Source organism: Streptomyces sp. NPDC048197 (assembly GCF_043202395.1).
Taxonomy (GTDB): Bacteria; Actinomycetota; Actinomycetes; order Streptomycetales; family Streptomycetaceae; genus Streptomyces; species Streptomyces siderophoricus.
In genome coordinates, this window is the sequence record NZ_JBIDAJ010000004.1 from 57,672 (window position 1) to 281,487 (window position 223,816).

Consider the following 223,816-nt stretch of genomic DNA (forward strand, 5'->3'; position numbering starts at 1 on the left):
GCGACCAGGGCCACCACCTCGCGGCGACGTCCGGTCAAAGAGCCCCGGGAGCGCGCTGAACTCTCCGCAGGCAAGACGTGTCTCGCCTCCCTCGGGGGTCCTCCTAGTGGTGTCGCGACAGCACTGCTTGGCCCATGACGATGCCCCCGGTTCCACTTCGGAACCGGGGGCATCGCTCGGCACATCGGTGACCGGATCCAACCCTGAGCGCAGAGGGATCGTCCCCCTCCGCTGCCCTGTCCGAACGTCCAGGCAGGGCAGCGTCGAGGGCGGTCAGCCGATGGGGTTGACGAAGGTGGCCGGGTGGGTGGCGCCGGTCTGGTCGACGAGCGGGCCCCACGGCCACTTCAGGGTCAGCGAGGTGGTCTCGTTCGGCGGGGTGACGACCGCGGAGGCGGGCGTCCAGGGGTGCTCCTCGTTCTTGCCGGCCATGCCGAGGTTGATCGTGAAGTCGGTGCTGTCTCCGGGCTTGAGGGTGATCGAGCCGTGCTTGGCCGAAGAACGGGCCAACGACCAAATCTGGCCACCGCTCCGGGACTTGAGGTCCACGCCCGCGAAGCCACCGATCACGCAGGTGCGACTGCCCTTGTTGGTCAGCACGATGCTGGTGGTCGTCGCGCCGCCCGCGTTCGGGTCCGGGGTCGCGTCCTCGCCCGTCGCGAAGACCGCCTTGAGGCCGGAGGTGTGGCAGCGCTGAACGCCCGAGCCCGCCGCACCGCCGCCGCCGGAGGCGTGCGCATTGCCTGACTGCTTGCCCGCCGCGGCACCCGCCTTGCCGTCGACCTTGGCGCCAGGGCCCGCCTGGGCTTCGGAACCCTGCGCTCCGGCGGAGGAGCCCGCGCCGCTGGACTCGGCGGCGGCCATGCCCGAGTCCGAGCGGCTCGCGGCCTTCGCGCCGTCGGCGTCCGAGCCGGAGCAGGCGGTCAGGGTGAGGCCGGCGGCCGCGGTCAGGGCCGCGGCGGCAATGCGCAGGGTGCGGCGGCGAGCGGTGCGGACAGTGGTGGTGGAGCTCATTTCGGGTCCCCCGGGCAGTCGGTGTCGTTGTTTCCTCGGTACGTCACCCACTCTGATCGGGGCCACTATCGCCAGGCTGCCGCTCCGCTAACGCCCGGCTAACACGGGCGTGAGGAGTGGGATGGCATTCACCGAGGGAAAGCTGATGCATATGAGACCTGCCATCAAAGGAACGCTGTCGCGCCTCGTTCCCACCTCCGAGGGCGACTTGGACCTGCTGGCGGGTTGGTTCGCCGATCCCGACTTCGTGGAGCACTGGGGCCGGGTTCCGGTATCGCGTGAGGAAGTGGCCGCCAAGTATGTGGGGCGCCGCCGGCCGCAGGTCGAGTCGTTCCTGGTGCTCGCCCAGGAAGTGCCCGTGGGCTATGCGCAGTACTGGTGCGCGGGCGCTGTGGAAGGCGGTCTCGACATGGTGCTGGTCTCCTGGGCGCGGGGCCGCGGTTGGGGACCGGATGCGGCTCATGCCCTCGTGAGCCACGTGTGCGGAACCCTCAGGTGGGAGCGGGTGACCGTCGATCCCGCCGCGACGAACGTCCGGGCTGTGCGCGCTTGGGAAAAGGCGGGCTTCCGCCGCGTGTCCAGTGACGGGGAGAGCCTTCTGCTGGAGTACCGCCCCACGGGCGATGCGGACTTCCCCGTCCCACCGCAAGCCCTTGGGTGACGGCGGAACAACCCGACACCAGAGGCCCTCATCTCAACGGGCGGCAAACCTGGGTCCCGGCGCCATCGATCCGCAATCGGATCCCCGATGCCTCGGCGTAGGCGTACACGTCCACCAGGGTCCGGAGTCGCACACCGGGGTGGTCGGGGTCTGCGAAGCCCGATCAGTGGCTCGTCCGGTGCGAACGTAGCCGGCCAGGCACCGGCCCGAGCATCAGGGCCTCAGCAGTCCGCCCACCCACCAGTCGTGCGGCTTGCCATCGTTGGCAATGCCGCGATTGCGCAGTGTCCCTTCGACGGTGAAGCCGAGTCTCTCGGCGACGGCACGTGAGCCGGTGTTCCCGGCCATGGCCCACCACTCGATGCGGTGGACGTCGAGGGTGGCCCAGCCCCAGTCGCACAGGGCCCGAGCGGCCTCCACCGAGTACCCGCGTCCGCGCTGTTCCTTGACCGCCCAGTAACCGAGCTCCCAGACACCGCGGCTGACGAGGGTCAGGCAGTACGAGCCGACCAGGGCGCCGGTGTCCTTGCGGAACGCGCCGAGGGTGTAGTCCCTGTCCTCGGCCCACTGAGCGGGCAGCTTCTCGCCCACAAGCTTCTCCGCGTCCGCACGCCGGAACGGCACCGGCACCGGGGTATAGAACTGGATGTCCTCGTCCTGGCAAGCTTCATACACCGCATCCACGTCGGCAGGTGTGAAGGCCCGCAGCACCAGACGGTCGGTCTCAAGAGTCACTGGATCCATCGCGGCAGTATGACCACCATCAGCAAGCGGCAACCAGCGAATATGCCGACCTGGCACTGCCCGTCACCACACCCCGGGCTGGTCAAGGGTCGTCGCAACACCCCAGATCAGCTGCCCCCGAGACGGAGCTACACCCACCGTCCATCGCGGACCGAGCCGTCAGTACGCCGCGAGCCGCTCCACCAGCCCGATCCCCCGCGCCAGCAACTCCCGCTCCTCCCCCGTCAATTCCGCCTCGATCGCCCGCGCGAGCCAATCCGCCCTGCGCCCCCGCTCCTCCTCCAGCAGTGCCTGCCCCGCAGGCGAGAGCTCGACCAGGCTCTTGCGGCCGTCGGTCGGATGCGCCCGGCGTGTGATCAGTCCCTGCTCCATGAGCAGTCCCACGGCTCGGGCCATGGACTGCGGGCGTACCCGCTGATCGGCCGCCAGTTCGCTGGTCGTCATCGCGCCGCTGCGGTCCAGCGCACCGAGCACGGCCACCTGACCGTGCGGCATCTGGTCCTCGAGCTTCACGCGCCGGGTGAGCTTTCCCATCGCGGTGCGCAGTTCGGCCGCGACGGCGGCGGATTCCGGAATGGGCATACCGAATTTTAACGCAGCACTGCTGCACAGCCGTACTGCGCAGCAGGCCTGAACAGCAGAACTGCACAGCCAAACTAAACAGCACAACTGCACAGCACTGCTGTAGAGTCTTCTGCGCCGGGTCCAGCGCCACCGTCGCCGCAGCCGAACCCGGCACGCATGCGACAACGGGAAGGACTCCCATGACCGCCATCACCTCCGTCACCGGCCGCCGCGTCCTCGACAGCAGGGGCAACCCCACCGTCGAAGTGGACGTGGAACTGGCGGACGGATCCCTCGGCCGGGCCGCAGTACCCTCCGGCGCTTCGACCGGCGCCCGCGAGGCCGTCGAACTCCGCGACGGCGACCCGGCCCGCTGGCACGGCAAGGGCGTCGACCAAGCGGTACGCCACGTCAACACGGAGCTCGCAGCCGCCGTCACCGGTCGCGAGGCCGAGGACCAGGCCGGCCTCGACGCCGTCCTCGTCGCCACGGACGGCACCCCCGCCAAGTCCAGGCTCGGCGCCAACGCGATCCTCGGGGTCTCGCTGGCCACCGCCAAGGCCGCGGCCGCGGCCCACCGCCTGCCGCTCTACCGCTACCTCGGCGGCTCCGACGCCCGGCTGCTGCCCGTACCGATGATGAACATCGTCAACGGGGGTGCGCACGCCGACAATCCCCTGGACTTCCAGGAGTTCATGATCGCCCCGATCGGCGCGGAGACCTTCGCCGAGGCCGTGCGGATGGGATCAGAGATCTTCCACACCCTGCGCCGGGACCTCCTCGCCGCCGGGCACTCCACGGGCGTGGGCGACGAGGGCGGCTTCGCACCCGCCCTGCGCACCGCCGAAGAGGCCCTCGACTTCGTGGTGACCGCGGTCGAGCGCACGGGTTACCGGCCGGGCACGGACATCGGCCTGGTGATGGACCCGGCGTCGTCCGAGTTCTTCCGCGAAGGCGTCTACGACTACACCGGCGAAGGAGTACGGCGCACCCCCGCCGAACACGCCGACTACCTGGTCAAGTTGATCGACGCCTACCCCATCGTGTCGATCGAGGACCCGATGGCCGAGGACGACCTGACGGGGTGGCGGGACCTGACCGCACGGGTCGGTGCGCGCTGCCAGCTCACCGGTGACGACGTGTTCTGCACGAACGAGACCCTTCTGCGCGAGGGCATCGACTCCGGCGTCGCCAACTCGGTCCTGGTGAAGGTCAATCAGATCGGCACCCTGACGGAGTCCCTGGCCACCGTCAACGCCGCCCACCGGGCGGGCTACACCGTCGTCATGTCGCACCGCTCGGGAGAGACGGAGGACACGACGATCGCGGACCTGGCGGTGGCCACGGGCTGCGGCCAGATCAAGACCGGCTCACTGTCCCGCTCCGACCGCACCGCCAAGTACAACCAACTCATCCGCATCGAGGAGCAGTTGGGCGGCAGCGCCCAGTACGCAGGCGCGGAAGCCTTGCGCCGCTAGCTCCTGCCCCATTGGTCAACGCCGCGCCCAGGTGAGGATGGGGGGGCGAGGCATACCGCGCTGTTCCGCCGGCGGTGAACACCGGCCCGGCCGGGCTCGACGATCATTACAGTCCGTCTCATGACGACGATTACCACGCGCACGGTCGAGTACCCGGCCGACGGCTTGACGATGATCGGGCACCTCGCTCTCCCGGCGGGCACCGACCGGCGGCCCGCGGTCCTGGTCGGGCCCGAGGGGCCGGGCCTGAATGACGTCCAGCGCCGTCGGGCCGACGCCCTGGCCGAGCTGGGCTACGTGGCGCTGGCCTTCGACATCAACGGCGGGCGCTGGTTCTCCGACCCGGAGGAGATGCTGGCGCACACGACCCCGCTGCTCGCCGACCCCGACCGGATGCGGGGCATCGGACACGCGGCGCTCGACGTGTTGCGCGCCGAACCGCGGACCGACCCCGACCGGATCGCCGCCATCGGCTACGGCACCGGGGGCGCAATCGCGCTGGAACTCGGGCGCGACGGCGTCGACCTGCACGCGATCGCGACAGTCAACGCACTCCTCACGGGCCGACCGGGCGAGGCGGCGCGCATTCGCTGCCCGGTGTGGGCCGGAGTCGGCTCGGAAGACCCGATCATGCCGCCCGCGCAACGGGACGCGTTCACCGCCGAGATGCAGGCCGCGGGCGTTGACTGGCGCCTCGTGGTCTACGGCGGAGCCCTGCACGCCTTCCACCACCCGCCGGTCGACCACACCGTGCGCCCCGGCGTCGGCTACCACCCGCAGCACGCGCAGCGAGCCTGGCGCGACGTCGTCGACCTGCTTGCCGAGTGCTTGCCCGTAAGCCCGTAAGCCCTTAACGGAGTGATCCGGTCGGCAACGACGATGCCGGGCCGGCCGCCGGCTGACCAGTGTTTACCGGTCACTACGGCAGGTGTCTGGCGGAACCCGTCCCACCCACCTCTACCCGCCCCAACGCCCTTGCAAAGTCCTATGGTTGGCTGATGCGCGCACCCCATATTCAACGCCCAATTGACCAACCAACTGACCGCCCCATCGACCGCCCGGCCGATCTCGACGTGGTACGTGAGTCCTATGACCGCGTGGCCGACAACTACGCCCACATGGTGGTGTCGACTGGAGTCGGCGACATCCGTCGCCATCCATGGCTCAAGGCATCGATCGATGCCTTCGCTGACACCGTGAGCGATCTCGGGCCTGTCCTCGACGTCGGCTGCGGCCCCGGCACGGTGACCGCCTACCTTGCCGAGCGCGGACTCGACGTGTCCGGGGTTGATCTCTCTCCCCGCATGATCGAGAACGCGCGCCGTCTGCATCCGCAGTGCCGCTTCAGCGTCGCCTCTGCCACCGACCTCGACCTGGGTGAAGCGTCCCTTGGCGGCGTGCTCGGGTGGTGGTCGCTCTTCAACCTCCCCCGTGACGTCCTTCCTCAGGTTCTCGGCATGTTCGCGCGGGCGTTGAAGCCAGGCGGACACTTCATCACCGCAACACACGTCGGCGACGAGGACTTGGTGCGCACCGAGGCCTACGGAGGGGTACCCGTTCGTTGGACGACACACAAATGGCGGCCGGAACAACTCGTGGACCTGATCGAGCAGGCGGGACTGCGTCCGGTCGCCGAACTTCGGCTCCCTGCGGATGAGCACACCGGGCCTGGTGTGGTCGTCATGGCCAAGCAGCCCGACTGAGGTTCAGGCGCCGGAAGCGGAACGGTTGGTCGCGTACCGGGCAAGGCTCCTCCGGACGACCGGGCCGGGGCGGGGGCCGGTGTCGGGGCCGGTGTCGGTGTCGGGTCCGGGGCCGGGTCCGGGGCGGGTGTCGGTTGGTTGTCGGCGGATCTCGGCGGATGTCGGCGATGGCCGGCGGTGGTCGGTGGTCTGTCGGTGATGTGTCGTTGGCTGCCGGGACATTGGAGCTGGTTGGCGCCGGGCAGCAACGGCGCCGGCCACCGGCATCGCATCGTCCCGACTCTCTGGAACGACGCTCCGGCATGACCTGCCGGGTGTCCGCCCAGCGGTCCACGGTCAGCAAGGAAGCCCCATGACCACTGACATCACCATCATCGGCGCCGGGCTCGGCGGCCTCACGCTCGCCCGCGTCCTGCACGTCCACGGAATACCGGCCACGGTCTACGAGGCGGAGCCCTCGCCAACTGCGCGTTCGCAGGGCGGGATGCTCGACATCCACGACTACAACGGCCAACTGGCCCTCGAAGCAGCCCACTTGATGGACGAGTTCCGCGGCCTCATCCTGGAGGGCCGCCAGGCAATGCGGGTCCTCGACCCGGACGGGACCGTCCTGTTCGACAAAGCCGACGACGGCACGGGTGGACGCCCCGAGGTGCAGCGCGGCGAACTGCGACAGATCCTGCTCGACTCGCTCCCGGCCGGCAGCGTCCGGTGGGGCCACAAGGTCAGCGGCACCCGCAGCCTCGGCGAAGGTCGCCACGAGGTGAGGTTCGCCGACGGCAGCACCGTCGTCACCGGCCTGCTGATCGGCGCGGACGGCGCATGGTCACGGGTCCGGCCACTGCTCTCCACCGCCACACCCGAGTACACCGGCAAGTCGGTCGTCGAGACCTACCTGTTCAACGCCGAGACCCGGCACCCAGCCTGCGCAAAAGCGGTCGGCGGCGGCTCGATGATCGTGCCCACGCCGGGCAGGGAAATCTTCGCTCACCGGGAGAAGGACGACACTCTGCACGTCTACGTGGGACTCACCGAGCCGCAGGACTGGTTCGCCGCCATCGATTTCACCGATGCCGCCGTGGCCACCGCGCGGATCGCGCAGGAGTTCAACGGCTGGGCGCCGGAGCTCACCGCCCTGATCACCGACGCCGACATCGCGCCGGTCCTGCGCCCCCTCTACGCTCTGCCGACCGGGCACCGGTGGGGCCGGGTGCCGGGAGTGACCCTGCTCGGCGACGCCGCCCACCTCTCGGCCCCGAACGGCGAAGGCGCCAACCTGGCCATGCTCGACGGCGCCGAACTCGGCAAAGCCATCGTCGCGCACCCCGACGACATCGAGACCGCGCTCGCCGAATACGAGCAGGCCATGTTCCCCCGCAGCGCCGAGGCCGCCACCTTTGAAGGCGTCGAGGCCCACGGGCCCGACGCCGACAACAGCACGGCCCACTCAGCCCGTACCACCCACACCGTCCACGACCTGATCGCCGCGTTCACCCGGCACGAGCAGTCCCACTAGGGCATTCGCCCAGGCCCGCGAGAGTCGAGTCGGGCGTCTTGCTGTGAGATTCGGGCGTGCCGAAGAGCGATGACTATGAGAGAACCAGTACTCGACTGACCGTCTGGGGCTGCCTTGCCGGGTTGGCCGTGGTCTTGGCCATTCCGGTGTTCGTACTGCTGACCGTCCTCTTCTTTGGGATGCCAACCCCGTAGGTCTGTCGATTGCCGACGTAGTACGGAGCAGGGCCAGGCCTGGGAGCCGTCGAGGCCCGCGCAGCGGGGGCAGCCGCAGCCAGGTGTGACACTTTCGACCGGCGCGCCGCAGTGGGTGGTGCCGATGGTTATCGGCCGCGCGGTGCCTTGGCGGTTGCGGTCCCCCCTCCGCCCCCGCTTCAAGTTGCCGCGCGTGGCACGGGTAGTCCCGGGCTGGCTGCCCGCGCCATGGGTGCGCCGATGGTGAAGTGGCGGTCCGCGGACATCGATGTGAAATAGCGGTGAAGGGAGTTTCGGAATCGCCCAATGGGAAATGCGCGGACCGTGACTTACCCCAATGACGGTATACCGCAAAATCACCCATACGACTCCAGGCCAAACCCTCCGCACTCCCGTGGATCAAACTCGCTGGATGGCGGCGATACGGCTCCGCTGCCGATTTCCGGGGCGCCCGCCCCGCACCCCAACAATTCACCCTCACCGTACGACCCCGCCCCGGCTGCGCCGTACGCCCCCGCCCCCGCTGCCCCATACCACTCCGTTCCGAACACAGCATCCAACACCAGGAGGAGTTGGCAAGGAAACCGGCGGGGTGTCGGAGCGGATCGACTCGCCTTGATCATTCACAGTCTCGCGGATGTCGCCGCGGGATTTCTCGGGCTGTGGATCCTGCTGTATCTGCTTGACGCGAATCAGGCGAATGTCTTCGTCGGATTCGTGCACGGTGTGGCCGACTGGCTCGCCGGCTGGTCGCAGGACATCTTCGTCATGGAGACGGAAGGGCTGCGTGTCTTCTTCAACTACGCCCTTCCCTCGCTGATTTACCTCGCGGTCGGCCATGGCGCAGCCGCCTGGCTGCGACGCCTCTGACCGTACTTGCGCCGAGCTCAGGGGCCGCGGACGACCGTGCCCCCTGAGCGTCGAGGCGCTGCCCCGCCAGGCCGGCGCCCCCTCTCCCTCCACGTGTCCCCACGGGGTGAATTTCCCGGAAATCGCGATACGTTTTCCGGCTGCCAAGCAATGCCGCATACTCGTTCTGTAGTTGCGCAGTGAACGTATTGAGCGGGCCCAGTGATGCACTGAGCCGAGGAGCGGCGGCACCGGGTGCGACTTGCCCGAATTCTCGTAATCGGCCATGACTGCCTGTTCGGTCACTCCCTTGTGTATTTGGCAGGACATTGCAGCCGGTCCCCTCGGTCGCTGTGCATCAGGTCGGAAACAGTCTTCCCTGAGTCGCTTCCTGAGTTGTGTTCGAAGCAACGGGCGAATGCACACTGCTGAGCATGCATCAGAGGCCCCCTGGCAGGTATGCCGACTTCCAAGAACCATATGAGCCCGCACATGCGGCACGCCCCCCGAATTCCGCCCCTTTCATACCCACCCAGCGGCCCGCGGTACCGCCCCGTTCCGAAGACCGCGGCCCGTATGACTTCGAGCCGGCCCCACGTCGACGCGGCAAGGGCAAGCGGATTCTGATATCCGTCCTCGTCATCCTGCTCATGGTGGCGGCCGGCACGTATTTCTGGGCGGACTCCAAGCTGCGCAAGGAGGTCGATCTCAGCAAGGTCATCGACCGACCGGCCGCGGGCGAGGGCACCAACTACCTGATCGTCGGCTCGGACAGCCGCAAGGGCATGTCGGCGGCCCGGCGCAAGAGCCTGCACACCGGTGGCAGCGCGGAGGCGGGCCAGCGGACCGACTCGATGATGATCCTGCACGTCGGTTCCAACGGCCCGACGCTGATCTCCCTGCCGCGTGACTCGAACGTCACGATCCCGGAGTTCCGCGGTTCCGAGTCCGGCCGGATCAGGCCCGCGATGGGCGCGAACAAGCTCAATGCCTCCTACGCCTTCGACGGCCCGCAACTGCTGGTCCGCACGGTCGAGTACAACACCGGGCTGCACATCGACCACTACGCCGAGATCGGCTTCACCGGTTTCGCCGACATCGTCGACGCCATGGGCGGCGTCGAGATGGACCTCGACAAGGGCTTCACGGACAAGTGGTCCGGCGCCGACTTCAAGGCCGGCAAGCAGACCCTCAACGGCACCCAGGCGCTCGCATACGTCCGTACCAGGCATGCCTTCGCCGGCAGCGATCTGGACCGCACCAAGAACCAGCAGAAGTTCCTCTCCTCGCTCGCGAGCCAGGTGGCCACGCCCGGTACCCTCCTCGACCCGTTCACGCTCTACCCGGTCATGAGCGCGGGCCTGGACACCCTCGTCGTCGACAAGGACATGAACCCCTACCTGCTCGCCAAGATGTTCTTCGCCATGAAGGACGTCAACAGCGGCGAGGGCAAGTCCCTGAACATGCCGGTCTCCGGCAGCGTCGGCGGCAACCTCCAGTGGGACAGGCCGAAGGTCAAGCAGCTCGTGGACGAGCTGACGAACGACGCCCCGGTCACCGTCACCAGCGACCGCTGACCGACACCGATCCGGCCGCGAGCGGTCCGTGCGAGGTATTCGTACGGACCGCTCTTCGTCCGGACCGTTCTTCGTGCGGACTGCTCCTCGGGCGTCGGAGCACCGGGGTTCGGAGTGCGCGGTCGGAGTGGCCGAGCGGAATGGGGAGGAGGTCGGACGCGGGCGGGCCGCCGGGGGGAGGGCAGCGCCGCCCGCGCCATAGGGGCGGATCCGCTGGCACGGGGGGAACCGTCGGATCCGCGTACGCCGATGACCAATCGGCTACTCCTTCTGCGTCACCGGTTGATCAGTTGTCACACCCGCACCGCAGGCAGGGCTGAAAGGACGCATATGGCCGCGTATATCGGACGTATGGCCAGGTCGGGTAACGCGGGAGCATCCTGTGGCGCAGAACTGCATACGGGCGCGTGATCGCGCGCGTATGTGATCACGGCCAGGGTGACTCCTGTGGGGGGTGGCCACCCTGGCCGTGATCGCGCTGGTGGAAGATCCGACGCCGGGCCGATCCACCAGCGCTGCGGAGCGATCCGGGTCCTCCGTCCCTTTTCACAGCGGCATGCACCCGGCCTGGTCTGCTTGATGCTCGACGCCGCCACGCCCAGGCACTCCCCGCCGCGCGAGAGAGACTGGGCATTCACCCATTCACCCATTCACCCGTTCACCCATTCCCCCGTCCCTCCGTTCACCCCGGTGGTTCCGCGAGGGCCTTGATGGCCGGGCGGAGCAAGGCGGCGATCTGATCGGCAGTGGCCCCACGAAGAGGGGCCAGGCTGAGAAGTTGATGGCCGATGGTGACGCCCAGCAAGGTGGTGACGACCAGAGCGGCCCGTAGCTCTGGGTCCTCGGCTGCGGGCATCGCAGCGCCGATGCCGTTGATCTGCCGGCCGAGGGCCGAGCGGACGTGCTCGGCTGCAGCCGGGTCGGTGAGCATGGACCGCATCATTGCCAACGTGCCCTCGGGGAGCCCGCCGAGCTTGAGGCCGAGCGTGGCCAGCAGTTGATCGACGAGCGCGTCGGCATCAGGGCTCGTCGGCGGCGCGGGGAGCGCCTGCACGGCTTCCGTGAACAGCTCGCGCTTTGAGCCGAAGTACCGCATGACCAGAGCCGGGTCGACGCTCGCCGCGGCCGCCACAGCGCGAATGGTGGTGCGGTCGAATCCCTTCTCGGCGAACAACTCCCTTGCGCTGTCGAGGATGCGCGCCTCGGTTGCCTGGCGACGCTCGGCGCGGGAGTGGTGGGGAGTGGTCACCCCATTCACTCTACAGCCGTTGACCGAACTTCCGATCGCCCCCTACGGTGAGTGGGTCAACAGCTGTTGAACGAATGGAGTGACCCTGTGTCGGACCTGGAGACATCCGCCGTGCGCACCCCTCGCGAGGTGCTGGCCTGCTATTACCAGGCCATCCTCGACAAGTCCGCAGACGATCTCGCCGATCTCTATGCCGTGGACGCCGTGCATGAGTTCCCGTTCACCTCGCCCGGCTTTCCGCCGCGCTACGAGGGGCGCGAGGCCGTGCGTGCGGGATACCGGGCGGCCTGGGACGCCAGCCCCGCCCAGGTGGAGGAGATCAGGAAGACGGCGGTCTACGAGACCGCCGACCCGGAAGTGGTCATCGCCGAGCATGTCGTCGTGGGAACACTGCCGACCGGACACGCCGCCTTCACCGTCCCCGGCCTCCTGATACTCCACGTCCACCGCGGACTGATCACGCGGGTACGGGACTACATGGACGGTTGGGGGGTCGCCAGCGCCAGAGGATGAACGCCGGGCACCGGCGCGGGGCATGCGCCGCCACTTGGGACCGGGAGGTGGGTCGGGATCGTGGTGACAGGGGTGCGCGTGCGACCGGAAGACGGTGAGGTTACGGTGAGGTCCTCGTCGGACAGCCGCTGTACGGAAGACTGGCGGTTGTTGAAGTTCCGCACCGCCAAGGCGGCCTGACGGACGAGAAGCCCCGTACGGCTCACTCGCCGGTGTGGCTGCCGCGTGGGCGGCGGTGGGTGGTAAGCACGATGACTGGGCCCGTCGCCAGGAGAACGGCAAGGACCGCGTAGCCGTGGGCGAGGGTGGTCAAGGTGGCGGCGCCGGCGACGAGCAAGGGGCCGCCCGCATCGCCGAGTTCGCGCCCGAGTTCGGCGGCGCCCATGGTCTGGCCGAGCCGCGCCTGAGGGGTGGAGGCTGCCAGGGCGGCGAAGCCGAGCGGTGTGATCGGCCCCGTGCCGATACCGATCAATACGGCGGCGAGCAGGACACCGGTCAGTCCTGGCAGCACGGCGCAGGCCACACCGGCGGCCGTGGTCAGCAGGCCGACGCCGATGCCGGCGGGCGCGGTGAGGAGCCCGGCGTCCAGGGCTCGCCCGGCGCGTGGCTGGACGATCGCGGCGCAGGCGGCGAGGACCGAGACGGCGGCCCCGGTCGCCACCGTGCCCAGCCCCGCCGCCCGTCCGGAGACCGGCAGGAAGCCCACGCCGACCGACAGCGCGGCGCTCGCACCGGCGAGAGCTGCGGTGGGGCGCCAGAAGGCCGGTTCGGCCAGCCGCCGGGCCACATCCACCACCGTCTGCCGGGCCCGCGGCAACGGTCGTACGTACGGCACGGCGAGCGCACACCAGACCGCGACAGCCGCGCCGAACACTGCGAGCACGGCGAAGAGCAGGCGCAGCCCGCCGACCCACATCAGGACGCCGCCGAGCAGCGGGCCCAAGGTGTAGCCGATGCTCTTGTAAAAGCCGTAGCTGCCGAACGCCCGACCGTGCCTGGCCGCCGGATTCAGGCGGGCGACCAGCGCGGCGGCCGAAGGCGAGAAGGCGGAGGCGGCCGCGCCCTGGCCGAGGCGGGCTGCCCACAGCCAGCCCGGGCTGTCCGCGAGCACGTACAGGGCCGACGCCGCGGCGAAGGCGGTCAGTCCCCCGACCAGCACCGGGCGGGCGCCGATCCGGTCCGCCAGGGTGCCGAACAGCGGCTTGAGCAGTACCTCCGCCCCGTCGTAGAGGGCCAGGAGTCCGCCAAGGACCATGACCGAGGTCACCGCGTCCGGCGAGAGACCGCCGAGGTTGGCTGCGATGCCGTGGGCACCGAACGCGGTGGTGAATCCGGCAGCGTACAGCGGCCACATCTGCCGCCGCGGTGCGGACTCTGTGATCGGCGCCGTCACCGGTCCTCCTCCGGGGCCTCAGGAATGCCGGTCAGCGGACCCTGCCTTCGCTGCCCACACTATGGATGCTCGTCCGAACCGTGGCACATACCGACCGACCTCTACCGGCCCCGGGGCGGGCGCGCCCTGGGAGTTTCTTGTGAGCGGTGCACCGGGATGGTGGTTCGCGAGGCGGATCCCACCGCTCAGGCACCGTCCGGCGGGTGATCGCACCGGAGCGCATGTGGCCACGGTGTGAAGCTTCCGCTGCCGTGTTCCACCCACAGCCGTCTGCCGTGGGCGATCACTCCGCGTGGCCGTAGCCCGGTCAGGCTCGCGGTCGTGTACGCGGCGCTCAGACTGCCCAGGTCGTGGACGGTGCCGATCCTGAACAGGGACTGGGTCTCGGCGATGGCCTCGTGGTCACCTGCCCGGATGACCACGCGCAGATCGGGCGCGACCGCCCGGGCGGCGACGGCGACCGCGATATTGTCCAGGTCGTCGGAGGCGACGGCGGCCATGGCCTGAGCGGTGTGGAGGCTGAGCTTGCGCAGCACGAACCTGTCGGTGGCCTCGGCGATGACGACGGGAACGCCAAGGGCCTTGGCCAGCCGGAGGTTGGGGGCCGCCGGGTCGCGTTCGACCGCGATCACACCGATGCCGAGGTCCTGCAGCCGGGTGCACAGCCGCAGCCCCACCTGCCCGAGCCCGACGACCACCACGTGGCCCGCACGGGGAAGCGCCCGCGGGCCCACCATGCCGATCGAGCGGGGACCCAGGAGGCGGTCGACCATGCCGGCGGTGAAGACCGCCGTGAAGACGATGGTGATGAGCATCGCGAGTGCGGCGAACAGCAGGTAGGCGCTCGACCCGTGCGCGGACGCGGGGCCGACGGCGGAGACGGTGCGTACTGCCTCGAAAAAGGCTTCCACCGGTGGACGGTGGTTGAGGGTCACGGCCCAGCTCCAGTCCGCGAGCAGCACGGCGAGAAGTCCGGTGAGACCGGTCAGCATGATGCGGGAGCTGCCGTCGTGGGGCCGTAGCTGCCCTCTGAGCTTCCCCAGCCAGGCCCGGTACCTCAGGGAACGCGGTGGCCGGTACGTCTCGAGGCGCACGCCGTCGCTTTCCCAACGGGCGCCGATGTGGCCCGAGGGCGTGCGGTTGAGGGCCAGTAGGTCGGGTTGGAGGCAGGCGGCCAGCAGGGCCGGCGCGGCGACCTCGGCCGGCGAGGTGACCTGGCAGTTCGGAACCACGCGCACGAGTTGCTCGGCGACCGTCCGGTCGAAGACGGTCACCACCAGCAGGACGCCTGGGCAGATGTGCTCGACCGCGAGCGCATAACGCAGGGACTCGACGTCGTCATCGAACAGGATCGCGACCCCCGCGACCTCGATTCCCGTCGTCTCCTGGTCCAGCGCCCGGCGCAGATCCTCGTCCGTGGGCTGTGCCAGATGGCGCACCGTATGCCCGGCCGACTGCAGGAAGCCGCAGACCCTGCGCGCCTCATCGCTGCCGATCACGACGAAGTGCCGGGGCTGTGACCGGTCTTGGGGTCGTGGACGTCGTGCGGAATGCGGCAATGTGTCCGGCTCCTCGGTGCAGACGCCGTCGAGAGCTTGCTCAGAGAGCGAAGGCACAGTCATCGGATCGATAGGGGTCGCAGTCGAGGCAGCGGGGAGCCTGGCAGCCTTGGCAGCTGGTGAGCAACTGGCCGCAGTGGCACCGGAGTTGACTCGGATCGGCGGACCGGCCGCGCACGGCCGGTCCGGAGTGGATGATGCCGGTGGGCGGCGGGCCGGGCTGCCTACCGTCAGCGTTCACGGGTCTACTCCCCTCGGATGGTGGCGCGGCACGCCTGGCCGGGGTCCCGGCCAGGTATGCCGGGGGCCACCCGGCGCTGAATCTCGCGTATGCCGAAGGTAGGAGCGGCGCGTCCTGCGCACCATGGACAGACGCCACGCTCTCAGCGCCTGTGATTCAGACACGTGCTCAAACGCCTCGCCGCCCCGGCCTGCGGCCCGAGGCCGCGGCCGCTGTACGCCGTCCGCCGTCTTGACCGGCCGCCACCCGGGATCCTTTTCCCACTACGCGTCTGCGGCGATCTGCATCCAGCCGTGCTCCTCGCCGAACACGGCACCGCTGGCCTCGTCCAGGGCGCGGAAGCCGTCAGTCATCGCAGCGCAGCCAACCGCTCATCGACCGGCTCGCTCAGAAGGCCCTTCGGTATGGATTTCAGCCTCGCCATGGCGTCGACCATGACAGGACCCACTGACAAGCGACCGCGGCCCCGGACAGGTGCCCAGCACCAGCACGAGCACCGGCACACGGTCCACCGTCCACGGTCAACAGTTGGGACAACCGCCCTCCTGGCATGCCGTCAGCATTGCCTTCGACGGTAACCATTGCAACGCAACATTGCATTCACTCTCAGCGTCATTGCATCAATTTTCCGGGCTTTACCTGCGCGGATGCCTTGTCACCGATTGACGAGATTTTGAACGCAACGTAGCTTTCGAAATGCGTCAAACACGTCATATCGCGAGCCGAGGAACGGTCATGAGTGAATCCGTCCACACCATCACGACGCAGCCGACGGCACGTCAGCCGGGCTGCCCCTTCGACCCGCCGGCAGAGCTGCTCGACGCCCGTCGGCACGGCCCCATCAGCCGCTACACCCATCTCGGCGGAAAGCCCGGCTGGCTGATCACCGGCTACGACCTGGTCAGGTCGGTCCTGGCGGACTCGCGATTCAGCTCGCGCAAGGAGCTGTTGAACGTGGGCGACTTCGAGGTTCCACCGGCACCGCCCGGCGAGTTCCTGCTCATGGACGAGCCGCAGCACGGGCGCTATCGGAAGCCGCTGGTGGGCAAGTTCACCGTACGGCGGATGCGACTGCTCACCGAGCGCATCGAGCAGATCACCGCCGAATGCCTGGACGCCATGGAGAAGGCCGGGCCGCCGGCAGACCTCGTGACCTCGTTCGCCAAGCCCATCCCCACCATCGTGATCTGCGAGCTGCTGGGCGTGCCGTACGAGGACCGGGGCTCCTTCCAGGAGCAGATCGACACGTTCATGGGCGGGGAGACGAGCGATGAGGAGTTGATTGCGGCCTACACCGCGACCCAGGAGTACCTCGCGGAGCTGGTGGTCGCCAAGCGCGCGAACCCCACCGACGATGTGCTCAGTGAACTCACCGACAGCGATCTCACCGATGAGGAGCTGAAGGGAATCAGCCTGATCCTGCTGGCGGCCGGGTTCGACACCACCGCGAACATGCTGTCCCTGGGCACCTTCGCGCTGCTGCAGAACCCGGCCCAACTGGCCGCGCTGCGCGCCGATCCCGCGCTCACCGACGGGGCTGTGGAGGAGCTGCTGCGGTATCTGAGCGTCGCCAAGAGTTTCCTGAGGACGGCGCTGGTGGACGTCGAGTTGGGCGGCCAGACCATCAAGGCCGGCACGACGGTCGTCCTGTCGTACCACACCGCCAACCGCGACCCCGAGCGCTTCGCCGATCCCCATGTGCTCGACCTCCAACGGCCGTACGACGGGCACCTGGCCTTCAGTCACGGCATCCACCAGTGCCTGGGTCAGCAGTTGGCCCGCATCGAGATGCGGGTCGCGTTCCGCGCGCTGGTCGACCGCTTCCCCACGCTGCGCCTGGCCGTACCGGCTAAAGAGGTTCTCCTGCGTCCGGAGACCGCGGACATCTACGGGGTCAAGAGCCTGCCGGTCACCTGGGACCGGGTGGAGTCATGAGGACGCCGCGCCTGCGCGTCGACCGTGAGCGCTGCATCAGCGCCGGGATGTGCGCACTGACCGCCCCCGAGGTCTTCGACCAGGACCCCGATGACGGCCGCGTGCTCCTGCTGCACGCCGAGCCGCCCACCGCCCATCGCGAGGCCGCACAGATGGCCGCCGGTCTCTGCCCTTCCGGGGCGATCACCCGCTACGAGCCGGAGGCCAACGGCTCCTAGCGCCGCGACGACCGGGTAGGGGAGGACGACCGCGGAGGAGCGGACGACCGCGGAGGAGAGCCGGCCCGGCGTCCCGTGGGGCGGGACGCCGGACCGGGTGATCGTGCCTCTTGTCAGCTCAAGCTGTCAGCTCGTGCTGTCAGCTCGTGTGGACCTTCAGCGCCGTCCGGACGGCAGACTCAAGCGCCCCTTCGATCCAGGCGGGCTTGATGGAGGTGTGGTCCCCCCCGAAATGCAGCGGCCCCTCGGAGGTGGGGACATCAGGGAACAGCTCTGCGTGCTGGCCGGGGAAGAGCACGGAGGCCTCACCATAGGCGTAGTGGTCGCGCATCCATGACTGGGTCTTGCACTTGTTGGTGAAGAAGACCTCGCACCGGCGGCCGAAGACGGCCTGCACGCCGGCGAGCGCGCGCAGATACCGCTCGTCGTCGGCGAAGGCGTCCCACTTGAGGGCGTCGTCGGACCAGCTGTAGGAGGCGAGCATGATGCCTCCGTCGCTGCCTTCCATGGGGTGCGCATGCTCGAAGTACATGAAGCGGTTGGCGTTGTCGCTCACGTTGCCGCCGCCACGGATGTGCGTGGCCCCCGGCTCGCTGTTCGAGACGGGCCGGAAGACCGCGAAGCACTTCTTGAGTTCGTCGGGAATCGTCACCCCCAGGCCCTTCACGGACTTGTGCGCACCGAGGTACCCGCCGTGGTTGACCGTGCCTGCCTGGTACTTGTCGTAGAGGTTGTCCTCGATGGAGTTCAGCGCCGCTTTCCACTGCGCCTCGGTGAACTCCCACCAGCGTTGCGAGAACTCCAGCAGCACCTTGGTCGCGGCGTCGTAGTGCAGTTCCGTGATGGCCCGGCGCTTGCCGTAGGTGAGCGGAGGCTCGAAGGTCACATGGCGCAGTCCGGAGAAGGGAACGGTGATGATGGCCTCATCACCCTCGAAGACCTCCGTGACACCGCCCTTGCCGGTCTGGCAGGCCTCGGAAACGGTGTGCACCCTGACTTTGCCGGCGTGGCGCTCGATGCGTACGGCGCGCCTGTCGAGGTTCACCTTCCCCTTGACCGGCTTGTACAACGCGTCGGCGAGCAGCGCGGTGCCGCCCTTGATCTCCCAGAACTTGGTCTTGGGGTCGATCAGCGCGCTGGACAGAAAGCTGTGCGTGAAGGAGAGGTGCAGCCGTGAGGTCAGGTTCTGGATGGTACCGATGAGGTCGATGGTCCTGGTGTCGAGCTTGGCGACTTCGGTGAGGTACCGGTACATCGACCAATGGCCGTACTTCTTGAGGACCTTGGCCCACCCGTTGACGAGGGCGGTTCCTTCCTTGCCCCGGATGAGCTGGTGTGCGGGTTCGAGGGCCTGCGCGAGGATGGCGGAAGCGGTCTTCGTGCGGTTGGGGCCCGTGACACCGAAGGTGGCGTTGATCTTTTCAGGGTTCTTCTCGTAGTCGGCCCGGCGCATATGGACGCCATTGACATGGATCCAGGCGCGGTTGGCCTGCTTCGTCGGGTCGTCGACATCCACATCCACCAGGTAGAACTCCTGGAGCGTGAGGCCGAACTTCTTGATCAGTGCCATCAGGAGGGGATGACTGCCGGGCAGTCGCATGGCACCGGCTTCGGCGTACTGCTTGGGGTCGGCGAAGGGCTGCTCTCCGTGTTCGTGGCCGCCCTTGCGGAACGTCTTGATGCGGCCTCCGACGCGGTTGCCGTTGGCCTCGATCACCACGACGTCGTGGCCTGCCCGATGGAGCAGGTTGGCGGCGAGCAGCCCGGCCGGGCCGGCTCCGACGACCAGGACCCGCTTCGTCGCCTTCGCTCGGCTGGTGGGGAGGCCGTTTTCGATGGCCTTCAGATAGGTCGGCACGAGGGACTTGTCATGCTCGTCGTAGACGGCGATGGCGCGGGCGACGGTGGTGAACGCCTTGGGATCGACGCCGGGCGGCACTGCGGCCGGCGCCGTCGCGGGTGCGGTGGCGGGGCTCAGCGCGGTCGCGGGCGCGATGGCGGCGGCGGTGAGTCCGGCGGCGAGCGCCGAGGCCCCGGTTGCCGTGACCACGGCGCGCCGTGAGGGCTGCGCCTCGCTCGATGCCTTGGTGTCGTCCGTACCCGGAGTCACGCGCGGAGTGCTCATGTCGTGTGAATTCATGGCTCATCACACTTGGCATACGAACGCCGTAGAGCCAGCGTCTTCACACGGACGGGAACGGTAAACCACTCTCGCGGCTACATGACGTGGACCGTCAACGACCCTACGAGAGGCGGTCGTTCGGCCCGCGGTCCTTGGCGGCCGGGCTGCCAGCGCCCTGCGGAACCGCGTTCACCGGCCACTCGGTCCGCTCAAGCATCTCCCTGGACACGAGCATGGAGATGCATGTCGTGCCAGCCGTCCAGTTGCAGATGCGCGCCGCGCCGAGTGCCCTCCAAGGCGAAGCCGGACTTGGCGGCGACCCGGCAGGAGGCTCCGTTGGCGACCGAGTGGGCGAGTTCAAGGCGGTGGAAGCCGGCCTCGTCCAGCGCCCAGCCGGCCAACGCGGCCAGGGATCGCGGGGCGACACCGGTACCACGGGCGTGGGGCAGGACCCAGTACGCACACTCGGCCAGGCCGTGGAGGAGGTCCATCCAACGCAGAGACATCCGGCCGGCGACCTCGCCGTCGGCCCGGGTAATGATCCATTGGACGGCCTGCTCCTGCTCCCAGGACCGGTGCGAGGCTGCGACCCAGTCCTGGGCTTCCTGCAGCGACGTCACATGGTGCGTGTGCCAGCGCCGGATCGACGGGTCCTGGAAAGCACGTTGCAGGACAGGAGCGTCGTCCGCCTCCCAGGGGCGCAACAGCAACTCACCGTCATCCGACGGGATCGAGGGCTGAGCGGAAGCGGAGAGGGCCCCGGCCGGGATGGCGGGTGTAATGGCAAAGCTCATGAGCGGCATGATGTCTCACGACCCGGCTGCTGTCTCTTGCAGCTTCTCCACGACTGTGTCCTCCGGCCCCACCGGCCGTCCGTCCGCCGCCCGGATCTGCAGACGGCGCAACGGGCGGCTGGTCCGGCGGTCCAGCAGTCGGGAGTGGTCCTCGCCGGGGGTGAAGCACTGGTCCTCGCCCCACTGGCGCAGGGCGACGATCACCGGGAACAAGGCGCGGCCCTTGTCCGTGAGGAGGTACTCGCGGTGGGACCCGCCGTCCGGCGCGGGCGCGCCGCGCAGCACCCCGGCCGTCTCCAGCGCCCGCAGCCGCGCCGCCAGGATGTTCTTGGCGATGCCGAGGCTGCGTTGGAACTCGCCGAACCGGCGGCTGCCGTCGAAGGCGTCCCGCACGATCAGCAGCGACCACCAGTCACCAATGGCGTTCACCGACCGGGCGACGGGACAGGGGTCGGCGTCGAAACGGGTGCGGGCGACCATCCGTGGCTCCTCTCCTCCAGCTCCCCGGACCCTTCCAGGGGTGGTTGCAACATGCTACCTCGGATGGCTACTGTCACGTCGGTAGCAAGATGAAACCAAGTCGAGCGGAAGGTGTGTCGTATGGCGATCCAGTGCTCCGGTGCGGTCGGCGAGTGCAGCGGAACCGGCGGCCACGAGGCCCACCCCACGGCGTCGGCGCCGGACCCCTCACCGCCCGCCCGGCTCGCGCCCCTGCTCGCCCTCGCCTGCGGCAGCTCCGTCGCCACCGTCTACTTCGCGCAGCCCCTGCTGGTGACCCTCGGAGAACGGTTCGCGCTCGGCCCAGGGCTGCTCGGTGCGATCGTCACCGTGACTCAACTCGGCTATGCGGCGGGCCTGTTGACACTCGTACCGCTCGGCGACCTGCTCGACCATCGGCGACTGGTCACCGGTCAGCTCGGGCTGCTGGCACTCGCACTGCTGGCCGCCGGGCTGGCACCGGGCGTGGCGGCGCTGCTCGGCGCCCTCGCCGGGGTCGGGCTGCTCGCCGTCGTCGCCCAGACGATGGTCGCGGCGGCTGCCGCCCTGACCCCACCCGCCCGGCGCGGCCGCGCCGTCGGAACGGTCACCGGCGGCATCGTCACCGGAATCCTGCTGGCCCGCGCCGCCGCCGGTGTCCTCGCCGACCTCGCCGGCTGGCGGGCGGTCTACCTGGTGTCCGCGGGCGCCACCGCCGTACTCGCCTTGCTGCTGCGCCATGTTCTGCCCTCGGGCTCGCCGTCCACCGGGGCGCGCGAGGGGTCGTACGGACGACTGGTGGCGTCGACCGTCACTCTGTTCGTCCGCCATCCGCTGCTGCGGATCCGGGGCGCGCTCGCCCTGCTCGTGTTCGCGGCCTTCAGCACGCTGTGGAGCGGCGTGGCGCAGCCCCTGAGCGCTCCGCCGTGGTCGCTGTCGCACACCGCGATCGGCGCGTTCGGACTCGCCGGGGCGGCCGGGGCCGTCGCCGCGGGAGTGGCCGGGCGCTGGAACGACCGCGGGCTCGCCCAGCGCACGACCGGCATCGGCCTCGCCCTGCTGGCGCTTTCCTGGCTCCCGATCGCCCTGACCCGGCAATCACTGTGGGCGCTGGCAATCGGCGCCGTCCTGCTGGACTTCGCCGTGCAGGCGGTCCACGTCACCAACCAGACCCTGATCCACGCCGTCCGGCCCGACGCGGGCAGCAGGATCATCGGCGGCTACATGGTCTTCTACTCGGCGGGCAGCAGCCTCGGCGCCCTCGGCTCTTCCCTTGCCTACGCGACCGCAGGCTGGCCGGCCGTGACAGCCCTCGGCACGTCATTCAGCCTCGCCGCCCTGCTCCTATGGGCAACGACCCGCCGTATGAGCCTGGCCTCAGTCTGATGGTTCGTTGCGGAGAATCCATCTGCTCAACAGGTGGGTCCGGGGGGGCGGCGCGGTGACCGGGCCGTGGACGCGGAGCGGTTCAGGCCACCCGGGTTCGCCCGCCCCTCACCGGTCAGACACGGCGGCTCCGCGGTGAAGAGCAGGGAGTCAGCAGGCAGGCAGAGGCTGACCAACAGCTCACCGTCGACGAACAAACACAAGCCCTCCCGCCGTCATCGTCTACAGTGCAGTAGACCGTCTACTTGTCTGTAGTCGGCCCGACGGCGCTGTCGTCCGGCCGTGCCCGCCACCTGCATCGGCCGGGACGACCACGTCCGGGCCACTGCCGGACGGGTCACCGCAGTACAGGAGGCGCCGCCCACGGCCACACCGCTGCGTACCGACCGCACGCCACCTACCGGACTGCCGGCCTACCGGTCTCCGGAACCGTTGCTCAGGAGTTGGGGCGGATGCGGTACCCCGGCCCCAGCTCCCGAGCTTGTTGTGAGGTGATCATCTGTGCGTCCCACCGTTCTGATCGTCGAGGACGACCACGCGCTGCGGGATGTGCTGGTACGCGGTCTGCGTGACGAGGACTTCGGCACGCTGGCCGCTCAGGACGGCGCGACCGCTCTCCGGCTGACCGGCGACAGCGTGGACGCGGTGGTGCTGGACGTCAGACTGCCGGACGCGGACGGGCGGGACGTCTGCCAGGCGATGCGGGCGCAGGGGTTCGCCAGCCCGGTCGTCTTCCTGACCGCGCACCATCGGCTCCATGACCGCCTCAGCGGGTTCTCCGCCGGGGGCGACGACTACCTCGCCAAGCCTTTCCATCTCGCCGAGCTGACCGCCAGGTTGCGCGCCGCCCTCAAACGATCCGGGCCGGCCCGGCCTACGGCCGCTGGGGACCTGGTCCTGGATCCGGTGCACCACAGCCTGTGTGCAGCTGGCGTCGACGTGGCGTTGACGCCCACTGAATTCCGGCTGCTTGCCGCCTTGATGGCGGGCCTGGGAGCAGTGGTGGGCAGACGGGAGCTCGTCCGGGCCGGCTGGCCGGAAGGCGCGCAGGTCAGCGACAACACCCTGGACCAGTATCTGAGCCGGTTGCGCCGCAAGCTCCGGGAGGCGGGCAGCAGCCTGGCGATCAGCACCATGCGGGGAATCGGGCACCGGCTCTCATGACCACGGCCACCGCCCCACGTCTCATTTCCGCGTTGGCCGGCCGTTGCCGCCCCCGTACGCTGCGGGGCCGGCTGTCCCTCGTGGCGCTGACCACCGCCACGCTGGTGATGGTGGTCCTCACCGTCGTGTTCAACGCGATCGTCCGCCACCATCTCCAGCAACAGGCGGACGACGAACTGCGCACTCGGGCAAGTGCGGTGGCCGCGACCGTCGACACCCGCCACCAGCCGGTACGCGTCCTGGAGACACCGCACGACGCCGCCTTGGACACCAATGTCTGGATCTACGCGGGCAGCCGGCTGCTGGAGCACCCCGCCTCGGCCGCGGCCGACGGCACGATCACTCGGGCCGCCGCTCATCTCGCCGAGCACGGCGACAAGCGCTGCGACGAGGTGACGGCCGGAGACCGCATACGTTTGTGTGCCGAGCCCGTTGGCGGGGTCCGGCCGGGTGCCAGGCCCACCGCCGTCGCCACCGCCGCCGTCGTCACCGTCGTCACCGCCATAAACCTCGCTCCCTACCGTGCTTCGGCCGACACCCTGCTCATCGCCTCCCTCGAATTGGACGTCACCGTCCTGGCCTGCACCTACGTCCTGACCCGGCTGGCGGTGGGACGCGCCCTGCGCCCGGTCAGGACCATGACGGAGCAGGCCACACGGTGGAGCGTGGTTGCCTCCCAAGAGCGCTTCGGCACCGGGGACCGCCCCGCCGAGCTCTCCCGGCTCGGGGCCTCACTGGACGAACTGCTCGACCGGATCCGTGCCGTGTTGCGCCACGAACAGCAACTCACCCGGGAGCTCTCCCACGAGCTGCGCAATCCCCTGGCGCGGATCACCGCCGAACTCGACTGGTGGCAAGCCCGGCCCCGCTCCACCGACGAGACCCGCGCCACCCACACCTCCATCGCCGAGGCCGCCGCCTCCATGCGCACCATCTGCGAGACCGTCCTGGACGACGCCCGGGCCGGCGCGCACACCGTTCCCGGCACGACGGACGTCATGGCCGTACTGCGCCGCTTCACCGATCAGCACAGGCACAGTCCCCGCGAGAAGGCGAAGATCTCACTTGCCGAGACGACGGTGACGGGGGCCAAGGTGTCCGAGATGACGGTTGCCGAGACAACGGGCACCGAAATCATGGGTGCCGACATCACGCTTGACGGCCCGAACACCGTGACGGCCGGAGTGCCCGCCGCACTGCTGGAGCGCATCGTGGCCCCGCTCATCGACAACGCCTTGCGCTACGCCCGCTCGCGGGTCGCCCTTCAGGTGGCGCCTGGGCCCGACGGCATCCACGTGGCCGTCGTAGACGACGGTCCCGGTGTCCCGGCCACCTTCACCGCGCAGCTCTTCCAACCGGGCCGACGCGCCGAACCGGCGGACGGCCACACCGGAGCGGGTCTGGGCCTACCGCTCGCACGACGCCTGGCCCGCTCCGCCGGCGGTGAAGTGACCCACGACGCCGGCCACACCGCAGGCGCGCGCTTCGTGGTCCACCTGCCCGCCGGATGACGCGGCCCGTCCGCATGTCAATCAGGGTGTCATCTTCAGGAAACGTCCATGAGGGTGCGGTCCTCAGAATCGGTGGTCCGGCGCTCCTGTACGTGTGCGTAGCCCATCAGGCCGAGCAGTACCGCGAGAAGGACCGCCGACGAGCCCGCCGTACCGAGGTCCAACCCGCCCTTGGCGAGCGGCTTGGTGAGGAAGTCACCCACGGTGGCCCCGAGGGGCCGGGTGAGGACGAAGGCGATCCAGAACAGCACCACGTTCGGAACGGCCGGTACCCGCATGAGGGCGACCAGTACGGCGAGCACAGCGGTGACGAGCAAGGCACCGCCCGCGTACCCGAGTCCCGAGCTGTCGGAGAGGAAGTCCCCCATCGAGGTGCCCAGCGTGTTGGACACCAGGATCGCCGCCCAGAAGAGGGCCTCCGCGCGGAACGAGACGATGTCGCGGATGGCGAACGTCAGACCGGTGGACTTCCAGATGACGAAGATGGCGATCAGCAGCGAGATCAGAATGGCTGCGCCGGTGGGGTACCCCAGCCCCAGGCCCTGCGGTCCCCGGCCGAGCGACTTCGCACCGTCGGTGAGGAACTTGGCGCTGGCGTCACGGTTCATGAAGTCGGACATGGTGGTGCCCGCCATGCTCGTGGACAGGATGACCGTCCAGTAGCAGAAGGGGTTGTAGCGCCGGGACCGGAGCTGCACGACCAGCGTGACCACGAAGATCAGGACCAGTGCGATGGTGGTGAGGAAGTAGCCGAGCTTGAGGGTCTGGGCGAAGAGGTCACCGGCTGTTTCGCCGAGGGTGGTCGCGGCGATTTTCATGACCCAGAAGGCCAGTGTGACCTCCGGGAGCTTCCGCATCACGTACCTGTCGGTACCGGCGACGTCCAGATCGGTCAGGACTTCGGGCTCAGGCAAGGTGGATCCTCCTGGGTGGCGTCTGCGCCGCCGCACGTCGTGCCGCGGGGCCCTGCGCATGGCGCTGTCGGTGGCCCAGCAGCGCGACCGTGTGCGCGCGTTGGCGGGAAGTGTCAGATACGAGCCACCGCGCACAGCGATGACGTCGTACGCCGCCAACCCTTCCAGCCACCGCCTGAACGCATCCTGAACAGCACCGACCGCGCCCTACGAAGCAGCCCGCACGGCCAAGCCAACAGTGCCTCCTCCTTCAGACGGCTGTCGGGTCTCCTTCCAGGCAGAGCCCCTGTCTGCCACGAGGCGTACGCCCACCCAGCGACTCTGCCCTTGGGCAGGCCCCTGATGCACTACTTGAGAGCGACGGATCCAGGCCACCCCGCGACCACGTGGAAACGAGTCGAGTCGAGTCGAGCACCCTTCCGCCTGCCACCCGGACACATTTCGGCGCAAGAGGGACCGCAAGAGGCAAGGAAGTTGGCACCATGAACGCGGCACAGGCAGCAGGTCCGTCCTCCGTACCGCCGCCGCACATGCCGCCTCCCGAGCGCCCCGGAGCCGGGCCCACCCCGACGGGGCGGCCGAGCCTAGCCGCGCAGATCGTTCTCGTCGTGGCCCTGGCGATGTCCTTCCTCTACTCACCCCTGATGACGTCCCTGTTCGGAGGCACGGTGGGCAAGCTCACCTGCGGTTTGCGCGTCGTACGGCTCACCGACGGGCGCCGGCTCTCCTACGGGCCGGCCCTGGGGCGGCACTTGGCGCACTCCGTCATGGGGATGGTGCCGGTGCTCGGTCACATCGATGCGCTGTTCTGCCTCTGGGACCGGCCGTTCCGGCAGTGTCTGCACGACAAGACCGTGGGCAGCGTGGTCATCCGCAGCCGGATGCGCCCGCCCCAGGCGCCCCGTCCCTGATTCCCCTCTTCCTCTGGTCGTTCCCGGTTTTGCGTTGCCGGCACGGTACTTACCCGTTGACAGATCGTACGCCAATGCAGATCGTAAGCACATGCGTATGACGTTCTTGAGATCGTCCTGGGTCTCCGGGCGGGACCACGGCCAGGGCGACCCCGTCCTCATCAGCGTGACCGACTTCCGGCTCGACCACGTCAGGGATCTGCCGCGCGTTTACCGCGCGGCCAGGCAGCTCGCTGTGGGCTGGCCGACATTGGAGGGGGCGCATGGGATGTGGCTGTGGGCGCGCCCTGTCGCCCGCCGTTGCGGTGCCGTGGCGGTTTGGCGGGACGAAGCTGCCCTGCACCGTTTCATCGCCTGGCCGCCCCATGTCGACATCATGCGCGCGTACCGAGGAAGGGGCAGTCTGACCTCGACCACCTGGACTTCGGACACCTTCGACCCTACGGAGACCTGGGACCGCGCCCGGAAGGATCTGCTCGTCAGGCATCGTGATGCCTGACACAGCAAGCGGTCAGGGGCATCCGGGCGGTCATCCCACCGCCAGCCGCTGCGACCCGGGCGCCGCCAGGCGCACACACCTCGGCAACGGTGTGGGAAGGTTGGGCTGCGGCCGCGGCCAGGCTCAGGGAACCGTACCTCCGGCCGCTCCTCCCGGTGGGCGTTCGCATGGCCGAACTGCCGCCCCTGGGGGCCGTGATCCGCAACAGCCACCGTGTCGTGGACAACCGTGCGGCGCTGTCCGGGCTCTCACTGGGCGGCATTGTTCGATCGTCACGGAGGAGCAATGAACGCAGCGAGAACACGCCGCGGTGTCCTGGTGGGTGCGGTGTTGGCCGGGATGGGGCTGGTGATGGCGGCGGTCCCGACGGCCGGCGCGGTGGTGGGAGGAGACCGGGCCGACATCAAGAAGTACCCCTGGGCAGTCGCCCTGACGTCGGCGGAAGACGTGAAGAACCCGGAATGCGCCGGCACGCTCGTCGCACCCCGCAAGGTGCTCACCGCGTCCCACTGCGTGAACCCGGCCACCGTCGATCAGATCCGGGTGGTCGGCGGACGGGAAGACCTTCGGAACACCCGCAAGGGCACGGTCCGCAAGGTAGTGAAGGCGTGGATCCATCCCAAGGCCGTCACCGACGGGAGCGGCGCCAAGTACGCGCACGACATCGCCGTCCTCACGCTCAACGCCCCCATGCCCTACCCGACACTGCCGCTGGCCACCCCGGCGCAGCAGCAGCTGTACGAGGAGGGCACGCCCACCAGGGTCCTGGGATGGGGTTCCACGACGGGCCGCGATGACGACAAGCGCGTGCCACCGCTGCAGACCGCGCTGCTCCCCAACCGGGGCGACGAGGGGTGCGTCACCGCGTACGGCAGCCGCCGCTACGACAAGCGCTACACGATGTGCCTGGGCTATCCGGCCGGCGGGGTCAATGCCTGTTACGGGGACAGCGGTGGGCCGGTGGTCGTGAAGGGCCGGCTGGTCGGGGTCATCAGCGGAGGCGGCAGCTGCACCGACCGCCTCTACCCGGGCGTCGCCAACAAGACCGCCTCCTACTACCCGCTCCTCCAGGACCAGATAGCCGGATAGCCGGATGGCAAAGGGAATGACGATGACACGACGACAACACACGGCAGTACGCCTGCCCGTCCTGGCCGGTCTCCTGGCGCTCGTCGGCGTCGGCCTCGTCGTGCTGCCGGCCGCCACCGCCCACGCCATCATCGGCGGGCAGAAGTCGAGCACGGAACAGGCGCCATGGGCCGTCTCGATCAACCTGTGGCGGCAGACCGACAGCTATCCCCGCTCAGGCCAATTCTGCGGTGGCACCCTGGTCACCCCCACCAAGGTCGTCACCGCAGCCCACTGCGTGGTCGACGAAGAGCCCACCGATGTGGGGGTGGTCGCGGGCCGCACCGACCTGCGCCGCCATGACGGCACCCTGCGCAAGGTGCGGAAGGCCTGGATCCACCCGCGGTTCGGCCGGCACCTGGAGAACGACGTCGCGGTCCTCACACTCGACAAGCCCATGCCGGGGAAGTACACGCCGCTGCCGATCGCCACCACCACCGACACCGGTCCGTACCGTCCTGGCACCCGCGCACGGGTCTACGGCTGGGGCCTGCTGGACAACGAGGACCGCGCGGCGAACGTCCTGCGCTCGGCGAAGCTGCGCGTCCTCCCCGACCGGACATGCCAGCGGCTCAACCCCGGGGACTTCGACCCCACGATGCACACCTGCGCCAACGACACCGTCACCGGCGCCCACCATGCGGAAGGCGACAGCGGCGGCCCACTCGTCGCCGACGGCAAACTGATCGGCATCGTCAGCTGGCTGGCCCACAGCAGCGACTCCACCCCCACCCCCGGCGTCTACACCCGCGTAGCGGCCTTCTCCCACGAGATCGCCGCCCAACTCCGCCGGTAGCTGCCTCGCGGTCCTGAGGCAAAAGCCAAAGCCGAAGCCGTCAGCCGACGCCTACGCCCGCGCCGACGCCGAGCCGGTCTTCAGCGCTCTCGGCGTCGGCTGACGGTCGGGCTGCCAGTGGCCCGGTTTCAGCGGCCTCGACCCGCAGCAACGCCTCGACCAACCGCCGCGCCCGTTCCTCCGGCCCCAGCTGTGCGGCCGCGGAGACCGGCCGCTCCACCTCGGCCATCCGCCACCGTCGCCTGCTCGACGAAAAGCGCCAGCAATAGGTCCTCTTGGCTGGCGAAATTCGAGTAGAAGGCCCCGCGGGTGTAGCCGGTTGCGGTGCAACTCCAGTCGACATCATCGACTGCTGGCTGACGCCGTCACCGCAGCCCATCACAGCGTCGCGGTCTTCCCCTCACCGGACGCGCTGCCTGCGAGCCACTGGTCCCATCCCAGGTTGAAGTCGGCGTAGCCGTTGTCGGCCGGGGCCTTGGCGCGGGGCGAGCCGGTGATGGTGACCGGGTCACCCTGCTTGACCTGGCCGTAGAACCACTTGGCGTCCGACATGGAGAGGTGGACGCAGCCGTGCGAGCCGCGGGCGCTGCCGCTGCCCGGATTGGGGTCGCCGGTCGAGTAGTGCACATAGGTGCCGGACTGGGTGAGATGGATGTCCCAGGGCAGCGTCAGGTCGTAGTAGTTGGGGCTGCCCTTGTCGCAGCTGATGCCGACGCTGCAGGAGGTCATGTGGACCTTCTCCTGCTTGTCGATCACGGCCATGGTGCCGTTCCACGTCGGATACTGGGCGCTGCCCGCGTTGATCGACAGGGTGCGCACCGGCTTGCCGTTCCGGGTGACCTTCATGGTGTGGCCGGTCACCGAGACGTCCGCGCGCACGTCGTCGCCGATCGTGAAGGTGTGCGTGTAGTTGCGCACGCCGTAGCGTCCGTTGCCGTTGCTGACGCCGTTCATGTCAGCGTCGATCTTCACCTTCGTGCCGGAGGGCCAGTACGTCTTCGGTCGCCAGTCGGCGCGCTTGTCGCCGAACCAGTGCCAGGCACCGGCCACCGGCTGCGAAGCACTCACCTTCATGTGCTTCTCCACCGTGGCCCGTGCCTTTGCCGACACCGGGTTCGTGAAGACCACCGAGATCGGCATGGCCACGCCGACCTTGGTTCCCGTCTGGGGGGTGATCGTGTCCAGCAGCATCGGCGGGCCCGCGGGCTTCTTCGGCGACGGGGAGGCGCTCGCACTCGGCTTGCCCGGCGCCTTTGCGTCGTCCCCACTCGCCTTGTCACTACCGCCCCCGCCACAGGCACTCGCGCCCACCAGCATCGCCCCCGTGACGAGTGCGATCCCTATGCCGCCCTTGCGCCGCCCCACGACCTGCCCCACTCTCTCGCTCTTCGGCCCTGACGGGCCCGACTCCTTGTCAGACGGCGAGGGTACGGGCTGCAGTTGCGTACTTCACGTAAAATATGTTCCAAAACTCGGTGCGCCTCGCGGATCGGGGAGGGTGGGGGCGCGGCTTGGTCGCTCCTTTCCTTCGGGGTGCGTCAGGGTGCAAGGGGTTGGTCCGCACCGCTGTGGGCCGGCGGTCGGTGGGGTCCGGCGGGTCGGTGGGGTCCGGCGGGTCGGTGGGGTCCGGGCGGTGACCAGAGCGACAGCGGGTCCGGAAGCCCTGCTGGGCGGGCGGTCTGCCCGTTGATGCGGGTGCTGGTTGAGCCGAAGAGGCTCCGGGGACCCCGTCCCGTCGTTCAGCCGACGCTCTGGAAAGCGGCGTTCAGGACGGCCATGACGTAGGGGCGTTCGGAGGCGGTGCCGGTCGGGTTGAGGGAGTAGGCCACGCGGCGCTGAAGGTCGCGAGTGGTGAAGACGCCATTGGTCCACCCCGGCAGGGAGCCGGTTTTGCCCCACACGGTGACGCCGTTGTCGAGTGTGACCCGCATCAGGCCGCCGGCGCTGAAGCAACTCGTCTTGTTGATGCAGTTGGTGTTGGTCGGTGCACTGTCCACCCGGGGCACGGTGAACACCAGCTTCTGCTGGGCGGGCGGGAGCAGACGGCCCCGAAACAGAGCGGTGATGAACCGGTCCAGATCAGCGGCCGTGGAGACCATGCCACCCTCGGCCCACGCCCAGGGGCTCTGCTCGGTCACCTCGTCCGTACCGACGTATACGCGCGCGTGCGGTGCCGGGATGGACATGTCGCCCGACGAAGGGAGGCTGGTGTGGCGCAGTCCTAGTGGCTGGAGGATGCGGCGGGTGAGCTCCTCGGTGAAGGTTCGGCCGGTCACCTTCTCGACCAGGAGGCCGAGGACGAAGGTGTTGACGCCGTTGTACTGCTGGACCCTGCCGGGTGTGGGCCGATGCCCCGGCTTGACGGATTTGGCGGATTTGGCGGCTGCGAAGGCATGGCGCACCACGTCCTGCGGCGACACACTCCTGCGCCACCAACCGGGGCCGTCGGCAGGCCCGGGTATGCCGGCCGGGGCCGGTAGGCCGCTGGTGTGGTCCAGCAATTCATGCACGGTGACGGTGCCGTATGCGGGCGGGATGAGGTGGGGGAGATAGCGCCGGACGGGCATGTCAAGGCCGATCCGGCGCTCGGCGACCAGTTGGAGCACGACGGTGCTGGTGAAGGTCTTCGTCACACTGCCGATACGGAAGTGAGCATCGCGGGGAACCGCCCCCGCGGTTCCGGTCCACGGCATCGTTCGCCCCTCCCCCACCACTCTGACCAGAGCACCGGCGACAACGGGATCGGGCAGACGGGTCAGCAGACCTCGCATCGGCGCAGGATCGAACGAGGCGGCGACGGCCGTCTCCTGCCGTGGAACCGCTTCGACGGCCATCACGGCGGGAGCGCATGCACCTGCGGTGATCGCGGCGAGGGCGAAGCCGGCCACGGCAAAGCGGCGGACGACGGAAGGGCGGAGGTGCATCGGGCTGCTCCCAAGGGCGGTGGCCGCTTGGCCATGAATCACTGAGACACCATCAACTCTCGGCGATATGGCCTCACATGCCATCCGGGATCAACCCTGAGCAGTCCCTGAGCTGCCCCTGATACCTCTCTGAGACATCTCCGAGAGCCCCTGGGATCCGGCAGAGCAGAACCTGCAGGAAGATGGCCAGGGAGCTGGCCGAGCGTCCGGCACCACCTGCTCATCGCGCCGACCACGGATCACCGACCACGGATCACCGACCACGGACCACGGACCACGGACCGCGCCAACTACAGCTCGTCAATGCGCAGGTAGTCCAGCGCGCGACGAGTCAGCTGGACGAGGTCCTCCGGTTCGTCCTGCCGGGCCCAGTACTCCAGCGCGACGTTGATCGCGTCCAGGAGAACAGTGGCCATCAGCCGTACCTCCAGACTGTCCGGCGACGCTCCCGTGCGGGCCGCGAGCACCGCCAACAGCTGGTCCTGCATGTCCCGCCCGGCGGCCAGCCACCGCATGCGGATCGCCGGCACGCTGCCCATGACGCGGATCAGCCGGCGGGCGCGCTCCATGTCCGCGAGCTGCTGGACCGAGGCCGGCGCACCGAAAGCCGCCTGCACCGCACTGGTCAGCGGCTCGTCGGCCGGCAGGGTGGCCAGCGTTTCGACAAGCCGGCCGACGCTGGAGGTCAAGAGGGGCGTGAGCGCATCCTCCTTCGCCACGCAGTAGCGATAGAAGGTGCGCAGCGAGATGCCGGCAGCTGAGGCGATGTCCTCGACCGTGGTCGCGTCGTAACCCTGCTCGGAAAACAGCACGGCGGCGGCCTCCGCGATCTCCTGCCGGGTCTCCTGCCGCCGCCGTTCCGTCAGCGACGGTCTGCCTCGCGCTCCTGTCATCCGCCTCTCCTCACCTTCGATCCGGTCCCCATGTCTGCGACCCCTCATGTTGGCATAGACAAGCCAGTTGGCACGTCATGCCAAAAAAGAGGTACGCTGACTCCGCCGCCTGAACAAATCCCTCAATGACCGCACAGAAGTCGGCAGTTGAGGGCCGAACGGGGCGGTTCGCGTCTGTCGCTGCCACGAGGACAGTGAGCGCGGTCACCGCTGCTCACCGCTACTCACCGCTGCTCGCCACTGGCGACGTGGTCGAGCGCCCGGAGAGTCGGACGACTGCACGCTGCCGAATCCGCAACACCTCAACGCGACACGTCACCCACGTCACCCACCTCACCCACATCACCCACGCCAGTCAGGCGTCATCCAGGCGCCACCCAGCGTCATCCACCTCATCGCTACCCGCCACCCGCGTCACCCCAAGTGGGCCGCCGAAGCATGTTGAAACGGAGCCGACCATGTCCCCTACCTCCTGCGACTCGGAGCGCACCTACCTCATCACCGGGGCCGCTTCCGGCATAGGTAAGGCCACCGCCGCCCACCTCCGCCAGCAAGGCCACACCGTGATCGGCGCCGACCTTCAGGCCACCGACATCAGCGCGGACCTCGCCACACCTGAAGGCCGTAGGGAACTCGTCGACCGGGCCCACGAGTTGACCGGTGGACGCCTCGACGCCGTCATCGCCTGTGCCGGCCTCGCTCACTTCACCACAGACACCATCCGGGTCAACTACTTCGGCGTGGTCGCCACCCTCGACGGGCTCCGCCCGCTCCTCGCCGCTGGAACCGACCCGCGCGCCGTCCTGATTTCCTCCGTCGCGTCGGTCCACCCGCATGACCCGGCCATCGTCGATGCCGCCCTCTCCGGCGACGAGGAGAAGACCGTGGCCGCTTCCCAGGCAGCCATCGACCGTGGGGAGGGGTATGCGATCTACGGATCGTCCAAGGCAGCCATCGCACGCTGGCTCCGCCGCACGGCCGTCACCGATGACTGGGCGGCCGCCGGCATCCCGCTCAACGCCGTCGCCCCAGGCACCATCCTCACCCCGATGACCGCGGGTATGCTCGCCGACGCCGAGATACGCAAAGCCGTTGACGCGACCGTCCCGATGCCGTTGCACGGCCACGCCCGCCCCGAACAGGTCGCACCGCTGCTTGCCTGGCTGACCTCCCCGGAGAACTCGCACGTCACCGGCCAGGTCATCTTCCTCGACGGGGGCGCCGACGCCACCCTGCGCGGCGACAGCACCTGGTGACCTGCAGCCCAGGACCCACCGCAAGCCCACTGCTGGCCCACCACTCCAGGCAACAAACCACAGATCACAAACCGCAAATCACAGATCGCAGATCACGGATCACGGATCACGGATCACGGATCACAGACAGCAAACCGAGGTGCCCCGCATGTCCAAGCCACCGGTACCCCACATGTCCCGCACGCACAGCCTCATCCGCACCACCGTGCTTCCCATGGACCCCGACTCGGTCTGGCACACCATCGGCCGTTTCGCCGGGCTCGCCGACTGGCACCCGACGGTCCCGCCCTCAGTCATGGAGGAGGGGGACGACCCGGAAACGCCGGGTGCGGTGCGGGCGTTCGTGCTCGACGGGGTCGTGGTCGCCCGCGAACGCTTGCTCGCCAGGGACGACAGTGCGCGTGCGTACCGCTACACGGTTTTCGACACGCCCCTTCCGATCACCGACTACGTGGCGACACTGACCGTCGTCGCCCATGACGAGGGTGCGGAGGTGCGCTGGTCAGCGATCTACAAGGGTGCGGAAGAAACCGTTCCCGAGGTCGAGCGGCTCTTCGGCGACGTGGTGTACGCCACCGGCCTGGCAGCCTTGCGCGCGCGTTTCACCACCCCGACCGAGGCCGCATGATCGGAGCCTTCGACCGACATCCGCGACCGCACGGCCAGCGGCCGGGGCGGTCGCGGTCGTCAGCCGGCTCTGTCGCTGATCCCGTCTGCTTGCAGGACCAGACAGCTCCATCGGACGTTTTCACGACCATGAAGATCGAGCCGCTCGTTGCAGTGAAGCCTGCGCAGCCCGTGCGCACGGCCCAACTCGGCTGTCTCAGCAGCAGACACGTTGAACATATGGCGGCCCGCGGGCACCGGGCCGTGACGCAGATTGACGAAGAATCTGCCGCCAGGAACAAGCAACCCGGCGATCCTGGCCATCGCATGTCGGCGCTCCTCGGGATCCAGATGCATCCACACCGCGGTGGCGAAGATCGCCTCGAACTCGCCCGGGTGACGGCTCAGCGTCAGGTCCGGTAGAGCGTCATCGACCCAAGCTATGTCGCTGTCCGCATGCAGCCGCCGTGCGTGTTCCCGTAGCTCTGTGGTCGGCTCGACAGCCACGACGCTGTGTCCACGAGCAGCCAACGCGGCGGCATCGCGCCCCGTCCCGGCACCCACCTCCAGGATCCGGCCCGGCTCGGCCGGAACGAATTGCAGTACGTCGCGGTGGACTTCCTCGAAGGTGACTTCCTCGTACTGAACAGCCAGCACCTCCGCCGCCTCCGCATATCCAGCGGTCCCCCGTGGCGAGCCGCGACCGCTCACGGCGCGAGTCAGGTGATCAGTCATGATCGAAGAGTACTGTCAGGCATGACCGACGGGTACTGGCTGCCCGTGCCTCAACCCCGGCCTGCGCACCGGGGCTGAAGCACGGGTGCGGAACATGTGAAGGGTCGGCCCCAACGCGACCTGCAACGCGTCCCGTTCAGCCAGGATCAGCCGCTGACGCTGGCCGTGCCCGTCTCCAGGTGGCCGGTGAACCGGCGCGACCAGGCCGTGTCGGAATTGACGGTCACCGTGAAGTCGTACCAGCCGTTCTGGTACGCGACGGCGTTGAAGTAGTCCTCCCTCGAAGCGCCGGCGGCGACGTTGTAGGTCCAGGGGCCGTCGCCTCGGTAGCGGTTGGAGGTGATCGTGAACGTGACGGAGGACGAGCCCGTGTTGGTCATCTTGAAGTAGAGGGCGAGCTTCCCCGTACCGGGTTCCACGGCGTAACGGGTTCTGACCTCGGCGGACTTGCCGGCCTTGGTCGCGTCGCCCTGGAAGCGGCGCAGGAAGCGGTTGGGGCCGACCATCGTCAGGTCGTACTTGCCGCCGCCGTAGCCCAAGCCGATGTTGAAGTAGTCGGACGCCGTGCCACCGGCATCGACGGTGTACTGCCAGGGGGTGGTGTCGCGGTAGGCGTTGGGATGGATCGAGAAGTGGGCCGCCCGTGCGGCCGGGCCGCCCTGGTTGGTCATCGTGCACCACGCGAGGATCTTTGCGGACGGGCCGAACTCCAAGCGGTCCAGGTACCCGTTGGGCTGGTACGGGAGCGCGCGGGCCGGTCTCGTGCCGGGCTCCTGGGCGGGCAGGGCGTTGTTCGTCGGCGCCGGATTGGGGAGCGGAGCGCAGGTACTGATGCCGATGACGCTGGTCGCGGGGAGCGAGACGGGGCCGTAGACCGGCTTGGCGAAGTTGAAGGCACCGGTCAGGTCACCGCTCACCTTGCGTCGCCACGCGCTGATGTTGGGGCAGTTGGCGGGTTTGCCCAGCGCCGTCGTCCAGGTCTCCAGGAACCGGATCACCGAGGTGTGCTCGAAGACCTCCGAGGAGACCCAACCGCCGCGTGTCCAGGGTGAGATGACGATCATGGGGACGCGGAAGCCGAAGCCGTACGGGAGCCCGTTGAGGTACTCGCCGTCGGTTCCGCCGGGCGGTATCGGTGGCGGTACGTGGTCGAAGTAGCCGTCGTTCTCGTCGTAGTTGAGGAACAGCACGGTGGAGTTGAAGACGTCGGCGTCTGCCGCGAGGGCTTGGTAGACGAGGTTGACGAAGTGGGCGCCGTCGCCGGGTGGGGCATAGGGGTGTTCGGAGAAGCCTTGGTTGGGGACGATCCAGGAGACCTGCGGGAGGGTACCGGCGAGTACGTCGGCCTTGAGGGCGGCGGCGATGTCGTCGGGGGTCGAACCGGTCACCTTCGGCACCGAGGACATACCGCGGTCGTACAGCGGGTCGCCGGGCTTGGCGTTGGCGAAGTTCGTGAAGTAGGCACAGCCGTTGTCCCCGTAGTTGTCGGCAGCGTTCTGGTAGACCTTCCAGGTCACCCCGGCGGCCTGCAGCGCCTCGGCGTAGGTCTGCCAGGTCAGGCCCGACTCGTCACCGCCGTCGTGGCTGGACGAGTCCACCTTCCCGCTCCACAGGTAGGTGCGGTTGGGGCCGGTCGCGCTGAGTGTGGAGCAGAAGTAGGCGTCGCAGATGGTGTAGTTGTCGGCGAGCGCGTAGTGGAAGGGGATGTCGGAGCGATCCAGGTAGCCGAGCGAGCGGACGTTGCCCACGCCCCAGACCCAGTTGTCGAGGCGGCCCTTGTTCCACGCGGAGTGCTGCGAGGACCAGGAGTGGGGCAGGTCGCCGTTGCACTGGGCGAGGGTCTCGCTGTCCTTGCCACCCGCCGGCGGGGTGGAGCTGAGCTTCCACGGGTATTGCCGACCCAGGCCGTTCGGCTGCTCGAAGACCGAGTGGCCACCGCTCAGGGTGATCCCGCTGCTGTCGTCGAAGCCGCGGACGCCCTTCAGACGCCCGAAGTAGTGATCGAAGCTGCGGTTCTCCTGCATGAGGATCACCACGTGCTCCACGTCCTTGATCGTGCCGGTCGCCGCGCGCTGGACCGCGTCTGCCGTGCGCGTGCCGGCGCCCAGCGTCACGCCCGCGGCCACGGAAGCGCCCAGTCCCACGAAGCCTCTTCGGCTGATCGGTGTCATTCGCTCCGCCCTCGTCTCAGGAGTACCTCTGTGACACGTCGCGCGACAGGGTGCCTGTAGTCGCCGTCGCGGTCCATACCCAGTGGCAAGCCCGAGGTAAAGAGGAGTTGTCATCTGCCCGCCGGGGTGGTCCGCCGCCCGGGCCACCGCGCCGGCCGGCCGGCTCGTCCCACGGCTCATCCGCACGCAACGAAGGCCGGCGGGGCTCGCCGTCGGGTGCTGCCCCGATCCAGGTGTGCGCCCGCCGGCGAACGCCGGCTTCCCAGTACAGTCTCTGCGGGCCTAGCGGATCCGGGGGGCGGCATGGGTAGCTATGGGTAGCTCAATCAGCGAGTTCGCGGTCGCAGTTCTGGGGATCGGCGGCACGCTCGCGTCAGCACTGCTCACCCAGCGCAGCGCTGACCGGGCCAGGGCACGTGATCTGGAGCATGCCAAGCGGCTCCAGGACGAGGAACGCGAGTACGCCGCCCGACAGGCTCAGCTCGAGGCACGGCGCACCTGCTACGCCGCCCTCAACGCCGGAACCCGCGACTACATCACCGTGACGACGAACTTCCTCCACGCCCTGCAAGCGGGTGAGGTGACCGAGGAATTACGGTCGGATCTGGACCAGGCCCGCCGGGACCACCGTGCGCGCCACGCCGAAGCCCAAATGGTGCTGCCTGACGAGGTGTTGGCGGCGGCCAGTACGGTGAACCGCGGCTTGGGCGATCTCTACGGCTTACTGAAACGGCTCGACAGAGGCGTCGCCGAAGAGGGAGAGAGCGTGGCAGCCGCCCGAGAGGACACGAGAAGGCTTTGGGACGCCTTGTGGAGGATGCGGCACGTCATGCGTATCGACCTTGGGATCACCACACCTGTGGAGGAGGGCCGGAGCAGCGACGAGTAGACGAGTAGAGGCGAATGACGTAGCAGCACCATTCGCCGTGTCGCGATGACCGGCAGGGCCGCAACCTCCGGCCCAACCCGCCAGAGCCCCCCTGTAAGGTCCACTCGTGCAGACTTCCGCATCACTGCTCAACCGGCTCAAGGCCGACCCCGAAGCCGCGCAACTGGCCGATTTCCCCTTCGAATTCGACACCCTCGTCGCGGCCTTCGGCCCTCTCACCCACGTGGAACCGGTGCGACTGGCCTCCGGCGCGCCGTTGGACCCGATCGCCAAGGACCACAGCGGCGGCACGTACTTCCTCTGTGGTGAAGGCGACGACGAGGACCGCCCGGTACTCTTCGCCGACTCCGAAGGCTCCGCCGGGCTGATCGGAACCAACCTCCGGGACGCACTGCTCCTACTGATCGGCCTGCCGTGCGCCGATGAAGCCCTGTACTGGGAACGGGAGGGCCGCATCATGGACGAACCGGCCCTCCGAGCTCTCCGCGACGAGGACGACGCCGAATACATCGAGGCAACTGAACTGGAAGACGTGCCAGGCATGCGCGCCGAACTTCTCGACCGTTTGGGCCTGGCCCCGCTTGCTCCTCTCACCGAGCTGCTGGAACGCGCCCGCGCTGCCGCCGCTCTCAACCCCGAGTACGTACTCATCAACGAGCACGGCAACGCCTACCGCCAGGACTGACGGCACACTCCGGCTCAGACCGTGTCCCGTGAGGTGAGCTTTTCGACGTGAAACCCAACTGATGCCGGTGCATGGAAAGATCGTCGCCATGTCGAACTCCGCATCATTCACTTCATCGTTTACCTATGCGCACGTGGGCGAAATCCTTCACGAAATCGGCATGGTGTCCGAGGAACGGTGGCGCCATGGCCTCGAAGAAGCAGCAGACTGGGCACACAAGGAAGTGCGTCAATACGACGCGGCCATGGCACTCGTACACTTCGGGGTCGCGGTCTCGGTGCACGCCGAAGGCATCGGCTCCATATACGAAGATTACGAGGCTCTTATGGAAGAAGCCTCCGCGGTCGCGGGCCATTCGGTCACGATCTCCAACGTCCGGCTCATCGAGGGCGAAGAGGAGTTGCAGGACGGCCGGTTCGATACGTTGGAGTTCGAACGGGACGGACAAGTCATCTCCATCGAAGCCGAGCACTTCAAGGAGTACTACTACGACCACGAGGCCGCCTGCAACGCCATCGCCTACACCGCCCGCGACGACGACACCCGCCAATGGCACACCGTCGACTTCGACCGCGACAAATACCGCGTCCACGAGACCATCGTGGTGCTCGCCACAGCTGAACAGAGGCAAGCACTCACCGACCGTCTGGGTTTCCGGTTCTGACATCGGGGCGTGGCGGCCGGCCAGGGCGTATGGCCACCTCCAGGCGTGCTCAATGCAAAAGGGAGCCCCGTCAACCGACGGGGCTCCCGAAGCGTCAGCTCATCAGGAGGAGCCGGGTCTGCGGTACCAGCTTGCGGTTCACGCTGGTGCTCTGCACGAAGATCGTGAAGTCGTCGTTGTGGTCCGGCTTGACGCGAACTTCCACGTCCGGCAGGCCGAGCAGCGCTCGAGCCTCCGGCCCCGTGTACACCCGGTCCGTCTTCTTCTCCAGCACCGCGATCTGCTTCTTCGCCTGGATCTTCTCCGACTTACTCAGCTGGTAGAACGCACAACCGGTACGGTAAGTGTGGCCGCTTTCGACGACCCACTCCCGGATCGCCGCTTCGCGCGCCACCGGAATCAGCTGGTATTCGGACGGATCCACCGGGGTGAGGCCGGCTGCCTCGATGGTGTCCTTGTTGACGGCCTCCGCGCCCATGGAGAACACCGCCCGCGATCCCCGGATGCCCTGGCTGCGGCCCACCATGAACTTTTCGGTTGCCTGCTGGATGACCTGCCCGGCCTCTTCCAGCCCCTGTGTGCTCGTGGCATCCCAGATGGCTATGTTGTCCTTCGGGAAACCGCACTGCGTGGCCTCGCGCTTGCCCATCTGGTCCGGCACAAGGACGGCTAGCGTCCAGTTGTCCTCCTGCGTCTCGATCATCTTGGCCACGGCGCGAATCAATTCACGCGGATCCCTGGCCGGGGCATCTCCACAGTAATGACTTGCGTTCTCCTGCCCGTCAGTCAGCACGAACGTCAGGAAGCTGTGGTCGCCGTACAGTTGAGCTGTCTGCGCGAGCTCCCGCTGCGACTTCAGCGTGGCCGCCAGCAGAGCCGTCATGCCGCCGACCCGGTACAGCTGCTTCAGGGACGGCATCCGCAGCACGTCCTTGTCGTAGATCACGCACTCCACCGTGTCGGCGAAGACGTACACCGTGACGCGGGTTTCCTGGTCCAGTTCCTGCGAACGGCGGGCCAGATAAGCGATTTGCTGGTCGGCGACGTCGACGACCTTGCGGCTCAGGTGTGACATCGACGAACTGGCATCCAGCACAAGCGCAACGTGATTGATGTAGTTCTGGTTTCCGGACATAGCCGCTCCCCCTTGTTCCGACTCGATGCATCGATCGTCTCACCCACCACTGACAATCGATCTTGGAGACGAGTCGGAGGCATCGGACGGAGGGGTGCGGGTGCGCCGACCAGCGACCGCGACGCAGCCACCGGGAGCCGGACCAGGAGATCGCCGCTGGCCAGGGTTTCGTTCGTCCCGCGCTATGCCCGGGGCGCCCCACTCTGACCAACGGCCTCACCCAGGTACGTGCGGATCAGTTCCCGGCAGCCTTCTCCGGCCGCAGTTCACTCGGGCGTACGATCACGAACCCCTCACCGTCCAGGCGCAGTTGGACCGCCTCGCCGGATCCGCCGCGGAGCATCGACCCCATGCTCTGGGAGCGGTGCAGCGAGGTCTGCAGGGCACTGCTCCAGCCGACCACCGCATCGGTGTCGACGAAGACCGGGGCCTGCGGGGAGACGGGTATGACGATGGGGTTGCCCTCGCACATCACGCCGAGCTTGCCCTGGCCGGTGAAGACGGAGTTGAAGATGCCGCCGCCGGCCATACCAGCGCCCTTGACCACCTTGATCTCATAGGAGAGGGACGGGTCGAAGCACAGCACATTGCGGCCGTTGATCGTGATGCTGTCGCCGGGCGCCAGGTCCAGGATGAAGCAGTTGGCCGCCTCGTGCGCGAACCACACCTCGCCCTTGCCCCGTACGGTCATCAGCGCCAGTCCCTCGCCGGTCACGGCGCGCTTGAGGAAATTGCCGACCCCCTGGCCCTGCTTCTCGAAGTGCAGGTCACCGCGGAAGGCAATCATCGCGCCCTGCCGCGCGTAGCACTCGCCGTTCACCGCGTACTTGATCGACTTCGCGTTCTGCTGTGTCATGCCCGGCGCGGTGGCCGGCTGTGCCATGTACTCGGCGGCGAAGAGCTCACTGTTCATGACCCGGATGCTAGGCCACCACCTCCGGCGTGCCGTCGTCCCCAGGTCCGAGACACCCTCGTCCGCAGGAGGGATTTCGGACCCGCTCGGCCGGGCCGTACCGGGCCCACGACGGGCTGGCACACCGGCCTCGACCAGCAGCCTGCGTCAGCCCCAGCGATCGAACGAGGCAAGCACAGCCATGATCCCGTCTTCCCAGGTCGGGAAGGCGGCTCGGATCTGGGAGAGCGATACGGCTGCGCTGCGATCACGGCCGTCCATCACGTAGACCGCGTGATTCGCCCCCGTCGCGGTGGACACGTGTCCCACCCTGGTGAAACCGCAGTCTCCGGGGTCCGGGTCCGTGCATACGAAGACAAAAACATCCCGATGGGAGGGCTCCGGGTCCGGTGAGACGAGGAACAGCCCCCTCCGTGCCACCTCGCCCCTTACACGACGGTCGATCCTCGACACATTCACTGCCGGCATCGCAAGCACCACCATGCTCCTGGGACCACCCCCATGGCGGCCGACCACATTCTGGGCGACGGGTGGGTCGGGTGCAATGTCATGGCCTAAGTACCGGAGCTAGAACGTGAGTTGGAACACCGCCACCCGGCGCGCAACATACCAACAACGGCAGCCCGGGACACCCACGTCATCCGCCGGTCAGCCACCCATCAGCCAGGTAGGAACGCGCCAAGCCAATGGCGTTCTCGCGCACGATGGTTCAGGCTACGAGGAGGCGGAGGCCGAGTTCTGCCGCGTCGAGGGCGACGAGGTCGCGGTTGCGCTCGGCCCACCGGCCTGCGGAGAGATCGTCGCGGAGGCTGTTCACCGCCCGCTGCTCGGCCTCCGGTCCGACTCTGGTCCACACCGATACCGCGCGGCGCACATGGTCGTCCAGGTACGCCTCGGGTCGGCGCCAGTAGGCCTCGAAGAAGCCGTCAGCGCAGTCCCATGGGATGAGGACCGGCTCCGCGCGGCCGCCGATCGCGCGGGTCAGATCGGCCAGTGAAGGCCAACCGGTGAGGAGGTCAGCGAATTCAGGCAGGTAGTCGCGGGTGAGCCAGAACCGCTCCCGCCAGCCGGTGGCACTGGCGTCGTACGTGAACACCACCACGCGGCGGGCCACGCGCCGCATCTCCCGCAGCCCGGCGACCGGGTCCGGCCAGTGATGAACGGTGCTGACCGCCATCGCGGCGTCGAAGGACTGGTCCTCGAACGGCAGGCTCTCCGCACTGGCGGCCACGCACCGCGCCGCGCCCGCGGGACGCTGTGCCCGCATGACCGCCGATGGTTCCACCGCCGTGACGTCGCGGTCGGGCGGCTCGTAGGAACCGGTGCCGGCCCCGACGTTCAGCACCGTCCGCGCCTCCCCGAGCGCCTCCCAGATCCTCGCGGCGATCCGCGGCTCGGTGCGCCGCGTCGCTGGGTAAGCAGATCCGATCGCTTCGTACAACTGCGCCCCGAACACGCCCAGTTGCTCCTCCGGTGTCGTCCTGATCCCCATGGCCCGTGCCTCCAGTTCCCTGTCTATGGCCGTCACCATGGCAGCGGCGCGGTCGCGCTGTTCCAGCAGCAGGCCGCGCAGCCGGTGCAGGTGCGCGACCGCGTCGGTGGTGGGGTCGTCAACCAGGTCCGCGATCTCGCGCAAGCCGAAGCCCAGCCGCCGGTAGGCGAGCACCTCCCGCAGTCGCTCCACGTCCCCCGCCGAGTAGGCCCGGTATCCGGTCGCAGTCCGCGCGGACGGCTGCACGAGGCCGATGCCGTCATAGTGATGCAGGGTGCGGACGCTCACGCCGGCCAGCTTGGCCACATGCCCCACGGTCAGGTGCTCTTCCACGCCACAGACAATGAGGCATGACGCCACGTGAGGGTCAAGCGCTTCGCTTCTTGTATCGCCGACATCATCGGCCGAACTTCGGCGGCGCGGCCCCAGGGTTCCCTTCCGAGGCGTTTACGCAGGTCAGCCGGCAGGCACGATAGGGTGCCCGGGCTGTGTCCGCCCTCGATCGAGGAGCATTGGTGTTCGACCTCATCGTCATCATCCGCGTGCCCAAGGCCGAAGAGATAGCCCACGTGGCGGACGCGCTGGCCCGTATGCGTCCGCTGTGCCTGGCCGAAGACGGCTGCGTCAGCTGGGAGGCGTACCAATCGGACGAGGATGCCGCGCGGTTCGTCCTGGTCGAGCGCTGGGCGAGTCGGGACCACTGGGACACCCACGACTCCGGCGCAGCTATCCAGGACATCTACGTTCCCGAGATCATGCCGCGCATCGAACGTGAGGTGCACCCGAGCACGCCCGTTACGTCGGTATGAGACCTGCCGCGACCGCCTGCCTCCGGCACCACCAACGGCACCGGCCAAACCCGCAACACCGAGGCTGACTTCTGCGTCGGCAAGCTCTGCACCGACCTCGAGCCACCCTGGTCGCTTGGGATCCAGAGGCACGGGACATCAAGACCGCCCAGCCCAGTGCTACCAAGCCAGCCTGTCTGTGCGGCCGATCAGGAGGGCGCGCCGCCCAGGACCTCCACCTTGCCGGTGTCGAGTGAGTAGTAGGCGCCGACCACGGCCAGGGTGCCCTTTTTCACGAGCGGGGCCAGGTCCTGGTTGGAGCGTAGATCGGCTGCGGTCAGCTTGACCTGTGCGCGAGCCATGGTCTCGACCGGGTCGGCGCCGCCTTCCCGGCCGGCCTGCTCGTACGCCGGTTGCAGAGACCTGACGATCGCCTGCAGGTTGCCGGGGAGCGGTTTGCCGTTTCGAAGCGACTTGTACGCCGCTTCGATGGCGCCGCAGCGCTGATGCCCCAGGACCATGACGAGCGGGGTGCCACTCGTCATGGGCCCGTACTCGACAGAGCCCGTGACCACCGGGTCGACCGCCTCTCCGCCCGTGCGCATCACGTAGAGGTCACCCAGGCCGGTGTCGAAGAGGAGTTCCGGCGGTACTCGGGAGTCGATGCACGAGAGGATCGACCCGAAAGGCTCCTGCGCCTGGGCCACGAGCTGACGCCGGTTCGGGTCCCGGTCGGGGTGGTGAAGGTCTCCGCTCACCCAGCGTCTGTTGCCTGCCATCAGCCGCGCGAATGCCGCGGCGGGGGTGGTCGGCCGTGCTTGGGGCGATGCGGTGGCCGTCTGGACGGCCCGCGCTTCGGGCGAAGCGTGGGTCGTCGAGGCGGTCCTCGTAGAAGAGCACCCTGTGAGCGCGGCCGCGGCGCCCGCCATTCCCATGCCAAGCAACGCCCTACGATCCGGATGTCCGGCTCTGCCCATCGCTCGTTCCTCTCGATGCCGCGCAAACACACCCTTGCGTCTGGACCGGGCCCATTGTTCGACGTGGGCGGGTGCCCCAGCAGCAGGCGCAAGCAAGCGTCGGATACGTTGCCACCAACGGCCCACACCACTGGCTCGGACCACTCACACCGCCAGGTCGGAGCGCCGGATCGGATCGCCGTCGAACCGCACCCGATACCGGTCGCTGCCCGCCTGGCCCTCTCCCTTCATTCCCGATGGTTCAGCTGAGGCTGCGGCGAAACGGATCGGGTCACGGTGGCCTGTCCGCGGCGGGTGGTCGCGGTGAGGGCGACGGCCAGGACGAGTCCGGCCAGGGTGAGCAGGGCGCCGCCGAGCGCCAGCCCAGTGTGGTACCGAAATACGTGCCGAGGAGGACGCCGGCGATGTTGGCCAGCGCGAGGCCGAGGAACATCATCGACACTGCCTTGGCGGTGCGGCCGGCCGGGACCATGCCCGCGGCGACGACGGCGCCCACGCCGAAGAATGCCCCGTGCGGGAGTCCGGCCACGACGCCGAGCGCGAGCAGCCTCGTGAGCTCGGCAACCGCCGCTGGCGGCGGTCTACGGGGCAGGGACGCCTACGTTGGTAACGATCGCGGGCGCGGAGATCGCGCGCATTAACACCGTGGGAAGCCCCTCGGCATCGGCGGCCGCATCCGCGCACGCATCCGCATCCGCAGTTTCCGCATCCGAGTACGCATCGGCATCTGCATTGCGCTCAAGGGGGCAGAGACCAGCCATCGAGGGGAAGGCGCCCGTCGCCTCATGAGACGCGCCGTTACGCGCCGTCCCCTGGCTGTCCGGCGACCGCAGACTCTGCCCCGCGAGGAACGAGATATCTGCAACTACCTGGCCTTTCTCTCGCTCGTGGCACCCCTGCCTCGCCATAAACGACGGTCCCACCACACCACGAAGCGGACGGCGCTCAGGGCCAGTTGCGCAGATGGTTTTCAGTCATGCATGATCACGGCCTATCGGGGGGCCTGGCGCGTGGCCTGGGGAGCTTGTCTCCTGCCGCGCGCCTGTTTTGCGTGCCCCGGTCGCACACTCAATGACTCCCAGGGGGGACCGTGCTCGCTCACGACAACACGACCGGACCAGACAGACCCAGCGCACCGGAGACGCAAGCGGCTCAGGCGGCGCAAACGGCGCAAGCCGCTGAACGCCCGGGGCCACCCGCTCGGTCCCAAGGCGCTGCCATCGGTGGCTGGGTGCTCACCATCGCGCTCAACGTGGCCGCCCCGATCATCACGTACAACGCCTTGCGGGATCAGGGCTGGAGCGAGTTCGCGGCGCTGCTGGCAGGCGGTGCCTGGCCGGTTCTCGACAGCGCCGTCCACCTCGTGTGGCGACGCCGTCTCGACGAATTCGCCATAGTGACCCTGGTGTTCTTGGTGATCACCGCAGTGGTGTCGCTCATCGGCTCCCACTCGACCCAGGCACTGCTGGTCAAGGACTCCGCCATCAGCGGGTTGTTCGGGCTGCTGTGTCTGGCGACGCTGGTGGCGCCGCGCCCCCTGATGTTCTACTTCGGCCGTAAGTTCGCCACCGACGGCACCGCAGCGAGCACCGCCTGGTGGAACGGCATGTGGCAGTACGAAGGATTCCGCACCACCACGCGGACGATGACGACGGTCTGGGGCGTGGCCTACTGCCTGGAGGCAGCCGTCCGGATCGCGCTGGCCTACGTCCTGAGCACCGACACCGTGGTGGTCCTGAGCCCGATTCTCATGTACGGCGTGCTCGGCGCCCTCATTCTGTGGACGACGATGTACGGCAAGCGGTCCCGACGCCGGGGTGAGGAACGCGCCGCTGCGGCGACTGCCTGACGAGCTCGTGCACCTCGCCTGCACCAACGCCAACGCCAACGCGTATGCATACGCCTACGCGAACGCCTCCTGACCTCCGCCGAGATACGGCGGTCCCGCATTCCCCGTACGTTCTGCGGGACCGCCATATCAAGAGAGTTCAGGGAGGATCTCGCCCGCGACGCGGTGGCCGGATTCAGCGGCTCCGTCCATGTAGCCCGCCCACTTCGTGGCGGTCTCGGTGCCCGCCCAGTGCAGCGGGCCGACCGGCTTGCGCAGGGCCGGACCGAAGCGGGTGAGGGTGCCGGGCACGGCAAACGCCCCGTAGCATCCGCGGCTGTACTCCTCTTCCGCCCAGTCGCGTTCCAGGTAGGCGACGGGATTGCGGGCCCGAGGGCCGAAATAGCCGACGAGGTCCTTGAGCACCTGAGCGCGCCGCTCGTCGAAGTCCATACGTGCGCCGGTATCGGCATGCCGGCCTTCGAGGAAGCCGACGAGCACGCCGGGAGAGCCGTCGAACGGCGTGTTGTCGAACACCGTACCCAGTGCCCGATCGGTGCTGTTCGCCTGGCCGCTCAGGCCCGCACGGCGCCAGAACGGCTCGTCGTAGGCGACGTTGACCTTGATGACCCTGCCCATCGGCATCCGTTGGACGAGCTGGTCGCGGTCGCCCGGAAGGCCCGGGGTGAATCGGATCCGCGCGGCGAGCGGGGGCGGCACCGCGATCACGGCCCGGCGGGCGTGCACGGTCCGGCCGCTGCGCGTGACGACGCGGACGCCCGAGCTCTGCCAGTCGATGTCGGTCACCGGCACGTCGAGGACGACCCGGTCACCGAGTTCCTCCGCCAGCCTCAGCGCGATGCGCTGCGTTCCGCCGACCACTCGGTCCTGCTGCGCCCCGCCAACGGTGTTGATCAGCGCATCGAGGCCGCCGGCACCGCCGACGTAGAAGGCGGCCCACAGTGCGGACATGTCCTCGGGTTCTGCGGAGAACACCCCCTCGGTGACCAGCCGGAAGAAAGCGCGGCCGCCTGCGGTGTGCGCGGTTTTGCGCAGCCAGGTGCCGAAGGTCTGGGTGTCCAGTTCCTCGGCGCGGGGTGCCTGCCACGGATCGGTCGCGGCGACGTGGCGCGCGAGCCGGTCCAGGCGGTATTGGACTTGTCCGATGTCGGCCAGCACCAGCGGGTTCAGCCGGGGTATTCGGCCCGTGTACCGGGAGCGGTAGGAGCCCATCTCGGCGATGTGCTCGCCGTCGGCGTAGGTGGGGTAGGTGCGCAGGCCCAGTTCCTTGATCAGGGCCAGCACTTGGTCCTGCCCGGGGCCGACCCACTGCCCGCCCACCTCGATGGGGGCGCCGCCGGGTAACTCATCGTTCAGAAGCCGGCCACCGACGCGGTCACGCGCCTCCAGCACCAGCACCTCCGCCCCGCCCCGAACCAGGTCGCGAGCGGCCACCAGGCCCGCCACTCCAGCCCCGACGACCACGACATCCACCACATCCACGAGGTCCATCGATTTATCCATCGCCACCTCACACCCAGAACTCACATACAGAGTGAATCTGACATGCAAAGCGTATGTGATATCCATGCCGGGTGGAAACACTGCGAGAGAAGTACGCGGAGAACACCCGCCGCACCCTGCTCGACACCGCCCTGCGCCTCTTCAGCGAGCGTGAATACGCGAGCGTGTCGGCGGAAGAGCTGGTGCGCACCGCCGGCCTCACCCGCGGCGCGCTCTACCACCACTTCAACGGCAAGCTGGGGCTCTTCGAGGCTGTCTTCGAAGACCTGGAGCGGCAGGCAACGCAGCGCATCACGGCGGCGATCGACCCCGTCTCGGACCCGCGCGAGCGAGCCGACCACGCCGTCGACGAGTTCCTCGACATCTGCATGGAACCCACCTACCGCCACATCGTGCTCCAGCAAGGCCCGATCGCCCTCGGCTGGCAGCAATGGCGCGAACTGGACCAGCGCCATCTCGGCGGCCTGGTCCTCGACATCGTGCAGACCGCGCTCGACGCCGGCCGCATCCGGCCCCACCCGGCCGAACTGATCGCCCGAGCGTTCTACGGCGCCCTCACCGAACTGTCCCTCGCGATCGCCGAAACCGACAACCCTGACCAGGCCCGAACTCAGGCGGCAGGTCTCGTACGCGACCTCGTGGACGGTCTGGCGATCGACGCACACTCCTCGTCGGCCTGACTGGCTGCGGTCGCGCTCGGCCCAGGCAGGCAGCCCGCATCGGTCGTCAGACAGCGAAAATGGGTGAGGCGTTCAAACCTTCGCGGTGATGAACTGGCCGGCGCCGCGTAGGAGGGTGCGCAGTTTGCGTTGGGTTGCGCGGCTGTCGAGGCGGACGTCGAGGGCGCCGCGAAGTGTGCTGTCGGCCCGCAGACCCGTGGGCAAGCGGGAGGGGTCGAGGCCGTCCCGCCTGGCGATGAGGACGCCGAGTTCGTGGCGGCTCAACGCGTCGGCGCCTGCGAGATGGTGGATGCCGCTGGTGTCGTGCGAGGCGAGCTCCAGGAGCGCCGCGGCGAGATCGGCGACGTGTACCGGGCAGCGGATGTCATCGGTGAACAGGGCGCCGTCGCGGGTACCGGCCGCGAGGTCGTGGACGGCACGTTCGTGAAGGGACTGGCCGCGACCGATGATCAACGAGGTACGGGCGACCACGGCCTGCGGATGTACGAGGAGGACCCCGGTTTCCGCCGCGGCCTTCGCCGCCCCGTACGGGGTGATGGGGTCAGGCAGGCAGGACTCGTCGTAGTGGACGCGAGCGCCGGAGAACACCGCGTCGCTGGAAACATGGACCAAGCGACTGCCGTACTTCGCCGAGGCCATCGCCAGCCGGACCGGGCCCTCGGCCGTGACCGCCCAATCGGCTCCGCCGCTCGATGCGTTGACGACAAGATCCGGCCCGACCTCGGCCATGACCGCGTCGATGCGCCCAGGGTCCCGCAGGTCGAGGGCGTACCAGCCGACCTCGCGAGTGTGGCCAGGCTTGGTCGCACAGGTCGCGGCCGTCAGATGCCCTGCTGCTACCGCCTGCCGGACCAGCTCAGAGCCCAAGAAGCCGCTACCGCCGAGGATCAGAATTCTCACGATGCGTACGGTAAACGGGTCCAGCGTCCCGGGCACCCATGTGCCACACCATCCCGCCAGAGTATGGCGGGACATGGCCTGGTCTCCTCGACGGCTCCGGTGGCCCTCTGCCCCTGAGACCGAGAGTCGGGCAAACTCAGACGGTGGTCTATGGCGACGGGTCCGTGCTGCCAAAGGTCCGGAATCAGCAGAGCGTCTGGTCCCAGGCCGCCAATCGCACGCAGCCGGGGGTCTTCCGCGCGCGTACGGTGCTGGGTCTCGGAGCAGCAGGCACGTCCCGCACCCGAGGTGCCCGATGAGAGCAGGGGTGTTCGTCGCCGTCGGGTCGATCGTCACGCTGTTGTCGTTGCTGGGCATCGTTTACGGATTCGATGGCCATGCCTGGTTGACGTATCCCTGCGCGGCACTTGTGGGTGTGGGATTCCGGGTGCGTCAACGGGGACGGCAACTGGCCAGTGCCTGGAATGTGACGGAACTGGCCGCCTCCACTGACCTGGTTGTCCCGCAGGAGCCGTTCATCCTCTACTTGCGCGGGTTCGACGTGGACCCTCGCACCCGCGACTTGCTGCCGCACGGTCCGTTGACCCTTCTGGGGATGCCGAAGCTGGGTGAGGAAGAACTGCTGGTGAGGGCGCTGTCCGAAGTCGCACCCGTCATCGCCATCGGCGACCCCACGGACCGGTTTCCCCAGCTCGGTGCGCAGCGCATCTACTACCGCCGGCGCGACAGCGGGTGGAAGAGGATCGCCGGTGAACTCATCCACACGGCATCGCTCGTGGTCATCACCACCGGCGACTCGGACGGGTTGGACTGGGAGTACGCACACGTACTGGCGGACCTGCCGCTGCAGCGGCTGCTGATCGTCGTCTGCGGGGACGGTCACCACTACGAGAGATTCCGGCTCCGGGCGCGGCTGCGTGGTCACTTCCCCCACAGCGAGCTGCCGGAATGGCCCACGATGCTGTCGCTGTACGACAGGAGGACCATCCGGGCGGCGGTCCGCTTCGATACGGACGGAACACCGACCCTCGAACCCCTAGTCTTCCAGACGGTCTGGTCACACAGGTCCGCTCTGGAGACGTCCCTGCGCAGGCGGGTCATCGACCGTTGGCACGCAGAACTGGCCGACGGTCCGACTCGGCCGTCCGGCAGCCTCTGGCCGTGTCATTTCAAGGATTCCGAGAATGCTGCCGGTGGCTCCCCGGCGCCCCTCTCGGTCAACGTGCCGGACCCGTGTACCGGTGCCGTCACCGGGGTGCCCGCCGTGGTCCGTGGATTCGACGGGAAGGTCGCGGCCTACGAGGACCGCGTGGAGTTCGCGTATGGCGGTAAGGAGGTGGGGCGTCTGAGGGCGGCGCTGGGGAGCCGCAGCTACCCGTATTCGACCCTGACGGGGGTCGAGTTGGACCTCGCCTCGCCCATTGGACAACAGTCACTGCGCCTCGTGGTGCGTGAGGAGGCTGACCTCCTCAAGCCTTCGGTGGATCCCGCTACCGATTGGGAGGGCCTGAACACCCTGCTCATCAAGCCGGGCGACCAGAAACAGGCTGAGGCTGTCGCCGAGCAGATCAGCGGACGCATCGAGGCGGCGGGCAAGACGTCGAGCATCCGCGTCCACTCGCAGAACCAGGCACAGACCCACGAACCGACCCACGCACGGACCTGTGCATGTGCCCCTGCGTTGGTTCGCTCCGGCACGCCACCGTACGTCGCCGAAGGCACCCATGGTTGGGCGTACTTCGACGGGGAGAAGGTGCGGCTCTCCTTCGGTGACACCGCTCCTCGGGCAAAGCGAGGTAGGACGAACACGATTCCCCTCGCCGATATCGCCGAGGTCCAGTACCAGTACGGCTTGGTCAAGAGCACCTTCAGGGTCGTCCGCCGCACCCCTCCCCGCGACCGTCCAAGCGAACGTTCCCGCGATCCTTCCCATGCTGCGCCGCCCGTTCTCAAGGAAGACCTCGACGGGATGGCCTGTCTTCCTGTTCGCGAGCAGTGGCTCATGCTGGTGGCAGCGATCAGAACCGCCCTCGCCGAGGCGCATTGCCAGTAGCAAGGGCACTTGGATGCGCTTGCCTGCGCACGATCACCCGAAAGGTGCCACGATGAGCCAGTACTTCGATCTGGGCGAGGAAACCCTGTGGAACCCCTCCAACGGAGCCTCCCGTATGTTTCAACGTCAAGTAGAGGCGTTTGAGGCAGAGCTGGGACTGTCGTCGGGTATTGGGCCGATGGAGAACGACGCGTGCGAGATCGACCCGGCAACCTTCGAGACCTTCGTCAATGCGCTCCTGAGACAGCACCGAAGGGCGAGCCATGCCATCGTGCTCGCGCTCTGTGAAGGCTTCACCGCCACCGTGCTGGTCCTTGCAGAACGTGCCGGGATAGGGGTGGACTGGGCGCAGCTGGGATCCGGCCCGGAAGGCGCACGGGAAGATGTGCAGGCTTCCGCCGTTACGGGAATGTCCTTGCCGGCCGAGGGGCGAGCCTGGGGGGCGGGGCTGCGCGAGAAGGCACGGGAGCTCGGGCAACACATGCCTCGCTGACTCCTGACTCCTGACTCCTGACTCTTGACTGCAACGGCGGCCGCCCCACTCCCCCACCTCAGACCGCGCTCAGCCCACCGTCCACCACCAAGCTCTGCCCCGTGATGTAGGAGGCCCGGTCGGAGAGCAGGAAGGTGACGGCCTCGGCCACTTCCCAGGCGGTGCCCTGGCGGCCGAGCGGGATCCGTTCGAACGAGGTGGTCCTTGAGGGCCGTCGCGCGGAGGCGCCCCGGCCCATCGGAGTGTCGATCAGACCGGGGACGACGAGATTGGCGCGGATGACGCGTGGTGCGCCTTCTTTGGCGATATGCCGGACGAGGCCGAACAGCGCCGCCTTGGAACTGTCGTACGCAGGGGAGCCGGTGGCCGCACGCAGTCCGGCGACCGAGCCGATCAGGACGATCGCGCCGCCGTCGGCGAGTTCGGGCAGGCCGTACTTGGCGGCCAGGAAGGGAGCATCCAGGTTGAGCGACATCACGCGTTCCCACTCCTGGGGCGAGGTGTTCGCCAGCCCGGAGCCCAGGCCGATGCCGACGTTGACCACCATGGCGTCCAGTCCGCCGAGGCGGCGGCGGGCCTCGGCGATCATCGTGGCGGCCTGGGTCGGGTCCGTGGCGTCTCCCACGAGGGCGAGGGAGTCGGCGCCCTCCGCGCAGGCGAGTCCGGCGGTGGCCGCGGCGGTGTCGGCGGAGATGTCGGCGCAGGCGACGGCCGCGCCCTCGCGTGCGGCGAGGACCGCTATGGCCCGGCCGTTGCCCACGGGAGCTTCCGGGTCGTCGCTGGGCCGGGTGCCCGCGCCGATGACCAGCACCTTGCGGCCGGTCAGGCGGCGAGCGGCAGTGGTGTGTGGCTGCTGCACGTCGCTCATGTCCTCATGCCCCTTCGGCGGAGCGTGTCGGGGTCGAGGTCAAGGTCGAGGTCGAGGTCGCCGTGGTGTCCTCTGCGGATGCCGGGAAGCCTGCCTGGTCGAAACCCGGATCGAGTTCGGTGCCGGCCGAGTTCAACAAGAACGCCACCATGTGGTACTGACCTACGAGCATGGTGATTTCGACCAGGTCGGCATCGTCATAGTGGGCGGAGAGGGCCGCCCAGGTGGTGTCGGAGAGCCGGGCTTCGCGGTGGAGTTCATCGGCGGCGCGCAACAGGTGGCTTTCGAGGTCCGCCCATCCGTCGGCGTCCGGCCCTTGGGGAATGCGCTCGATCTCCTCCTCGGTGACGCCGGCCGCCTTCGCCAGCGGGACGTGCCGCCCCCATTCGTACGAGGCCCGGGTGAGACACGCGGTACGCAGGATCAGCAGTTCACGCATCCGGCCCGGCAGCCGGCCGCTGCGCAGCAGATAGCCGCCGAAGGGCATGAACCGCTCGTAGAGATCGGGGTGGCGGACGAGGGTGGTGAAGACGTTGGGGACCCGGCCTCCGGCATCCCGTGCGATCAGGGAGAGCAGTTGGCGGGTCCGGGAGTCCCAGTCGTCCTCGGCCAGGGGGGCGAGGCGGGGTCCGGGCCCGACGGCATCACCGCGCGACGAGTCGTCATTCGTGGTCATCGCAACCTCCATACTGTTGGTTTCAGGAAAGTGACCGTTCCCGGCGGGTCTTGCGTACCTCTTCCGTCATCTGCTGGGTGGCGACCACAGCATCTCCCTTGCCTGCGGCACCACGTTCCGCCCGCCGACGCGCTGTCCCGCTGGTCCCGTCACTGTGCGCGTCCCGCGGGTGCCCTGTCGATGGCTCTTCGGCAAAGGTGGACGGGAGGCATATTGTTCGCCGCTACAACGCCCGCGCGAGGTCAGAGGTGAGGTCCATGGCTGGAGAGCAGGCCGCCGAAGAGGCCCTGGAGGCGGTGATCGACGCCATGCGGGCCCAGGCGGACGAGGTCGGCGATCGGTTGCACACGAGCCTGACCGACCGCATTCCGTCCTACCGCGCCGTACCTCGCGAACTGCTCAAGGAGGTGTGGGCACGGCACTTCAGGCGGGCGCTCGCAGTGCTGCGCGACGGCCGGGTGCCCGCGGCCGAGAAGCTCGACGAGGCGGAGGTGGCCCGGGACCGGGCGGCCCGCGGGGTGCCGCTCGACGACGGACTGCGCGCCTTCAGAGGGGCACTGGGAGCCTTACGCGATCTGTTCCTCTCGGAAGCGGCCCGTCACGGACTCGACCCCCTCCTGATTGTGGAGCGCACCAAGGCCCTGTGGGAGCTCGCCGACACCGAAAGCCTGCAGATCGCCTCGGTGCATCGCCAGGCAGAAGTCACCGCGGCCCTGTTCGACGCCCGTCGCCGCGCGGACTTCCTGCGCGGCCTGCTGTACGGGACGCTCAGCACGGTGGAGATCCGCAGCGGTGCCGCGATCTACGGGCTGGACCCGTCGCAGCGCTACCGGGCCGTCCGAGCCTTGCCGAGCGGCCGTCTTGGCCTTGACCGGCTGGAGCAGGCATTGGGGACGCTGTGCCGTCCGCACGGCCGCACCGCGATGCTCGCCGTGCTGGACGGGACGATCGCGGGAGTCGTGGAGGGCAGACCCGTCATCGGCGAACTGGAGGTGACCGCGGGGCTCGGCCCGCCGACGGAACTGGGTGAGGTCCACCGGTCGTTCCGCACCGCCGGCCGCTTGCTGGATGCGGCCGGTGCCTACGGCCTGAGCGGCGTCTACGACCTGGGCGATCTGTCCTGGCGAGCAGCGGTCGTCGCCGAGCCGGAACTCTCCAGAATGCTCCTCGCCCGCTATCTGCAACCACTTGAGGCGGAAGGGGAGTTCGGCACGCTCATCGAGGAGTCGGTGCGCCTGTACCTGGAGACGGGGCGGCGTTTCGGTGAGGTCGCGCAGATCTTGCACGTCCATGCCAACACAGTCCGCTACCGTCTCCGACGCTTCGAGGAACTGACCGGCGTCCACCTCGACTCACCTGACACGACCGTTGAGCTCAGCTGGGCGCTGGCGGCACGCGAGCTGCGGTCAGGGGCTGTGGCACCGCACCCGTCGTGGGACTGACCTCCTGCCGCCCGCTCGCGCGGATCGCCGCGGGCGGCGCCGTCAGAGGTCAGGCGGGTCAGGCGTGAGCCGGCCGGCTCACCGCTTACAGATGTAGTAGCCGCTGTGCCAGACCTTCACCCAGTGGCCGGGCTTCCAGTACTTGCTCCAGTGCCCGTTGTGCCACCGGTACTCCCAGTGTCCCTTCTGCCAGTGCTTGATCCAGTAGCCCTTGTGCCAGACGCACTTGGCGTGCTGGCTCGCCGCGGTCGTCGGGGCTGCGGTCGGTGCGGCCGTCGCGGTGCCGGCCGTTCCGATGGCTGCGCCGCCGGCCAGCAGGGCGCCGGCGGCAGCGGCCGCCAGTGAGCGCTTGATGTGTTGTGTGCGCATGGTGCGCACCTCCTTGCGCGCCTCCCCGCCCGCTGACGAGCGGGGCAGGCGGGATAAAGGCGATTTAACAAAAAACTACCTCAGAAGGCGCTCGCTCGCCGGTCGGCACAAAGGTGCTGGTCAGCGGCACTGCGCCGGCTCAGACAGCGTCCGTACTGGGCCGTATGGGTCCGTACAGGTCTGTTCCTCGTGTCGGCGGCGGTGTCATTTCGCGGCGCGGCCCGCAGGAAGCGTTCAGTTGGCTGGTCGGGCGCAGTCGTAGAGGGTGAAGCTGCCGTCCGAGGTGCGGCCGTAGGTGCGGGGGCGGAGGGGGGTGCAGTTTTTCTTCACCCAGGCCGAGGCCGGGGTGGGCGGGCGGCGTGTGGTCAGCAGGGCGTAGCGCAGTTGGTGGGTGGAGACCAGGGCGCTGAGCTGTCGTGCGGCCGGGTAGGGGGTCAGGCCGGTGAAGCCGCCCATCACGAGGATGGGTTGGGAGGTGGCGCGCAGCAGGGGCTCGGCACCGTAGGCGGCCTGGGTGGCGAGCAGGTACTTCTCCCCGGCGCGGTGCGCGGAGAGGTAGTTCAGCAGCGCGGCGTCCCGCGCGGACGGCGTACTCAAGGGGTAGCGCCGGAACGTGGCCCGATGGGGGTGGGGCCCGGCGCGGTAGTCGGGTCCCACCGGTCCGGCCAGCGGCGACAGCGGTGAGCCGGCATAGCGCGGGTCCAGGCTGGAGGTGGCCCAGACCGCCGGGGCGAGCAGTACGGCCGCCAGGGAGGCGGCCAGGGCACCGTGCACCGCCCGTCGCGGAGTGCGTGGTCCACGGGTGCACAGGCCGACGGTCCCGCACAGACCGAGCATCAGCACCATCGGCAGCAGCCAGGGGGCGAAATCGCTGTGCGGGCCTTCCAAGGCCACGGCCCACAGCGCCGTGAGCCCGAGGGCGAGGGGCAGCGCCGCCCGACGTCGGCCACCGGCGCGGTACTCGGCCCAGAAGAGGGCGACTCCGCCACCGGTCAGCGCGGCGAGCGCCGGGGCCACTACGGCGGTGTAGTAGCCGTGATTGCCGTTGGAATTGCTGAAGACCACGACGTGTACCACCAGCCAGCCTCCCCAGAGGAGGAAGCCTGTCCGCGGCCCGTCGGTGCGCGGCTGTCCGTGGCGCCACCACACTCCGAGCGCCAAGGCCAGTACGGCGAGCGGCAGGAGCCAGGCGATCTGCGGGCCCACGCTCTGGTTGACCAGCATGGTCCAACCGGTGTTGTCGGTGGTGCGGCTGGCCGCGGTGCCGGCGACGGCGCCCAGTGCGTTCGGGTCGTGGCCGAAGCGGCTCAGCCCGTTGTAGCCGAAGACCAGGGTGAAGGGGTTGTTGTTGGTGGTCCCGTCGATGTAGGGACGGTTCGGTGCGGGGGTCGCCCACACCAGCAGCAGCCAGGCACAGGAGACCAGGAGTGCGGTGGCCCCGGCGAGCAGCAGCCGCCGGGCCCGGTTCCACCGTGAGCCGGGCGCTGCCATCTGGTACACCGCGGCGAAGACCGGCAGGACGAGCCAGGCCTGGAGCATCTTGGCCTGGAAGGCCAGTCCCACCCATGTCCCGCAGGCGATCAGCGGCAGCAGCTTTCCGCTGGTGACGGCCTTCTGCAGCGATCCCGCGGCGAGGAGCAGCAGCAGGACGAGCAGGGTGTCGGGGATGGTGTGCCGGTCGAGTACGACGGTGACCGGGGTGAGGGTGAGTACCAGGGCGGCGAGCAGCCCTGCCCATGGGCCGGCCCAGGCACGGACGATCCTGTGCAGCACCCAGACGGCCAGTACGCCTTCCACGACCTGCGGCAGCACCACCGCCCAGTTGTGCGGCCCGAAGACCTTGATGGAGAGGGCCTGCGGCCACAGCGCACCGGGGAGCTTGTCCACGGTGATCGAGCCGCTCGGGTCCAGCCCGCCGAAGACGAAGGCGTGCCAGTCCGCCGCCATCGACCGCGCGGCCGCGCTGTAGTACGGGTGTACCCCGGCTTGGTCGATGCCCCAGGCGTAGAGCACCGCGGCGGTGGCCAGGATGAGCAGGAGGGCGGGCAACTCCCGTGGTGCGAAAGGAAGTTGACGGCCTCGGGAAGCGCGCCGGCGGCGGCCGGCGGGGTTCCGGGTGAGGGCGGTGGTGGCCATGGCGGGTCTCTCAGGGGAGGTCGGGCAAGGGGCACAGTGATCGTTCGTCGCCTGCACGGGTGGCGGTACGGCGAGCTCAGCCGACGGGCAGTGCCCCCAGCAGCAATCCGGCGACGAGCACCACATACGTGCTGAGAGTCACTGCCGTCGTGGAGATCACGGTGGCGGCCAGCGGTTGGCGGACCAGCTGATACGCGATGAGGCCGGGCACGATGAAGCCCAGTGTCTGGGCGGTGTAAAGGAGCGGGAACTCGTGCTGGAGCGCGAGCAGCACGGTGGTCTGGAGCAGCACCGCGGACAGCACCACGGCGGCGAACAGCCGCTTCCCGTACAGGATCACATGGCGTTGCAGGAGCTTGGTCGCGAGGAAGGTGAGCGCGGTGACGCCGATCACCATGGCGGCCCGGACGACATCGGTGACGAGGGTCAGCGCCAGCCAGCCGGGGGTGATCATGCCGCCGGGAGAGAGGTTGGTGGTCAGATAGCAGACCAGCGAGAAGACCAGTCCGAGGGCTATCCCCAGCGCGATGGTCTGCGGAGTGACGTTGACGGGGATCACAGGGAGTTCCTTGTCGGCCGGGACAGGGCGTCGGCGTGGGCGGCGGGGCTCGGGAGATGCGTGCCGGACCTGGGGCGGTTCAGCGACGCCACCCAGCGGTACGGCTGCGGCTCGGGCGGGGGCGCGACCGGAAGCGGCTCGTCGTCGGCGTCGTCAGCGGGCAGCTTGCCGAGGTGCTCCAGGAACAGTTCGCCCTGGCCGTGGATGTTGCCGATGGCCACCAGCGAGGAATCCGGGCCCAGTTCGGCGAGAATGGCGCGGGTCAGTTCCGGTGCGTCGCGCCGGTCGCCGCCGAGGTCCACCACCCGACCCGAAGACCAGCCCGGCGGGATGCCGTCGCGGGCACTCTTGGTCCGATGCCCGATGAGCAGGACCGTCTCCGGGTCCAAATCGGGGATGATCGCTCCCATCTGCCCATTGCGTTCGATCCGGTCGGGTCGGCAGTTGATGACCACGTTCAGCGGGCGGCGGATCGCGCCGAGTTCCTCCAGCTGACGGACGTTCATCAAGGTCGAGGCGGGATCGTTGGCGGCGAAGACATTGGCGAAGCGCAGCCGTTTGCCGTCCGGGGTGCGGTAGCGCTCGACGGAGAGCACGCCGGGGTCCGGCGGCGCGTCCCACATCCCGCGCAGTGCGGTGGCCCGGTCCACGCCGAGCAGTTGGGCCACGGCCAGCGCGATGGCGACGTTCTCCTTGAACGTGAACCAGCTGAACCCGCGGAGCTCCTCATCCGTGACCGACTCCGGATCCACCACGATCAGGCGGCAGCTCCGTTTGTCCGCCTCCTCCTGGAGGATGTGCAGTCGCTCCTGCTCGGCGGTGACACAGACCCCTCCGACCGGCATCGAACGGGACAGCGAACGCGCCACATCGTCCAACGTCGGCCCCATTTCGGCGAGGTGGTCCTCACGCACGTTGCACAGCACGCCGATGGTGGAGCGGATCAGCTTCTCCTGGTTGATCTCCTGAAGTGCAGGCATCACCGCCATGCACTCGATCACCAGAGCGTCCGGCCGGTAGGCCGCCGCGCGCCGGACGATGCCGATCTGCTCGACGACGTTGGCGATGCCCAACTTGCGGTACACCGGCTCCTCGGTGGCATCCGGATGGATGAACCGGGCAGCGGTGCCCGTGGTCTTGGCCACGGTGACCAGTCCGCCGCCGCGCAGCGCGCCCGCGCACAGCCGGGTGATCGAGCTCTTGCCGCGGATGCCGTTGACCAGCACCCGAGTGGGCACCTGCGCCAGCGCGGCGTAGTGACGCCGCTGCTCCAGCACGCCGGCGACCAGCAGCACGGCACAGCTCAACAGCAGCACAACATAGAGGAAAAGCACGTCAGTTGGTCCTTCACTGCTGCGGCGGGCCGCCGCGCTGGAACGAGGGGGCAGGGACAGTGGCCACATATGCACTTCCGCCACCGCGGTCCCGGTCCACCAGCGCCTGCCTGAGCAGTTCCAGGCTGCGGGTGACCGAGCCGCACTCGTCGTGGTGGACCGGGTACAGCACGGTGCGACGGTCACCGCCGGCCAGTTGCTCCGCGCATCTGGTGACGGCGCGCAGCGGCCTGACCACCACGATGTGCAGCCAGCCCAGGCAGGCGATCCCCACGGACAGTGCGAGCAGACCGGCCAGCATGGTGCGCGCCTGCAGTTGGAACGCCGCCAGTTTGAGCGCTGCGGCGGGCTCGGCGGAGACCACCCGCCAGCCGAGTCCGGCGATCGGCCCCTTCTGTGCCAGTGGCGCGGCGGCCGCCACCGACGGACCCTCGCCCGGGGCCGCCCCCGCGCGCAGTACGGCCGATGCCGGGGTGCCGGTGCTGCCGGGTGCCGCCTCGGTCCTGGCCACCAGTCGGGTGAGGCCCCGGTGGGGAAGAGCTTGGAAGGCTTGAAAGCCGACGCTCGCCGCGAGCACCCGGTGCCGGTCGTCGGTCAGCCACACACTGCCGAGCCCGTCGCGTGCGACCAGGGAGTTCAGCGCGTTCACGCCGATCTCGGCGACGACGACGGCCGGGGCGGCGTCCCCGGCGCCCTTGGCGTCCTTGGGCTTCCGGGTCGCCGGGACCTGGGCGTAGGCGGCGATCGCGGGGATCGGGCCCGACGTGTTGACCTGGGCGATTCCCTCGCCGGTCGGCGCGTGGTCGAGGGTACGCAGGGGCTGCTTGCCCACCCGGAGCACGATGGCTCCGGTGCGGTCCACGACATACAGCGACCGGAACGTGGGATGGTCGGCGTGTGCGCGCCGCAGCACCTCCGTCGCCCGCTCGCGGGCCGCACCCGAGAGGGCTGACGCCGCCGCCGCGAGGTCGGTGCAGCTCCGGCCGAGGGACCGCCGCACCCGGTCGGCGGCGGCCTCGGTACGTGCCTGCTGGTCGGCGACGGTGGCCTGCGGTACGGCCTCGGCCACCGGAACGCGGTTGAGCAGGAACAGCAGCGGCATCCCCCAGGCGGCGATCACGAGCGCGCAGACCAGGACCAGGGCCCGGACACCGGGGCGGCGGCGCACCGGCTGCACGGGCTCCGGTTCCGTCTCACCGAGCAGTTGGCAACGTATCGACTCCAGTGCCCGGCCGACCCTGCCGGGCTCGCCGAACGCGACGACCGGCACCGGCCGCGTCAACTCCCCGTTGGACAAAGGCATTTGACTGGCGGCCCGGGCCAGCCGGGCAGCGGACAGGTGCAGCCGCAGCAGCGCACGCTGCATGCCGCCCCACAGCACCAGGGTGACCAGCACGGCGATCAGCACCAGCCCACCGGCGGCCACGAGGGCGAACCACGTATGGTCGGCTCCCTCCTTCGCCGGGGGTACCTCCCTGAGCGTGAGGACGGTCAGCCCCAGGCCGGAGGTGTCCCCCTTGCCGTCCGCCGCGGCGACCGATGCCCATCCCGTGACTCCGCGCAGCCCGTCGTGACCGTCACCGACCAGGCTGCCGGAGACGTCGCCGGTGTGGAGACCGGCGTTCGCAGCGTTCGTCGCAGCAGCCGGGAGAGCACGGTGGTCGGTTCGGATCGCCGGCGCCGTTCCGGGGGTGGCGGCGGTGGCGAGCACCTTTCCGTTCCGGTCCACCAGTTGACCGGTGCGCCCCACTCCGTACACCGCCGGCGCAGCGAGCTTTTCCGAGACGACGAGGAGGAGTTCGTGCTCCTCGTCGTTCTGATCCGCCCTGAGGTCGCCTGTCTGGTCGCCTGTCTGGTCGTTGTTCTCGTCCTGCTTGGCGCCGGGGGCAGGGGCGGCCACCCGGGCGAAGAGCAACAGACGCGGTTCGCCGCGGCTCGAAAGGACCAGTCGGGGCGCGACTTTGGCAGTACCGGACCGCATCAGCGCCGGCGCGTCCACCCCGGTCAGCGGCACCGTTTCGCCGCTGGCCGCCAGCGCTCTTCCGGTGTGCGGGTCGAGCAGCACACCGCCTCCCGCCGGGTGCCCGGTCGGGAGAAGGGACCGCAGAAGTGCCGCCGGAGTGCGGCTGCCGGCGGGCGCGTCGGACGCCGCAGCGTGGCGCACTGCCGCGGCTCTTGTGTCGATGGCGGTCCCGACCGAGTCGGCGGCATCCTCGGCGATCCGGCGTTCGGCGTCCCGCAAGGCCTGCGGAACGTCCTGTTCGTGGACGGTACCGAGACCGAGTGCGGTGAACGCGGCAACTGCCAGCAGGGCGCAGAGCAATGCGGCGATCGGTGGGCGGACGCCTCCGAGCAGAGGCATGTCGGCGCGGCGTCGGGTGCGGTGCGGACGGGGCGCGCGGGCAACAGCGTGCAGAACAGCGTCCTCTCGGAACGTGGGGGATGGCCGTGCGGCGACTCGCCCAATATCAATACGGGGAGCACGGGATAAGCACAAGGCTTTCGCGCTGGGCCCTTGTATACCGGCCCACCGGAACTGCGCTCAACTCACCGTAGGGAAAGTTAGCTTATGCCTCTCGGATCTCGTCCCGGCGTGGCGCAATTCCCAACACCGGCTGCATCCCAGGTAATTGTCGATACCTTTCCGTCCGCATTCGCCGTGTCACACACAGTCGCGCAACCAACTGATGGCTGCCCTGTCACTGCCTCTTCTCGGGGAATCCGTGAGCCCGCTGAGGGCGGTCGGTGAGGCTCCGCGATCACAAACTGGCGCGTAACAAAAACGCTCAGTGAAAACAGCGGGCAACGCAGTCGCAATTCTGGGGCCGAGGGCCGCCATCCGACGATGGCGTGAATCAGCCCTTTCTGAAGAGGCCTTCTGACCGGGGGTAACACCCTCCAAGCCGCCACGTCGAGGCGACGGAACAGCCACCCCTGCCGGCCCTCTACCGGCTCGGACCTTTGCTGCTGCGACGGGTCCACGAGGGTGGCGAGTTGCCGGGCACCGACGACTTCCACCGGCCGCACCAGGGCTTTCCTCCCGCGCGTGTCCCGTATCGGCACTCGACGCCGCTCACCTCAGGACATACTCCCCGGACGCCGAGAGACCGTTACCCGCGCAGACGAGCCCGCGCGAAAAGGCGGGTCGCAGAGGCCCGGCAACGGACGGGGTCCGAAGCCGCCACCGTGCATTTCTGGACGCGTAGGCAACGCCCCTCTCGCCGACCACCATGGGGATAACTCGTCGCTCTATCCGGTGGGTTGGCACGGCCATGGCAAAACTGCCTATACGATGACCGCCAGCCGATCGCTGATCACGTGTCGATCACCACCATGGAGGGGGCCGCCCATGAAGCACGCACGAAGGCGCCACAGCCGGTTGCGCACCCGGGTCGCCGGCACCACAGGACTGCTGACCCTCGCCCTGGGCGCCGCGGTGGCACCGGCCACCGCCGCGGAGAAGACCCCCGGTGCAGCCACGACCACGGCGGCGGCCCTGGACGACGCGGGGCAATCCCCGGGCCAGCTCGTGGCCTTGGACGACACGGAGCAAGCCCGGGGCCATGCGGTGGACTTGGGCGACATGATGCAACTCCCGCGTCGGGCGGCGTCCTTGAAGGTGGCGCCGGCTCCGGGCCAGCTGACCCTTCCCGCCCCGACCGGGCGCCATGGCGTCGGGACGGTCGACCTCCACCTGCGCGACACGAAACGCATGGATCCGTGGGTGCCCACACAGCAGCGCGAGCTGATGGTCTCGCTGTGGTACCCGGCCACACACACCTCCCGCTATCCCGCCGCACTCCTCCCCAACAGCCAGCAGGTGCTGCCGGGTGGGGTGACCCTGCCCACCACTGCCGGGCACACCGGCGCCCCGGTCGACCGCAAACTCGGCAAGCTGCCGGTGCTGCTGTACTCGCCCGGCGGGCGTGGGAACCGTGCGACGGGCACGGCACTGGTTCAGGACCTGGCCAGCCGCGGCTACTTGGTCGTCACCATCGACCACACCCACGACACCGGCGATGTGGTGTTCCCCGGCGGGCGACATGAGGTGAGCATGCTGCCGCCAGGCACCAAATCGCGCGACTTGATCGACGTCCGGGCGGCCGACACCCACTTCGTCATCGACCAGCTGGCCGAGATCGCCCGCGGCCACAACCCGGACGTGGAACACAAGCCGCTCCCCCACGGGCTGACCCAGGCCGTGAGCACGAAACACATCGGGATGTTCGGCGCTTCCCTCGGCGGCGGATCAGTGGCCGCCGCCATGCACGCGGACTCCAGGATCGACGCCGGCGTAAACCTGGACGGCCAGCTCTTCGGCCGGTCGGAACACCAGCGGCTCGACCGCCCCTACATGCTGTTCAGTTCCGAGCACCACAACCGCAACACCGACGGGAGCTGGGCGCGGCTCTGGGAAAACCTGCACGGCGAGCGGCTCGACCTGAAGCTGCGCGGCTCCGGGCACAACTCCTTCGTCGACAACCAGGTCCTGTTCCCCCAGGCGCCGGGCGCATTCGGGATCACCCCGGAAGTAATGCAGCAGGCACTCGGCACGATCGACCCCAACCGCTCCATCGAGGTCCAACGCACCTACGTCGCCGCCTTCTTCGACAAGCACCTGCGCCACCAGCACAGCGACCTGCTCGACGGCCCCTCGCGCCGTTTCCCGGAGATCGCCTTCGTGCGCTGAACGCCGTTCCGATGGCGTGGCGGCAGGCCCGGCCAAGTCGGCGTACCGTCAATGGCCGGGCTGCACGTCACCTTCAGTGCTTGGCGGGCTCGCGCGGCGGCATCCAGTGATGGACCGTGTAGCCCCCCTTCTCCAGGGTCTCGAAGGGGGCGGAGCCCAGGCACTTGCCGACGCTGTTCTTCGGCAGACCGTCCACGGCCCAGCTGTAGCCCAGGCGGTCCTTCTTGCCGTCGTCCAGCACGGTGAAACCGAATCGCTTGCCCTTGAGGTCGCCGATTTCCGGCATGCCAGGTGCGCCCCGGAAATGCGACTCGGAAACGATGCCGGTGGCGACGGCGACCGGGCCGCCGGTCAGCAGGCAGTCGATGCGCCCCTTGAAGTAGCCGCCCCACTGCTTGCCGACGTGGTGGCTCACGTAGAAGGTGCCGCGTGCCTTGTCGGCGAATCCATGGGCGTCGATCGAGAAGTGCACGTTGTCGCCCGGCTGGCGCTTGAGCTTGGCCGACCCCTTGAGCAGCGGTTCGTCGACGACGTGCCGCGCGGCGTGGTTCCCGGTCACAGCGGGGGTTCCGGCGGCGGCTTCGACCGCGGTGGCCGCGCCCGAGGTGCCCAGTGTCAGTGCGGTCGCCGCGCCGACGATGAGGGCAGTGGCGGCGACGAGGAACGGGCGGCGCATGCGGGCGCGGGTGTGGAGCATGGCTTCCTCCAACGGAAGTGACGTCGGGCGGACCTCATCGGGTCCGCCGGCCGGGGATTCCCGGTCGCTCACCACCGTGCCGCCCGCTTCCGTATCACCACATCGCACCACAGGGCGGTGCGCCTCCGCCGTACGGCGGAAGGAGGCCGGTACGCCAGGCCGATGTGGGGAAGCCCGAAGTGTCTGGGCCTGGGACCGCCCCCTCCCCCGCACACGGGGTTCGTCAGGGGGAACACGCGCATGGACCGGGCCGACTGTTCGGCCCGGTCCATGGGTTCATGGGTTCGGCACTGTTCAGTACTGGATGGTGTGGCGGTAGAGGATGTTCCGGGCCGTCGAGCCGCTGTCCAGACCGTAGTCGGGCCGGTCGTTGACGAAGTACTCACGGAAGCTGGACTGCCAGGTCCGGGACATCATGGTGTTGCTCTTCGTCCAGCCGCCGTCGACCTGGGACCACAGGTCGACCAGCGAGGTGGCAACGCGGGCCTCGCAGGCGTCGCCCGGGTCGATGCCGTTCGTGGCGCGGTCATTGGCGAGGTTCATGGAGCTGCCGTTGCCCCAGTAGTACGTGGTGTCGTTGAAGGTGTGGAACGCCACCGCGTTGGCGAAGCCCTCGGTCCAGCCACAGCTGGTGGAGGAGGTGCGATTGACGTAATGCGGCGAGCAGTTGCTGACGTTCGGCCACCAGTTCTTGTAAAGCTTGCCCATCAGGGCGTGGCCCGCCTCGTGGATGGTGGTGTGCTCGGAGTCGGGGTCGTTGTCCGCAAGGTGGATCTTGTCCTCGTTGGTGGTCCAGTACGTGCCGTCGGTGGAGCCGGGGTACCACTGGACGGTGATCGGGGTGCAGTGGCCGTCCTGCTGGCTGCTTGTCCAGCAGTTGGTCGTGGCACCGCGGTTCCACCACAGCTTGTTCAGCGTGTCGACGGCGTGCCAGGCACGGCTCTGTCCGGCGTTGGCGTACACGTTGCCCAGGCTGGTGCTGCCCGAGATGTTGTTCAGCGAGTACGTGGCGGTGGAGTAGAGGCGGCCGTTGCCGTCGACCACCGACCACATGCGGCCGGCCTGTGTCTGGAACTCCACCCAGGCCTGGGAGGTGACGGAGGTGCTCGGGGTGTAGCAGAGGTTGAACCTGCCGTCGCCGTTGCCGGTCATTCCCGTGGCGAGCTTCTGCGTACCGCTGTTGGCGGTCGGCTTGCCCCACAGGGTGATGTTGACGTTGCTGACCGGCTCGTCCCGGTTGGCCTTGCCGTTCCAACTGCCGCCCTCGGCGGACTGGAAGCGGTTGCGGAAGGTGCCGTTGACGCAGACCTGGGCGTTGGAGGTGGCCGCGGCGGCGGCGCGCGGGGCGGCCGGGGCTTTGGCAGCCGACGCACGGCCGGAGACAGGGGCAGGGGCAAGGCCCTTGGGGGCGACCGGGCGGGGCTTGCGGGCACGGGGTCCGCGGGCGTGGGACGGGGCCGCGTCGGCCTTGGTGACCGAGACGCCCTTGTCGGAGGAGCCCTTGGCCGTCCCGACGGTGAGTTCCAACGAGTCGTGCCCGGCGCGCCGCGGGTCGGGACGGTCGATGTCGCTGATATCCGCCTGGATCTGGGCGGGACCGGCGGCGACGGCCTTGACCTTGAGCTTGAGGGCCTGGGTGCCGGGAGTGAGGGCGAGCGTCCGGCTGGTGCGCTGGCCGAAGGTGTCCGTTGTGGGTGTGGCGAAGCCGGAATCCTCGCCGGTCATCCGGATCGAGGGCGGCAGTTGGAGGGCCAGTCCGGCGTGCTTGACCTGGGCCTGTGCCTGGACGTTCACGGTGAGGGTGGCCTGCTCGCCGACAGCAGGCAGGTGGTCGAGAGAAGCGGTGACGCCCAGGCAACTGAGCGGTGCCTCGCTGCCTTTCGCCGCGGGGCGGATCGTGCAGCTGCTGCCGGCCGGGGTGGTCGTGCCCGCGAAGGCGGACGGCACGACGACGACTGCCAGACAGGCTCCTACGCCTGCCAGCGCGGTCAGAGCAGCGGGTCTGGTGACCCTTATTCGGGACATGGGCATGCCTTTCTGCGGCGCGCACGACCCCGGTCAGGTACGGCCGGGGCCGGTGCACGCGGGCAGAGCTATGAGGGGGGTAGGGCACTGCACCCTGGGGCACGGCAGCGTCCGGCCCCGGAATTAACCGTTGGCCAGAGCAACACCCTGGGTGACAGTGGCCGAACCATATACCGACGGCCTGCGCATGTCATCGCTTAAGGCGGAAGATGTGGATCAGGTGCTAACTCGACGCGGACGGGGCGAAGATGGGCACCAGCCCGCCGGCCCCGAATCCCAACAGCTGCGGATCCGGGGCAATGGCAGTGGCAGCGGTAGCGGCTGCGAACCCAACAGCACGCCTCCGCTCAGCTTTTGGCGAGTGCTTCGCGGCGGATCCAGTGGAGCAGGGCAGGGTTGTCGGCCGTGGTGATGACGCTGACGGTGGTGCGCAGGTGGCGGTCGTCGGCCAGCAGGGCCAGCATGCTGGCGGCCAGGTCCACACGGGCGGTGAACCTGCCGTCGGCATGGCCCTCGACAAGGGTGTAGTCGGTGACCGACGGCAGGTGGAACAGACCGCTCGGGCGCACGATCGTCCAGTCCAGATCGCTGGCCCGGACCAGCGCTTCCATCCGCCGCATGTCGTCGTACAGCGTTTTGCCCAGCACCCGCGTCACGTAGGGCAGAAGTACCCGGTTGAACACCAGGCCGCCGTCGGAGTACGGGTGCGGATCGACCCCGCTCGAGCTGACCACGGTGAGCCGACGCACCTGATGCCGGGTCATCGCGGCGACGATATTGGTCACTCCGCGCGAGTAGGTGCTGATGGGCTCCTTCCCGGCGGGGACGCCGAGTGTGGAGAGCACCGCATCCCGGTCCGCCACGACGGCGTCGACGGCCACCGGATCCAGCACATCGGCACCGACAATGTCGAGCCGGTCGTGCTGCAGCGGGAACGAGTGCGGCTGCCGGGTGACCGCGGTGACCCGATGTCCGGCGGCGAGTGCCTGGCCGGTGAGCAGGCGGCCGGTGGGGCCATTGGCCCCGAAGATCGTGATGCGCATGGCAACTGCTGCTTCCTGATCGCTAGGCCGTCTGGGGAACCGTGCGGAGCGGGGCCAGTGCCCGCGCCCACGCCGGCAGCTCGTCGACCAGCCGGTGAAGCTCCGCCGTGTGCAACTGCCTCGGCCGGAAGTCGGCGAAGTCCACGAAGTCCTCGCGCAGCGACAGCGCCACCTGCGGCCCGATGTCGGCCATCCGCAGCACGCCCGCCTGGGCACGCAGTTTCTGCACCGCCATGACCGCGCCGAAGACGCCGTATCCGACGTAGGCGACCGGCTTGCCGCCCCACTCCGCGTAGAGGTAATCGATGGCGTTGGTCAGCGCGGCGGGCGGGACGGTGTTGTATTCCGGGGTGACGACGACATAGGCGTCGTACGAGCCGATCCGCTCGGCCCAGCGCCGGGTGTGCGGCTGCCGTCCCGGCGCCTTGGCCGCCGGGACGGCTTCGTCCAGCAGTGGCAAGGCGTAGTCGTTCAGGTCGACGACCTCGAAGTCGGCTGCGTCCCCCGCGTGTTCGGCTGACAGGTCCCGTACCCATTGGGCCACCCGGTCGCCGTTGCGGCCGGGGCGGGTGCTGCCGATGATGATGCCGATCCTGATCATGTCTGATTCCCTGTTCTGAGTGTTGCCGGTCAGTCCGCGTCCCGGCGGGCCTGCTGCGTTTCGCGCAGGACCGCCCAGGCATCCGCTACGGGGCCCACATGCCCGAGCTTGTCGGGGTTGCTCACCGTGCGGATCGTCTGGATCTGCCCGTCGAGGATGTCGAGCGTCCAGGTGTGGATGACCTTGCCGTCGCGGTCGCGGAAGATCGCACCCGGCTGGCCGTTCACCTGGTGGGGTTCCACGACGCCACCGATGTGGACGAACGGCGCGAGGAGAGCCGCGAGCACCCTGGACACCTGGTCGGCACCGAAGAAGCCGCCCGCCCACTGCGGGGCCTTGCCGCCGCTGTCCGCGACCATCTGGACGTCGGCGGCGAGCAGTTCGCGTACCCCGTCGATGTCCCCTTCGGTGAAGGCGTCGAAGAACCGCACCGCGAGTTCCTCGCGCTCGCGCCGGTCGGCCTCGAACCGGGGCCGGCCGGCGTGCATATGGCGGCGGGCCCGTACCACCAGCTGGCGGCACGCGGCCTGGGAGCGGCCCACCGCCGAGGCGATGTCCGCGAAGCCGAACTCGAACACCTCCCGCAGCACGAACACCGCGCGCTCCAGGGGGGTGAGCCGCTCCAGCAGGAGCAGGGCCGCCATCGACACCGAGTCGGCCAGCTCGGCCGAGCGCTCGGGGTCCTGGTAGGGGTCGGTGAGCAGCGGCTCGGGGAACCACGGCCCGACGTATTCTTCGCGCCGGACGCGGGCCGAGTGCAACACGTTGATCGAGATGCGGGTGACCACGGCGGACAGGAACGCCTTGGCCGAGACGGGGGATGTCGGGGACGTCTCGTAGCGCAGCCAGGTCTCCTGAACGGCGTCCTCCGCCTCGGTCACGCTGCCCAGGATCCGGTAGGCGATCGAGAACAGCAGGGGCCGCAACTCCTCGAACTCCTCGGCCTTCGCCATGCTTCCGGTCACGCCAGTTCCTCCTCGAAGCCCTGGCGCCACGACGCATGGCGAAGCTGCCAGCCGAGCTCCCGCTTGGCCTTGACGTTGGAGAAACCACGCCCCTCGGTCATCATCACCACCGCCTGGTCCCCGGCCAGCAGCCGGGCCAGCCACACCGGGACGCGCCTCGGCCGCTTCGCTCCCGCGCACGCCGCCAGGTGGGGCAGCCATTCGCTCGCCGGAGCCGGTTCGTCGTCGACGATGTTGAACACGCCCGTCGCCTTGTGCTCCACGGCCAGGACGGTGGCGCTCGCCGCATCATCGAGATGCACCCACGAGCTGTAGCCGGTACCCCGCCCCACCAGCGGATACTGCCGCTTGCGGACCAGCTCGACCTGATCGTCGATGGCTCCCGGCCCGTAGAACGCGCCGTAGCGCAGCACCGCGCCGCCGGCCCGGAGGACGACGTCCTCGACGCGGGCCAATGCCTTCAACCCCACGTGCGCCGCCGTGCCCTCAAGCAGGTCCAGCGGGTCCTGTTCGGTCTTCACCCATCCGCCCTCGCGGATGCCGTTCCACGAGGCGTACCCCTGGGCGACGACATGGGACACACCGGTCGCCTCGGCCGCCGCGAGCAGGTGGTCCGTCCCCTCGGTGCGCAGCCGGTTGGTGGTGGCGAACCAACGGTCCGGATGCTTGATGTCGGGCTTGCCGGCGTGGGCCACGGAGATCGCGGTCATCTGGTGCACGAGCACCTCCGGCCGGGCCTTGGCGACCGCCTCGCCCACCGACGCCGCGTCCAGCCCGTCCATCACCACGCCGTCCGCGCCCAGCTGCGCCAGCCGGCCCAGCTTGGCCGCACTCGTGGTCGTGGCCGTCACCTGGTGGCCACGGGCCAGGAGCTGCGGCACCAGCCGCCGCCCCAACACCCCGGTCCCGCCTGCCACGAACACCCGCATGACCATCACCATCCTGTCGTGAGCATCTGCCTTCACTACTCAAGACAAGACAGCCCGGCGGTCTGTGACATCGGAGGCGAGACCTTGGTTTCGCGCCGTGCCGCCCCCTGCCCACGGCCGGGGAGCCGGGCACCGCGAGACGTTCCCTCCGGGCTCGACCACAAGGGTCAAAAAAATTCGGTCGGCGATGTCGAGAACCCGGGACCGGCTCCGTCCCCGAGGTGAACGCGACCACAATGGGTCGCACCAGCACCGAGGAGAATCACCATGGCCAAGTACTTGCTGCTCAAGCACTACCGCGGCGCTCCGGCCCCGGTCAACGACGTGCCCATGGATCAGTGGACGCCCGAGGAGGTCTCGGCGCACATGCAGTACATGCAGGACTTCGCGGCCCGGCTCGAGAAGACCGGCGAGTTCGTCGACGGTCAGGCGCTCGCCCCCGAGGGATCGTGGGTCCGGTACGACGGTGCGGGGCGCCCGCCGGTCACCGACGGCCCGTTCGCCGAGACCAAGGACCTCATCGCCGGCTGGATGGTGATCGACGTCGACAGCCATGAGCGCGCCGTCGAGCTGGCCGGTGAGCTGTCGGCCGCCCCCGGGGCGGGCGGGAAGCCGATCCACGAGTGGCTCGAGGTGCGCCCGTTCCTGGCCGCCCCGCCCACCATCACGGAGTGACCTGTCAGGTGTGTCAGACGCCCCGCGTGCCTTTTAGGTGGCTCCGATGAACGAGGCCCTGCTCCGGAGCCTCACGCCGAGCGTGCTCGCCATCCTCGTCCGCCGCGGAGCCGACTTCGCGGCGGCCGAGGACGCCGTGCAGGAAGCGCTGGTCGAGGCGGTCCGCGTCTGGCCGGCCCACCCTCCGCACGAGCCGAAGGGTTGGCTGGTCACCGTGGCCTGGCGGAAGTTCCTCGACCAGGCCCGCTCGGACGCCGCCCGCCGCCGGCGTGAGGACCTGGTGGACGAGGAACCGCCGCCCGGCCCCACACCCTCCGTGGACGACACGCTCCAGCTCTACTTCCTGTGCGCCCACCCGTCGCTGACGCCGTCGTCCGCGGTCGCGCTCACGCTGCGCGCCGTCGGCGGGCTCACCACCCGCCAGATCGCCCAGGCCTACCTGGTGCCCGAGGCGACCATGGCGCAGCGCATCAGCCGGGCCAAACGCACCGTGGCCGGCGTGCGCCTCGACCAGCCGGGCGACGTCGCCACCGTGCTGCGCGTCCTGTACCTGGTCTTCAACGAGGGCTACTCCGGCGACGTCGACCTCGCCGCCGAGGCCATCCGGCTCACCCGGCAGCTCGCGGCGCAGGTCGACCACCCCGAGGTGGCAGGGCTGCTCGCCCTCATGCTGCTCCACCACGCCCGCCGCGCTGCCCGGACCGCGCCGGACGGCAGCCTGGTGCCGCTCGCCGAGCAGGACCGCGGCCGGTGGGACACGAAGTCGATCGCCGAGGGCATCGCGATCCTGCAGGCGGCCCTCGCCCGCGACCGGCTGGGCGAGTTCCAGGCCCAGGCCGCCATCGCCGCCCTCCATGCCGACGCGCCCACCGCCGAGGAGACCGACTGGGTGCAGATCGTCGAGTGGTACGACGAGCTCACGCGCCTGACCGACAGCCCGGTCGTCCGGCTCAACCGCGCGGTCGCCGTCGGCGAGGCCGACGGACCACGCGCCGGGCTGGCGGCACTCGGGGAGCTGGACACCTCACTGCCCCGCCGGACCGCGGTGGCGGCGTACCTCCACGAGCGTGCCGGCGACCTGGCGACGGCGGCACGGCTGTACGCCGAGGCGGCCCACCAGGCACCCAACCTCGCCGAGCGCAACCACCTGACGCGCCAGGCCGCCCGGCTCAACGCCCATCGGAGTCCCTGACGGGTGGCGCTCGGCTACTCCCCTGCCGGTGAGAGGGTGGGACGGCGATCAGCGGTTTGAAGTGGCCCTTGGGGTGCGGCTCGCCCACGGGGTGGCCCTCGGCCTCGACCCAGGCATGGGCGGCGAAGGGGTGGGTGCGCACGCCGGTGCACCAGGTGGGCCAGGCACCGCGCAAGCGGCAGAGCAGGGCGGTGGCGAGGGAGCGTTGCAGGCAGCCCTGACCGGCGCAGCGCAGGCTGACCGAGACGACTGCTTCGCGGGCGGCCAGGGCCTGGTCGGCGGTGGCGGGACGGGCGCCGCGGCGGGCGAACTCCAGGATCCGGCGCAGCCGAGCCGGATTGGCCTTCGCCAACAGGCGGGCGGCGGCGACGGGCTCGGTGGCCGCTGCCGGGTGTGGTGGAGGAGAGCGGGGAACATACCCGCTGGTCGACAGCGGATCGACTCACTGGAGGAACCCAACCGTTTGGCAGCCAGTGGAGTTGAGTCACCTTTCAGTTCCTGAGGCGGGTGACCGTCGGGATGAGGTCGCCGTGTCGGGAGATTCCGGTGGCCCACAGGTCGGCGCTGTGGGGCACGGTGGTGGAGCCGCGGATGACGATGTCCGGGGCCGTGGCCTTCTCCCACTGGTCGCGCTGGCCGTTCCAGTGCAGGGCGACAGGGGCTGCCCCCTTGCCGCCGAGGGCCCACAGCTCGCCGGTGCCGGTTTTGCCTACGGCGCGGAGCCGACCGTCGGCCACGTCCGGTGTCTTGGCCGTGGTCCAGGTGCTGCCGTTCCAGTGCACGGCGAGCGGTCGCTCCGTGCTGCCGGTGGTGCTCCCGCCCACCGCCCAGATGTCGTCCGCCGAGAGGGCAGTGATCGCACCGAGCCAGTTGTGGGTGGTTTGCGGGCCGGGCGCCTGGACCCGCCGCCAACTGCTGCCGTCGAAGTGCAGCAGCAGCGCCGACTGTGGGGACTTGTCATCGGGAGCGTAAGCGGCTCCCGCGGCCCAGATGTCGTCGGGCGCGACCGCCGTGACGGCGCTGAGCTCGCCCTTGCCGACATCGGGCAGCGGCTGCCGGTGCCAGGCCTTGCCGTCCCAGGACTGGACGGCCGGGACGCCGTCCTTGATCGACCGGCCCATGGCCCGGCCCACCGTCCACACTTTCCCGTCGGAGGTAGTGGTCACGGCGTCCGGGACGACATGGCCGGAGGGGTCGTTGGCCAGCTGGTATGCGGTCCACTTGATGCCGTCCCAATGGGCCGAGGCGCTGCCCACCGCCCAGATGTCGGTGGCCGAGCGGACGGTGAGCGCTTGCGGGAAGCTGTTGTCGGGGAGGGTGGATTCCTGGGTCCACGAGGTCCCGTCCCAGCGCAGGGTGATCGCCTCCACGGAGGTGGCGCTCTTGAGCCGGTAGCCGACGGCCCAGGCCTGCTTGTCGCTCAGTGCGGCGACGGCGGTCAGATCGCCCTTCTTGACAGGCACCGGGGTTGCCTGCCACTGCCCCGCGCGCGGGGCGGCGGGGGCGAGGGACGCCGCGGGAGCGGTGGCTGCGGCCGGAGTGGTCGGATCACCGCTCTGGCCGGCCAGGACCAGGCTCCCGGTGACGACGGTGGTGGCGAGGGCGGCCAGCAGGGAGACCCGGACGGATCGCCGCCGGGCGGAGGGGCTGTGCGAGGTCATACGCATTCCTTGTCCGGATGGGGGTGGGTGGACGGGTGAACGGTGCCTAGACCGTTGTCGTGATGACGAAGTCGAAGGCACCGGTGTAGCGGCCGTCCTCCGGGCCGGTGAGGCGGATCGTGCAGGCGCGGTTGAGGAGTCGGTCGGCGGCGTTGAGCGCGGTGAAGTCCCTGCCGTACGCCTGGGTGTTGTCGGGGAAGTACAGCTGGGTGATGAGCACCGGGCCGCCGGAAGCCTGGACCTGGGTGTGGATGTGGGGGGCCCGTTGGCCCCAACGGCCCCAGTAGTCACGGGGGATGATGGTGCGGAGTCGGTAGGCACCCCTGCTGTCGGTGTACTGGTGGCCGCGCAGGGAGAAGCCCGAGGTGTCGTAGTCGCCGTTCTGGTCGCACTGCCAGAATTCGATGAGGGTTTCGGGCAGGGGCTTGCAGGACGTGTCGTACACGACGCCGCTGAGATCGAGCCGTACGCCCTGGATCGCGGGCGTGATCAGATCGCTGCGCTCGGGGGAGTTGGGCTTGAACAGCGGGCCCTCGATGGATGCCGGTGTTTCGTGGCCCGAGCAGGCCGGGGTGACGGCGAGCGGACGGCTGCCGCGCCGGGCTCCCGGGGCGGCCTCCTCTGCTGCTTGGGCCGGCGGGCCGGCAGCGGCAGTCACACTCGCACCGAGCGCCACTGCCGTCACTCCGGCGGAGGTCGACCTGATGAAGGACCTGCGTGAACTGCGCGGTGTTCCTGGTGCAGCACCGTCCGGGCCGGTCTCGTCGGCGTACCGCATCGCGTCTCCTTTGCGGGATGGTGGCGTTGGCGAGAGCACCGGGGAAGATGAGCTCCTCCCCCGGCTCGGGCCAGCCTCCGTGGTCAGGTCGGCCGCGCACATCCGTCGAATGACCGGCCGGTTACGGGCGTGACGAAACCCCACGGGGAGGCCGAGGGCCTGTCCGGCGGATCATGGCCGGAGCTGCCCCGGCTCGTCGCCAGGACCGGGACCCTCCGCCCGTCCGGTGACCCGGACGGCGATCTGGGTACGGGAGCGGACGCCCAGCTTGTCCCGGACCCGGTCGAGATGACTGGCGACCGTGCTCTTGGACAGGCCCAGTTGCGTGGCGATCTGCTGGTTGGTCATCCCCTGGGCGACGAGCTGGGAGACCGTCAGTTCGCGTGCTGTGAGCGGGAGTTGGTTTGCCGAGTTACTTGCTTCGGTCGAGGTGTGGCGCGCGATGTCGGTGTGCTCGGCATGGTTCGTCAAGCAGCCGGCTGATGTGTTGCCGGGTACGGCGTAGGAGAGCAGCCGTTCCCCGCGCAGGCGGCGGCCGGCCGTGATCGCCGCGTCGGCCCGAGCAGGGTGGAGCCGCTGTCTGGCCCGGGCTGCGGCCGACTCCACCCTTCCCCGCCAGCTCGCTTCCGGTTCGGTGTCGGTGCGTCGCCGCGCCGCGTCGGCCGCGGCGTAGAGTCGTAACGCCCGTTCGGGAGCGCCGCGTTCGGCCGCCACGATGGCCAGGCCCTCCACCGGATAGAGCGCATGCAGGCTCTCCCCGTCCGGCACCTTCACCAGCACCTCGGCGAACCTGCTCTCGGCGGCGTCCCAGTTCCCCTGCGCCATCTGGATCGCGCCCGCGGTGTGCAGGGCAGCCGCTGCCTGCCCCGGCGGAGCGCCGGATTCGAGGGCGGGGAGGCACTCCTCCATCACTGCGGCCGCCTGCGCGGTGTCGCCTGTCTGGAGCAGGGCCCAGGCGAGGTGGTGCCGGCACACGGCGGTGTCCAGCGGCCGGTCCAGCGTACGGACCACCGCCAGACACTCGACGAAGACGGCGACGGCCTCGTGGTGGGCACCGCGGCACAGGTGCGCGGCCGCCAGGGCGTCCAGGGCGTTGGCCAGCCGGCCGGGGTGCGGTGGGCCGGCGCGTGCCACGGCGACCGCTTCCCGGGCGAAGGTGAGCGCCGCCGACCGGTCGGCCTGCTGACAGGCCGCACGGGCCGCCAGCGCCAGCGCCGCACCGTGGTCCGGGGAGCCGTACGCGGTCCGCGCCAGCACCTCGGTCAGCAGCGAACGGGCGGCCGTCAACTGCTCCTGCTGGTAGTGGAGCCGGGCCAACGCGAGGGCGAGCGCGGTGTGCCGCGGGTCGCTCCGCTCGGCGGCACGGGCCACGGCTGCCGCGAGGTTCTCCTGTTCCCGGGCCAGCGGCAGGGCGGCGCCGTCGGGGAACACCAGGGCGGCGCCCTCGGCCGCCTGCCCGGCCAAACGGTCGATCGCCCGGTCCCAGACGGCCGGTAGCTCCCCGGCCTCGGCGAGCCGGTCCATTCCGTACGCCCGGATCGCCGCGAGCTGCCGGAACCTCGCCGCCCCCGGCGCGTCCCCGGGCATCCGCACGATCAAGGACTTGGCCTCCAGGGCGCACAGCACGGGCAACACCTGGCTCCGCCGTACGCCGCACCGCCCGTCGCCGCAACGGTCGCCTGCCTCGGCACCGTCATCGGCCGGTCCGCAGTCCGCGCAGACCGCGGCCGCGCTCTCCGCGTCGAACCCGCCCGCGAGCACCGACAGCCGCCGGAAAACCGTCCTTTCCAGCGGATCCAGCAGGCGATGGCTCCAGTCGATCGTGGCTCCCAGCTCGCGGTGGCGCCCCGGCCCCGTCCTGCTGCCGTCGGTCAGGAGCGACAGCTGATCGTCCAGCCCGCGCAGGATCCCGGCCGGCCGGAGCGACGCCGTACGGCCCGCCGCGAGTTCGATGGCCAGCGGCAGCCCGTCCAGCCGCCGGCAGATCTCGGCCACGGTCCGGACATCACCGGGCGTGGGCTCGAACCCCGCATCGCAGGTACGGGCACGTTCCAGGAAGAGCCTGACCGCCTCCGACCGGAGGAGCGGGTCGATGCCCTGGTCTCCGTGATGGTCGCCCTGGTTCCCGTGATGGTCCCCGCCGGCACCTGCCGGGGCCGGCGGCAGGGACAGGATGCCGACACGGAAGACCACCTCGCCGGGCACCCGCAGCGGCTCTCGGCTGGTGGCGAGAATGCGTAGGCCGGGGCAGCGGGCGAGGAGTGCCGCGGCCAATGCTGCGCAGGGCTCGGCCAGATGCTCGCAGTTGTCGAGGAGGAGCAGGGTGCTGCGCTTCTCCAGTGCGTGGACCAACGCCTCCTCCCCCGCCCGGCCGGCCCGCTCCCGTACGCCGAGGGCGGCGGCCACGGTCTGCGGCAGCAGCTCACCGTCGTGCAGCCCGTCCAGCTCCACCAACTGGGCACGGCCCGCGCGTCCGCCGCGCACACCGCCCGCGAGCTCGACCGCCAGCCGGGTCTTGCCCACTCCGCCGGGCCCGGTCAGCGTCAGCAGTCGGGACGACCGCAGCAGCGTCCGTAAGCGCGCCAACTCCCGTTCGCGGCCCACGAATGCATCGAGCGAGACCGGGAGTCCGCGGCCCGGCAGCTCGGCGCGTGGGGCAGCACGGGACGCTGCGGCCGCCCGCTCCCGGAACGCGCGCTGGCGGCAGGCGTCGGAGCAGTACCGTGCCGGCCGGCCTCCTCGCTGCCTGCCGTCCGCCCCGGGCCGCGAGCGCCCCGGAAGCCGGACCCCACATGCCTCACACGCCCACGACTTCGCCACACCGGCATCCTGCCCAACGGATCCCGGGCCGGCCACCGACCGCCCGGCCACCCCGCCGCCCGCCGATGCTCGGGCGGCATGCACCTCAGAACCGGCGCGGGGTGCGTCAGCCGGGCACTGCTGCTGATCACGGCATTCGTCTGATGCTTGCCCGGTGATCCGTTAGCTTCTTCACCGGACCGACGGATCCGGACACGGGGGTATGACGGGTGAGCGACATCTCTTCTCTGGCCGACCGCTTCGAGGCGGAGCGGCCGGGGCTGCGCGCGGTGGCCTACCGGATGCTGGGATCGCTCGCCGAGGCCGAGGACGCTGTCCAGGAGGCCTGGTTCAAGCTCAGCCGCACCGATGTGAGCGAGGTGCGGAACCTCGGTGCCTGGCTCACCACGGTCGTCGGGCGGATATGCCTGGACATGCTGCGCTCGCGTACCTCGCGCCGCGAGGATCCGCTGCCCGAGCAGGACGGATCGGTCCGGCTGCCCGACCCGGTGGTCACCGCGTCGGCCCGCGTCGATCCCGAGCAGGAGATCCTGATCGCGGACTCGGTGGGCATCGCGCTCATGATCGTGCTGGCGACCCTCTCCCCGGCCGAGCGGCTCGCCTTCGTCCTGCACGACATGTTCGACGTGCCCTTCGACGACATCGCCCCCGTCCTCGGCCGGACCACGGTCGCCACCCGCCAGCTCGCCAGCCGTGCCCGCCGCCGCGTTCAGGGCGCCGCCCCTGCGGCGGACACGGACCTCGCCCGCAAGCGCGACGTCGTCAACGCCTTCCTGACCGCCTCCCGCGGTGGCGACTTCGAAGCGCTCCTGACCGTCCTCGATCCCGAGGTGGTCGCGCGCTCCGACGGCGGCACGCTCGTCCCGAGCATCCTGCGGCGCGGGGCGGCCGATGTGGCGTCCCAGGCGATCACCTTCGCCCGCTTCGCGGCGGACGCGCGTCTGGTGCTGGTCAACGGCACACCGGGCGTTGTCTCCTTCGCCGAGGGGCGGCCGCTGTCCGTCATGTCGTTCACCATCCGGGACGGCCGCATCACCGGCCTCGACATCCTCACCGACCCTGACCGTCTGCCCACGCTCGGCCTGACCGCCTGACCGCCTGGCTTCCCACCTTCCTGGCCGCCCGGACTCCTGCCGGGCCCGTGAGGGTCAGGGGCTACAGCGTCGCCCCCGGCACGCCCGACCACGACGCCTTGCAGCTGCTGGCCGCCTGGGCCGCCACCGAAGCCGACCGCCCCACCAGCCATCCGGCTTCCCCCCACCAGCAGCACCGCTGAGGGTCGCCTCCCTGCTACAGAGAGACGTCGGGATGGAGACGTCCGACCGTCCAGACCCGCTGCCGCCGTACGGCGAGGGCGGTCACGGCGAGGGAACCGGCGGTGCAGGCCAGGAGGACCGCGAAGTCCCGGAGCAGATTGCCGGTGAGGCCGCCCGAGACGGTCACGCGCAGGCCGTCGACGAGGTAGGTCATCGGGAGCATCGGGCTCAGCACCTGGAAGAAGGCCGGTTCGGTGGGCAGCGGGTAGAGGCCGCCCGAGGCGGTGAGCTGCAGGATGAGCAGGACCAGCGACAGGACGTCACCGGGCACCCCGAACACGGTGCGCAGGCAGTGGTCGACGGACACGAACGCCCCCGCCGCGGTGACCAGGAGCGCGAGCGTCCAGAAGCCGTGGACGGGGTTCAGTCCGAGGGTCAGGTCGACGACACCGTAGAGCACCAGTGCTCCCACGGCGCCGAGGAGTGCGGCCGGCAGCCAGCCCGCGACGGCGGTGGTGAAGGCGCTGACCCGGCCGGCCAGGGCCCGGGTGTTGAGGGGGCGCAGCAGCAGGTAGGCGAAGAGGCCGAACACCCAGAGGGCGATGCCGAAGAAGAACGGTGCCAGCCCTCGTCCGTAGACCCCGGCCGGGTGCAGGTTCGTCCGGTCGATGTGCACGGGCGTGCCCAGCACTTCGGCGGCGTGGGCGACCTGGTCGGGGCTGGTGCGGGGGATCTTGTGCAGTCCGTCGTCCACGGTGCGGGAGACTTCCGAGGCGCCGCCGTGCGCCTGCTCGGCGGCGGTGTGCAGGGCACCGGAGCCCTTTTCCAGGGTGGCGAGCCCTTCGACGAGGCCGTGCGCGCCGTCGGCCGCGCGGTGCGAACCGGTGTCGACCAGGCGGAGCGGGGTGTGCAGGGCCAGTACGTCGCGTCGGAGGGAGCCGACGTCGTCCTGGAGGCGTTCGGCCTCGTCGAGGGCCCGGCGGGCGTTGTTCTCGGCTGCGGCGGCCCGTCCGTCGAGGGCGGTGGCGGTCGAGTCCAGACTGCGGGCGTGGCTCAGGGCCCGGCGGTAGACGGGGTCGTCGCGTAGTTCTGGGTGGTTGTCGGCGAGATCGGTGAGGTCGGCCACGGCCCGGGAGGTGCCTTTGCGGGTGGCGGTGGTGGCGGTGTGCACGGCGTCCAGCCCGTCGGTGGTCAGCCGGGCGGTGCTGACAAGGGCGGAGGCGGCGCCGGGAAGCCGGTCGGCGGCGGCCTGGTCCAGGCGGCCCGTAAGGTCGTCGATCTGTCCGGTGGCCCGGGCGATCTGCTGGGCTCCTGAGGCGACGTCGCCGGCCCCGTCGTGCAGGGTGGCGGTGGCCGAGGCGATCGTGGAAGTGCCCTGCTGGGCCACGCGGGTGGCCCCCACCAGCCGGTGCGCGCCGTCGGATGCGGTGGTCAACTTGCCGCGGACGTCCGACAGTTCGCCGTAGATGCTGCGCACATAGGCGGCATGGGTGGCGGAGTTGATCTGGTCCTGCAGCTTGGTCTGTACCACTTCGGTCATGATGCCGGCGATGTAGTTGTTGGCATCGTTGAGTTCGATCCGGATGCCGGCCTGTTGGGGACGGGTGTCGGCGCCGGTGGCGAGCTTGCGGCTGAAGTCGGACGGGATGTCGATGGTGAAGAAGTAGCGGCCGTGCTCCAGCCCGTCCCGCGCCTCGTCCTGGCCGACGAAGTGCCAGTCAAAGGTGCCGGACGCCTTGAGCTGTTTCACCAGCTGATCACCGGCGTCCACCCGGCGGCCCTGCTTGGCGTGGGCCAGGTGGTCGTGGTTGACGACGGCCACCGGCATCCGGTCGGTCTTGCCGTACGGGTCCCAGTTCGCCCAGAGGTACATGGCCCCGTACAGCAGCGGCACCAGGCACAGCAGTAAGGGGACCAGACGGCGAACCGGGCCGCGGAAGCGCCGGAGTTCCAGCAGTGCCAGCTTGACGGCTTTCATGTGTCGGTGTCCTCTCGCGCGGCGGCCGTCCGGGCCGGGAGGCGGTCGCGGCTGCGCCGCGGAAGTGACAGCGCGACGAGGCCGGGGGTGGGCGGCGGGGTGCGGAGGCACCCGGCCAGTACGGTGCGCCCCGGGCCGCTGTTCCTGGCCTGGTCCAGCGCCTGCCACACGCGGCCGTGCGCCTCGGGCGGCAGGCCGTCGTCGACGTCGTCGACGACGAGGGCGCCGGGACGCTCGGCGAGGGCCAGCGCGGTCGCCAGCAGCAGCGCCTCGACCGGGTCGAGGTCCTCCACCAGCTCGGTCCCGCGTGGGCCGATGCCTACCGTCTCGAACGCCTCGCGGATGCGCCGCTCGGTCACCCCTGCTCCGGTGAGGCACCGTTCGGCCATCACCTCCTGCACCCGCAGCCGCCCTTCGAGAGCGACGGCGGGCGCCGCCCGGGCGACGGCAACGGCCGCGCGCACCCGCCGGCCCTCCGCGGGCAGTACGTACCCGCCGACCCGGACGGCCCCGCCGGACAACCGCATCCGCCCGGCCAGCGCGAGCAGCAGCGACGTACGCCCGCTCCCCGCCGGCCCGTGCACGGCCAGCAGCCCGCCCGCCGGCACATCCAGGTCCACACCCTCGAACACCGGCCCCCTCGGACCGTGCACACTCGCCCCACGGGCGATCACGTCAACTCCAGCCCCTGTCATGCAGCAAGTCCTAGCCGCGAGTGGCCAACGCACCCCTGTGGCAGGGCAGTTGTGACGATGTTCACGTCGGCCCACGCGACGCCACCTCCCGGCCCCCAATGGCGTCCCGGAATGGCCTTACGGGATGGGGTTACGCTGTGCGGCGGAGTTGGCGGGGCCGGCCACCGGGGCGGGTGCCTTCCCCGGTCACCCCCTCGTCCCACAACGCAAAGGATCACGACCGATGACCACCGGCAGCGTCACTGCGGATGACGGCAGTCCGCGACGGGATCCCGCGCGCCGGCGGCTCGTCGTCCACCGCGGTCCCGGCGCCCCGCGGTCCGCCGTGCTGTTCCTCCACGGTGGTCAGGCCGACAGCACCGACCCGCTGCCGCTGCTGAATCTCCCCGCCCTGCGCATGCGGCCCTTCCTGGGGGCCGTCGCGCGGGCAGCGGAGGGGAAGGACATCCTGCTCGCGTCCGTGCGCTACCGCTATCGCGGCTGGAACGGCGAGGCTGCCGATGCCGCCCGTGACGCTGGTCAGGCACTCGACGATCTGGTGGCACGCTGCCCCGGCGTGCCGATCGTCCTCGTCGGCCATTCCATGGGCGGGCGGGCAGCGCTGCACGCCGGTGGTCATCCGGCGGTCCGCGGCGTCGTCGCGCTGGCGCCCTGGTGCCCACCCGGAGAGCCGGTGGCCCATCTGCGGGGGAAGCTTCTCGCGCTGCTCCACGATGCCCGCGACCGGATCACCGACTACCAGGGCTCCCGCGACTTCAGCGAACGTGCGCGCCAGGCAGGCGCGGAGGCTCAATTCCTCACCATGGCCCGGGGCCGGCACACCATGCTGCGGGATGCCGGGCGGTGGCACCGGACCACCGCCCGTCTCACCCATGCCATGCTCGCCGCCCACCGGCCATGACCCCGTGGGCGGGCTGTTGCGGTCGGCCTGCTGCTGCGGTCAGCGCAGGCGCAGTGCCTCGCGGATTGTCGTGAACAGGTCGGTCTGGTTGGTGACGCCGAGGACGCGGTAGGCCTGCGGGCCCTGGGCGGCGATACGGACCTCGGTGCCGGTGTGTTCCTGGGACCGGCCCGGGGTGTTGGTCGAGTAGTTGACCTTCAGCTGCTGGCCCTCGTCGGTGACGAGCGTGGCCGACATACCGGGCGGAGTGGCCTCCAGCGGCACGATCTGGCTGGTGTGGCCGTGGTCGGCGGTGGTCACCACGAGGGTGTCGGGGTGTGCGGCCGCGTAGGCGCGGGCCACCTTGACGGCACGGTCGAACGCGGCGGTCTCGCCGATCTGACCGCACGGGTCGGCCGCGTGGTCCTGCTTGTCGATCGAAGCGCCCTCGATCTGCAGGAAGAAGCCCTGCCGGGAGTGGCGCTGCTTCTGCTTGGTCTCCAGCAGCTGAATGGCCTTGGCCGCGGAGTCGGCGAGACTCGGGGTGGCTGCCGGGCGGTTGGGGTTGGACGTCACGCACCGCTGCGGGTCCGTACCGCCGACCGCCGCGGGCTTGCCGGTCCACTCGGTGGGAACGTTGCCGGAGGCGAACAGGCCCAGCACCGGCTTGCCTGCCTTGACGTTCTTCAGACCGGCGTTGTCGGTGACGACCTGGTAGCCGAGCTTCTGGGCCTGCTCGGTGACGGTGAGGCCCTTGTAGGCGCCGTCGGTGACCTTCTGGTCGAAGCGCTGCTTGCCGCCGCCGAGGAGCACATCGGCCCTGTGGTTGACCGACTGCTCCGCGATGGACCCCGGACCGCCCCGGGCGATCGTGTCGGACGGGCACTTGGCCATGTCGGCGGGGCCCTGGCAGGAGCGGTCGGTGGCGTGCGAGGCGAGCACGGCCGGGGTGGCGTCGGTGAGTTCGGCGGTGGTGACGCTGCCGGTGGCGTAGCCGTTCTTCTGCGCCAGCTCCAGCAGGGTCGGGACGGCCTTGTCGGTGCCGGGGGTCTTGGAGATGCGGCCGTTGACCGTCTTCACGCCGGTCGCCCAGCCGCTGCCGCTGGCGGCGGAGTCGGTGACGTAGTCCGGGGTGCCGTCCGCGTGCACGGCGTACGTGGTGTACGCGCCGGTCAGCGGGAACTTGTCCATGTTCAGGCGGCCGTTCGCGCCGACCGTGTAGTCGCGGGCGAGGGTGATCTCGGAGTCGCCCATGCCGTCACCGATCAGCAGGATGACGTTCTTGGCCTTCCCGCTCTTGATGGCGTTCCGGGCCGGCTCCTCGGGGCCGGACGCGCCGGCCGTGGTGGTGACGACCACGGCGGCAGCGGTGGCGGCGGCAAGGGCGGTGGCGATGGTGACCTGACGGCGACCGGGTCTGTGCATGGAAGCAGCAACTCCTTGAGGCGTCCGACGAGCGGATGCGGTGTCAACGGGCGGAGTCAGATCACCAGTTCAGGGTGAATCGAGTGTGACGTTCCGGAGCTGCCGTGGTTGCCAGGTCATGACGTGAGCCGGATGCCCGGGCCTGCTCGCAGGGCAGCGTGCCGAACGGTCCTGGCCCGACGGGACGGGGAGCAGCATCGTGTCCTCGTGTCCTCTGCGGGGCGTCGGGCTGTCCCGGGAGGCCAAGCGGGGTGCCTGCCGCCCGGGGAGCGCGACATCCCGCTGACCGGGAAAGGTGCGCCGGGACCCGTACGCCTCGCCCGCCTGGCGGCGACAGGTCCAGCGGGTGCTACTGCGCTCCGTACACCGGCTGCGGGGGCTCTGCATCGGCGAGGAGCTTGCGGACGGTGTCGCCCGCCTCGGCCGGGGTCCGGCGGGCGCCCCGGTCGGCGGTGGGGCCGGGCCGCCAGCCCTCCATGACGGTGATCCGCCCGCCTTCCGCCTCGAAGACCCGCCCGGTCACCCCGGCACTGGCGCCGGAGCCCAGCCAGACCACGAGCGGGGAGACGTTCTCGGGGGCCATCGCGTCGAAGCCGTCGCCCTCGGGAGCGGCCATGGTGTCGGCGAAGGCCTGCTCGGTCATCCGGGTGCGGGCGGCCGGGGCGATGGCGTTGACCTGGATGCCGTAGCGGCCCATCTCGGCGGCCGCGACGAGGGTCAGGCCGACGATCCCGGCCTTGGCGGCGGAGTAGTTGCCCTGGCCGACGCTGCCCAGCAGACCGGCCCCGGAGCTGGTGTTGACCACCCGGGCCTCGGGCGTGCGGCCGGCCTTCGCCTCGGCCCGCCAGTGCGCGGCGGCGTGTTGGAGGGGCAGGAAGTGGCCCTTGAGGTGGACCCGCATGACGGCGTCCCAGTCGTCCTCGTCGAGGTTGACCAGCATGCGGTCGCGCAGGAACCCGGCGTTGTTCACGAGGGTGTCCAGGCGGCCGAAGGCCTCCAGGGCGGTGGCGACGAGGGAGGCGGCGCCGTCGGCGGTGGCGATGTCACCGCCGTGGGCGACGGCCTCGCCGCCCCGCGCGCGGATCTCGTCGACGACCTGCTGGGCGGGGTCGGCGGCGCCTCCGGTGCCGTCGAGGCCGACGCCGAGGTCGTTGACGACGACCTTCGCCCCTTCGGCGGCGAAGGCGAGGGCGTGCGCGCGGCCCAGTCCGCGGCCCGCTCCGGTGACGGCGGCGACGCGTCCGGTGCAGATTCCGGTCATGGTGCATCCTCTCGGTGGAGATCAGTGGTTGACCGTCGCGGCGTCGAGGAACGCCGGCCGCTCCCCGCCCCCGTGGACGTGCAGGCTCGCGCCGCTGATGTACGCGGCCCGGTCCGAGGCGAGGAAGACGCAGGCGTCGCCGATCTCGGTGGGCTCGGCGAGCCGGCCGAGCGGGACGGTGCGGCCGACGGAGGCGATGCCGTCCTCGTCGCCGTAGTGCCGATGCGACAGTTCGGTGCGGACCATGCCGAGGACGAGGGTGTTGACGCGCACCCGGGGCGCCCATTCCACGGCCATGGAGCGGGCCAGGTTGTCCAGGCCCGCCTTGGCGGCGCCGTAGACGGCGGTGCCCGGTGAGGGCCGGGTCCCGCTGACGCTGCCGATCATGAGGATCGACCCGCCGCGCTCCTGACCGCGCATCAGCTCGTACGCGGCGAGCGAGGCGGTCAGCGGGGCGACGAGGTTGAGTGCGACGAGCCGGGCGGCGTGCTGCGGGTCGCTGTCGGCGAGCAGCCGGAAGGGGGTGCCGCCGGCGTTGTTGACCAGGGTGTCCAGCCGGCCGTGGTCGTCGCGGACCCGGTCGAAGAACGCGCCGACCGCGTCCGGTTCGCGCAGGTCGAGCGGGAGGAAACGGGCGGTGCGCCCGGCCGCTTCGACGGGACGGTCCGGGGGGCGGCGTGCGCAGGTCACCACCTCGGCGCCGGCGGCGAGCAGGGCGCGGGTGATTCCCGCGCCGACGCCCCGGGTTCCCCCGGTGACGACGGCGACATGTCCGGACAGATCGATGATCACTGCCAATGCACACCTCCCGCAGCGAGCGGACCGCTGCTACCTTGCGCCTAACAAATGTTTGGTGGAAAGGTAGCTGATCTGCTCATGGGTGTCTCCACCTCCGCCCCGGAAGAGGGCGTCGCCGTCGTCACCGTGGACTTCCCCCCGGTCAACGCCCTTCCCGTGCAGGGCTGGTACGACCTCGCCGCCGCCGTACGCGCCGCCGGGACCGACCCGAAGGTGCGCTGCGTGGTGCTCACCGCCGCCGGCCGCGGCTTCAACGCCGGGGTCGACATCAAGGAAATGCAGCGCACGGACGGCCACCAGGCGCTGATCGGCGCCAACCGCGGCTGTTACGACGCGTTCGCCGCCGTCTACGACTGCGAGGTGCCGGTGGTCGCCGCCGTGCACGGCTTCTGCCTGGGTGGCGGGATCGGGCTGGTCGGCAACGCGGACGCGATCGTGGCCAGCGAGGACGCCACCTTCGGCCTGCCCGAGCTGGACCGGGGCGCGCTCGGCGCGGCCACCCACCTGGCCCGGTTGGTCCCCCAGCACCTGATGCGGGCGCTGTATTACACCTCCCGCACCGCCACCGCGCAGGAGCTCCACCGGCACGGCTCGGTATGGCGGGTGGTGCCCCGCGACCAGCTCCAGGACACGGCAATGGAGTTGGCCCGCGAGATCGCCACCAAGGACGGCTTTCTGATCCGCCTCGCCAAGGCCGCGATCAACGGGATCGACCCGGTGGACGTCCGCCGCAGCTACCGCTTCGAGCAGGGCTTCACCTTCGAGGCCAACCTCAGCGGCGTCGCCGACCGGATCCGCGGCACCTTCGGCACCGACGCCGGCACCAACACCGGCACCCCCACCGGAAAGGAGCGGCAGCCATGAGCAGGGACAAGACGATGACCGCCGAGGAGGTGGTCGGCCGGCTGGCGAGCGGCATGACCCTCGGCATCGGCGGCTGGGGCTCGCGCCGCAAGCCGATGGCCCTGGTCCGCGCGCTGCTGCGGTCCGACCTCACCGATCTGACCGTGGTGAGTTACGGCGGACCCGACGTCGGACTGCTCGCCGCCGCCGGCAAGATCCGCAAACTGGTCGCCGCCTTCGCCACCTTGGACTCGATCCCTCTGGAGCCCCACTTCGGGGCGGCCCGGCAGCGCGCCGCGTTCGAGATGGTGGAGCTGGACGAGGCCATGTTCATGTGGGGCCTGACCGCAGCCGCGCACCGGCTGCCGTTCATGCCGGTCCGCGCCGGTATCGCCTCGGACGTGCTGACCGTCAACCCGCAGCTGCGGACGGTCCGGTCCCCCTACGAGGACGGCGAGGAGCTCGTCGCCGTACCGGCCCTGCGACTGGACGCCGCGCTGGTGCACCTCAACCGGGCGGACGTGCACGGCAACGGCCAGTACCTGGGCCCGGACCCGTACTTCGACGATCTCTTCTGCCAGGCCGCCGACCAGGCGTACCTCTCCTGCGAGCAGATCGTGGCGACCGCGGATCTGCTCAAGGCACAGGGCCCGCAATCACTGCTGGTCAAGCGGGCGTTCGTGAACGGCGTGGTGGAGACCCCGAACGGCGCGCACTTCACCTCCTGCGCACCCGACCACGACCGCGACGAGACGTTCCAGCGCGCCTACGCCCAGGCCGCCCGCGACCCCGAGGCCTGGCGGGCCTTCACCGAGCGGTTCCTGTCGGGCGACGAGGCCGCGTACCAGGCCGCCGTCGCGGCGTTCCACGAGGAGGAAGCATGAGCGGCGGCACGACGACGGCGACCCGGGCCGAGTACTGCGTGGTGGCCTGCGCCGAGGCCTGGCGGGACGCGGGCGAGGTGCTGGCCAGTCCCATGGGCACGATCCCGATGATCGGTGCCCGGCTGGCGAAGCTCACCTTCTCCCCCGACCTGCTGCTGACGGACGGCGAAGCCTTGCTCATCGCCGATGTGCCGGCGGTCGGCGCCGGGGCCGAGGTGGTCGAGGGCTGGCTGCCGTACCGCCAGCACCTGGCACTGGTGGCCACCGGACGGCGTCATGTGATGATGGGCGCGAGCCAACTGGACCGGCACGGCAACCAGAACATCAGCTGCATCGGGGACTGGGCCAGGCCCGAGCGCCAACTGCTGGGGGTCCGCGGGGCGCCGGTCAACACGCTCAACAATCCGACCAGTTACTGGGTGCCGCGGCACTCCCCACGGGTCTTCGTCGAGCGGGTCGACATGGTGTCGGGCGTCGGCTACGACCGCGCCGCCGCGGCCGGCCCGTCCGCGAGCCGCTACCACCGCATCCCCGAGGTCATCAGCGACCTCGGCGTGTTCGACTTCGAGACCCCGGACCGCACGATGCGGCTGCGCTCGCTGCACCCGGGGGTCACGGTCGAGCAGGTCGGCGCGGCCACCGGTTTCGCGCTCACCGTCCCGGACGAGGTGCCGTACACCCGCGAGCCGACGGATGAGGAACTGCGGCTGATCCGCAGGGCGATCGACCCGAAGGGACTGCGCGAGCGCGAGGTGCCTTCCCCATGACGGACATCAGGATCGAGACGCCGCTGACCAAGCTCGTCGGGGTGCGGCACCCGATCGTGCAGACCGGCATGGGGTGGGTGGCCGGCCCCCGGCTCGTCTCGGCCACCGCCGACGCGGGCGCGCTGGGCATCCTCGCCTCCGCCACCATGACCACCGACCGGCTGCGTTCGGCCGTGCGCGAGGTCGCGTCCCGCACGGACGCGCCGTTCGGGGTCAATCTGCGCGCGGACGCGGGCGACGCCGCCGAACGCGTCCGCATCATCATCGACGAGGGCGTGCGGGTCGCCTCGTTCGCCCTGGCCCCCTCCCGGGAACTGATCGCCCGGCTCAAGGACGCCGGGGTGGTCGTCATCCCGTCGATCGGCGCCCGGCGGCACGCGGAGAAGGTCGCCGCGTGGGGCGCCGACGCGGTGGTGGTGCAGGGCGGCGAGGGCGGCGGCCACACCGGGAACGTGGCCACCACGGTCCTCCTCCCCCAGGTCGTCGATGCCGTGGACATCCCGGTGATCGCGGCCGGCGGCTTCCACGACGGCCGGGGCTTGGTGGCCGCGCTGGCCTACGGCGCCGCCGGGATCGCCATGGGCACCCGCTTCCTGCTCACCTCCGACAGCACCGTCCCGGACGCGGTCAAGGCCAGATACCTGGCCGCGACGGTCCAGGACATCACCGTCACCACCAAGGTCGACGGCCTGCCGCACCGGATGCTGCGCAGCGAGCTGGTCGACGCGCTGGAGCGCTCGGGGCGGGGGGCGGCGCTGCTGCGGGCGGTGCGGCACGCCGCCGCGTTCCGACGCGACTCCGGCATGAGCTGGGCACGGATGGTGCGTGACGGCCTGGCCATGAAGCACGGCAAGGACCTGACGTGGAGTCAGATGCTGCTGGCGGCCAACACCCCGATGCTGCTCAAGGCCTCGATGGTCGAAGGCCGCACCGATCTCGGCGTGATGGCCGCGGGCCAGGTAGCGGGGCTGATCGACGACCTGCCGACCTGCGCCGAGCTCATCCTCCGCGTCATGTCCGAGGCGCAGCACACCCTGCAAAACCTTCCCCTCACAAGCTGAATTCCCCCTCCACCACAGGGAGTTGATGTGATGCGCACTACCCCTGTACGGCTGGCCCCTCCGGTGGCGATCGCCGCCGTGGTCACCCTCGGCATCCTTCCGCCCTGCGCCGTCGCCGACACCCCGGCGCAGATTGCCGTCGTCGCCGCCCCGCAGCACGAGCAGGGCGCCGCCGCCGTCCACCGCATCGTGCTGCAGGGCGCGGTGAACGTCCGCGATCTCGGCGGCTACCGCACCGGCCTTGGGCGATACGTCCGCTACGGGCAGGTGTTCCGGGCCGACGGGCTCGGCAAGCTGACCGACGCCGACGTGGCGAAGCTGTCCGCGCTCCATCTGCGGACCGTGGTGGACTTCCGCGTTCCGCTGGAGGTCCGGCAGGACGGCGCGGACCGCCTGCCCGCCGGGTTGTCGGCCACCGCACGGCCCGCGGACGACCTCGGCCTGTACGAGAAGACGATGGCGGCCATCGCCACCAAGGACCCGGCCAAGCAGCAGGAGCTGCTCGGCGACGGCAAGGCGGCGGAGCTGATGCGGTCGATCTACCGCAACTTCGTCACCAACGAGAAGAACCGCGAGAGCTTCGCGCAGACCCTCCGCGACATCGCGGACCACGGGCGGTCCCCGCTCCTGTACCACTGCACCTCGGGCAAGGACCGCACCGGCTGGGTGAGTTATCTGCTGCTGCGCGCCATCGGTGTTCCGGACCGCACCGCGACCGGCGACTACCTGCTCTCCAACGAGCTGCGCGCCGAGGCGGACCGCGCGACCCGGGAGGCGCTGAAGAAGGCCGGCCTGATGGAGAACCCCGACCTTCTCATCCCGCTCCAGGTGGTCCGCGAGGACTACCTACGGGCGGCGCTCGACCAGGCCGAGAAGGACTACGGGGGCCTCGACGGCTATCTGCGCCAGGGCCTCGGCCTGGACACCGCGACCCTGGTCAGGCTCCACGTCCAGCTGGTGAGGTGAGGAATCCGACGGGGGTCAGAGCCGCTCGATGATCGTGACGTTGGCCTGGCCGCCGCCCTCGCACATCGTCTGCAGACCGAATCGGCCGCCCGTGCGCTCCAGTTCGTGCAGCAGGGTCGTCATCAGCTTGGTGCCGGTGGCGCCCAGCGGGTGGCCGAGGGCGATGGCACCGCCGTTGACGTTGACCTTCTCCGGGTCGGCGCCGGTCTCCTTCAGCCAGGCGAGGACGACCGGGGCGAAGGCCTCGTTGATCTCGACGAGGTCGATGTCGTCGAGGGTCATCCCGGCCTTCTTCAGCGCGTACGCGGTGGCGGGCAGGGGTGCGGACAGCATCCGGATCGGGTCCTCGCCGCGGACGGAGAGGTGGTGGATGCGGGCGCGCGGCGCCAGCCCGTGTTCCCGTACGGCGCGCTCGCTCGCGAGGAGCAGGGCGGAGGCGCCGTCGGAGACCTGGGAGGAGACGGCGGCGGTGAGCCGGCCGCCCTCGATCAGCGGCTGGAGGCCGGCCATCTTCTCCAGCGTGGTGTCGCGGCGCGGGCCCTCGTCGGTGGTCACCACGCCGTACGGGACGGTCTCGCGGTCGAAGCGGCCCTCATCGATGGCACGGACGGCCCGCTGGTGCGAGCGCAGGGCGAACTCCTCCATGGCCCGGCGGGAGATGTCCCATTTCTGCGCGATCAGCTCGGCGCCGTGGAACTGGTTGACGGGCTGGTCGCCGTACCGGGCCCGCCATCCCTCGGAGCCGGCGTACGGGCCCTGGGTGAGGCCCAGCGGCTCGGCGGCCTGGCGGCTGGCGAAGGCGATCGGCACCTGGGACATGTTCTGCACGCCGCCCGCGACGACCAGGTCCTGGGTGCCGGAGAGGACGCCCTGGGCGGCGAAGTGCAGGGCCTGCTGGGAGGAGCCGCACTGCCGGTCCACGGTCACGCCGGGGACCTCCTCCGGCAGCCCGGCGGCCAGCCAGCAGGTGCGGGCGATGTCGCCCGCCTGCGGGCCGACCGTGTCGAGGCAGCCGAAGACGACGTCCTCGACGGCCGCCGGGTCGGCTCCGGCCCGCTCCATCAGCGCCTTCAGGACGTGCGCGCCGAGGTCGGCCGGGTGCACGGCGGCCAGCCCGCCGTTCCGCTTGCCGACCGGGGTGCGGACCGCTTCGACGATGTATGCCTCGGCCATGGCCACTCCTCTTTCTTGTCTACGTTCTCGGGTCGTCCGTCATTCCCGGCCGGCGATGCCCTCCAGCACCGTGGACAGGTACTGGCGGGCGATCTCCTCCGGGCTGTGCTGTCCACCCGGCCGGTACCACGAGGCGGCGACCCAGACGGTGTCGCGCACGAAGCGGTAGGTGAGCCGGATGTCGAGGTCGGCGCGGAAGTCCTTGGCGGCCACTCCGCGCTCCAGCGTGCCCAGCCACGCCCTTTCGAACTTCTGCTGTGCGTCGGCGAGGTAGCCGAAGCGGGGGTGGGTGCGCAGGTGCTGGGACTCCTGCTGGTAGATGGCGACCGCGGCGCGGTGCCGGGCGATCTCCCGGAACGATGCGGTGACCAGGGCCTCGATGGTCTCCCTGGGGCCGAGTCCGGCGGCCAGTACGGCGTCGTAGCGGGCCCGGAGCTCGTCCAGGAAGGTGGCGAGGATCTCGTCGAGCATCGACTCCTTGGAGTCGAAGTGGTAGTAGAGGCTGCCCGCGAGCATGCCCGCCGCGTCCGCGATCTCGCGGACGGTGGTGGCGCGGTAGCCCTGCGCGGCGAACACCTCGGCGGCAGTGGCCAGGAGTTCCCCGCGCCGCTCGGGCGCCGGGCTCATCGCGGTCTTCCTCCTGCTCCTGCCTGCTCGCAGGGCCTGTCCACGGTCGCCTCACGGATGCTGGCTGCTGACCGACAGGACCTCCCCGGTGAGGTACGAGGAGTAGCCGCTGGCGAGGAAGACGATGACGTTGGCCACCTCCCAGGGCTCGGCGTAGCGGCCGAACGCCTCGCGGGCGGTGAGCTCCTCCAGCAGCTCGGGCGTGGTGACCTTCACCAGGTGGGGGTGCATGGCGAGGCTCGGCGAGACGGCGTTGACGCGCACTCCGTAGTCGGCGGCCTCCAGCGCGGCGCAGCGGGTGAGGGCCATGACGCCGGCCTTGGCGGCGGCGTAGTGCGACTGGCCCTGCTGGGCCCGCCAGCCGACGACGGAGGCGTTGTTGACGATGACCCCGCCGCTGCCCGCGGCCTTCATCCGGCGCAGCGCGGCGCGGGTGCAGCGGAAGGTGCCGTTCAGGGTGACGCCGAGGACCTTGTCCCACTGCGCGTCGGTCATGTCGACGAGGTCGGCGGTGCCGCCGAGCCCGGCGTTGTTGACGACGATGTCGAGCCGGCCGTGGCGCTCCTCGGCCAGCTCGAAGAGGGCCACGACCTGGGACTCCTCGGTGACGTCGCAGGGCAGGGCGGCGACGCGGTCGGCGCCGAATCCGGCGGCCAGCTCCGCCTCGGACTCCTTGAGGCGGCGGGCATGGGCGTCGGAGAGGACGACGCTCGCGCCCTCTTCGAGGAGACGCCGGGCGGTGGCGCCACCGATTCCGGCACCCGCGGCGGCGGTGACGACGGCCGTCCGGCCCGCGAGCAACTGGTGGCCGGGCACATACGGGGGCGGGGCACTCATGGGCGAACCTCCTTCGGCAGGCCGAGCACGCGCTCGGCGATGATGTTGCGCTGGATCTCGTTCGAGCCGGCGTAGATCGTGTCGGCGCGGGAGAAGAGGAACAGCCGCTGCCAGTCGTCGAGGTCGTACGGCGCTCCGGCGGCCGTCAGGCCGTCGGCGCCGCACACGTCCATGGCGAGTTCGCCCAGGTCGCGGTGCCAGGTGGCCCAGAAGATCTTGCCGATGGACGCCTCGGGGCCGGGGGCGCCGGCCGCGACGCCGTCGAGCATGCGCAGCGCGTTGCAGCGGATGATCTCCAGGCCGGTCCAGGCCCGGGCGATGCGGTCGCGGATCAGCGGGTCCCGGGCGGCGCCGTTGCGCTTCGCCAGCTCGATGAGGGATTCGAGTTCGCGGCGGAAGCCGACCTGCTGGCCGAGGGTGGAGACACCGCGTTCGAAGCCGAGGGTGGCCATGGCGACCTGCCAGCCCTCGCCCGGCGCTCCGACGATGTTCCCGGCGGCGGTGCGGGCGCCGTCGAAGAACACCTCGTTGAACTCGGAGGTGCCGGTGAGCTGGGTGACCGGCCGTATTTCCACGCCCGGCCGGTCGAGCGGGACCAGCAGGTAGGACAGGCCGTGGTGGCGGGTGGAGCCGGGTTCGGTGCGGGCGACGACGAAGCACCAGTCGGATTCATGGGCGAGTGAGGTCCAGACCTTCTGGCCGGTGACCACCCACTCGTCCGCTTCGTCGTCGAGCTCGGCCCGGGTGCGTACGTTCGCCAGGTCCGATCCGGCGTCCGGCTCGCTGTAGCCCTGGCACCACAGTTCGTCGACGGCGACGATCCGGGGGAGGAAACGCTCCCGCTGCTCGGGGGTGCCGAAGGCCATCAGGGTGGGGCCGAGGAGTTGTTCGCCGAGGTGGCCCACCCGGGCGGGGGCGTCGGCGAGGGCGTACTCCTCGTGGCAGGCCACCTGCTGTTCGAGGGTGGCGCCGCGGCCGCCGTACTCCTCCGGCCAGCCGACGCAGGTCCAGCCCGCGGCGGCCATGTGCCGTTCCCAGGCGAGGCGTTCGGCGAACGCCTCGTGTTCCCGGCCGGGGCCGCCGCGACCGCGCAGACCCGCGAATTCCCCGGTGAGATTGGCCCGCAACCAGGCACGGAAGCCGGTGCGGAACTCCTCGACGCTGCTGCTCATGGGCGGCTCCGGACGGCTCTCGTGGGCGGGCGTTCCGGCGGATCGACTTCTCGACGGCCGAGGGCCCGTACGTTAACCTACCAAACAATTGTTAGGGAAGGAGGGGCGGATGTCCGCTGCCCGCAACGCGCCCTCAGGGCCCGTCCGCTACGAACGCCAGGGGCCCGTCGCGCTGGTCACGATGGACCGGCCCGACTACCGCAACGCCCAGAACTCCGCGCTGACCTACGCCCTGGACCGGGCCTTCTACCGCGCGGCCGACGACGACGAGGTGAAGGTCGTGGTGCTCGCCGGGGCGGGCAAGCACTTCTCGGCCGGCCATGACATCGGCACCCCGGAGCGGGACGCCCATCTGCCGTTCGACCGCAAGGCCGGCCTCTGGTGGGACCACTCGGACAAGGAGGGCGCCGAGAGCCGCTACGCCCGCGAGTCCGAGGTCTATCTCGGCATGTGCCGCCGCTGGCGCGAACTGCCCAAACCGGTCATCGCCGCCGTCCAAGGGGCCTGTGTGGCGGGCGGGTTGATGCTCGCCTGGGTCTGCGACCTGATCGTCGCCACCGAGGACGCCTTCTTCGCGGACCCGGTGGTGCGGATGGGCATTCCGGGTGTGGAGTACTTCGCCCACCCGTGGGTGATGCCACCGCGGATCGCCAAGGAGTTCCTCTTCACCGGCGACCGGATGAGCGCCCGCCGGGCGTACGAGGTGGGCATGGTCAACCGGGTCGTCCCGCGTGAGCAACTCGATGCCACCGTAAGGGAGTTGGCGCTGCGCATCGCGGAGATGCCGCGACTGGGACTGGCACTGACCAAACGCGCGGTCAACCAGGCCGAGGATCTGCAGGGTCTGCACACCGGGCTGGACTCCGTCTTCGGACTGCACCACGTGGCGCACGCGCACAACGCCGAGGTCGCACGGGACTCGCTGGGCGGCATGGACATCCGCGCCATGCGGCAACATGCCGAGGGGCGCCCCTCCTCCCCCGGAAAGGCGTCCGGCTGATGGACCTGGACTTCACGGCGGCCGAGGACGCGTTCCGCGCCGAGGCCCGCGCCTGGCTCGCCGCCCACGTGCCGCCGGTGCCCCTGCCCTCCCTGGAGACCGCCGAGGGTTTCGCCGCACACCGGGAGTGGGAGCACACACTGTTCGCGGACCGCTGGTCGGTGGTCTCCTGGCCCGCGGAGTACGGCGGCCGGGGCGCCTCGATCCTGCAGTGGCTGGTCTTCGAGGAGGAGTACTACGCGGCCGGCGCGCCCGGCCGGGTCAGCCAGAACGGCATCAACCTCCTCGCCCCCACCCTCTTCGAGCACGGCACCCAGGAGCAGCGGGCCCGGATCCTGCCGCCCATGGCGAGCGGCGAGGTGATCTGGGCCCAGGCCTGGTCCGAGCCGGAGTCCGGCTCCGACCTCGCCTCGCTGCGTTCGACGGCCGTGCGGACCGACGGCGGCTGGCTGTTGAACGGCCAGAAGACCTGGTCCTCCCGGGCCGCCTTCGCCGACCGGGCCTTCGGTCTCTTCCGCAGCGACCAGGACGGCCTGGCGACGGGCAAGCCGCACCGGGGGCTGACGTATCTGATGTTCCCGCTGGACGCGGACGGCGTGACCGTACGCCCCATCGGCCGCCTCGACGGCAAGCCCGCCTTCGCCGAACTGTTCCTCTCGGATGTCTACGTGCCGGACGAGGACGTGATCGGCGAGCCGGGCCAGGGCTGGCGGGTCGCGATGAGCACGGCGGGCAGCGAGCGCGGGCTGACGCTGCGCAGCCCGGGCCGGTTCACGGCCGCCGCCGGGCGACTGACCGCGCTGTGGCGCGACCACGCCGACCCGGCGGACACCGCGATACGCGACCGGGTCGCCGACGCGGTGATCCGCGCCCGCGCGTACCAGCTCTTCGCCTACGCCAACGCATCAAAGATCGCGGCGGGAAGTGCCATCGGCGCCGAGTCGAGCCTCAACAAGGTCTTCTGGTCGGAGCTGGACATCGCCCTCCACGAGACCGCACTCGACCTGCTCGGCCCCTACGGCGAGCTGTCGGACGACGCCGAGGAGGCGCCCGCGCACGGCAGCTGGTCCGAGGGCTACACGTTCTCCCTCGCCGGGCCGATCTACGCCGGCACCAACGAGATCCAGCGCGACATCATCGCCGAGCGGCTGCTCGGTCTTCCGAAGGGACGCCGGTGATGCGGTTCCTCCTCGACGACGAGCAGCGCGACTTCGCCCGCTCGCTCGACGCCATGCTCACGGCCGCGGACACCCCGGCAGTCGTACGGGCCTGGGCCGCCGGGGACCCCGCGCCCGGCCGCGCCGTCTGGGCCCGGCTGGCCGAGGCCGGAGTGTTCGCCCTGGCCGTACCGGAACGGCACGACGGACTCGGCCCGCTGCCGACCGAACTCGCCGTGGCCTTCATGGAGTTGGGCCGCCATGCGGTGCCGGGTCCCGTGGTGGAGACGGTCGCCGCGGCGGCCCTGCTGGACCGGCTCGGCACACTCGGCGACGAGGCGACGGCCGCCACCTGGCTGCCGGGCATCGCCTCCGGCAAGACCACCGCCTCGCTGTGCCTGATCTCCGGGCCCGGCTCCGGACCTGGCCCTGGGTCCTCCTCCGGATCCGGATCCGGCGAGAGCCCGTACGCCCTGGACGCCGACTCCGCCGACACGGTCTTCGTCGTCGACGGCGACACCGTCCGCCTGACCGAGGCAGCCGGGCCGGTGCAGCCGTCCGCCGACCCCGCGCGCCGGCTGTCCCGGCCGCGCGGCGGCACCATACTGGCGCGCGGTCCACAGGTGTCCGCCGCGGCCGCGCACGCCGCGGAGGTCGCGACCCTCGCGACGGCGGCGCAGGCCCTCGGGCTGGGCCGCGCTCTGCTGGCCCGGACGGTGGCCTACGCCCGGCAGCGCACCCAGTTCGGAGTCCCGATCGGTTCGTTCCAGGCCGTGAAGCACCGTCTGGCCGACGCGCTGATCGCCCTGGAGTTCGCCGAGCCACTGGTGCACGCCGCGGCCCTGGCGCTGGCCGCGCACGCGGATTCGTCGGGCGGCGAGATCGCGGCCGCCAAGGTGTCCGCCTGCGAGGCCGCCTGTTCCGCCGCCCGCACCGCCCTCCATCTGCACGGCGCCCTCGGCTACACCGAGGAACTGGACCTCTCCCTCTGGATCCGCAAGGCCCGGGCACTGCGTGGCGCCTGGGGAACCCCGGCCGCCTGCCGCGCCCGCGTCCTCGCGCCCTGATTCCCTTTCTTCCCCTTCTTCCCCTGATCAAAGGCGCACCGGGTGACCGGGGCGGCGCGCCGAGCGGAAAGGAGCAGACGAATGAGGCTGACGGAGGAACAGGAAGAACTGCGGTCCGCCGTGCGTTCGCTGCTCACACGTCACGAGGGTCCGGCGGCCTGGCGGCCCCTGACCGAGCAGATCGGCGTCGCGGGACTCGCCGTCCCCGAGGAGTACGGTGGCGCGGGCTGCGGAGCCCGGGAGGTGCACGCCGTACTGGCGGAGTTGGGGCGAGCGCTGAGTCCCGTCCCCTACCTCGGCTCCGCGGTGCTCACGGTGCAGGCGCTGCTCGCCTCCGGTGACAAGGCGGCCTGCGCGCGGCTGCTACCGCGTCTCGCCGAGGGCCGCACGGTGGGGAGCCTGGCGTGGGCCGAGCAGGGTTCCTGGGACCCGGCCTCGATCCGCGCCGAGGCCGCCCCCGGGCCCGACGGGACCTGGCGGATCACCGGGGCCAAGGAGCACGTGCTGGACGGGGCCGAGGCCGATGTGCTGCTCGTGGCGGCCCGTACGGCCGCCGGGGTCTCGCTCTTCGAAGTAGCCGTGGACAGCACCGGACTCCGCCGCGACGCCGTGGTCACCATGGACCAAACCCGGGCCCAGGCATGCGTGCTGCTCGACGGGGCCGAGGGCCGGCTCATCGGCACGGACGGCGACGGCGACCGCATCCTGGCGCACGTCCTGAACCTGGCCTGCACGGCGCTCGCCGCCGAGCAGGTCGGCGCGGCCGAGCGAGCCCTGGAGCGCACGGTCGCCTACGCCAAGGAGCGCATCCAGTTCGGCCGGCCCATCGGCTCCTTCCAGGCGGTCAAGCACCGGCTGGCGGATGCGTACGTGCTCGTGGAGTCGGCGCGCTCGGCCGCCCTCGGTGCCGCCTTCGCGGCCGCCGAGGACGCACCGGAGCTGACCCGCTACGCGGCCGTCGCCAAAGCCGCCTGCTCCGAGGCCTTTTCGGCGGTGGCGGGCGAGATGGTCCAACTGCACGGCGGCATCGGCATCACCTGGGAGCACGACGCGCACCGCTTCCTCAAGCGCGCACACGGCGCGGCCCAGCTCTTCGGCCCTCCGGCCTGGCACCGCCACCGGCTGTCCGCCGACCTGGGGTTGACCGTGGCCTGACCCGAAACATCTCCTCCACCGCACGTGGGTGGTCGGCCCTACAGCTGGGCCCGCGGGGACGGCTGGGTCGACTCGGTCGGCTCGGTCGGCTCGGTCGGCTGACCGCCGCGGCGGGCTTCGTCCTGGACCAGGAGCGAGAGGAGGGAGGCGACGGTGAGGCCGGCTTCCGCCGGATGCCGCAGCACCTTCCCTGCCTCGATCCGGTAGGTGTTCGTACGTCCCTCGCGCTTGTGGGACAAGTAACCGTTTTGCTCAAGGTCAGCAATGATCCGTTGGACGGCGCGCTCGGTCAGCCGACAGTGCGCGGCGATGTCGCGGATGCGGGCGTTCGGGTCATCCGCGATGGCCGCCAGCACGCGCGCGTGGTTGGTGATGAACGTCCATCCGTTGTGAGGGTCAGGCACTCCCATGAGCCAATCTTAAGGCGCCCTTGGCCGACGCTGAATACATGACATATATTTCGTGTACCGCGTTGCGTGTGTTGATGTTCCGGCGCCGGCAGGTCTCCGAAGGAGGGCTACAAGGTGGATGCTCGGGAAGAGGCGGTTGCGACAGGTCGCGCCTGGAGGACGCAGCCATTCACGCAACCCCAGAAGTCAGTCGGCGAACCGGCGAGTTCGCCGTGTCTCGTGAGAATCTACAGCGATCCCCACACCGATGAGACCGTGGTGGCACTGCGCGGCGAGATCGACTACGGCTGCGAGGAGACCCTCAAAACCTCCCTCACCGGCGCATTGAGCTGCTCCGACCGCGGAATCACGATCGACCTCAGCAAGGTCTCCTTCTGGGCCTGCTCCAGCGTGAAGGTCCTCCTCGCCGTCCGTGAGCTGGCGCTGCAGCAGGGCAAGACCGTCTCCCTCCTGGCAACCAGCCCCATTGCGCACCGCGTCCTCGAACTGACCGACACCCTGCAGCTCTTCACCACCAGCACGGGTGCTGTCTCCCGCCTCCCACACCCGTCGGTGTAACCCATTGGCTCCCACGCTCTGACAGGGCGATCTGCTCCCGTCAGCCCCTCCCCCACTCGGATCGGAGCTGCCCACCGACGTCGTCCGCCTGGCGAAGGCCCGCCTGGTAAGCCGGTCCCCAGGCAGCCCGGTCATTCAGGTCCGGGCCGAAAGCACGCACGGAGGCCGGATCGGGTCCGATGGTCAGCACGCTTTCTGCCCCCACGAGCGCCAACTCCTGGTCGAGCGATGCGCGGGGATACAGGTGCGCCATCGGCTCCATCACGACCAGCGTGCGGGCTCCGACCGCGAGATCGGCGTTGGTGCCCGACCGCAGCGCACCGTCCATGTACCGCCGGCCGTTGATGGCAACCGGCGGCGCCGCACCGGGGAAAGCACTGCTCGCCGCCACGGCGTGCACCAATGGCACACCGCTGTCGCGGTCCCACACCACGGGCTCACCGGTGGTGGTGTCCACCGCGGTGATCAGCAGCCGACGGTCCGGCCACACCTGCGCACCGATCAGGGCACCCCGCCCCGCGATCAGCGCTTCCTCGGCCTCCTCGTCGGCGCTGTCGAGCGCGAGCCGGCCAACTCGGCGCCTGGCCTCGCCGGGCTCCAGGCCACGGTCACCGAGCACCGCGAACACCGCGCCCATCCGCTCAGGATCGACCTCGGGCCGACGACCGGCTGGACGAGCCGGAACGGTCGCGACCCGCCCGAGGTCCTGCCCCGTGGCGAGCAGCGCAGCGACGATCGCGCCGGCCGATGTGCCGACGAACAGGTCGGCCTGCCCCAGATCCACGCCATCGCGGTGCAACCCGCAGGCCAGCCCTGCCATCCAGGCCGTGCCCACGGGACCTCCGCTGCCCAGGACCAGTCCCCGGTCGAATGAGTGCATCGCCCTCTCCCCCTTGATAAAAATTCGTATCTGACCACGAAGTGTCGCAACTCCATGATCCCTGGGATGGATTGGGGGGGGCGAACACGCGTAAGGCGGCCGCCGGCTACTGCTCCGGGGGCGGGTCGAACTCGACCGTGAGGTGGGGTGCCAACGCGCGGAGGAAGTCAGCGGCGTCGAAGATCTCACCGGGTGCTGCGGCCCCGGTCGTTCTGACACGTCCGTCGAGGATACGGCGGACCGCTTCGACCACCAGGGGTGCGCTGACGGCGTAGATGTCCTGGCCGCGGGCGGTGGCGCGCCGTTCGGTAGCGCCGGCCCGGACGACCACCTCGACCAGGAAGGTCTGCTGGGAGCGCCCCCTGGCGTCGACGGGGGCGGGAGGTTCGGCATCCGGGGCCAAGACATCCGTGACCGCAGCGGCCGTCATGTATGTGTGGAGGTGCCGGACGGGGAGGTGGCGGGAGATGGTGATGCTGTCGGCCGTGGTGAACTCGGCGACCACGGTCTGCTTGCCCAGCGGAGGGGGAAAGACCCATTGGGTGGTCGGCGCCCGGTCGGTCCGCAATGCGAGGCGGCCGTCGGTGTGGACGAGGCGGCGGCCGTTGCGGCGCTGCCGGGAGACCTGGCTGGAGGCGCGGGTCCCGGCCGTGGGGTGCCAACTGCTCAGTGCGTAGGCCAGGGACACCTCGTCGGCCGAGGGCCGACCGCCCAGTGCGGCGGTGGTCAGCAGATCGCCGAGGGCACCGAAGAATGCCATCGCGGGGATGACGGGGAGGCCGGCGGCGCGCGCCGGCTCCGTGTAGTGCGCGAAGGTGTCGGCGACGGCCTCCACTTCGCCTGCGACGTCCGCGTACGGGATCCGGGCGGCCAGTGCCGCTTCGATGACGGGGGCGGCCGTGGTGGCGAAGGGGCCGGCGCAGTTGATCACGGCCGCCGTGCCGGCCAGCGCGCGGTCGAGGGAGCCGGGGTCTTCGACGGACGCCGGCCGCACGTCGAGGCCGGGGTGAGCCCGGGCGAGTGCGTGCAGTCGTTCGGCGTCGCGTCCGGTCAGGACGGGGCGCAAGCCGCGTTCGAAGAGCTCCGCCACCACGAAGCGTCCGGTGTGGCCATAGGCGCCGAAGACCGCCACCTGGGGATGGGATCGCATCTGTCCTCCTGCCGTCATCGAGTGATCTCTCGCGGACAGCGTGCCTGCGGCGGAGCGGGACGACGAGCGGCAGGAATGCCATGCCTCGTACAGTTCCGGACATGACTACCGTCGCCCCGGCCACCCACACGGTCGCACTCGCCGTCACGGAAGGGGTGCGCCACTTCGAACTCGCCGCGCCCTGCGAGGTGTTCGGCATCGACTGGTCCGAACTCGCCGACTCCTGGTACGAGTTGACGGTCTGCGGGCCGCCCGGCGCCCGGGTCGGTGGACACTTCCGGCTCGAACCCGACCAAGGACTGGACCGGCTGCCGGACGCCCGGACCGTGATCGTCCCCGCCTACGCGCACATCGACGAGGAACCGCCCGGCGAACTGCTCGACGCGGTCCGCGCGGCGCACCAGGCCGGTGCCCGGGTGGTCTCGCTGTGCACCGGGGCGTTCGTCCTGGCCGCCGCTGGCCTGCTGGACGGGCGGCGCGCCACCACACACTGGGCCCATGCCAAGGCCCTGGCCACCCGCTATCCCGCCGTGCACGTCGATCCGGACGTGCTCTACGTCGACGACGGCAATGTGCTCACCTCCGCGGGCAAGGCCGCCGCCATGGATCTGTGCCTGCATCTGGTCCGCCTCGACCACGGCTCCGCGATCGCCAACGCAGTGGCCCGCAACCTGGTCGTGCCACCCCACCGCCCCGGAGGCCAGGCACAGTTCGTCACCACACCCCTCCCCGACCCCCGCCCCCACCCGCTCGCCGCCCTGTTCCCCTGGGTCCTGGCCCGCCTCGACCAGCCGCTGACGGTCCAGGACCTTGCCCGTCAGGCGAACATGAGCCCACGCAACCTGGCCCGGCACTTCCACGCCGTCACCGGCACCACGCCACTACGGTGGTTGCACACCCAACGGATCCACCGCGCCCAAGAACTCCTGGAAAACTCCGACGACAGCATCGACGCCATCGCCACAGTCACCGGCATGGGCACCGCCACCTCGCTGCGCCGGCACTTCAACCGCACCCTCGGCGTACCTCCGGACACCTACCGACGCACCTTCCGCCAGCGCCATGACACGACACGACAGGCGGCGTCGCCCCGGCGGCTCCCGTGACGCCGGCGCTTCCACCGAGGCGCTGCCACCGAGCGCGGACCCGCCCGGCGGTCAGAGGCTGGCGAGCAGGTCGTCGAGTGGGGCGGGTACGCGGTCGGGGTCGAGGGCCTCGACGAGGACGCGGCCGTAGTGGATCTTGCGGCCCTTCTTCGTGCCGAGGAAGCGCCGCAACTGCTGCTGTGAGGTGCGGCCCTGCTGGGCGGGCTGACGCAGGAAGGTCTGCAGGGCACGCAGGTCGCCCTCCGCCCGGACGAGCTCCGCCACCCGGGTCACGCCCAGCGCGCGGATGAGCTCGTCCTCCAGGTCCGCCGCACAGACGAAGAACCCTTGCCGGGCTGCACCCGCCTGTCCCAAGGCGCGGTCGTAATAACGGCGTTCCGCCTCGTCGCACAGTCCCGTCAGGCGGAGGTCCAGGCCGGCGGGCCCGAGGAGGCGGGCGAAACGGCCGACGCTCATCGCACCGCCCATCGGCAGGACGCAGATTCCTTCGGCCGCCAGGTCCCGGCCGCGGCGCGCGGCCAGCGCGCTGACCGCTGCGGCGTCGCTCAGCCCTTCGAGCAGGACCACTGCCCGTACGGGCAGCCGCGCGGCCACCTCGCGCGCGGGGTCGCCGGGGCCACCGGCCGCCCACGCGGTGACCGCCTCCTGAAACGACCCCATATCAGCCATGGGACGAGTCTCCGTCCTTCCCGGCCGCCGCGGTAGGGAATTTCCGAGCCCGAAAGGGACCCGAAAGGGAGTTGCCGTCGACCGCATCCGGGCGGCAGTCTCCCTGCATGATCGAGTTGCAGGTGCTGACGGCGGACGACTGGACCGTGTGGCGGGAGTTGCGGATCGCCGCGCTCACGGACGCGCCTGATGCGTTCGGGTCCCGGCTCGCGGACTGGCAGGGCGAGGGTGACCGCGAGGAGCGGTGGCGTGGTCGCCTGAGCATCCCCGGTTCACGCCATTTCGCCGCGGTACTCGGGGGCAAACCGGCCGGGATGATCAGTGGTGTCCCGGGCCCGGACCGTGGTGTCGTCGAGCTGATCTCGATGTGGGTCAGCAAGGACGCGCGGGGGCAGGGCGTGGGAGACCATCTGCTCCGGGCGGTGGAACAGTGGGCCCAGCAGACGCGAGCCGAAGCCTTGCAGCTCGCGGTCAGGCCCGGCAACGAGAACGCCCTCGCGCTCTACCGGCGCAACGGATTTCACGACACCGGGCCGGTGGGTAAGGCGCTGCCGGACGGACGCAGGGAGCATGTCATGGTCAAAAGGCTCAGCCCACGGTGACGCGTCTCCCGGCAGCGGCTCGGGATCTGGCTCCGGTCGGGCACGAGCCACCGGACCATCGCCGTCAGACGACTTCGAGGTTCGCCATCATTCCCATGTCTTCGTGTTCGGCGTTGTGGCAGTGGAAGAGATAGCGGCCGCGGTAACCGTCGAAACGGGTGATGATCTCCGCCGATTCACCCGGCCGCAGGGAGATGGTGTCCTTCAGGCCCGCATCGTGGGGCAGCGGTCGTCGACCGCTTCGTGAGAGCACCCGGAAGCCGACCAGATGCAGATGGACGGGGTGGTGGACATCGGCGACCAGTCGCCACACCTCGACATCGCCGAAGCGGACGGTGACATCGGAGCGGGCGGGGTCGAACGGCAGCCCGCCGATCAGCCAGCCGTGATCGCCGTGCATGCGCCCGGCGCGGAAGGAGAACTCGCGCACCCTGGCGGCGTCCGAGCGGCGCCAGCTCGGCAGATCGTTGGAGAGGGTGCGGGGGACGCGGCTGTCGTCGGTGGCTTTGCGTGCGATGCGGAAGGCCAGCACGTCGCGGGTACGCCCGGAGCCCAGCCGGTTGACGATCCGGACGCGGCTGCCGACCGGGACACCGGAGAAGTCGATGATGACGTCGTAGCGTTCGGCCGGCGCGATCGGCAGGAGTCGGTGGGTGACCGGCGCGGCGAGGAGCCCTTGGTCGGCGCCTATCTGGACGAGATCGAGCCGGCGTCCGTCGTCGCCGACCGCTTCGAGTTCGTAGTGCCGGGCGTTGGAGGCATTCAGGATGCGCAGCCGGTATCGGGCCGCGTCGACCTCGTGCACGGGCCACGGAGCACCATTGACCAGGATCACGTCACCGAGGACGCCGGCGAGATAGGGCTCGCGCACTCCCGGTTGTTCCCGCAGGGTCGGGTCGAGGGCGGGATAGGCGAGGCTGCCGTCGGCGGCGAACGCGCGGTCCGCGATCATCAGCGGCAGTTCGCGCCGGCCCGCAGGCAGCCCGAGTGAGTCCTCGGCCTCGTCGCGCACGACCTGCAGCCCGGCCAGCCCCCGCCAGATCGCGGGCGCGGTGAAGTCCATGCGGTGGTCGTGGTACCAGAGCAGTGCCGGCCGCTGGTCGAGCGGGAACGTGTAGTCGCGGGTCAGTCGGGTCAGCACCGCCCGCGGATCGTGCATGCCGTGCCCCGCGACGTTTCCCATGCCGTGGCCCATGTTGCGCCCCATGCCATGGCTCATGTCGCGTTCCATGCCGTGGTCAGTGTGTGGGGCATCGGCGGTGTGTGTGCCGTGGGCAGGGTGCATGCCGTGGGTGTGGTCCGGCCAACCCGCAGGCAGTACGAGGTCGGTCGGGTACCCGTCCGAAGCGGCCGGGGTCCTTCCGCCGTGCAGGTGCACGACGGTCGGCACGGGCAGGTCGTTGCGGTGCGTCACGGTGATCGGCCGACCGCGGCGCGACTCGATCGTCGGCCCGGGGAAGGTCCCGCCGTACGTCCACAGCGGCGTCCTGAGGCCGGGCAGGATCTCCAGGGTCGCTTCGCGCTGGGTGATGTCGTACCGGTCGACCCCGCCCGAGGTGCTGACCGGCGCCAGCACGGAGGGAATCGGCAACGGCACCCGGAACGCGGGCGGCAGCGGTACGGCGCTGCGCAGTTCGGCACCGGTGACCGACGGGCGGCGGGACAGCGCGGCCGACGCCGACAGCCCGGTGGCCGCCATCAGCCCCAAGGCCCCACCGATTCCCAGCACTTGGCGCCGTGCCAGGCCGTGGGCCGGCCCGGAGCGGTCCGCATCGTGCTCACTCATTGCCGGCCTCCTGCTTCTTCTGCCCCTGCACGGTCTGCCGTTCGCCAGGGGGTTGCGATCGCCGGCTCATGGGCCGACGCCAGACATCGATGAACTGCACGACGAGCGCGACGATGGTCATCACCCCCAGCGGCAGGTGCAGCCACAGCGCGCCGGCCATCCCGGCGAAGTACTGCACCGTCTCGGCCGCCACCACGGCCGACGTGGCCAGAAACGGCCGGCTGTGGCGCAGCCGCACCCAGACCATGAGCGCCACGATCACCTGCAGGTATCCGAGCGAGGTGACGGTGTTGGCGCCGGCCGCATGCCAGCGCAAGGCGTCGTAGTCGCCGCTCAGATAGACCCCGGCGAACACCGGTTGACCGACGATCGCCGCCACGTGCGCGCTGACGACGGCCCGCAGGGCCCACCCGCTGGGTGTCGTCCGCCGCGTGGTGTCCGACCGGGCCGGCACGGCCGGGCGGAACCTGTCGGTTGCGGTGGCCATGAGGCGTCTCCTCCCTCGCTTCCCATTCCCCATCGCCCACGACGTTATGATCAACGAGTAATGACGTCCAAGACCAATATCGCTATGGCGTTATGACCCTGACGGTATGGCGCCGTGGCAAGCGCGGGCAGGGACGCAAAGGAAGGAGCAAAGGGCGTGGATCTCAACTCGCTCAGGCAGTTCGTGGTGGTGGCACGACGGGAACACCTCAGCCGCGCAGCCGACGAACTCCACGTCGCCCAGCCGTCACTCAGCCGCACCATCGCCCGGTTGGAGAGCGAACTGGGCACCCCCCTGTTCGACCGGGCCGGCCGGCTCCGGCTCAACGACGCCGGGAAGCTCTTCCGCGCCCACGTCGAACGCGCCCTCGGTGAGCTCGACGCGGGACGACGGGCCGTCGCCGAGGCCACCGGCGACGGCTTCGGCACCGTGCGGCTGGCGTCGGAAACCTTGCTCACCCTCACCGGGCCGCTCGCCGCGTACAAACGAGCCCATCCCTCCGTCGAGGTCGAGCTTCACCAGCTGCCCGCCGAGGACATGGCCCGCCGCCTGCGGGCCCAGGACATCGACCTCTGCGTCGCGTCCCAACCGATCGCGGTCGACGGCCTGGAAACGGTGCAACTGCACACCGAGGCGGTGTGGGTGGCCACGCCACTCGACCACCCGCTTGCGGGCCGCCCCTCCGTCACCGTCGACGAACTCGCCGGCCAGCCCTTCGTCGCCACCCGCAAAGGACACTGGCAGCGCCGCCTGCTCGACCGCCTCTTCGCCGGCCGGGGGCTCACGCCGAAAATCGTCTGCGAAGGCGATGAGGCCGGCGCGCTGGCAGACCTGATCAGCGCAGGACTCGGGATCGGCCTCGTCCCCGCCCTCGCCCAGCACACCGCCACGAGTGCCCCCGTCGCCTGGATCGCCGTCGACAGCCCCGACTGCCGTCGCACGCTCACCCTTCTCCGGTGCACCGACAGCCATCTCTCCAGAGCCGCTCGCCTGATGCGCGACACGATCACGAACTGGGACTGGACCAGCGGTCAAGCAAGGGGAAACCGATGACGGACCAAGTGCCTGGCCCTGATCGCCACGTGCACCATGGGTCCGGGCAGAGGATCAGCGGGGCGGCGTAACGAGCCCCAACTCGTAGGCGGTGATGACGAGTTGGACCCGGTCCCGGGCGTCCAGCTTGGTGAGCAGGCGTGACACATGGGACTTGGCGGTGGCCACCGTGATGAAGAGGTCCTCCGCGATCTCGGTGTTCGACCGGCCGCGTCCGACCAGGGTCAGCACTTCCCGCTCCCGCTCGGTGATGCCGTCGACCGGCCGTGGGGAGCGCTCCGGGGCGGCCCTTTCGGGGCCCTTGACGAAGTCCGCGATCAGACGGCGCGTCACCCCCGGCGCGATCAGTGCATCGCCCGCGGCGACCACGCGGATCGCCGCGAGGATGTCGTCCAGCGCCATGTCCTTGACCACGAAGCCGCTCGCGCCGGCGCGGAGGGCGTCGTAGACATGGTCGTCCTCGTCGAAGGTGGTCAGGATCAGCACGCGGGTCGTTGCCGGACCGGCGGTGATCAGGCGGGTGGCCTCGATCCCGTCCATGCCGGGCATCCGGATGTCCATCACCACGACGTCGGGGCGGAGGTCGCCGACGAGCCGGACCGCTTCGGAACCGGTGGCGGCCTCACCGACGACTTCCAGGTCGGGGTGGTCAGCCATGATCACGCGCAGACCGGACCGCACCAGCGGCTGGTCGTCGGCGAGCAGGACCCGGACAGTCATCGGGCCTCCACCGGAACAGCGACGGGTGCGGGCAGCGGCAGCCGGGCCGCTACCCGGTAGCCCCCCTCGGGGCGCGGGCCGGTGCTGAGCCGGCCGCCCAGCAGGGCGACCCGCTCGCGCATGCCGATGAGGCCGAAGCCGTGGGCCGAGCCGTTGCCCGTGACACCACGCCCCTCGTCGACGACCTCCACGAACAGCTCCTCGTCCCCGTGGTCGATCGCCACCCGGCAACGCCCGGTGCCGGCGTGGCGGACCACGTTGGTCAGCGCCTCCTGCACGATGCGGTAGGCGGACAGGTCGATGTCGGCGGGCAGCGGGCGGTCATCGCCGGTTCGGCGCACGTCGACGCGTACCCCCGCGTCCGCGGTCGCCGCCGCCAGCCGTTCGATGTCCGCCAGCCCCGGCGCGGGTGCGAGCGGGGACTGCTTCGGGGCGGTCACGTCCCGTTCGGCCTGACGGAGCGAGACCAGTGTGCGCCGGAGCCCGGACAGCGTCTCCCTGCTGGTGGCCTCGATGGCGCGCAGGGCCTCGCGGGCCTCCGCCGGCTGGGTCTGGATGACCCGGCTCCCCACACCGGCCTGGATGGCGATGATGCCGATGCTGTGCGCGACCATGTCGTGCAACTCCCGTGCGATCCGCAGCCGTTCGGCGGTCACCGCCTCGGCCACCTCCTGCGAACGCAGCGCCACCGCGTGCTCGCGGCGCTCGCGACGGAGCAGGCCGGCGATGCAGGAGGCGACCATCGCCAGCAGAGCGATCAGCCCATTGACGCTCAGGCCGTCCCCATGTGCGAAGAGGCCGATCACCAGGAACTGCACGACGAAGGACACCGAAACGGCGACGGTCGAGACCCGCCGTGCGCAGTGGGCGACGAGGAAGCCCAGGACGAGGTCCGCCGCCAGAAACGACAGGAACTGGCCCTGGTACGACACCGCCAGGCTCCTGTGGAGGGAGCTCGGAGTGCCCGTCACCACGGCGGTGGATCCGAAGAGTGCCAGGGCCAGAGCCAGTAGCGGCATGCGTCGCACCACGCCGACCAGCAAGCTCACGGCCAGCAGTGCCCCGACACCCAGGACCGTCCCCGACACCCGCGGCGCGACCCCCACCAGCAGACCGACCATGAGGAGGTAGCAGGCACCCCCCGCCCAGGCCACGGCCTTCGTTCTCGTCATGGGCGGCAGGTCCTTTTGCGGACCGGGCCGCGGTGCGCCATGCGCGCGGGCAGCACAGTGATCGTTATGCGGTTCACGCCGCGAGACTAACCGGTCACCACCCGCGCGGCATCAACCCGTGGACGTACGCCCACGGGCCGATCCGGCCGCACGATTGCCACCCACGGCCCCATGCCCATAGCGGGTCCGCTCGGCAGTGTGGGTGCCGTGATCGAAGTCAGCGAACTCACCAAGCACTACGGCCACAAGACGGCCGTCGACCACCTGTCCTTCACCGTACGCCCCGGCCAGGTCACCGGATTCCTCGGCCCCAACGGAGCCGGCAAGACCACCACCCTGCGGATGATCCTCGGCCTGGACACACCCACCACCGGCACCGCCACCGTCAGCGGCGTCCCCTTCCGCCAGCACCCGCGCGGACTGCGGCACGTCGGCGCCCTCCTGGACGCCGGCCAGGTCCACGGCGGACGCAGCGCCGCGGCCCACCTGGCCGCCCTGGCCCGCAGCAACGGCATCCCGCGGCGCCGGGTGGACGAGGTGCTTCAGGAGGTGGGGCTGGCCGAGGCGGCGCACCGCCGCATCGGCGGATTCTCCCTCGGCATGAAGCAGCGGCTGGGCATCGCCACCGCCCTGCTCGGCGACCCGCCGGTGCTCATGTTCGACGAGCCGATCAACGGTATGGACCCGGAGGGCGTGCGGTGGGTACGCCTGCTCTTCCGGCGGCTGGCCGCCGAGGGGCGCACGGTCTTCCTCTCCAGCCACCTGATGTCGGAGATGGAGAACACCGCCGACCAGCTGGTCGTCATCGGCCGGGGTTCCCTCATCGCGGCCGAGTCGGTACGGGACTTCGCGGCCCGCGGCACCCGTCGCTGCGTCGTGGTCACGACACCGCGGGCCGCCGAACTGGCAGCCGTGCTGACCGCGGCGGGCGCCTCGGTCGAGCCGGAGGGCTCGGCCGGCGCCGAGAGGCTCGCCGTGACCGGACTCCCGGCGGACCGCATCGGAGCACTCGCCTTCGAAAACCGCATCCAGCTGAACGAACTCACCACCCGCACCGCCTCACTGGAGGCGGCCTTCATGGAACTCACCGCCGACAGCACCGAATACCTGGCAGGACAGCCCCGATGACCACACTCACCTCCGTCCACCGGCCCACCCCCGTCGCCGCACCGCCCGTCCGCTTCCGCGATCTGCTCGCCTCCGAGTGTCTCAAGATGCGGTCCCTGCGCTCCACTCCGTGGACGATCGCCCTCACCGTCCTCTTCGTCCTCGGGGCGACCGCCGTGGCCACGCTGGCGGACCGGGCCGCGGGCTCCGGCCCCGCTGATTTCCGGCCCTTCGACGCCTATCCGCCGGCCGGCTACTGGACGTTGATGCTCGTGGCCAGCAGCATGGGCGCCCTCACGGTCGTGAGCGAGTACAGCAGCGGGCTGATCCGCACCACCACCGTGGCCGTTCCCGCCCGCGGCTCGGTCGTCCTGGCCAAGGCGGCCGTCACCGCCGCACTGTGGACCGCGATCGGCACGGCCGTCTCCACCGGTTGCTTCCTGGTCTCCCAGGCCATTTTGAACGGGCGGCACGCCGGGGTCCCGATCACCCACCCAGGGGTGTTCCGGCCGCTGGTGGCCACCGCGTTGCTGGCCCCGGTCTGTGCACTCGTGGGCCTGGGCCTCGGCGTGCTGCTCCGGCACGCCGCCGCGACCATGGTCACCAGCGTCTTTGCCCTGCTGATGCTGCCCACCATGTTCTCGGACAGCAATCGTTGGTCGGCGGACATCAAGCACGCGATGGTGTCGGCCGCCTGGAACCGCCTGATCGAGACCTGGGAGCCCGACCCCCACTCCCTGGGCTACTCCGCCACAGTCCCCGGCTCCTGGCTCGTGTACGCGCTCTGGCCGCTGATCACGATCGCATTCGCCGTGTTCGTCGTGCGGCGCCGCGACGTGTGAACGTCCCTCCAGCGCGAGCACCTCGCGCCCTGGAACTACGCTCCGGGAGCGCCCCGTTCGGCCACGAACTCAGGGCGCGGCGGAACCCGGTCCGCGCCCGGTGGATACGGAGGGTGCGGTGACGTGGGCAGAGGCACCGCCGGGCCGTGAGGTGTCAGTGCCCCCGGCGCCGGTGGTGGTCCTCGTGGTGGTCCTGGTGGTCCGGGTGGTCCTGGTGGTGATCGCTCGCGGCCGCCGGGCCGTCCGTTGCGGCGTGGTGAGCACGGCGAGGCAGCCGACGACCGCGGCGATGCCGAACCATCCCAGCAGGGGCAGACGTTCACCGACGATCAGCACGGCCAGGACGGCCGCGACGGCGGGTTCCAGCAGGGAGAGCGTGGTCGCGGTGCTCGCGGGGACGTGCGCCAGGCCCCAGCCGAACAGCACGTAGCCGATGAGCATGGGGACCAGGGCCATGTAGGCGCCGACGGCCGCGTTCGACCACGAGCTGAGGAGCGGGGCGCCGGTGGCCAGCAGTACGGGCAGGAGCAGCACCCCACCGATTCCGAAGACGGTGCCCATGGCCGCGCCGGAGGAGACGCCGCGGCCGATCAGCCGGTGTGCCGCCCAGGAATACAGCGCGTAGGTGAGCCCGGCCACCAATCCCAACCCCACACCGAGCACGGTCATCCGCACGGACCCGGCCCCCGACACGGAGTGCGGCCTGGCCGCTTCGGCCACACACAACAGCACCGTCCCCGACATCCCCAGGGCGGCGCCGAGCATCCAGCGGCGCGTCAGCCGGCGCCCGTCCACGACACGCTCGATCAGGGCCGAAGCCAGCGGGGCCGAGCCGATCGACACGACCGTCCCGGTAGCGACCCCGGCCAGGTGCATGGAGCTGTAGAACGCCAGGGGGTAGAGCGCCACGGCCATCGCCCCGAGCAGCACCACCCCGCGCTGCGCACGCAGGCGGGGCACTTCCCGGGCGATACGAGGGGCGGCTATCAGTGCCTGCAGCAGTCCGCCCAGGCCCATGGCGACGGCCCCGATCGCGAGGGGGCCGACGGTGGGGGCGAAGGTCGCCGCGGTGCCCGTGGTGCCCCACAGTGCCGACGCGACGAGCACGCACAGCGATCCCACGGCCACCGAGCCGGCCGGGTGTCCGGTGCCCCGCTTCACAGCCGGTCCAGCAGGTCCGCCGCCATCGTCCGCGCATGCTCCAGACGCGTGCCCCCGCCCTCCAGCCCGGCGCGCGCCATCGCGCCTTCCAGCAGGAACGCCAGATGCTCGGCCACCGCACGGGCCTCCTCCGGCCGCCCGGGCAGCAATTCCTCCAGATGCCCGGCGAGCAGGGACTCGACCTGCTCCTTGTGCCGGCGCACCACGGCCCGCCCCTCGTCCCCGACGGGCAGTTCGGCGGCGGCATTGAGCAGACCGCACCCCCGAAAGCCGTGCTCATAGGCGAAGGCCGCGTGATCGGCGTACGCGTCGAAGACGGCGAGCACGCCGCCGCGCGCGTCCGGGGCCTCGTCCAGCCGCCGCCGGTACAGGCCCATCCACTCCTCGTGCCGGGCATCGAGGTAGGCCCTCACCAGGTCGGCCTTGGAGGAGAAGTTGTTGTAGAGGCTCATCTTCGCCACGCCTGCCTCGGCGGTGATCGTGTCGATCCCCGTCGCTGAGACGCCGTCCGCGTAGAAGCGGCGCGATGCGGCGCTGAGCAGGCGCTCGCGCGCGGCTCCTCGCCGCCTCCTGGGCCGGGCAGCCTCGGTGCCGGATGCACTCATCGCATTCCCTCTCAGTTACTAGGTAGGTCAGTCTACCTAGTAACTGACAAGAGGCGCCACGCGGCGGACCACGGCAGTCATGCGCATGCTCGGGGCGGGCCCGTCCCTGACCTGGGCAATTGCCGAGGAGGTGGCCGGGCGCCGCCGCCTCACGACGGCGCCCGACGTGACGATGCGCCGCCTCAAGACAGCATGTTGATCTTGTACTGCATGAACCGGTAGTTCCAGGGGTCGTACCACTGGCTGACGACGATGTGGAAGTCGCCGAAGGTCGAGCCGGGAATCACAAATCCGCCGTACGGGCTGGCGACGAAGTTGGCCGTCTCCTGCCCCGGGTTGCCGGGCAGGATCATCGTCTGCTCCAGCGTCCTGGTGAGGTCCGACGTCGGGAGCGCGAAGACCATCGCCCGGATCGACAACGGGCTCATGTTCAGCCACGTCAGGACGTACTTGCCGTCCATGGCCCGGAAGCAGATCTCGCCCCATTTGCGGGTGCCGAAGACGGTCGTCGGCGGCGCGCCCCACCGCCAGTCGCCGTCCGCGTAGCCCCACGGCTCGTAAGCGTCCGGATTGCCGAGGCTGTCCTTCCGCACCCGGTGCAGCAGCATCCCGGAGGCGACTTCGCGGTTGAAGACCGTGGACAGCACGTAGCAGTAGTCGCCCTCGGCCACGGCGTAGGTCTTCTGCTGGAACTGGCCGCCGTGCAGGTCACCCGGCCACTGACACAGGTACTCCCAGGTCTCGCCGTTGTCGGTGGAGCGCCAGAAGTCCGTGTGGTGGGTGTCGTAGATGACGCCCCGCATGAGATGCATGTACATGACGCCGTCGACGACGAACACATCGGACGGGATCGCCGTCGTGGCCTTGTCGCCGACCGGGTTGTGCGGCTCGTCGACCAGGCTGATCGCATGATCCCCGCCGACACTGCCGTCGATCCGCAGGTTGTTCAGGTCCGCGCTGCTGGAGCGCAGGCCGACCGGGGCGCGCCAGTCGTCGGCGCCCTCGCCCGGCTGCGGTACGTGGTCGCCGTTGAAGGTGTCACCGCCGACGAACAGCATGGTGCCGTTCGGACACCGCACGGGGATGCCGAGGTCGGTCCACGGCGAGGCGAACGGGCCGGTCTCGGCCGGGCCGCTCAGGTTCTTCACCTTGGTCGCCAAGGTCGGGCTGGACGGATCGTCCGGCCCGCCGGCCACCGCCACCCCGGTGCCCGAACCGATGGCCCCTGCCCCCACGGCGACACCGATCCCGATCTTGAGGAGCTTACGGCGGGAGTACCCACCGCTCGTCGCGTCCTGCTCGTCCTTCGCGTCCTTCTCGCCCGATAAACGCGTCATTCTGCCAATGCCCTTTCAGAGTTGACACTTGCGCCAGTTTTTTTCCTCGGTAGTGCTGCCCTTGGCGCGGGTCATGGAACACATGGAATATATGGAACGCACGAACGTATGGAACGCCTGGAACAGGATGCTGTCCATCGCGAGTGGGGGTGGCCCCATCCGGCCTCAGAGGTCGGTGCGAGGCGGCCGTTCGGGTCGGGGCGAGGCGGTCCGCCACCTACGACTTCAGGAACGTCAGCACCGCCAGGATCCGCCGGCTGTAACCGGTGGTCTGCGGCAGTTCCAGCTTGCCGAAGATGGTGTTGAGGTTCTTCTCCACCGCACTCAACGAGAGGTGAAGTTTCTGGGCGATGGCCGCATTGGTGTGCCCTTGCGCCAAGGCCTCCAGGACACTGCGTTCACGCGGGGTGAGACGCGCCAGTGGGTCGGCGTGCGTGGTGCGGACGACCAGGTGCCGCACCACCTCGGGGTCGATGGCGGCGCCGCGCGCATGGACGCGCTCCAACGCCTCCAGGAACTCCTCGACCTGCGCCACGCGGTCCTTGAGGAGGTACCCCACCCCTTCCGCGCTGGTGGCCAGAAGTTGGGCCGCGTAGTTGCGCTCGATGTGCTGGGACAACACCAGCACACCGACCTCCGGCCACCGCTCGCGGATCTCCAGCGCCGCACGTAGCCCCTCGTCGGTGTGCGTCGGCGGCATCCGGATGTCCAGCACGACGACGTGGGGTCGCCGCGACTCCATCTCCTTCAGCAGGGACACCGCCTCACCGAAGGCAGCCGGAACCTCGTGCCCCTCTTCGACGAGCAGTCGGACCATTCCTTCCCGGAGCAGGGTCGAGTCCTCGGCGATCATCACGCGCATGGAAGCTCCGCGGAAATGGTGGTCGGCCCCCCGGGCGGGCTGTCGATGTGCAGAGCGCCGTCGAGCGCGGCCACCCGGCTGCGCAGTCCGCTCAGGCCGCTGCCCATCGGATCCGCGCCGCCCCTGCCGTCGTCCTGGATTCGCACCGTCAACCACCGCCCATGACCCATGACTTGGATCGTTACGGACGTGGCACCGGCGTGCTTGGCCGCGTTGGTCACCGACTCCGACACCACGAAGTACGCGGCGGCCTCCACCGGCTGCGGCAGCGGACCGGCGACGTCGAACCGCGTACGGACGGGGAGGCTGCTTCGTTCGGCCACCCCACCCAGCGCCTCCTCGAGTCCCAGACTGTCCAGCGCCGACGGGTAGACGCGCCAGGCCACCTCGCGCAGTTCCGCGAGGACCTCCTGGGACTCCTGGTGTGCCTGGTGCAGCAGGGCGTCCACCTGCCCGGGATCGCGCCGCCTGCGCGCCCGCCCGAGCAGCATGGCGAGCGCCACCAGCCGCTGCTGCACCCCGTCGTGGAGATCCCGCTCGATACGCCGGCGTTCCGCGTCCACCGCCTGCACCACCGCGGCCCGGCTGGTGGCCAGTTCGTCGATGCGCCGCTTCAGCAACTCCCGCTCGGAGGGACCGAAACACTCGTGGGCACTCCGCGCATCCAGGGCAGCGAGCGAAAGCAGCCCCTGGACATCGAGGAAGAGCAGCACACCGCCGAGGACCACCTGCATCAGCAACTCGTCCCACCGGAGCCGGCCGTGAACGGTCCCCCACATCAGCAGTCCTGCCAGGACGACACCAAAGCCCAGCAGTCCGATCACCACGGCGCACAGCAATCCCGAACAACTGCGGACCACCAGATAACGCAGGGTCTTCCGGTCGGACGCACGGTAGTGCTCGGGAAAGCGGTCGCCGAAGAACCGGGACCGACGGGCCCGCTCCAGGCCTGCCAGCCGACGGGCTCCCGCGGTGAGGATGTCGAGAGCGGCATTCCGGGTGGGCGGCCATACCAGGAACGGGCCGAGGGCGGCGCCGACGAGGAGCAGGTGCAGGAAGCCGAGCAGGGCGGTGACACAACCGAGGAGCGCGCCGAGGCTCCTGCGCGGCCACGGAAGCTTCCGGACCGCCGCGGAATCGTCCCGTCCGAAGCCGTCCTTGCCGTCACGGCCCGACGGGACCGACGGGTCTGACGGGTCTGACGGGTCCGCCGCGTAGGAACGGTCCGCACGGTCCGCACGGTCCGCAAGAGGGTGGCTGGTGGTGGTGATGATGATGTCCGCGGAGTCCCCCTGCACGGAGCCGGAGCCTAATGCGGCCGCACACCCGGAGCAAGATCGACCAGGCGGTGCGAGGAGCGGGCCCGTGGTGTGGGAGTGCGGGTGAGGGATCACGAAGTGCGCCGGTGCTGGGCCCGGTTGCGGCCCCGGAGCCGAACGACCAGGTACCCGACAAAGGCGCCGACGACCAGAACCACGACCACCTTGGACAGGATCCCGACATAGGCCTCCACCACCGCCCACTGGTCACCCAGCCAGTAACCGGCCAGCACCAGCACGGAGTTCCACATCAGGCTGCCGAGCGTGGTCAGCATGACGAAGACCGGCAGCGGCATGCGCTCCACCCCCGCAGGTACGGAAATGAGGCTCCGGAAGATCGGCACCATGCGGCCGAGGAACACCGCCTTGGTGCCGTGCTTGGCGAACCATTCCTCCGTCCGTACCAGATCCGATGCCTTGACCAGCGGCAGCTTCGCCCAGATCGCATGCATGCGTTCGCGGCCGAAGAGCATGCCGATCCAGTAAAGGAGCACTGCTCCCACGACGGAGCCGAGCGTGGTCCAGAACAGCGCCGAGACCAGAGTGAGTACTCCCTGCCCGGCAGCGAACCCGGTCAGCGGCAGGATCACCTCACTGGGGAGCGGCGGGAAGAGGTTCTCCAGCGCGATGGCCAGGCCGGCTCCCGGCCCGCCCAAGATATCGACGAGATGGGCGGCCCAGCCCGCGATCCCGTTCGCGGGCTCCTGCGGCAGGGCCAAGAACATGGTGTGCAGCACGTGCGTCTCCAAGCTGGTGGTCAGTCACCCGAGGCAGGCACCTCGATGCCCTCCAAGCTAGAAACCGCAGCTCAGCGGCGGTATGCGGGTTTCCGTCCGGCCCAGTGAGGTTTTCCGTAGCGCTCAACCTGCGGGAACCCGCACGGCGGGAATCAACCGGGCTCAGTCTGACGGCACGTTCTACCCGGTGGACGAGGATGAGACCGGCTCCCCCACGCGGGGGAAAGGCTCGGTGCCTCGGTCACCGCGGAGGATGAGTGATCTTCAGTCCTGGGCTCGACGCCCTCGAAGGCAGACCCGTGGAAACGTGACTAGTGATCAGAAGTCTTCCCCCCCACTCACGCCTTCCCACTCAAGTATTCCCACTCGTCAGGAGATCGGGCCATGTCCGAAAGCGCCGTCCGCCGTCCAAGAATCGAAATCGGTGAAGTTCCGCCGCCGCCCCGGTGGGCCGTCCGAGCCGCCTATGCCTCGGCGCTCTCGGCGACCGTCGGGTTCATCCCGCTGCACGCGGTCTGGGCGCTGGGAATTCCCTTGTGGGCGGACGAGAACAAGTTCCGGGAGTGGTACGCGGGCGGTGGCGGTCCGTACCTCTTCGTACTCAGCGGTCTGGCCCTGCTCGCGGGCATCCTGGCGTGGAGCCTGGTCCGGCCGTGGGGTGTGGTGTTCCCGAGCTGGACTCCATTCCTTGCCGGGCGCCGAGTTCCGCGCCGGACGCTGGCCGGCACGGCCTTCACCGTCTCGGCTTTCCTCCTCCTTTACACCGCCTGGGCCGCCGCACAGACGATCAAAGACTTCAACGCCGAGGGCATCTTCAGCCCCTGGATCGTCGTCTACGGCATCCCCCAATTCCTGGTGTGGGGCATCGGCCTGTTCCTCGCCGCCGGCTCCTATCGCCGCCGCACATGCGCCGCTCGCGCCAAACGGGACACGGGGCGGGATTAGTTACTGCCTCACTGCGTCACAGAGCCGGATCCGTCGAACTCCTCGCGGTTACGGACGATTTCGGTCTGGTGCTCCTGCACCCAGCGCACCACATGCGTGACGGTGTCGCTGAGCGATTGCCCGAGCGGGGTGAGCGCGTATTCGACGCGCGGCGGCACTTCGGCGTAGGCAGTCCGCGTGATCAGTCCGTCGCGGGTCAGCGAGCGGAGCGTCTGGCTCAGCATCCGCTGGGAGACCCCGGCGATCCGCTCGTGCAGGGTCGTGAAGCGCAGCGGTCCGTCGGCCAGCGTGGTGATGACCAGGACGGTCCACTTGTCTCCGACGCGGGCGAGCACGTCGCGTACGAGCTCGATGGTCGCCGCGCATTCCGGCGTGACCCCGGCCGTCGCCAGCCGGGCACGCAGTGCGGAATCCATATGTCTCTTCCCTTCCTCCGAGTGCATAGCTGACATGAAGGTGCGTAGCTGACATGGAAGTGCGTTAGAGCGAGGCCTTGAACGCAGCGGCCACACCCCGTTACATACGGTTAGTAACTAATGGGCGCTCGCCCGATTCGTCACGATGCCAGGTGAGAAAACGCAATGCCAGGTGAGGAAAAGATGGCCACCAACGCCGCCGGAACCGGTGCCTCAGACGCAGCCGACACAGCCGCTGGCGGGCAGGTCGGCAACGCGGTCCCAGGGGTGCGGCACGACACTTTCACAGTCGGATCCCATCTGGCCGCGCCTCCGAGCGCGGTGTTCGAGGCCTTCGCCGACACTCCGGTCCGGCGCCGGTGGTTCAAGCTGCCCGGCCGCCAGCTGTCGTACCGTCACGACTTCACCGTGAACGGCGGCGAGTCGGCGACCAGTGTCTTCTCCACGGTTCCAGACGCACCGCCGGAACGGCTCGCTTTCCAGTCCCGTTACCTCGACATCGCATCGGGGTCGAGGATCGTCTACGCGTACACGTCCTGCGTGGACGAGGTGCCACGCTGGACCTCGCTGGTGACCGTCGAACTGCACCCGGAGGCCGACGGCACCCACCTGCAGTGGACCGAACAAGCAGCCTTCCTCACCCCTTCCGCGGAGCCCGACCACGACTTCCCCCACCTGCGCGGCGCCACCCGCCTGCGGTTGAACGGGCTCGCGGTGGCTTTGACGGCCGCACGGCAAGTTTTCCCGTAGGACGTCAGGAGGTCCCCTCGCCCCTGGTCGAGGCGCGCCTGCGAGCCCGGTAGGCGGCGGCCTTGACGCGGTTGCCGCACTCGTCCATCCCGCACCAGGTGCGCCGGGCGCCGCGCGAGCGGTCGAGGTAGATGCGAGTGCAGCCAGTACGGCCGCACTCCTTGAGGCAGGCATGGGGATCGGCGAGCACCGCGATACCGCTTCTGGCCAGGTGAGAAAGCACCGCGACGAGGTCTCCCGACACCTGCAGCCCGGCGTCACTGAGCTTGATCGTGGGCACGGGCCCGGCGGCCGCGGCGTTGACGATGTCGAGGCTCCCGGGATCGAAGGGCCGATCGAGCACGCGATCCAGCGCGAGTTGGTAGATCGCCTCTCGCAGTGACAGTGCGGACTCGAAGGTGGTCGCGTCGGCGCTGACGCGGTCGGGGAGCTCGTCGCATGCGGCCACCCACCGCGCGAGGTCTGCGGGCGCGGCCAGGAGGTCGGTGGGCTCGTCTCGACGGGACCTCACGGTGCCGGCCAGGTCGAGGGCCGGGTTGCCGCTCACGAATGCGAAATCCACGTCACCATCTTGACCGGTGACGGGGCCCTTCGGCAAGATCCGTCACCTACTGAAATGGTGACGCGCAAGGCGAAGAGGAGAACGCATGGCCGAGCTCTGCGACATCAACGCCGTGGTCTTCGATGTCCTGGGAACCCTGGTCGACGAACCCCGCGGCCTGCGAACCGCAATCCGCGAGGCGGTGCCCGCGTCCGACGACGCGGCCATCGACGAGCTGCTCACCGTGTGGCAGAGGCATGTGGAGCGCGAGCAGCAACGCATCGGGCAAGGGCAACGCGCGTACGCCAACAGCGAGATCATCGACGGCGAGGCCGCGCAACGGGTGGCCGACCATGTCGGGCTCACCGATCCGGCGGCCATCGCCCGCCTGGCCACCGCAGGTCAGCGCCTGCCCCCGTGGGGTGACTCGGTCGCCGGTCTCGAACGGCTCGCCCAGCGGTTCCCCGTACTGGGTCTCTCCAACGCCAGCCGCACCGCCCTCCTGCGACTCAACGCACACGCCGGGCTGCGCTGGCACCAAGCCCTGTCCGCCGAAACCGTCCTGGCCTACAAGCCGGCGCCGGAGATCTACCAACTCGCCATCGACACCGCCGGATGCCCACCACACCGCGTACTCATGGTGGCCGCCCATGCCTGGGACCTCCGCGGAGCCCAGGCAAGGGGCATGCGGACCGCTTACGTCCACCGACCGGTCGGGGACCCGCCGACGAGCTCCGACGCCTTCGACCGGCGCTTCAACGGACTGGACGAACTGGTCACCGCACTGACGGAAGAAGGGTAGCCAGACCCCACCAGCACTCCGCCCCCATCATCCGCCCTCCCCTGCCGTCGCGCTCCCCCGCCTTCGCGCTCCCCCGCATCCGCATCACCTGGATCCGTACGCCCCTGCCTTCACGCTCCGCCGCACCGCCTCCCCCCGGATCCGCACTCCACCGCATCCACACACCCCGCATCCACTGCGCCGGCGTGACGTAAAGGTCGCGTCGTTCGCGCACTAAGAACGGAGGTCTTTGCGGAACACCGTGGAGCTGTGCCGGACCGTCATGCCCACGCGTAGATACAGGTCGAGCGCGCCGGTGTCCGAGTGCGTCCACAGCGTGCAGGTACGGCGGCCCGCCCGGTGAAACGCGCGGAACGTGTCGCGCAGCAGCAGCCGGGCGATCCCCCGCCCTCGATGGTCACGGCGTACGGCGACCTGCTCCAAGTAGCCCTCGTCCGTGCTCGGCACGTCCAACGCCAAGGCCGCACCGACCAGTTGATCGCCGACGAAGGCGAGGGCCGACAGCCTCGGGGCGAAGGCAGACCGCTCAACGGTATGCGCGGCCCATTCCTCGTACGCCTGCCGTCGCTCCTGCCACTCGTCGAACGCATCCTGAACGAGCACATGCGCGGCGGGCCCGTCAGCGGCACGGAAGGGCCGCACCGTGACACCCGTCGGCGGCTCGGGCACGGCAGGTTCGTCCGGCATGGCGAACTCCAACAGCCATGACGTCACCAGCGGCTCGTATCCGCGCGAGCGCAACAGCGCGACCGCACCCGAGTCCGCGTCCGGCACCGTCTGCACGATGCCGTCGCTGCCGGCCTGCCGCGCCCGCGCCTGCACCCAATCGAGCAACGCGACTCCCAGACCCTGCCCTCTGTGCTGCGGATGCACATCGATCTCGGAGCGCCGGTCCACCCAGGCCCGGGCCGCCAGGCACCCGGCCCGGTCATGCACGAGCACGGTGTCCAACTCCGGCACCAATCCAGGCCGCGCGAGATCGGCTGCGATGCCCCCGGCATCGGTCCGCACCCGCCCGTACACCTCTTCCTCGCAGGCCATGACCAAGGTGTGGATCGCCGGGACGTCGTGGACGCTTGCGGACCGCGAACGGTAGCCGGGCGGCAGTGAAGGAACAATCAAGGACATCAACGGACCTTAGCCGCACGGCAATTTGGCGGTCCAGACCTCATGCCGATGCAGGCATCATCCACCTCGCCCAGGCCCGGCCCCTTCCAGGCCCGTCCCTTCCAAGCCCGTCCCTTCTAGACCCCGTCCCGTTCAGACCCCGTCCAGCCCCGTCCAGCCTCACCCAGGCATCATCCGGTCAGCGCCAAGGACGCTGGAACGCGATACCGAGGCGTTGGCGAAGCCCCTCACGCTGTTCGGCGGTGGCCAGGACCATGATGTCGTCGGAGAGTTGCCTCCCTTCCTGCACGACACAGCGAAATTCCCGAGGGTCACCATCGGGACTGAGCGCTTCAATCGCTGCCTGTGCTGCCCCCATATCGAGGTAATCGTTCGACTCCTGCTCGATGGAGAAGGAGAGAGGCTTACCGTTGCATTCGAAGTGCATGGTGCCCAGGCCGCATTCTTCGTCGTCCGGATCGTCCTTCTCGAAGCGGTAGTTCGCGATAGTGACCTGGCCGCCGGTGAGGGCCGCAGCCTCGTTCAAGAGCCATTCATAGTGCGCATCGGCGAAATCGACGTCTTCGGAGTGGATGGACACAGCCACGCCGAAGGATTCGAGGGCGCTTGCGACTTCATAGCGGTGCCTGATCGGCTCGGTGGCGTACCCCACGGCATCGGCCAGAACGCTCTGGCTCGTCTCGCTGGTAATCATCCCAAGGTCGATGAGGGCTTCGGCTATCCGCACGTAAGTAATCGGTGCAATGTTCGTGGCCGCGCCCTTGTCGGCGCTTGGGTTCGCGTTCGCGTTCATGTTCATGTTCGTTTTCGCGTTCGTTTTCGTGCTCGTGCCGTGCTCGTCCTCGTGTTCAACGTGCAGGCATCCTGTCAGCAGCCGGGCGCAGCGGCGCGCTGGGTTTGTGGTTCCCGTCCGTAGTCCGGGGACCGTCGGTGCCGCGTTGACGCGGCGACACAGACAGCTGCCGAGAATGTGAATCAGAGGCCGCCGATAGCGCTAAATCAGCTGTCAGTGACCCCACCCTCCCCCAACACCCACGCGACAATGTCGGCCTTCAAGACCACAGCCAGGTCTTGAAGGCCGACATCAGCCAGGGCCCCGAGTTACTTCACAACGCCCCGGGGTAGTTCCGGCATCCGGTGGGTCAGCACCGTGCCGAAGGTGTGGCTCAGCTGCTGATCGGACCCAGCGGGATGTCCGAAACAGTGAGGCTGAGGGACTTCACGGAGCCACCGGTCAGAATCGGCACGCCATTGGGGCCCGGGGCGAACGTGGCAGTCAGGCCTTCCACGGAGCCACTGACGGAGAGGCCACCCGCGACGCCGTCGAGCTCGTCGTCGGCCATCTCACGGGTCTCAATGCCGGAGGTGTTGCTCATGATGATGAGCGTCCTTCTCTAATGGTAGGTCGCAATGCATGGCGCACTGCAGCGGGAACTCTTGAATGACCCCCGCACGTGCCAGACTGCACGCTTCGGTCGAGCCTGGTGGATCAAACGCCTCACCCTTCACTCGCTGTACACACCAGCTCTCGAAGCGGAAGGACAACGTCAGGCACAACGTCAGGCAGAACGTCAGACAGGACCCCGCACGAACCAGCCAACGACACAGCGGCGCCCGCGCCGACCGTCGAGAAGAACCGCTGCCGGCCGGACCTCCAGCCACTCCGTCGTCGAGGTCGTCACCGACGACATGCCGTTCCTTGTCGACTCGGTCACGCGGTCACTCGGTCACTCGGTCACTCGGTCACCAATGAGTTCCCTGGCCAGTGGCACGGCAACTACGTTGCCATCGAGGGCGGCATGACGGTTGGTCGTCCCGTGCGGACCGGCGCCACGGCCGTTCATCGTCCTCGTCGACGAGTCTTTGTGCACCGCTGTGGGGTCTTCATCATCGGGTCACTGACGCCCCTGTTCACCATCGTGCACGTCTGCGTGGGCGTGACGACCGGCACAGGCTTTGCGTGGGTGCGCAGGTCGGCGACGGGTTGGGAGGAGGGGCAAGGCACTTCGTCAGTACCACTCTTCACGGAGCACACACGACCAACAGGGCACCGGGAAAGCGCCGCCCAACTAGCCTCCGCTCAGAAGGTGTTCCTCTTATCGCTCGCTACCATCGTGACAACGCAAGAGAGAGCCCAACCTCGACCGGATTCCTAGGCCCGGGCGTCGAGGGGGCTCTCTCAGCGATGCACCACGCAGCTCAGGACCGCGAAGACCCGATTCTCTGGAGGCACACCTATGGAAAACGACGGTACCACCGAACCGGTGGGCCGCCCCGACGAGGCTGGGGCCCCCGACCAGCGTTCCCAGCGCGAACACTCCGACCAGCGCACACGCCCCCTGTGGCAGGAGCCGCTGCGGGGCGCCCTGTACGCCATCGGCGGCAGCGCCATCACTCTGCTCACCGCCTGGTTCCAGCACTGGATGTGGTGACTGTGCTGCACGCCCGCGGCAACTCCGGCGCGGGCGTGCCGACCCAGTCCGAGCTCACAACCTAACGGCGTGATACAGGGGTAGCCGTCCTCAGCGAGCCTCCGCTTCGGCTGCCTCGGGAGACGCGAGCGCGGCCTGCATCGCCACCCCGTCCACGTAGGAGTGCTTCTCCTTCACCGCGCCGTTCTCCACCACAACGAAGTCCATCAAGTCGACATCAATCGCAGCACCGGACACCGACGTCCCGGTCAACTTCCACTGGACGACCCAGAAATCCTCACCGGTGCGGAGCGAGACGAACTTGAAGGCCAAGTCCGGAACGAGAGCGAACATCCCGGCCGCCGCCTCGCGAATGGCCTCCCGTCCACGCACAGGAGCCTGACCCGAGTGCAGATGGAACACCGAGTCGACCGTGTGGAGTTCAGCAATCCGATCTGGGTCGCGGGCCTCCCAGCAGGCGTGGTATCGCTCGAACACCTCACGAGTGGCAGCGGTCATGGACGGGCTCCATTCCGGGGAGAGGCAGGCAACAAGCACACCGCATGCAATTTCCCGAGCCACCGTACGTCAAGGTCGTCCAACGCGCGCTCCACGAGGCTGATGTCACCGCGTTGGCCCCCAGACGCGGAAGTTGCATCGGAGAGATGCCGTGCCGCCAGCCGCACCTACGACCACCCGCTCACCGTACGCACCTGTCGCGCTCGGTCCGCTCTTCACCCCACAACGCCTTCGCGGACGCCGCGGCCGGCTCAGTGCCTAATCGAGCGCGGCGCCAAAGCCGTTGACCAGAGCATTGAGGGCGAAGTCGAACCGTTCGGCGTCGTCTGTTCCGGCGCCGCTGCGGGCAGCCTCGGTGAGTAGCGGGTAACGGGCCGCGTCCAGCTCGGCCAGCCAGGCAGGGGAACCGGGCGCGTCGGCCTGGGTGGGCTGGGCGGCCTCGGCCGCGGTGTGGCCGACGACGAAGAGCGAGAGGGTATTGAGGGCGTGCACTGCTGCGCCCAGCGGAAATCCCGACGCCGTCAGGGCTGCCAAACCGCGTTCCACCGCATCAAGCGTTGCCGGGGTCACCGCTGGGCGGCTCGCTGCAAAGGAGAGCACACCTGGGTGGCGCAGCAGCGCTTGGCGCAGCGAGACCGCGTACGTCCGCAGCAGCGCGCGCCAGTCGGCGCTCTCCGCGCCTGGGTCAGCCTCCGCGTTCTCATCGGCGAAGGGCAGCGCCTGGGCGAACAGCCGCTCCACCAGGCCGTCCAGCAGGGCGTCCTTGTTGGGGACGTAGTGATAGAGCGTCATCGCCTCGACGTCCAGCTCGACCCCCAGGCGACGCATCGTCAACGCACCGGCGCCCTCCCGGTCCACCAGAGCCAGCGCAGCGTCCAGTACCTGCGTCCGCGAGAGACCCGCCCGCTCGCCGCGAGTTCGCTTTCCCACCGTGACTCCTCCGACCGCTCTTGTTTTTCTTACGTCGTAAGTCTACCGTGGTGCACGTAGGCTTTCTTACGTCGTAAGTTTTGGGGGGATTTCCTATGCTGTCGCCGATGGCGAACAAACAGGTCGTCGCGGACTTCTTCCGGGCGATCAACGAGCGGCGACTCGACGATCTGCCGCACTACATGGCGCTCGACGTGATCGACCACAACAAGATCATCTTTGGCGAGGCGGACGAGCCCGGCGCAGCCTTCGACGGCTTCCGCCAGCAGCTCGACGCATTCGGCGAAGGCGTGATGCAGCCCGACGCCCTGGTCGCCGAGGACGACACCGTAGTCGCCCGGTTGACCGTCACCGGTACGCATACCGGCTACCACCCGCGCATGCCCGAGCCCACCAACCGCTCCTTCGAGGTCGAGCAGATCTGGTGGTTCACCGTCACCAACGGCAAGATCTCGGAGATACGCGCCGTCAGCGACCGCCTCGGCATGTTTCTCCAGCTCGGCTGGCCTTGGCCGACCGCCGGCTGAGCACGGTGCCACGCTGAGCCTGGAATTGATGCCGCATTGGTTCTGCAACGGCTGTCGGGTCAGGCCGGGTCGGCCGGGTCAGGCCTGGAATGGACCTCGATGACGATGTCCGGCAAACACCAGAGCTAGCCCCAACTGCGGACCGCCGGGAGCAGATACGCCGTGCGCTCAGGAACGCGCACCACAAAACACACCACTCGACCGGGAGGCCGAATCGATCGAGTCAACTGCTCACTGAGTATGGGGCACCGGTGACCGGTCACTGCTCACTGGTTACCAATCACTTGTCACCGTATTCACTGGTCGCTGTGGGCCCATCTACGGGCGACCGTTACACAACCGTGGGATTGCCGTCATGCAGGTCAGCAAACATCATTGTCCCCATACGCTGCCGTCCCGTGCTCTCTGGAAGTCCTGTGCCCCTCCGTCGTTCCCTGCCGCTCCCCCGCCGGGCACGGAGCGTTGCCTTCGCCCTTGCGACGGTGGGCGCGATGACCACGATGACACTGGTGGCGGCGGGGTGTACAGGGGCGACCGGGGAGCCTCGCAGCGCCGGAGCCGCCCCCGTGGCGTCGGCGCCGGCCCGCCTCTGGCCCGACCGGGCGCCTGCCCCGCAGCCGCCCCCGGACAAGACCGGCCAGGACGGACCCTCACCCCTCCCCGGGCTGCCCCGGGTGCCGTCCGGCAATATCCGCAGGCTGGACCCGCTGGACGTGGTCAGAGCGCAGATCGCCGACGACGCACGGCACGACGCGCCGGCCTTCGACAAGGCCACCGAGCGGAGGATTCAGCAGTGCGGCGACAAGCCGCAGCACTGTCCCGTGCGGGCCCCCGAGTACCAGGACCTGACGCACGACGGGAAGGACGAGCTGATCGTCGGTATCGAGGGGGCCGAGCACACCCTGGCCGTCTGGGCCTACATGCTCAGGGGCGGGGTGGTGAACCGCATCCTGGACACCGCCGGCACCCCGCTGTCCGTGGAAGTCTCCGACGGCGATGTGATCATGCGGGAGCCCACCGGTTCACCGGGCTACGAGATGCGCACCGTGCACGCCTGGGACGAGCGACGGCAGACCATGGAGATCCGGACGATGGAGTTCGACCAGAAGGTCTCCTCCCTCGCACCGGAACGCGCACCCGCACCAGAGCGTACGCCCGTACCGGAACGTATCCCCTCACCGCGGCTCACTCCCTCCCCGCCACCCACCCCCTCACCGCCGCGCACCCTCGCACCGCCACGCACCCCCTCACCGGGCCACACGCCATGAGCGGCGCACGGCAGCGGGCTGCGCTGCGGCTGCCTTCCTGGACGGCGTCCCTCTACTGGAAGTTCGCCGTCTTCATCACCGTCATGTGCTGCACCCTTGCCGCGCTGCTCGGCATCCTGGTGCACACCCTGGTCGGCAGGCAGACCGAGGACCAGGCGCGCGGCGCCGCCCTGGACGCACTCGACGACGCGGTGGCCACCTACGTCGCCGGCGAACCACTCGGCCACAACGCCTCGGTGGATCCGCCTGACCTCCCCTACAACCTCCGCGACTTGGCCGTCCACCACAAGGAACACGGCACCCAGCTCGCGGACCACCAGGGCCGGCCGACGATGTGGGCCGTTGCCCCCGCCGACGGCGGCCGGGTCCTGGCCGTACGCGTGGACTACACCGACCGGGCCGCCTCCCTCCAGGGGCTGGACCGGGCCATCATCGGCTCCTCCGCCGCAGCGATCGGCGTCACCCTGCTCGTCGGCCTCTTCGCGGTCTCCCGCATCACCCGTCGGCTGCACCGCACCGCCCGCGTCGCCCGTCGGATCAGTACCGGCGACCTCGACGCCCGGGTGCGCGACCCCCGTGCCCTGCGCCCCGACCTGGCGCAGGACGAGGCGGCAGCGGTGGCTGCCGCGCTCGACACCATGGCAGCCACCCTGCAGACCAAGCTGCACAGCGAACAGCGCTTCACCGCGGACGTCTCCCACGAGCTGCGCACCCCGCTCACCGGGCTGCACGCGGCGGCCGAACTGCTGCCGCCCGGCCGTCCGACGGAGATGGTCCAGGAACGCATCCAGACCATGCGCCGGCTGACCGAGGACCTGCTGGAGATCTCCCGGCTGGACGCCCGGGTCGAGCAGGCGGACCTCGCCATCCACCAACTGGGGCCGCTGGCCGAGCGCGCAGTGCAGGCCACCGGCCTGGCAGCCGATGTCGACGTCGTACAGGACGCCCGGGTGGAGACCGACCGGCGCCGACTCGAACGCGTTCTGGGCAACCTGATCACCAATGCCCACAAGCACGGCCGGGCGCCGGTGGTGCTGACCGTCGACGGCCCGGTCGTCACCGTGCGGGACCACGGCGACGGCTACCCGGACGACCTCCTCGATCACGGCCCCCAACGGTTCAAGACCCGCTCGGGGAGCGGCCGGAAGAGCGGCCACGGCCTGGGCCTGACCATCGCCACCGGCCAGACCCGGGTCCTCGGTGCCACCCTGCACTTCACCAACGCCCCCGACGGCGGCGCGCTCGCCACCCTCCGCCTGCTGGACGGCCAGCAGCGACCGCAGGACTGAAACTGGTCCGGCGGACACGGGTGCGTGCGCAGCCGGGACTGCCCCGGGGGAGGCCACCGCCCAGCGTCAGTCAACCGGTGGCGCCGCGGACGCGGACCAGCGACCGGTTGCTGAGCCGATGGAGGTCCGCCGGGAGACCATGACCGTCCACGGGCGCCGGCAGCCAGGACGCTCCACGCGGCACAAGTGAAGTCCTGAGGTTCCCGGTTGCCCCACCGACCGACGACCCAATCCGACCGGCAGTTACGCCTCGATGCCCACCCACTGCGTGTCAGCCAACAGCCCACCCAGAGTCCACGGCACGCCCCGGGAGGCAACAGCACACCCAGAATCCACGGCACGCCCTCGGAAGCCAACGGCACGCCCAGAGCCCACAGCACCCCGGAGGCGACGGCACACCCACAGCAACCCCGGAGCCAACAGCCCCCCGGCCCGACAGCGCATCCGCACCATTGGCCCACTGACGTAAACGGAACCGTCTAGCCCTTGTGCCGGTAGACGATCAGGTACGGCACGTTGCCCTCCGCGTGGCTGAAGATGCCGACCCCCGCGAAGTCGGCGATCGGGACCGAGGAGTTGTCGGGGAGCGCCTTCGGGGCGCCCGTGGCCAGGGAGAGCTGGACGGGGGCCTTGGTGCCGGTCAGGCTGCCCTTGGTGAGTGAGGTTCCGTAGGCGATGCCGTCGTCGGTGACGGCGTCGAAGGTAAGAGGCTTGCGGCTGTCGCTCTCCTCGAAGCAGTAGCCCTTCTTCGACTCCAGGTCGAAGGCAAGGTGTTCCGAAACGAGGTAACGGCCCTTCGGGGAGAGGGCGGAGTCAGGGTCACTGGCCGGCCCGATGAACGGCTTGGCGCACATCACCGACGCCCGGACCTGACCGGTCTTGCTGTCGAGGACGGCCCACACGTTGTGGTCGCCACCGTTCTTCTGCCCCCAGCGGGCGATGAGGTTCCCGCCGGTGCCCGGCCACACAGCACCCGTGGCGGGGTCGGCCTGTGCCGGGGCGATCCGGCTGCTGTCCCAGGAGCCGGGGACACCGAAGGAGCCTGCGCCCTCGTTGGACACCACCGGGTCGTGCTGTGTGAGGGCGACGATCTCGTTGCCGTAGGAACACGACGAGCAGTGGTCGGGCGCCTTGACCGAACCGGTGTCGTAGGTGGTGATTTTGCCCGTGGTCACGTCGAGGGCGCCGATGTGCTTGTCCGTCTCGGGTATCAGCAGGCGCTCCCCTCCGTCGGTGATCCGGCCGTTGCCGTAGTCGCTGGCCGGGACCTCGATGTGGCGGGCGGGGGCGACCGCGCCGCCCGAGCCGTCCACGGAATAGACGTCCACGGCATAGACCAGCTTTGCCTTGGCGACCGCGTCCCCGCCCTTCTCCCCGCGAGACCACGTGACCAGGTATTCCTTGCCCCCGACGGTGGACACGAATATCCCCGGTGCCTCGCCCTCGGCCAGGTCCTTGAAGGTTTTGCCGGTCCAGCGGACCTCACCCGTCACCGCGTCACGAACGGTCACCCGGTAGCCGGACTTCGTACCGGTCATCACGGCCACCGCGCCCGCCTTCGGCAGCAGAGCGTACGTTCCGACCTGACGTCCGGAGAGCTGCCAGCCGTGTGAAGTGTCGTACGTGGCAGGGACCTTGAGCCTGAGCGACGGCGCCGGCGCCGACTCCGAGGCGTGCGCGGACGGCTTCTTACCGCCGCCGGAGGCTTCCGGCGCGCCTTTCGACCCTCCACCTCCGCACGCTGCGAGCGATCCGGTGGCGATGACGGCGACGGCCACCTTTGCCAGCCTCTGCCTCATGCGCTGTCCCCTCCCGATGCTGGAGGACAGCCCGCACGTCGAACCGCCTCCCCCGATGGCGTGATCTTGGCCGTAAGGCTACCCGGTGAGCGCGGAAGGCCGCCCGGTAGACCGCGGCTGAAACCGTGGCAGCCGGGGCGACTGCCACGCACTCGGGGCAGCGACCGCCGGCGAACGACACGCTGTAGTGACCGGCCGCGCCCAGGCGGCCGCACTCCGAGTGAGCACTGCGGGAACGGCGAAAATCGGCCCCTGTGTCGATGTGTCGATACCTTGCCGCTCTGCTGTTCCGCCGCTCCGCCCGCTCCGCCGCCCGAAAACTGGCGGACGCTGCTGCGTCCGACCTAGGGCCTGTCCAGCGGACCTCCGGATCTTCACGGGCTGGCACGGCTGCGCTCGGCACGGCTGCATTGTCGAGTTTCCAGGCTGCGCCCATGGCTGACCGAGGGCCCCGCTCCCAGAGCCGAGTCACACCGTGTTGGGCGCAAACGGTCACGCGAACGACGGCCACCGGTTGGCGGCCCATTCCCGCCAGTCCGCCCAGCCGGGGGGCGGGTCCCGGCGGCCCTGCGCCCTCCGTGCACTCGTGGGGATCGGCGTCGAGGTACGGACATTCACGGGTGCGGTCGAAGCCACGTGCGTGCATCCCGCCATCGCCGCCCTATGCGGACGGTCGGCGAGCCAGAATCTGCCCCTGCTCGGATGCGTCGGCCCTCATGACGACACCGTCTTCAACCGGTCGCAGCTCAAAGTTCTTGTCCCGGAACTCCGGTCTTGGCGGACGGACCAACTGCCGAGGCAGCGTACGAAATCCTGGCCCTGCCTGCCCAAGTCGAGCGTAGGGCTCACCGGTACCTCGTCTTCAACGGCGACTGCCCCTGTCACTTCACCACAGGCCCTGGTGGCCTACTGGCCGCGTTGGGGGGCGAGCGCACCGGGCAATGTCGATCACGGGCCGGCCACCCGTGTGCGGCTACCGGATCCCATCGCCGTGCGCCGCCCGGTGTGACACGCGATCCGGCCCGGCCATTACGATCCGGGCCGGGCAACCCAGCCTGAGCGAGAAGCGAGGAGGACAGGTGCCCCAGGAGCCGATGACCGCAGTGCTCGGCCGCGCCGCCGCCGTGGGGCCGTTCTTCTCCGTACGGACCAGCGCCGGAGCACCACGCGATCAGGGCTTTCTTCCCCTTGCGGAGCTGTACGGAGAGGGCGTCTCACCGGCACTGCGCAATCGCCTGGAGACGGTGGCCACGCGGCTCGGCACAGCAGAGGCACGGGTCGCCGCGTCCCTCGTCCATCAGGGACTCGCCGGGCGCCTGTGGTCGATCGCTCTCGGACCGGCGGTGCTGGCCGGACGCGTCCCCGACCTCGGCGGCGACGCCCTGTGGTGGCATCCGGACCGGAGCGCACCCGACGACCTCTGGCTGCCCTTCCCCAGTCCTTCTCTGTCCCCCTGCCCCCGGCCTTCCCTTGCTCCCTGCCCCCGTCCTTCCCTCTCCCCCTCCCGCTCTCCCCTGCCGTTGCCTGCCGTAGAAGACCTCGCAAGCCGGCTACGGGCAGCGGTCCTGCGCGATCATTTGGTGCCGCTGCACCACGCCATCAGCGCCACGACCACGATCTCCCCCAAGGTGCTGTGGGGCAACGCCGCCTCGGCGCTGGTCGGCACCCTCCGTGTGCTGCACGGCTGGTGCCGCAGCACGGGGCACGGGGAAGCCGCAGAACGAGCCGTGGCACTGACCGCCTCCCTCCTCAACACCACGCCACTACGCGACTGCGGAACCCTGGATCCCACCGTGCCGGCGTTCTCACGACGCAGCTGCTGCCTGTATTACCGTGTGCCGGGCGGTGGGCTGTGCGGAGACTGCGTGCTGAGCGGGACGTGACGAGGTGGACCGGACGATAGGGCCTCCCGTCAGCCCAACTCTCCTATCAGTGCCGGGACATCGGCGAATCCGGCGTCGGCCGGCTGTCCGCAGACCTTGCCTGCCGTTTCGCCAGCGAAGCTGAACACCCCGGCCAGTTCCGGGCCGCGCCGACCCTGGACGACCAGTGGGCTGCCGCTGTCCCCGAAGCACATGGTCGTCCGCCCACCGGGCACATCACGGGCGCAGAAGACCGATGCCTCGTCCACGACAGCCGGTGTCTGGGCGGCGCATTGCGCATGGGTGCGGACGGTGAGGTCACCGCGCCGCAGGACATCACCGCGGATTTCCTGGCCCGGCCGGGAAGGATCCGGTGCCGCCGTGGTGCCGTGACTGAAGATCGAGACGTGGGTACCGGGGCGCGGCCGATGCGGGGCGATCCGGAGCGGCGTGACACCGCGTACCGGGGCGCTGAGACGGATCTCCGCCAGGTCGGATGCCGCCGACGACAGAGCGGGGTTACGGGGATCGGCGGGTGAGGGCAGCAGCTCGTACCGCGGATGCAGGGTGACCGCGCGGATGTCCCGCACCGTGCCGGGGTCGCGTGACAGAACCGATGAGCCGATGTGCACCTCCGCCCGCCGGAAGTCCTGGCCGTCGAGGCAGTGGGCGGCGGTGAGCACCCGGTCCGGGGCGATGAGTGCCCCGCCGCACGAGGCGCGGTTCAGCAACGGGGCGTCGCCCTTCACCGCGAGCGTCGCCAGCCAGGGTGCCGCCCCGCGCTGCGGCAGCTGTGTGCCACCCGACATGGCCTGTGCCGCACCGGCCGTGCTCATGACCGCGGCCATCCCGACCATCACCACCGCACCGAAGACCGCCCCGGTATGCGTTCGCCGGCGACGCCTCATCCTTAACCGTCGGGTCACCGCCCCCACCGCGTCCACCTCGCCCCTTTCGTTCATCACGCCCACCGCACCCGCGAGTTCGCTGTTCATCTCGACCTGTGCCTCTCGCATACCGAAATGGATCTTTGCTCAACGACCGAACGTAGCGACGAGGCTTGGCGAGATCGTCAGACCACGGTCGCGTCGACCGTCGTCCTGCAGGCTGATCGAACCCTGACGTCTCTCAGGGATGGCCGAGCCGGGTGAAGACCAACACGGGCAGGTGGCAGGCGGGGATCTCGCTCCCCGCATGCGCTCGCCTCCAGTCGGCGAACGCTCAACCACCCAAATAATGCCTTTCTTTAGCATCCGCTTCCCGTGCTAGAAACGAGTGCACTCGTTCGACGGGTGGCGGGGTGCAGTGCAGCATCACAGCAGGGGGGAATTCCACGTTGGGTAGCTCAGCACGGGATACAGGCAACCACCGTCGCCGCTTTCATGGTGATCGATATGGCCAACCCTCCACGGGAAGGCGAGTGGCCAACCTCAAGCACCAAGGAATGCACCCGGAATTCAACGCCGTTCGCCTCGGCTCGATGAGCAGATCGAATGCGGTGGCAGCAGGTTTCGGCGAGTACCGATAGGTACCGACGGGCATACGGCCACTTCTGGTACGAGGATGGCGACACCTTCCCAACCTTCCCCGGTGAGCACAACGGTATCCGTCACCAGTTCCCCTGCACTGCCGCGATTTCGGCCTGTCGAGGACGCACAACTGCTGATGACAACCTCTGCACAACTCTGCGCAAGTCTCGGCAACTCTGGAAAGGAAACTCAGTGAAATCCAGTCGCATTTTCACGTCGGGAGCCGCTGTTCTGGCTTCCGCCGCTGTCCTCCTTACCCTGGGGCAGTCCTCCGCGACGGCAGCCGGCGTCAAGGCGGCGGGCGCGCCCGTCCCGTGGAAGGCCACGTACGGCACGGCCACGGCATCCGGCACCAGGTCGGTGCAGCCCAAGGACGGTTCCGTGTTCTCCAAGCTCGTCATCAAGGGTGACTTCAAGAACACCGGTAACGACTGCTACTCGGTGTGGACCCAGTGGACCTATGACCTGGTTCCCCGGCCGCCTGTCAAGCAGGCGACCCTGTGCGGTAAGGGCACCAAGTCCGTGGACTTGAGCCTGGCCAGCTACACCTTCACCACCACTGGCTCGGTCTTCATATGCCGCGGTGACAAGGACACCAAGGACTGTGGCGAGCAGGAATCCCTGACCAGCTGGCCCGTCAACCACGTCAGCTGACCGGGCCAGCCCCACCCCCGCGATCGCGCCAGCCTCAGCGTGTTGGATTGTTGGGGTTTCTTTGGATTCTTTGGATTCTTTGGGTCCTCCGGATTTTTTGGGTTCTTTGAGTCCTCTGAATTCTTTGGGGTGTTCGGGTGCTTTCGGTTTCTCATCCAGCCCAAGGTCTGGCCCTCGTGGACGACCGCCGGTACGGCAGGCTCGCCGGCCGTACCGGCATCGGCCGGTCAAGTCTTCGGGGACAGTCGCAACCCCGTGACCAAGTCCGGGCGGATTCGCAGCGCGTAAGACATCCGGTGGTCGGCCCACGGGTGCAGCAACGCCTGGTAGTGCGCAAGGTCGTCGGGATCGGTCACAAGGTGGCAGTAGCCGGTCACCACCACGCTCCAGCCGCAGTGCGTGGCCGGGTCGATGGCGTCGGCCTCGTAGGCGACGACCACCCCCTCGTCCTCCGCATGCTCGGTCAGGCTGGTCAGCGCCGCGCCTTCGTGGGTGCGGATGATCACCTCGCCGTGATGGAGGAGGTGGTTGACGGGGCGGATGGCCGGCAATGCGTCCTGGGTGAAGACGATCCGGCCCAGCGACACGCTGCCCAACAGGCGGAGGGCCTCGGCGCGGTCCAGTTCCGTGCTGCAGCGGGACGCCTCGCGATCGGCCCAGGCCAGCAGCGCGGAGCCGGTGACAGCTCCCGCGGAGCCGGTGACAGCTCCCGCGGAGTCGGTGACAGCTCCCGCGGGGTCGGTGACAGTCCCCGCGGAGGCGACAGCTGGCCCGGAGTCAGGGTCGGTGACGGTCCCGGCGGTGTGCCGGGCCGGGATGTTGTTCACGGCGTGCTCACTCTCCTATTGACGCTGCTGATGCAGGGGGCTGCCGGCCAGTAGAAGGCTCCCGGTAGTCGCCCGCCAGGGGCCGTTCGGCCCGTCTCGGGAGTGCGCGACTCTCCGCGCCCAGTTGGCATCACCCCGGTTGGCACCGCTCCAGTTGGCATCACTCCGATTGGCGTCGCCCCGGCGCTCCAGTCACCGTTCCGTCTGCCGCTCCAGTACCGGTCCCTCTGGGGCTCCGCTCGCCGCCCGTCTGCCGCTCCGCTCACTGCCCCTCGGCAGCTGCCGGGTACGCCGCGCAGCGGCCGGTCGGCGGGGCCAACGGGTCCGGCACCGGGTCGTGGCGAATGTGGTCGGCCGGCATACCGGCCGCGGTCAGCCGCGCGACCGTGGCGCCGACCATGGCCGGCGGACCGCTGACGAAGGCGAGGTGAGGCGACCACTGCCCGTCCCGCGCCAACGCCTCGGCCAGCGGGCCGTACCCGGCCGATGGGTCGGCGCTTCCCAGGACGGCGTCCTCGTGCGGGGTCGGGCCGTACCCGGCCAGCGAGCCTTCGCTGCCCGGCATGACGGCGTCCTCGTCCAGCACCCGCACCACCCGCAGCCGGTCGTACCGAGCAGCCCATCGGTTCAGTTCCGCGGCGTCATAGAGCTCGCCTCGACTACGCGCGCCCACGAAGAGGTGGACCCGGCCGGCCGGGCGCGGCGGAAGACCGTCGGCTCCGCGGCGACGGCCCGCCCACTCCTCCAGCAGCGCCTTGATCGGTGCCCAGCCGGTGCCCCCCGCCACCATCAGCAGATCGCGGGATCGGTCCTCGTCCTGGAGCGTCATGGTGCCGTGCGCGCGGCCCAGGCGCAGGGTGTCGCCGACCCGGGTGCCGTCGACCAGCGCCTCACTGACCCCGCCGGGGCCGGTCCGCCGGACGTGGAAGACCACCTCGCCGTCGAGCCCCGGCGCCGACGCGAAGGAATAGTGTCGCCACGCCTGCGGCCTCAGCGGGGACTCGACCGCCGCGAACTGGCCGGCCCGGTACGGGTACGGCTCATGCAGTCGGACCCGCAATACCGCGAGGTCCGGGCGGCGCCGCTCGTGGGCGATCACCGTGCCCTGCCAGGACGGGGGTTCGGCGAGTGCGGCGTCGGCGCCCTCGACCATCGACGCCACGGCGAACCGCACCATCCGCACCCACGCCTCCTCCACCGCCTCGACCCAGCGGGGCCCGGCGGTGCGCCGGAGCGCCACACACAGCGCGGTCTCGAACGCCTCGTAGTGCGCCGGACGCACCCCGAGCTTGCGGTGGTCATGGCCGAGCTGCCGGAAGTAGGCGGCCACCTCGCCGGGGCGGTGCAGATTCTCGATCAAGTACCAGAAGGCGCGGGCCAGATGCGCACGCTGGAAGTCCATGGACGCCGGGAACAGCGACCGCAAGTAAGGCCAGCGGGCGAACATTTCGTCGTAGAGGCGGGCGATCAGGTCGCCGAAGGGTGTGAGCAGATCCAGGTACTGGGTGATCAGCCGCTGGTCCGCGGCACCGTCGTAGGAGGCGGGCGTTAAGTCCTGCGCGGGCGACCGGCCCTGACCGAGGATGCGCCGCCGCAGCCGCATGGCGTCGTGCCGGGCGAGCAGGGCGTGGTAATCGCCGCCGACGGTACCCACGGCACCTAGGGCTGACCGTCCGGACGGGGCGGACGGGACGGACCGGACAGACTGGGCGGACGGGACGGACAGGGCGGACTGGGCGGGCTGGGCGGGCTGAGAGAGACGGGCGGACGGAGCGGGGCGCGTGGGCTGGTAGGACTGCGGCATGGGACCGACCTCCTGAACGGGGGCGTCAGTATCGCAACGCGGTGCTGTGCCCGAAGGGCCCCGCTCCCCAGGGCCGTTCGGCCCTTGCGCCGGTCGCCGGGTCCGACGAACCTCGTGGTCGGGACCCTCGTGCCCCGCCGATCCGCGAGAACCACAGAGCGAGAGCGCATGAACCAGCAGCCCCTTCACCCTGCTCCCACCACGCCTGCCCACACGGTCCCTGTCACCGCCACCCCTGTCGCCGCCACGCCCGCCCACGCCACCCCCGCCCCTGTGACCGCCACGCCCGTCAGCGCCGCGGACGCGCCGCTGCGCGTCTTCATCCTCGACGACCACGAGGTCGTCCGTCGCGGTGTGCGGGACCTGCTGGAGGCGGAGGAGGACATCGTGGTCGTCGGGGAGGCGGGGGACGCCCGGCAGACCCTCGCCCGGGTGCCGGCGGTCCGGCCGCAGGTGGCCGTCCTCGACGTCCGGCTGGGCGGCACCGACGGGCCCGGCAGTGACCACGAAGGGATCGAAGTCTGCCGGGAGTTACGGGCCCGCGTCCCGGATCTTGCCTGCCTGATGCTGACGTCCTTCGACGACGACGAGGCACTGTTCGACGCCATCATGGCCGGGGCGGCCGGCTATGTGCTCAAGCAGATCGACGGCCCTGCGCTGGTGCACGCGGTCCGTACGGTCGCTGCGGGGCAGTCGATGCTGGATCCGCGTACCGCGAAGCGAGTGATGGAGCGACTACGCGCCCCGGGCCGGAGCCGGTCGGCCGGCGCGGAGGCGGGGACGGGGACGGGGACGGGGACGGGGACGGAGGCGGGGTCGGAGTCGTCCAACCTCGACCGGCTCTCGCCGCGCGAACGGGAGGTGCTGGACCTGATCGGCCTCGGGCTGACGAACCGCCAGATCGCCGACCGGCTGTTCCTTTCGGAGAAGACGGTCAAGAACCGGGTGTCCGCGATCCTCTCCAAGCTGGGGGTGGGCCGCCGGGTCCAGGCGGCGATGGTCGTCGAACGGCTGAGGGCACCGCGACCGTAACTGCGGCACCGGACGACAGAAATGGGGCTCTTAGGCGGTCCGGCAACGAAGCCAGATCGTCTCGATTCGGGCCGACAGCGGGAACGGATCGGCTCAGTCGGGCAACGGTACCCGCCAGACGATACGGGTGCCGCCGCTCTCCGGCCGTTCGACGGTCAGGCGGCCGCCGTGCATCTCGGCTCGGGACCGCATGTTGGCCAGCCCTCCGGTGTGCGGTGCGTCGCCGACCCCCACCCCGTCATCCGTCACCGCCAGCGTCACCGTGCCCGCCGTCACCGACAACAGCACATCCAGGTGACGGGCCTCGGCGTGCCGGGCGGCATTGCTCAGGGCCTCGGCGGCCACTGCCACGAGGTGGCCGGTCAGGTCATCGGGGACCGCTGCGTCCACCGGGCCGTCGATCCGCAGCGCCGGGGTGAAGCCGAGGGGGCCGGCCGCCCGCTGCACGGTCTCGGTCAGATCGCGGCGCAGACCACGGCCGTCCTTGCCCTCCCCGGTGGTACGCAGTCCGAAGATGGTGGACCGGATGATTTTGATGGTGGTGTCCAGGTCGTTGACCGCGCGGCCGACCCGCTCGGCGGCCTCCGGGCGGTCGATCAGCCGGGTCGCGCTCTGCAGCGTGATGCCGGTGGCGAACAGCCGCTGAATGGCGAGGTCGTGCAGATCTCGGGCGATCCGGTCACGGTCGTGGAGGACCGTCAGTTCTTCCGACTCGGCCCGCCGGCGGGCGAGTTCCAGAGCGATCACGGCCTGGTCGGCAAAGCCCGATATCAGGGTGACCTCGGCCTCGTCGAAGGCGGGCCGCCCGGCCAGGCGGCTCAGCCGGAGTGCACCACGGCCGGTGTCCACCTGGAGCGGGACGGCGACCGTCGGCCCGTCCACCTGTACGGGCTCCCCGCCCAGGGCGACGCCGTTCGGCTCCTCGCCCTTGGACACCGCCTCACCTCTGGATGTCTCCTCGCTCTCGGGAGCCTCCCCAGCCACGGGCGTTTCCTCCCCCACGGACGGCTTCACCGCCCCGTTCCCGGCAGCGTCCCGGCCGAGCGGATACGCCCGGGGGTCGGCCCGCAGGTCGGCGCTGACCACCGGCCGGCCGCTGCGGACGGCCGCCCCAGGCAGCGAACCGTCAACCGGCACGGGCAACCCAAGGATCCGGCTCACGCCCATTCCACACGCCACCGCCACCGTCAGCTGGTCCACGGACGAGGACGAGAGCGGGGACGAAGACGAGGACGAGAGCGGGGACGAAGACGAGGACGAGGGCAAGGGCGGGAACGGCTCCGAGGGCGAAGGAGCGGACGGGAGCGGGGACGAGGGCAAGGGGGAGGGCGGGGATACCGGCAGCAGGACCGCCGCACTGTCCGCCCCGGCGACCTCCTGCGCGCGCTCCGCGATCAGTCGCAGCACCTCGTCGGCGTCGGTGCCGGACAGCAGACTGCGGGTGATCTCGCCCAGCGCCTCCAGCCACCGTTCGCGGCGGCGGCTCTCGTGGTACATGCGGGCGTTGTCGATCGCCACTCCCGCCGCGGTGGACAGCGTGGTCAATACGGCTTCGTCATCCGCGTCGAACGACCCGCCGCCCCGCTTCTCGGTGAGGTAGAGATTGCCGAACACCTCGTCGCGGACCCGGACCGGCACCCCGAGGAAGGTCCGCATCGGCGGATGGTTGGCCGGAAACCCATAGCTGTGCGGATGCCTGGTGAGGTCGGTGAGCCGCAGCGGCGACGGGTTGCGGATCAGCTCACCGAGGATGCCGCGGCCGCACGGCGTCCGGCCGATCAGCCCGATGAGCTCGTCGGACATCCCGACGGGCAGGAACTGTGCCAGCTGACCGTCCCCGACCACGCCGAGCGCCCCGTATTCCGCGTCGGTGAGGGTGACCGCCGCCTCCACGATGCCCCTGAGCACCTGCGGGAGTTCGAGCCCCCGCCCCAGGCTCATCACTGCGTCGAGCAGGCTGTGCATCCGGTCCGGCTCGTGGAGCCAGGGCCCGTGCGGACTGCTCGCGACGGGTGCGTACTCCTGCGATTCCGACATGACCGTGCTGCTCCAAAGATCCCGTACGTCTGCGCGGCAGCGTACGTGATCAGCACGGCAGCACCGGCGGGCACCGTCGCCGACCGGCCATCCCAAGGGGCTCGCACCGGGGTGCCGTAAGGGGGACTGCAACGGGGTCGCCATGGGCCCCGAAATGGGGGCCGCAATGGGGGCCGCAATGGGGGCCGCAATGGGGGCCGCAATGGGGGCCGAACGCCCCGCCGCCGAGGGCCGGTTGCGGGGCGCAGGCGGGCCGTTCGGCCCTGGAGGCCACAGGGGTCCCCGACTGAAGATGTATGTGCCGGGAAGGGCCGGTCTCCCCCGTGTCCATGGCCCTTCCCGGCACCGACCGTTCGTGGCCCTAGGCGAAGTCGACAGCAGCCAGCACAGGACCGGCAAACGCCAGCGCGTACTGCAGCCACACGGCTCCTCGTCGCGCCGCGTAGCTCATCCCATCGCTGGGCAGCGCAAGCGCCAACAACCCCACGACGGCGGACAGGCCCATCGCCCCCTGGGCGAGACCCACCAGGGGCCCGCTTGCCCCGTCGCCGCTGTAGGCCTGATTCATCACGATGATGAAGAACGCCCCGTAGGCAACGACGAGCAGCAGAAGGCCGAGGGCGGCGAACACGCGCACTGCCGATGTGGACGGTGCGAACGGGTCAGTCGCCGCCACGGGGGTGTCCGTGATATGGGGATCGGGTCCGGTCATGTCCGCCATCCTGGCTCGCCTGCGCCACCCGGACACCGTGGTTCCTACTCAAGTCGAAGAGCGCACGTACTCAATGCTTCCGGGAAGAGGCACGAGAAGAGGCATAGGAGGAGGCATAGGAGGAGGGCAGTTCGCCACCCCGTGTGTGTGGGGGCGGCGAACTGCCCGTTCAGGCTTTCACCCAGCCGGTGACGCGTTCGTCACCAGGCGTTGCAGGGCTGCGGGTACTGGGGCAGGCAGATCGGGGCGTCGTCGTTCGCCCAGTGGATGTACCCCGTGGTGCCCTTCTTCAGCTTGCCGACCTTCTTGAACAGCTGAATCTTGTCCCAGTGGGTCGCCTGGTCGTGCCGGAGGATCTTGACCTCGAGGTTGGCGGGCAGGGTGCCCTTGACCGGGGCCGTGCTGCTCGGCCGCGTGAACAGCCGGTACTTGTAGGCGGTGTTGGCTTGGCGGCCGTCCCACCAGTTCGCATGGGCGACGGAGGCGACCGACTTGGTTGCCGTCGGTGCCGACGAGGTGTGCGTGCCGCCGGCGTGTGCCGTGCCGGCCAGCGCACCCAGTCCCATCTGACGGGCGCATGCTGGCCACCGCCCACGCGGACCACACGGTAAGGCTGTGGAACGTGCGAACGGGCCGCCAGGTGGCGGCATTGGCCAGTCACACGGCGCGCATCGCCGCGCTGGCCGTCACCGGCAACGGCGTGGGCGACAACGGCGATGTGGAGCTGTGGGACGTGGCGTCCCAACGCCTCACCGGCACCCTGCCCACCGGCACCCAAGGCGTCCTCACCGCCGCCTTCTCCCCCGACGGCACCCACCTCCTCACGGCGGGCATCGACCATGTCGTGCGCCTGTGGGACGTGGCCTCCCGCCGCCCCTTCGCCACCTTGACGGGCCACTCCGACGCTGTCCTCGCAGCCGCTTTCAGCCCCGACGGACACGCCCTCGCCACCGCCGGCCTCGACAGGACCGTACGCCTGTGGGACATGACCACCCACCGGACAACGGCCGTCCTCACCGGGCATGCCGGCACCGTGACCAAGGTGGATTTCAGCCCCGCCGGCCGCACCCTCGCCACCGCAAGCGACGACGGATCCGTACGGCTGTGGGACACCGACACGGACGCCACCGCCGCCCACCTGTGCGCACTGAGCCGGCGCAACCACTGGACACAACTGATCCGCAATCTGCCCCCGGACGCATACCCGGATCCGGCCACCTGCTGACCTGACCTGCCTCCCTGACCTGCCCTGACCGTGAGGGCAGTGGCTGGCCGACTGGACTGCTGGGAGGTGTGCCATGGTGCTCGGCATGAAGTCTGAGTCGAGCGGTCCGGCACGTCATATCGATACGGGACGGTGGCTGGCGCAGTTCGCCGGCCGGATTCTGGTGGTGTGTCCGCGGTGCGGAGGCCGCGCAATCGCCGTACTCAGGCCGGACCTTGAGGCACCTCGGTACTTCACTGAGCTGATGTTCATGCCGCGCCGTCTCGTGTGCGCGGCATGCGGGGCCACCGGTGAATGGGAGGCCGAGGTGCAGGGCGCCGCGCTCGTAGGGGCGGCGCTCGGGGGCACCGAGGATCCGTTCTTCCGGCAGCCGCTGTGGCTGCAGACCCGTTGTGTCGGGCACATCCTGTGGGCGTACAACGAGGAGCACATCGAGGAGCTGGCCGCCTACGTCGGCGCCGTGCTGCGCCAACACACCGCTTCGCCGACGATGGCGATGTTCCCCCGGCTCCCCGTGTGGCTGAAGCAGGCCGACAACCGTCCCGAAGTCCTGGCCGGATTGGGAAAGTTGCGCGCTCTTGCCGCACGCTCGGCGCCGGATGAGCGCTCCGACGCCGCGCATCGCAGAGACGACCGGCCACGTTCGGGCGGGAGCAGCTTCTACCGGGGCGGCCCCTATCAGTGAGGGTGCTTCCTGCCCGGGACAGCGGTCCCTAACGGTGATGGCGGTCCCTGCTGCTGATGGCGGCCCACGCTGGTGATGGCGGTCCCCGCTGGTGATGGCGAACGGTAACGGCCGGCCGGGCGCGCCGGCCGGGGACGAGCTCCGGCCGGCGCGTCGAGCACTACGACCCCGTGTCAGTTCAGGTGCCGTGCGAAGAACCGCAGCGAGCCGTCGACTTCGAACGACGGCACCTCGCCGTGCTTGCCGGGGTTCGCGTGCAGCGTCTTCTCGGCCGAGGCCAAGGCGTCGAACAACGCCAGGCTCTGGTCCCGCGGCACCATCTGGTCGTCCCACTGGACCAGGAACTGCACCGGCACGGTGATCCGCGCGGCGTCCTCGGCCAGTCCGTGCACGCCGAGCAGGCCCAGCACCGCGGCACGTATCCGCGGCTCCGCGGCGATGAGCGGGATGCCCAGTCCGCAGCCCATCGACATGCCGCAGTAGCCCACCGGGCCGTCGCCGACCTGGTCGAGACGCTGGACCGCAGTCAGGACCGCCTGCCAGTCCGCGACGGCCTGACCGGCCAGATAGTTGTGCATGCCGGCGACCAGCGTGCCCGGATCCTCACCGGCGGCCATTCCGGCCCGCATCTCGGCCGCGATCCGGCCGAACTCCTCGTCCTTGGGCCGGTCGCCGTGGTGGGGCGCGTCGATCGCGACGACCGCGAAACCCGCGGCGGCGTAGTGGCGGGCCCGAGTCACGGTGCCAGGGGCGGTCTTGTGCTGCCTGCCGCCGTGACCCAGCAGGATCAGGGGGCGGGGACGAGTACCGCGGGCGGCTTCCGGCGTCCACAGCACGCCGGGGATCTCGTCGAGGGTGAAGAACTGTTCGGTGACGCCGTCCGACGACGTCTGGGAGGTGAAGCGCATCAGCGTTTCAGGCCTTTCGGGATGCCTGGTGCGGGCGCTCCCTAGGCCATGCGAAGGAGGGAGTCCCGACGCGTCACAGTGTTGATCGGACTCACCTCCTCGAATGTGCAGTGGTGCACGGCGACGCCGAAGATATCACAATGATCATCACGCGCCCTGCGGCGGCGCCGGGCCTGGTCGCGCGCCCCGGCACTGTCAGTGCCCGGCCTTATGGTCCACCACATGAAGCCTCATCACATTCCGAAGCTGCCCCGCACGGATGCCGCTCCCGTTCTCCGGACCGACTTCACCGACCCCGCCGGCTGGGATCGGCTGTTGCAGGCCCTGGAGACGCCGGTCACGCACGAGGAAGGCTCGGAGGACCTCTGCGCCTACGACCGTGCCGTCTCGTACGTCACTCCGGTCGACAGGGAGAAGTACCGGGGCCTGCTTGCTGACATGGTGCTCGCTGCGGCTCCCTACAGCGGCCACGACCTGCCTTACGACCACCTCTATCTGGCCGACGCCGAAACCTTCGCCTCGGACGACCTTCCGTTGCTCGGCATCGACATCCACCTGGACGACGAGGGCGACGAGCCTTGGCCGCGTGAAGAGCCGTTCCGGATACCGGCCCTCCAGGTGACCGGTGTCGAGATCAACGACAGCATCGCCAACCTGTTCTTCCGCGAGTTCCACGACACCGACTGGTCGGGCTTCGAGGTGTACGTGGCGGAGCCGGGGACGGCTGTGTATGAGGAGTTCCGTCGCATGGACATGGACCAGGCCGAGGAGGAGGACGAGGCCGAGGAGGGGGCCGCCGGGTGATGGGGTGGTGGGGGTGAGGGGCGTGATGGGGGTGAGCGCGGGTCACTCGCCAGCGGCGGTGGTCAGCTTCCGGAGGCTCATCGGCTCGGCGAGGATGAGGTCCAGCACTTGCTTCACGTGGTGGAAGTGCGGGGTGGCGAAGTGTTCGGCGAGGGCCTGGGGCCCGTCCATTCCTCGACGATCACCATGCGTGCGGGCTGGTTGAGGTCGGTGTAGGGCCGGTAGGCCAGGCAGCCGGGTTCCTCCAAGGAGGGTTCGATCATTGCTTCCAAGGCGGTGCGCAGTCGGTCCTCCTGGCCGGGTTCGGCCAGGCACTCGGCGACGACGATGAGGGACATGGTGGGTTGTCTCCTTGCGTGCGGTGGACGGTTACGGTCGGGCGGGGCCGGTTCCCGCACCGGAGCGGGTGATCGCGTCGGTGATCTCGTCGAGGTCGGCCCGGGACAGACGCACGGCGCCTGCCCCGACCCAGCCGTCGACCTGGCCGGGCTTGCGGGCACCGACAATGGCGCCGGTGATACGGGGCCAGGCCAGGACCCAGGCGATGGCCACCTCGGCGACCGTGGCGCCGTGCCGCTCGGCGACGGGACGGAGGGCGTCGGCCAGACGGAGGTTGGCTGCCAGCCCGGTGGTGAAGTCGTGGTGGGCGGAGCGCCAGTCGTCGGCAGCCAGGTTCGCGGCACGCTCGGCGGAAAAAGCGCCGGTGGGCAGCCCGGACTGGAGCGGGGAGTAGACGATCACGCCGGTGTCGTGGGCGCGGGCCCAGGCAATCTCGGGTGCGGCCGAGCGGTTGATGGCCGAGAACGGCGGTTGGATGACGTCGACGTGGGCGATCTGTTCGGCTGCCTGAAGCTGCTCGGGCGAGTGGTTGGACAGTCCGATCGCGCGGACCTTGCCCTCGGCCTTCAGATCGGCCATGACCTGCCAGTACTCCCCACCTCTACCGGCTGGCCCGCCCCTGGTCCGCACCGGACCGTACGGAAGCGGCCGTCCAGCCCCAGCAGGTCCGGCCCGGGCTGCGCCGGTTGCTGGATTCGGCAGGCGACGTGCCGGCCCACATCGTCGGCCGGAACACCGAGGTCCTGGCCTGGAACCGCCTTGCCGCAGCGCTGATCACCGATTTCGGGGCCCTGCCACCGCGGCAGCAGAACCTGGCCCGCCTGGTGTTCCTGGACGAGGGGATGCGCAGCCTGTACGCCGACTGGCGCGGCAAGGCCAGCCATGTGGCCGCCTACCTCAGGCTCGATGCCGGACGCCATCCCGATGACCCGCGCACGGTGGGCCTGCTGGACGAACTCTCCGCCGCCAGCGCCGAGTTCCGGGAAGCGTGGGCGGAGCACCAGCTCAAGGACAAGACCCACGGGCGGTACACCTACCTTCACCCCGTGGTCGGCAAGCTGGACCTCGGCTTCGAGACCCTGCGCCTGACCGGTGATCCGGACCAGGCCCTGATCGCCCACACGGTCGAGGAGGGCTCCCCCTCGCAGACCGCCCTCCACCTGCTGTCGACGTGGGCTCAGGAAAGTGCACCGGTGCGCTGAACCGCGAGCGGGAAGCGCCGGATTGCTGAGGCACCCCGGCCGATGAGGGTCATTGGCGGCTGACCGTGCGGGTCACGCCTGCGACGATCGTCGTCGCCAGGATCCATCCGGTGATGATCAGGGCGTACGACAGCCACTGGTGCCAGCCGGCAGGGGCGAACGCCGACTCCTGGCCGAAGTTGATGATCGGCAGGAGCAGGTCGAGGGTGTAGAAGACGGGGTTGAAGTCGGGGGCCTCGTCCACCTTGACGGGGCGTGGATGGTCCAGGCCGTACGCGATCGATCCGATGGCCATGAGGGACAGCAGCCAGACCGCCGCGCGCAACGGGCGGAAGCCGTAGCCGACGGTGGCGTCCTGGACGTATCCCCACAGCCGTCCGTACCAGATGAGCGTGGTGCGTCGGCGGCGCTGCTTGGCGAATTGGACGAGCCGGGCCGCGTCATCGTCACCGACGTGGCGGTAGGCGGCCATCAACTGTTCGTAGCCGTGCGGGTCGTACGGCTCACCGTCCCGTTCCAGCATCGGAAGTCGGCGTTCGGCGGGCTCGTGCGGGGCGAGGACGGTGTACCTGAGATTGCTGAGAAACACCTGGTCCGGCAGCATCTCCGGTTCCAGCGTCAGGATCTCTATCTGAGAACGCCGTAGGTTCAGGGCGCCCTCGATGCGGTCGCCCCTGCGCAGCCAGAGTTCACCGATGACGCAACTGCTCGCCCGCAGTGCCGTGTCACCGGGATGCGACAGGTGGGCGTGGAGCAGGTCGAGACGGCCCGAGATGCGGGAGCCGCGGAGCTCGACCCGGCCCTGCGCGCGTAGACACCGCGCCCGTACATGGCCTGCCACGTTGAGGTTCTGCGCGTCCAGCGCGGTGCCGTCGGGGGTGGTGAACTCGGCGTCCTGCAGGTTGATCCGCCCGGCGACGGCGGCGCCGGTGAGCCGCACCTGTCCGTGCGCGCGCATCTCCGGCGCCCACAAGTCGTCCCCGATCGTGGCCTGGTTGAGCTGCAGGACAGGTTCGGCGTCGTCCGGCGCGGTGAATTCCGCCCGCTCCATGAACAGCGCCCCGGTGATCTGCACCCCACCGAGCCGCACCGGCCCCCGCATACGGCAGCCCGTCATCCGCAGGACGCCCTCGACCCGCAAGGCCGCCGAGGTCAGGCCCGGCAGCACGGACCTGCTCAGATTGAGCTGCCGCAGCTGGGCTCCGTACAGGTCGGGAACGCCGTCGAAGTGGCAGTGGCTCAGCCGGACGGCGGCGTCGATCGTGGCGTACTTCAGGTCCAGTATGCCGGTGATCCGCGCCCCCTTGATCTTGAGCGCGGGTATCTCCCCGTCCTCCCGCGGAGCCTTGAGCAGCAGCGCCCGCAGCACGCTGGCCCGTACGGTCCGCTCGGCGCCCCAGGTGTCGCCGAGGGCCGGATCCTCGTTCTCGTCGGCACGGAAGTCGACGGACTCGCCGCGCGGAAAGGCCCGCCAGATACGTTCCTCGGGCGGCGTCAGATCGTTGGTCTGGCTCACGCCGGGACTCTGACGTGCGGTGTTCGGGCTGTCAACTGCCCTACGGGGGCCGGTATCGGCGCCCGGCCGCCGGGCCGGACGCCGATACCGCTCACCTCAGGCCGCCGAAGTCACCGCTCGGCCGAGGTGCCGGGCGAAGAACCGGACCGCGCTGTCGGCCTCGAACCTGGGCAGTTCCTTGTGCTTGCCCGGGTTGACGTGCAGCGTCTTCTCCGTCGAGGCGAAGGCGTCGAACAGTGCCAGACCTGACGCGCGCGGGATGTGCTCGTCGTCCCACTGCATGGCGAACTCGATCGGGACGGTGATCTGCTTCGCCGTCCCGGCCAGGGCATCGGGCCAGTGGAGGCCGAAGACCGCGGCGGTGATCCTGGGATCGGCCGCCACGAACGGCACCCCTATCGCGGTGCCCATGTTGAGACCGAAATAACCGACCGGTCCTTCGGCCCCGATTTCCGGAAGGTCCTGGAGGGCGTCCAGGGTCGCCTGCCACTCGGGCACGGCACGCTCCGCCAGGTGGGCGTTGTAGCGGATGACAATGGGGCCTTCCGGCTCGCCCGCCGCCCGCGTCGCCAGCATCGCGGCGATCTCTTGCTCGTCGTGCGCGGTGCGCGGCCGGTCGCCGTGACCGGGCGCGTCGATGCAGGCGACGTGGAAGCCGCAGCGGGTCACGAGGAGGTGTGCGCGACCCGTCATCGCCGGCCATTTCTTGTGCGTGCCGCCGCCGTGGCCCAGCAGTACCAGGGGCGCGCGCTCGGCGCCGGATGCGGGCGACCAGAGCACGCCGGGGATCTCGCCGATGGTGAAGTCGCGTTCGACGACGCCGTTCGACGTCTTTTCTACGGTGAACTGTAGTGAATTCATGAGGTGTTGCCTTTCGGGAGTGCCTTGTTGTGGGGGCACTCCCGGCGACACCTACGTCAATCGCCCGACCGTGACGGAGAGGGGGAGCACCCACGTCGATACAGCGTTCATGGGTCTCACCTCCTCGGGCGGTGTCACGGTCTGCCGCACGCTACCCACCGAACTCGCGCCGCCCAACCCGTTTTCCGAGCGGGCCGCTGCGAGGCGGCGCGCGTCAGGCCGTGTGCCAGGGGACGAATGCGTTGTTCAGGCCTGCGAGGGCGGTGCGCAGTTCCGGGTGGTGGCGCAGCAGGACGGTGACCATGGAGTTGTCGTCGATCCAGGCCATACCTGCCTTGGAGTACACCTCGGGGGTGTAGTACTCGGTGAAGAAGCGGTCGCTGTTCAGCCGGCGGGAGGCCATCAGGATGAAGATGCGGAATGCCGTGTCGCTGAAGGCGAATCCCTTGGGGAGCTTCTCCGCATACATGCCGACCGTCAGGTCGACCTTTTCGATGTCGTCCCCGTAGACCTGCTTGATCTCCCTTGCCCACTCCGGGTTGTCCGTCAGCTCCTCGAAGCTTTCCGCGGGCTTCAACCGCAGCAGCCGGCGGAATTCGTTGTAGCGGGGGACGCCCAGTTCCCGGCTGCGCAGGATGTCGGTGGCGGCCAGGTCCTGCAGATGCCCGTCGGGACGCTCGTATTCCTGCAGGAACTTCGGGAAGTTGTGCAGGGTCACCAGACCGGGGTGGAGCGTTCCGAAGCTGTAGAGGAGATCGGCCATGGGCACGGTTTCGAGGACCTTCAGCGCCTCCGGGCCGGCGATCTCCCGGAAGGTCCGCTCGCCCAGGGTGGCGTCGTCCGTGGCGGAGCGCAGGTGCCAGTCGTCCCGGACCAGGGGGTGCATCCGGTAGACGGCCACGAACTCCTCGGTGAGCGCGTACGGGACGCCGAAGTGGTCGGTGCGGCCGCCGGGGATGCCGCTGATGACCTCGCTGTCGCTGATCCGGCCGAAGAGGTCGTGAACGCGCTCGTCGGCGAGGCCCCACCAGTTCGCCCGCAGCGCCTTGACGGTGGTGGGGTGGCTGATCACGGCAGGCGTCCACTCCACGGTGTGGATCTTGGCGAGCAGCGCGGCGTTGACGAGCCGCGCACGCTGGAACAGCTCCTCATCCCCCCACGACGGATAGGTGGCGTGCAGATGGTCGCAGATCGCGTTGTGCTCGTGGGCGAAGAGGTTCTGCATCATGGCGAGGCCCAGCCAGAAGCCCGGAACGAGCGACGGGTCGGTGGCCGGGTCCAGGGACGAGGGGGACTTCCCGTTGTTCCAGAGGTGCAGCTTGCCCAACTCGCCGGTGCGCAGCCGGTGTTGTTCGTCCGGGCTGGAGCCGTAGATCTGCGATGCGTCCCACCAGTGGGAGGAGACGTTGACGCGGGTGTCGGGTGTCCCGGCGGGGGCGTGGGGGTCGCGGGTCGGGTCGTCCGGTGTCCGCATGATCCGCATCGGGCGCTCCGGCCAGGGGTCGTCGTCCACGAGCGGAACTTCCCAGGGGCGTTCCGTCGGGCTCGTACCGTGGCTGAACCAGTCGCGGATCATGAACTGGAGCCAAGCGGTGACCAGGGAGTTGACCGAGTCGGCGGGGGTCATTTCGTGGCGGGTGAGGAGTGCCAGGCTGACCTCTCGCGGGTTCGGCCGGGAGAGGACGGACTCGGCCGTGGCCGGCGCGATGCGGTCCAGCGGGATGTTGCGGCCGAAGCGGCTGCCGGCCATGCCCATGCGCGGCTCGCCGAGGTCGTTGTGGCTGCCGTCGGCGGTTCGGTTGACCCGGTGGCTCGGTGACGGTGGTGCGGGGTCGGGGCGCTGGACGGACGGCAGTGCGGTGGTGTCGTGCAGGTTCTTCTGGCGGAGCTTGACGCGCAGCCCGAAAAGGGTCAACAGGCCCGGGAGGACGGGCAGTTTGTCCCAGCCGATGCGTCGGTCGACGGCGGTGGAGATGCCGGTGACGACCCGCCACGGGAGGGAGGTTCGGTATCCGGCGGACGGTCGCCGGGAGGTGGTGCGTCGTTGCATACCCATCGCAGTGCTCCTTGCTCGGTACTGGTCAGGAGGCCTGCCCCTTGGTCACTTCCGCTCGCTCTTCCCGGCGCACCCGCCGGTGGCGGCCAGGACCGTGTTGGTGGCCGAGATGAGCGTGGTCAGGACGGCGGTGCGCGCAGGCACCTGGCCGCGGATGCCGAGCATCGCGGCGGTCAGCGTGTCGCTGCCGTGGATGAGGACCCCCTCGCGCAGGTCCTCGCGCAGCCGGTCGCCGTCGTGGGTCAGCAGAGCGAGCCCGAGCAGGACCGTGCGGATCCCGAAGAGCCGGAAGGCGTAGACGGCCGCGGGGCTGGGCTCGTGGTCCGGGTCGAGGCGCAGGATGAGCACGGACGGCGTGAGCAGGCCGGTGATTCCGTTGAAGAGCCGGATCCCGGCCAGTGCATAGACCGAGGCCGGGCGGTGGGCCGGTCGCTTTGCCAGGGTGCATCTCTTGGCCATGGGGATCTCCCTGCGGGACGCCGTGGCTTGGGGGACGCCGTGGCTTCGGCGACTGCCGGGCACGAGAGCCGGCAGCGGAGCCGCACTCAGCATCCGGACCTACACCTCGATGCGACAGTGATCTGCACATCGATGTGCCGTTGGTGCCAGCGTATGGGGGCGGTCATATGCGCGCACCTCGGAGGCCGGGCACCCCCAAGGCCAGGCACGCCCAAGGCGGGCAAGGAAGTTGATTACGGATTGAACGACATCAGGCTTCGCCGTCGTCCTCCGTGGACGGCGGCATGAGCGGAGCGGTGCTGGCCCGGGGAATGAGGTGGGTGGGCAGGACGATGTGGCGTTCCCGGTCGGCGTCGGGGGTCTCGATGAGCGAGCAGGCCAGCTCGCCGGCGGCGCGGCCGATGTCCGTGGGTGACTGGGCGATCGTGGTCAGCCCCACCCAGTGGGCGATGTCGTGGTCGTCGAAGCCGAGCACGGACAGCCGCTCGGGGACGTCGAAGCCGCTCGTGCGCAGGGTCGACAGGACGGCGACGGCGAGCTCGTCCTGCTCGACGAAGAGTGCGGTCGGCGGTTGCTGCAGGCTGAGCAGCCGGCCGACCGCCTCGACGACGGTGCGGTCCTGGCCCAGCACGGCGCCGACCACCAGCTCGTCGTCCGGCGGGATGCCCGCCTCGGTGAGTGCCTGCCGGTAGCCGGTCAGCCGTTCGTTGGAGCTGAAGGTGAAACCGCTGACGCCGATCGCCCGCAGGAAGCCGATCCGGCGGTGTCCGAGGTTGAGCAGGTGCCGGGTGCCGCCGAGCGCCCCGGCCACATCGTCGACGTACACGCTCGCCCGGCCCTCGGCGTGCTGGCTGACGTATATGACCGGCATCTGCAGGTCGTCCAGGCGGGCGCTCTCCTCCTCGGTGAGGTCGAAGGAGAACACCAGCAGTGCGTCGGCGTTCCGCCGCGCGGGCAGGCGCTCGAAGAAGTCGGCCCGGGCGGCCATGTCGGGCACGTAGTAGACCACCAGCTCCAGGCCCGCCGCGCGCAGCACCGGTCCGAGACCTTCGAGCGCCGAGCCGACGAACCAGGACTTGAGTATCGGCACGAGCACCGCCACCACGCCGGTCTTGCCGGTGACCAGGCTGGCCGCCTGCCGCGAGATGGCGAAGTTCAGCTCCCGGGCCGCGCGCTCGACCCGCTCGCGCACCTCGGCCGAGACCGAGGCGTGGCCGCGCAGGGTGCGCGAGACGGTGGAGGCGGAGACGCCGGCGCGCTCGGCGACGTCGGCCATCGTGGGGTGCCGTTGAGCTGGTGACATGCACGGAAGGTAGCACGGTGAGCACGAGTTCCCGGGCATTCATGACAGCGCTGTCACAAGCCCGGCAGGCGATCGATATCAGGTGGTTTTCCCTTATAGAAGCTGCACGGTACAGCCGGATGACCTGCGGATTACCAGGGCGTAACGCATTGACTTCCCCTGAGTGCCCTCTTAGCTTGAAAGCGCTGTCTCGGCGGTGTCACCGGTATCTGCCTGGAGCGATCCTCCACCCTCTTGACCTGCCAGCTCATCCACTTGATGACGGAGACAGCGCAATCAGTAACGCTCTGCACGCCCCTGTCCATGCCATCCGGCGGCCGCTGCCGGGAAGGGTTGAGCCTCCGCATGACCACAGTGAGTTTTGAAAAGGTCACCCGGTGCTATCCGGGTGCCGACCGGCCCGCGGTCGACGCACTCCATCTGGACATCGCCGACGGCGAGTTCCTGGTCCTGGTCGGCCCTTCCGGGTGCGGCAAGTCCACCAGCCTGCGGATGCTGGCCGGTCTCGAGGACGTGGACGACGGCGTGATCCGGATCGGTGACCGGGACGTGACCCACCTGCCGCCCAAGGACCGGGACATCGCCATGGTGTTCCAGAACTACGCGCTCTACCCGCACATGAGCGTCGCCGACAACATGGGCTTCGCCCTGAAGGTCGCCGGTACGCCGAAGGACGAGATCCGCCGCCGGGTGCAGGAAGCGGCCAGGATCCTGGACCTGGAGGCGTACCTGCACCGCAGGCCGAAGGCGCTCTCCGGCGGGCAGCGGCAGCGGGTCGCGATGGGCCGCGCCATCGTGCGGGAACCGCAGGTCTTCCTGATGGACGAGCCGCTGTCCAACCTGGACGCCAAACTGCGCACCCAGACCCGCACCCAGATCGCCGCGCTCCAGCGCCGGTTGGGCACCACCACCGTCTACGTCACGCACGACCAGATCGAGGCGATGACGATGGGCGACCGCGTCGCCGTGCTCAAGGACGGTGTGCTCCAGCAGTGCGCCGCCCCGCGCTTCCTCTACGACGAGCCGGCCAATGTGTTCGTGGCCTCGTTCATCGGGTCGCCGGCCATGAACCTCCAGGAGGCGCGGGTGGCCGACGACGGTGTCCAACTCGGCGGCGCCCGGGTGCCGTTGCCCCGCCGGGTGCTCACCGCGGTGGCGGCCGAGGGGGCCGACCGCGTCGTGGTCGGCTTCCGGCCCGAGGTGCTGGAGACCGTCGCGCCGGACGAGCCGGGCCTGGGCATGGCGGTGTCGATGGTGGAGGAGCTCGGCTCGGAGGCGTACGCCTACGGAACCCTCCAGGGTGACCACGACGGCGGCAGCGGCACCGGCAGTCTCGCCGCCGGACCCGGGGCCGGCGTCGTCGCCCGGGTCGACCCGCGGACCCCGCCCCGGAAGGGCGAACGGATCACCCTGCGGCTCCGGGCCGACGGTACGTACTTCTTCTCGGCCACGACCGGCGAGCGGCTTCCCAGCGAGTGACCGGCCACCGCTCCGGTTCGCACCCCCAGGAGAGACAGTGAAGAGCAGAACCACCAGAGCGCTGCAGGGCGCGGGCGCGGCCTTCGCAGGGCTCGCCGCCCTCGCCGCCTGCGGCACCAACGGATCCGCCACGGCCGGCGGCCGGCCCACCTTCGAGGGGCGCGGCCCCATCACCTACGTCGCCGGCAAGGACGCCTCCGGGTCCGTCCAGGCGGTGATCGACCGCTGGAACAAGCGGCACCCCAAGGAGAAGGTCACCTTCGTCCAGCTGCCCACGGACCCCGACGCGCAGCGCCAGCAGATGATCCAGAACGCCCAGACGAAGTCCGATGCCTATACGGTACTGGCGCTCGACGCCGTGTGGACCTCGGAGTTCGCCGCGCACCGCTGGGTCGACCGGCTGCCCGAAGAGCAGTTCCCGCTGCGGCAGATGCTCAAGCCGATCGTCGAGACCGGCAAGTACCGCGGCGGTCTGTACGCCCTGCCGTACAGTTCCGACGGCGGCATGCTCTACTACCGCACCGACCTGCTCAAGAAGGCCGGGATCGCCCGGCCGCCGGCCACCTGGGCACAGATGAAGGCGGACTGCGCCAAGGTGAAGCGACTGCCCGAGGCGCGGGGAATGTCCTGTTACGCCGGGCAGTTCCAGAAGTACGAGGGCCTGACGGTCAACTTCGCCGAGGCCGTGAACTCCGCCGGCGGTGTCGTCACCGACGCCAAGGGCAACCCGCACGTGGACACCCCGCAGGCGAAGCGGGGCCTGGACTTCCTGGTCGACTCCTTCAAGGACGGCACAATCCCGAAGGACGCCGTCACCTACCAGGAGGAGGACGGCCGCCGCGCCTTCCAGGCCGGGAAGCTGGTCTTCCTGCGCAACTGGCCCTACGCCTACCCCCTGATGGCCCAGAAGGACGGCTCCAGCAAGGTCGCCGACCACTTCCGGGCCGCACCGCTGCCCGGTCTGAACGGCCCCGGCGCCTCCAGCCTGGGCGGCCACAACCTGGCCCTGTCGGCCTCGGCGGAGAACAAGGCGACCGCGATCGACTTCATGAAGTTCTTCGCCGGCCAGGACGTCCAGCGGTTCACGCTGTCCCGCGCACCGGGCGCACCGACCTACGAGGCGCTGTACGAGGACCCGAAGCTGGTCAAGCAGTATCCGTACCTCCCCACCCTCAAGCAGTCGATCCTGCACGCCGTGCCGCGGCCCTGGGTCTTCCGGTACGGCGATGTCACGGCGGCGATCCAGCAGCAGGCGTACGCGGCCCTGACCGGCAGCACGAGCAGCCGGCAGGCCCTGAAGGACCTTCAGCAGACCCTTCGGCAGCAGGCTGCGGGAGAGTGAGGAGCACACCATGGTGACAACGCAGAACCCGGCCGCGCCACCCGCGCTGTCCCTACCGGCCAGGCGGCCGCAGCGCCGGGCCCGGGCCACCTCCGGTACCGGCCGGCTCGCCGCCCTGCTGGTCTCCCCCACCCTGCTGGTGCTGGCGGTCGTGGTCCTCTACCCGACGATCGTGGCGCTGAAGGACTCACTCTTCGGCACGCCCGGCCTCAACCCGAAGACCGGCTTCGTCAACGAGACCGATCCGTTCGTCGGGCTGGAGAACTACGGCGCGATCTTCGGCGCGGCCGGCGCACGATTCTGGAACGCCTTCTGGAACACCACGTTCCTGACCGGCACCACGGTCGCGCTGGAGACGGTCATCGGCATCGCGATGGCGCTGATCATGCACCGTGCGTTCCAGGGGCGGGCTCTGGTACGGGCCAGCATCCTGGTGCCGTGGGCCATCCCCACCGCGGTGAGCGGTCTGCTCTGGCGCTGGATCTTCAACAGCAACGGCGTGGCCAACGCCCTCACCGGGCAGCACATCCTGTGGACCACCGAGGGGTTCCACGCCAAGCTCGCGGTCATCATCGCGGATGTGTGGAAGACCGCACCGTTCATCGGCCTGCTCGTCCTGGCGGGGCTGCAGGTGATCGACAAGGAGGTCTACGAGGCCGCCAGGATCGACGGGGCGGGTGCACTGCGCCAGTTCTGGAACATCACCCTGCCGCTGGTGAAGCCCGCACTGCTGGTGGCCGTGCTGTTCCGTACCCTGGACGCGCTGCGGATGTTCGACCTGCCGTACATCCTCATCGGCGCGCAGAAGACCTCCGTGGAGACGCTGTCCATGCTCGCCCAGGACCAGGCGGCGAACGTGCGCTTCGGTCCCGCCGCGGCCTACGCGGTGATCCTCTTCGTCTATGTCTTCCTGATCGCGCTGGCCTTCGTCCGGCTGCTGGGCGCCGACGTCGTGGGCGATGACGGCCCGGCCCCGCTGCGCCGCCGGTGGCTCTCGCGCCGACGCACGGAGGTGGCGGCATGAACACCCTCTCCCCGAAACTGCGCAAGGGGCTGCTGTACGCGGGGGTCGCCGCGGTCGTCGCCTACTGCCTGGCACCGTTCTACTGGATGCTGGTCTCCAGCCTGCGGCGGACCGCCGACATCTTCTCCAACTCGCCCTTCCCGACCCGCCTTTCGTTCGAGAACTACCTCGCGGTCCTCGACCCGTCCGAGTCCTTCACCCGGGCGCTGCTCAACAGCGTCGTGGTGGCCGGCATCACCACCGCCGTGGCGCTGGTCCTGGCCACCTTCACCGCCTACGCGATGGCGCGGCTGGAGTTCCGGTTCAAGCGGCTGGTGCTCACCCTGATCATCGCCACCTCCATGTTCCCGGTGGTGTCGATCGTGGTCCCGCTGCTGAAGATGTTCGTCGACTTCGGCTGGATCAACAGCTACCAGGCGATGATCGTGCCCAGCATGTCCTTCACGCTGCCGCTCGCGGTGTGGAACCTGACCGCCTTCTTCCGGCAGATGCCGCAGGAGCTGGAGCACGCCGCGATGGTCGACGGCTGCACCCGCGGCCAGGCGTTCCGCAGGATCATCGTCCCGCTCGCCGCGCCGGGCATGTTCACCACCGCGATCATCACCTTCATCGCCGCCTGGAACGAATTCCTCATCGCGCTGTCGATGACGAACAAGCCGGAGATGCAGACGGCTCCCGTGGCCATCTCCAAGTTCTCCGGTGCGAGCCAGTTCGAGACCCCGTTCGGCAGCCAGATGGCGGCGGGCGTACTGGTCACCATCCCGCTCGTGATCATGGTGCTGGTCTTCCAGCGCCGGATCGTCGCCGGCCTCACCGCCGGTGCGGCGAAGTAGTCCCACCCACCGCACACCGATGCCCCAAGAGCCCCGAGGAGCACTCAGCAGCATGCCCAGCAACCCCGCACCGTGGTGGCGCAGCGCCGTCATCTACCAGGTCTACGTCCGCAGCTTCGCCGACGGGAACGGTGACGGAGTCGGTGACATCGCCGGCATCCGCTCCCGGCTGCCCTACCTGAAGTCGCTCGGGATCGACGCCATCTGGATCAACCCGTGGTACAAGTCGCCGATGGCCGACCACGGCTACGACGTGGCGGACTACCGCGCGATCGACCCGCTCTTCGGCACCCTGGCCGACGCCGAGGCGCTGATCGAGGAGGCCCACCGGCACGGCATCCGCGTCATCCCCGACATCGTGCCGAACCACACCTCCGACCAGCACGCCTGGTTCCAAGCAGCGCTGACCGCGGGGCCCGGCAGCCCGGAGCGGGAGCGTTACCACTTCCGTGACGGCCGCGGGCCCGACGGGTCCGAGCCGCCCAACAACTGGCGTTCCGTCTTCGGCGGCCCGGCCTGGACCCGGCTTCCCGACGGCCAGTGGTACCTGCACCTCTTCGCCCCCGAGCAGCCGGACCTCAACTGGCAACACCCCGACGTCCGGGCCGAGTTCGAGGACGTCCTGCGGTTCTGGTTCCGCCGCGGCGTCGACGGCTTCCGCATCGACGTGGCACACGGCCTGGTCAAGGACCCGGAACTGCCCGACCTGCCGACCCGCGACGCGGCGGACGCGCCGGCACCCGGGGAAGAAACGGACCACCCGTACTGGAACCGCGACGAGGTGCACGCGATCTACCAGGCCTGGCGCCGGGTGGCGGACGAGTTCCCCGGCGACCGGTCGTTCGTCGCCGAGGCATGGGCCGACACCCCCGAGCGGCTCGCCGCCTACGTGCGGCCGGACGCACTGCACACCGCCTTCAACTTCGACTTCCTGATGACCAGTTGGGACGCCGCCGACCTGCGCGAGGTCATCGACCGCTCGCTGGACACGCTCGGCTCGGTGGGCGCACCCGCCACCTGGGTGCTCTCCAACCACGACGTGGTGCGCCACCCCAGCCGCTTCGGCCGTACGGTGGCGAAGAAGTGGGTCGCCAACGCGCCCTACCGGCCCGAAGGCCCCCTCGACCTCGAACTCGGCGTCCGGCGGGCCCGCGCGGCCGCCCTGCTGATGCTCTCCCTGCCGGGCGGTGCCTACGTCTACCAGGGCGAGGAGCTGGGACTCGCGGAGGTCGAGGACCTTCCCGAGGAGGTACTGCAGGACCCCATCTGGGAACGCTCCGGCCACACCGACCCGGGCCGCGACGGCTGCCGGGTACCGATCCCGTGGTCCGGTCAGAGCTCCCCGTACGGCTTCAGCCCCGAGGACGCCACCGGCCGGCCCTGGCTGCCGCAGCCCGCGCACTGGAAGGACCTCAGTGTCGCGGCCCAGACCGGCGACCCGGCCTCCATCCTGGAGCTCTACCGACGCGCCCTGCACCTGCGCCGGGACCACCCCGCCCTCGGCGAGGGCGAGCTGACCTGGCTCGACGCCCCGGCCGGGGTCCTCGCCCACCACCGCGAACCGGGCTTCGCCTGCATCGTCAACCTCTCCGCGGAGCCGTACGAACTGCCCGCGCACAAGTCGATACTGCTGACGAGCGGCGGCCCGCTCGACAACGGATGCCTGGGCCCGGACCAGGCGGTGTGGCTGGCGATGTAGCGGCCTGACGCCACATCGACCCTTCGGCGGCACCCGCCCACCGGGCAGGTGCCGCTTCGCCTTGGAAAGCGGCGGTCCACTCGTCCTTCGGAAGGACGCGCGGTTCGCCCGCCCGGTGGAGCGGGTGGCTCCAGGGCAGGAAGCGGGCGGTGTGGGTGCCGGGCCAGCATCGGGTTATGAGAGTTGACGCAAGCGCCCGCATTGCCGTGGCCCGCCCCATACTGCTCCGGCCGGCCCGGCCGGCACCCGCCGGGATCCGCGTCCGGGTCGCGGTGTGGCTGACGGTGGCCGGCTCGCTGGTGTACGTGGGGCAGAAGGCGTACATGGCGGCGCGCGGGGAGGTCGGAATGCCCGGCCATCCCGCACCCGCCGAGGTGCAGGCGCAGTTCGCGCACCCGGGGCTGGCCCAGGCGGGCAACGCTTCGCTCGGTCTGCTTGCGGTGGTGGTGGCATGGGCGACCATCGCGCGCTGGGGAGCACGCATCCCCCGCTGGGCGCTGCTGTGCGCCCTGGCACCGGCCGCGGTGCTGCAGTCGCTGGGAGCGGTGATCATCGTCCAGCGCACGGACTTCGACGTGGCGCACCTTGGCTGGGGCCCGGTGTACGAGGCGGTCATGGGCAGCGTCGGGATCGTGGCGTGGGTCGTGGTGGCGGTGTCGTATTTCCGGCGCAGCCGTCCGCACCCCGGCGTCGCGGCAGCGGCGCGCCCGTGACCGATCGCCGTCCTCGGACCGATCGCCGTGACCCGACGGTGGTCGCCGCTCCCCTCGCCTTCTGGTGCGCCTTCGCCTACGGTGCGATGAAGCTCGCCTGGGCACTGGGCGGTACGTTGTTGATGCGGCAGACCCCGCTGCCGGCGGGCGCCCGGGACGACTTGTTGCACGCCGCTCCGGGAGCGGTCGCCGGGAGCTGGGCATCCGTCGCGCTGGCGCTGGTCGGCATGGCGGCCGCGCTTCATCTGTCCGGTCGCTTCGGGCCGCACGGCAGGTTCCGCCGCGGCATGCTGCTCGCCGGTTCCTGGGCAGGGTGCGTGTTCATGGTGGCGCGTGCGCTCGGCCTCCTGGGCTACGGATTCGCCGGTGATGTGCGGGTGCTGGCCGGTTGGGCTTCCGTTCCGCCCGCGCACGCCGACCTTGCGCACTTCCAAGCACGGTGGGACCTGTTGCTGTGGTCGCCGTACTGGCTGCTCTTCGGCACGTGCTGGGGCCTGGCGGCCCGGCGCTATCGGAGGCTGCGCGGTGGTGGGGGCCCTCCGTCGCGGTAGGCGGCGAGCGCGATCCGGGCGAACGACCGGATCAGGGGATTGGTGTCGCCCGCGTTCCAAGCCACCACCACGCGGCTCGGTGGCATATCGCTCAGCGGCACCACGGTAAGCCCCCGCACCGGCTCGTGGCCCAGGAGCGTGATGCCGACCGTGGCGTTCCAGAGAACGGCTTGCCGGCATTCCTGGACCGCGCGCACCACCGGACCGTCACGAGGTTCCCCGCCGTTCCAGTACGACTGCCAGAGGGGGTCGGTGCCCTCCGGGAACCGGAACCAGCGACGGTCGGCGAGGTCGGCCAGCTTGAGGCTGTCGTGGCGGGCCAGCGGATCGTCGGTGCGCAGCAAGGCTCCCACCGGGTCGGCACGCAGCTCGTGGACGCTCAGGCCGGTCCCATTGAACGGCCCGCGGGTCAGCGCGACATCGACCGCTCCGGCGTGCAACCCGCACGTGGGGTCGGTCAGGTCCGTGTCGCGGATGCGCACCTCGACGCGCGGGTGCTGCCGGTGGTAGGCGCGGGCCAGCCGGGTTGCGCCCGGGTCGCTGCTGCCACCCAGGATGCCGACGGTGAGGGTGGCGTTGCCGGCCGCCGCAGCCACGCGCAGGCGCACCCGGTCGGCCTGGTCGAGCAGGGCGCGTGCCTCATCGAGCAGTACCGCTCCCACCGGGGTGAGCGTGACACCGGCGGACGACCGGTCGAACAGCGGGGCGCCGGCTTCGGTTTCCAACTGCTTGATCGCCCGGCTCAGGGGCGGCTGGCTCATGTGCAGCCGGGCGGCGGCCCGGCCGAAGTGGAGTTCCTCGGCGACAGCCACGAAGTAGCGCAGCGTGCGTAGCTCCATGGCGCGACGATACCCGTACGGTATCGAGCTCACCGAAGGGGTCTTGGACAGTCGCCGTGCCCCGGCTGTGAGATCGAAGCATGACTGACGACATGAGACTTGAAACGAAGTCCGGCGAGCGGATCGCCGAACCCGCCGTATCGGTGGTCGGGCCGGGCGACGGGGAGACGATCTTCCTGGGCACCACGCGTCTGCGCGTCCTCGAAGACGGCAGCAACACCGGTCACCGTCTCGGGATGGCCGAGTCCGTCCTCGCGCCGCACACGCCCGGACCTCCGCAGCACCGGCACGCCCAGCACGACGAGGGCTTCTACGTCATCTCCGGCACGGTGCGGTTCACGGTCGGGGGCAAGGACATCGACGCGGCCGCGGGCACGCTCGTGATGGTCCCGCCCGGAGCCCCGCACACGTTCGCCAACGTCACCGACCAACCGGCCGTCATGCTCAGCACTTTCACACCGGACCTCTATGTGCAGTACTTCCGGGACCTGCAGGACATGCTTGCGGGCGGCCAGGCACTGTCCCCCCAGGCCAACATTCAGGCGATGAGCCGCTATGCCACCGAGCCCGCGACGGACTTCGGCTGACGGTGCTCATGTGGCGCGCCGGGCGCGTCAGTTCCGCGGCAGGTCGCGAACCCTTGTGCTTGTTTCTGTTCTATACAACACTCTCAACACACAGAAACGCGCACTCCTGAACATGTTCGAGTCTTGGGCGACGACCGGTCGAGTCGAGGAGAGCAGACATGACGCAGTTCAGCCGACGTAGGTTTCTGAGCTCAGCCATGGTGGGGGCCGCGTCCCTGGGGGTCGCCCTGGGCGGCAGCCGTACGACCCTCGCGCAGGCCGAAAGCCCCCGGGGACTGACCATCCGCGGGAACGAATTCCTGCTGGACGGCAAGCCGTTCCGGATCCTTTCAGGTGCCTTCCACTACTTCAGGACGCATCCCAAGGACTGGCGCGACCGGTTGCTCCGCATGCGGGCCATGGGCCTCAACACGGTGGAGACCTATGTCGCCTGGAACTTCCACCAACCGTCCGAGAAGAAGGCCGACTTCACCGGGTGGCGCGATGTCGCCGCGTTCGTCCGTACTGCGGACGAAGTGGGGCTGAAGGTGATCGTGCGACCGGGACCGTACATCTGCGCGGAATGGGATTTCGGTGGGCTGCCCGCCTGGCTCCTCAAGAACAAGGACGCGCCGCTGCGCCGTTCCGACCCCGCATACGAGCGAGCGGTCGACACCTGGTTCGCCGAACTGCTTCCCCGGTTCGTCGATCTGCAGGCCACGCGCGGCGGGCCGATCATCGCCATGCAGGTCGAGAACGAGTACGGCAGCTACGGCGACGACCACGCCCACCTGGAACACCTGCGGGACACCATGCGGGCGCAGGGCATCGACAGCCTGTTGTTCTGCTCCAACGGAGCCACCCGGCAAGCGCTGGAGGCGGGCAGCCTCCCCGATCTCCTCTCCACCGTCAACTTCGCCGGTGACCCCACCGGCCCCTTCGCGGAACTCCGCAGATTCCAGCCGGACAAGCCCCTTTTCTGCACGGAGTTCTGGGACGGCTGGTTCGACCACTGGGGGGAGCGGCACCACACCTCCGACCCCGCGCGGACCGCCGCCGACGTGGAAAAGATCCTTGCAGCAGGAGCGTCGATCAATTTCTATATGGCGGTGGGCGGCACGAACTTCGGCTGGTACGCGGGTGCCAATCTGAGCGGCAGTGCTTACCAACCCACCGTCACCAGCTACGACTACGACGCCCCGATCAGCGAATCCGGCGAACTCACGGAGAAGTTCCACGCGGTGCGTGACGTACTCGCCAAATACACCACCCTGCCGAACACGCCCCTGCCCGCCACGCCACGCCGGATGCCGGCCCAGCGGGTCTCCGTACGCGAGTCGGTGCCGCTGATGGACGTCGTCGACGCGCTGAGCAGCACTCCGGTGCGGCGCACCACCCCCGTCCATATGGAGGCCCTCGGGCAGCCGCACGGTCTGATCCACTACCGCACGCGGGTGCGCGGGCCGCGGGGGACCCGGCACCTGCGGATCACGGGGCTGGGCGACCGTGCGCTGGTCTTCGGCGACGGCAAGCGGATCGGCACCTTCGACCGCAACCAGCCGCTCCACACCGTCGACTTCACCGTGCCCGGCGCCTCCAGCACCCTCGATCTCCTGGTGGACCCCACCGGGCGGGTCAATTTCGGCCAGGGCCTCAACGACCCCAAGGGAATCAGCGGCAGGGTCTTCCTCGACGACGACGAACTGCACGACTGGGAGATCCGCCGGCTCCCCCTCGACAACCTTTCGGCTCTGAAATTCCGCAACGAAGACACCCCGACCGGCCCCGCCTTCCACCGGACCCGGATCCACGTCGCCACCCCCGCGGACGGCTTCCTCGCCTTCCCCGGCTGGGACAAGGGCATGGTCTGGCTCAACGGATTCCCGCTCGGCCGCTACTGGTCCCTCGGACCGCAGGTCACCCTGTACGCGCCCGGCCACCTGTGGCGGAAGGGCCGCAACGAGCTCGTCGTGCTGGAAATGGAACGCCGTGGGGACCGGATCGAAGTACGGTCCGAGCCCGACATCGGTTAGGGAGCCGCCCTCTCGTTCCTCCCCCCCCATGCGTAACTGCAAGTAAGTGATCAGTTTCACTCAGTATGGGGCGCTACGCACAGTCCACACCGATCTCCCAACTGTCATGATCCCTACCGATGCGGAATGCAGTGGTTTCCGCACGGACCGAAATGACGGCAGGGACAGGGGTGTTGGCGTGAGATTGGTGTGGTCGCGGCGGCGGGTTGCACGGAGGCGATGGGGGGCCGGGGCGGTCGGGGCGGCCGCCCTGCTGTTGGGTCAGCTCCTCGGCGGGCTTCCCGTCGCGGCGCAGGCCACGGCTTTGCCGGGGTCGGCGTTTCCGCTCGTCCTCGATGTGGACCTGACGCCGAATCCGGTGTGCCAAGGACCTGTGCGCGGCCGGGTGGAGGTCTACGACCCGGCCGCGGCGAAGGCCGGAGCCACCGTGGAGTGGCGGGTACGCGCCGGCGAGGAGCAACTGGCGGGCGGACACCTCGACATGAACTCCCATGTCGGCACGGCCGAGTTCAGCATCCCCTTCGGCCGGGTGCCCGCGACCGAGACCGTCCTCCAGGTCGACGCCCGGATCGCCGGCGCGCCCGACGGCCAGGCACCCGGCCGCTACGGAAAGGTCTGGCGGGACACGCTACGCCGCGGGTGCCACCCGGTTCGGGTGGCGTCCGTCGGTGACTCGGTGGTCTGGGGCCAAGGCCTGGACCACGACCAGAAGTTCCCTTATCTGACCGGCCAGTTGCTCGGCCGCGCGACCGGCCGGGGCTTTCAGCTCAACGACTATGCGATCTCCGGCGCGGTGCTCGACGCGCCCGATCTGCCCGCAGGCAACAAGGACGCGGACTGTCTGCGCACGACCGAGAAGCAGGACCCGGACGGCGACGGGGAAATGGAGTTCGGCGAGGTCACCCAACAAATGCCGGACGTCTTCTGCCAGTTGGAAAAGGCGGGAGCACAGGCACGGTCGGGCGGCTACGGTCTCGACCTGGTCGTGATCAACGGGTGCATCAATGACCTCGATCCGTTCTTCGGCATCGGCGTCGGCATCACTCCCGGCTCGGAAAGCGTGCCCGAGGCAGTGAAGCGGGAGTGCTCCGGCATCGGCGCGGCAGCGGAGAACCCGGCCAAGGACGTGCCCTACTTCAGCGGCGCGAAGGTCGGATACGGCGGACGCGGGATGCGGGCGGCCATCGAGAAGGCCCATTCCCTGCCGGGCCGGCCGAAGGTCATCGTGGCCGACTTCTACTACGCGCTGAGTCGCAGCAGTTCCCCGATCCCGGTGAAGACCTGTTCGGTCCCGGGAGTGGCCGGGGCCCGGCTGGCCTCCTGCAAGGCCGCCCTGGGCAGGGTGGCCGAGCGCTATGAGCAGTACACACAACTGGCCAATGCCGCCTACCACCAGGCGGCGGCCGCCGCCAACAAGGCGTCCGCCGACGGCCCGTACGCGGTGGCGGCCGATGGGCTGTTCACCGTGGACAACGCCCTTCTCACCCCGGACTCCAAGGTCTGGAACACTCCGGTGACCGACCCGGCGTTCCCGCTGCGCACCCGGGCCTGCCCCGAGCTGAGCGCGACTCCTCTGCAGTGCCTGAGCGCGGCCGTCGGCCACCCCGACATCGAGGGCGCCCGGCAGTACGCCGATGCCTTCCTCCTCAATCCCCACGTTCGCGAGTGGTTCCGCCTCCCCGCACAGGGGCCCCGGACCGCCCGGCTGAGCCTCCCGGCACACGCCCCCGTCGGCACCGAGGTGCGCATGTCGGCAACCGTGCACGGAAACCCGCCCGCCGCCGGCTACCGCTACCACTGGTACTTCGGCGACGGCACCCAGCAGGAGACCGGCGAACCGACCGTCACCCATGCCTACGACCGCACGGGGCCCTGGCTGCCACGCCTCGTGATGACCGGCCGGGACGGAGGAAAGTCGCTGGTCGAGGCCGCGCGGGCCCTCACCGCTGACTAGGCCGCCTGCCTTCCTGCGGCTTCCCTGCTTGGGGGTGGTACCAGTACCACCCCCAAGACGGATGCTGGGGGGATCGAGCGATCGTGTGCCCGGCGGAAGGATCGGTCCCGGTAGATGAAGGAACACATCCGGGAGGGTTCGATGGCAGGGTCGCGGGTTTCGGGGAGCGCGCCGCGTACGCGGTGGTGGGGCGCGTCCGCACTGGCGGGCGTGGCCGCAGCGGTGGTGGCCGCGACGGTGCTGCCGGCGGGCGGGGCGCAGGCCACCGGGGCAGGGATGCGGGTGCCCGCCCGGTACGCGCAGCAGCGGCTGGACTGGCAGCCCTGCGAGGGCGCTTCGTCGCTGGAGTGCGCGCGGATGACGGTGCCGCGCGACTGGCACCGGCCGGATGCCGGTGTGGACCTCACCGTGGCGGTCTCCCGGCACCGGGCGAACAACCCCGCCGCGCGGCGCGGGGTGCTGATGATGGCGGCGGGCGGGCCGGGTGCCTCGGGGCTGAACCGGCCGGAGGGTTTCGTCAAGGACGAGCCCGCGGTGGGCGCCGCGTACGACGTGGTCAGTTTCGACCAGCGCGGCGTCGGTCGCAGCACCCGCCCGGTGTGCCAGACCGACGCGGAGTTCCGGGAGTTCTTCGCGCACGACTTCCGGGACCGCTCCCACGCCGCCGTCCAGGGCGTGCTGGCGCGGTCGCGCAAGCTGGCGCAGGACTGCCAGGCACGCAGCGGCGGGTTGCTGCCGTACCTGACCACCGAGCAGACGGCCCGTGACATGGACCTGTACCGCTCGCTGCTCGGCGCACGGAAGATCTCCTACTACGGGCCCTCCTACGCCACGATGATCGGCGCCTACTACGCGACGCTGTTCCCGCGGCGCATCGAGCGGACCGTGCTGGACAGCAACGTCGGCTGGGCGGGTTCCTGGGAGGAGTTCGAGACGGGCCAGCCGAAGAGCTTCCAGCGCCGGTTCGAGCAGGACTTCCTGCCCTGGCTGGCGAAGTACGACACCGTCCGCCACTACGGGCGGACGGCCCAGCAGGCCAAGGCCCGGTGGGAGGCGCGCCGGCGGGCGCTGGCGGAGCACCCGGTGACCGTCGGCCAGGTCGTCATCGGCCCGAACCAGCTGGACAACGGCACGATCCAAGCGATCTACAACGCCAAGGAGGGCTTCCCCGTACTGGCATCGGCGCTCGCCGCGCTCGACCACGGGGACGGCGCGGGGGCCCCGGAGCGACAGCTCATGGAAAAGGTCTTCGGCTCGTATCTCAGCCCGGAATTCCTTGCCGAGTACTTCTCGGTCACCTGCAACGACACCGCCTGGAACCGCGATATCGACTACTGGGTCCGGCGGAGCGCGAAGGACACGAAGACCCAACCGCTCGTCGGGGCACGGGATTTGGCCTTCTCGTCCGTGTGCGCGTACTGGCCCACGGCGACCGCGCCGAAGGTGAAGGTGACCGGGGCCGGACTGCCGACGACCCTGATGCTCAACTCGGTGCACGACCCCGCGACCTACTACGAGGCCGCCGTCCGGGACCACCGGGCCCTGCGCGGCTCCCGCCTGGTCACCGTCACCGGCGGCGGTGACCACGGTCAGTACCGCAACGGCAACGCGTGCGTGGACGACATCGTCACCACCTACCTGCTGACCGGCAAGGCACCGAAGCACGACACGACCTGCGCGGCCGGCCCACTCCCGGTCCCCGCCGGACCGGCCGCGAAGACCGGACTGTCGCCGGAACGGCGGTCATCCTGAGCATCCAACGGGCGTGAGCCGGGGACCAGGGGCGGCGGCCCTTGCCCACCCCGATGCGGCGGTCCGCGTTCCGCTCGTGCGGCTGACGCGACGCAGCTGGGGCAAGCTGCGTTTACCATGTTCCGGTCAAATGATCAGAGCGGGGGAACGGGGGAGTGCAGATGGCTTTTCGCCTTTTGGCAGCCGATGCACCGTCACAGCCGTTCGGTGCTCGTCTCGAAGCCACCACTGCAAAGGAATTCATGCATTTCCATCGAATGCTTGCCACGGCCGGCACTGTCCTTGCCCTGGCATCGGTTTCCGCTTGTAGCAGCCTGCCCTCCGGTGGGTCGCCGCAGGGGGCCGGGGAACTTCTCAGAACGGCGCTCCATTGCGAGAAGGTCGACATCGCCACGCCCCCGGAGGTGGCGAAGGTCGAGGCCATGGGCATGAAGGGCATCAACGGCGGCGGCGAGTGCGACGACCCGGCGGTCGGCGGCGGTGACGCCGACTTCCTGACCATCGAGGACATGGCGGCGTTCCAGACCGCCGTCAAGGGGGACAAGTCCGAGCAGGACGACCTGATGATCGGGGACGACTTCGCCGTCGACCCGGGCAGCGACGACCAACGGCGGAAGCTGCTCGATGCCGGGCTGCTGTTCCTCAACTGCTCCCCCGGCTTCCACGCGCCCGAGGGCAAGACCACCGACGACGGTGAGGTGGACGGCTGCGTGACCACCGACTACTCGGACGATCTGGACTGACGCGACCGAACGGCCGACGGATCCACGCGGCCCGTGGCTGCGTGGATCCGTCGCATGCGCAGGTCGTGGCGGGGGTGTGATGCCCTGGTTGGCCGGCCCGATCGGGAAGGAACCAGCGGTGCCGCGCCCTCTCCTACCGGTCCCTCACTGCGGGTCCTCGGCCGCGTCGGCGTCGGCCGCGTCCGCTGCCTTCTCGGCCTCTTGGACCTTCTTCGCCATCTCCTCTTCCTCGGTGGACGAACCGGACGGCGGGCCGGCGGTCGGGCCTGAGGTCGGTGCGTGGGAGGCCGAGGACGCGCCGCTTGCCCCGGAGCCTCCCGGAGCTGCCGACCGGCCGGAGTCCTGCGAACAGCCCGTTACCGCCAGGAGCGGTACCGCGAGCGCCGCGGTCAGCAGCAACGCGGCACGCCGGGAGCGTTGCCTCACGAGGCGGTGCCCTTCTTGTCACCGTCCTTCGTCGCGCACCAGGCCGCGACGGCCTTGAGGTCGGTGCGCTCGCGGGTGAGCGTGGGCTTGAGCTCCTTGCGGTGGGTGAGCCGGTCCTGGAGGAACGTGGCGACCGCGTCGCGGTGCTTGGCGCGGGCGTTCTTCACCCGCTGTTCCAGGCGCGCGATCGAACCGCGGGTGTGGGCATCGCCGTTGAGCCGGTCCAGTGCCTTGTCGATGCGCTTCTCCAGCTTGGGCACTCGGTGGCAGATGCCCTTGCCGTGGCCGTTGCCCTTGCCGTTGTGCGGGGCGGTTGCCGAGGGCTCGGCGGACGACGGGCTGCCGGAGTCCGCCGCGTTCGCCGACACCGCCCCGCTCAGCAGGCAACCGGTGAGCGCGAGGGTGGACAGGGCTCCTGCCGCGACGATCTTGGGACGCTGCATGGTGGTGCTCCCTTCAGGAAGAAAATGGGTGAGCAGAACGTAGGGGCGTTTTTTGTGGGGACCTTGTGAGCCGCTACGGGGTGCGTTCGCCGTCCGCACGGGGACGTTGCGGGCACAGGGAATCCACAAGGATCGTCCTTATGGTCGGGGGCAGTTGAGCATCGGCGACGGCGTCCGTAGATGTCGGCGACGGTGTGCGTGAGTGTCGGCGACGGTCAGGTGCACCGTGCCTCGAAGCTGGGAGAGAGACAGTGGACCACGGTGGTTTCCTCGCGTCGGACGAGCCCTCCTCTGCGGAGGCCACGGTCCTCACCGCAGCTGGACCACGTGACGTGCGGCTGCCCCTGAGCGGTTGGCTGCTGCGCGTCGGGCGGGGGTCCGAGGGGCGGCCGGCGCTGGAGGTGCACAGCGGGGCCGGGCTGATCGATGTGTCCGTCGTGAGCACGCTCTGTGTCTCCCCGCTCCGGGGTGGCCGGTACGGCGGCCGGGCGGGCACGCACTGGACCCTGGCATGGGGGCAGCTGCCACCCGGCGCCGACGTCGTCGAGGCGTGCTTCGGGGGTTGGCGGCGCAGCCGGTGCGTCCAGGCGCTCACGGTGGCGGACGCCTTCTGGGTCGCGGAGGTCGGCGGCCGGTTCCGTTCAGTGAGGTGCTCCGCGGGGGCGGGCCGGGCCACCACGCGGGTGGTCAGGGAGTCCCGGCCCCGTACGAGGTGACGGGGCCGGTCAGGCCCTGGTCGGCAGCTCGTGCGGGCCCTCCCCCGGGACCTCGCTCAACCAGGCGCGGTGCAGCGGCAGTTCGAGGGTGCGGGTGTCGGCCGCCGGGTCGCCGGGCCGGGGCAGGTGGACCTCGAAGCGGACGCCGGTTCCCGTCGGCCGGTCCAGGATCCGTACCGTGCCGCGGTGCAGGGCGATCTGCTGGGCCACCAGGGTCAGGCCCAGGCCGGACCCGGGGCTGCCGGCGCGGCGGTGGAACCGTTGGAAGACCTGCTGACGCTCCTCGGGTGCGATGCCCGGACCGTCGTCGTCCACGGTGAGCACGGCCACCGGGTCCGCCGGCCGGCCGCCCGGCCGGAGCGCCACCTCGATCCGCGCCGGCAGTCCCGCCCGGCTCCCGTGCACCACCGCGTTGCGGAGCAGGTTGTCGACCGCCATCCGCAGCCCCGGCTCCCAGGCGCTCAGCAGCAGCCCGGGCGTGAGCCGGAGGGTCAGCCGGACGCCGGGGTGGTGCCGTTCCACATCGGCCACCGCCGCCGCCACCAGCTCGGAGAGATCCACGACACCGAAGGCGTCGGCCTCCACCAAGTCGCCCTGGGCCAGCGCCCGCAGCGCGATCAGCGTGGCCATCAGCCGCTGCTGTCCGGAGCGCAGGTCGGCCAGGACGTCGGCGCGGTCGACCGGATCGAGGTCGGGGTGGTCGGTGAGGACGTCCAGATTGGTCTGCATGCCCATCAGGGGGGTGCGCAGTTCATGGGAGGCGGTCGCGGAGAAGGCCCGTGCGGTCGCCAGTGCCTCCTGGGTCCGCGCCGCCTGCTCGTCGTACCGGGACAGTACGGTCTGCAGGGTCCGGGCCAGGTCGTCCACCTCGGTGATCCGCGACGGGGTGTGGTCCAGGCGCGCCGTGCTGGTACCGGGGTCGAGCCCGCCGGCCCGGCGCTGCAGGCGGCGCAGCGGGCGGGTGGCACGTTCGGCGATGGCCCAGGAGAGCAACCCGGCCAGGGGGGCGGCGATCAGCGCCACCACCAGGATGCGGTGCTGTACGGCGGTGACCTCGGCGGTCCCGGCCGATCCGCGGGAGAACACCCACAGCGTGCCGCGCGGGCCCTTTCGGGCGTTCGCACCGCCCACCTCGACCGACAGCGCCCGCCAGGCGTGGCCGCGGGCCCGTACGGTCACCGGGTCGGGTGCGGCGACCGGCAACGACGCGGGGGCGGGCGGCTGCGGACCCGCCGCGGCCACCACCCGGTACCCCTGCGGGCCACCGCCCGTGGTCGTGTTCCGACCGGGCACGACCGGATCGACGCCGCTGTTCCCGCCCGTCACCGACCCACCGCCGGCCGCCAGGAGACGCACCCCGACGTCGAGGCCCGCGTCGAGCAGTTGCCGCTCCCGGTTCGCCGCCTTCCGCGGCTGTCCGCTCTCCTCGGTCCGCAGCAGCCCCCTGGCCAGCGGCAGCAGCACCGCGGCGCGTTCGCGCAGATGGGCGTCCTGTTCGGCATGCACGTCGCGGGTGACCAGGCGCAGCAGCAGCGCGCCGGAGCCCAGCACCAGCAGGGGCATGGCGAGGCCCATGACGAGGGCGATCCGGGTGGTGAGCCTCATCGCGCGGGGCCCGTGGCAGATGCGCGCAGCACGAAGCCGACTCCGCGGACCGTGTGGACGAGGCGCGGCCGGCCGCCGGCCTCCGTCTTGCGCCGGAGATAGCTCACGAACGTGTCGACGGCGTCGGTGCGTACCTCGAAGTCGTAGCCCCACACCCGGTCCAGGAGCTGGTCGCGGGTGAGGACGACGCCCGCGTTGCGGGCGAGGACCTCCAGCAGCTCGAACTCCCGCCGGGTGAGCCCCACCGCCACGCCCCCGTACGTCACCTCGCGCGCGGCCGTGTCGAGGACCAGGTCGCCGACCTGCACGAGGTCTCTGCCTGCGGACGGGCGGCGGCGCAGCAGGGCCTGCAGCCGCAGGACCAGTTCCTTGAGTGCGAAGGGTTTGACCAGGTAGTCATCGGCCCCGGCCTGGAGGCCCGCGACCCGGTCCGCCAGCTCGTCCAGTGCGGACAGCATCAGCACCGGCACCTCGTCACCGTCGGCCCGCAGTGTGCGGCACACCTCGATGCCGCTGATCCCCGGCAGGGACACGTCGAGGACGATCACGTCCGGCGGGGTCTTTGCCAGTTGCGCGAGAGCGGTCGGGCCGTCCTCGGCGAGCGCGACGTCGAAGCCGTTCAGCCGCAGGCCGCGCCCCAGGGACCGCAGGATCATCGCGTCGTCGTCGACGACCAGGACTCGGTCGAGGCGCTTGGCCGCGCACATGCAAGGCTCCACTCTCATCTCATCGGGCGCCTCGGCTCATCCGCTCGCCCCGCAGTTGCCGCAGCACCACCGGCCGTCCGGCCCCTGGACCACCGCGCCACCGCATCGTGTGCAGTTCACTGTCCATGCCGTCCCGGTTCCCGAGGCACCCGCCGGCGGCATCCGTGCACGGTAGCCGCATCGGAAAGGTAGGAGGCAAACTTGTGGGTTTCCTGTGGATGCCGCGGGCAGCATCAGGAGCGCCGGCGGCCCTCCTGCCGCAGCCGGCCGGCCCGGGCTTCCAGGTAGCGTTGCTCGGCGATGCTGGCGGTGGATTTCGCGGCGCGCCGGTAGTGCTCGTACGCCCCGGCCGTGTCCCCGGTCTTCTCCAGCAGGTGCGCCCGTACGGACAGCAGACGGTGGTGCCCGGCCACCCGCTCGTCACTGTCCAAGGTGTTCAGCAGGGCCAGTCCGGCCGACGGGCCCTCGGTCTCGGCGAGGGCGATCGCCCGGTTGAGGGTGACCATCGGGTTGGGCGCGATGCGTTCGAGGATCAGGTAAAGGGCGTGTACTTGCGGCCAGTTGGTCTCCCGGGCCGTGGCCGCGTCGGCGTGCGTGGCGGCGATGGCGGCCTGGAGCTGGTAAGGACCGAGGGCCGGGCCCGCCAGCGACGACTTGACCAGCTCAAGGCCCTCGTCGATCAGCGCGCGGTCCCATTTCGTACGGTCCTGTTCGTCCAGCGGCACCAGGTCGCCGGCCGCCGTCGTACGGGCCTCCCGGCGGGCGTGGGTCAGCAGCATCAGCGCGAGCAGCCCGGCCACCTCGCCGTCCGCCGGCAGCTGTGTGTGCACCATCCTGGTCAGCCGGATCGCCTCGTGCGCGAGGTCGGCACGGTGCAGTTCGCTGCCCGAGGAAGCGGTGTAGCCCTCGTTGAAGATCAGGTAGAGGACGTGCAGGACGACCCGTAGCCGCTCCTCCCGCTCCGCGCCGTCCGGCAGGCCGAACGCGCTGCCGGCGGCCTTGATGCGCTGCTTGGCCCGACTGATCCTGGCCGCCATGGTGGCCTCCGGAACCAGGAACGCCCGGGCAATCTCGGCCGTGGTCAGGCCGCCGACCGCCCGCAGCGTCAGGGCGGTCCGGGAGGCGGCGGTCAGCGTCGGATGGCAGCACAGGAACAGCAGGACGAGCGTGTCGTCGGTGTCCGGGACGTCCTCGGGCACCACCTCGGCGGCCACCGCGGACTCCCGCTCGCGGCGCGCGTGGTCGCTGCGCATCTGGTCGATGAGCCGCCGGGACGCGACGGTCATCAGCCAGCCGCGCGGGTTGCCCGGCACTCCCTCGGCCGGCCACTGCACGGTGGCGGCGAGGACGGCCTCCTGTACAGCGTCCTCACACCCTTCGAACTGGCCGTGCCGGCGTACCAATGCGCCGAGGACCTGCGGCGTGAGCTCACGCAGCAGGTCCTCCATGAGTGGTGCGGTCATGCCTCCAATTGTCCGTCGGCGAACATCACCTGCCGCACCTCGACCCCCAGGCCGTCGATCGCGCTGTCCGGGATCTGCCCGGCCAGCTCGATCGCCCGCTCCTTGTTCTCGCAGTCGATCAGGTAGAAGCCGCCCAGATACTCCTTGGCCTCCAGGAAAGGTCCGTCGGTCACCACCGGCTGGCCGTTGCGCACCCGCACCACGGCGGCCTGTGACGGGTCGACCAGCGCCTGCGTGGTGATCAGCTCGCCGGACGTCTTCAGCGACTCGATGAACGCGGCGTGGCCTTCGCCGATCGCCGCCTTCTCCTCGTCGGTGAGCGCGTCCAGCACGGCCGGGTTGATGTGCAGGCTGATCAGGAACTTCATCTCGTACTCCTGGTGCTTCTCGTGGTTCGGCGGGCCCTGGCCGGCCCTTGGACCGGTGGCTCTTCGATCGGTGGCTCTTCTACCGGTGGTCGGAGTCGCCGCCGTCGTCTTGACATCCCCGGCACCCCCCTCGCCAGAAATTTCGCATGACTTTTTCGCCGTCGCCTCCGTCGCTGCGACGTCAAGAAGCTCCCGGCCGCTCCGACCAACCGGCGACACGTCGCGAGAACACCTCGCGAGAACACGTCGAGAGAACTACGAGGCGAGCGGCGTATAGCACCCGGTGGAGGCCGAACGCCGCGGTGGCCCTGGTCCTAGTCCAGGTCGATGTGCGTTCCCGCGGACCGTGCCCGGGCGGCTTCGACGACGAGGGCTGCCGCCGCGGCGTCCTGGACGGCTACCCCGACGGACTTGTAGAGCGTGATCTGCCCGGGCGCGGTGCGGCCGGGCCGGCTCCCGGTGAGGAGTTCGCCGAGTTCGGCGTGCACATGGTCCGCGGTGATGACACCGTCGCGGATCGGGTGGAGCAGGTCGTTGCTCCCGGCGGGGAAGGGGGCCAGGGCCGCCTGCCGCGATTCGACGCAGACCAGGGCGTCGGCGATGGTGGCGTCGTCGACCTCGCGGCCGGCGGGGTTGAAGCCGACCGAGGTGACGTGGACGCCCGGGCTCAGCCAGGGGCGGCGGACGACGGGGTTGACGGCGTGGGTGGTGGCCGCGGCGATGTCCGCACCGTCGAGCGCCTGGGCGTAGGTGGCCACCGCCTCGGCGGGGATGCCGAGTTCGGCCGAGAGTTCGGCGGCGAGGGCGGTGGCGTGGGCCGGGTTGCGGCCGGCCACCCGGATGTGGCGGAGGGGGCGGACCCGGCACATCGCGCGGGCGTGGGAACGGGCCTGAGCGCCGGTGCCCAGCAGGGCCAGCACCGACGCGTCCGCACGCGCCAGCAGCCGCGCCGAGAGCGCCGAGCAGGCGGCGGTCCGCGCGGCGGTGATCGCCGTACCGTCCAGCAGGGCCACCGGCTCGCCGGTGTCCGGGTCGAAGGCGACGATGAGCGCCTGGTGGGTCGGCAGCGGCGTACCGGCGTTCCGCGGGAAGACGGAGACGAGTTTGCTCGTCAGCGCCCCCGCGGAGGGCACATAGCCCGGCATGGCGGCGACGAAGCCCTCCCGCTCCGGCACCGTCGCCGCCACCCGGTCCGGCGCGGCGGCCCGGCCGGCGCTGAGGTCGGTCATCGCCGACGCCAGCGCATCGATCAGCGCGTCCATGTCGAGCAGCGTCTCCACCTCCGAGCGCCCCACCACCAGCATCCGGTTCGACCTCCGATCACCACGTCCGTCGACGCAGCACCACGTACGGCCGGCACGGCACCGGCCGAGGAGTTCGACCGTAACGCCCTCTCGGGGAGGGCACCGCTGCAGTGGCTGCTGCGGGCCCGGGTGCGGCGGGCGCCGGGTCGCACGGGTCGGTAAGTGACGGTCGTGCGCGGACGGTGACGGCCGGCCGTGCCGCGGGGCCGATACGGGCGCACCCTGGAGGTATGGTCCGCGCCAATGAGGAGGTCGAGGCGCTGCTGCAGGAGTACGCCGACCTCATCGCGATCAGTGGTGGCGACGCCTTCAAGGCCCGTGCCTACGAGAAGGCCGCCCGCGCCGTCGGCGGCTACCCCGTCGACGTCACCCAGCTCGATGTGCCGGGGCTGCGGGAGATTCCGCACGTCGGCGCCTCGATCGCGGAGAAGATCGTCGAGTATCTGCGGTCCGGGCGGGTCGCCACCATCGAGGAGACCCGGGCGTCGGTCCCCGCCGGGGTCCGGGAATTGATCAGCATCCCCACTCTGGGACCGCGGAAGGCGATGGTCCTCTACGAGGTGCTGGGCATCACCTCTGTGGACCAACTGCTCGACGCCGTCCATGAGGAGCGGCTGCGGGAGCTCAAGGGGTTCGGTGAGAAGACCGAGGAGAACATCCTGCACGGCATTTCGCTGATGCAGAAGGCCGGGGAAGGGCGGATCCTGCTGGGTGCCGCCATGGAGCTGGCGGAGCAGATCGTCGCCGAACTGTCGGGCATCCGTGGCTGCCGGCGGTGCACGTACGCGGGGTCGCTGCGCCGGATGCGGGAGACGATCGGGGACATCGACATCCTGGTCGCGGCGGAGCGGTCCACGCCGTTCATGACGGCGCTCGCCGAGCTTCCGTACACCGCCGAGGTCATCGCGCACGGGGAGAAGAAGACGTCGATCCGGACCACCAAGGGGCTGCAGGTGGACCTGCGGGTGCTGCCGCCGGTGTCCTGGGGTGCGGGGCTGCAGTACTTCACCGGCTCGAAGGCCCACAACATCCGCACCCGGGCGATCGCGGTGCGCCACAAGCTCAAGCTGTCCGAGTACGGGCTGTTCCACGCCAAGAGCGGCGAGATGATCACCTCGGAGACGGAGGAGGGGATCTACGACCGGCTCGGGCTGCCGTGGATCCCGCCGACCCTGCGGGAGGACCGCGGTGAGGTCGCGGCCGGGCTCCGGGGCGAACTGCCCGACCTGGTCACCGAGCGCGACATCCGGGGCGATCTGCACACCCATACCGACCTCACCGACGGCCTCTCGTCCCTCGACGACATGGTCGCCGCGGCCGCCGGACGCGGTTATGCCTATTACGCCGTCACCGACCACGCCCCGAACCTCTATATGCAGCGCATGACCGACGAGAAGATGCTCGCGCAGCGGGAGGAGGTACGTGCGCTGGACCGCCGGTACCACGGGATGCGACTGCTGCACGGCACCGAACTCAACATCGGACCGGACGGTGAGGTCGACTGGCCGGACGAATTCCTGGCGGGTTTCGACCTCTGTGTCGCCTCCGTCCACTCGCACTTCGACCAGAGCCGGCAGGCCCTCACCCGGCGCCTGATCCGCGCCTGTGAGAATCCGTACGTAGCCGTGATCGGTCATCCCACGACGCGCCGGATCGGTAAACGCCCGGGAATCGACGCCGATTTCGACGCGGTCTTCGCGGCCTGCGCCAGGACGGGCACCGCGCTGGAGATCAATGCCCATCCCGAACGGCTCGACCTGTGCGACGAGGACATCCTGCGTGCCAAGCGCCACGGCGTGAAGTTCGCGGTGAATTCGGATGCGCACTCCACCACGCATCTGCCCTATCTGCGGTACGGCGTGGGCACGGCGCAGCGCGGTTGGCTCACGAAGGACGACGTCATCAACACCTGGCCGCTGACGAAACTCCGGCGCTTTCTGCGGAAAGGCGGTTCACCGCGCTGAGGACGGCCTGCAGGGTGGCGGTGACGGAGTCGGGGGCGATCCCGGCGCCCCAGGCGGAGCGCTGGTGGTGGTCGATGCGGGCGTAGGCGGCGAACCGCGGGGCCCGGTCGCCGTCCGGGGGAAGCGGGTGCTGGGTGAGGTCCCCGAGGGTGAGGGCGGTGGGGTCGGGGGTCTCGGGGTGGGCCAGGGTGGCGAGGCCGTTGAGGAGGGCGTCGGCGAGTGCGGGGCCGGAGCCGTGGAGGGCCAGCGTGTCGCCGGTGCCGGTCAGCAGGGTGCAGGTGAGGGACCGGGTGGCGCCGTCTTCGGAGCTCTGCGCGGTGTGGTCGAGGAGGGCGAGCGGTCGGGTGGCTTCCAGGTAGGTGCGGCGGAATGCCGACCAGACTTCGTCGGCGGACAGCTCCCCTTCGGTGCCGTCGGTGTGCTCCTGGATGATCCGGGCGAATTCCGCCTGCAGCGGGCGCGGCAGGTCCAGGTGATATGCGCTTTTCAGCAGGTAGGCCGAACCCGCCTTTCCGGACTGGGAATTGACCCGGATCACCGCTTCGTAGTCGCGGCCGATGTCCTTGGGGTCGATCGGGAGGTACGGCACGGCCCAGGGCAGCCGGGCGAGGGGGGTGCCGGTGGTGGCGGCCCGGTGTTCCAGGGCCTCGAAGCCCTTTTTGATGGCGTCCTGGTGGGAGCCGGAGAAAGCGCTGTGGACGAGTTCGCCGCCGTACGGGTGGCGGGGGTGCACCGGCAGCCGGTTGCAGTATTCGACCGTGGCGGCGACCTCGGCGAGATCCGAGTAGTCGATCATCGGGTCGACGCCTTGGGTGAAGAGGTTGAGTCCGAGGGTGACGAGATCGACGTTGCCGGTGCGTTCGCCGTTGCCGAAGAGGCAGCCCTCGATGCGTTCCGCACCGGCCATGCAGGCGAGTTCGGCGGCGGCGACGGCGGTGCCGCGGTCGTTGTGCGGGTGGATGGAGAGGATGAGGGAGTCCCGCCGGTCGAGGTGGCGGTGCATCCATTCGATCTGGTCGGCGTAGATGTTCGGGGTCGACATCTCGACGGTGGCGGGGAGGTTGAGGATCATTTTGTGATCCGGGGCGGGGTCCCATACGTCGATGACCGCGTTGCTGATCTCCAGTGCGAAGTCCAGCTCGGTGCCGGTGAAGGACTCCGGTGTGTATTCGTAGCGGATACCGGGGCTTCCCAGGTCCTCGGTGAGCTTTTTGCACAGCCGGGTGCTGCGCACCGCCAGGTCCTTGATCTGTGCGCGGTCCATCCCGAACACCACCTCCCGCTGCAGGCAGGAGGTGGAGTTGTACAGATGGGCTATGGCGTGGCGGGCGCCGGCCAGGGACTCGAAGGTGCGGTGGATGAGTTCCTCGCGGGCCGGCATGATGACCTGGATAGCGACGTCGTCCGGTATCAGGTCCTCTTCGATGAGCAGCCGGATGAAATCGAAGTCGGTCTTGCTGGCCGCCGGGAAACCTACCTCGATCTCCTTGAAGCCCATCCGGACCTGGAGTTCGAAGAGTTTCCGCTTGCGGGCGAGGTCCATGGGGACGGCGAGTGCCTGGTTCCCGTCCCGCAGGTCCACCGCGCACCACTGCGGGGCCCGGGTGAGGGAGGCGGCCGGCCAGGAGCGGTCCGGCAGGTCGACCCGTGGGTAGGCGGTGTATCTCTGTGTGGGCATGCCCGAGGGCTGTTGCAGCGGCTGACCGGAGACAGGGAGGGAAGCGGGCATCAGGTTCTCCTCATTCCGCGCCGGCCTCGACCGGGACCGGTGCCGCGTCGTTGCGGGCACCGCCCCAGCGGTGCCGGGTCTCGTGGTGGATGTGCCAGATGTCGTCCTCGGTCAGCAGGACGGAGACGACGTCGGGAAAGGCTTCCTCGAAATAGATGTAGGGCTTTCGGTTGTCGATGCGCGGGGAGTGGTAGTCGAGCCGGTCCTGCATGCCGTGGGCCCGGGTGACGGGTGTCGCGGGGTGGTAGGTGAGGATGTTCGGGCTGGCCAGGTCGATCAGCTTGTCGTCGATGAGCCGGCCGACCTCATGAATGGTCTCGTCGATGCTCGACCGGGTTTCCCCGTCCAGGCCGAAGAGGACGGAGGTGCCCAATTGCAGACCGTGCGCCTTGACCAGCGCGGCGGCCTCCCGGACCTTTTCCCGCCAGGGTTTGCGCTCGTCCCGGCGGAGGTTCTTGTGGATATGGGTCATGACCTGCGTCGACATGCTTTCGATGCCGATGTAGACGTAACTGCAGCCGGCTTCCTTCATCTTCCGCAGAATGGCGTGGGATTCCTCCGCGGAATGGAGTGCGACGAGGGTGTCGACGGTCAGCTGTGCGCCCCATTGAAGGTCGTGCAGCCGCTCGATGTCGTCGTCGTGAGGGAGGAAGTGCCGGTAACGGGCGTCGATTTCGGCGGGCGGGGTACGGCGTATGCGGCTGAGTTCTTCGCAGAAATTGCCGATGTCGCGGTAGCGGCCGCTCCAGAAGACCGAATCGTCGAAGAAGAGCGATGCGGCACCGTAGCCGACGTATTCGCAGACCCGCTGGACCGCCGTGCCGATCGCATCGTCCTTGAACCGCTTGAGGCCATTGCTCAACTGCGCGGACTCGGAGCAGAAGTTGCAGCGGTAAGGACAGGCGTTGGACACCATGAAGTGGGCGGTGCGCAGTACCTCCCCGGATGCCCGGTCGGTGAAGATCGGGAAACGCGAGCGGATGGCGAAGGCCTCGTAGGGCGAGGGCAGCGTGGCGAGGTCGAGTGCGCCGCCGCGCAGGGGTACCGCGTCGAGGGTGTCCCCTTCCGTCAGGACGACGAGGGAGTTGCCGGCTCCGGGTCCCTCCTCGGCGAGCAGCCCTTGCAGGCACGGCAGCACCTGGGCCCGGTCGACCTGGCGTTGGTCGAGGTCGGTGGCCAGTGCGAGGGCCCGCATCAGCAGGTCCACGGCGTGGTAGGCCTCGCCGCTGATCACCGCGTCGACGACCCGGGGCACCTTGCCCTCCTGCATGACGGCCAGCGGGCTGCTGGGTTTGAGCAGCAGCCCCTGGCCGTCGGGGGTGGCCGTGGTGGTCTCGTCGACGTGCCGGCCGCCGAGGATGACGAAGGTTTCCGGGACCTCGCGCTTGGCGAGTTCGGCGATCTGCAGCGCGTAGCGGTGGGCGGGCGATACGGCGCTGATGAGGACGACCCGGGGCCGGACCTCGCGCAGCATCCGTACCCACAGGGCGCGGGCCGTGTCGTCCCACACCCGGGGGTCGAAGACGGTGCGGTCGGTGTTCGGGGCCGTGCCGTAGGCCCGGTATCCGTCGTCGCCGGCGGAGAGCCGGTACTTCTTGGAGGGGAACCGGGTCCACTCGGGTGCGAGATCGGTGTAGTGCGTGGCGTCCGCCAAGGGGCCGGCGTCGGCCACCGCCCGGTGCACGGCGAGGCTCAGCGCCGTGTAGAGGCACATCGGGTCGCCCGGGTAGGTGATTTCCCCTTCGGGCTGGGTCATGACGGGTGCCAGTACGGACAGCACCGGGAAATAGCGGGTTTCCGTCCGGCCGTCGGCCAGATACTCCGCCAGGAGTCGTCTGCGGGTGCGCCGTCGTTCCCGGAAGGCGTCGGGGTCGGTCACGTCCCCGGCCCGGTGCAGCCGTACGGTGCCGTTCCCCGAATACACCTTTTCCATGGCGTGCGTGGCCATCAGCCCTCCGGATTTCCGATTTCTTCCGGGTCTCGGCCCGGAACGCGGACATCGGTGACGCAAGGGATCCGGTGGGACGCCACAAATAGAGCGGGTGGCATTCTTGCGATGGTGGCCGGGACGCTCTGCGCATGGGCGCCTGAACTCCCGTGGAAGTCCCCCGACTTTGTCCCCCGTGATCTTTCCGAACTTTACTAGCCCCGGCCCGGCGCGCGTCAACGACAAAAGAAAACTGTCCACATTGTCGTTTTCGGCCCGGGCGCCCGGGGCCGGGGTTTCATTCCCCGCGATGCCGGCGCAGCGCGGTGTCCATGCGCTCCAGGGTCTCTTCGAGGATCTGCGGTGACGTCCCGAAATTGAGCCGGACGAATCCCTCGCCGTCGGCCCCGAAGGCCGGGCCGGAGAAGAGCAGCACCTTGGCCCGGTCGCGGAAGAACGGCATCGGGTCGGCGTCGAGCCCGAGGCTCCGGCAGTCGAGCCAGGCCAGGAAGGTGGCCTCCGGGGTGCGGCAGCGGATCCCGCGGGGCAGCCGCTCGGCCAGCCGCCGACGGTTGCGGTCCAGGACCGCCATGACGTCGGCCAGCCAGTCGTCCCCCGCCGTCCAGGCGGCCTTCAGCGCCTCGACGGCGAGCACCCCCACCTGGCCGAAGAGCAGCCCGCGCCGGGCGTCGACGGCCTCACGCACGGCCCGCGGACCGATGTGGGCCAGCGCGCAGCGGATCCCGGCGAGGTTGAACGCCTTGCTGCCCGAGGTGAGGGTGACGGTGCGGGCGGCGATCTCCGGGCCGAGCGAGGCGAACGGGACGTGCCGGTGCGGAGCGTGGGTCAGGTCCGCGTGCACCTCGTCGGAGATCACCAGCAGATCGCGCCGCAGGACGAGTTCGGCCAGCGCCTCCAGTTCGTCCCGGCGGAAGACCCGGCCGGTGGGGTTGTGCGGGTTCACCAGGAAGAGCACCCGGCAGCGCCCCAGGTCGCCGTCCGCGGCGGCGTGTTCCATGCGGGCCTGGTCGAACCCCCAGCCGTCCGGGCCCTCTTCGACGGGCACGGTCAGCGGTCGGCGGCCGATCTTCTCGATGACGTCGACGAACGGCGGACAGGCCGGGGTGTGCAGCAGGACGGCGTCGCCCGGCTCGGTGGCGACCTGGAGCGTCGCCAGCATCGCCTGGTTGATGTCGGTGAACAGCCGGGCGTGGGTGGGTTCGGGCCGGTGGCCGTACTTGCGGTGCGTCCGGGCCGCGAACACCTCCCCGAGCGGGCCGCCCTGGCTCTCGTCGAACCACGTGGGGTAGCCGAGATCGCCGTCCGCGCGGCGGATGAGCGCCTCGCGGATGGCGGGTGCGGTCGGGAAGTCCATGTCGGCGACCCAGGAGGACAGCATGCCCTCGCCGGCGGTCGCCCATTTCTCGCCGTCCCGTTGTGCGAGGTGGCGCAGATCGACGGCGTCGAGCGCGGCCGGCGAAAGGTCGGTGCTCATACGGCTTTTCCCCCTGCGGTCGGATGACACGGCGCCGTGCGGCCGGTCGGTTGCCGCGCGACAGGGAGACGGCGACGGATTTCCCCGAGTACGTCCTCGTCGAGGCCCCCTTGGGGAGTACATGATTATGCAGCAGGCACGGACCGGGGAATGTGACGCCCGCCACATTGTGGCGGTCAGCGTGGCCGGTTAATGTCGCCAACAGCCGGGCGCGCAGCCCGGATTGGCCACCGAGCGGGACGGTTCCCGGGCTCGGAGGTTCCCGACCCGGCATCGGTGCGCAGCTGCGCCCCACCGATTGCCCGCCGCCGAAATTCACCTGCGAAGTCGAGAAACTCCGAGACAGGAGACGGTAATTGTCCTCCCATGCCGCCCAACTCCCCGCGGACCGGCCGCGAGGCGTCGATGCACCGGCGTGTACGGCAGTGGTGCGCCAGGAGATTCCGGGGCTGTACGACGACGCGGTCCGCGCGCTGGCCGCCTCGTGTGCGACCACCCCGGAGAATGTGCTCCTCGCCGGATTCGCCGTGCTGGTGTACCGCTGTTCCGGGCAGAACCAGGTCGAGTTCCGGCTCGTCCGGGAAGGCGGCAAGGAGGCGTTGCTCCGATTCTCCGTCACCGGCGACAGCACGCTGCGCGGACTGGCGGGTGAGGCCGGCGCGGTGGCGCGTCCCGGGGCGGAGCCGGCCCGGCTCGGCGTACGCATCGGCGCGCCCCCGGCGGACGGCGATCCCCGGCCGTACGAGGCCGAACTCGCCCTGCCCGTACCGGACGCGGGCTCCCGGTGGGCCGCCCTCCACTTCGACGACCGGCTCTTCGCCCCGGCGACGGCACAGCGGATGCTCGGCCACTACGGGCATCTGCTCCACGACGGCCTGCACCACCCGGACCGGCCGCTGGAGCGGCTCACCCTGCTCACCGAGGCCGAGCAGCGCCGCGTCCTGCTGGAGTGGAACGACACCGCGGTGTCCCTGCCGCACGAAGGTGCCTGTCTGCACGAGGTGTTCGAGGAGCGGGTCCGGCAGGCGCCCGAGGCCGTCGCCGTGGTTCAGGGGACGGCGCGGCGGACGTTCCGGGAGATCAATACCGCGGCCAACCGGCTGGCCCGCCATCTGCGCGACCTGGGCGTCGGCCCGGACGACCGGGTCGGCCTCTTCCTCGACCACTCCCCCGAGCTGCTCATCGCCATGCTCGGGGTGCTCAAGGCCGGCGGCGCCTATGTGCCGCTGGATCCGGCGTATCCCCGGGCCCGGCTGACCACGATGATCTCCGGTGCGTCGTGCGTGGCCCTGATCAGCCGGACCGGGCTCGCCGACGCGCTGGGCAGCGGTGGGGACGCCGTGGTGCAGGGGCAGCTGATCCTGCTGGACCGGGACGAGGCGCTCCTGGCCGAGCGGCCGGCGGACGACCCGGAGCCCGTGGCCGGCCCGGACAACCTCTGCTACGTGATCCACACTTCGGGCTCCACCGGACGGCCGAAGCCGATCGCGCTGCGCCACCGGGGCGTGCTCAACAACATCGCGGACCTCAACACCCGCTTCGCCGTGGGCCCCGACGACAGTGTGCTGGGGCTGTCCTCGCCGAGCTTCGACATGTCGGTCTACGAGTTCCTCGGCATGACCGCGGCCGGCGGCACCCTCGTGCTCCCGGCGCCGGGCCGCGGCAGGGAACCCGCGCACTGGGCAGAGCTGGCCGCGGAGCACGGCGTGACCGTCTGGAACACCGCCCCGGCCCTGCTGGAGCTGGTGCTGGACCACCTCGACGCGACCGCCGCGGGCGGCCCCTCGTCGCTGGGCTCGCTTCGGCTGATCATGCTCGCCGGGGACTGGATCCCGGTGAAGATGCCCGACCGGACCCGGGAGTTCGCGCCGGACGCACGGTTCATCTCGCTCGGCGGCGCCACCGAGGCCTCCATCTATTCGACGCTCTACGAGGTCGAGGCGACCGACCCCGGCTGGACCAGCATTCCGTACGGGCGGCCGATGGCCAATCAGCGGACCTACGTCCTGGACGAGGCGCTGCAGCCCGTTCCGCCGGGTGTGACCGGTGAGTTGTACCTCGCGGGCGACGGCCTGGCCGTGGGCTATCTGGACCTGCCCGACCTCACCGCCGAACGGTTCCTGCACTGGTCGTACGGCCCCGTGTCCGACGAGCGGCTGTACCGCACCGGCGACCTGGCGCGGTGCGATGCCGACGGGCTGATCGAGCTGCTCGGCCGGACCGACCTCCAGGTCAAGATCCACGGGCTGCGGGTGGAGCTGACGGAGATCGAGTCGGTGCTGCGGGACCACCCCCGGGTCAAGGAGGCGGCGGTGGCGGCGCAGCCCGATGCCACCGGCGCACCGGTCCTGGTCGGCTACGTCGTTCCGCGCGAGGGCGAGGCGATCGACCCGGACGAGGTCCGCGACGGGCTGGCCGCCCGCCTGCCGGCCCATATGGTCCCCGGCACGCTGCTGGTGCTGTCCGCCATGCCGCTGAGCCCGAACGGCAAGCTGGACCGCAAGGCGCTGCCTGCCGCCCCGTCAGCGCACGACGGCGGCCGGGGCGGCACCGTACCCGCGGACGCCGCCCCGAGCGGCCCGTGGGAGGAGCGGATCGCCGCGGCCTGGCGCGAGGTGCTGGGGGTCGAGGCGATCGGGCGGGACGACGACTTCTTCCGGCTGGGCGGCGACTCGATGAAGGCCCTGCGCAGCATGACGCAGGTCCCCGAAATCACCCTGGTGGACCTCTACCGGCATTCGACGCTGCGGCTGCTGGCCGCGCACCTGGAGGCCACCGCCGGCGCGCCCGGGGCCGCGGAGCGGTCACCCGGGCCGGACGCCGCGGTGTAGCGAGGAGACCCTCGTGGTCAGCCGGCGGCGGTGCAGCGCACCGGAAGCCGGCTGACCCCGGTCAGGAAGCTGGACCGGAGCCGTTCGACCGGCCCGGACAGCTCCAGTTCGCCCACCTGGTGGCGCAACTCCTCCAGCATGACCCGGAGTTCGACCCTGGCCAGCGGGCCGCCGAGGCAGAAGTGCGGGCCGTGGCCGAGGGTGAGGTGCCGGTTCGGGGTGCGGGCGAGGTCGAAGCGGTAGGGGTCGGAGAAGACGTCCTCGTCGCGGTTGGCGGAGGTGTTCCAGAGGGTGACGATGTCGCCCGCCTTGATGTCGCAGCCGCGCAGCGTGAGATCCGTGGTGGCGGTCCGCCCGAGGTGGGTGACCGGTGTGGTCCAGCGCAGCACCTCTTCGACGGCGGAGTCGAGCAGGCCCTCGTCCTGGCACAGGCGCCGCCACTGCTCGGGGTGCTCGATCAGGGCCAGCACGGCGCCGGCGGAGGACAGCCGGGTGGTCTCGTCGCCGCCGATGATGATGTTGTAGCAGTTCAGCAGCACTTCGGCGTCGCTCAGCGGGGCGCCGCCGGCCTCGCCGTTCGCCAGCAGGCTGACCACGTCCTCGCCCGGGAACTCCCGTCGGCCGGGCAGCAGTCCGGCGTAGTACAGCAGGATGTCCTCCTGCGCGTCGGCCGCGGCCTCGGCGGCCTCTGGGGTGCCGTCGTCGCCCATCGCCGCCATCGTCAGATCGAGCATCAGGGTCCGGTCGGCGGGCGGTACGTCGAGCAGTTCGCAGATGGCCATCAGCGGGATCTGGGCCGCGACGTCGGCGACGAAGTCGCCGCCGCCCGCGTCCACGACGGCCGCCACCAGGCCCTTGGTGGCCGCCCGGACGCCGTCGGCGATCTGTGCCATGGCCCGGGCGGAGAACGCGCCCTGCAGGACCTTGCGCACCGCGGAGTGCCGGGGCGGGTCGGTGACCACCAGCATCCGGCCGCCGGCCGGGTCGCCGCCGGTGAGCAGGGTGCCGAGCATGTTGCCCTGTTCGGAGCTGAGCCGCGCGGTGTCGCGGTAGACGGCGGCGATGTCCTGGTAGCGGGTGATCACCCAGAAGCCGGGGCGGTCGCCGTCGGCCTCGCACCAGGCGACCGGGTGGGCGTCCCGCAGGTCGCGCCAGGCGTCGCAGGCGTCGGGGTCCGGGTGGACCGCGGGGTCGATGAGGGCGAACGGGATGGTGTGGCGCGCTGCGGTCATGCGGGTTCCCCGTCCGGGTTGCTGGTCACATGGGCTCCTGTGGGGTGGTCGGCGGCACGGCCCGTCACTCGGGGCGGGGCAGCGTCCGGAGGCGTTCGGCGAGGACGGTGCCGATCTCGGCCAGTGGCTCGGGGGCGAGCATGTCGCCGTGCCGGCAGGCGACCTGGTGGTCCTCGATCCGGCCGCTGACGTACGGCGTCCAGTTGGCCGGCCGTTCGGGGTCCGGGCCCTTGCCCTCGGTCGCCTCGAAGAACAGCAGGTCCGCGTCGAGCGGCCGGGAGTGGTGCCGGCGCTGGGCGTTGACGTTGTGGGTGAAGACGGTGGCGATGGCGGAGAGTTGGCGGGGTGCGAGGGTGGCCAGTGCGCTGCCGTGTTCCTTGAGGAGGTGCAGCGCCGACTCGGGTCCGAGGGTCACCCCGTCGGGCTGCGGCAGGCCGAGCGAGTGCAGGACCTCGGCCAGCGCCTGCGGTTCGTCGTAGTCCACCGGGCGGGCGTCGGGGAGCCTGGGGTACGCGTCGAGCAGGGCCAGCAGCGCGACCCGTTCGCCGTCCGCCCGCAGCAGCCGGGCCATCTCGTGGGCGACGATCCCGCCCATGGACCAGCCGAGGAGGTGGTAGGGGCCGTGCGGCTGGACGGTGCGCAGCCGGGCCACGTAGTCGCGGGCCATCTCCGACAGGTCTTCGGCGGGTGGCCGGGTGCCGTCGATGCCGCGGGCCTGCAGGGCGTACACCGGGCGGTCGGCGTCCAGGTGCCGCAGCAGCCCGGAGTAGACCCAGCCGATGCCGACACCGGGGTGGACGCAGAACAGCGGCTCGCGGGTGCCCTGCGGGCGCAGCGGTACGAGCACGTCCAGCGCGTCGTTGGCATCGGTGGGCCGGTCCGGGTCGGCGAGCAGTGCTGCGATGCCGGCGACGGTGGGTGTGCGGAAGAGCGTGGCGATGTCGAGGTCGGCGCCGAGGGTGGCGCGCACCCGGCCGGCCAGGCGGAAGGCGAGCAGGGAGTGCCCGCCGCGTTCGAAGAAGCTGTCGTCGATGCCCAGGCCGCCGGCGTCGGGGCCGCGCTGGTCGAGGCCGAGGACCTCGGCGAACAGGGCGAGCAGCTGGGCTTCCAGGGGCGTGCGCGGGGCCCGGCCGGTGCGGCCGGGGGTGGTGGCTTCGGGTTCCGGTGCGGGCAGGGCCCGCCGGTCGAGTTTGCCGTTGGGGGTGAGCGGGAGGGCGTCCAGTACCACCACGACCGGCACCATGTGGCGGGGCAGCCGGCGCTCGACGTGGCGGCGCAGGGCGAGGGCGTCGGCGGTGGCGCCGGGGGTGCGGACGGCGTAGCCGACCAGCCGCTGGTCGCCGGGGCGGTCCTCCCGCACGATGACGGCGGCCCGGTGGACCTGCGGGTGGTCGCGGAGCGCGGCCTCCACCTCGCCCAGCTCGATCCGGAAGCCGCGGAGTTTGACCTGGTCGTCGAGGCGGCCGAGGAACTCCAGGTCGCCGTCGGGGCGTCGGCGCACCAGGTCTCCGGTGCGGTACATCCGCGCGCCGGGTGCGCCGTAGGGGTCGGCGACGAAGCGTTCGGCGGTCAGTGCGGGCCGGCCGAGGTAGCCGGTGGCCAGGCCGGGGCCGCCGAGGTAGAGCTCGCCGGGGACACCGGGCGGTACGGGGCGCAGGGCGTGGTCGAGGACGTAGGCGCGGGTGTTCCAGGAGGGCCGGCCGATCGGCGGGGCGGTGTCGAAGGGGCCGGTGCCGAGCCAGGCGGTGGCGTACACCGGTGCCTCGCTGGGGCCGTAGATGTTGGCGATCCGGGCGCCGGGGAAGGCCGCCGCGATCTCGTTGGCCACCGGTGCGCTGAGCGCTTCGCCCGCGAGGACGACGGTGCCGGCGGTCAGCCGCGGGTCGAGCCGCGGCAGCAGGCCGGCGAAGACCGACGGGACGCCGCTGATCAGGGCGGGTGCGGTGATCGGGCCGGCCGCCAGGGCAGCCGGTTCGCCCAGTGCCAGCAGATCGCGGTGGAGGCGTACGGTGCCGCCGGCGGCGAGCGGGCCGAAGAGTTCGAAGATCGAGACGTCGAAGCTGATCGAGGTGGTGGCCTGCACCTGGGCCAGTCCGTCCGGGCCGAGGAATCCGGCGATCCAGGTCATCAGGTCGGCCATGTTGGCGTGCGAGACGATCACGCCCTTGGGGCGGCCGGTGGAGCCGGAGGTGTAGATGAGGTAGGCCGGGTCGGCGGGGTCCAGCGGCCGGGTGCGTTCGTCGTCGGTGAGGTCGGCGCCGGGCCGGTCGGCGAGCCGTCGCAGGGTGGCCGGGTCGTCGAGGACCAGCCGCGGGGTGTCGTCGGCGGGCAGGGTGCCGGCCGTGTCGCGGGTGGTCACCAGCAGGGCGGGCGCGGCGTCGCCGAGCAGCAGTGCGATCCGCTCCGCGGGGTAGCTCGGGTCGATGGGCAGGTAGGCGGCGCCGGCCTTGAGGACGGCGACCATGGCCACCAGCAGGTCGGCGGAGCGGGGCGCGGAGAGGGCCACGATCCGGCCGGTTTCCACGCCGTGCGCGAGGAGTTCCCGGGCCAGGCGGTTGGCCCGGGCGTTGAGCTCGGCGTAGTCGAGGACGGTGCGGCCGCTGATGACGGCGGGGGCGTGCGGCTGTGCCGCGGCCCGTTCCTCCAGCTGGAGCGGGAAGGGGCGGTCGGCGCTGCGGGGGCGGGACTCGCCGTGCCGGCGGTCGAGTTGGCGCAGCTCCTCGGCGGAGAGCAGAACGGTCCGGTCGTGGCGCTGGTGCGGTGCGGTGGCCAGGGCGGACAGTGCCCGGCGGTAGTAGCCGCCGATCAGCCGCACCTGCTCCTCGGTGAACTGGGCTGCGTCGTACCGCAGATGGAGGCTGACCTCGGACGAGGTGAGGTCCTGGGCGAACTCGGCGCCGAACGGGATGCTGGTGTTGGTGATCCGCCGCTCGTCGAGCACTTCCAGCTCGTCGGAGCGTTCCAGTACGGATTGGTAGACGCGGAAGCGGGTGAAGTTGAAGAAGGTCTCGAACAGCTCCCGCCCGCCGAGGATCCGGCGGATCTCGGGCATCGGGTAGCGGCGGTGGCGCTGGAGGGCGATGTCGGTCCGGCCCACCGCGGCGACCAGGTCGTCCCAGCTCCCGCCGGTCAGCCGGGCGCGGAACGGCAGGGTGTTGAGGAACATGCCGAGGACCCGGTCGCCGTCCCGGTCCTCGGTACGGCCGTTGTACACGGCGCCGGTGACGACGTCGGCGGTGCCGGTCAGCATGCCGACGACGTGCGCATGGGCGGCGAGCAGCACGGTGCGTACGGGGACGCCGACCCGGCGGGCGCAGCGGTCCACGCCCTCGGAGACCTCGGCCGGCAGCGACACGGGGGTGATGCGCATGTCGGGCCGCTCGGCGGGCGGGATCAGGCGGGGCAGGGTGCCGAGGTCGCTGCCGGTGAGTTCGCCGGTCCAGAAGTCGCGGTGTTCCTCGGCGGCGATGGCCGCCCGTTCCTCGGCGATGAAGGCGCCGAAGTGGGCGCGGGGCGGTTCCCGGAACGAGGTGCCGGAGCCGCCGAGCAGGGCGAGGTAGCGCTCGAACAGCTCGGTGATCAGGGAGCGTTCGCTCCAGCCGTCGAGGATCACATGGTGTTCGGTGAGCCACAGCTCGAAGGTGTCGTCGGTGAGCCGCTGGAGGTGGAAGCGGATCAGCGGGGCGCGGTCCCAGGCGAATTCCCGGCGCTTCTCGTCCTCGAACCGGCGGTCCATGGCGGTCTGCCGGTCGGCGGCGGAGAGCTGCCGCAGATCTTCGAAGGTGATCGGGGCGTCGCCCCGGCGGTGCACCAACTGCAGCGGTTCGGCGTAGGTTTCGAGGTCGAAGGAGGTCCGCAGGACCGGGTGGTCGGCGATCAGCGAGGTGAGGGCCGAGCGCCAGGCGGCCTCGGACCAGCCGGCCCTGAGGTGGTAGCCGGCCACGTTGTGGTAGATCCGTTCGGCCGCGTTGAGGCCGCTGTGGTAGAGCATGCCGGCCTGGAGGCGGGAGAGCGGGTAGGCGTCCTCGACGTCGGCCGGCAGCAGGGCCCGGTCCGCTTCGGCGAGCAGGGACAGCGGCCGGTAGTGCGGTCGGGCGGCGCCCGGGGTGACGGCCTTGGTGTGCGGGGCCAGTTCCTGGATGGTCTGGTGGCGCAGCAGGTCCTGGAGCTCGAATTCCAGGCCGAGTTCGCGGGCCCGGCCGAGGATGGCGATGGTACGGATCGAATCGCCGCCGAGCAGGAAGTAGTTCTCGTCGGTGCCCACCCGGTCCTGGCCGAGTACCTCGCTCCAGACCTGGACGAGGATCTCCTCGGCGCGGTTGGCGGAGGCGGTGGCCGGGCCGTCGGCGGGGCGTTCGGGGGCGGGCAGGCGTCGCCGGTCGACCTTGCCGTTGACGGTCAGGGGGAAGCGGTCCAGCACGACGAAGGCGGCGGGGATCATATGGGCGGGCAGCAGGCCGGCCAGGTGGGCACGGAGTTCGGCGGCGGCCAGGTCGGTGCGGGCGGAGACCGCGTAGCCCACGAGGCGCCGCTCGCCCGTCCGGTCGGGTTCGGCGGTCACCAGGGCCTCGGTGACGTCCGGGTGTCCGGCCAGCGCGGCCTCGATCTCGCCGGGCTCGATCCGGAAGCCGCGGATCTTCACCTGGTCGTCGATCCGGCCGCGGTACTCCAACTCGCCACCGGGAAGCCGGCGGGCCAGGTCGCCGGTGCGGTAGGCGCGTCCGCCGGGGAGGGTGACGAAGCGGGCCGCGTCGAGTTCGGGCCGTCCCAGGTAGCCGCGGGCGAGTCCGGCGCCGCGTACGTAGAGTTCGCCGGTGACGCCCTGCGGGACCGGCCGGCCCCGGCGGTCGAGCAGGTCCAGGCTCAGGTCCGGGATCGGCACGCCGATCACGCTGCCGTCGCCGTCGGTGTCCTCCTTGCGGATCGGCCGGTAGGTGACGTGCACGGTGGTTTCGGTGATGCCGTACATGTTCACCAGCTGCGGCCCGTCGGGGTGCCGCTCGAACCAGGGGCGGAGCGAGCGCGGATCCAGCGCCTCACCGCCGAAGATCACATAGCGCAGGGCGAGCCGCGCGCCGGCGCCGGGCGGCGCGTCCGCGGTCCGCGAGTCCTCGCGCTGGAGCAGGGCGAAGGCCGAGGGTGTCTGGTTGAGGACGGTGACGCCCTCGGTGCGCAGCAGTGCCAGGAAGTCCTCGGGGGCCCGGCTGACCTCGTGCGGAACGATGACGAGGCGGCCGCCGTGGGCCAGTGCCCCCCACAGCTCCCAGACGGAGAAGTCGAAGGCGTACGAGTGGAACAGCGTCCACACGTCGTCCGCGCCGAAGCCGAACCAGGGCTCGGTGGCGGTGAAGAGCCGGGCGACGTTGCGGTGCGGGACGAGGGTGCCCTTGGGTTCTCCGGTGGAGCCCGAGGTGTGGATGACGTAGGCGAGGTCGTCGGGGGCGACCCGGGAGGCGAGCGGGCCGTCCGGGTGGGCGGCGATCGCCCCGGCGTCGTCGTCGAGGGAGACCAGGGCGCCGGTGAAGCCGTCCAGCCAGCCGCCGGGCCGGCCCTGGACGACGACGTGGGCCAGCGCGGTGTCCCGCAGGATGTAGGCGAGCCGGGCGTCGGGGTACGCCGGGTCCAGCGGTACGTAGGCGCCGCCGGCCTTCTGGATGCCGAGGAGGGCGACGACGAGGTCCGGTGAGCGTTCGGCGGCGAGCCCGACCAGGGTTTCCGGGCCGACGCCGTGGGCCTGGAGGTGCCGGGCGAGCTGGTTGGCGCGGCGGTCGAGTTCGCCGTAGGTGAGGTGCTCGCTGCCGTGGCTGACGGCGACGGCGTCGGGGCGCTGCGCGGCGTGGTGGGCGAAGCGGTCCAGGACGGTGGTGGCCTCGGGCGGGGCGGCGGTGTCGAGGGGCGTGGTGGGGCCGGTCGGGTCCTCGGCGAGGGAGGGCGCCAGCTCGTGCACCGGGCGGTCCGGGTGGCGGACGATCTCGGTCAGCAACTGCCCGAAGTGGGCGGCGAATTGCTCGGTCAGCCAGTCGGGCCAGGCGCCCTCGAAGCGGGCGGTGCCGTCCGTGGTCACCACCAGGCGCAGGGCGTGGCCGTGTGCCTCGGGGGCCGGGTGGCGGGTGACGGTGACGCCGCCGGGGAGGTCCCAGTGGGTGGGGTGCGGGGCGCGCAGGGCGAAGCCGACGGGGAGCGGGGGCTGTTCCTGTGCGGTCCAGTCGGTCAGCGGGTCCGGTTCGGCCAGCCGCCGCAACTGGCCGGTCAGTGCCCGGAATCCGGGGTTCGTGGCCAGGTCGGCATGCACGGTCGTCCGGGCGGTGAACGGGCCGAGGGTGCGGGCGAGATCGGTGCCGCGCGGGTCGGGGCCGTCGGTGGAGACCAGGACGTCGTCGGCGTCGGTGTAGCGGTTCACCAGCACGGCGAGGGCCGCCAGCAGTCCGTCGGCGAGCGGGGCGCCGGCGGCGGTGCAGAGGGATGCCAGCGCGGAGAGGGTGCCGTCGGGCAGCGGGACGCGGTGGGTCCGGCCGAGCGTGCGGCCGGTGGTCAAGGGCAGCTCTCCGGTGGAGAGGTCCCCGAGCGGTGTGGGCGACGGCTCGGCGGCCGGGGCGGGGATGACCGGACAGTCGGCGAACTGCCGTACGGAGTCCAGAAGTTGGCGGTCCTCCGGGGCCAGCCGGGCACGGTAGGCGGTGAGGAGGTCGTCCACCAGGAGGGTGGCGGAGCTGACGTCGGCGATGATGCGGTGGAGGGTGAGGCGCAGCCGGAGTCCGGTGTCGCCGGTGCGCTGGGCCCGGGCCCGCAGCAGCGGGCCCGCTTCCAGGTCGAACGGACGCTCCTGCGCGGGGAATTCGGCGTCCTCGCCCACGGTCTCCCACAGCGGCGGCAGGCGGTCGGCGACCGACTGCACCAGGGTCGTGCCCTCGAAGACGAAGCGGGTGCGCAGTGCTTCGTGGTGGCGGACCACGTCCTCCAGTGCGGAGCGCAGTGCCGCGCTGTCGGGTACACCGTCGAAGCCGAGGTCGATCACCAGGTGGTGGCGGGCGTGGTCCTCGGTCAGGGCGTGGGCGAGGTAGAGCCGTTGCTGCTGGGGCGTCGCCGCGACCGTACGGGCCGGTCGTGCTTCTTCCGGTGCAGCCGCCCGGTCCGCCTGATGAGTGCTCACTGAATCATCGGTCCTTCTGTCACCGGTGTGCTATCGGGATCGTTCGGTTCGCCGGCGCCAGCCGGTCAGGGCCTGCGTCCGGGCGGCGGCGCGCACCGCGGGCCGGGACCGTTCCGGTGCTCCCCCGTCGTCGCCGGCCGCGTCGACATGGCGGGCGATGGCGCGGACGGTGGTGTAACGGAAGAGGTCGGCCGTGGTCAGCTTCGGGTACGGGCGCTGCAGGAGGGCGAGCACCCGCACGATCTGTCCGGAGGTGCCCCCGAGGTCGAAGAAGTGGGTGTCCAGGCCGCGGACGGGGGCGCCGAGTACGTGCTCCCAGGCGCGCCGGACCACCTCGGTGGCCTGCCCGGAAAGGGGGCCCGCCGACGGTTCGGCCTCGTCCGGTGCGGGGGCCGCCGTGGGCGCCGCGGCCGCCAGCTCGGCCACCGCGGCGCGGTCCAGTTTGCCGTTGGGCAGCTGGGGCAGCGCCTCGACGAGCAGCCAGGCGGCCGGGACCATCGCGGGCACGAGCGAGACGGCCGCGTGCCGGCGGAGCTCGTCGGCGAGTTCGGCGGGCGCCGGACGCGGGCGCCCGTCGCCGGCCGGGCTCGCCGGGTCGGTGGGGATCAGGCAGGCGGTGACCGCGGTGCCGTCGCCGCTGACGGTGACCACGGCCTCCTGGACGGCGGGGTGGGCGCGCAACACGGTCTCGATCTCGGCGAGTTCGATCCGCTGTCCGAGGACCTTGACCTGGGTGTCGGCCCGGCCGAGGAAGCGCAGTCCGTGCTCGGGGTCGAGGACGGCCAGGTCCCCGGTGTCGTAGCCGCTGCGCCCGTCGTACGTGGCGAAGCGCTCGGCGGTCAGTTCCGGCCGCTGCCAGTAGCCCGCTCCCACGCCGGCCCCGAGGATCAGCAGCCGGCCCGGGACTCCGGGCGGCAGCGGACGGCCGTGGGCGTCGACCACCCGGCACTCCTCCCCCGCGAGCGGACGGCCGATGTGCACGGGCACCTGTGGTGCGACCCGCCACACGGTCGACCAGACGGTGGTCTCGGTCGGGCCGTAGCAGTTGAACACCGGGCCCGTTACCAGGTCGGTCAGCCGGTCGGCCAGGTCGCGGGCCAGCGGTTCGCCGCCGACGAAGAGGACCGCGAGGCCGCCGAGCAGCCGCCGGCCGGCCGGGTCGTCGGCGAGGATCCGGGCCATGGTGGGGGTGCACTGGTAGAGCGCGCCGCGCGGCACGTCGGCGTCGGCCACCTGCTGATGACTGGTCAGCAGCACCGTGCGGCCGGTGGCGAGCGGCCAGAACAGCTCCAGCACGCTGATGTCGAAGGAGATGCTCGCGCCGGCGACCGAGACCTGCGGCGGCGTGGGAAGGATCTGCGCGAAGGCCGCGAACAGCGCGGCCAGGTTGTCGTGGCGGACGATCACACCCTTGGGCCGGCCGGTCGAGCCGGAGGTGTGGATGACGTAGGCGGGGTCCTGCGGCGCGAGGACCGGCCACTCCTCGGGCGCGTGGTCGGCCACCGCGTCAGAGCCGATCAGTACGGCGCCGGTCGAGGCCAGGGCCTGTGCGGCCGCGGCGTCGCCGACGACCACGGCCGGCCGGGCGTCCTCGACCACCATCCGGAGCCGGCCCGCCGGGTAGCCGGGGTCGAGCGGCAGATAGGCGGCCCCCGCCCGCCAGGCGGCGACCAGGGCGACGAGCAGGTCGGCGGTCCTCGGCAGGCACACGCCGACCCGGTCGCCGGGCCGCACACCGGCGTCGATCAGGGCGGCGGCGAGATCCCTTACCCGGCGGTCCAGTTCGGCGTAGGTCACGCGCTGGGAGCCCGCGATCAGGGCGACGGCTTCGGGGGTGCGCCGGGCGTGTCCGGCGATCAGCTCGGGCAGCGCCGGGCCGGCCGCGACGGCCGGGGCGGCGGGTGGCGGCGGGTCGGGGGTGAACAGGCGGAGCGCGGTGAGCGGGGCTGCCGGTGCGGTGCCGAACGCGGTGAGTGCGCCGGCCAGGTGCTCGGCGAAAAGGCGCGCCGACGCGGCGGTCAGTGCGGCGCGGTCGTAGTCGACCGTCAGGGAGAGGGCGCCCGCGGGGTCCTGGTGGAGCGTGACGGCCAGTTGGTATTCGCTTCGCGCGTCCTCGGCCGGTACGAGCTGCCAGCGCAGGTCGCCGGTGGTCAGCGGGGCAGCTGCGGTGGCCTGGGTGCAGATGATCCGGGTCAGCGGTGGCCGGCCGGGACGGCGGGTGGCCCCGGACACGGTGAGGATGTCCTCGATCGGCAGGTCGCAGTGGTCGAGGGCGTCGAACAGTGCGTCGGCGGTGCGGTCGAGCACGGAGGCGGTGTCGGCACCGTGCAGCGGCAGGCGTACCGGCAGGGTGTTCTGGAGGCAGCCGATGACCTCGGCGTCCGCCGCGGTGCGGGTGGTGGCGACGGTGGCGAGCACGACGTCCTCGGTGTCGCCGTACCAGCCGACGACCATCGCGACGGCGGCCAGTACCTGCGCGAAGGGCGTGGCCCCGCTCTCCCGGGTCCGTTCGCGCAGTGCGGCGGCGAGTCGGGCGTCCAGCGGCAAGGACACCACGCCGTGCCCGATGCCGGTTCCCGGGGTGGTCGGGAGGTGGGGCAGGGCGGTGTCCGTGGGCGCACCGGCGAGGTGGTCGGTCCAGAAGGCGTGGAGGGCGGCGAGGCGTGCGGGCTGCGGCGGGGGCCGGTGGAGGTCGGCGGCGGTGAGCGTCCCGGGGCCCTCGGCGTACGCGCGGGCGAGCTGCCGCAGCAGGACGGCCGCGGAGTCCTCGTCGAACACCGCGTGGTGGACGCCGACGAGGCAGTGCGTGTGCCCGGGCGTGCCGACGATCCGGATCCGGCACAACGGTCCGGCGCCGTGCGGGAACGGGGCGCGGGCCTCGGCGAGCCAGCCGTCGAGGGCACTCTCGTCGTCCGCCCGTCCGGTCCGGACATCGACCTCGGAGACGGGGTGGGTGCGCTGGACGAGCCCCTCCGCCGTCGGGTGCAGGGAGGTCCGCAGCGCCGGCTGCGCCTGGCACACCGCCCGCGCGGCCGCGGTCATCCGCTCCTGGTCGACCGGGCCGTCGACCCGGATGTGCTGGAGGAGAGTGGTGGCTCTGCCGCCCTGCTGGTCGAGCAGGAAGAACCGGGTCTGCGCCGGGTCGGCGGGCCTGACCGCATTCCCGGCATCGTCATCGCTGGTCAACGAAACAGCCCCCCGACTGAAATCCGCACCGGAATTAGTCGGGCCAGGTTATGGAGGCGGTTTGATCGTGTCAAGAAGAATTCTGGGGGCCACCGCACACACCGCGCGAGAATTCAACAAGAATGCCGGAGAAGGCATTGTGACCTACCTCACATTGATCAACTTCCCGATGGCGCTGTAGCGTCAACCAAACCGTTGAGGCGGGTAATTGAGCCCGGCGGCCGTGAAAACTGGATGGAGTCGACCACCCCCAGTGACACGCCCCGTGACACAACGTGGCGCAGAAGCGGGGAATTCGGACTCAAAGAATTCGGGGGCTGTTCCATGGAATTCAATGCTGACCCCTCCCTGCCCTCCTCCGAGAATTCGGCTGACGTGGCGGAGAATCTCTGGAGAGAAATCCTCGGAGCCGGTGCTGACCCCGCTAAAGGATTCCTGGAGAACGGCGGGGACTCTTTCCGCGCGGTCCTGCTGACCAGCCGGCTCTACGAGCTGACCGGCCGAGAGGTCGAGTACCTCGACGTCCTGGAGGCCGACGGCGTCGGCGCCGTCGCCCGCCTGCTCGCGGCCGACGGCGCGGGGAGCTGACATGCGCTGCGAACTGGCCCCGAACCAGGTCGACCTCTACACCGCCGACCAGGCCGCCGACGACCCGTCGACCTATCTCGTCAACTGCGTGTACCGGATCACCGGGCCGGCCGACGGGCCGCTGCTCGCCGAGCGCTTCGCCCGCCTGGCCGAGACCTACCCGGTGCTCGCCTCCCGCGTGGTGGAGGACGACGGGACGTGGTTCCTGGAGACCGCGCCCAACCCGCCGCAGCTGCAGTCCGTGCGTGTCGCGGACGAGCCGGACAGCACCGCGGCCCGCATGCGGGTGCGCGAGGAGCTGACCCGGCCCCTGGACCTCGCCAAGGGCCCGCTGTGCCGCGCCGTCCTGCTCCAGTACGCGCCGGACACCGCCGACCTGGTCCTCGTCGCCCACCACCTCGTGGTCGACGGCCGGTCGATGGAACTGCTCGCCCGCGGCCTCCTGACGGACCGGACCACCGAGCCCGCCACCCCCTACGCCGACTGGGCGGCCGCGGCCCACGGCCGGCTGCCCCGGCGGGCCGCCCGCGCGGCCGAGATCCGGGCCGAGCTGGCCGTGGCCGATGTCGTCCCGTCCCTGGAATGGGCGGGCCCCGCCGGCGACGCGCCCGGCTCCTCCGAAGCGCACTCCACCGGCGGCGGCGTCGCCGAAGCGCTCCTCCCCGCCGGCCTGCACCGAAGCCTCCGCGACCTCGGCACCGAACTGGGGATCACCCCCTACTCGGCCGTCCTCGCCGCGGCCGCCCTCGTCCTCGGCCGCAACTCCGGAGCCGCGCACCCGGTCATCGGCACCACCGTCTCGCGGCGTTCACCGGCGCACGCCGACACCGTCGGGTACTTCAACAACACCGCCCCCGTCCCGGTCCGCCTCGACGGGAAGACCACCGTGGCGGACTTCCTGCGGGAGGTGCACCAGCGCGGTGTGCAGGCCTACCGCGACGCCGACCTGCCGCTGTCCTCCGTACTGCCGGGCACCGGCCTCACCGCGCCCCAGCTGGTCATGGCGGCCATCGACACCCTGCCCGAACTGCGCGAAGGCGACCGGCACGCCGTCCCGCACGAGGACCAGGGCCTGGGCACCGCCCACTTCCCGCTGACCCTCGGCCTGTACCAGGAGCACGGGCGGACGGACGGGATCCGGATGCTGCTGCGGCACCAGCGGGCCCTGGTCACCGACGCGGCCGCCGCACTCTTCTTCCGCCAACTGACGGCCGTGCTCACCCACTTCACCGAGCGGCCCGATGGGCGCCTGGACGAGGTGGACACCCTCCCGGCCGAGGAGCTCACCGCCCTGCTCGCCACCGGACGCGGCGCGCGGCTCACCGAACCACCGGTGGCGCTGACCGAACTGTTCGCGCGCCAGGTGCGCGAGGCCGCCGGGCGCACCGCCGTGGTCTGCCGGGAAGAAGAGGCCAGCTACGGCGAACTCGACGACACCGCACGGCGGTTGGCGACCGTGCTGGTGGAGTCGGGGGTCCGCCCCGGTGACCGGGTCGGGGTCTGCCTGGACCGGGGCATCGGGCAGGTCGCCGCCGTGCTCGCGGTGCTCCGGGCGGGCGCCGCCTACGTCCCCCTCGACCCCGACTACCCGCCGCAGCGGCTCGCCTTCGTCATCGAGGACACCGGCCTGCGGACCGTCATCACCGAGGGCGAACTGCTCGCGGACGTCCCCGGCCTGCACCGGGTCGCGCCGGACGCCACCCCCGAGGACCCGGCCCTGGCCCTGCCGGCCGTGGACCCCGACGCCACCGCGTACGTCATCCACACCTCCGGCTCGACCGGCCGCCCGAAGGGGGTCCGGGTCAGCCACCGCAATGTGGCCGCCCTGCTCGCCGCGACCCGCGAGGAGTACGCACCGGGCCCCGACGACGTCTGGTCGTACTTCCACTCGCTGGCCTTCGACTTCTCCGTCTGGGAGATCTGGGGGTGTCTGCTCACCGGCGGCCGGCTGGTCGTCGTGCCCTACGACGTCTCCCGCGACGCGGAGGCGTTCCACGGACTGCTGCTCCGCGAGGGGGTCACGGTCCTCAACCAAACCCCTTCGGCGTTCGCCCAGTTGGTGAGCACCGAGGCATTCCGCGGCGGCGGCCTCGCGGTGCGGCTGGTCATCTTCGGCGGCGAGGCCCTCGACCGGGGCGTCCTGGTGCCGTGGTTCGCCCGCTATCCCGAGGACGTCTGCCGGCCCGTCAACATGTACGGGATCACCGAGACCACGGTCTTCTGCACCTGGCACCCCGTCGACCGGTCCGAGGCGCTGCGCGGCAGCCGCTCGATCGGGCGGCCGATACCCGGCTGGGACCTGTACGTCCTCGACGACCGGGGGCGCCCGGCGGCTCCCGGTGTGCCCGGTGAGATCTGGGTCGGTGGCGCCGGGGTCACCCAGGGCTACCTCGACCGTCCGGACCTGAACGCCGAACGCTTCACCGAGGACCATCTGACCGGAACGCCCGGCGCCCGCCTCTACCGCAGCGGCGACCTCGGCCGGTTCCTGCCCGACGGGCAGATCGAGTACCTCGGCCGGCGCGACGACCAGGTCAAGATCCGCGGGCACCGCATCGAGCTCGGCGAGATCCGACATGCCCTCCTGGAGGACGACCGGGTCCGGGCGGCCGCCTCCCTGGTCCGGGCCCCCGACGGGCCGGCGACCGCGCGGATCGACGCTTATGTCGTCACCGACACCGTCACCGACGCGCCCGGGACACTGGCCGACATCCGGCACCGGCTCGCCGAGCGGCTGCCCGGCCATCTGCTGCCCGCGACCCTGACCGCGGTGCCCGAACTGCCGCTCACCGCCAACGGGAAGCTCGACACCGCACGGCTCCCCGACCCGCGGCCCGCGGAGCGTGCCCCAGCGCCCGAGCCGGACGGGCCCGCGGGCCCCGAGGCCGCGATGGCCGCCCTCTGGCAGCGGGTCCTGGAGGTGCCGGTCGCCCCCGACGACAACTTCTTCGACCTCGGCGGCACCTCGGTGCAAGCGGTGCTGCTGGCCACCGCCCTGCGCGAGGAGAACTACCCCGCGATCCGCCTGCGGGACATCTTCCGCAACTCCACCCCCCGCCGGCTGGCGGCCGCGCTCGCCCCGCGGACGGACGCATGAGGCCGCCGCTGCCGGCCCCGCCGGCCGGACCGCAACCGAGCAGCTCGTACGCAATGGAAGGAGAACCGGCATGACGGAGCTGGACAATGCCGTGGCCGTGGTGGGGCTTTCCCTGCGGGCCCCCGGCGCATCGGACCCGGAGACCTTCCTCTCCCAACTCTCCCGGGGTGAGGTCGCGTTGCCGGCGGCCCGGGGGGAACGGACCGGGAACGGCCGGCTGCTCAGCGGGCAGATCGACCGGTTCGCCGAGTTCGACGCCGAGCTGTTCGGCATGGCACCCGCCCACGCGGCGCTGACCGACCCCCAGCACCGGGTGATCGCCGAACTGGTCTGGGAGGCCATGGAGGACGCCTGCCTCGACACCACGCGCGCCGGCAACCGGGTCGGCGTCTTCATCGGGGGCGGCCCCGACATCTACCTGCACCGCAACGTCCTGCCGGACGAGCGGACCGTGCGGGCCCACGGCACCGAGCAGATCATGCTCGGCAACTCCCGTGACTTCCTCGCCACCGCGCTCTCCTACCGGCTCGGCTTCACCGGCCCGAGCATGACCGTGCAGACCGCCTGCTCCACCTCCCTGGTCGCCGTCCATCAGGCGGTGCGCAGCCTGCTCACCTACGAATGCGATGTGGCGATCGCGGGCGGGATCACCGTCTTCCCGGTCGAACGGCCCGAGCACGACGGCCCCGAGGGCGGCATCTACGCGCCCGACGGCCGCTGCCGCAGCTTCACCGTGGGCAGCCGGGGCACCGTTCCGTCGAGCGGCGCGGGCATCGTGGTGCTGCGCCGGTCGGCCGACCTCGCCGACGGCCCCGGCCGGGCCCGTGCGCACATCGTCGGCAGCGCGGTCAACAACGACGGCGCCGACCGGATGGGCATGACCGCACCCAGCCCGCGGGGCCAGGCCGAGGTGCTCCGCGAGGCCCTGGAGGTCTCCGGGCTCTCCCCGGCGGACATCGGCTACATCGAGGCGCACGGCACCGGGACCGTCCTCGGCGACCAGGTCGAACTGGCGGCGCTGGCCGAGGTCTACGGCACCGGCACCGCCGCCCCCCGCTGCGCCATCGGCACGGTGAAACCCAACATCGGCCACACCGACAGCGCGGCCGGGGTCCTCGGCCTGATCAAGACGGTGCTGGCGCTCCAGCACGACATGCTGCTGCCGGTCGCATCCCAGCCGGGCGACGGCCCGGACGCGGACCTCGGCGCGGACCGGTTCTTCCTGCCGCGGGCGGCCGCGACCTGGAGCGCCGAGGTCCCGCGCCGGGCCGCGGTCAGCTCCTTCGGCTTCGGCGGCACCAACGCGCATGTCATCGTCGCCCCGGCCGACCCGGTCCCGGAACCCGCCCCCGCCCAGGACCTCCGGCCGCCGGTCGCCGTGCTCTCCGCCGCGACCCCGCAGGCCCTGCGCGACAAGGCCGCGGACCTGGCCGGCTGGCTCGACGGCCCCGGCGCACGGGCCGCCCTGCCCGGCGTGCTCGGCACGCTGTGGCACGGCCGGCGGCAACTCGCCCACCGGGCCGCGGTCGCGCTGCCCACCGACCCGGCCGCGGCCCGCGAACGGCTGCGGGAGTGGCTGCTGGAGACCGCGAAGCGGGCCGACACGCCACCGGCCGTGGCGGACGCCCCGGTCGCCGTGCTGCTGCCCGGCCAGGGCATCCGCCTGACCGGTACCGCTGCGTCGGCCGCCGACGACCCCCGCTTCGGCGCGGACCTCGACCGGTTGTCCGCCGCCGTGCTGCGGGCCGGCGGTCCCGACCTGCGCGGCTTCGAGACCTGGGCGGCCGACGACCTGCGGCTGCTGGACACCGCGGTGGTGCAGCCGTTGCTCTTCGTGGTCGGCCTGGCGCACCTGTGGCGGCTGGAACGCCGGGGCGTGCGGCCGGCGACGCTGCTCGGCCACAGCGTCGGCGAGCTGACCGCGGCCGCGTACGCCGGGGTGTTCGGCGTCGAGGACGCGGCGGCGGCCGTCGTACGGCGCGGGGAGCTGATGGGCCGGGCCCCGGCCGGGGCGATGCTCGCCGTCCCGCTGGACGAGGAGGCCGCCCGCGACCTCGCCGACGGGCTGCCCGCCGACGTCTGCGGTGTCAACGGCCCCGGGACGACGGTGCTGGGCGGCGACCTGGACACGGTCACCGAGCTGGAGCGGCGCTGCGCCGCGCGCGGGCTCACCGCGCGCCGGCTGGAGACCGCGCACGCCTTCCACTCCCGCGCGATGGAGGAGGCCGCCGCCCGGTTCGGGGAGTTCCTCGCCACCGTGCCGCTGTCGGCGCCCCGGCTGACCGTCATCTCCAACCGCACCGGCGCCGAGCTGAGCGCCGAGGAGGCCACCGACCCCGCCTACTGGGCCGGGCAGTTGCGCGGGACCGTGCGACTGGCCGACGGTGTCCGGACGCTGCTGGCCGGCCGCCCCGCCGCGGTCGTCGGCATCCACGGCGGCCGGGCGCTGACCAACCCCGTACGGCAGACCGCCCGCCTGCTGGGCCTCGCGCACCCGCCGGGCATCATCGAGTTGCTCGGGAACTTCGGTGCGGACGAGTCGCAGGCGCACGAGGACGCGCTGGCGCGGCTCTGGGCGGCCGGCTGCCCGGTCGACTTCGACGTGCCGCTCGTCACCTCCCCCGTTCCGCTGCCGCGTTACCCGTTCGCGGAGACCCGCCACTGGATCGAGGCGACACCGGGGGCGCTGCCCCACGAACGGCCCGCCGCGGCCGCCCCGGCCCGGCGCGAGCCGGCACCGCCGCAGGAACCGTCGGCGCCGGCAGCGGACAGCGAAGAGGCCGGCAGCGATCTCGCCACCACGATCACCGCCATCTGGCAGGAGGCGTTCGGCGGCGAACCGCTCGGCCCGTCGGACAACTTCTTCACCCTCGGCGGAACGTCGCTGCAGGCCGCGCAGCTGCTCACGGTGGTCAACGACACGCTGCTGCTCGGCGTCGCGCTCGGCGACCTCTACGAGCACTCCGACCTCGGCTCCTTCATCCGCCGCGCCGAGGAGCTCGCCGCCGGCCGGGACGACGCCGAGCTCCTGCGGCTGCTCGACGAGATCGAAGGTGTGCAGTGAGCGACATCTCCGAGCGGCTGGCGGCCCTGACGCCGGAACAGCGCCGCGTCCTCGGCCAACAGATGCGGCAGCGGGCCGCCCGCACCGGCACCCCGCCCGCGGACCCGGCGGCCGGCGGCGCGCCCGCCCGGCAGAGCCTGTACTTCTTCGCCAGCGCGGACGCGGTTCCGGCGCGCGAGTACTACCGCTTCGTCCTCGACGCGGCGGAGCAGGCGGACGCGGCCGGGCTGCACGCCGTCTGGCTGCCGGAACGGCACTTCGTGGACTTCGGCGGGCACTCGCCGAACCCGTCGGTGCTGGCCGCCGCGGTCGCCGTGCGCACCGGGCGGCTGCGGATCCGGGCCGGCAGTGTGGCCGCGCCGCTGCACCATCCGGCCCGGATCGCCGAGGACTGGGCGGTGGTCGACAACCTGTCGGACGGCCGGGCCGGCATCTCGTTCGCCAGCGGCTGGCACCCCGACGACTTCGTTCTGGCCCGTACGGACTACGCCGGGCGGCGCGCGGACACCGTGCGGATCATCGAGCAGGTACGGGCGCACTGGCGGGGCGAGGCGCTCGCCCACCCCACCACGGCGGGCGGCACGGCCGAGGTCCGCACCGGCCCCCGCCCGGTGCAGCCGGAGCTCCCGGTCTGGCTGACCTCGGCCGGCAACGGCGAGACCTTCGAGGCCGCCGCACGGGCCGGCTGCGGTGTGATGACCGCGCTGCTCGGCCAGACCCTGCCGGTGCTGCGGGAGAACATCGCCCGCTACCGCGCGGCCTGGCGGCAGGCCGGGCATGCGGGAGAGGGTGACGTGGTGGTCATGGTGCACGCCTACGTCAGCGACCGGCCCGATCTGGAGGACTATCTGCGCCCCGCGATGCACGGCTATCTGCGCGCCTACCGCAGTCAGACCACCGCACCGGGCGAGGACGAGCAGGTGCTGCTGGAGAGCGCCTACCTCAACTTCCTGCAGGGCCCCTCGCTGCTCGGCACTCCGGGCAAGGCCGCGGAGGTGCTGGGTCTGCTGGGTACGGCGGGCGCCGACGAGGTCGGCTTCCTGGTGGACTTCGGGCTGCCCACCGAGGACGTCCTGGCCGCGCTGCCCGCCCTGTTCGGCTGCCTCCCCGCGGAGCGTGCCCGATGAGCGGGGCGGAGTCGGCGCTCGCGGCCCGGCTCGCCGGACTGGCTCCCGAGCAGCGCGCCGCCCTCCTGGCCAAGCTGTCGCAGCAGCGCTCCGGCAAACGCCCGCTCCGGCCCCGGCCCGGGCCGCGCGACACCTTCCCGGTGGGCATGGACCAGGAACGGCTGTGGATCCTCGACCAGCTCTACCCCGGCACCACCACCTACACCCTGGGGTTCGGGCTGCGCTTCCTCGGGGAGTTCGACCGGCGGGCCTTCACCGAGGCGGTGGCCGTCGTGGTGGGCCGGCACGAGCTGCTGCGCTCGGCCATCGAGACGGACGGCACCCGGCCGGTGCTGCGGCTGCACCCGGACCGCGGCGCCGACCTCACCTTCACCGACCGTTCGGCCGGGCCGGACGGTGAACGGGAGCGGCGCCGGGCGGAGTTCATCCGCGAGCAGGTCCGGCGCCCGTTCGACCTCGCCCGCGACCCGGTGCTGCGGATCGGTGTGGCCGACCTCGGCGGCGGCGACCACCAGATCGTGCAGACCATGCCGCACTCCTTCACCGACCAGTGGTCCTACGTGCGGCTCAACAGCGAGCTGCTGGAGGCCTACCGGGCGGTCCGGGAGGGCCGCGAGCCCCAACTCCCCGAGCTTCCGGTGCAGTTCGGCGACTATGCGCAGTGGCAGCGGGAGTACTTCGACAGCGAGCACGGCGAACGCCACCGGGCGTTCTGGCGCAGCTACCTGGCGGGCCTCCCGGACCGGCCGCTGCTGCCGTACGACCACTCCCCCGAGACCGAGGACCGCGCCGGGCGGCAGTACAACTTCGTCCTGGACAAGGGGATCGCCGCGGCCTTCATCGCCCGCGCCAAGCAGGCCCGCAGCACGGTCGCCAACGCGATGGCCGCCGTCTACGCGGCGCTGCTGTACGAGGAGAGCGGCGAGCGGGACGTCCTCCTCGGGGTGCCCAGCGTGACCCGCGGCGAGCCGGCCGTCCAGGACCTGGTGGGCTTCCTGCTCACCAACGTGCCGCTGCGGATCCGGCTGCCGGAGAATCCGACCCCGCACGATTTCATGGCCGCCACCCAGGCCGCCGGTGCCGCCGTCGCGGAGCACCACGAGACGCCGTTCGGCGAGATCGTGCGGGCGGTGGCCCCCGAGCGGTCCGTGCACAGCTATCCGCTGCTGCGCACCATGCTCGTCCATCTCGACCTCGCCGAGACGGTGTCCTACTCGGTGCCCGGCGCCACCGTCTACGCCAACGCCGTGCCCGAGGGGATCTCCTCGATGGACGCGACGGTCGCCTGGTGGCATCTGGGCGACCTGGTCTACGGGCGGTTCGAGTACCGGATCGCGCTCTTCGAGCCGGAGACCATCGACCGGCTCGCGCGGCGGCTGCTGCAGCTGGTCGAGGTCTTCGCGACCTCGCCCGACACTCCGCTCGCCAGCCCCGCCGCACGCGCCGCCGAGCTGGTGGCCGCGGCGTGGTGCGAGGCGCTGGACGTGCCCACCGCGGACCCGCAGGACGCGTTCGCCGACCGCGGCGGCACACCGCTGCTGGCCGTGCGGCTCGCCCGGCTGCTGACGGCGCGGGGCTTCACCGCCGGGCCCCGGGACGTCACCGGGCACACCACCCTCTCCGCCCTCACCGAGCTGCTGCGGCAACGCGGCAACCCGCTGGCACCGGCCGGCATCGCGGACTCCGAGGTCCCCGGGCGAGCAGGGGTCTCGGAGGAGTACCTGGAGCAGCTCTTCGCCAGCACCCGCCGTGCGGAACAGGAGATTCGATGACCTCGCCCCCCGGGCCCGGCACCGCGGTGCGCGAACGCCGGCCGCTGGTGGTGCTGCTGCTGGCCCACTACCTGTCGTCGTTCGGCAATGCGGTGACGGTGGTGACCATTCCGCTGTACGTGCTCGGCGTCACCGGCAGTTCCGTCTCGACCGGCCTGGCGGGTTTCGCCAACACGCTGCCGCTGATCTTCGCGGGCGCGGTCGGCGGGGTCTGGATCGACCGCATCGGCGGCAAGCGGATGAGCGTGCTCTGCGATCTGCTCGCGGGCACCGTCATCGGGCTGATCCCGCTGCTCAACGACACGGTGGGGCTCGCCCTGCCGGTGCTGATGGGTCTGCTGTTCGTGCGCAGTCTGGGCTCGACCCCGACCGGTGCGGCCCGGCAGAGCCTGCTCAAGGGGCTCGCCGACCGCGGCGGGGTGCGGCTGGAGAGCGCCAACTCCTGGATGCAGGGCGCCCCGCGGCTCGGTCTGCTGGTCGGGGCACCGCTCGGCGGTCTGCTCGCGGCCGTGTCCGGCCCGGTGATCGGCATGTACGTGGACTCCGCGACCTTCCTGCTCTCCGCGCTGCTGATCGGGGTCGCCGTGCCGGGCGGGCCGGTGGCTCCGGCCGCCGAGCGGCAGGGCTTCGTGCGGCAGCTCACCGAGGGCCTGCGGCTGGTCAAACAGCTGCCGGTGATCGGCGCGATGACCTCGTTCGTGTTCGTCACCAACTTCCTCGACGACGCCTTCACGCCGGTCATCCTGCCGGTCTACTCGGACCAGGTGCTGGGCGGCGGCCAGTACCTCGGCTGGCTGGTGGCCGCCTCCGGCTGCGGCGCGGTGGCCGGCACGTTCCTCTACGGCCCGGCCAGCAAGCGGCTGCTGACCAGCCGCCGTTGGACGCTGCTGGGTTGCTTCCTGGTCATCGGCGGGCTGCGGCTGGCCCTCGGCGGGCAGCCGAATGCGGTGCTGTCCGTCGCGATCTCGTTCCTGCTGGGGCTGGCCGCCGGACCGCTCAACCCGGTGCTGTCGACGGTGATGCTCAACAAGGTGCCGCAGGCCCTGTTCGGCCGGGTCTTCGCGCTGACCTCGGCCGTCGCGATGAGTGCCGCGCCGGTCGGCATCCTGGTGGCCGGCTGGGCGATCCACGGCATCGGGCTGCGCTGGACCCTGCTGGCCTTCGGCGCGACCTACGTGGTGCTGGTGCTGGTATCGCTGCGGAACCGTGCGCTGCGGGAGATGGACAACCTGACCCCGCCGGACGGGACCGGCGACGGTGACGGTGCGGCGGGTGCGGACAAGGAGCTGGCCCGTGACTGAGCGCACCGCGCTGCGGGTGCAGCCGGCGTCCGCGCTGGAGCGGCAGTTCTGGCTCGGTGAGCAGATCGCCCCGGCGAGCCCCGCCGGCTGGGTGCTCGCCGAGGTCCGTGCCGACGGCCCGGTGGACCCGGCCGCGCTCGACGCGGCGCTGTCCGCCGTGGCCCGCCGCCACGAGTCACTGCGCACCGCCTTCGTCATCGAGCGGGGGCAGCTGGTGCGGACCGTGCTCGCGGAGCCGGTCGCCGAGCCCCCGCTGCGCCTTCCCGCCGGCACCGCCTTCGCGGACGCGGCGGCCGCGCTGCTCGGTGCGGACACCTTCGACATCGCCGCGGGCCGGGTCCACCGCGCCGCGGTCGCCCCCGACGACGAGGGCGCCACGGTCTTCCTCGCCGTCCATCACATCGCCTTCGACGGCCTCTCCCAGGAGGTGTTCGTCACCGATCTGGCCCACGCGTACGGCCTGGCCGCCGAGGGCCGGGCGGCCGAACTGCCGGTGCGGGAGCGTCCGGCGCCGGTGGAGCCCGCTGCCGCGCAGCGCACCGAACTCGCCGCGCACTGGCGGACCGTGCTCGCGGGCGCGGCCGACCTGCCGGTGCCGGACGACGGCCCGGCGCCGGGCCAGCGGGCCCTGGCCCGGGCCGGCCTCGCCGAGCGGCGGACCACCTGTCCGCCCGCGGTCTGGCAGGCGGTGTGCGCCGAGGCCCGGCGCAGCGCCTGCTCGCCATTCGTGGTGCTGCTGGCCGCGTACGGCAGGGCGCTGGCCGGGCTCACCGGGGGCGCGGACTTCTGCGTGGGCACTCCGGTGGTCGCCCGCTCCGCCGGGCAGACGGACGAACTCGGCTGTCTGATCAACACCGTGCCGGTCCGGATGCCGGAGCTGTCCGGGCCCGGCGCGGTCGAGCGGGTCTGGGCCTCGGTCCGGGAGACCATCCTGGGCTCCGCGCTGCCCTGCGACGAGATCGTGCGGGCCGCCCGCACCGTCGCGGGCCGCCGGATGCCGGTGTTCCAGGCGGTGTTCGCCTTCGAGAGCTGGCGCCGGGTCGAGCACCCGGCGGGTCCGGTGCGGATGCACACCGTTCCCGTGCCGCCGGTGGGCGCGGTCGCCGAGGTCCAGCTCCAGGTCTGCGAGCTGCCCGACGGGACGCTGAAGTGCGTGGTCCAGGCGCCGACGACCGGTGCCTGGGCGCACCACCTGACCGACCTCACGGACGCTTTCCGTACCCAACTCGGCCTGCTGGCCCCCGCATCCGCCCCACCGCACCCCCTCGTACCGGAAGGTCCCGCATGACGACCACGCTGATGTGCCTGCCCTACGCCGGAGCGGGAGCCGGGGTCTACCGTCCCTGGCGGCGCCGGGAGTCCGAGTTGCTGCGCGCGGTGCCGGTGCAGGTGCCGGGCCGCGAGGAGGAGTTCAACCGGCCGTTCTACCGGACGATGGCGGAGGCCGCGGCCGGCACCGCCGAGCGCTTCCGGGCGGCGGCCGGCAAGGAGCCGTTCGTCGTCTTCGGGCACAGCTTCGGCGCGATCCTGGCGTACGAGGCCGTCCAGCACCTGGTCGCGACCGGGGGCCCGCTCCCGGACCACCTCGTCGTGAGCGGTTCGACCAGCCCGCGCCACCGCCAGGCCGAGCGGCTCGACCCCGACGACGAGGTGGCGGCCGCCCAGGCCGCCGCCATCGCGGGCCGCGAGATCGAGATCTTCGCCGACCCCCTGGCCCGCTCGCTGCTGCTCCCGGCAATGCGCGCCGACGTGGACCTGCTGGCCGACTACACCCCCGCGACGCTCACCCCGCTGCCCTTGCCGCTCACCGCCCTCCGCGGTGACGCCGACCATCTGGCGCCCGCCGACGAGTGGCGGGACTGGTCGGCGTTCACCTCGGCGGCCTTCCGGACGGCGGAGTTCCGCGGCGGCCACATGTATCTGACGGACCACTGGGACGAGGTGTGGCGGACGCTGGAGGACCTGCTGTGAGCACCGCCGCGCTCCTTCCGCCCCCGCCCTGCCCCTTGGCACCCCGGCCGACGAACAGGACCCTGCGATGACCTCCGCCGCCCCCTCCCCCACCATGCCGCACCCGTTCGCCTCCACCCTCTTCGGACTGTTCGCCGCGAGCGCCGAGCAGTATCCGGAGCGGATCGCGCTGGAGGTCCGGGACGAGGTCCTCACCTACGCCGAACTGGACCGGCTGGCGGCCGGTCTGGCGCAGCGGCTGACCGCCGCGGCCGCGGAGCGCGGCACCGGGCGTCCCGCCAAGGTCGGTCTGCTGGCCGCCCGCAGCCTGACGGCCTACGCCGGATATCTGGCGGCCCTGCGCGCCGGCGCGGCCGTCGTCCCGCTGAACCCGTCCTTCCCGGCCTCCCGCACCCTGGCCATCGCGGCCACCACGGACCTGGACGTCATCGTCACCGACGAGGACTCCGCCCGGGCGGCCCAACTCCTCACCGCCCAGGCGGCGGAGGACGGCACGCCGCTGCCGCCCGTGCTCGCCCTCACCCCCGCCGAGCTGACCCGGCTGCGCACTCCCGGCGCCGAGGACGGGCCCGCCTCCCCCGCCGCCCCCACCTCCGCCGAGGACATCGCCTACGTCCTCTACACCTCCGGCTCGACCGGCCGGCCGCGCGGCGTCCCCATCCGGCACTCCAACGTCCTGCCGACCCTCCGGTGGCTGGTCGAGGAGCACGGCTTCGGCCCCGAGGACCGGCTCTCGCAGAACGTCGAGCTCTCCTTCGACGTGGCGGTGCTCGAACTGTTCACGACCTGGTCGGTAGGTGCGGCGCTGGTGATCCCGCGGCCGAACGACGTGGTGCGTCCGTCGGCCTTCGTCAGCGCCAAGCGGATCACCCGCTGGTTCTGCGTACCGTCCGTCGGCAGCATCGCGGCCCGGACGAACGCGCTGGTCCCGGACTCGATGCCGACAATGGCCGGGGTGATGTTCGGCGGCGAACGGCTGCTCAGCGAGCAGGCCGAGCAGTGGGCGGCGGCCGCGCCCGGTGCGCGGTTGTGGAACCTGTACGGCCCGACCGAGGTGGCGATCGTCTCCACGGCGCACGAACTGGGCAGCGGCAGTGCGCTGCGACCGGCCGGTTCCAACGGGACGCTGCCGATCGGCCGGGTGCCGGACCATCTGGAGCACGTCGTCCTCGACGATGCGGGCGAGCCCGCGGAGACCGGTGAGCTGTGCCTGCGCGGCAGCCAGCGCTTCGACGGCTATCTGGACCCCGTCGACAACGTCGGCCGGTTCCTGGAGTGGCGCCCGGGCACCCGGGCCGTGATCCACGACGGGACCGCGCCGCTGACCCGGGACCACTGGTACCGGACCGGTGACCGGGTCCGGGTCGAGGACGGCGCCCTGGTGTTCCTGAGCCGCCTCGACCATCAGGTCAAGGTCCGGGGCCAGCGCATCGAACTCGGCGACGTGGACGCCGCGTTGGCCCGCCACCCCGCCGTGCGGGACGCGGTGGCCCTGGTCCGTGAGACCGGCGAGGATTCCGTCCTGGTCGCCTACTACTCCGGCGAGCCCACCGCGTCCGCGGAACTGACCGGCTTCCTGCGCCGCCTGGTGCCCGTCTACATGATCCCGGGCTCCTTCACCCACCTCGCCGAACTCCCGCTCAACACCAACGGCAAGGTCGATCGCGCCGCGGTCGCGGCCTACGACCGCGGGACGGCCGGCGCTACCGCGCGGTCCGCCACGCCACCTCTTCGGGAGTCATCGGCGCAGTGATGCTGTACGCATCCCCGACCTGCAGGGCGTCCGGCGTCCGGTACTCCTCCTTGGCGCCGATCACGCTGACGCCCACCCACGAGTCGGGGTTCCAGAACAAGCGGTAGCAGGGTTCCTGACCGGACGGGATCTCCCGCAGCACGGTTCCGCGGTTCGCCAGCAGCCGCTGCAGTTTCGCGAACCGCAGTCTGCGGGCGAACCGTCCGTACCTGGACCGGATCTCCCCGTTGACGACCTGTCCGCCGTGGGCGAGCCGGTGGACCTGCAGGGTGAAGTGGTGCCCGGCCCAGAGGCCGTCGCCGGCCTCCCGCTGCCAGAAGAACTCCGCGAGTCCGTAGTCCCGCCACATGTGGTGCCGCCCGGACCGGTTCTCCGCGAAATCCGTTCCCAACCTGCCGGTCACCCGGCCGGGTTGATCGGTCGGTCTTGCACCGAGCACCGTTCCGGTCGTCACGACGTCCAGGTAGAACGCCAGGGAATGGGGGGTCACTTCACCTCCTGCGGCCGGGGCGCGCCGGGCAGCGCGGGCCTGGCCGTGCCGGGTGTGAGGCCCGCCCGGGCCGCGACGGCGAGGGCCGCCTCGATGGCGAAGGGGCGGGCGCGCTCCGGATCGGCGTGGCGCAGGACGGGCAGCAGGACCTCGGCGTCGAGCGTGCCGGCGCGGGCCGCGTCGAACGCCGCGTCGGCCAGGCGGTACGCCTCCCGCAGGTCGTCCGCGTCGGTGCGGTCCTCGAAGAGCCGCTCGCCGGACCCGCTGTAGGGGGCGCGCACCAGGGCGCTGCCGTCGTCCTGCGCCGGGTCGGTGGGCACCTCGCCCCAGGTGCCGTGCTCGTCCACCCAGGCAAAGAAGCCGATCGGTGCCCTGGCGCGGACGACGCTGCGCAGCGGCCCGGCGTCGTCCTGCCAGGCCTCGCGGAGCCAGCCGGGCGCGTCGGAGAGTGCCTGGGGCAGTGCGTCGTAGAGGTCTCCGGGCAGGTCGTGGTCCTTGCCCATGACGAGCGCCCGGCCGCCCTCGAAGGGCATCAGCTGCCACCAGTTGCTGCTGCCGTCGTCATGGAACAATCCGGTCTCCTCGACCCAGTAGCCCTGCTCCGGCCCGGCGGCGTGCAGGACGGCCATGACCGCGCCCTCCAGCCACAGCTCCGTCGGATTCCACACGGTGGTTCTTCCCTTCGTAGGCGCATGGGCGCACAGGCGCACAGGCGTCGCGGCCGAGGATGGGGGGTCGGCCCGTGGACAAGGTGGGTGAACGGGAGCGGAGTCCGGTCAACCGCCCGCGGGCGCCCCCGGGTTCTGCTGCTGGTCGAAGGCCGCGAGCATCTCCGGGGACCAGGTCAGTCGGCCGTCGTGCAGCTCAGCGGTCACCGCGCGGACCCATCGTTCCTCGGCATCGACCATGGCCAGCAGGTATTCGTGCTCGATGAGGGTGACGCGCGGGACGCCGTCCTCGGTGTGGACGGCCAGTTGGGAAGCCAGGTCGGCGCGCTGGGCCGCGAGGCGCTCGGCGCGCCGCTCCAGCACGTCCAGCGCCTCGGCCGGGGTGAGCATGGGCAGGTTGGACAGGGCGGCCGGGAAGACGGGGAATTCGCCCTTCGGCACGGCCAGCATCTGGTCCAGCCACTCGCGGGCGACCGCCCGGCCCTCGTCCGTGACCTCGTAGACGGTGCGCTCGGGGTACTGCTGGTCGCGCTCGGTCTGCCGTACGGCGATCAGCCCGCCCGTGTGCAGCCGCTCGATGGTGCGGTACAGACCGGCCCGCTGGCCGACGTTGACCACCTGTTCCTTGCCCCACTGCTTGATCAGTTGCTGGATGCCGTACGGGTGCAGCGGCTTGTAGTGCAGCAGCGCCAGGACGGTCAGGGCGAGCGGCGAACTCTTCACGGGAGCGGTCATGGCGGTAGCGTAGCGAGGCGAGACTAGTTGCATTGCGACTAGGTGCAGTGCAACTATAGAGGCAGGAGCCCGCCGGCCGGCGGGCGCATCCTCGGGAGGGGTCATGAGCGTCAACGGCACTCAGGACGGGCGCGGCGGTACGACCGTGCGGACGGCACTGGTCATCGGGGGCGGGGTGGCGGGCCCGGTCACCGCACTCGCACTGCGCAGGGCAGGCATCACGGCGACGGTCCACGAGGCCTACCCCGCGGCCGCGGACGGGGTGGGCGCCTGGCTGGCCCTGGCCCCCAACGGCCTTGCGGCGCTGCGGGCGATCGGCGCCGACAAGGCGGTGGAGGCCCTCGGGCAGCCGGTGCCCGGGATGGTGATGGCGGACGGCGCCGGGCACCGCTTCGCCGCCTTCGACGGCTTCGCCGAGCTGCCGCCCAGCCTGGCCATGCCCCGCGCCGCGCTCTACCGTGCGCTCACCGATCACGCCGCCGACGAGGGCATCCCGTTCGCGTACGGCAAACGGCTGGTGGGCGCCGAGGAGACCCCCGAGGGCGTCACCGCACGGTTCTCCGACGGCACATCGGCGACCGCCGACATCCTGATCGGCGCCGACGGCATCCGCTCCACCGTCCGCACCCTGATCGACCCGCACGCGCCCGAGCCGGAGTACGGCGGCGTGCTCAGCTTCGGCGGGTACGCCACGGACAGCGGCGTCGAGGCCGCGCCCGGCACGATGTACTTCGCCTTCGGCCGCACCTTCACCGGCCACTGGCGCGGCCCGGACGGCCGGTTGATCTGGTTCGCCGGCCTGCCCACCGACACCCCGCCGGACCCGGCCGGCCTGGCGCGGGTCCCGGCCGCCGAGTGGCTGGCCGCGCTGCGCGAGGCCTACGCGGGCCATGTCCCGGGCGAGCGGCTGCTGCAGCACACCGACCCCGACGAGCTGATGGCGGTCGGGCGGATGGAACGCATGCCGTCGGTGCCGCACTGGCACCGCGGCCGCATGGTCCTGGTGGGCGACGCGGCACACGCCCCGTCCTCCAGCTCGGGCCAGGGCGCCTCGCTGGCCATCGAGAGCGCGGTGGAACTGGCCCGCTGCCTGCGCGATCTGCCCACGCCCGCCGAGGCGTTCCACGCCTACGTCGGGTTGCGCCGGGAGCGGGTGGAGGCCGTCGGGCGGAACGCGGCCGCCGCCAACAAGGTCAAGGCCGGCAAGTCCGACCTCGGGGCCGCGGCCGCCTTCCCCACCCCCGAGCAGATGCTCCGCCCGCTCCACTTCCACCGCATCGACTGGGCGGAGACGGTGGCGGGGAGCTGACGGCGACGGTCACCGGGTGATCGCCTCCGCGGGGGCGGTGGCGGGCTCGTCGTCGCCCAGTGCGATGAGCGCCATGGCGGCCCGGTGCTGCTCGGGGCTCATGCCGAGCAGCCCGGCTCCCCCGCTGTCCTCGCTCTCGTACAGCCGCAGCTGACCGTCCGCGTGGCTGCGCAGGATGTCGCGCGCCTCGTCGGTGCCGAGGTCGAGGGCGGTGGCGATCTGCCGCCAGGTGGCGCCCAGTTGCAGCGCCTCGTGCACGGAATCCGCACGGTATTGCTCGACGGCGCGGGCGATCCGGACGCCGAGCGCGAGCTGCGCCAGCGCGTCCCCCGCATCGCCCCGCTCATCGGGCCCCCGGTACGCGGCGGGCAGCCGGCGGTCGGCCAACCGCTCCCCGTGGGCGAAGTGCTTCTCCGCCATCCAGGACAGCGGTGTGGTCACCGGTACGTCCTCGGGGCACCGGACCGTGCGGGCCTGCCACTGCTCGTACTCGTGGCGGCGCTCCTGGTCGTGGTGGCGCTCGTGGTCGTGTGCGAACTCGCGGTGGTCGCTCATCGGTGGTGTCGTCTCCCTCCGTAGGGCGTCTTCCGTAGTGGAAGGACCACGGACATGTGCCCCGTTCGGGCGGAACGATTCTTGCGTTTGCGCCGGGGCGCCCCGGGCAGACGGCTCTTCGTCAAGGAACGGCTCGACAGCAAGGGAGCACGACCATGACTGCCGACAAGAAGACCTCTGCGAAGGCCGAGCAGATCAAGGGCGCCGTGAAGGAAACCGTCGGCCGCGCCGTGGGCAACGAGCGGATGACGGCGGAGGGCCGCGCCGAACGGGCCAAGGGCGATCTGCGTCAGGCCGGGCACAAGGCCCGGGACGCCATGGAGCGATGACCGCGTCGCACGGCCGCTTCGGCGGCGACACCGGCGGCGAGGTGGGCAGAGCCCGCAGAGTATGAGGCGGTGGCCCGGCGGATTCCCCCTCCGCCGGGCCACCGCCGTGCCCGCGCGTGTCGATGACGGGCGGGAGCCGGGCCGCTTGGCACAGTCGCAGGGGGCGCGTCCCCACGGCCGGCGACTCGACTCTGCGGAAGGCCCATCGGTGACGGAACGCGAGACCGGGACGGCGGCGGCGAACGGAGCCGGGGCCGAGCTCGAGGTCAGGACCGTACGCACACCCACGCTGGACACGGCCTACGCCGTCAGCGGCCCCGAGACCGGGCGCCCCGTCGTGGCGGTGCACGGCTGGCCGGACGACATCCACTGCTGGGACGGCGTACTGCCCGCCCTGCACACCGCCGGATGCCGCGTCTACCGCCCGTATCTGAGGGGATTCGGCCCGACCCGCTTCCGCGACCCGGCCCGGCCGCGCAGCGGGCAGATCGCGGCGCTCGGCAGCGACCTCGGCGAATTCCTCGGCGCACTGGACCTCGGTGACGTCATCCTGGCCGGGCACGACTGGGGCGCCCGCGCCGCGTACGTGGTCGGCGCGCTCTGGCCGGAGCGGGTACGCGCCATCGCGGCGCTGTCGGCCGGATACGCGACCCACCGTCCGGACGCACCGCTCCCCTACGCGCTGGCGCAGGCGTACTGGTACGAGTGGTTCGTCGCCACCGGCCGCGGCCGGCGGGCCATGGTGCAGGACCGCCGTGCCTTCTGCCACTACCTGTGGACGGCCTGGTCCCCGGGCTGGGACTTCTCGCAGGAGGAGTTCGACGAGACGGCCGCGGCGTGGGACAACGAGGACTGGGCGGACGTGACCGTGCACGCCTACCTCCACCGCTGGGGCGAGGCCCCCGGCGACCCCGCGTACGACACCGTCGAGGAACGCCTCGCCGCCCCGGCCCCGATCCAGGTGCCGACGATCGTGCTGCACGGCGCGGAGGACGCCGACAACCTCCTGGGCACCACCGCCGGCAAACAGCAGCTGTTCGCCGACGGCTACACCCGTCAAGTCCTACATGGCGTGGGCCACTTCCCGCCCCGGGAGGCACCGGAATTCACCGCCGAGGCCATCCTCAGCCTCTGCTAGCGGTCTCGTGCCCGGGCGACCGTTGCGGCCGGGTGCCGCGCCGTAGCAGTGCCGTCCAGAGGAAGGGCTCGCCGAAGTGCGGGGAGCCGGCCGGCTCGTCGTGCATGCGGCGGAGTTCCACCACCGTCAGGTCTGCGAAGATCCGGCGCAGGGACTCGGGCGTGTAGGCGAGGCCGCCGTGCAGACCGGTGGACCGGCGGTAGAGGTCGGCGTCCCCGATCTCGGAACCGCCCCGCTCCCCGCCCGGCGCGAAGCAGGTGAGGGCGAGATGGCCACCGGGGGCCAGTGCGCGGTCCAGCAGGGCGAGGTAGCTGATGCGGCGGTGCGGCGGCAGATGGTGGAAGCAGCCGGAGTCGTAGATCAGGTCGTACGGGCCGCGGAGCGGGGCACCGTCATCGGAGCCGACGAGGGTGAAGGCGTCGCCGCAGCGGAAGGTGATGCCGGCCCCGGCCTCCCGGGCGCGCTCCTCGGCCCAGGCGACCGCCGCCGGGGAGAGGTCCACGGCGTCCACCCGGAAGCCCCGGGCGGCGAGGTGGAGGGCGTTGCGGCCCGGCCCGCACCCCAGGTCGAGCGCGCGCCCGGGAGCGACCAGGCCGCGGTCGAGGTAGGAGACCAGGTTCTCGTCGGGCTTCGCCACGAAGAACGGCACCGGCCTGGACCGGTCGGCGTAGAAGCCGTCCCACCAGGAGGCGGCACCGGCCGTCCAGCGGTCGGTCTCCGGCGCGAACAACCCGTCCAGGAGCCGGAGCACGTCGTCGACGCTGCGGAGGTGACGGTCGATCAGGCCGGTCCGGTCCGCAGGACTCCCGCCGCCGTTCACCACTTCCTCCCTGCCCTTCCGCTCCTCCCCTTCCTTCCTTTCCTTCCTCATTCGCCCTCCCCTTTCCCGTCCGCTTTTCGGTGCGCATTCCGTCCGGCGATGGTAGATCCGGTGCCGGCCGGGACCCCGTTCCGGTGATGTGGGCGGACTCCGTGACAGACCGTCCGGACGCCTCGGACGAGGGCGGGAAGGAGGTCGGTGAGGGATGGGGATGAAATGGCCTCCGGGGCCCCCGGAGCGGCCGGGAAGGGGGCGATCTGCGCCGCGCCGAGCTGATTTTTCCGGCGATCCCCGGGTACCAGCGTTCGTGCAAGCCGCCGCAATGGAGCGGCCGGTGCCCGTCCGTGCCGGCAAACGCGCTGTGCGTCCGCCGGCCCCCTAGGGAAAGGCACAGGCACACCATGCTCTTTCTGGTCGTAGCAGTTTTCCTCTTCGGCGTGCTGCTGGGGACCGCAGGCCATGTTCCCCCGGCCGTCACGGTCGTCGCCGGGATCGCGATCGCGGCGTGGCTGACGGTGTTCTTCGTCCGCGAACGCCGTAAGGCGACGACCTCGTCGAAGGGGGCGCACCGATGACGTCCACCTGGCTTCCGTTGAAGACCGGCCCGCATCCGCAGGCCGACCGGATGGCCGTGACCTCCTTCGTCTGCGGGCTGGTAGGGACGCTGATCTTCAACGTCTTCTTCGGTCCGTGCGCGCTGGTCTTCGGCTTCCTGGCGCTCCGCCGCGGGACGATCCGCCGGCTGCGGGCCTGGCTGGGACTGGCCTTCGGCCTGGCCGACCTGGTGCTGCTGGTCGTCGTGTCGATGGCCACCGGGACGGTGAGCTGGCACGTCTAGACCGGACAACGGCACAGGCGGAGCCGGACGCGTCCCCTCACCCGAAGTGGGAGACCAGCGGAATACGATCAACGAAAGTCGATCAATGGAAAGGGAGAAAAGTCATGGCCGATTTCCTTACCGACATCGAAACCATCCGCGCCCGCGCCCGCCAGGAAATCGAAAAGGGTCCGGTGACCGATGCCTACGGCGCCGATCTGGAGCGCGTGCTGCAGGTGCTGAACGAGGCACTGGCCACCGAAATCGTGTGCACACTGCGGTACAAGAGGCATTACTACACGGCTTCCGGCCTCTATTCGGAGCCGGTCGCGGCGGAGTTCCTGGAACATGCCGCGGAGGAACAGCAGCACGCCGACAAGATTGCCCGGCGCATCGTGCAGCTCGGCGGGGAGCCCGATTTTCACCCGGACACGCTGACGCAGCGGGCGCACGCGGGCTATGACGCGAGCGCCGACCTGGTGGAGATGATCAAGGAGGACCTGGTGGCCGAACGGGTCGCCATCGCCGCGTACACCGAGATCGCGCAGTGGCTGGGCGACGGTGATCCGACCACCCGGCGGGTGTTCGAGGACCTGCTGGCGCAGGAGGAGGAGCACGCGGACGATCTGCGCGGGCTGCTGGAACGTATTCCGCAGTCCGGACGAGCCTGACAGAGGCCCAGGCCCGTTCCATATCAGGCCAAGTCGCCCCGGATCAGATCACGTCAGGGCATATCGATTCAGCTCAGGTCAAGCGTGACAGTGATGACCTTGCCGCCGCGGGCCGCGGGAACGATGGTGACGGAGGTGGCGAGTTGGCGCACCATGGGCCAGCCGTAGCCGCCGATGTCCCCCGGCCCGTGGCGGGAGGCCGTCACGGGGTGGTGCGGGCTGGCGTCCTCGACGAGGAGCGTGAGGCGGTTACCCCTGATGCGTGCCGTGAAGGCGATCAAGCCGTCCGTGTGGCGCTGGGCGTTGGTGACCAGCTCGGACGTGATCAGCAAGGCATCCGTGAGCTTCATCGCCTCCACGGCGCCAGGGTGGGCCTTCAAGAGGTCGTTGACGCGATCGCGTGCCTGCGCGGCCGTGGCCGGTATGTGGGACGCTGCCTGGGTCACCGTTTCCCCCCTTTTCCGAACCGGGCCGATCTTCGTGACACCCCTGCGTCTACCCGCGTTGTGCGGATTATCGCCAGCATTCTCGATGGATCCGCCCACGTTACGGCGCCCGGGCCCCGGAGGACACCGGTTGTGATGCAGCTCGCCGCCCCGGTGCCGGGAATCGGGCCGGACGGCTACGCTCCTTGCGCACACCTCCCCTCGCCACCGCCGCACAAGGACGATCCCACCCGTGAAGAAGAGCGCGATAGCCGGCCTCTGCACCCTCGGCCTGCTCGTGGCCGCCGGCGCCTACGAAGGCATCGCCATCGCCAGTGACCCGCTGACCCTCGCCGAATTCAACGAGATCAAGGCGGGCAGCAGCGTGCGGACCCTGCTCCGTTACGCGAGTACCTGCCAGCAGGAGAACAAGACCGAGCCCGCCGACAACTACCCCGTCACATGGACGTGTTACGGCGCCGACGGCAGCAGCAACGCGGTGTTCTTCTATTCCGAGGGCGTGCTCTTCAGCAAGTCACAGACGGGGCTTCAGTAACGCATCACACCCCTCGTCACATAAGTCGGATTATCCGCCTCATTTGCCTTATGTCTGCATTCGGTAAAGGCCTCGGTGTTGACCGGGCACGCGCCGTCCCGCGGGTGCATTCTCCTTGCTGCCCGGCCAGAGCCGGGGCATCTCGCAGCATGGCAATGCAGAAAGGCATGATCCTCAATGATTGACGGATTCAAGCGCGCCTTCGCACTGGGCGCCGCCACCGTTGCCCTCACCGGGGGCATGGCCCTCTTCTCGGTGGGTACCGCCTCGGCCACGGCGCCGCAGCACGACGACCACACGGCGTCCCGGCACGTCGACCGGGGCCACTGCCGCGTGGTCCACGGTCGCTGGATCCGGGTCTGGCACCCGGCCTGGCAGGACCGGCGCGGGCACCGCCACCCCGGCTACTGGACCCGGACCTGGCACCGGACGCACCTGGTGTGCCACCGGCACTGAGCACTGAGCGCCTGACGCGATAGGCACGTGAGCCCCGGGGCTGGATCACACCCCCGGGGCTTCTGCGTCTCTTGCTTCTGGAAGGCCCCGAAGTGGAGCATGCCTGCACGCGCTTGTAAACAACGAGGCACAAGAACACTCAAAATAGGTAAACCTCAGCAGTCGGACGCACCGTGCTCTAGCGTTCACCTCCGACACGGAGGCGGTCGAGTACCGGGGGGTCCGACCGCACCGGACGTGAGGGGACGACCAAGTGGGGGGCCATGGGGTTGTTCGAAGCTGCCGGATCACGGGTGATCGCGTCATCCGCCGGGACAGCCAAGCTGGAACGCACCTCGCAACAGCGCGAGGAAAGCAGGCACCGATCCACCGAACAGCGGCTCTTACAGGTGGCGTTGGCCGCCGATCTCCTCGGTGCGCTGGTGCCGATGGGGGCCGTCTGCGCCGCGACCCGGCAACCGCAGCCGCTGCTCGTCGCGGTGCTCGCCGGCGCCGCCTGGCTGGCCGTGGGAGCGGCAAAGAATCGTTACTCCAAAGATGAGCTGGGCGGCAGCGGTGCGGTGCTGCCGATCCTGCGGGACTGGCTGACCGTATTGGGCGTGCTGGCCGTCACCTGCGTCGTGGCGCGGATCGACGTCTCCACCGAGATCTGTGTGCTCGCGCTGGTGCCGGGGCTGGCGCTGGCCGTGCTGCGGCGCAAGCTCGTACACCGCTATCTGCAGCGCGTACGCCGCCGCGCACAGGCGCTGCGCCGGGTGCTGCTCGTCGGTGAACCGGGCGCCGTCGACCTGGTGTTGGAAGAGATGGCGCACCGTACCGATCACGAGTACGTGGTCGTCGGCGGCTGCCTGGTCGGCGAGGAGGACACGGACTCGGCGCTGCCGGTGCCGGCCCGGCTGACCTTCGACGGGGACGGGCCGGACGGTGCGCAGGACGGCGAGACCGTGCTGCGGTGTGCGGCCGAACTCGACGCCGACCTCGTCTTCGTGGCGCCCGGCCGCCGGATGTCCGCCGCACGGGTGCGCCGGCTGGCCTGGGCCCTGCACGACGAGGGACGGGATCTGGCCATACTTCCGGGGCTGATCGACGTGTCCCGGCACCGGGTCCGGCTGGCGAAGGCCGCGGGACTGACGGTGATGCACATAGACCCGGCGGCACGACGGGGGCTGCCGGTGCTGCTGAAGCAGACCACGGACCGGGTGGGGGCGCTGCTGTTGCTGGTGCTGCTCGCCCCGCTGTTCGCCATGGTGGCGGCGGCGATCCGGCTCACCTCCGCCGGTCCGGTCTTCTACTGGCAGATACGGGTGGGCCGCGATCTGCGGCCCTTCCGGATGTGGAAGTTCCGCACCATGGTCGCCACCGCCGACCGGATGCGGGCCGCGCTGGAGTCGGCGAACGAGCACGACGGGGCGATGTTCAAGATCCGGCGGGATCCCCGGGTGACCCGGGTGGGCCGGGTGCTGCGCCGGCTCTCGCTGGACGAACTGCCCCAGCTCTTCAACGTCCTTGCGGGCCATATGTCCTTGGTCGGGCCGCGGCCGCCGCTGCCCGAGGAGGTCGAGCGGTACGACGGGACGGAGCTGCGCCGGCTGTCGGTCAAGCCGGGGCTGACCGGTCTGTGGCAGGTCAGCGGGCGGTCCGACCTCTCCTGGGACGAGACCGTGCGGCTGGACCTGAGTTACGTGGACAACTGGTCCTACGGCCGGGACATCGGCGTGCTGGCGCGCACGGTCCGCGCGGTGCTGGACGGCCGCGGTGCGTACTGAGCGGGTCGGCCGTCCCGGGTGTGCGGCCGGTGCGGGCGCTCGTGGGAGCGGCCACCGTGCGCACACCCGGGGCCCGGCCCCCTCACGCCGGGGCCGGCTGCGACCGCCAGGCTGCGTAGGTCGCGGCGATGCCGTCCGCGAGCGGGACGGTCGGCGACCAGCCCAGGGCGCGCATCGTGCTGATGTCGAGGAGCTTGCGCGGGGTGCCGTCGGGGTGGGACGGGTCGAAGGCGATCCGTCCCGCATAGCCCACGACGGAGGCGACGCAGGAGGCGAGTTCGGCGATGGTGAGGTCCTCACCGCAGCCGACGTTGACCGGGTCCTCGCCGTCGTGGCGGCGCAGCAGCAGCTCGCAGGCCGCGGCCAGGTCGTCGACGTGCAGGAATTCGCGCCGCGGGGTGCCGGTGCCCCAGAGGGTGACCTCGGGCCGGTCCTGCTCCTTCGCCTCGTGGAAGCGGCGGATCAGTGCGGGCAGGACGTGCGAGGTCTCCAGGTCGAAGTTGTCGCCGGGGCCGTAGAGGTTGGTCGGCATGGCGGAGATGAAGGAGGCGCCGTACTGCCGGCGGTAGGAGCGGATCTGGACCAGGCCGGCGATCTTGGCTATCGCATAGGCCTCGTTGGTGGGCTCCAGCGGCCCGCTGAGCAGGGCGTCCTCGGTGATGGGCTGGGGGGCGTGCTTGGGGTAGATGCAGCTCGACCCGAGGAACAGCAGCCGGCGCACGCCTGCCTGGTGGGCGCCGGCGATGACGCTGAGCTGGATGCTCAGATTGTCCTCCAGGAACTGCACCGGCTGGGTGCTGTTGGCCATGATTCCGCCGACCTTGGCGGCCGCCAGGACGACGGCGTCGGGCCGGACGGCGCGCAGCCAGTCCGCGGTGGCGGCGGCATCGCGCAGGTCGAGTGCGGTGCGGGGGCGGGTCAGTACGTCGTAACCCTGCGCGGACAGCCGCCGGGCCACGGCGGAGCCGACCAGGCCCCGGTGGCCGGCGACGAAGACCCGGGCGGGCGGGGGCAGCAAGTCATCCATGGCCCGGATTGTGGCAGTGGAACCGTTACATCCACCGGCCATTTCAGGAAATAACAACGTTTCTCGTGGGGGGAAGCCATGACCAAAACCGCTGTGATCACCGGCATCACCGGCCAGGACGGTTCGTATCTGGCGGAATTGCTGTTGAGCAAGGGCTATGAAGTGCACGGGCTGATGAGACGCTCGTCGAGCTTCAACACCGAGCGCATAGACCACATCTACCAGGACCCGCACACCCCGGGGCGCCGGCTGCTGCTGCACCACGTCGACCTGTCCGACGGGGTGGCGCTGGTGAACCTGCTGCGCGACCTGCAGCCGGACGAGGTCTACAACCTCGGCGCGCAGTCCCATGTCCGGGTCTCCTTCGACGCCCCGCTGTACACCGGCGATGTCACCGGGCTGGGTGCGCTGCGGCTGCTGGAAGCC

203 protein-coding genes and 3 pseudogenes (1 of these 206 running past the window's edge) are annotated in these 223,816 nt (G+C 70.5%); 98 read left to right on the forward strand and 108 right to left on the reverse strand.

Annotation, left to right across the window (positions count from 1 at the left end; genetic code table 11):
- Window positions 1-273 precede the first annotated feature (273 nt).
- On the reverse strand, window positions 274-1,014 hold the full coding sequence (locus tag ACGF4C_RS07350) for a DUF4232 domain-containing protein (protein ID WP_393564027.1): 741 nt from the start codon (window positions 1,012-1,014) through the stop codon (window positions 274-276).
- Window positions 1,015-1,159: 145 nt separating this feature from the next.
- Here ACGF4C_RS07350 and ACGF4C_RS07355 point away from each other — a divergent pair, with 145 nt between their 5' ends.
- Window positions 1,160-1,675, forward strand: a complete 516-nt coding sequence (locus tag ACGF4C_RS07355; protein ID WP_393564501.1) for a GNAT family N-acetyltransferase — start codon at window positions 1,160-1,162, stop codon at window positions 1,673-1,675.
- A 37-nt stretch (window positions 1,676-1,712) separates the two neighbouring features.
- Here ACGF4C_RS07355 and ACGF4C_RS07360 read toward each other — a convergent pair.
- From ACGF4C_RS07360 to ACGF4C_RS07370, 3 genes and pseudogenes are all read right to left on the reverse strand, one after another.
- A pseudogene (locus ACGF4C_RS07360) lies at window positions 1,713-1,835 on the reverse strand (IS5/IS1182 family transposase); the annotation flags it as partial.
- 53 nt (window positions 1,836-1,888) lie between these two features.
- Window positions 1,889-2,419, reverse strand: a complete 531-nt coding sequence (locus ACGF4C_RS07365) for a GNAT family N-acetyltransferase (RefSeq protein ID WP_393564029.1) — start codon at window positions 2,417-2,419, stop codon at window positions 1,889-1,891.
- Between the two features lie 159 nt (window positions 2,420-2,578).
- A complete protein-coding gene (locus tag ACGF4C_RS07370; protein WP_393564031.1) occupies window positions 2,579-3,001 on the reverse strand; it encodes a MarR family winged helix-turn-helix transcriptional regulator in 423 nt (140 codons plus the stop codon).
- Between the two features lie 182 nt (window positions 3,002-3,183).
- Here ACGF4C_RS07370 and eno point away from each other — a divergent pair, with 182 nt between their 5' ends.
- The 6 genes from eno (at window position 3,184) to ACGF4C_RS07400 (ending at window position 10,300) form a co-directional block, all read left to right on the forward strand.
- Window positions 3,184-4,461 carry a phosphopyruvate hydratase gene (eno, locus tag ACGF4C_RS07375; protein WP_393564033.1) on the forward strand — a complete coding sequence of 426 codons (1,278 nt, stop codon included), beginning with the start codon at window positions 3,184-3,186 and terminating at the stop codon, window positions 4,459-4,461.
- Between the two features lie 120 nt (window positions 4,462-4,581).
- A complete protein-coding gene (locus ACGF4C_RS07380; RefSeq protein WP_393564035.1) occupies window positions 4,582-5,307 on the forward strand; it encodes a dienelactone hydrolase family protein in 726 nt (241 codons plus the stop codon).
- Between the two features lie 152 nt (window positions 5,308-5,459).
- Window positions 5,460-6,164 (forward strand): class I SAM-dependent methyltransferase, encoded by a 705-nt coding sequence (locus ACGF4C_RS07385; protein ID WP_393564037.1) that lies wholly within the window; start codon window positions 5,460-5,462, stop codon window positions 6,162-6,164.
- A gap of 352 nt (window positions 6,165-6,516) precedes the next feature.
- Window positions 6,517-7,680 (forward strand): FAD-dependent oxidoreductase, encoded by a 1,164-nt coding sequence (locus ACGF4C_RS07390; RefSeq protein WP_393564039.1) that lies wholly within the window; start codon window positions 6,517-6,519, stop codon window positions 7,678-7,680.
- Between the two features lie 632 nt (window positions 7,681-8,312).
- Window positions 8,313-8,744 (forward strand): hypothetical protein, encoded by a 432-nt coding sequence (locus tag ACGF4C_RS07395; protein WP_393564502.1) that lies wholly within the window; start codon window positions 8,313-8,315, stop codon window positions 8,742-8,744.
- Window positions 8,745-9,157: 413 nt separating this feature from the next.
- Entirely contained in the window at window positions 9,158-10,300 is a 1,143-nt protein-coding gene (locus ACGF4C_RS07400) for an LCP family protein (RefSeq protein ID WP_393564041.1), read from the forward strand.
- A gap of 682 nt (window positions 10,301-10,982) precedes the next feature.
- Here ACGF4C_RS07400 and ACGF4C_RS07405 read toward each other — a convergent pair.
- On the reverse strand, window positions 10,983-11,549 hold the full coding sequence (locus ACGF4C_RS07405) for a TetR/AcrR family transcriptional regulator (protein WP_393564043.1): 567 nt from the start codon (window positions 11,547-11,549) through the stop codon (window positions 10,983-10,985).
- Between the two features lie 87 nt (window positions 11,550-11,636).
- Here ACGF4C_RS07405 and ACGF4C_RS07410 point away from each other — a divergent pair, with 87 nt between their 5' ends.
- The gene (locus ACGF4C_RS07410) at window positions 11,637-12,062 is read left to right on the forward strand and encodes a nuclear transport factor 2 family protein (RefSeq protein ID WP_393564045.1); all 426 of its coding nucleotides are present in this window, start codon (window positions 11,637-11,639) and stop codon (window positions 12,060-12,062) included.
- Between the two features lie 202 nt (window positions 12,063-12,264).
- Here ACGF4C_RS07410 and ACGF4C_RS07415 read toward each other — a convergent pair whose 3' ends face one another.
- Window positions 12,265-13,416 (reverse strand): MFS transporter, encoded by a 1,152-nt coding sequence (locus ACGF4C_RS07415; protein WP_393564503.1) that lies wholly within the window; start codon window positions 13,414-13,416, stop codon window positions 12,265-12,267.
- A 224-nt stretch (window positions 13,417-13,640) separates the two neighbouring features.
- A complete protein-coding gene (locus ACGF4C_RS07420; protein ID WP_393564047.1) occupies window positions 13,641-14,954 on the reverse strand; it encodes an NAD-binding protein in 1,314 nt (437 codons plus the stop codon).
- Window positions 14,955-15,990: 1,036 nt separating this feature from the next.
- Here ACGF4C_RS07420 and ACGF4C_RS07425 point away from each other — a divergent pair.
- On the forward strand, window positions 15,991-17,190 hold the full coding sequence (locus ACGF4C_RS07425; RefSeq protein WP_393564049.1) for a cytochrome P450: 1,200 nt from the start codon (window positions 15,991-15,993) through the stop codon (window positions 17,188-17,190).
- Window positions 17,187-17,408, forward strand: a complete 222-nt coding sequence (locus ACGF4C_RS07430; protein ID WP_393564051.1) for a ferredoxin — start codon at window positions 17,187-17,189, stop codon at window positions 17,406-17,408. The genes ACGF4C_RS07425 and ACGF4C_RS07430 overlap by 4 nt, the downstream gene beginning before the upstream one ends.
- A 139-nt stretch (window positions 17,409-17,547) precedes the next feature.
- Here the strand turns inward: ACGF4C_RS07430 and ACGF4C_RS07435 are convergent, their stop codons facing one another.
- The 3 genes from ACGF4C_RS07435 to ACGF4C_RS07445 form a co-directional block, all read right to left on the reverse strand.
- Window positions 17,548-19,533, reverse strand: coding sequence for a flavin monoamine oxidase family protein (locus ACGF4C_RS07435; protein WP_393564052.1), 1,986 nt, complete (start codon window positions 19,531-19,533; stop codon window positions 17,548-17,550).
- Between the two features lie 206 nt (window positions 19,534-19,739).
- Window positions 19,740-20,324, reverse strand: a complete 585-nt coding sequence (locus tag ACGF4C_RS07440) for a GNAT family N-acetyltransferase (RefSeq protein ID WP_393564054.1) — start codon at window positions 20,322-20,324, stop codon at window positions 19,740-19,742.
- Between the two features lie 15 nt (window positions 20,325-20,339).
- Window positions 20,340-20,804 (reverse strand): winged helix-turn-helix transcriptional regulator, encoded by a 465-nt coding sequence (locus tag ACGF4C_RS07445; RefSeq protein ID WP_393564056.1) that lies wholly within the window; start codon window positions 20,802-20,804, stop codon window positions 20,340-20,342.
- A 120-nt stretch (window positions 20,805-20,924) separates the two neighbouring features.
- On the opposite strand from ACGF4C_RS07445, the gene ACGF4C_RS07450 reads away from it, so the two are divergent.
- The 3 genes from ACGF4C_RS07450 (at window position 20,925) to ACGF4C_RS07460 (ending at window position 24,862) form a co-directional block, all read left to right on the forward strand.
- Window positions 20,925-22,187 (forward strand): MFS transporter, encoded by a 1,263-nt coding sequence (locus ACGF4C_RS07450; protein WP_393564058.1) that lies wholly within the window; start codon window positions 20,925-20,927, stop codon window positions 22,185-22,187.
- A 501-nt stretch (window positions 22,188-22,688) separates the two neighbouring features.
- Window positions 22,689-23,351: a response regulator transcription factor gene (locus ACGF4C_RS07455; RefSeq protein ID WP_393564059.1), complete on the forward strand. Its 663-nt coding sequence runs from the start codon at window positions 22,689-22,691 to the stop codon at window positions 23,349-23,351.
- A complete protein-coding gene (locus tag ACGF4C_RS07460; RefSeq protein ID WP_393564061.1) occupies window positions 23,348-24,862 on the forward strand; it encodes a sensor histidine kinase in 1,515 nt (504 codons plus the stop codon). Before ACGF4C_RS07455 ends, ACGF4C_RS07460 begins: the two co-directional genes overlap by 4 nt.
- Window positions 24,863-24,897: 35 nt before the next feature.
- Here the strand turns inward: ACGF4C_RS07460 and ACGF4C_RS07465 are convergent, their stop codons facing one another.
- A complete protein-coding gene (locus ACGF4C_RS07465) occupies window positions 24,898-25,776 on the reverse strand; it encodes a hypothetical protein (protein ID WP_393564063.1) in 879 nt (292 codons plus the stop codon).
- A 482-nt stretch (window positions 25,777-26,258) separates the two neighbouring features.
- Between ACGF4C_RS07465 and ACGF4C_RS07470 the strand changes: the two genes are divergently transcribed.
- From ACGF4C_RS07470 to ACGF4C_RS07485, 4 genes are all read left to right on the forward strand, one after another.
- The gene (locus ACGF4C_RS07470; RefSeq protein ID WP_393564065.1) at window positions 26,259-26,687 is read left to right on the forward strand and encodes an RDD family protein; all 429 of its coding nucleotides are present in this window, start codon (window positions 26,259-26,261) and stop codon (window positions 26,685-26,687) included.
- Window positions 26,688-26,784: 97 nt separating this feature from the next.
- Complete coding sequence (locus ACGF4C_RS07475) at window positions 26,785-27,186, forward strand: hypothetical protein (protein ID WP_393564066.1); 402 nt, start codon at window positions 26,785-26,787, stop codon at window positions 27,184-27,186.
- 285 nt (window positions 27,187-27,471) lie between these two features.
- Window positions 27,472-28,275: a S1 family peptidase gene (locus ACGF4C_RS07480; RefSeq protein ID WP_393564068.1), complete on the forward strand. Its 804-nt coding sequence runs from the start codon at window positions 27,472-27,474 to the stop codon at window positions 28,273-28,275.
- A 22-nt stretch (window positions 28,276-28,297) separates the two neighbouring features.
- The gene (locus ACGF4C_RS07485; RefSeq protein ID WP_393564070.1) at window positions 28,298-29,110 is read left to right on the forward strand and encodes a S1 family peptidase; all 813 of its coding nucleotides are present in this window, start codon (window positions 28,298-28,300) and stop codon (window positions 29,108-29,110) included.
- Window positions 29,111-29,150: 40 nt separating this feature from the next.
- On the opposite strand, the gene ACGF4C_RS07490 is transcribed toward ACGF4C_RS07485, so the two are convergent.
- From ACGF4C_RS07490 to ACGF4C_RS07505, 4 genes are all read right to left on the reverse strand, one after another.
- Window positions 29,151-29,339 (reverse strand): hypothetical protein, encoded by a 189-nt coding sequence (locus ACGF4C_RS07490; RefSeq protein ID WP_393564072.1) that lies wholly within the window; start codon window positions 29,337-29,339, stop codon window positions 29,151-29,153.
- Between the two features lie 149 nt (window positions 29,340-29,488).
- Window positions 29,489-30,487 (reverse strand): Ig-like domain-containing protein, encoded by a 999-nt coding sequence (locus ACGF4C_RS07495; protein ID WP_393564074.1) that lies wholly within the window; start codon window positions 30,485-30,487, stop codon window positions 29,489-29,491.
- Window positions 30,488-30,849: 362 nt separating this feature from the next.
- Entirely contained in the window at window positions 30,850-32,034 is a 1,185-nt protein-coding gene (locus ACGF4C_RS07500) for a serine hydrolase domain-containing protein (protein WP_393564076.1), read from the reverse strand.
- Window positions 32,035-32,324: 290 nt separating this feature from the next.
- Window positions 32,325-32,927, reverse strand: a complete 603-nt coding sequence (locus ACGF4C_RS07505) for a TetR/AcrR family transcriptional regulator (RefSeq protein WP_393564078.1) — start codon at window positions 32,925-32,927, stop codon at window positions 32,325-32,327.
- Window positions 32,928-33,385: 458 nt separating this feature from the next.
- Here ACGF4C_RS07505 and ACGF4C_RS07510 point away from each other — a divergent pair, with 458 nt between their 5' ends.
- Both ACGF4C_RS07510 and ACGF4C_RS07515 read left to right on the forward strand, forming a co-directional pair.
- A complete protein-coding gene (locus ACGF4C_RS07510; protein ID WP_393564080.1) occupies window positions 33,386-34,183 on the forward strand; it encodes an SDR family oxidoreductase in 798 nt (265 codons plus the stop codon).
- A 148-nt stretch (window positions 34,184-34,331) separates the two neighbouring features.
- Window positions 34,332-34,811 carry an SRPBCC family protein gene (locus tag ACGF4C_RS07515; RefSeq protein WP_393564082.1) on the forward strand — a complete coding sequence of 160 codons (480 nt, stop codon included), beginning with the start codon at window positions 34,332-34,334 and terminating at the stop codon, window positions 34,809-34,811.
- A 59-nt stretch (window positions 34,812-34,870) separates the two neighbouring features.
- On the opposite strand, the gene ACGF4C_RS07520 is transcribed toward ACGF4C_RS07515, so the two are convergent.
- The gene (locus ACGF4C_RS07520) at window positions 34,871-35,524 is read right to left on the reverse strand and encodes a class I SAM-dependent methyltransferase (protein ID WP_393564083.1); all 654 of its coding nucleotides are present in this window, start codon (window positions 35,522-35,524) and stop codon (window positions 34,871-34,873) included.
- Window positions 35,525-35,670: 146 nt separating this feature from the next.
- Window positions 35,671-37,695, reverse strand: coding sequence for a phosphocholine-specific phospholipase C (locus ACGF4C_RS07525; protein ID WP_393564084.1), 2,025 nt, complete (start codon window positions 37,693-37,695; stop codon window positions 35,671-35,673).
- A 313-nt stretch (window positions 37,696-38,008) separates the two neighbouring features.
- On the opposite strand from ACGF4C_RS07525, the gene ACGF4C_RS07530 reads away from it, so the two are divergent.
- The 3 genes from ACGF4C_RS07530 to ACGF4C_RS07540 all read left to right on the forward strand — a co-directional run bounded on the left by ACGF4C_RS07530 (window position 38,009) and on the right by ACGF4C_RS07540 (window position 39,933).
- Window positions 38,009-38,584, forward strand: a complete 576-nt coding sequence (locus tag ACGF4C_RS07530; protein ID WP_393564085.1) for a hypothetical protein — start codon at window positions 38,009-38,011, stop codon at window positions 38,582-38,584.
- A gap of 106 nt (window positions 38,585-38,690) precedes the next feature.
- Window positions 38,691-39,269: a hypothetical protein gene (locus tag ACGF4C_RS07535; protein WP_393564087.1), complete on the forward strand. Its 579-nt coding sequence runs from the start codon at window positions 38,691-38,693 to the stop codon at window positions 39,267-39,269.
- An 88-nt stretch (window positions 39,270-39,357) separates the two neighbouring features.
- Complete coding sequence (locus ACGF4C_RS07540; RefSeq protein ID WP_393564088.1) at window positions 39,358-39,933, forward strand: hypothetical protein; 576 nt, start codon at window positions 39,358-39,360, stop codon at window positions 39,931-39,933.
- Between the two features lie 94 nt (window positions 39,934-40,027).
- On the opposite strand, the gene ACGF4C_RS07545 is transcribed toward ACGF4C_RS07540, so the two are convergent.
- The 4 genes from ACGF4C_RS07545 to ACGF4C_RS07560 form a co-directional block, all read right to left on the reverse strand.
- On the reverse strand, window positions 40,028-41,068 hold the full coding sequence (locus ACGF4C_RS07545) for a vWA domain-containing protein (protein ID WP_393564090.1): 1,041 nt from the start codon (window positions 41,066-41,068) through the stop codon (window positions 40,028-40,030).
- Window positions 41,069-41,303: 235 nt separating this feature from the next.
- Entirely contained in the window at window positions 41,304-41,981 is a 678-nt protein-coding gene (locus tag ACGF4C_RS07550) for an AIM24 family protein (protein WP_393564092.1), read from the reverse strand.
- A gap of 147 nt (window positions 41,982-42,128) precedes the next feature.
- Entirely contained in the window at window positions 42,129-42,281 is a 153-nt protein-coding gene (locus ACGF4C_RS07555) for a hypothetical protein (RefSeq protein WP_393564094.1), read from the reverse strand.
- A 409-nt stretch (window positions 42,282-42,690) separates the two neighbouring features.
- A complete protein-coding gene (locus ACGF4C_RS07560) occupies window positions 42,691-43,779 on the reverse strand; it encodes a methyltransferase domain-containing protein (RefSeq protein ID WP_393564504.1) in 1,089 nt (362 codons plus the stop codon).
- 209 nt (window positions 43,780-43,988) lie between these two features.
- Between ACGF4C_RS07560 and ACGF4C_RS07565 the strand changes: the two genes are divergently transcribed.
- Window positions 43,989-44,282, forward strand: coding sequence for a putative quinol monooxygenase (locus ACGF4C_RS07565; protein ID WP_393564096.1), 294 nt, complete (start codon window positions 43,989-43,991; stop codon window positions 44,280-44,282).
- 188 nt (window positions 44,283-44,470) lie between these two features.
- Here the strand turns inward: ACGF4C_RS07565 and ACGF4C_RS07570 are convergent, their stop codons facing one another.
- The gene (locus ACGF4C_RS07570; RefSeq protein ID WP_393564097.1) at window positions 44,471-45,019 is read right to left on the reverse strand and encodes a carbonic anhydrase; all 549 of its coding nucleotides are present in this window, start codon (window positions 45,017-45,019) and stop codon (window positions 44,471-44,473) included.
- A 571-nt stretch (window positions 45,020-45,590) separates the two neighbouring features.
- Window positions 45,591-45,785, reverse strand: a pseudogene (locus ACGF4C_RS07575) (MFS transporter); the annotation flags it as partial.
- Window positions 45,786-46,469: 684 nt separating this feature from the next.
- On the opposite strand from ACGF4C_RS07575, the gene ACGF4C_RS07580 reads away from it, so the two are divergent.
- Window positions 46,470-47,087: a VC0807 family protein gene (locus ACGF4C_RS07580; RefSeq protein ID WP_393564099.1), complete on the forward strand. Its 618-nt coding sequence runs from the start codon at window positions 46,470-46,472 to the stop codon at window positions 47,085-47,087.
- 129 nt (window positions 47,088-47,216) lie between these two features.
- Here the strand turns inward: ACGF4C_RS07580 and ACGF4C_RS07585 are convergent, their stop codons facing one another.
- Window positions 47,217-48,578 carry a flavin monoamine oxidase family protein gene (locus ACGF4C_RS07585; RefSeq protein WP_393564100.1) on the reverse strand — a complete coding sequence of 454 codons (1,362 nt, stop codon included), beginning with the start codon at window positions 48,576-48,578 and terminating at the stop codon, window positions 47,217-47,219.
- A gap of 83 nt (window positions 48,579-48,661) precedes the next feature.
- On the opposite strand from ACGF4C_RS07585, the gene ACGF4C_RS07590 reads away from it, so the two are divergent.
- Window positions 48,662-49,270 carry a TetR/AcrR family transcriptional regulator gene (locus ACGF4C_RS07590; RefSeq protein WP_393564102.1) on the forward strand — a complete coding sequence of 203 codons (609 nt, stop codon included), beginning with the start codon at window positions 48,662-48,664 and terminating at the stop codon, window positions 49,268-49,270.
- A 72-nt stretch (window positions 49,271-49,342) separates the two neighbouring features.
- On the opposite strand, the gene ACGF4C_RS07595 is transcribed toward ACGF4C_RS07590, so the two are convergent.
- Window positions 49,343-50,170 (reverse strand): SDR family oxidoreductase, encoded by an 828-nt coding sequence (locus ACGF4C_RS07595; RefSeq protein WP_393564103.1) that lies wholly within the window; start codon window positions 50,168-50,170, stop codon window positions 49,343-49,345.
- Window positions 50,171-50,477: 307 nt separating this feature from the next.
- Between ACGF4C_RS07595 and ACGF4C_RS07600 the strand changes: the two genes are divergently transcribed.
- Together ACGF4C_RS07600 and ACGF4C_RS07605 are read left to right on the forward strand one after the other, a co-directional pair.
- A complete protein-coding gene (locus ACGF4C_RS07600; protein WP_393564104.1) occupies window positions 50,478-52,223 on the forward strand; it encodes a DUF4429 domain-containing protein in 1,746 nt (581 codons plus the stop codon).
- 52 nt (window positions 52,224-52,275) lie between these two features.
- Window positions 52,276-52,716 carry a DUF6086 family protein gene (locus tag ACGF4C_RS07605; protein ID WP_393564106.1) on the forward strand — a complete coding sequence of 147 codons (441 nt, stop codon included), beginning with the start codon at window positions 52,276-52,278 and terminating at the stop codon, window positions 52,714-52,716.
- A 58-nt stretch (window positions 52,717-52,774) separates the two neighbouring features.
- Here the strand turns inward: ACGF4C_RS07605 and ACGF4C_RS07610 are convergent, their stop codons facing one another.
- Both ACGF4C_RS07610 and ACGF4C_RS07615 read right to left on the reverse strand, forming a co-directional pair.
- On the reverse strand, window positions 52,775-53,584 hold the full coding sequence (locus ACGF4C_RS07610) for an SDR family NAD(P)-dependent oxidoreductase (protein WP_393564107.1): 810 nt from the start codon (window positions 53,582-53,584) through the stop codon (window positions 52,775-52,777).
- A 4-nt stretch (window positions 53,585-53,588) separates the two neighbouring features.
- Complete coding sequence (locus tag ACGF4C_RS07615; protein ID WP_393564109.1) at window positions 53,589-54,260, reverse strand: carboxymuconolactone decarboxylase family protein; 672 nt, start codon at window positions 54,258-54,260, stop codon at window positions 53,589-53,591.
- Between the two features lie 257 nt (window positions 54,261-54,517).
- On the opposite strand from ACGF4C_RS07615, the gene ACGF4C_RS07620 reads away from it, so the two are divergent.
- Complete coding sequence (locus ACGF4C_RS07620; RefSeq protein ID WP_393564111.1) at window positions 54,518-55,702, forward strand: PucR family transcriptional regulator; 1,185 nt, start codon at window positions 54,518-54,520, stop codon at window positions 55,700-55,702.
- 78 nt (window positions 55,703-55,780) lie between these two features.
- Here ACGF4C_RS07620 and ACGF4C_RS07625 read toward each other — a convergent pair whose 3' ends face one another.
- The 5 genes from ACGF4C_RS07625 to ACGF4C_RS07645 form a co-directional block, all read right to left on the reverse strand.
- Window positions 55,781-56,071, reverse strand: coding sequence for a hypothetical protein (locus ACGF4C_RS07625; protein ID WP_201806460.1), 291 nt, complete (start codon window positions 56,069-56,071; stop codon window positions 55,781-55,783).
- 234 nt (window positions 56,072-56,305) lie between these two features.
- Entirely contained in the window at window positions 56,306-58,207 is a 1,902-nt protein-coding gene (locus ACGF4C_RS07630; RefSeq protein ID WP_393564114.1) for an ArnT family glycosyltransferase, read from the reverse strand.
- Between the two features lie 76 nt (window positions 58,208-58,283).
- Window positions 58,284-58,766, reverse strand: a complete 483-nt coding sequence (locus tag ACGF4C_RS07635) for a poly-gamma-glutamate biosynthesis protein PgsC/CapC (protein WP_030410105.1) — start codon at window positions 58,764-58,766, stop codon at window positions 58,284-58,286.
- Window positions 58,763-60,100 (reverse strand): poly-gamma-glutamate synthase PgsB, encoded by a 1,338-nt coding sequence (gene pgsB, locus ACGF4C_RS07640; RefSeq protein ID WP_393564116.1) that lies wholly within the window; start codon window positions 60,098-60,100, stop codon window positions 58,763-58,765. The genes ACGF4C_RS07635 and pgsB overlap by 4 nt, the downstream gene beginning before the upstream one ends.
- Window positions 60,101-60,113: 13 nt before the next feature.
- Window positions 60,114-62,462, reverse strand: a complete 2,349-nt coding sequence (locus ACGF4C_RS07645; RefSeq protein WP_393564118.1) for a HAMP domain-containing protein — start codon at window positions 62,460-62,462, stop codon at window positions 60,114-60,116.
- 987 nt (window positions 62,463-63,449) lie between these two features.
- On the opposite strand from ACGF4C_RS07645, the gene ACGF4C_RS07650 reads away from it, so the two are divergent.
- Entirely contained in the window at window positions 63,450-64,790 is a 1,341-nt protein-coding gene (locus ACGF4C_RS07650) for an alpha/beta hydrolase family protein (protein WP_393564119.1), read from the forward strand.
- A gap of 73 nt (window positions 64,791-64,863) precedes the next feature.
- Here the strand turns inward: ACGF4C_RS07650 and ACGF4C_RS07655 are convergent, their stop codons facing one another.
- The 6 genes from ACGF4C_RS07655 to ACGF4C_RS07680 all read right to left on the reverse strand — a co-directional run bounded on the left by ACGF4C_RS07655 (window position 64,864) and on the right by ACGF4C_RS07680 (window position 71,056).
- Window positions 64,864-65,487 carry a hypothetical protein gene (locus ACGF4C_RS07655; RefSeq protein ID WP_393564121.1) on the reverse strand — a complete coding sequence of 208 codons (624 nt, stop codon included), beginning with the start codon at window positions 65,485-65,487 and terminating at the stop codon, window positions 64,864-64,866.
- 294 nt (window positions 65,488-65,781) lie between these two features.
- The gene (locus ACGF4C_RS07660; RefSeq protein WP_393564123.1) at window positions 65,782-67,512 is read right to left on the reverse strand and encodes a mycolysin; all 1,731 of its coding nucleotides are present in this window, start codon (window positions 67,510-67,512) and stop codon (window positions 65,782-65,784) included.
- Window positions 67,513-67,859: 347 nt separating this feature from the next.
- Complete coding sequence (locus ACGF4C_RS07665) at window positions 67,860-68,555, reverse strand: NAD(P)-dependent oxidoreductase (RefSeq protein ID WP_393564125.1); 696 nt, start codon at window positions 68,553-68,555, stop codon at window positions 67,860-67,862.
- Between the two features lie 22 nt (window positions 68,556-68,577).
- Window positions 68,578-69,156: an NADPH-dependent FMN reductase gene (locus tag ACGF4C_RS07670; RefSeq protein WP_393564127.1), complete on the reverse strand. Its 579-nt coding sequence runs from the start codon at window positions 69,154-69,156 to the stop codon at window positions 68,578-68,580.
- 29 nt (window positions 69,157-69,185) lie between these two features.
- Window positions 69,186-70,109 (reverse strand): RNA polymerase sigma-70 factor, encoded by a 924-nt coding sequence (locus ACGF4C_RS07675; RefSeq protein ID WP_393564505.1) that lies wholly within the window; start codon window positions 70,107-70,109, stop codon window positions 69,186-69,188.
- An 8-nt stretch (window positions 70,110-70,117) separates the two neighbouring features.
- Window positions 70,118-71,056 carry an NAD-dependent epimerase/dehydratase family protein gene (locus ACGF4C_RS07680; protein ID WP_393564507.1) on the reverse strand — a complete coding sequence of 313 codons (939 nt, stop codon included), beginning with the start codon at window positions 71,054-71,056 and terminating at the stop codon, window positions 70,118-70,120.
- Window positions 71,057-71,317: 261 nt separating this feature from the next.
- Here ACGF4C_RS07680 and ACGF4C_RS07685 point away from each other — a divergent pair, with 261 nt between their 5' ends.
- Both ACGF4C_RS07685 and ACGF4C_RS07690 read left to right on the forward strand, forming a co-directional pair.
- A complete protein-coding gene (locus ACGF4C_RS07685) occupies window positions 71,318-71,725 on the forward strand; it encodes a YciI family protein (protein WP_201806450.1) in 408 nt (135 codons plus the stop codon).
- 46 nt (window positions 71,726-71,771) lie between these two features.
- A complete protein-coding gene (locus tag ACGF4C_RS07690) occupies window positions 71,772-72,917 on the forward strand; it encodes an RNA polymerase sigma factor (RefSeq protein ID WP_393564130.1) in 1,146 nt (381 codons plus the stop codon).
- Here the strand turns inward: ACGF4C_RS07690 and ACGF4C_RS07695 are convergent.
- The 4 genes from ACGF4C_RS07695 to ACGF4C_RS07710 form a co-directional block, all read right to left on the reverse strand.
- Window positions 72,895-73,350 carry a lasso peptide biosynthesis B2 protein gene (locus tag ACGF4C_RS07695; protein WP_393564509.1) on the reverse strand — a complete coding sequence of 152 codons (456 nt, stop codon included), beginning with the start codon at window positions 73,348-73,350 and terminating at the stop codon, window positions 72,895-72,897. The genes ACGF4C_RS07690 and ACGF4C_RS07695 overlap by 23 nt on opposite strands.
- Window positions 73,351-73,408: 58 nt before the next feature.
- On the reverse strand, window positions 73,409-74,578 hold the full coding sequence (locus ACGF4C_RS07700) for a hypothetical protein (protein ID WP_393564131.1): 1,170 nt from the start codon (window positions 74,576-74,578) through the stop codon (window positions 73,409-73,411).
- A 46-nt stretch (window positions 74,579-74,624) separates the two neighbouring features.
- Window positions 74,625-75,236: a dioxygenase gene (locus ACGF4C_RS07705; RefSeq protein WP_393564133.1), complete on the reverse strand. Its 612-nt coding sequence runs from the start codon at window positions 75,234-75,236 to the stop codon at window positions 74,625-74,627.
- A 291-nt stretch (window positions 75,237-75,527) separates the two neighbouring features.
- Window positions 75,528-77,960, reverse strand: a complete 2,433-nt coding sequence (locus ACGF4C_RS07710; RefSeq protein ID WP_393564135.1) for a LuxR C-terminal-related transcriptional regulator — start codon at window positions 77,958-77,960, stop codon at window positions 75,528-75,530.
- Between the two features lie 425 nt (window positions 77,961-78,385).
- Here ACGF4C_RS07710 and ACGF4C_RS07715 point away from each other — a divergent pair, with 425 nt between their 5' ends.
- Together ACGF4C_RS07715 and ACGF4C_RS07720 are read left to right on the forward strand one after the other, a co-directional pair.
- A complete protein-coding gene (locus tag ACGF4C_RS07715) occupies window positions 78,386-79,270 on the forward strand; it encodes a sigma-70 family RNA polymerase sigma factor (RefSeq protein WP_393564137.1) in 885 nt (294 codons plus the stop codon).
- A gap of 47 nt (window positions 79,271-79,317) precedes the next feature.
- Window positions 79,318-79,452 carry a hypothetical protein gene (locus tag ACGF4C_RS07720; protein WP_393564139.1) on the forward strand — a complete coding sequence of 45 codons (135 nt, stop codon included), beginning with the start codon at window positions 79,318-79,320 and terminating at the stop codon, window positions 79,450-79,452.
- A gap of 14 nt (window positions 79,453-79,466) precedes the next feature.
- Here the strand turns inward: ACGF4C_RS07720 and ACGF4C_RS07725 are convergent, their stop codons facing one another.
- Together ACGF4C_RS07725 and ACGF4C_RS07730 are read right to left on the reverse strand one after the other, a co-directional pair.
- On the reverse strand, window positions 79,467-81,410 hold the full coding sequence (locus tag ACGF4C_RS07725; protein WP_393564140.1) for a YhgE/Pip family protein: 1,944 nt from the start codon (window positions 81,408-81,410) through the stop codon (window positions 79,467-79,469).
- A complete protein-coding gene (locus ACGF4C_RS07730) occupies window positions 81,407-82,042 on the reverse strand; it encodes an ATP-binding cassette domain-containing protein (protein WP_393564142.1) in 636 nt (211 codons plus the stop codon). The genes ACGF4C_RS07725 and ACGF4C_RS07730 overlap by 4 nt, the downstream gene beginning before the upstream one ends.
- Before the next feature lie 286 nt (window positions 82,043-82,328).
- Between ACGF4C_RS07730 and ACGF4C_RS07735 the strand changes: the two genes are divergently transcribed.
- Window positions 82,329-83,006 (forward strand): alpha/beta hydrolase, encoded by a 678-nt coding sequence (locus tag ACGF4C_RS07735; protein WP_393564143.1) that lies wholly within the window; start codon window positions 82,329-82,331, stop codon window positions 83,004-83,006.
- A 39-nt stretch (window positions 83,007-83,045) separates the two neighbouring features.
- Here the strand turns inward: ACGF4C_RS07735 and ACGF4C_RS07740 are convergent, their stop codons facing one another.
- From ACGF4C_RS07740 to ACGF4C_RS07750, 3 genes are all read right to left on the reverse strand, one after another.
- Window positions 83,046-84,410 (reverse strand): alkaline phosphatase, encoded by a 1,365-nt coding sequence (locus ACGF4C_RS07740; protein ID WP_393564145.1) that lies wholly within the window; start codon window positions 84,408-84,410, stop codon window positions 83,046-83,048.
- Window positions 84,411-84,759: 349 nt separating this feature from the next.
- Window positions 84,760-85,671, reverse strand: coding sequence for an SDR family oxidoreductase (locus ACGF4C_RS07745; protein ID WP_393564147.1), 912 nt, complete (start codon window positions 85,669-85,671; stop codon window positions 84,760-84,762).
- Window positions 85,672-85,692: 21 nt separating this feature from the next.
- Window positions 85,693-86,469, reverse strand: coding sequence for an SDR family oxidoreductase (locus tag ACGF4C_RS07750; RefSeq protein ID WP_393564149.1), 777 nt, complete (start codon window positions 86,467-86,469; stop codon window positions 85,693-85,695).
- A 78-nt stretch (window positions 86,470-86,547) separates the two neighbouring features.
- Between ACGF4C_RS07750 and ACGF4C_RS07755 the strand changes: the two genes are divergently transcribed.
- From ACGF4C_RS07755 to ACGF4C_RS07775, 5 genes are read left to right on the forward strand one after another with little or no spacing between them, the layout of a single operon-like run.
- On the forward strand, window positions 86,548-87,333 hold the full coding sequence (locus ACGF4C_RS07755; RefSeq protein WP_393564151.1) for an enoyl-CoA hydratase family protein: 786 nt from the start codon (window positions 86,548-86,550) through the stop codon (window positions 87,331-87,333).
- Window positions 87,330-88,196 carry a CoA transferase subunit A gene (locus ACGF4C_RS07760; protein WP_393564153.1) on the forward strand — a complete coding sequence of 289 codons (867 nt, stop codon included), beginning with the start codon at window positions 87,330-87,332 and terminating at the stop codon, window positions 88,194-88,196. The genes ACGF4C_RS07755 and ACGF4C_RS07760 overlap by 4 nt, the downstream gene beginning before the upstream one ends.
- On the forward strand, window positions 88,193-88,963 hold the full coding sequence (locus tag ACGF4C_RS07765; protein WP_393564155.1) for a CoA-transferase subunit beta: 771 nt from the start codon (window positions 88,193-88,195) through the stop codon (window positions 88,961-88,963). The genes ACGF4C_RS07760 and ACGF4C_RS07765 overlap by 4 nt, the downstream gene beginning before the upstream one ends.
- Window positions 88,960-90,024: an NAD(P)H-dependent flavin oxidoreductase gene (locus ACGF4C_RS07770; RefSeq protein ID WP_393564156.1), complete on the forward strand. Its 1,065-nt coding sequence runs from the start codon at window positions 88,960-88,962 to the stop codon at window positions 90,022-90,024. Before ACGF4C_RS07765 ends, ACGF4C_RS07770 begins: the two co-directional genes overlap by 4 nt.
- Window positions 90,025-90,054: 30 nt before the next feature.
- The gene (locus ACGF4C_RS07775) at window positions 90,055-90,990 is read left to right on the forward strand and encodes a tyrosine-protein phosphatase (protein WP_393564158.1); all 936 of its coding nucleotides are present in this window, start codon (window positions 90,055-90,057) and stop codon (window positions 90,988-90,990) included.
- Between the two features lie 15 nt (window positions 90,991-91,005).
- Here ACGF4C_RS07775 and ACGF4C_RS07780 read toward each other — a convergent pair whose 3' ends face one another.
- The 4 genes from ACGF4C_RS07780 to ACGF4C_RS07795 are packed head-to-tail and all read right to left on the reverse strand — an operon-like array spanning window position 91,006 to window position 94,799.
- Window positions 91,006-92,163: an acetyl-CoA C-acetyltransferase gene (locus ACGF4C_RS07780; RefSeq protein ID WP_393564160.1), complete on the reverse strand. Its 1,158-nt coding sequence runs from the start codon at window positions 92,161-92,163 to the stop codon at window positions 91,006-91,008.
- A 39-nt stretch (window positions 92,164-92,202) separates the two neighbouring features.
- The gene (locus tag ACGF4C_RS07785) at window positions 92,203-92,790 is read right to left on the reverse strand and encodes a TetR/AcrR family transcriptional regulator (RefSeq protein ID WP_393564162.1); all 588 of its coding nucleotides are present in this window, start codon (window positions 92,788-92,790) and stop codon (window positions 92,203-92,205) included.
- A gap of 51 nt (window positions 92,791-92,841) precedes the next feature.
- Window positions 92,842-93,627: an SDR family oxidoreductase gene (locus ACGF4C_RS07790; RefSeq protein ID WP_393564164.1), complete on the reverse strand. Its 786-nt coding sequence runs from the start codon at window positions 93,625-93,627 to the stop codon at window positions 92,842-92,844.
- Window positions 93,624-94,799 carry an acyl-CoA dehydrogenase family protein gene (locus tag ACGF4C_RS07795; protein WP_393564166.1) on the reverse strand — a complete coding sequence of 392 codons (1,176 nt, stop codon included), beginning with the start codon at window positions 94,797-94,799 and terminating at the stop codon, window positions 93,624-93,626. Before ACGF4C_RS07795 ends, ACGF4C_RS07790 begins: the two co-directional genes overlap by 4 nt.
- Window positions 94,800-94,908: 109 nt before the next feature.
- Here ACGF4C_RS07795 and ACGF4C_RS07800 point away from each other — a divergent pair, with 109 nt between their 5' ends.
- The 4 genes from ACGF4C_RS07800 (at window position 94,909) to ACGF4C_RS07815 (ending at window position 99,178) form a co-directional block, all read left to right on the forward strand.
- Entirely contained in the window at window positions 94,909-95,799 is an 891-nt protein-coding gene (locus tag ACGF4C_RS07800) for an enoyl-CoA hydratase (RefSeq protein WP_393564167.1), read from the forward strand.
- Window positions 95,799-96,977, forward strand: coding sequence for an acyl-CoA dehydrogenase family protein (locus tag ACGF4C_RS07805; protein ID WP_393564168.1), 1,179 nt, complete (start codon window positions 95,799-95,801; stop codon window positions 96,975-96,977). Before ACGF4C_RS07800 ends, ACGF4C_RS07805 begins: the two co-directional genes overlap by 1 nt.
- A complete protein-coding gene (locus ACGF4C_RS07810) occupies window positions 96,977-98,023 on the forward strand; it encodes an acyl-CoA dehydrogenase family protein (protein WP_393564511.1) in 1,047 nt (348 codons plus the stop codon). The genes ACGF4C_RS07805 and ACGF4C_RS07810 overlap by 1 nt, the downstream gene beginning before the upstream one ends.
- 81 nt (window positions 98,024-98,104) lie before the next feature.
- On the forward strand, window positions 98,105-99,178 hold the full coding sequence (locus ACGF4C_RS07815) for an acyl-CoA dehydrogenase family protein (protein WP_393564170.1): 1,074 nt from the start codon (window positions 98,105-98,107) through the stop codon (window positions 99,176-99,178).
- Window positions 99,179-99,216: 38 nt separating this feature from the next.
- On the opposite strand, the gene ACGF4C_RS07820 is transcribed toward ACGF4C_RS07815, so the two are convergent.
- Window positions 99,217-99,588: a helix-turn-helix transcriptional regulator gene (locus tag ACGF4C_RS07820; protein ID WP_393564172.1), complete on the reverse strand. Its 372-nt coding sequence runs from the start codon at window positions 99,586-99,588 to the stop codon at window positions 99,217-99,219.
- A 219-nt stretch (window positions 99,589-99,807) separates the two neighbouring features.
- On the opposite strand from ACGF4C_RS07820, the gene ACGF4C_RS07825 reads away from it, so the two are divergent.
- A complete protein-coding gene (locus ACGF4C_RS07825; RefSeq protein WP_393564173.1) occupies window positions 99,808-100,146 on the forward strand; it encodes an STAS domain-containing protein in 339 nt (112 codons plus the stop codon).
- Window positions 100,147-100,186: 40 nt separating this feature from the next.
- Here the strand turns inward: ACGF4C_RS07825 and ACGF4C_RS07830 are convergent, their stop codons facing one another.
- Both ACGF4C_RS07830 and ACGF4C_RS07835 read right to left on the reverse strand, forming a co-directional pair.
- A complete protein-coding gene (locus tag ACGF4C_RS07830) occupies window positions 100,187-101,026 on the reverse strand; it encodes a patatin-like phospholipase family protein (RefSeq protein ID WP_393564174.1) in 840 nt (279 codons plus the stop codon).
- Between the two features lie 106 nt (window positions 101,027-101,132).
- Window positions 101,133-102,176 (reverse strand): saccharopine dehydrogenase family protein, encoded by a 1,044-nt coding sequence (locus ACGF4C_RS07835; RefSeq protein WP_393564176.1) that lies wholly within the window; start codon window positions 102,174-102,176, stop codon window positions 101,133-101,135.
- 101 nt (window positions 102,177-102,277) lie between these two features.
- Here ACGF4C_RS07835 and ACGF4C_RS07840 point away from each other — a divergent pair, with 101 nt between their 5' ends.
- A complete protein-coding gene (locus ACGF4C_RS07840; RefSeq protein WP_393564177.1) occupies window positions 102,278-103,282 on the forward strand; it encodes a helix-turn-helix domain-containing protein in 1,005 nt (334 codons plus the stop codon).
- A 51-nt stretch (window positions 103,283-103,333) separates the two neighbouring features.
- Here the strand turns inward: ACGF4C_RS07840 and ACGF4C_RS07845 are convergent, their stop codons facing one another.
- On the reverse strand, window positions 103,334-103,951 hold the full coding sequence (locus tag ACGF4C_RS07845) for a TOPRIM nucleotidyl transferase/hydrolase domain-containing protein (protein WP_393564179.1): 618 nt from the start codon (window positions 103,949-103,951) through the stop codon (window positions 103,334-103,336).
- A gap of 107 nt (window positions 103,952-104,058) precedes the next feature.
- Between ACGF4C_RS07845 and ACGF4C_RS07850 the strand changes: the two genes are divergently transcribed.
- Window positions 104,059-104,553 carry a GNAT family N-acetyltransferase gene (locus tag ACGF4C_RS07850; RefSeq protein ID WP_393564181.1) on the forward strand — a complete coding sequence of 165 codons (495 nt, stop codon included), beginning with the start codon at window positions 104,059-104,061 and terminating at the stop codon, window positions 104,551-104,553.
- Between the two features lie 64 nt (window positions 104,554-104,617).
- On the opposite strand, the gene ACGF4C_RS07855 is transcribed toward ACGF4C_RS07850, so the two are convergent.
- Both ACGF4C_RS07855 and ACGF4C_RS07860 read right to left on the reverse strand, forming a co-directional pair.
- Window positions 104,618-106,339, reverse strand: a complete 1,722-nt coding sequence (locus ACGF4C_RS07855) for a multicopper oxidase family protein (protein ID WP_393564183.1) — start codon at window positions 106,337-106,339, stop codon at window positions 104,618-104,620.
- Window positions 106,332-106,826 (reverse strand): hypothetical protein, encoded by a 495-nt coding sequence (locus tag ACGF4C_RS07860; RefSeq protein ID WP_393564185.1) that lies wholly within the window; start codon window positions 106,824-106,826, stop codon window positions 106,332-106,334. The genes ACGF4C_RS07855 and ACGF4C_RS07860 overlap by 8 nt, the downstream gene beginning before the upstream one ends.
- A gap of 156 nt (window positions 106,827-106,982) precedes the next feature.
- On the opposite strand from ACGF4C_RS07860, the gene ACGF4C_RS07865 reads away from it, so the two are divergent.
- Window positions 106,983-107,879: a LysR family transcriptional regulator gene (locus ACGF4C_RS07865; RefSeq protein ID WP_393564187.1), complete on the forward strand. Its 897-nt coding sequence runs from the start codon at window positions 106,983-106,985 to the stop codon at window positions 107,877-107,879.
- A 54-nt stretch (window positions 107,880-107,933) separates the two neighbouring features.
- On the opposite strand, the gene ACGF4C_RS07870 is transcribed toward ACGF4C_RS07865, so the two are convergent.
- Complete coding sequence (locus ACGF4C_RS07870) at window positions 107,934-108,599, reverse strand: response regulator (RefSeq protein ID WP_393564189.1); 666 nt, start codon at window positions 108,597-108,599, stop codon at window positions 107,934-107,936.
- Entirely contained in the window at window positions 108,596-109,771 is a 1,176-nt protein-coding gene (locus ACGF4C_RS07875) for a sensor histidine kinase (RefSeq protein ID WP_393564190.1), read from the reverse strand. Before ACGF4C_RS07875 ends, ACGF4C_RS07870 begins: the two co-directional genes overlap by 4 nt.
- Window positions 109,772-109,942: 171 nt before the next feature.
- Between ACGF4C_RS07875 and ACGF4C_RS07880 the strand changes: the two genes are divergently transcribed.
- Window positions 109,943-110,899 carry an ATP-binding cassette domain-containing protein gene (locus ACGF4C_RS07880; protein WP_393564192.1) on the forward strand — a complete coding sequence of 319 codons (957 nt, stop codon included), beginning with the start codon at window positions 109,943-109,945 and terminating at the stop codon, window positions 110,897-110,899.
- Window positions 110,896-111,720 carry an ABC transporter permease gene (locus ACGF4C_RS07885; protein ID WP_393564194.1) on the forward strand — a complete coding sequence of 275 codons (825 nt, stop codon included), beginning with the start codon at window positions 110,896-110,898 and terminating at the stop codon, window positions 111,718-111,720. The genes ACGF4C_RS07880 and ACGF4C_RS07885 overlap by 4 nt, the downstream gene beginning before the upstream one ends.
- Before the next feature lie 69 nt (window positions 111,721-111,789).
- On the opposite strand, the gene ACGF4C_RS07890 is transcribed toward ACGF4C_RS07885, so the two are convergent.
- The 6 genes from ACGF4C_RS07890 to ACGF4C_RS07915 form a co-directional block, all read right to left on the reverse strand.
- Window positions 111,790-112,881: a DMT family transporter gene (locus ACGF4C_RS07890; protein WP_393564195.1), complete on the reverse strand. Its 1,092-nt coding sequence runs from the start codon at window positions 112,879-112,881 to the stop codon at window positions 111,790-111,792.
- Window positions 112,878-113,486 (reverse strand): TetR/AcrR family transcriptional regulator, encoded by a 609-nt coding sequence (locus ACGF4C_RS07895; RefSeq protein ID WP_393564197.1) that lies wholly within the window; start codon window positions 113,484-113,486, stop codon window positions 112,878-112,880. Before ACGF4C_RS07895 ends, ACGF4C_RS07890 begins: the two co-directional genes overlap by 4 nt.
- Window positions 113,487-113,668: 182 nt before the next feature.
- Window positions 113,669-114,823 (reverse strand): DUF4185 domain-containing protein, encoded by a 1,155-nt coding sequence (locus ACGF4C_RS07900; protein ID WP_393564199.1) that lies wholly within the window; start codon window positions 114,821-114,823, stop codon window positions 113,669-113,671.
- Window positions 114,824-115,040: 217 nt separating this feature from the next.
- Window positions 115,041-115,685, reverse strand: coding sequence for a response regulator (locus tag ACGF4C_RS07905; RefSeq protein WP_393564201.1), 645 nt, complete (start codon window positions 115,683-115,685; stop codon window positions 115,041-115,043).
- Window positions 115,676-116,983, reverse strand: a complete 1,308-nt coding sequence (locus ACGF4C_RS07910; RefSeq protein WP_393564203.1) for a sensor histidine kinase — start codon at window positions 116,981-116,983, stop codon at window positions 115,676-115,678. The genes ACGF4C_RS07905 and ACGF4C_RS07910 overlap by 10 nt, the downstream gene beginning before the upstream one ends.
- A 92-nt stretch (window positions 116,984-117,075) precedes the next feature.
- Window positions 117,076-117,729: a DedA family protein gene (locus ACGF4C_RS07915; protein ID WP_393564513.1), complete on the reverse strand. Its 654-nt coding sequence runs from the start codon at window positions 117,727-117,729 to the stop codon at window positions 117,076-117,078.
- Between the two features lie 396 nt (window positions 117,730-118,125).
- Between ACGF4C_RS07915 and ACGF4C_RS07920 the strand changes: the two genes are divergently transcribed.
- Entirely contained in the window at window positions 118,126-118,686 is a 561-nt protein-coding gene (locus tag ACGF4C_RS07920) for a hypothetical protein (protein WP_393564205.1), read from the forward strand.
- 8 nt (window positions 118,687-118,694) lie between these two features.
- Here ACGF4C_RS07920 and ACGF4C_RS07925 read toward each other — a convergent pair whose 3' ends face one another.
- Entirely contained in the window at window positions 118,695-119,102 is a 408-nt protein-coding gene (locus ACGF4C_RS07925; protein ID WP_393564207.1) for a winged helix-turn-helix transcriptional regulator, read from the reverse strand.
- Window positions 119,103-119,267: 165 nt separating this feature from the next.
- Between ACGF4C_RS07925 and ACGF4C_RS07930 the strand changes: the two genes are divergently transcribed.
- Window positions 119,268-119,852 (forward strand): SRPBCC domain-containing protein, encoded by a 585-nt coding sequence (locus ACGF4C_RS07930; protein WP_393564209.1) that lies wholly within the window; start codon window positions 119,268-119,270, stop codon window positions 119,850-119,852.
- A gap of 4 nt (window positions 119,853-119,856) precedes the next feature.
- On the opposite strand, the gene ACGF4C_RS07935 is transcribed toward ACGF4C_RS07930, so the two are convergent.
- On the reverse strand, window positions 119,857-120,414 hold the full coding sequence (locus tag ACGF4C_RS07935; protein ID WP_393564211.1) for a CGNR zinc finger domain-containing protein: 558 nt from the start codon (window positions 120,412-120,414) through the stop codon (window positions 119,857-119,859).
- A gap of 85 nt (window positions 120,415-120,499) precedes the next feature.
- Here ACGF4C_RS07935 and ACGF4C_RS07940 point away from each other — a divergent pair, with 85 nt between their 5' ends.
- Complete coding sequence (locus ACGF4C_RS07940; RefSeq protein WP_393564212.1) at window positions 120,500-121,195, forward strand: haloacid dehalogenase type II; 696 nt, start codon at window positions 120,500-120,502, stop codon at window positions 121,193-121,195.
- 213 nt (window positions 121,196-121,408) lie between these two features.
- On the opposite strand, the gene ACGF4C_RS07945 is transcribed toward ACGF4C_RS07940, so the two are convergent.
- The 3 genes from ACGF4C_RS07945 to ACGF4C_RS07955 form a co-directional block, all read right to left on the reverse strand.
- Window positions 121,409-122,236: a GNAT family N-acetyltransferase gene (locus ACGF4C_RS07945; protein ID WP_393564214.1), complete on the reverse strand. Its 828-nt coding sequence runs from the start codon at window positions 122,234-122,236 to the stop codon at window positions 121,409-121,411.
- Between the two features lie 265 nt (window positions 122,237-122,501).
- Complete coding sequence (locus ACGF4C_RS07950) at window positions 122,502-123,116, reverse strand: hypothetical protein (protein ID WP_393564216.1); 615 nt, start codon at window positions 123,114-123,116, stop codon at window positions 122,502-122,504.
- A 373-nt stretch (window positions 123,117-123,489) separates the two neighbouring features.
- On the reverse strand, window positions 123,490-123,699 hold the full coding sequence (locus tag ACGF4C_RS07955; protein WP_393564218.1) for a hypothetical protein: 210 nt from the start codon (window positions 123,697-123,699) through the stop codon (window positions 123,490-123,492).
- Between the two features lie 268 nt (window positions 123,700-123,967).
- On the opposite strand from ACGF4C_RS07955, the pseudogene ACGF4C_RS07960 reads away from it, so the two are divergent.
- Together ACGF4C_RS07960 and ACGF4C_RS07965 are read left to right on the forward strand one after the other, a co-directional pair.
- Window positions 123,968-124,048 (forward strand): annotated as a pseudogene (locus tag ACGF4C_RS07960) (hypothetical protein); the annotation flags it as partial.
- A gap of 512 nt (window positions 124,049-124,560) precedes the next feature.
- Window positions 124,561-124,755 carry a hypothetical protein gene (locus ACGF4C_RS07965; RefSeq protein ID WP_393564219.1) on the forward strand — a complete coding sequence of 65 codons (195 nt, stop codon included), beginning with the start codon at window positions 124,561-124,563 and terminating at the stop codon, window positions 124,753-124,755.
- Between the two features lie 90 nt (window positions 124,756-124,845).
- Here ACGF4C_RS07965 and ACGF4C_RS07970 read toward each other — a convergent pair whose 3' ends face one another.
- Both ACGF4C_RS07970 and ACGF4C_RS07975 read right to left on the reverse strand, forming a co-directional pair.
- Window positions 124,846-125,253 (reverse strand): nuclear transport factor 2 family protein, encoded by a 408-nt coding sequence (locus ACGF4C_RS07970; RefSeq protein WP_393564221.1) that lies wholly within the window; start codon window positions 125,251-125,253, stop codon window positions 124,846-124,848.
- 258 nt (window positions 125,254-125,511) lie between these two features.
- Entirely contained in the window at window positions 125,512-126,183 is a 672-nt protein-coding gene (locus ACGF4C_RS07975; protein ID WP_393564223.1) for a TetR/AcrR family transcriptional regulator C-terminal domain-containing protein, read from the reverse strand.
- Between the two features lie 107 nt (window positions 126,184-126,290).
- On the opposite strand from ACGF4C_RS07975, the gene ACGF4C_RS07980 reads away from it, so the two are divergent.
- The 3 genes from ACGF4C_RS07980 (at window position 126,291) to ACGF4C_RS07990 (ending at window position 129,267) form a co-directional block, all read left to right on the forward strand.
- The gene (locus ACGF4C_RS07980; protein ID WP_393564225.1) at window positions 126,291-126,710 is read left to right on the forward strand and encodes an ester cyclase; all 420 of its coding nucleotides are present in this window, start codon (window positions 126,291-126,293) and stop codon (window positions 126,708-126,710) included.
- A gap of 491 nt (window positions 126,711-127,201) precedes the next feature.
- Window positions 127,202-127,978, forward strand: a complete 777-nt coding sequence (locus ACGF4C_RS07985) for a hypothetical protein (protein ID WP_393564226.1) — start codon at window positions 127,202-127,204, stop codon at window positions 127,976-127,978.
- Window positions 127,975-129,267, forward strand: a complete 1,293-nt coding sequence (locus tag ACGF4C_RS07990) for an ATP-binding protein (protein ID WP_393564228.1) — start codon at window positions 127,975-127,977, stop codon at window positions 129,265-129,267. The genes ACGF4C_RS07985 and ACGF4C_RS07990 overlap by 4 nt, the downstream gene beginning before the upstream one ends.
- Window positions 129,268-129,746: 479 nt before the next feature.
- Here the strand turns inward: ACGF4C_RS07990 and ACGF4C_RS07995 are convergent, their stop codons facing one another.
- The gene (locus ACGF4C_RS07995; RefSeq protein WP_393564229.1) at window positions 129,747-131,066 is read right to left on the reverse strand and encodes a hypothetical protein; all 1,320 of its coding nucleotides are present in this window, start codon (window positions 131,064-131,066) and stop codon (window positions 129,747-129,749) included.
- Window positions 131,067-132,160: 1,094 nt separating this feature from the next.
- Here ACGF4C_RS07995 and ACGF4C_RS08000 point away from each other — a divergent pair.
- Window positions 132,161-132,949, forward strand: coding sequence for a (2Fe-2S)-binding protein (locus tag ACGF4C_RS08000; protein WP_393564231.1), 789 nt, complete (start codon window positions 132,161-132,163; stop codon window positions 132,947-132,949).
- Window positions 132,950-132,978: 29 nt separating this feature from the next.
- Here ACGF4C_RS08000 and ACGF4C_RS08005 read toward each other — a convergent pair whose 3' ends face one another.
- Window positions 132,979-133,944: a S1 family peptidase gene (locus ACGF4C_RS08005; protein WP_393564233.1), complete on the reverse strand. Its 966-nt coding sequence runs from the start codon at window positions 133,942-133,944 to the stop codon at window positions 132,979-132,981.
- 894 nt (window positions 133,945-134,838) lie between these two features.
- On the opposite strand from ACGF4C_RS08005, the gene ACGF4C_RS08010 reads away from it, so the two are divergent.
- Window positions 134,839-135,111, forward strand: coding sequence for a hypothetical protein (locus ACGF4C_RS08010; RefSeq protein ID WP_393564234.1), 273 nt, complete (start codon window positions 134,839-134,841; stop codon window positions 135,109-135,111).
- Between the two features lie 227 nt (window positions 135,112-135,338).
- Here the strand turns inward: ACGF4C_RS08010 and ACGF4C_RS08015 are convergent, their stop codons facing one another.
- Both ACGF4C_RS08015 and ACGF4C_RS08020 read right to left on the reverse strand, forming a co-directional pair.
- Window positions 135,339-135,779, reverse strand: coding sequence for a pyridoxamine 5'-phosphate oxidase family protein (locus tag ACGF4C_RS08015; RefSeq protein ID WP_393564514.1), 441 nt, complete (start codon window positions 135,777-135,779; stop codon window positions 135,339-135,341).
- Window positions 135,780-136,200: 421 nt separating this feature from the next.
- Window positions 136,201-137,592 (reverse strand): globin domain-containing protein, encoded by a 1,392-nt coding sequence (locus ACGF4C_RS08020; RefSeq protein WP_393564236.1) that lies wholly within the window; start codon window positions 137,590-137,592, stop codon window positions 136,201-136,203.
- Between the two features lie 423 nt (window positions 137,593-138,015).
- Here ACGF4C_RS08020 and ACGF4C_RS08025 point away from each other — a divergent pair, with 423 nt between their 5' ends.
- Window positions 138,016-138,774, forward strand: coding sequence for a response regulator (locus tag ACGF4C_RS08025; RefSeq protein WP_393564238.1), 759 nt, complete (start codon window positions 138,016-138,018; stop codon window positions 138,772-138,774).
- 93 nt (window positions 138,775-138,867) lie between these two features.
- On the opposite strand, the gene ACGF4C_RS08030 is transcribed toward ACGF4C_RS08025, so the two are convergent.
- The 3 genes from ACGF4C_RS08030 to ACGF4C_RS08040 all read right to left on the reverse strand — a co-directional run bounded on the left by ACGF4C_RS08030 (window position 138,868) and on the right by ACGF4C_RS08040 (window position 142,089).
- Window positions 138,868-140,739 (reverse strand): GAF domain-containing protein, encoded by a 1,872-nt coding sequence (locus tag ACGF4C_RS08030; RefSeq protein WP_393564516.1) that lies wholly within the window; start codon window positions 140,737-140,739, stop codon window positions 138,868-138,870.
- A gap of 433 nt (window positions 140,740-141,172) precedes the next feature.
- Window positions 141,173-141,523: a hypothetical protein gene (locus tag ACGF4C_RS08035; RefSeq protein WP_393564240.1), complete on the reverse strand. Its 351-nt coding sequence runs from the start codon at window positions 141,521-141,523 to the stop codon at window positions 141,173-141,175.
- Between the two features lie 200 nt (window positions 141,524-141,723).
- On the reverse strand, window positions 141,724-142,089 hold the full coding sequence (locus ACGF4C_RS08040; RefSeq protein ID WP_393564242.1) for an SH3 domain-containing protein: 366 nt from the start codon (window positions 142,087-142,089) through the stop codon (window positions 141,724-141,726).
- An 83-nt stretch (window positions 142,090-142,172) separates the two neighbouring features.
- Between ACGF4C_RS08040 and ACGF4C_RS08045 the strand changes: the two genes are divergently transcribed.
- A complete protein-coding gene (locus ACGF4C_RS08045; protein WP_393564518.1) occupies window positions 142,173-142,748 on the forward strand; it encodes a WD40 repeat domain-containing protein in 576 nt (191 codons plus the stop codon).
- Between the two features lie 73 nt (window positions 142,749-142,821).
- Complete coding sequence (locus ACGF4C_RS08050) at window positions 142,822-143,433, forward strand: hypothetical protein (protein ID WP_393564244.1); 612 nt, start codon at window positions 142,822-142,824, stop codon at window positions 143,431-143,433.
- Window positions 143,434-143,606: 173 nt separating this feature from the next.
- Here ACGF4C_RS08050 and ACGF4C_RS08055 read toward each other — a convergent pair whose 3' ends face one another.
- Window positions 143,607-144,341, reverse strand: a complete 735-nt coding sequence (locus tag ACGF4C_RS08055) for a dienelactone hydrolase family protein (protein WP_393564246.1) — start codon at window positions 144,339-144,341, stop codon at window positions 143,607-143,609.
- 222 nt (window positions 144,342-144,563) lie between these two features.
- Here ACGF4C_RS08055 and ACGF4C_RS08060 point away from each other — a divergent pair, with 222 nt between their 5' ends.
- On the forward strand, window positions 144,564-145,145 hold the full coding sequence (locus tag ACGF4C_RS08060) for a DUF6924 domain-containing protein (protein WP_393564247.1): 582 nt from the start codon (window positions 144,564-144,566) through the stop codon (window positions 145,143-145,145).
- Window positions 145,146-145,258: 113 nt separating this feature from the next.
- Here ACGF4C_RS08060 and ACGF4C_RS08065 read toward each other — a convergent pair whose 3' ends face one another.
- Both ACGF4C_RS08065 and ACGF4C_RS08070 read right to left on the reverse strand, forming a co-directional pair.
- Window positions 145,259-145,483, reverse strand: coding sequence for a putative quinol monooxygenase (locus ACGF4C_RS08065; RefSeq protein WP_393564249.1), 225 nt, complete (start codon window positions 145,481-145,483; stop codon window positions 145,259-145,261).
- A 31-nt stretch (window positions 145,484-145,514) separates the two neighbouring features.
- The gene (locus ACGF4C_RS08070) at window positions 145,515-146,114 is read right to left on the reverse strand and encodes an aldo/keto reductase (protein WP_393564251.1); all 600 of its coding nucleotides are present in this window, start codon (window positions 146,112-146,114) and stop codon (window positions 145,515-145,517) included.
- Window positions 146,115-146,161: 47 nt separating this feature from the next.
- On the opposite strand from ACGF4C_RS08070, the gene ACGF4C_RS08075 reads away from it, so the two are divergent.
- Entirely contained in the window at window positions 146,162-146,686 is a 525-nt protein-coding gene (locus ACGF4C_RS08075) for a hypothetical protein (protein WP_393564519.1), read from the forward strand.
- A gap of 49 nt (window positions 146,687-146,735) precedes the next feature.
- Here the strand turns inward: ACGF4C_RS08075 and ACGF4C_RS08080 are convergent, their stop codons facing one another.
- The 5 genes from ACGF4C_RS08080 to ACGF4C_RS08100 all read right to left on the reverse strand — a co-directional run bounded on the left by ACGF4C_RS08080 (window position 146,736) and on the right by ACGF4C_RS08100 (window position 152,881).
- Complete coding sequence (locus ACGF4C_RS08080) at window positions 146,736-148,202, reverse strand: membrane-associated oxidoreductase (protein WP_393564253.1); 1,467 nt, start codon at window positions 148,200-148,202, stop codon at window positions 146,736-146,738.
- 96 nt (window positions 148,203-148,298) lie between these two features.
- Window positions 148,299-149,063 (reverse strand): alpha/beta hydrolase family protein, encoded by a 765-nt coding sequence (locus ACGF4C_RS08085; protein WP_393564255.1) that lies wholly within the window; start codon window positions 149,061-149,063, stop codon window positions 148,299-148,301.
- 214 nt (window positions 149,064-149,277) lie between these two features.
- A complete protein-coding gene (locus tag ACGF4C_RS08090; RefSeq protein ID WP_393564257.1) occupies window positions 149,278-151,119 on the reverse strand; it encodes a peroxidase family protein in 1,842 nt (613 codons plus the stop codon).
- A 45-nt stretch (window positions 151,120-151,164) separates the two neighbouring features.
- Window positions 151,165-151,578 carry a hypothetical protein gene (locus ACGF4C_RS08095; protein WP_393564258.1) on the reverse strand — a complete coding sequence of 138 codons (414 nt, stop codon included), beginning with the start codon at window positions 151,576-151,578 and terminating at the stop codon, window positions 151,165-151,167.
- A gap of 250 nt (window positions 151,579-151,828) precedes the next feature.
- The gene (locus ACGF4C_RS08100) at window positions 151,829-152,881 is read right to left on the reverse strand and encodes a LacI family DNA-binding transcriptional regulator (RefSeq protein ID WP_393564259.1); all 1,053 of its coding nucleotides are present in this window, start codon (window positions 152,879-152,881) and stop codon (window positions 151,829-151,831) included.
- Between the two features lie 345 nt (window positions 152,882-153,226).
- Here ACGF4C_RS08100 and ACGF4C_RS08105 point away from each other — a divergent pair, with 345 nt between their 5' ends.
- The 7 genes from ACGF4C_RS08105 to ACGF4C_RS08135 all read left to right on the forward strand — a co-directional run bounded on the left by ACGF4C_RS08105 (window position 153,227) and on the right by ACGF4C_RS08135 (window position 160,522).
- Window positions 153,227-154,360 (forward strand): ABC transporter ATP-binding protein, encoded by a 1,134-nt coding sequence (locus tag ACGF4C_RS08105; RefSeq protein ID WP_393564261.1) that lies wholly within the window; start codon window positions 153,227-153,229, stop codon window positions 154,358-154,360.
- Window positions 154,361-154,397: 37 nt separating this feature from the next.
- Window positions 154,398-155,702 (forward strand): ABC transporter substrate-binding protein, encoded by a 1,305-nt coding sequence (locus ACGF4C_RS08110; protein WP_393564263.1) that lies wholly within the window; start codon window positions 154,398-154,400, stop codon window positions 155,700-155,702.
- Window positions 155,703-155,712: 10 nt separating this feature from the next.
- Window positions 155,713-156,726 carry a carbohydrate ABC transporter permease gene (locus tag ACGF4C_RS08115; RefSeq protein WP_393564265.1) on the forward strand — a complete coding sequence of 338 codons (1,014 nt, stop codon included), beginning with the start codon at window positions 155,713-155,715 and terminating at the stop codon, window positions 156,724-156,726.
- Entirely contained in the window at window positions 156,723-157,559 is an 837-nt protein-coding gene (locus ACGF4C_RS08120) for a carbohydrate ABC transporter permease (RefSeq protein ID WP_393564267.1), read from the forward strand. The genes ACGF4C_RS08115 and ACGF4C_RS08120 overlap by 4 nt, the downstream gene beginning before the upstream one ends.
- 52 nt (window positions 157,560-157,611) lie before the next feature.
- A complete protein-coding gene (locus ACGF4C_RS08125; protein ID WP_393564269.1) occupies window positions 157,612-159,258 on the forward strand; it encodes a glycoside hydrolase family 13 protein in 1,647 nt (548 codons plus the stop codon).
- Between the two features lie 176 nt (window positions 159,259-159,434).
- Window positions 159,435-159,971: a hypothetical protein gene (locus tag ACGF4C_RS08130; RefSeq protein WP_393564271.1), complete on the forward strand. Its 537-nt coding sequence runs from the start codon at window positions 159,435-159,437 to the stop codon at window positions 159,969-159,971.
- 38 nt (window positions 159,972-160,009) lie between these two features.
- Window positions 160,010-160,522 (forward strand): DUF3995 domain-containing protein, encoded by a 513-nt coding sequence (locus tag ACGF4C_RS08135; protein WP_393564273.1) that lies wholly within the window; start codon window positions 160,010-160,012, stop codon window positions 160,520-160,522.
- Here the strand turns inward: ACGF4C_RS08135 and ACGF4C_RS08140 are convergent.
- Complete coding sequence (locus ACGF4C_RS08140) at window positions 160,480-161,361, reverse strand: LysR family transcriptional regulator (protein WP_393564276.1); 882 nt, start codon at window positions 161,359-161,361, stop codon at window positions 160,480-160,482. The genes ACGF4C_RS08135 and ACGF4C_RS08140 overlap by 43 nt on opposite strands.
- Window positions 161,362-161,453: 92 nt before the next feature.
- Here ACGF4C_RS08140 and ACGF4C_RS08145 point away from each other — a divergent pair, with 92 nt between their 5' ends.
- From ACGF4C_RS08145 to ACGF4C_RS08165, 5 genes are all read left to right on the forward strand, one after another.
- Window positions 161,454-161,948, forward strand: coding sequence for a cupin domain-containing protein (locus tag ACGF4C_RS08145; RefSeq protein WP_393564278.1), 495 nt, complete (start codon window positions 161,454-161,456; stop codon window positions 161,946-161,948).
- A gap of 158 nt (window positions 161,949-162,106) precedes the next feature.
- A complete protein-coding gene (locus tag ACGF4C_RS08150; protein ID WP_393564280.1) occupies window positions 162,107-163,960 on the forward strand; it encodes a beta-galactosidase family protein in 1,854 nt (617 codons plus the stop codon).
- 373 nt (window positions 163,961-164,333) lie between these two features.
- Complete coding sequence (locus ACGF4C_RS08155) at window positions 164,334-165,914, forward strand: PKD domain-containing protein (RefSeq protein WP_393564281.1); 1,581 nt, start codon at window positions 164,334-164,336, stop codon at window positions 165,912-165,914.
- Between the two features lie 114 nt (window positions 165,915-166,028).
- Complete coding sequence (locus ACGF4C_RS08160; RefSeq protein ID WP_393564283.1) at window positions 166,029-167,666, forward strand: alpha/beta hydrolase; 1,638 nt, start codon at window positions 166,029-166,031, stop codon at window positions 167,664-167,666.
- Between the two features lie 404 nt (window positions 167,667-168,070).
- On the forward strand, window positions 168,071-168,409 hold the full coding sequence (locus tag ACGF4C_RS08165) for a hypothetical protein (RefSeq protein WP_393564285.1): 339 nt from the start codon (window positions 168,071-168,073) through the stop codon (window positions 168,407-168,409).
- Window positions 168,410-168,553: 144 nt separating this feature from the next.
- Here the strand turns inward: ACGF4C_RS08165 and ACGF4C_RS08170 are convergent, their stop codons facing one another.
- A complete protein-coding gene (locus ACGF4C_RS08170; RefSeq protein ID WP_393564287.1) occupies window positions 168,554-168,835 on the reverse strand; it encodes a hypothetical protein in 282 nt (93 codons plus the stop codon).
- Complete coding sequence (locus ACGF4C_RS08175) at window positions 168,832-169,278, reverse strand: hypothetical protein (RefSeq protein WP_393564289.1); 447 nt, start codon at window positions 169,276-169,278, stop codon at window positions 168,832-168,834. Before ACGF4C_RS08175 ends, ACGF4C_RS08170 begins: the two co-directional genes overlap by 4 nt.
- A gap of 332 nt (window positions 169,279-169,610) precedes the next feature.
- Here ACGF4C_RS08175 and ACGF4C_RS08180 point away from each other — a divergent pair, with 332 nt between their 5' ends.
- Window positions 169,611-169,994 carry a hypothetical protein gene (locus tag ACGF4C_RS08180; protein WP_393564290.1) on the forward strand — a complete coding sequence of 128 codons (384 nt, stop codon included), beginning with the start codon at window positions 169,611-169,613 and terminating at the stop codon, window positions 169,992-169,994.
- A 9-nt stretch (window positions 169,995-170,003) separates the two neighbouring features.
- On the opposite strand, the gene ACGF4C_RS08185 is transcribed toward ACGF4C_RS08180, so the two are convergent.
- The 5 genes from ACGF4C_RS08185 to ACGF4C_RS08205 form a co-directional block, all read right to left on the reverse strand.
- Window positions 170,004-171,599 carry a sensor histidine kinase gene (locus ACGF4C_RS08185; RefSeq protein ID WP_393564292.1) on the reverse strand — a complete coding sequence of 532 codons (1,596 nt, stop codon included), beginning with the start codon at window positions 171,597-171,599 and terminating at the stop codon, window positions 170,004-170,006.
- The gene (locus ACGF4C_RS08190) at window positions 171,596-172,306 is read right to left on the reverse strand and encodes a response regulator transcription factor (RefSeq protein WP_393564294.1); all 711 of its coding nucleotides are present in this window, start codon (window positions 172,304-172,306) and stop codon (window positions 171,596-171,598) included. The genes ACGF4C_RS08185 and ACGF4C_RS08190 overlap by 4 nt, the downstream gene beginning before the upstream one ends.
- A 233-nt stretch (window positions 172,307-172,539) precedes the next feature.
- Window positions 172,540-173,769, reverse strand: coding sequence for an RNA polymerase sigma factor (locus ACGF4C_RS08195; protein ID WP_393564296.1), 1,230 nt, complete (start codon window positions 173,767-173,769; stop codon window positions 172,540-172,542).
- A complete protein-coding gene (locus ACGF4C_RS08200) occupies window positions 173,766-174,137 on the reverse strand; it encodes a YciI family protein (protein ID WP_393564298.1) in 372 nt (123 codons plus the stop codon). Before ACGF4C_RS08200 ends, ACGF4C_RS08195 begins: the two co-directional genes overlap by 4 nt.
- 314 nt (window positions 174,138-174,451) lie before the next feature.
- A complete protein-coding gene (locus ACGF4C_RS08205) occupies window positions 174,452-175,441 on the reverse strand; it encodes an ornithine cyclodeaminase family protein (protein WP_393564300.1) in 990 nt (329 codons plus the stop codon).
- Window positions 175,442-175,671: 230 nt separating this feature from the next.
- Between ACGF4C_RS08205 and polX the strand changes: the two genes are divergently transcribed.
- The gene (gene polX, locus ACGF4C_RS08210; RefSeq protein WP_393564301.1) at window positions 175,672-177,405 is read left to right on the forward strand and encodes a DNA polymerase/3'-5' exonuclease PolX; all 1,734 of its coding nucleotides are present in this window, start codon (window positions 175,672-175,674) and stop codon (window positions 177,403-177,405) included.
- Here the strand turns inward: polX and leuA are convergent.
- The 3 genes from leuA to ACGF4C_RS08225 form a co-directional block, all read right to left on the reverse strand.
- Window positions 177,344-179,134 (reverse strand): 2-isopropylmalate synthase, encoded by a 1,791-nt coding sequence (gene leuA / locus ACGF4C_RS08215; RefSeq protein WP_393564303.1) that lies wholly within the window; start codon window positions 179,132-179,134, stop codon window positions 177,344-177,346. The genes polX and leuA overlap by 62 nt on opposite strands.
- A gap of 10 nt (window positions 179,135-179,144) precedes the next feature.
- Entirely contained in the window at window positions 179,145-181,082 is a 1,938-nt protein-coding gene (locus ACGF4C_RS08220; protein WP_393564304.1) for a B12-binding domain-containing radical SAM protein, read from the reverse strand.
- A gap of 277 nt (window positions 181,083-181,359) precedes the next feature.
- Entirely contained in the window at window positions 181,360-182,556 is a 1,197-nt protein-coding gene (locus tag ACGF4C_RS08225; RefSeq protein ID WP_393564307.1) for a MalY/PatB family protein, read from the reverse strand.
- A 356-nt stretch (window positions 182,557-182,912) separates the two neighbouring features.
- Between ACGF4C_RS08225 and ACGF4C_RS08230 the strand changes: the two genes are divergently transcribed.
- Complete coding sequence (locus tag ACGF4C_RS08230; RefSeq protein ID WP_393564309.1) at window positions 182,913-185,387, forward strand: amino acid adenylation domain-containing protein; 2,475 nt, start codon at window positions 182,913-182,915, stop codon at window positions 185,385-185,387.
- A gap of 17 nt (window positions 185,388-185,404) precedes the next feature.
- On the opposite strand, the gene ACGF4C_RS08235 is transcribed toward ACGF4C_RS08230, so the two are convergent.
- The 3 genes from ACGF4C_RS08235 to ACGF4C_RS08245 form a co-directional block, all read right to left on the reverse strand.
- Window positions 185,405-186,619, reverse strand: coding sequence for a cytochrome P450 (locus ACGF4C_RS08235; RefSeq protein WP_393564311.1), 1,215 nt, complete (start codon window positions 186,617-186,619; stop codon window positions 185,405-185,407).
- 64 nt (window positions 186,620-186,683) lie between these two features.
- Window positions 186,684-193,769, reverse strand: a complete 7,086-nt coding sequence (locus ACGF4C_RS08240; RefSeq protein ID WP_393564312.1) for an amino acid adenylation domain-containing protein — start codon at window positions 193,767-193,769, stop codon at window positions 186,684-186,686.
- Between the two features lie 30 nt (window positions 193,770-193,799).
- Window positions 193,800-196,955, reverse strand: a complete 3,156-nt coding sequence (locus tag ACGF4C_RS08245) for an amino acid adenylation domain-containing protein (protein WP_393564314.1) — start codon at window positions 196,953-196,955, stop codon at window positions 193,800-193,802.
- Window positions 196,956-197,279: 324 nt separating this feature from the next.
- On the opposite strand from ACGF4C_RS08245, the gene ACGF4C_RS08250 reads away from it, so the two are divergent.
- From ACGF4C_RS08250 to ACGF4C_RS08290, 9 genes are all read left to right on the forward strand, one after another.
- On the forward strand, window positions 197,280-197,543 hold the full coding sequence (locus tag ACGF4C_RS08250) for a phosphopantetheine-binding protein (protein ID WP_393564316.1): 264 nt from the start codon (window positions 197,280-197,282) through the stop codon (window positions 197,541-197,543).
- Between the two features lies 1 nt (window position 197,544).
- Window positions 197,545-200,640, forward strand: a complete 3,096-nt coding sequence (locus ACGF4C_RS08255) for an amino acid adenylation domain-containing protein (protein WP_393564318.1) — start codon at window positions 197,545-197,547, stop codon at window positions 200,638-200,640.
- Between the two features lie 70 nt (window positions 200,641-200,710).
- Entirely contained in the window at window positions 200,711-203,704 is a 2,994-nt protein-coding gene (locus ACGF4C_RS08260) for a type I polyketide synthase (RefSeq protein WP_393564320.1), read from the forward strand.
- Complete coding sequence (locus ACGF4C_RS08265; RefSeq protein WP_393564322.1) at window positions 203,701-204,831, forward strand: MupA/Atu3671 family FMN-dependent luciferase-like monooxygenase; 1,131 nt, start codon at window positions 203,701-203,703, stop codon at window positions 204,829-204,831. The genes ACGF4C_RS08260 and ACGF4C_RS08265 overlap by 4 nt, the downstream gene beginning before the upstream one ends.
- Window positions 204,828-206,603, forward strand: coding sequence for a condensation domain-containing protein (locus ACGF4C_RS08270; protein WP_393564324.1), 1,776 nt, complete (start codon window positions 204,828-204,830; stop codon window positions 206,601-206,603). The genes ACGF4C_RS08265 and ACGF4C_RS08270 overlap by 4 nt, the downstream gene beginning before the upstream one ends.
- On the forward strand, window positions 206,600-207,904 hold the full coding sequence (locus ACGF4C_RS08275) for an MFS transporter (protein WP_393564326.1): 1,305 nt from the start codon (window positions 206,600-206,602) through the stop codon (window positions 207,902-207,904). The genes ACGF4C_RS08270 and ACGF4C_RS08275 overlap by 4 nt, the downstream gene beginning before the upstream one ends.
- Window positions 207,897-209,192: a condensation domain-containing protein gene (locus ACGF4C_RS08280; protein WP_393564327.1), complete on the forward strand. Its 1,296-nt coding sequence runs from the start codon at window positions 207,897-207,899 to the stop codon at window positions 209,190-209,192. Before ACGF4C_RS08275 ends, ACGF4C_RS08280 begins: the two co-directional genes overlap by 8 nt.
- On the forward strand, window positions 209,189-209,875 hold the full coding sequence (locus ACGF4C_RS08285) for a thioesterase II family protein (protein ID WP_393564328.1): 687 nt from the start codon (window positions 209,189-209,191) through the stop codon (window positions 209,873-209,875). The genes ACGF4C_RS08280 and ACGF4C_RS08285 overlap by 4 nt, the downstream gene beginning before the upstream one ends.
- 67 nt (window positions 209,876-209,942) lie before the next feature.
- The gene (locus tag ACGF4C_RS08290; RefSeq protein ID WP_393564329.1) at window positions 209,943-211,628 is read left to right on the forward strand and encodes an amino acid adenylation domain-containing protein; all 1,686 of its coding nucleotides are present in this window, start codon (window positions 209,943-209,945) and stop codon (window positions 211,626-211,628) included.
- Here the strand turns inward: ACGF4C_RS08290 and ACGF4C_RS08295 are convergent.
- The 3 genes from ACGF4C_RS08295 to ACGF4C_RS08305 form a co-directional block, all read right to left on the reverse strand.
- Window positions 211,579-212,118: a hypothetical protein gene (locus ACGF4C_RS08295; protein WP_393564331.1), complete on the reverse strand. Its 540-nt coding sequence runs from the start codon at window positions 212,116-212,118 to the stop codon at window positions 211,579-211,581. The two genes, ACGF4C_RS08290 and ACGF4C_RS08295, sit on opposite strands and share 50 nt — an antisense overlap.
- Window positions 212,115-212,786: a hypothetical protein gene (locus tag ACGF4C_RS08300; RefSeq protein WP_393564333.1), complete on the reverse strand. Its 672-nt coding sequence runs from the start codon at window positions 212,784-212,786 to the stop codon at window positions 212,115-212,117. The genes ACGF4C_RS08295 and ACGF4C_RS08300 overlap by 4 nt, the downstream gene beginning before the upstream one ends.
- A 108-nt stretch (window positions 212,787-212,894) precedes the next feature.
- Complete coding sequence (locus tag ACGF4C_RS08305) at window positions 212,895-213,521, reverse strand: PadR family transcriptional regulator (RefSeq protein ID WP_393564335.1); 627 nt, start codon at window positions 213,519-213,521, stop codon at window positions 212,895-212,897.
- Between the two features lie 103 nt (window positions 213,522-213,624).
- Between ACGF4C_RS08305 and ACGF4C_RS08310 the strand changes: the two genes are divergently transcribed.
- A complete protein-coding gene (locus ACGF4C_RS08310) occupies window positions 213,625-214,830 on the forward strand; it encodes an FAD-dependent monooxygenase (RefSeq protein WP_393564337.1) in 1,206 nt (401 codons plus the stop codon).
- Between the two features lie 9 nt (window positions 214,831-214,839).
- Here ACGF4C_RS08310 and ACGF4C_RS08315 read toward each other — a convergent pair whose 3' ends face one another.
- The gene (locus ACGF4C_RS08315; protein ID WP_393564338.1) at window positions 214,840-215,385 is read right to left on the reverse strand and encodes a hypothetical protein; all 546 of its coding nucleotides are present in this window, start codon (window positions 215,383-215,385) and stop codon (window positions 214,840-214,842) included.
- A 155-nt stretch (window positions 215,386-215,540) separates the two neighbouring features.
- Here ACGF4C_RS08315 and ACGF4C_RS08320 point away from each other — a divergent pair, with 155 nt between their 5' ends.
- Together ACGF4C_RS08320 and ACGF4C_RS08325 are read left to right on the forward strand one after the other, a co-directional pair.
- Window positions 215,541-215,714: a CsbD family protein gene (locus ACGF4C_RS08320; protein ID WP_030409962.1), complete on the forward strand. Its 174-nt coding sequence runs from the start codon at window positions 215,541-215,543 to the stop codon at window positions 215,712-215,714.
- 208 nt (window positions 215,715-215,922) lie between these two features.
- On the forward strand, window positions 215,923-216,852 hold the full coding sequence (locus tag ACGF4C_RS08325; protein WP_393564340.1) for an alpha/beta fold hydrolase: 930 nt from the start codon (window positions 215,923-215,925) through the stop codon (window positions 216,850-216,852).
- Here ACGF4C_RS08325 and ACGF4C_RS08330 read toward each other — a convergent pair.
- Entirely contained in the window at window positions 216,839-217,633 is a 795-nt protein-coding gene (locus ACGF4C_RS08330; protein WP_393564521.1) for a class I SAM-dependent methyltransferase, read from the reverse strand. The genes ACGF4C_RS08325 and ACGF4C_RS08330 overlap by 14 nt on opposite strands.
- Before the next feature lie 440 nt (window positions 217,634-218,073).
- Here ACGF4C_RS08330 and ACGF4C_RS08335 point away from each other — a divergent pair, with 440 nt between their 5' ends.
- The 3 genes from ACGF4C_RS08335 to ACGF4C_RS08345 all read left to right on the forward strand — a co-directional run bounded on the left by ACGF4C_RS08335 (window position 218,074) and on the right by ACGF4C_RS08345 (window position 219,160).
- On the forward strand, window positions 218,074-218,247 hold the full coding sequence (locus tag ACGF4C_RS08335) for a hypothetical protein (RefSeq protein ID WP_393564342.1): 174 nt from the start codon (window positions 218,074-218,076) through the stop codon (window positions 218,245-218,247).
- The gene (locus ACGF4C_RS08340; RefSeq protein ID WP_393564343.1) at window positions 218,244-218,510 is read left to right on the forward strand and encodes a DUF4190 domain-containing protein; all 267 of its coding nucleotides are present in this window, start codon (window positions 218,244-218,246) and stop codon (window positions 218,508-218,510) included. The genes ACGF4C_RS08335 and ACGF4C_RS08340 overlap by 4 nt, the downstream gene beginning before the upstream one ends.
- Window positions 218,511-218,614: 104 nt before the next feature.
- Window positions 218,615-219,160, forward strand: a complete 546-nt coding sequence (locus ACGF4C_RS08345) for a bacterioferritin (RefSeq protein ID WP_393564345.1) — start codon at window positions 218,615-218,617, stop codon at window positions 219,158-219,160.
- Window positions 219,161-219,228: 68 nt separating this feature from the next.
- Here the strand turns inward: ACGF4C_RS08345 and ACGF4C_RS08350 are convergent, their stop codons facing one another.
- On the reverse strand, window positions 219,229-219,606 hold the full coding sequence (locus ACGF4C_RS08350) for an ATP-binding protein (RefSeq protein ID WP_393564347.1): 378 nt from the start codon (window positions 219,604-219,606) through the stop codon (window positions 219,229-219,231).
- 232 nt (window positions 219,607-219,838) lie between these two features.
- On the opposite strand from ACGF4C_RS08350, the gene ACGF4C_RS08355 reads away from it, so the two are divergent.
- The 3 genes from ACGF4C_RS08355 to ACGF4C_RS08365 all read left to right on the forward strand — a co-directional run bounded on the left by ACGF4C_RS08355 (window position 219,839) and on the right by ACGF4C_RS08365 (window position 222,363).
- Window positions 219,839-220,141: a hypothetical protein gene (locus ACGF4C_RS08355; RefSeq protein WP_030796155.1), complete on the forward strand. Its 303-nt coding sequence runs from the start codon at window positions 219,839-219,841 to the stop codon at window positions 220,139-220,141.
- 177 nt (window positions 220,142-220,318) lie between these two features.
- Complete coding sequence (locus ACGF4C_RS08360) at window positions 220,319-220,597, forward strand: hypothetical protein (RefSeq protein WP_030409954.1); 279 nt, start codon at window positions 220,319-220,321, stop codon at window positions 220,595-220,597.
- Between the two features lie 428 nt (window positions 220,598-221,025).
- Entirely contained in the window at window positions 221,026-222,363 is a 1,338-nt protein-coding gene (locus ACGF4C_RS08365; RefSeq protein ID WP_393564523.1) for a sugar transferase, read from the forward strand.
- 82 nt (window positions 222,364-222,445) lie between these two features.
- On the opposite strand, the gene ACGF4C_RS08370 is transcribed toward ACGF4C_RS08365, so the two are convergent.
- A complete protein-coding gene (locus ACGF4C_RS08370; protein ID WP_393564350.1) occupies window positions 222,446-223,390 on the reverse strand; it encodes a GDP-L-fucose synthase family protein in 945 nt (314 codons plus the stop codon).
- A gap of 78 nt (window positions 223,391-223,468) precedes the next feature.
- Between ACGF4C_RS08370 and gmd the strand changes: the two genes are divergently transcribed.
- Window positions 223,469-223,816, forward strand: the beginning of a protein-coding gene (gene gmd, locus ACGF4C_RS08375; RefSeq protein WP_393564352.1) for a GDP-mannose 4,6-dehydratase. 666 nt of this gene lie beyond the right edge of the window; only the first 348 of its 1,014 coding nucleotides appear in the window; it begins with the start codon at window positions 223,469-223,471; its stop codon lies beyond the right edge, outside the window.

Excerpts from the sequence above, each read along its gene's own strand:
- ACGF4C_RS07350 (WP_393564027.1), bottom strand. The coding sequence starts at position 1,014 with ATGAGCTCCACCACCACTGTCCGCACCGCTCGCCGCCGCACCCTGCGC.
- ACGF4C_RS07355 (WP_393564501.1), top strand. The coding sequence starts at position 1,160 with ATGCATATGAGACCTGCCATCAAAGGAACGCTGTCGCGCCTCGTTCCC.
- ACGF4C_RS07365 (WP_393564029.1), bottom strand. The coding sequence starts at position 2,419 with ATGGATCCAGTGACTCTTGAGACCGACCGTCTGGTGCTGCGGGCCTTC.
- ACGF4C_RS07370 (WP_393564031.1), bottom strand. The coding sequence starts at position 3,001 with ATGCCCATTCCGGAATCCGCCGCCGTCGCGGCCGAACTGCGCACCGCG.
- eno (WP_393564033.1), top strand. The coding sequence starts at position 3,184 with ATGACCGCCATCACCTCCGTCACCGGCCGCCGCGTCCTCGACAGCAGG.
- ACGF4C_RS07380 (WP_393564035.1), top strand. The coding sequence starts at position 4,582 with ATGACGACGATTACCACGCGCACGGTCGAGTACCCGGCCGACGGCTTG.
- ACGF4C_RS07385 (WP_393564037.1), top strand. The coding sequence starts at position 5,460 with ATGCGCGCACCCCATATTCAACGCCCAATTGACCAACCAACTGACCGC.
- ACGF4C_RS07390 (WP_393564039.1), top strand. The coding sequence starts at position 6,517 with ATGACCACTGACATCACCATCATCGGCGCCGGGCTCGGCGGCCTCACG.
- ACGF4C_RS07400 (WP_393564041.1), top strand. The coding sequence starts at position 9,158 with ATGCATCAGAGGCCCCCTGGCAGGTATGCCGACTTCCAAGAACCATAT.
- ACGF4C_RS07415 (WP_393564503.1), bottom strand. The coding sequence starts at position 13,416 with ATGTGGCCGCTGTACGCTGCCGGATTCACCACCGCGTTCGGTGCCCAC.
- ACGF4C_RS07425 (WP_393564049.1), top strand. The coding sequence starts at position 15,991 with ATGAGTGAATCCGTCCACACCATCACGACGCAGCCGACGGCACGTCAG.
- ACGF4C_RS07430 (WP_393564051.1), top strand. The coding sequence starts at position 17,187 with ATGAGGACGCCGCGCCTGCGCGTCGACCGTGAGCGCTGCATCAGCGCC.
- ACGF4C_RS07435 (WP_393564052.1), bottom strand. The coding sequence starts at position 19,533 with ATGAGCACTCCGCGCGTGACTCCGGGTACGGACGACACCAAGGCATCG.
- ACGF4C_RS07440 (WP_393564054.1), bottom strand. The coding sequence starts at position 20,324 with ATGAGCTTTGCCATTACACCCGCCATCCCGGCCGGGGCCCTCTCCGCT.
- ACGF4C_RS07445 (WP_393564056.1), bottom strand. The coding sequence starts at position 20,804 with ATGGTCGCCCGCACCCGTTTCGACGCCGACCCCTGTCCCGTCGCCCGG.
- ACGF4C_RS07450 (WP_393564058.1), top strand. The coding sequence starts at position 20,925 with ATGGCGATCCAGTGCTCCGGTGCGGTCGGCGAGTGCAGCGGAACCGGC.
- ACGF4C_RS07460 (WP_393564061.1), top strand. The coding sequence starts at position 23,348 with ATGACCACGGCCACCGCCCCACGTCTCATTTCCGCGTTGGCCGGCCGT.
- ACGF4C_RS07470 (WP_393564065.1), top strand. The coding sequence starts at position 26,259 with ATGAACGCGGCACAGGCAGCAGGTCCGTCCTCCGTACCGCCGCCGCAC.
- ACGF4C_RS07475 (WP_393564066.1), top strand. The coding sequence starts at position 26,785 with ATGACGTTCTTGAGATCGTCCTGGGTCTCCGGGCGGGACCACGGCCAG.
- ACGF4C_RS07480 (WP_393564068.1), top strand. The coding sequence starts at position 27,472 with ATGAACGCAGCGAGAACACGCCGCGGTGTCCTGGTGGGTGCGGTGTTG.
- ACGF4C_RS07485 (WP_393564070.1), top strand. The coding sequence starts at position 28,298 with ATGACACGACGACAACACACGGCAGTACGCCTGCCCGTCCTGGCCGGT.
- ACGF4C_RS07490 (WP_393564072.1), bottom strand. The coding sequence starts at position 29,339 with ATGGCCGAGGTGGAGCGGCCGGTCTCCGCGGCCGCACAGCTGGGGCCG.
- ACGF4C_RS07500 (WP_393564076.1), bottom strand. The coding sequence starts at position 32,034 with ATGCACCTCCGCCCTTCCGTCGTCCGCCGCTTTGCCGTGGCCGGCTTC.
- ACGF4C_RS07505 (WP_393564078.1), bottom strand. The coding sequence starts at position 32,927 with ATGACAGGAGCGCGAGGCAGACCGTCGCTGACGGAACGGCGGCGGCAG.
- ACGF4C_RS07510 (WP_393564080.1), top strand. The coding sequence starts at position 33,386 with ATGTCCCCTACCTCCTGCGACTCGGAGCGCACCTACCTCATCACCGGG.
- ACGF4C_RS07515 (WP_393564082.1), top strand. The coding sequence starts at position 34,332 with ATGTCCAAGCCACCGGTACCCCACATGTCCCGCACGCACAGCCTCATC.
- ACGF4C_RS07520 (WP_393564083.1), bottom strand. The coding sequence starts at position 35,524 with ATGACTGATCACCTGACTCGCGCCGTGAGCGGTCGCGGCTCGCCACGG.
- ACGF4C_RS07525 (WP_393564084.1), bottom strand. The coding sequence starts at position 37,695 with ATGACACCGATCAGCCGAAGAGGCTTCGTGGGACTGGGCGCTTCCGTG.
- ACGF4C_RS07530 (WP_393564085.1), top strand. The coding sequence starts at position 38,009 with ATGGGTAGCTCAATCAGCGAGTTCGCGGTCGCAGTTCTGGGGATCGGC.
- ACGF4C_RS07540 (WP_393564088.1), top strand. The coding sequence starts at position 39,358 with ATGTCGAACTCCGCATCATTCACTTCATCGTTTACCTATGCGCACGTG.
- ACGF4C_RS07545 (WP_393564090.1), bottom strand. The coding sequence starts at position 41,068 with ATGTCCGGAAACCAGAACTACATCAATCACGTTGCGCTTGTGCTGGAT.
- ACGF4C_RS07550 (WP_393564092.1), bottom strand. The coding sequence starts at position 41,981 with ATGAACAGTGAGCTCTTCGCCGCCGAGTACATGGCACAGCCGGCCACC.
- ACGF4C_RS07585 (WP_393564100.1), bottom strand. The coding sequence starts at position 48,578 with ATGGACCTCGTGGATGTGGTGGATGTCGTGGTCGTCGGGGCTGGAGTG.
- ACGF4C_RS07605 (WP_393564106.1), top strand. The coding sequence starts at position 52,276 with ATGAGCCAGTACTTCGATCTGGGCGAGGAAACCCTGTGGAACCCCTCC.
- ACGF4C_RS07610 (WP_393564107.1), bottom strand. The coding sequence starts at position 53,584 with ATGAGCGACGTGCAGCAGCCACACACCACTGCCGCTCGCCGCCTGACC.
- ACGF4C_RS07615 (WP_393564109.1), bottom strand. The coding sequence starts at position 54,260 with ATGACCACGAATGACGACTCGTCGCGCGGTGATGCCGTCGGGCCCGGA.
- ACGF4C_RS07620 (WP_393564111.1), top strand. The coding sequence starts at position 54,518 with ATGGCTGGAGAGCAGGCCGCCGAAGAGGCCCTGGAGGCGGTGATCGAC.
- ACGF4C_RS07625 (WP_201806460.1), bottom strand. The coding sequence starts at position 56,071 with ATGCGCACACAACACATCAAGCGCTCACTGGCGGCCGCTGCCGCCGGC.
- ACGF4C_RS07630 (WP_393564114.1), bottom strand. The coding sequence starts at position 58,207 with ATGGCCACCACCGCCCTCACCCGGAACCCCGCCGGCCGCCGCCGGCGC.
- ACGF4C_RS07645 (WP_393564118.1), bottom strand. The coding sequence starts at position 62,462 with ATGCCTCTGCTCGGAGGCGTCCGCCCACCGATCGCCGCATTGCTCTGC.
- ACGF4C_RS07650 (WP_393564119.1), top strand. The coding sequence starts at position 63,450 with ATGAAGCACGCACGAAGGCGCCACAGCCGGTTGCGCACCCGGGTCGCC.
- ACGF4C_RS07655 (WP_393564121.1), bottom strand. The coding sequence starts at position 65,487 with ATGCTCCACACCCGCGCCCGCATGCGCCGCCCGTTCCTCGTCGCCGCC.
- ACGF4C_RS07660 (WP_393564123.1), bottom strand. The coding sequence starts at position 67,512 with ATGTCCCGAATAAGGGTCACCAGACCCGCTGCTCTGACCGCGCTGGCA.
- ACGF4C_RS07665 (WP_393564125.1), bottom strand. The coding sequence starts at position 68,555 with ATGCGCATCACGATCTTCGGGGCCAATGGCCCCACCGGCCGCCTGCTC.
- ACGF4C_RS07670 (WP_393564127.1), bottom strand. The coding sequence starts at position 69,156 with ATGATCAGGATCGGCATCATCATCGGCAGCACCCGCCCCGGCCGCAAC.
- ACGF4C_RS07675 (WP_393564505.1), bottom strand. The coding sequence starts at position 70,109 with ATGGCGAAGGCCGAGGAGTTCGAGGAGTTGCGGCCCCTGCTGTTCTCG.
- ACGF4C_RS07680 (WP_393564507.1), bottom strand. The coding sequence starts at position 71,056 with ATGGTCATGCGGGTGTTCGTGGCAGGCGGGACCGGGGTGTTGGGGCGG.
- ACGF4C_RS07685 (WP_201806450.1), top strand. The coding sequence starts at position 71,318 with ATGGCCAAGTACTTGCTGCTCAAGCACTACCGCGGCGCTCCGGCCCCG.
- ACGF4C_RS07690 (WP_393564130.1), top strand. The coding sequence starts at position 71,772 with ATGAACGAGGCCCTGCTCCGGAGCCTCACGCCGAGCGTGCTCGCCATC.
- ACGF4C_RS07700 (WP_393564131.1), bottom strand. The coding sequence starts at position 74,578 with ATGACCTCGCACAGCCCCTCCGCCCGGCGGCGATCCGTCCGGGTCTCC.
- ACGF4C_RS07725 (WP_393564140.1), bottom strand. The coding sequence starts at position 81,410 with ATGAAAGCCGTCAAGCTGGCACTGCTGGAACTCCGGCGCTTCCGCGGC.
- ACGF4C_RS07735 (WP_393564143.1), top strand. The coding sequence starts at position 82,329 with ATGACCACCGGCAGCGTCACTGCGGATGACGGCAGTCCGCGACGGGAT.
- ACGF4C_RS07740 (WP_393564145.1), bottom strand. The coding sequence starts at position 84,410 with ATGCACAGACCCGGTCGCCGTCAGGTCACCATCGCCACCGCCCTTGCC.
- ACGF4C_RS07745 (WP_393564147.1), bottom strand. The coding sequence starts at position 85,671 with ATGACCGGAATCTGCACCGGACGCGTCGCCGCCGTCACCGGAGCGGGC.
- ACGF4C_RS07755 (WP_393564151.1), top strand. The coding sequence starts at position 86,548 with ATGGGTGTCTCCACCTCCGCCCCGGAAGAGGGCGTCGCCGTCGTCACC.
- ACGF4C_RS07760 (WP_393564153.1), top strand. The coding sequence starts at position 87,330 with ATGAGCAGGGACAAGACGATGACCGCCGAGGAGGTGGTCGGCCGGCTG.
- ACGF4C_RS07765 (WP_393564155.1), top strand. The coding sequence starts at position 88,193 with ATGAGCGGCGGCACGACGACGGCGACCCGGGCCGAGTACTGCGTGGTG.
- ACGF4C_RS07770 (WP_393564156.1), top strand. The coding sequence starts at position 88,960 with ATGACGGACATCAGGATCGAGACGCCGCTGACCAAGCTCGTCGGGGTG.
- ACGF4C_RS07775 (WP_393564158.1), top strand. The coding sequence starts at position 90,055 with ATGCGCACTACCCCTGTACGGCTGGCCCCTCCGGTGGCGATCGCCGCC.
- ACGF4C_RS07780 (WP_393564160.1), bottom strand. The coding sequence starts at position 92,163 with ATGGCCGAGGCATACATCGTCGAAGCGGTCCGCACCCCGGTCGGCAAG.
- ACGF4C_RS07785 (WP_393564162.1), bottom strand. The coding sequence starts at position 92,790 with ATGAGCCCGGCGCCCGAGCGGCGCGGGGAACTCCTGGCCACTGCCGCC.
- ACGF4C_RS07790 (WP_393564164.1), bottom strand. The coding sequence starts at position 93,627 with ATGAGTGCCCCGCCCCCGTATGTGCCCGGCCACCAGTTGCTCGCGGGC.
- ACGF4C_RS07795 (WP_393564166.1), bottom strand. The coding sequence starts at position 94,799 with ATGAGCAGCAGCGTCGAGGAGTTCCGCACCGGCTTCCGTGCCTGGTTG.
- ACGF4C_RS07800 (WP_393564167.1), top strand. The coding sequence starts at position 94,909 with ATGTCCGCTGCCCGCAACGCGCCCTCAGGGCCCGTCCGCTACGAACGC.
- ACGF4C_RS07805 (WP_393564168.1), top strand. The coding sequence starts at position 95,799 with ATGGACCTGGACTTCACGGCGGCCGAGGACGCGTTCCGCGCCGAGGCC.
- ACGF4C_RS07810 (WP_393564511.1), top strand. The coding sequence starts at position 96,977 with ATGCGGTTCCTCCTCGACGACGAGCAGCGCGACTTCGCCCGCTCGCTC.
- ACGF4C_RS07815 (WP_393564170.1), top strand. The coding sequence starts at position 98,105 with ATGAGGCTGACGGAGGAACAGGAAGAACTGCGGTCCGCCGTGCGTTCG.
- ACGF4C_RS07820 (WP_393564172.1), bottom strand. The coding sequence starts at position 99,588 with ATGGGAGTGCCTGACCCTCACAACGGATGGACGTTCATCACCAACCAC.
- ACGF4C_RS07830 (WP_393564174.1), bottom strand. The coding sequence starts at position 101,026 with ATGCACTCATTCGACCGGGGACTGGTCCTGGGCAGCGGAGGTCCCGTG.
- ACGF4C_RS07835 (WP_393564176.1), bottom strand. The coding sequence starts at position 102,176 with ATGCGATCCCATCCCCAGGTGGCGGTCTTCGGCGCCTATGGCCACACC.
- ACGF4C_RS07840 (WP_393564177.1), top strand. The coding sequence starts at position 102,278 with ATGACTACCGTCGCCCCGGCCACCCACACGGTCGCACTCGCCGTCACG.
- ACGF4C_RS07845 (WP_393564179.1), bottom strand. The coding sequence starts at position 103,951 with ATGGCTGATATGGGGTCGTTTCAGGAGGCGGTCACCGCGTGGGCGGCC.
- ACGF4C_RS07850 (WP_393564181.1), top strand. The coding sequence starts at position 104,059 with ATGATCGAGTTGCAGGTGCTGACGGCGGACGACTGGACCGTGTGGCGG.
- ACGF4C_RS07855 (WP_393564183.1), bottom strand. The coding sequence starts at position 106,339 with ATGAGTGAGCACGATGCGGACCGCTCCGGGCCGGCCCACGGCCTGGCA.
- ACGF4C_RS07860 (WP_393564185.1), bottom strand. The coding sequence starts at position 106,826 with ATGGCCACCGCAACCGACAGGTTCCGCCCGGCCGTGCCGGCCCGGTCG.
- ACGF4C_RS07870 (WP_393564189.1), bottom strand. The coding sequence starts at position 108,599 with ATGACTGTCCGGGTCCTGCTCGCCGACGACCAGCCGCTGGTGCGGTCC.
- ACGF4C_RS07875 (WP_393564190.1), bottom strand. The coding sequence starts at position 109,771 with ATGACGAGAACGAAGGCCGTGGCCTGGGCGGGGGGTGCCTGCTACCTC.
- ACGF4C_RS07880 (WP_393564192.1), top strand. The coding sequence starts at position 109,943 with ATGCCCATAGCGGGTCCGCTCGGCAGTGTGGGTGCCGTGATCGAAGTC.
- ACGF4C_RS07885 (WP_393564194.1), top strand. The coding sequence starts at position 110,896 with ATGACCACACTCACCTCCGTCCACCGGCCCACCCCCGTCGCCGCACCG.
- ACGF4C_RS07895 (WP_393564197.1), bottom strand. The coding sequence starts at position 113,486 with ATGAGTGCATCCGGCACCGAGGCTGCCCGGCCCAGGAGGCGGCGAGGA.
- ACGF4C_RS07900 (WP_393564199.1), bottom strand. The coding sequence starts at position 114,823 with ATGACGCGTTTATCGGGCGAGAAGGACGCGAAGGACGAGCAGGACGCG.
- ACGF4C_RS07905 (WP_393564201.1), bottom strand. The coding sequence starts at position 115,685 with ATGCGCGTGATGATCGCCGAGGACTCGACCCTGCTCCGGGAAGGAATG.
- ACGF4C_RS07915 (WP_393564513.1), bottom strand. The coding sequence starts at position 117,729 with ATGTTCTTGGCCCTGCCGCAGGAGCCCGCGAACGGGATCGCGGGCTGG.
- ACGF4C_RS07920 (WP_393564205.1), top strand. The coding sequence starts at position 118,126 with ATGTCCGAAAGCGCCGTCCGCCGTCCAAGAATCGAAATCGGTGAAGTT.
- ACGF4C_RS07925 (WP_393564207.1), bottom strand. The coding sequence starts at position 119,102 with ATGGATTCCGCACTGCGTGCCCGGCTGGCGACGGCCGGGGTCACGCCG.
- ACGF4C_RS07930 (WP_393564209.1), top strand. The coding sequence starts at position 119,268 with ATGCCAGGTGAGGAAAAGATGGCCACCAACGCCGCCGGAACCGGTGCC.
- ACGF4C_RS07940 (WP_393564212.1), top strand. The coding sequence starts at position 120,500 with ATGGCCGAGCTCTGCGACATCAACGCCGTGGTCTTCGATGTCCTGGGA.
- ACGF4C_RS07945 (WP_393564214.1), bottom strand. The coding sequence starts at position 122,236 with ATGGCCTGCGAGGAAGAGGTGTACGGGCGGGTGCGGACCGATGCCGGG.
- ACGF4C_RS07950 (WP_393564216.1), bottom strand. The coding sequence starts at position 123,116 with ATGAACGCGAACGCGAACCCAAGCGCCGACAAGGGCGCGGCCACGAAC.
- ACGF4C_RS07955 (WP_393564218.1), bottom strand. The coding sequence starts at position 123,699 with ATGAGCAACACCTCCGGCATTGAGACCCGTGAGATGGCCGACGACGAG.
- ACGF4C_RS07965 (WP_393564219.1), top strand. The coding sequence starts at position 124,561 with ATGGAAAACGACGGTACCACCGAACCGGTGGGCCGCCCCGACGAGGCT.
- ACGF4C_RS07970 (WP_393564221.1), bottom strand. The coding sequence starts at position 125,253 with ATGACCGCTGCCACTCGTGAGGTGTTCGAGCGATACCACGCCTGCTGG.
- ACGF4C_RS07980 (WP_393564225.1), top strand. The coding sequence starts at position 126,291 with ATGGCGAACAAACAGGTCGTCGCGGACTTCTTCCGGGCGATCAACGAG.
- ACGF4C_RS07985 (WP_393564226.1), top strand. The coding sequence starts at position 127,202 with ATGACCACGATGACACTGGTGGCGGCGGGGTGTACAGGGGCGACCGGG.
- ACGF4C_RS07990 (WP_393564228.1), top strand. The coding sequence starts at position 127,975 with ATGAGCGGCGCACGGCAGCGGGCTGCGCTGCGGCTGCCTTCCTGGACG.
- ACGF4C_RS07995 (WP_393564229.1), bottom strand. The coding sequence starts at position 131,066 with ATGAGGCAGAGGCTGGCAAAGGTGGCCGTCGCCGTCATCGCCACCGGA.
- ACGF4C_RS08000 (WP_393564231.1), top strand. The coding sequence starts at position 132,161 with ATGACCGCAGTGCTCGGCCGCGCCGCCGCCGTGGGGCCGTTCTTCTCC.
- ACGF4C_RS08005 (WP_393564233.1), bottom strand. The coding sequence starts at position 133,944 with ATGCGAGAGGCACAGGTCGAGATGAACAGCGAACTCGCGGGTGCGGTG.
- ACGF4C_RS08030 (WP_393564516.1), bottom strand. The coding sequence starts at position 140,739 with ATGCACAGCCTGCTCGACGCAGTGATGAGCCTGGGGCGGGGGCTCGAA.
- ACGF4C_RS08035 (WP_393564240.1), bottom strand. The coding sequence starts at position 141,523 with ATGACCGGACCCGATCCCCATATCACGGACACCCCCGTGGCGGCGACT.
- ACGF4C_RS08040 (WP_393564242.1), bottom strand. The coding sequence starts at position 142,089 with ATGGGACTGGGTGCGCTGGCCGGCACGGCACACGCCGGCGGCACGCAC.
- ACGF4C_RS08050 (WP_393564244.1), top strand. The coding sequence starts at position 142,822 with ATGGTGCTCGGCATGAAGTCTGAGTCGAGCGGTCCGGCACGTCATATC.
- ACGF4C_RS08055 (WP_393564246.1), bottom strand. The coding sequence starts at position 144,341 with ATGCGCTTCACCTCCCAGACGTCGTCGGACGGCGTCACCGAACAGTTC.
- ACGF4C_RS08060 (WP_393564247.1), top strand. The coding sequence starts at position 144,564 with ATGAAGCCTCATCACATTCCGAAGCTGCCCCGCACGGATGCCGCTCCC.
- ACGF4C_RS08065 (WP_393564249.1), bottom strand. The coding sequence starts at position 145,483 with ATGTCCCTCATCGTCGTCGCCGAGTGCCTGGCCGAACCCGGCCAGGAG.
- ACGF4C_RS08085 (WP_393564255.1), bottom strand. The coding sequence starts at position 149,063 with ATGAATTCACTACAGTTCACCGTAGAAAAGACGTCGAACGGCGTCGTC.
- ACGF4C_RS08090 (WP_393564257.1), bottom strand. The coding sequence starts at position 151,119 with ATGGGTATGCAACGACGCACCACCTCCCGGCGACCGTCCGCCGGATAC.
- ACGF4C_RS08095 (WP_393564258.1), bottom strand. The coding sequence starts at position 151,578 with ATGGCCAAGAGATGCACCCTGGCAAAGCGACCGGCCCACCGCCCGGCC.
- ACGF4C_RS08100 (WP_393564259.1), bottom strand. The coding sequence starts at position 152,881 with ATGTCACCAGCTCAACGGCACCCCACGATGGCCGACGTCGCCGAGCGC.
- ACGF4C_RS08105 (WP_393564261.1), top strand. The coding sequence starts at position 153,227 with ATGACCACAGTGAGTTTTGAAAAGGTCACCCGGTGCTATCCGGGTGCC.
- ACGF4C_RS08115 (WP_393564265.1), top strand. The coding sequence starts at position 155,713 with ATGGTGACAACGCAGAACCCGGCCGCGCCACCCGCGCTGTCCCTACCG.
- ACGF4C_RS08120 (WP_393564267.1), top strand. The coding sequence starts at position 156,723 with ATGAACACCCTCTCCCCGAAACTGCGCAAGGGGCTGCTGTACGCGGGG.
- ACGF4C_RS08125 (WP_393564269.1), top strand. The coding sequence starts at position 157,612 with ATGCCCAGCAACCCCGCACCGTGGTGGCGCAGCGCCGTCATCTACCAG.
- ACGF4C_RS08130 (WP_393564271.1), top strand. The coding sequence starts at position 159,435 with ATGAGAGTTGACGCAAGCGCCCGCATTGCCGTGGCCCGCCCCATACTG.
- ACGF4C_RS08140 (WP_393564276.1), bottom strand. The coding sequence starts at position 161,361 with ATGGAGCTACGCACGCTGCGCTACTTCGTGGCTGTCGCCGAGGAACTC.
- ACGF4C_RS08145 (WP_393564278.1), top strand. The coding sequence starts at position 161,454 with ATGAGACTTGAAACGAAGTCCGGCGAGCGGATCGCCGAACCCGCCGTA.
- ACGF4C_RS08150 (WP_393564280.1), top strand. The coding sequence starts at position 162,107 with ATGACGCAGTTCAGCCGACGTAGGTTTCTGAGCTCAGCCATGGTGGGG.
- ACGF4C_RS08160 (WP_393564283.1), top strand. The coding sequence starts at position 166,029 with ATGAAGGAACACATCCGGGAGGGTTCGATGGCAGGGTCGCGGGTTTCG.
- ACGF4C_RS08175 (WP_393564289.1), bottom strand. The coding sequence starts at position 169,278 with ATGCAGCGTCCCAAGATCGTCGCGGCAGGAGCCCTGTCCACCCTCGCG.
- ACGF4C_RS08185 (WP_393564292.1), bottom strand. The coding sequence starts at position 171,599 with ATGAGGCTCACCACCCGGATCGCCCTCGTCATGGGCCTCGCCATGCCC.
- ACGF4C_RS08190 (WP_393564294.1), bottom strand. The coding sequence starts at position 172,306 with ATGTGCGCGGCCAAGCGCCTCGACCGAGTCCTGGTCGTCGACGACGAC.
- ACGF4C_RS08195 (WP_393564296.1), bottom strand. The coding sequence starts at position 173,769 with ATGACCGCACCACTCATGGAGGACCTGCTGCGTGAGCTCACGCCGCAG.
- ACGF4C_RS08200 (WP_393564298.1), bottom strand. The coding sequence starts at position 174,137 with ATGAAGTTCCTGATCAGCCTGCACATCAACCCGGCCGTGCTGGACGCG.
- ACGF4C_RS08205 (WP_393564300.1), bottom strand. The coding sequence starts at position 175,441 with ATGCTGGTGGTGGGGCGCTCGGAGGTGGAGACGCTGCTCGACATGGAC.
- polX (WP_393564301.1), top strand. The coding sequence starts at position 175,672 with ATGGTCCGCGCCAATGAGGAGGTCGAGGCGCTGCTGCAGGAGTACGCC.
- leuA (WP_393564303.1), bottom strand. The coding sequence starts at position 179,134 with ATGCCCGCTTCCCTCCCTGTCTCCGGTCAGCCGCTGCAACAGCCCTCG.
- ACGF4C_RS08220 (WP_393564304.1), bottom strand. The coding sequence starts at position 181,082 with ATGGCCACGCACGCCATGGAAAAGGTGTATTCGGGGAACGGCACCGTA.
- ACGF4C_RS08225 (WP_393564307.1), bottom strand. The coding sequence starts at position 182,556 with ATGAGCACCGACCTTTCGCCGGCCGCGCTCGACGCCGTCGATCTGCGC.
- ACGF4C_RS08235 (WP_393564311.1), bottom strand. The coding sequence starts at position 186,619 with ATGACCGCAGCGCGCCACACCATCCCGTTCGCCCTCATCGACCCCGCG.
- ACGF4C_RS08250 (WP_393564316.1), top strand. The coding sequence starts at position 197,280 with ATGGAATTCAATGCTGACCCCTCCCTGCCCTCCTCCGAGAATTCGGCT.
- ACGF4C_RS08255 (WP_393564318.1), top strand. The coding sequence starts at position 197,545 with ATGCGCTGCGAACTGGCCCCGAACCAGGTCGACCTCTACACCGCCGAC.
- ACGF4C_RS08260 (WP_393564320.1), top strand. The coding sequence starts at position 200,711 with ATGACGGAGCTGGACAATGCCGTGGCCGTGGTGGGGCTTTCCCTGCGG.
- ACGF4C_RS08270 (WP_393564324.1), top strand. The coding sequence starts at position 204,828 with ATGAGCGGGGCGGAGTCGGCGCTCGCGGCCCGGCTCGCCGGACTGGCT.
- ACGF4C_RS08275 (WP_393564326.1), top strand. The coding sequence starts at position 206,600 with ATGACCTCGCCCCCCGGGCCCGGCACCGCGGTGCGCGAACGCCGGCCG.
- ACGF4C_RS08285 (WP_393564328.1), top strand. The coding sequence starts at position 209,189 with ATGACGACCACGCTGATGTGCCTGCCCTACGCCGGAGCGGGAGCCGGG.
- ACGF4C_RS08290 (WP_393564329.1), top strand. The coding sequence starts at position 209,943 with ATGACCTCCGCCGCCCCCTCCCCCACCATGCCGCACCCGTTCGCCTCC.
- ACGF4C_RS08305 (WP_393564335.1), bottom strand. The coding sequence starts at position 213,521 with ATGACCGCTCCCGTGAAGAGTTCGCCGCTCGCCCTGACCGTCCTGGCG.
- ACGF4C_RS08310 (WP_393564337.1), top strand. The coding sequence starts at position 213,625 with ATGAGCGTCAACGGCACTCAGGACGGGCGCGGCGGTACGACCGTGCGG.
- ACGF4C_RS08315 (WP_393564338.1), bottom strand. The coding sequence starts at position 215,385 with ATGAGCGACCACCGCGAGTTCGCACACGACCACGAGCGCCACCACGAC.
- ACGF4C_RS08320 (WP_030409962.1), top strand. The coding sequence starts at position 215,541 with ATGACTGCCGACAAGAAGACCTCTGCGAAGGCCGAGCAGATCAAGGGC.
- ACGF4C_RS08335 (WP_393564342.1), top strand. The coding sequence starts at position 218,074 with ATGCTCTTTCTGGTCGTAGCAGTTTTCCTCTTCGGCGTGCTGCTGGGG.
- ACGF4C_RS08340 (WP_393564343.1), top strand. The coding sequence starts at position 218,244 with ATGACGTCCACCTGGCTTCCGTTGAAGACCGGCCCGCATCCGCAGGCC.
- ACGF4C_RS08345 (WP_393564345.1), top strand. The coding sequence starts at position 218,615 with ATGGCCGATTTCCTTACCGACATCGAAACCATCCGCGCCCGCGCCCGC.
- ACGF4C_RS08360 (WP_030409954.1), top strand. The coding sequence starts at position 220,319 with ATGATTGACGGATTCAAGCGCGCCTTCGCACTGGGCGCCGCCACCGTT.
- ACGF4C_RS08365 (WP_393564523.1), top strand. The coding sequence starts at position 221,026 with ATGGGGGCCGTCTGCGCCGCGACCCGGCAACCGCAGCCGCTGCTCGTC.
- ACGF4C_RS08370 (WP_393564350.1), bottom strand. The coding sequence starts at position 223,390 with ATGGATGACTTGCTGCCCCCGCCCGCCCGGGTCTTCGTCGCCGGCCAC.